The following is a 230,686-nucleotide window of genomic DNA, read 5'->3' on the forward strand; positions in this document are numbered from 1 at the left end:
AATTCTAACATTGATCCATAACTATCTGGTGTAGGGCCTGAAATGGTCCCTGAGCCCATCATATCACCTGAATTAACACGACATCCATTTGAGGTGTGATGTGCTAATTGTTGGCTCATAGTCCAATACATGTATTTAAAGTTGGTTCTTGAAACAACAGTTGGTTCAGTATTTTCTGGAGCAATAGCTACCTCAAGATTAATATCGAATGTATGTTTTCCTTTTTGTTGTAAATAAGGAAAAGGTGTTGGTTCTTGCTTAGGTCCTTTGGTTCTAAAAGGTTCCAAGGCATCCATAGTGATGATCCAAGGAGAAATAGACGTAGCAAAATTTTTGGCTAGGAACGGACCTAGTGGTACATATTCCCATTTTTGAATGTCCCGAGCACTCCAGTCATTCATTAAAACCATTCCGAAAATATAATCTTCTGTTTCTGCAATAGGAATCGTTTCTCCCATAATGTTGCAATCTGTAGTGATGAACGCTGTTTCCAATTCAAAATCAACTGATCTCGATGGTCCGAAAACAGGAGAAGTTTCACCATTTGGCAGGATTTGTCCCATTGGTCTGTGTACTGGAATTCCTGATGGAATAATAGATGAGCTTCTTCCGTGATATCCTACTGGAACATGTAGCCAGTTTGGTAATAAAGCATTTTCGGGATCACGAAACATTTTACCTACATTGGTAGCATGTTCTCTACTGGAATAAAAATCAGTATAATCTCCTATTAGAACAGGAAGTTGCATTTCTACATCTTCCATGTTAAAAATTACGATATTTATATGTTTTGGATTATCTCTTAATTCAGGATTTGTTGCATCAAAAATTTCGGCAATTCTATTTCGAACCAATCTCCATGTTTTTTGTCCATCTGAAATAAAATCATTCAAGGTGTCTTGCATGAACATATCGTCAGTCAATTCGATACCTTCAAAATAATTTAATTGTTGTAAAGCACCTAAATCTATTGCGAAATCACCAATTCGAGTCCCTACTGTAACGATATTTTCTTTGGTAAGAAAAACTCCGAACGGAATGTTTTGAATAGGAAAGTCACTATCAGAAGGTACTTCTAACCATGATTTTCTTGTAGTATCGTTTGCTGTTATTGGCATGATAATGTTATTGTTTGTTGAAAAATTACTTGTCAAATATATTATAATCTAATTGTTTACCAAACGTTTTTTTGTATTTTTGCATCGAATTAACGAAAATCAAAGAAATGCAACGCGACAAACAAATTTTTGACCTTATTTTAGAAGAACAAGACAGACAAATTCACGGGCTAGAACTTATTGCTTCAGAGAATTTTGTAAGTGACGAAGTAATAGAAGCAGCTGGTTCTATTTTAACAAACAAATATGCTGAAGGATATCCTGGCAAAAGATACTATGGAGGTTGTGAAGTAGTGGATGTTGTTGAGCAAATTGCTATAGACAGAGCTAAAGAATTGTTTGGTGCTGAATATGCAAACGTTCAACCACACTCTGGTTCTCAGGCTAATGCTTCTGTATACCATGCTTGTTTGACTCCTGGGGATAAAATATTAGGATTCGATTTGTCTCACGGTGGTCACTTGACTCACGGTTCCCCTGTAAACTTTTCAGGACGTGTTTACAACCCGGTTTTCTACGGAGTAGATAAAGAAACTGGAAGATTAGATTATGATAAAATTCAAGAAATAGCTACTAAAGAACAACCAAAATTAATTGTTGCAGGTGCTTCGGCATATTCTCGTGACATGGATTTTGAGCGTTTCAGAGTAATCGCTGATAGCGTTGGAGCAATTTTGATGGCTGATATTTCTCATCCAGCTGGGCTTATCGCAAAAGGTTTAATGAATGACCCAATTCCTCACTGTCATATCGTAACAACTACTACTCACAAAACATTGCGTGGGCCAAGAGGTGGTTTGATTTTGATGGGTAAAGATTTTGAAAATCCTTGGGGATTAAAAACTCCAAAAGGTGAAATCAGAATGATGTCTTCTTTATTAGACTTAGCTGTTTTTCCAGGAAATCAAGGTGGACCTTTGATGCATATTATTGCTGCTAAAGCTGTAGCTTTTGGAGAGGCTTTACAGGATGAGTTCTTTACTTATGCTATGCAATTGCAAAAAAATGCAAACGCAATGGCTGATGCTTTTGTAAAAAGAGGATACAATATTATTTCTGGAGGTACAGACAATCACATGATGTTGATTGACCTTAGAAATAAAGGAATTTCTGGTAAAGAAGCTGAAAATGCTTTAGTAAAAGCAGAGATCACTGTAAATAAAAACATGGTTCCTTTTGATGATAAATCACCATTTGTAACTTCTGGTATTCGTGTGGGTACTGCGGCAATCACAACTCGTGGTCTTGTTGAAGAAGATATGGATACTATCGTTGATTTGATCGATAGAGTATTAACAGATCATACTAACGAAGACGTTATTGAAGCTGTAGCCAGTGAAGTTGACGAAATGATGAGCGAAAGAGCTATTTTCGTTTTCTAATAAAAATAATTTCAAAAGTTTTTAAAATCGAAAGTCAAAAATTTTATTTTGACTTTCGATTTTTGCTTTATGACTTTTGATTTTCTAACTTTTAGACTAAAAAAAATGGGTGTATTACGATTACAACTGCCAACCGATCCTAGATGGGTAAATATTGTAGAGAAAAATATAGAAGAGATTCTTACTGATCATGCTTGGTGTGAGCAAAAAGCTGCTACTAATGCGATAACGATTATTACCAATAATTCGGAGCATCAGGATTTGGTAAAGGATTTATTGGCTCTAGCCAAAGAAGAAATTGACCATTTTGAGCAAGTGCATAATATAATCATCAAGCGTGGATTGAAATTAGGTCGTGAGCGCAAAGATGATTATGTAAATGAATTGTATTTGTATATGAAAAAAAGCGGTGATGGAAGCCGAGTTTCTGGTTTGGTTGAACGTTTATTATTTTCGGCTATGATTGAAGCTAGAAGCTGTGAGCGTTTTAAAGTTTTATCTGAAAATATTCAAGATGAAGAATTGGCAATTTTTTACAGAGAATTGATGGAAAGTGAAGCGGGACATTACACAACATTCATAACGTATGCAAGAAAATATGGTGTTGGAATCGATGTAGAAAAGCGTTGGAGAGAATGGCTTGCTTACGAAGAATCTATCATTGCTAATTACGGTAAAGGAGAAACAATTCACGGATAGATTTTAGTACTCAGTGTTTAGGTGGCAGTTTTTAGTCTTTGAGAGGAACAGGCGCCATCACACTAAAATGAGTTTTTAGTTTAAATTCTAAAATCAATATCTGAAATTATATTTGTTGATAAAAGGATAATTAGTTTTTATGAGCTTTTAATGAGTTCGCTTTCAAAAATCTTATATTTGAAAGTAACCAAAATATAAAGCCATGAGAATAGAAACTGATTTGAAGTTAGGGTTTAAAGATGTAATGATCAGACCCAAAAGATCCACTTTGAAAAGCAGATCCGAAGTCTCTTTGGAACAGAATTTTAAATTTTTGCACAGTACGTCTGTCTGGACTGGAATTCCAATTATGGCGGCCAATATGGATACAGTTGGGACTTTTGAAATGGCAACAGTTTTGGCCAAAGAGAAATTATTTACAGCAATCCATAAACATTATTCCCCTCAGGAATGGAATGATTTTCTGCAAAAAGTTTCTCCAGATTTTTATAATTATATCGCAATAAGTACAGGAACAGGAAAAGAAGATTCTGTAAAAATTGCTACTATTATAAAGGTAAATCCATTGATTCGATTTATCTGCATTGATGTTGCCAATGGGTATTCAGAACACTTTGTTCAGTTTTTGAAGCAAACCCGCAAACAATACCCCGATAAAGTTATCATTGCTGGCAATGTCGTTACAGGCGAAATGGTTGAAGAACTTTTATTAGCCGGAGCCGATATTGTAAAAGTTGGAATAGGACCTGGTTCTGTTTGTACCACTCGTGTAAAAACGGGAGTTGGATATCCGCAGCTTTCTGCAATTATAGAATGTGCTGATGCTGCTCACGGTTTAGGAGGGCATATTATTAGCGATGGAGGCTGTTCGACGCCTGGAGATGTTGCTAAAGCTTTTGGGGCAGGTTCAGATTTTGTGATGTTGGGAGGAATGCTAGCAGGACATACCGAAAGTGGGGGAGAACTAATCGAAATTAGCGGGCAAAAATTCAAGCAATTTTACGGAATGAGTTCTACAACCGCAATGGATAAACATGTTGGTGGTGTTGCCGAATATAGAGCAAGCGAAGGAAAAACAGTTCAGGTCCCTTTTAAAGGTTTGGTTATAAATACCCTATTGGATATTTTAGGAGGTTTACGAAGTACGTGTACTTATGTCGGCGCTTCAAGATTAAAAGAACTAACTAAAAGAACCACATTTATAAGAGTAAGTGAACAAGAAAATCAGGTTTTTACCAAATAATTTTTTAAAAATAATAAATGATTACAATTTTAGAAGCAACTAGCAACGATATTAAAACAATTCAGGATATAGTTTATACTACTTGGCCACTAACGTATGGTGAAATTTTATCTTTAGAGCAACTGCAATACATGTTAGATTTGTTTTATTCTGAGGATGTTTTAAAGAAACAAATGGTTGAAAAAGAGCAACTGTTTTATTTGATTCAAGATGACAACGACTCAGTATTAGGGTTTATTGGAATTGAACATAATTATCAGAACAAGGCATTCACAAAAATTCATAAAATATATCTTTTAACAGAAACTCAAGGCAAAGGAATTGGAAAATTAACTATTGAAACCATTGGAAAATTAGCGAGAGAAAATAAATCTACTTCACTTTTATTAAATGTAAATCGATTTAATAAAGCTTTACATTTCTATGAAAAAATTGGCTTTAAAGTTATTGATGAAGTTAATATCGAAATTGGAAATGGTTTTCTGATGGAGGATTATATTATGGAGAAACTAATTTAGTTGGTTTTAGATATAATAGATTTAGAATTATTTTTTATTTCAAATAGTGCAATTATTTTTTTGGCTTTTGATGAATTACTATTACTTGTAGTTTTATATATGACTTAGTTTTACAATAAAAGTAAACTACTAATTAATAACCTACTATGAAACCACATACTATTTATCGTTTATTTAAAAATTGTTATTTGCTTTTAGTAGCAACCTCATTGTTTTCTTGCTCAAAAGATAATGGTAACGAATCTGAAAGCACTCCAACACCAACACCAGAAGAAGTAATTGTAAAACCAATTGATCCAGGGGTTGCCAGTACTGTTGGTTTCTTTTTAGATAATTGGAAAGCTAAAGTTTATGCTGCACCAGCATATACTGTTGCGACTTTACCTGCTTCAATATCTGCGACCGTTACCGTCGATGCATCAAAAATAATTGCTAAAGTTCCGACTTCAATTTTTGGACAGAATGCTAACAATTGGTCTGGAAAATTAAATGAGTCCAGTTTTGTAACCGATATGACAAATTTAGAACCACATATAGTAAGATTGCCAGGAGGAAGCGGCAGTGATTGTTATTTTTGGAATGCTGTAGATGCTGCCTCTCCAGGTGTTCCAGATGGCTATATTGACAAGGATGGAAACAAACAAGGATTTACATTTGGTAAAACAAACGAAAATTGGAGACCTACTATAGATGATTATTATACAATGTTATCTAATACAAAAAATAGAGGAATTATAACTTGTAATTATGGTTATGCTAGATACGGTACAGGCAAAGACCCCGTAATGGATGCTGCTAAATTAGCTGCAGATTGGGTAACTTATGATAATGGCAGAACAGAGTATTGGGAAATTGGGAATGAAAATTATGCTGATTGGGAAGCAGGATATCGTATTGATATTTCAAGAAATAAAGATGGACAGCCAGAGATTTTAACGGGAAAGCTTTATGCACAGCATTTTAAGGTGTTTGCAAGAGAAATGCGAAAAGCGGCCAAAGCAATTGGGAAAATAATTAAAATTGGAGCTGTTATGCAGGAATCTCCAACTCAGTCTTATCAAGTTGAAAATACAAAGACTTGGAATGCTAAGATGTTGCCTGAAATTAATTCAGATTCGGAAACTGCTCCTGATTATTATATTGTACACAATTATATAACGCCTTACAACGAAAATTCTACAGCAGCAACCATTATTAAAGCTGCTTCTACAGTACCTTCAGAAATGATGACGTTTGTAAGTAATGAATTGAAAATTAATAATGCAGTTTCAAAACCTTTTGCATTTACAGAATGGAATATGTGGGCTAAAGACCAGAAGCAACAGGTTTCAAACGTGAGTGGTCTTTTTGCAGTAATTGTGCAGGCTGAAGCTATAAAAAACAAATATGGATTAGCTGCCAGATGGGATCTAGCAAATGGATGGGATAATGGAAATGATCACGGACTATTTAGTAGAGGAGAACCTGGAATAGCAGATTGGACACCCAGACCCTCTTTTTATCATATGTATTTCTTTCAAAAGTATTTGGGAGATAAGTTGGTTCCAACTACAGTTTCAGGAAATCAAGACATTAAGGCTTATGGTTCTGTATATGATACAGGACAATCGAATGTTACTTTGATAAATGCTTCTGCTACAGCTCAGAATGTAGAAATTAAGACTAAAAATATTTCAGTGGGATCCCGTTTTTACTGGTATACTTTATCTGGAGAAAGTGATAACGGAGAATTTTCTAGAAAAGTAAAAGTTAACGATCAGGGAACAACTAATATTGCCGGAGGGCCAAAGGATTATAAGACTATAAAGGCAAAATCTGCAACTACAGATAAAGGTATAAAAGTTACAATTCCTGCATGGTCAAGTGTATTTTTAGTCATTGATAAAAAATAAAAATTATATTTTTCTTCGAATATAAAAGTAAAAGAAGTGATATAGTTAATTAAAAATAAAAAACCGAAGCAAATGTGTTTCGGTTTTTTTATGCTGACAAGGAAGCAATATGTTTGTGTTTAGCCCTGATCGCTCAATTGCCTTTCCTTTTTTTCTTTAGAAAAGGAAAGATTTAGTGTAGAGCAGGATCAACGTTTCTAAATATTCCTAATGTTAATGCTACTGAAATTAAGTATTAAATTTAAGTTATAGTGTTGTTTTACAGGTGTGTAATTTGTTTTTTTTAGTAATTTTAAATATCACTTTTATTAAAAATTTTTAAATCAGAACATTATGGAAACTTCACATATTTATCCAAGCGCACATACATTAAATGCTTACATAACAATTAAAGGATGTATTGATGCTTTAGAATTTTATAAAAATGCATTTGGCGCGACAGAACATGGCAAATTAATGATGCCAGATGGAAGTATTGGTCACGCAGAAATACTAATCGAAGGATCATTGTTGATGCTTGCTGAAGAAAATGAGGAATGGGGAAATTTAAGTCCTAAAACCATTGGTGGAAATCCAGTGAGTTTGATTTTATACGTTAAAGATGTCGATGTGGTGTTTCAAAAAGCTGTTGATACAGGAGCCACTATTTTGATGGCTATAGAAAATACATTTTACGGAGATAGAGTGGGGCAGGTTTTGGATCCATTTGGTTATAAATGGTCGATTGCAACTCATAAAGAGGATATGAGTTTTGAGGAAATGCAAAAACGACTTGATAAAATGTAATGGATAAGATTCAAATACTATATTTTAATTAAAACGACAATATTATCTTCTGAGATAGAAGTAAAATTGAAAGTATTTTAGTGTATTCATAATGTTAATTAAGGTAATCTTAGCAGCTTTAAATCGTAACTTTACTAAGGATAGTAAGATATAGAATAGTGTTGAAATTAACTTAAAAACGGATATGTTATGAAATCACAAATTGCTATTTATGATACCCACGAAAAAGCGGTTGATGCTATAAAAAAATTAAGTCATGAAAATTTTTCTATGGATCATGTTTCTCTATTAGGTAAAGCAGAAGTAGTAGAAAACCACATTCATATTAAATCTTTAGATACCATAAGAAAAACACCCGCAGTTATCGGTATGGGAGCAGGAACACTGCTCGGATTACTTAGTGGTATTGGTGTTTTTGCTATTCCTGGATTTGGTTTTTTATACGGTAGTGGAGCTCTTGTTGGAATTATAACTGGACTTAATATAGGTCTAGTTGTGGGTGGTTTGGTTTCACTTTTATCTTTTAATGGAATAAAAGAAGAAGAAGTGGTAAAATGCGAAGAACATATAAAATATGGAAAATTTATTGTAATTGTTAAGGGTGCAATTCAAGAAATTGAAAGAGCTAAACAGATTTTAGATACAGAAGGAAAACATTTGGAAATTATTGGTTAAATGTTTTTTAGGTATTAGTTTACGATAATTTCGTGTTTATAAAGCAAACCTTTTAATCCTTGTAAAGAAAAAATAGCTTTCTTCAATTTAGTTGTTTTTGGATCAATCGTATAATTAAAGCTGGTTTTAAAATTGGTTTTATTGGCAATTGCTTTTGCAAATTCAGCACGATATAAATCACAATTTTCAAAAACTACTTCCGTCAAATCGGTGGCCATAAAATCGACTGCGATTAAGCTACAATTGATAAAAGGGGTCCCCTTTATTTTTAGGGTATAAAATTTTGAAAAATCAAGAATACAATCGTAAAAATGTACTTCAAAAATAAGTTTGCTACACATGGCAAAATTAACTTCTTTTATTTTGCATCTATTGAATGTTACAGTTCTCAAACCGACATGATTGATTTTAGCTTCGTTAAAAATACAATCATTAAATACACAATCGATAAAGATGATATCCATGAAGTTACAGGCAGAAAATGTGCAATGATTAAATATACAACGCTCAAATTCTTTGAAATTGATTTCATTCACATCATATATGTGATTGTTGTATTCTAAATCGAAGAAATATTCTGGCATGAAGAAATTTTAGTTGTTCATTTCGACAAAGAAACGAATTTCTATTGCTTAAAATAAAGAGGGTGCTAATAATTTTTTTGGATAATTAGAACCATTTTATTGAAAATACATTAGTATTTGTAAGTTAATACTTTTTTTTATTCTTAAAATAGTGCTTGAATTTATAAAAAATGATCCTATAAAGTTTGTTTTATAGTATATTTAGTACTAAAATATGAAATGTATATGTTAACAAAGTATGAATATTGCTAAATATATATTAAAGAAAACGTTTTCGCTTTTATTTTTACATTTAAATACTGAAAAAAGGTTTTTTTGTTTCAATCTTTTATTAATTTTGGCAACAATATGAAAAGAGTAATTGTATATTTTATGTATTTATGGATTCTGCTACTAGGTGGTGGACAATTGATGCATGCAACTACATTACCTAAAAATATATGTGAATCTCCTTCTTGGGATTTTGTCAAAAAACATCAAATAAAATATAAAACACTAGAATCAAGCAGTGTTTTAATAGAGGATGCTGATATAGATTTAGACGAAGAGTTTCATAGTGGTGATAATCTTAATAATGGTCCATTCAATAATTTTGTTGCAAGTAAACAAAGTTTATTAGACAATTGGTATTTGTCATTTTCAAGTCAATTCATTTTCAAGGATTACACTAAAAATAATAAAATTTCAGCCACACCTTGTGGTTATTCAAACCCTATTTATCTTTCAATAGGAGTTTTAAGAATTTGATTCTATTTCACATCAATTACTAAAGATGTGATTTATAGATGTCCAATGTTTTTTTATGTTAATGTTGGTTTGTTAATCATTTTTCATCTTCGACAACTTAGATTTCATCTTGGTAGCTGATGGTCATTTCTTGACTTAAGGAATTTCTGTATTCCTAATTTTCAATAGCTTAATTACCAATTTTTATATTATGAAGAGAATAATCATGTTCACTGGCATACTTGCCGTGCTGTCACTTGCTAGCTGTGCAGACAAGAAAGAAGAAAAAGAAGAAGTTGAAACTTTTGCAGTTACCAATCCTGTAAAAATTGATACTGTGTTTACTAAACAATATGTGGCACAAATAAAGTCATTCCGGAATATTGAGATTCGGGCTCAAGAAAAAGGTTTTTTGCAAAATATTTATGTTGATGAAGGTCAGTTTGTAAAAGCAGGCCAAGTGTTATTCCGAATTATGCCAAAAGTGTATGAGGCTGAATTATTAGGAGCACAAGCTGAAGAAAAAGCGGCTGAAATTGAATTAAAAAATGCTAAAACTTTGGCAGACAAAAATATAGTTTCTAAAAATGAACAGGCTGTAGCTCAAGCTAAATTAGACCAAGCTAAAGCTGAAGTTGCTCTTGCTAAAGTGCATTTGTCATTCACTGAAATCAGAGCTCCGTTTGATGGAACTATTGACAGAATCCCAAAAAAACTAGGTAGTCTTATTGATGAAGGAGAGTTACTTACGAGTCTTTCTGATAACAGCCAAATGTTTGCTTACTTTAATGTTTCTGAGCCTGAGTATTTAGACTATGAAACCAATGTTAAAGGTAGAGCTCAAACCAAGGTAGGTTTACTTTTAGCTAATGGCAACACATTTAAAGACAAAGGAAATGTAGAAGTTATTGAAAGTGAATTTGATAATGAAACAGGAAATATCGCCTTTAGAGCGCGATTCCCTAATCCAGGTAAATTATTGAAACATGGAGAAACAGGAAAAGTGTTGATGGATGTTCCTCTTCCTAACGTAATTGTGATTCCACAAAAAGCTACTTACGAAATTCAAGATAAAAAATATGTTTTTGTAGTTGATAAAAATAATGTAGTAAGTTCTAGAGAAATTACGATTAAAGGAGAAATACCTGATTTGTATATGATTGATAGTGGAATATCTGTAGACGACAAAATCTTATTAGAGGGTGTTCAGAAGGTTAAAGACAATGATAAAATTAAATTTAACTACATAAAACCTCAAGAAGTTATTACTCATTTGCGATTAAAAGCAGAGTAGTTTCAAGTTTGGTATAATCATTAAAAAATAGAAACAAATGTTTGATAAATTTATACAAAGACCTGTTATGGCGATAGTTATATCGCTTATGATTGTCTTTTTAGGGGTGTTGTCGGTGATGAATTTGCCAATCACCCAGTTTCCGTCCATATCACCACCAATGGTGAATATTACTGCAGATTATCCTGGTGCTAACGGTGAATTAATGATCAAATCGGTTGTTATTCCTTTAGAAAGAGCTTTGAATGGAGTTCCAGGAATGAAATACATGACTTCTGATGCAGGAAATGATGGTGAAGCAAGTATTCAAGTTGTATTTAACTTAGGTACAGATCCTAATCAAGCTGCGATTAACGTTCAAAACCGTGTAGCATCTGTTACCAATAAGTTGCCTCCATTAGTAGTAAGAGAGGGTGTAAAGATTACTCGTGAAGTTCCAAGTATGTTGATGTACGTTAACCTTTTTAGTACGGATAAAAATACGGACCAAAAGTTCCTATATAATTATGCCGATATCAATGTTTTATCTGAATTAAAAAGGGTAAACGGGATTGGATCTGGAGATATTTTAGGAACTCGTGAATATGCTATGCGTATTTGGTTAAAACCAGATCGTATGTTAGCATATAAAATTTCTGCTGATGAGGTAATGGAAGCATTATCAAGTCAAAGTTTGGAAGCTTCACCAGGAAAAACAGGAGAAGCATCTGGAAAACGTTCTCAGTCATTTGAGTATGTACTGAAATATTCTGGAAGGTTTACCACCAAAGAGCAGTATGCTAATATTATATTGAAATCCAATCCAAACGGTGAAATTTTGCGTTTGAAGGATGTTGCCAATATAGAGTTTGGTAGTTCGATGTATGATATTTATTCGAATTTGAATGGGAAACCATCTGCCGCAATTGTATTAAAACAATCTTTTGGTAGTAATGCAAATCAAGTTATTGAAGATTTAAAGGCTAAATTAGAAACTATCAAGAAAAAATTCCCAAAAGGAATGGATTACGAAATTTCATATGACGTTTCTAAATTCTTAGATGCTTCTATCGAAAAAGTTATCCATACTTTGATTGAAGCTTTTATTTTGGTAGGATTGGTAGTGTTTCTTTTCTTAGGTGATTGGCGTTCTACGATAATCCCAGCCATTGCGGTACCCGTTTCGTTAATTGGAACGTTCGCGTTCATGCAGTTTTTTGATATTTCATTAAACTTAATTACGTTGTTTGCATTGGTTTTGGCAATTGGAATTGTCGTCGATGATGCCATCGTGGTTATTGAGGCTGTCCATGCCAAGATGGAAGAAAAGCATCTTTCGGCCTTAAATGCGACTAAAGAAGCTATGCACGAGATTTCAGGTGCTATTATCGCGATTACTTTCTTGATGGTAGCTGTGTTTATTCCTGTTACATTTATGTCTGGTCCTGTTGGGATGTTTTATAGACAATTCTCGATTACAATGGTAACTGCAATTGTTCTTTCAGGGGTTGTGGCATTGACATTAACACCAGCACTTTGTGCAATGATGTTAACAAATAATCATGGTAAACCTCAAAAGAAAACACCTATAAATAAATTTATAGATGGTTTTAATAATTTCTTTAACCTTACACAAACTAAATATCAAAATGTACTTGCAAAAATAGTAAACAGAAGAGCGGTTACTATTGTAGTGCTTTTAGGATTTTGTGCAGGAACTTGGTTGATTAGTAGTACAGTTCCTTCTGGATTTATTCCAAATGAGGATCAAGGAATGTTTTATGCCATTATTCAAACACCTCCAGGTTCTTCATTAGAAAGAACAAATGATATTTCGTTGAAATTGCAAAAAATTGCCGAAGGTATGGATGGAGTAAAATCCGTTTCTTCATTAGCGGGTTATGAAATTTTGACTGAAGGGACTGGATCTAATTCAGGAACATGTTTGATTAATCTAAAGGATTGGAATGATAGAAAGCAATCTGTTCAAGAGATTATGACAGAATTGGAAGAGAAATCTAAAGTTATTCCAGGTGCTAATATCGAATTTTTCCAACCGCCAGCAGTACCAGGATATGGAGCAGCAGGAGGATTTGAGCTTCGTTTATTGGATAAAACGGGTTCAGGGGATTACAAAAAAATGGAAAAGATTAATTCTGATTTTGTAAAAGAATTGAACAAACGTAAAGAATTATCTAATGTCTTTAGTTTCTACAGTGCAAGTTTCCCTCAGTATATGATGAAAGTGGATAATGACTTAGCACAACAAAAAGGGGTATCTATTGAGAATGCGATGAATACTTTATCTACGTTGGTGGGAAGTAACTACGAAATTAGTTTTATTAAATACGGAATTAATTATAAAGTTATTGTTCAGGCTGCTCCAGAATATCGTGCTTTACCAGAGGATATTTTAAAACTTTATGTAAAAAATAGCCGCGATGAAATGGTACCTTTTTCTGCCTTTATGAAATTAGAAAAAGTGTATGGACTGTCTGAAATTACAAGACATAATATGTACACTTCTACTGAGATTAGTGGTGCTGCGGCTCCAGGATATAGTTCTGGTACTGCCATTAAAGTAATTCAAGAAGTTGCTGCCGAAAAATTACCTAGAGGATATGATATTGACTGGGCGGGCATTTCTGCTGATGAGGTTGCACAAGGTAATCAAGCTATTTGGGTTTTCCTTATCTGTTTAGGATTTGTTTACTTGGTTTTAGCTGCTCAATACGAAAGTTTTATATTGCCTTTTTCTGTGATCTTATCATTACCAGCGGGTATATTTGGAGCTTTCCTTTTACTTAAATGTACAGGTTTAGAGAACAATATCTATGCTCAGGTTGCCATGGTAATGCTTATTGGTTTGCTAGGTAAGAATGCCGTATTGATTGTAGAGTTTGCAATTCAGCGTCATGCCGCAGGAAAATCGGTGTTAGAGGCAGCAATGGAAGGCGCAAAAGCCAGGTTCCGTCCTATTTTAATGACTTCATTTGCTTTTATTGCAGGTTTACTTCCGTTGGCGTTTGCAACAGGACCAGGTAAAATTGGTAACAGAACTATTGGTACTGCAGCTGCAGGGGGAATGTTGATAGGAACTATATGTGGTGTATTTATTATTCCCGGATTGTATTATGTTTTCGGAAAAATTTCTGAAAGATTTAAATATACAAATGAACAAAAAGAGAATCCATTAACTGAAGAATTTGACGATCATCATGCTGTATAAAAAAATGTCTTATAAATATATTGTTCCGCTAGGTATTTGCCTGGCGGTGGCAAGTTGTACACCAGCTTTAGCACCATTGGCAGAAACTAAAGCAGTTCCAGAATCTTTCGGTAAAACTGCCGATACGATGAACACATCAAATACCTCTTGGCGTACTTATTTTAAGGATCCAAATTTGGTAAATTTGATTGATACTGCCTTGAAAAATAATCAGGAGTTGCAAATCACTTTGCAGGAAATCGAAATCGCAAAGAACGATATCCGAGTAAAAAAAGGGTTACTATTGCCATCTGTTGGGATTGGAGCAGGTGCAGGAGTAGAAAAAGTGGGAAGATATACAAGTCAAGGTGCTGGTGATGCTACTACAGAAATAAAACCCGGCATTGAAACTCCAGATCCACTAGGTGATTTTAAAATTGCAGCTTATGCACATTGGGAAGTAGATATCTGGAAAAAATTACGCAATTCGAAGAAAGCTGCCGTAAGCCGATATTTAGCTACTGTTGAAGGTAAAAACTTTGTAATAACGAATCTTATTTCGGAGGTTGCTGAATCGTATTACGAATTGTTAGCTTTGGATAGTCAATTGGATATCGTAAAACAGAATATCACTTTACAAAGTAACGCTTTGGAAATTGTAAAAATTCAAAAAGAAGCGTCAAGAGCAACTGAATTGGCTGTTCAAAAATTTCAGGCTGAAGTTATGGCTTCTAAAAGTATGGAGTTCGATATTCTTCAAAGCATAAAAGAAACGGAGAATAAAATTAACTTTTTACTAGGTCAATATCCACAGGAAATTAAGAGAGATAAATCTAATTTTATGGATTTGTTGCCTTCTGAAGTTAATTCTGGGATTCCTTCTCAACTTTTAGCGAATCGTCCAGACGTTAAGCAAGCTGAATTAGAGTTGGAAGCTGCAAAGCTAGATGTTAAAACAGCACGTGCTGAATTTTATCCATCACTTGATATTACAGCTTCGGTAGGACTTAACGCTTTCAAACCTGCTTATTTGTTTACGCTTCCTGAGTCATTATTGTATTCATTAGCGGGAGATATTGCGGCTCCTTTGATAAACAGAAATGCTATTAAAGCGGAGTATAGTTCGGCAAACGCAAGACAAATTCAAGCTTTGTATAATTATGAACGTACTATTTTAAATGCTTATATAGAAGTTTCAAATCAGCTTTCTAAAATCAGTAATTTAGAAAAAAGCTATGATTTAAAATCTCAACAAGTATCGGCTTTGAATCGTTCGATTGATGTCGCAGGAGATTTATTTAAATCTGCCAGAGTTGATTATTTTGAAGTTTTGATGACCCAACGGGATGCTTTAGAATCTAAACTTGAATTAATAGATACCAAAAAAGAACAACTTGATGCCTCAGTCTTTGTTTACAGAGACCTAGGTGGAGGTTGGAAATAATACTATTTTTTTTTTTTACTAAGAAGTCTTAAACATTACAAAGTGTTTAGGGCTTTTTTTTTGTGGTTAAACTAATTATTTTTTAGGAGCAGAACATTCTAGCTAGTAGCAACAGTTGTCCCGCTGTCCATTATATCTTTTTATCCCGATGAAAAAATCGGGACAAAAAGGATGCCATTTCCATCGGGGCTAGGCGAGAACAATCCGTTTTTTTAGAAAGTTTTGTTTTGTTTTTCAATTTGCTTTTACTTTTTTACAAACCACAAAATATTAACCCTTTAATAAATCCAAAATTTTATCCACATTTACTTCACTATAATCGTTGATATAAAAGTGACATGGCGGTAATTCTTCTTTTGTATGCGAACTCAATACACCAACTACTTTCATTCCGGCATTAAGACCAGCAGTAACACCCGAAAACGAATCTTCGAAAACAACACAGTCAGCTGGATCAGCACCAACACGCTCTGCAGATTTTAAATAAACTTCTGGATTTGGTTTATGAGACGTTACATCTTCGCTTGCCATCATAGAATCCATTTTATCGGCGATTTGTAAAGCACCAATAATCAGGTCAAGATTAGCGCGTGGAGCAGAGGTAGCAACAGCTGTTTTAAAATTTCGGGATTTCAATGCTGACAAAAACTTCAAATAATGTGGAATAGTTTCTACTTTATCTTTGTAAACCTCACGAAACATTGATTCTTTTTCGTCTTCCAACTTTTTAAGTTCCTCTCCGGTAACAGAACGCTTAAAGAAATGCGTCATGATATAACCATTATGTTTTCCGTACATATGCTCTTCAAATTCTTTTTCTGAGTGTGGAATTTGGTATTTATCGAAAAATGCTTCGAAAGCTTTTGCATGATGTGGATTTGTGTGACAAATCACGCCATCCATATCAAAAATAACACATTGTTGTTTCATTGTAAATTTTATTTTTTAATGGTTGCAAGATACAATCATTTATATTGTTTTGCAGAATTTAGAAACTGATTTTGACTTTTAGGAGCTTATTTTACTTAGTTATATTTCTTTAGAGAGATTAGATATTGTAAAGTATTCAGGGTTTTTTATCGATGAAATTTTAAAATTATCAGAACCTTAACAACAAATACAGATCAGAATCAGTATTTTCATAGATTATGAAAAATCTAGTTCCAAATTGAAATATTCTTAATTTATGACAACTACTAAATTACAAACGTTTATTCCTCTTTTTTATATTGTATGGTCTGATGATTTACTGACTGAAAAAGAGTTTGTGACTTTACAAGGATTTATTGATTCGCAGGATTGGCTTTCGCCAGATGAAAAACAACTATTGCTTTCTAAAATAAGTATTTCAAATCCGCCTTCTCGTCAGGATATTGCTGATTGGAAAAGCAAAATTGAGCAGACTATTCAGCAAAATCCTGCCATAAAATCTATTTTTGAAATTGCTGTTGCACTTTCAGAAAAAGATGCTTCTATTCAAAAATTAGAAACTTCTTTTGTAAAACTCGAAAATGATTTGGGAATTCTAGGAGAAGAAGCCATTAGTAATTTCAAAACAAAAGCAAAAACTTTTACAGTTACACACCAAACGGAGGCTAGTTTTGATATCCAAAAAATAACCGACGTTTTAGATGGAAATCAAGCTCCGATTATCAATAAAGTAAAATCCATTATTTCTGGACCTGAATTTAAATTAGAAACCATAACAAATGTTGAAGCATATCGCCAAAAAGTATACGATTGGTGCAAAATTTTAGCGAAGGAAAACCTAGGGAATATGGCATATCCAAAGCAATACGGAGGCGGTGAAAATCCATCTGATTATTTTGCTATTATGGAGACGCTGAGTTATCATGATCTGAGTCTGGTTATCAAATTTGGAGTGCAATTTGGACTTTGGGGAACGAGTGTCATGTCACTTGGAACTGAAAAGCATTACATCAAATATTTAAAAGGCATTGGTACTCTGAAAATACCAGGATGTTTTGCGATGACCGAAACACATCACGGTTCTAATGTAAAAGGATTGGAAACAACTGCGACTTATAATCGCGAAAACCAAACGTTTACGATTCATACGCCACACGAAAAAGCACAAAAAGAATATATTGGAAATGCGGCACTGCATGGACAAATGGCAACTGTTTTTGCCAAACTGATTATTGCAGGACATGATTATGGTGTGAATGCTTTTATTGTACCGTTACGTGATGAAAACGGTACTGTTTTAAAAGGGATTACGATTGGAGATTGTGGTCATAAAATGGGACTGAATGGCGTGGATAATGGTACAATTCGTTTTGATAACGTTAATATTCCAAAGGAAAATATGCTGGATCGTTTTGCTTCGGTAAATGATAAAGGTGAATTCGAAAGCCCTATTCCAAGTGATAACAGACGTTTTTTTACAATGCTAGGAACCTTGGTAGGAGGCAGAATTGGAATTCCGCGTTCGGCTCTGGCTGCTGCCAAAACAGGACTCACCATTGCCATAAAATACAGTGACCAGCGGAAACAATTTGGACCAGAAGAAGGTTCAGAAGTTCCCATTTTGAATTATCGCATGCACCAGCGAAGATTATTAATTCCATTAGCCAAAACATATGCGGTACATTTTGCATTGCAATATTTAACCAAGCGGTTTTTGAATAAAACGGAAGCAGAAATGCAGGAAATAGAAGCTTTAGCGGCAGGTTTAAAATCGTATTCTACATGGAGTACTACGGCAATTTTACAGGAATGTCGTGAAGCTTGTGGCGGAAAAGGCTATTTATCCGAAAACAGAATAGACGCTTTGAAAAATGATACTGAAATTTACACCACTTTTGAAGGTGATAATACCGTTTTGATGCAGTTAGTAGCCAAAAATCGTTTGTCAGAATTTAGAAAATCATTTGGTGAAATGGGTTCTTTTGGAATTATCAATTATGTCTATGAAAATGCCAAATCGGCTGTAGCTCAAAAAAATCCAATCGCAATCCGAAAAACAGACGAAGTACATTTACTGGATAGTGAATTTCATTTGCAGGCTTTTGAACATAGGGAAAAAACAATTTTAGCTTCGGCTGCCAAGCGTATCAAAAAATTAATTGATAGCGGTATGGATGCCTATGATGCTTTCAATGTGGTGCAGCACCAAATGATAGATATGGCTCAAGCGTATTTAGAAAGAGTAGTTTTGGAACAATTCCAAATGGCTATTGCAAGTGTTGAAGATAAAAACAGCAGAACTATTTTGACTAAACTGTGCCAATTATACGCGCTTTCGCAAATAGAAAAAAACAAAGCTTGGTATTTAGAAGATAATTATATGGAAGCTATAAAAACAAAAGCTATTCGGACAATTGTTAATCAGCTCTGTTGGGATATTAGACCAGATGCTGTTGCTTTGGTAAATGCTTTTGCTATTCCAGATTCTTGTTTAGGAGAGTTGGTTTAGTTTCTTGATATACCTACAACTGTTATTGTAATTTTTATTGGTTCAGAATCATTAATATTGCTAATATCCCGATAATTAAACATAACGGTGAATAATATTTTGTATCATTTTTGCCAAATTGAGTGTGTTTGATTTTCTTAAAAAAACCCAAATAATTGAATTCTCCAATAGCTCGGACAATAAAAATTCCTGCAATAACCCATAATCCATATTTGTCAAGCCAAGTAGGAATCAAGAAGTTTAGAATAGCACCTTTTTGTAAAATAAAAAGACAAATCACTAATAGTCCAAAAGCAACAATCAAAGTAGGTATAATTCCAGGCATTTGTAGTTTTATGCTATCGTCTTTTGTGGGGAAAACGGCTTGGCTTCCCCAACGCCCGCCAAATCCCCAATAAAAATGAATTGCTGACAAAAAAGCAAAAATGAGGAATAGAATTGCTGAAATTATAGTTGTCATTATTTGTAATTAATTATTGTTAGTTTTACATTTTTTGGCTGATTTTAGCTTTTTTCATTATTAAAATTTTTAATTTTTTTGAATTACAAAACAATATTAAATTCAGCCTATAATTTCATTTTAGTTTTATTTTTTTGATTGCCAAAATCGATCTTTGCCTTCTGCTATCCATTCTAGAGACTGATCAATTCGTTTTTGCAGTGTGCCTTCCGTTTTTGCATCTGCAAGCCAAATGATATAGTTCTTGCGAAATGAAGGCGATTTGCTTTCGAAAATTTCGGTTGCTTTTTTGTCATTTTTTAATGCATCAAGAAATGCTTTTGGCGCAGTAACTTCAACTGTTGATTTCTCTTTTATAGGTTTAGGTTTTGCAATACTGTTAGCATTTAGTTCCATTGCTTCTCTGATATATGTAACTAATATTTTCTCGTTGGGCAATTCAGTTATGTCTTTTAATTTGTCCATGTATCCAAACTTTTTTCCTGCTTTTACGCTATCTTGAATGGTTTTATCTTTCATTAATTCTGCTTTATAAAGACTAAACGAACAATGTTGCTTAAAACCTCCCATCATACACAAATGGTCACCTTTGTATGAATAATGAGGTGTTCCCCATTTTATACTTTCTTGCACATCAGGACAGGTGCTATATATTATTTCTCTTAAGCGGTTAAGTATAGGCTTTGCAAAATCTGCCATTTTATCGATATAGGCAGTAACTTCTTTATTGTAATTTTCCATTGTATAAGGGATTTAATTTATGGTAAGAAAGACTAAAACTTCTGTTAGCGGTTCGTTATTTTTTATTCCACCAACTCTTGATAAACTCCTCTTTCAAGTTTTATATTTAGGCGTTGATAAAATTCAGTAGGATTGAAATGTGCTCTTTTGAATTCAGCTTGAATCATTGATTTTGCATTGTCCAAGTATTCTTGATTCTCCCAAGTCGCGATGGTTAGTATTGTCAAGTTGCCTAATGTGTCAGTTTGTTCAAAGGCTTCTCCGTTTATATAACCTGCAAGTGTTTTGATAAAAGTTCTGTTATAATTCGCTTTTTGTTTGAACTCATTGACAGAGCTTTTGGGAACATAAAATTTGTCGATAAAATAAACTGTGTTTGTTGTTGTATCTTGGTTTTCCATTTCGGTTGCATTTGATTTTTTTACGCTAGTTTTTTCTTTTTGTCCATAGATTTTAGATTGTGTAAAGAGCAATACCAGAACTATGATAAATGATAAGTTGCAATATGATTTCATTGTCTTAATTTTTTTGATTATTACTATTGTAAAATTCTCAAAATCAAAAACTAAATCCTTGTAAAAAATCATTGAATTACCAAAAGGAATTTATTTTATAAAAATCAGTTGGACTTTGCCCAGTAAATAATTTAAAATCTTTATTAAAATGGGGTTGGTCATAATATCCAGTTTCAAAAACCCTTTCAAGTAAATTTATATCACCTTGTTTTGCGAGCGAAGATAACTTTACAATTGTCGAATATTTTTTTGGTGTTGTTCCAACAGTTTTTCTGAACCTTTTTTCAAATGCATCATTACTTATGTATAATGATTTTGCCAGTTCAGTAATTTTCAAACTTCCTTTTGTAGAATTGATTTTGTCAATTGCTGCTGTTATTAAGTCATCTCTTCCTTTTACTTCTAGTTTTGATAATAGAAAATTTTCGATTATTGAAATTTTTTGTTCAATTCCTTGATTTTCAAATAACAGAGATTCAATCTGATGAATTTCTTTCTGATTGAAAAAATTGTCAAGCGAAACCGTTTTTTCGAATAATTCGTGAGCCGGCATTTTTGAAAAAGCAGAAATTCCTGTTTCCGTAAATAATATAATAATGGCAGAAGTATTTTCAGAATAATTGATAAGTCTTACAGATTTTCTTAATCCTGAAATTGTAGATGATGGTAAGGACTCACAATTATTATCGGATATATAACTTATCTGCCCATTAATTCGAAACGAAATTGCAAGAGAAGTCATCGGTAAGACCCTATTTATTATTTCATTCCCGCTTTCAATAAGTCTGAATGTTTTTATATAAGGTCTTAAAATTACTTTTGGTTTATAGTCTGTAACTTTCATTATATAAAGGGTTTATAACGTATTGTAATTTGCAGTGACGCCTAATTCGTGTATATTCCGATATCATAAAAGGCGTCTTTAATATTCAAAAATTAGGGTAACGTTCTATTATTTTGCTAAATTATAAATAAATAATTACAAATTATTAAATAGTTTTTTGATTTGTTTGATGTAGAATATTTTAAATCAGATGTTTAAAAAAAACTTCAAAAAAATTGCGAAACCGAAAAGTTGCATGTATATTTGCAACCAATTGGTTTCGTAAAAAAAAGAAAAGGAAATGAGGAGAGATATATTTCAGGCGATAGCCGATCCCACAAGGAGAGCAATTATTACGCTCATTGCATTACAGGCTATGACGCCAAATGCGATTGCAGAACATTTTGATACAACACGACAGGCAGTTTCAAAACATTTAAAAATATTAGCAGAATGCGAGCTGGTAAAACAAGAACAGCAAGGACGAGAAATTTATTATAGTCTTGAAATAGACAAAATGAAGGAAATAGACAAATGGTTGGAGCAATTCAAAAAGATTTGGGAAACTCGTTTTAACCAATTGGATGATTTATTATTAACAATTAAAAACACGAAAAAGTGATGAACAGCAATTTACAATTCGACTTTCTTGTAGACAAGGAGAAGAATACGATTACAGTAAGAAGAGAATTCCTTGCCGACCAACAATTAGTTTGGGATTGTTATACAAAAAAGGAACTCCTGGATCAATGGTTTGCACCAAAACCACTAACGACCAAAACCAAAGTAATGGACTTTAGTAATGGTGGTCAATGGCATTATGCAATGATAGAACCTAATGGAACTGAATATTGGGGTTTGACTACCTATCTTGAAATAAAGCCAATTGAATATTACAAAGCATTAGATGCATTTTGTAATGAAGCTGGGGAAATTAATTCTGATTTTCCACAGGCAAAGTGGCTGGTTAGCTTTGCAAGTAAAAAAGAAAACACAGTTGTTGAAACTATTGTTACCTACGATTCACTTCAAGATTTAGAAGCAGTGATCCAAATGGGAATGAAAGACGGATTGACTTCAACACTTGAAAGATTAGACGATTTATTATTAACTTTAAAATAAAAGTAATGAATACTAATCTGACATTCGATTTTACTGTGAACAAAGAAACGAATACAGTTCATGTAAAAAAAGAATTCGCAGCTGGTTTGGCGTTGGTTTGGGACGCTTATACCAAACCAGAATTGCTTGATCAATGGTGGGGGCCAAAACCTTGGTTTACCAAAACCAAATCAATGGAATTCATAGAAGGTGGGCGAAGGTTATATGCTATGTGTGGACCAGAAGGGCAAGAACATTGGGCATTGGCCGATTTTACTTCTATCTCTCCTAAAACTAATTTTAAGTTTTTGAGTGGTTTTTGTGATAAAGACGGTAATATAAATAAAGAAATGCCACGTTCTGTGTGGAATATTGATTTTGTTGATAAAGAAAATACTACTTTTGTAGATATTGCGATTAAACACGAAACATTAGCCAATTTGGAACAACTACTTGTTATGGGCTTCAAAGAAGGATTTACCATAGCTTTAAATGGATTGGATAAATTATTTGCTAACACTTAAAAATCAGATACTAATGAAAAACAAAATCTTCTTCGTTTTGAGTCTTTTATTCGGACTTCTATTTATCAATGCAGGACTCAACAAGTTCTTTTATTATATGCCAATGCCAGCGAATTTGCCTGAAAAAATGCAAAAAGCAATGGCTGCATTTACCGAAATAGGTTGGATTATGCCACTTACTGGTGCGGTCGAAGTTTTGGGAGGATTGTTAATTATCATTCCAAAGACTAGAGCATTAGGAGCTATCATGATATTACCAGTTATGGTTGGAATTCTTTTAACGAATATTGTGCAGGACACTAGCGGTTTGCCTTTTGCTGCGGTCTTATTTATTATTTTGATTTCAATAATGCTTCAAAATAAAGAAAAGTATTCGCCTTTGTTTAAATAGAAATCAATTTAAAAATGCCATAAGAAAGCCCTAAACATTATAAAAAATGTTTAGGGCTTTTTATTTTATTGACTACCAATGTGAAAATTATATAATTAATTCTAAAAGTTTTATAAAATAGTAAAATAGGGGATTTATAAATTTGGAATATCATTAAAACGCAAGTTGAAATTAGTAAAATGCATTTTATAATTTAAAATAAAGTAGTATGCCTTGGTCCTATAAAGATTATCCGCCAGCGATGAAAAATCTTCCAACCAAAGTTCGTCACAAAGCTATTGAAATAGCCAATGCAATATTAGTAGATGGAAAATTGGACGAAGGTGCTGCTATAGCTATCGGTATTAGCAAAGCTAATGACGTGATGACTGATGGAACAAAGAAAAAGTGATTTCAAAAAATAAATTCTAAAATAAATCTAAAAGATATGGGGGGTATCTATGATTAATTGCATCTAGGAATTTATGAATTGAAATGGCTAAATACCATCAATAATCAAAGCCAAGTAGGTATGGCTTTGATTAGGATGCAAAATGATGACTTGTACTTAACAAGTCAATAAAAAAGGGTTAGAGTATTATATTCTAACCCTTTTTACTATTAAAAATTTTAAGTAATCGAATTGTTGAGATTTGGTTTGTACTAAAATTATAAAAATTATGAAACTTTATACAAAAATTATATAACGCTATTTGTGAGTGTATTACGAAATTTGAATATGTCAAAAATGAAAAATAAAATCATTTTATAATTCCTTTTAAGAGTGAAAAAAACTGAGATCTATTCTAAAATCCATTAAAAATGAAAAGTATATACTTGAAGGCTGGAAAAACACAAGATGTTTTTAATGATTTGAAAGATAATTTCAATGGTATATTAACACTATGTAATGATGAATTCAATTTGGTAGTAGAGTCTTACTTTGCCAGAGGAAACATTAAGGGAATAACATTTCCTGATGGAATGACCTTTCTAGAATTTGATATGATTTTTCATGATGATGTTAGACTAAGTATGGAATTATTGAAAACATCACCTATTTTCTTTGCATACTGTTCTCAAGGAACTATTCAACATAGTTTTGGTGAGCAAGGGGAAAGAAAAAGCATTAAGAAACAGCATACAGGTATTCTTAAGAGTGCATCTAGTGTTAATAGTATACTACATTTTGCAAAACATACTCCGACTAAATTTTATGTAATTGAAATAGGTATTGATGTTGTTAATAGTCAAAATGCAGAATTAATTAAGAAATTAAAAAATACATTTTTCCAAACAAAAGAGAATTATTTGGATATAAGCTATCAAAGTCTAAAAATCACTCAGAAAATTGAAGAATTGAATATGTTGATTCAAAAAGGTAATGTTGGGAAATTATTAAAAAATCAAATCCTGGAGGATATTATAGAATTGGAAATAGGGAAAAATACGGATGTATTTACTGAAGTAGCGCAGAGAATAAACTCTTTTAGATTAAAACAAATTGATGAAATAGAAAGAGTATTAAATTTTGTTATAGATGTTACTTTTGAATTATTCACCAGTGATTTTATTATCCAAAAAGCAAGATTATTTGTAAATAATATGCAAAAAGAATTCAAATTGATATTTAATAGAACAGTACATCATTTTCTAATTTATTTCAGAATTGAAAGAGGAAGAATTTAATTTGAGTTAGCTGGAACAGCACGAAATATATAGAGAAAACAGCTTCTTCAAGCTGTTTTTTTATTTTTATGAAACACAGTAATAACTCGATTTTAATAAAAGAGAGGATTATGCGAACTGTAGAATCAATATTTTTAACAAGACTAAATATTTTCCTTAAAAAATAATTAAACTCAAATTCAACTAAATTATTTTAAAAATCAGAATTAATTCAAAATTGATTCTGTAATTTGGATTGGTTTTTAAATAATTAAAAATGAAATGTCTTAATCTCTTTGGTATATTTTTATTTGCCCAATGTGTAATAGCTCAAAACAATGTATCCGATACTATTGTTTTAAAAGATACGGTACAAAATTTAAAGTTTAATTACAAACAATTAATTATTCCGACTGTATTAATTGGTTATGGATTTATTGGTCTTAATAGTGATCAGCTCAAGAGTTTTAATTCCGAGGTTAAAGAAGAGGTTAATGAGCATATTGACGAAAAAGTTACGATTGATGATTTTATGCAATATGCTCCAGCTGCTTCGGTTTATGTTTTAAATGCTTGTGGTGATGCGGGAAAAAATAATCTTAAAGACAGATCGATTATTTTGGCTAGTTCTTATCTTATGATGAGTGTTGCAGTTCTAGCTTTAAAAGATATTACTAAAGAAGAAAGGCCAGATGGCTCTTCCAACAATTCTTTTCCTTCGGGACATACGGCAACTGCTTTTGCTGGAGCCGAGTTTCTTTGGCAGGAATACAAAGACAAATCTATTTGGTACGGAGTAAGCGGTTATATTGTGGCTACAGCAACAGGTGTTTTTAGAGTTGTAAATAATAGGCATTGGGTTACAGATGTGGTTGCAGGAGCAGGAATTGGAATTCTAAGTACTAAGGTTGCTTATTGGATTTATCCTTATGTAAACAGAAAAATTTTTACTTCTAATAAAACTAAAGAAAATAAAGTTTCTTCGATGATTATGCCGTATTACAATGGTAAACAAATGGGATGCGGGTTAGTAATGCAATTTTAAAAGTGCATATAATTTCCTTTATTCTGTAAATGATATCATTTTATAGGATATGATATGATGTTAAAACATATAAGTCATGTAAGTTTTTAATTTGGATAAAATCAAATAAAAACATAGTTCATTTAAGTAAAACCAATAGCTTTATAAAGAGAGTTACTAACTTATATCCTCTTTTAATTACTATTTGATAATCTACTTCCTTTTTTAGCTTATATGACTTATATGTTTAAAATTATAGCTCTAAATCAAAATGCATAAAGTGTTTTTCATTTTTATAAATCAAAGCCAATAAAGTTGGTAATACGATTAAGAGCAAAGGAAGAGCAATAATAAAACCTCCAATAACTGCTATCGCAAGTGGTTGATGCAATTCAGAGCCAGTTCCCATTCCAATAGCCAAAGGCAACAAGGCAATTATAGCTCCTAAAGCTGTCATTAATTTGGGTCTCAATCGGGTGGAAATCGAATAGATTATAGATTCGTTTACATTTCTGGTCAATTTAAAGGTTTCTCTAAATTGTAAAAAGGTAAATATGGCATTTTCGCTTATAATTCCAACAATCATAATAATTCCTGTGTAGCTTCCCACGTTTAAAGGAGTCTGAGTTATAAAAAGTAAAAGATAACTACCAGAAATTCCTAAAATCGAAATCAAAAGAATCACCAAAGCAATACGAACATCTCGGAATAGAAATAAAATCACACCAAAAACCAATAAAGAAGAACTAATTAAAATTATCAACAATTCTTTAAAGGATTGTTGCTGTTCTTTGTAAGCTCCAGCATATTCGACATAATAACCACTTGGTAAATGAATCTCATCAGTTACCTTTTGCTGAATTTCCTGCATTACACTTCCTAAATCTCTATTGTCCAACCTCCCAGTAATCACTCCCATCATTTGTAAATTTTCACGCTGAATTTCAGCAATTCCTTTTTGAACAGAAATATCAACCAAACTGGAAATCGGTACAACTTGTCCATTAGGTAAGAACAATTGCAATTTTTTTATATCAGCCAATGTTCGGTTTTTAGAATTTGTATAGATCAATCTTATGGGAGTTGTTTGCTCATTTTCTAACAAACTACCCACAACATTTCCTTCGAGTGCCGTTTGCATTTGAAATTGTAAATCAGTAGGTGTAATTCCGAATTGTGCCAATTTTGTATAATTGGGTTCAATATTTATTGCAGGTCCCGCCAAAACGATTCCATCAAAAACGTCTGCGGTTCCTTCTACATTTTCAACAATTGCATTTACTTTTTTTGCTATTTTTTGTAATTCTGCCTGACTCGTTCCATAAATTTTCACTTCAATTGGCGAAACAGAACTCATCAAATCGCCAAGCATATCTCCAATTACCTGACCGAAATCAATTCGCAAAGCAGGTTGTGTAGCTTCAACTTTTTGACGAATTTCATCTATAACATCATTACTGGTTTTTGTTCTCTCTTTCTTTAATTGAATTAAATAATCACCGCTATTTGGTTCGGTAATAAAAAATCCCATTTGAGTTCCTGTTCGGCGACTATAGGCTTCCACTTCTGGAATTTGTACTATGATTTTTTCTACTTCTTTCAGCATTCTGTCGGTTTCTTCCAATGAAGTCCCTGGTGGACTCTCATAATCCAAAACAATGCTGCCTTCATCCATTTCGGGTAAAAAACCAGTTTCAAGATTGGGAAGAATTAGTATAATAGAAAGAATCAAAATGAGACAAAATCCAATACTGATAATGGGTTTGGCTATAAAATAAGCCACCCAATTCTGAGTTTTTACTTCATGAATTGGTTCTGTCTCTTTAGTAATAGTTGATTTTTTTTCATTTTTAGAAAGCACTAAATAAACAACAGGTAACAATAACCAGGTAACAAAAAAAGAACATACCAAAGTAATTATCATTGTATCTGTAAGTACTTTGAAATAAGAGCCTGCCACGCCACTCATCAATACAAAAGGAATAAAAATAACGATGGTACTTATTGATGAACCAACCATTGCCAGAAATAAATACCGAATTGCCTTTTGCAAAAGCGAAGTTGTTGGTTCTTCTGGATGTTCTTCGTGCGTTCTGTGAATTTGTTCGACAACAACAATCGCATCGTCAATAATTAAACCCAAAGCAGCAGCAATTGCTCCCAAAGTCATGATGTTAAACGTTTGCCCAGTCAGGTACAAAACAATAAGTGTTAATCCCAAAGTAACTGGGATAATAATTAAAATTGTGACACTGGCTTTTGCTGATTTCAAAAATAAAACAGCTACAATTATCGCTAATAATAACCCGATGAGTAAACTATCTGTGACACTTTTTACAGCATCATTTACAAAACTAGCTTGTTCATAATAAGGTTTAATTTTGATGGTTGACGGCAGAATTTTTTTTAAAGCTTCCACTTTTTTATTCATCTCATCGGTAAGAGTAATCAAATTCGAATTTGGTTGTTTGATCACCGCAATTAGTATGCTTTCTTTACCATTTGCATTGACTTTTATGTATTCTTTAGCTTCCCGAATTTCAACGCTGCAAATATCTTTTAGCGTTACAATTCCTTTACCATTATTGAGAATAACAAGGTTTTCGAGTTCTTCTTTTTTATCAACCTGAGCATTGGTAATGGTGAGATACAAATAGCGATAGTCTGATAAATACCCATTTGATTTTATAAAATTGGTTTGACTCATCACTTGAGTAATTGTATTTGGACTAATGCCAAGTGTTCTCATTTTATCAAAATCCAAAGACAACCAATATTCCTTTTCTTTACCACCAATTATTCTAATTTCGGAAACACCGCCAATCTGAGAAAGGAATGGTTTGATAGTATAATTGGCAATTTTCTTGAGTTCAATCGCCGACATTCCTTTTCCCTCCATAGCATAACCAATAACAGGAAGGATGGAAGGATTCATTTTTTCGACCGTAATTTGCGTATCAGGTGGAAGATCATTTTTTATTTGTTCGATTTGTTCTGCAATTCGGGTTTTTGCCAAATCAATGTCAGAATTCCAGTCCATAAAAGCCGATATTTCGCAACTTCCTCTACTTGTTGTACTACGAATATTTTGTAAATCAGGAACTTTTTTGATCACATTTTCTAGCGGTTTGGTAACCATAATCATCATTTTGTCGACAGGTTGTTGTCCTGCATCGGCTATGATTTTTATTTTAGGAAAAGTTATTTCTGGAAATAAACTCGTTTGCATTTTTGAATAAGCAAAAAAACCACCCAAAATAATTAGGAAGATAATAGTGCTTAAACCATGCTTATGTCGAACAAAAAAGTTTTTCATGTATAATTATTTTGCTATCACTTTAACCTGAATAGTATCTTCAACGCCATAATTCCCAGTAAGTAAAATTTTATCATCATGAGTCAAAATTGGCGAAACAATCTCCACTCTGTCTAGAGTTTCAATTCCTTTTTTGATTGGAATTTTTATGGCTGTCGATTCGTTGATCAATTCCATAATCCAAAAATCAGTTTCCGTTTCATCAGTCAAAACAGCAGCTTTTGGCAGCGAAATTGTTTTTGTATTTGAACTTTTATGAATCCTAACTTTTACAATCAAATTCTCGGGTATATTTTGTTTGGCATTAATTTTTAAAACCACATTTTGGGTTTGAGACGTGGCATCAACAGTTGGCATAAATTTTTGAACGCTTGCTTTTATTGATGAATTGTCTGGAAGCAACACTTCCAATTGGTTTCCGATAGCAATATATTTTTTTAATTCATAAGGTAAACTCAAAACTATAGCAAAGCTTTTGACATCATTTATTGTTACCAAAGCATCTCCATCCTGAACGTAATCTCCTTGCTGAACATTTACAGAAGTAACATAACCAGTTGTATTTGCTCTAACTTTTAGTGCTTCACCAAAATGTAAACTTGGGTCAATATTATTTACTGTATTTCCTAAAACTTTTGATTCTCTAGTTTTTATCGAAAATAGAACAGCTCCCTTTGAAACAAAATCATTGGTTGCAACATTTACAGAATTTAAATAACCAGTGGCGTTTGCTTTAATTACATTTTTTACCAAATAAGTAGCAGTTGCATTCAAATCAGTATAACTAACAATTGCCGTTGTATCAATCGTAGTTAAAGTAACTGGAATCTTTTTCTCAACTTCTTTTTCGGCTTGAGGTGTTTCTTTACATCCAATAAAAAAGGGGAGTATTAGGGTTAAAAGCAATGTTTTTTTTTTCATATTATTAGTCATTAAAACTCCAATAATTAATTTCATTAATAATTTGAAGTTTGTTGATGTAATTTTGAGTGATAGCACTTTTAATAGAAAGTAAATTCCCAACGGCAATAATATACTCGGTGATTTGTGCATCGCCAGTAACAAATAACTTTTTGTCGGCTTCTATTAGGGCATCAGCTATTTTGAGTTGTACTTGTAGTTGCTTTTCGACGTCATTAACTTGATTTAATTTCTGATTCAAAATCAATAGTTGTTGCCTAAATTGTTTGTTAAAATTGTTTTTGTAAGCCAAATTGGTAGCCAAAGCCGTTTCGTTTTTCTGATGTTGCAAACTGCGTTGATTGCCATCATAAATAGGAATTGATAATCCAGCGCCAACACTGAAGCCAAAATTTTTATATGGTTGATAATAAAGACTTGATAAATATCCCGCATCAGCAAGCAAAGAAATTGAGGGTTTGTAGGCATTGTCAATCAGTTTACTTTGGTTATCAATTTTTAGACTATCTACTTCAAATTGTTTTAAAAATATAGTTTTATCTGATGAAGTAATTGTTTTGAGTTCTACTTCAGGTTTTTTCAAATTCACAAAAGTAGTATCAGTTTCACCTGAAAGGTAGTTTAGCAAAGCTAAATCATTTTGGTATTGTTGTTTCAATTGCAACAGAGTCAATTCTTGTTGCTTTACTGCCGCATTAAAAATCAAATAATCGGTTTGTTTATAAATGGAATTTTGTGTCAACTTTTTTAGAATAGAAGTTTCATCTTTTAAAAGCGTTGCTATTTTTTGATTGTAGTCGATTTGATCTGAAGTTCCAAAAGCAGTTATATATTGAGAAATAATTGATTTGTTTAAATCCTTTGTGGCCACTTTTTGATTTAAAACCAAAGCATCCTTTATTATTTTAAATGTTTCTGATTGTGAATTGATTTGATTTTTACTCATTATGCGCTTATTCACACCCAATAATCCCGAAATAGACTGACCATTAGTTATTGCTTCGTCATAACCAACATGATTAATAATTGGAGCATACATAGCATTTAAATTCCCTGTAACCAATGGTTTTTGATTAGCACGAAACAACAAACTATCAATAGATGTAGCTTCGATTTGATTGTTATAATCTTTTAGTAATGGAGAATTCTTCTGTGCTTTCTCGAGGAAATAGTTTAAATTCTTTTCTTGGGAAAAGGACTTAAAAAAGCAGAGAAAAAGTATGGTTAAAAGCCTGAATGTCATTGTATAAAATTAATCAAAATTATAAACTATTGAGCAGTATTTTCAATAACTAAAACTGCAAAAGAATTGGGCTTAATTGTAGCTCTTGGATTAGGGATTTCTACTGTTGCTTCAGGTTTTGTTCCAAATTCAGCCGTCGGCGAATACAATTGATTTGTCGTTTTATTCAAAGTAATAGTTCGTGCCCCTTTTTGTGTTGCAATAGTCTCTACAACAGAAAATTTATCGGCGCTATATTCTTTTACAACCGTAATAGTTCCTTCACCATTAGAGCTAAAAGCAAGTTTCTTTTTAGCATCAAAAGCAACACCATCACAACCATCTCCAATAGGCAAAGTCGTTATGATTTTACCATTTAAAGCATTTACAACAATCATTAATTTATTACCACAGACAGAAAATAATCTATTTGTTTCTAAATCTAAAGCCAAACCTGATGGCTCGTCTCCTGGAGCAATACTCCATGTATTAACTACTGTTAATGTACTGGTATTTATTGTTTTTATTTGATTTTTATCTTCTATGTTTACATAAATTAACCCTTTAGTATTGGTGACTGAGAATTCCGGTTTTCCACCAAGCGGAATCGACTTTATTTCTTTATTGGTATTGGCATCAATGACTGTAGCATTTTTACTAGTTGCATTGTAGGTAAAGACTTTTTTAGAAAAAGAATCATATAAAATAGCGTCTGGTTTAACGCCACTAATTTTTACTTTTTCAATTAATTCAAAAGTCTTTAAATTGATTATGGTTACTGAATTGTCTTTTCCATTGCTAATAAACGCTTTATTTAAATCATTGGCAATCGCAATACCGTGTACTCCCTTAGTATCTGGAATTGTTGTAATAGTTACATCTGATTTTAAATCAATAACATTTACAACGTTACCGTGAGAAACAAATAAATGTTGATTTACTTCGTCAACAGCAAGATAATCCCAACCTTCATTTCCAATTATATTTATTTTTTTTGAAACTGAATAATTTTGCGAATTTGAATGTTGGATAAAAAAAACGAACAAGAATAAAAGGATAGTGTGTTTCATTTGTATTGTGTTTTATTAGATTTAAAATACAGTAACAAATTTAGTAGTGGATTCTGTAGGAAGTTTGAATTTTTAAAATTTTATACTAAAAACATGAAGGTTATTGTCAAAAGCATAATTGATTTGCCATTGGTTGAGTTCGGTTATTTTTTTTATAATGGCAAGACCAAGACCATTTCCTTGTGAGGAAGGATTTGTTTTGGAAAAGCGATTGAATAATTTGTCAATTACCATTAGTTTTGGTTGTCCAGTGTTCAAGAATGTCAACATGTTGTCTTCTATACGAATAATGATTTTTCCGTTCATTACATTGTGACGAATGGCATTCAAAAACAAGTTATTGATTAATACTTCTGTTAAAGAAGAATTTCCAGTAATGCTAAGCTCAGTATTGAATTCAGTAACAATGCTAAGGTTTTTTGCTTTGGCTTGTTCTGTAAAAAAGTCAAGGTGCTTATTTATAAAGTCATTTAAAATTATAATGTTCTTTTCAAGATAGTTTCCATTATCAATTTTTGAAAGCAATAAAAGATTTTTGTTGAGTCTGTTAAACCTAGAGACATCATTATTTAAAGAACTTAGAATAGAAGACTGTTCTTTGCTGAGTTCAAGTTGAAGTAATGTGTCAATTTTAGTTTGAAACAAGGCTAGCGGCGTTTGTAATTCATGTGCTGCGTTTTCTACAAATTCTCTTTGGCTCTTATAAATACTAATGTTTTTCTCTATCAATTTAGAAAGGCTTTTGTTAAGCTGATCGAATTCATCGATTTTTGTAGAGATAAAGACAGGCGTTTTGTTTTTATCCAATTCAAAACCCTGAATTTGTTGAAGTGTATCGTAAAAAGGTTTCCAAAGTCTTTTGGATGAAATTTTAACGATGATTAAAATACCAAGCATCAGAATGATAATTATTATAAAAAAAAGTTTTGCAATACTTCTTACCAGATGTTTGTTTTTAATGATATTTATTTTAACCGTATATGTATAAGGTTTACCTTCGATAAAAATAGGACTATTAAGCTCACGAAAGGGTTGTTTTTCTTCTTCTATTTGGACATAATAGATTTTAGTAAAATAAGTATCTTTTGTAACTCTGTGTGATGGTATTAGAATTTCATTTTTGTTATATTTATTCCACAGAGAAACATCCGAAATTTTAAAAGTAGGGAGTTGGTATTTTACAAATTCCTTTTTGTGGTTTTCTATAAATTCATCTGTTTCTTCAATATAAAAATAATTGGTAATATAATAGAAAATAAGCCCTGAAATTAACAACACTATGGCTGAGAAAAGCAAGAATTGATTTGTAGTTTTTTGTAGTAATTTTTTAGTCATCTTCCCATTTATATCCTAAACCATAAATTGTCTTGATGTAGTCACCGCTTCCCGCAGTATTCAGTTTCTTTTTTAAATTTTTGATATGTGCATATATAAAATCGTGATTGTCGAGCATATCAGCCATATCGCCCGAAAGATGTTCTGCAATAGCTCCTTTTGATAAAACTTTATTATTGTTGCCAATTAAAAACAGCAGTAAATCTATTTCTTTTTTGGTTAAATCTAGTTTTTTGTTATTGATAGTTACTGTTTTTGATAAAATATCAATATTGATTTCATTGAAAATAACATTGTTGTTTCCTTTGAAATTCTTTCTTCGAATAAGTGCCTGCATTCGAACTAAGAGTTCTGATAGATGAAATGGTTTAGTTAGAAAATCATCTGCACCGAGATTGAAACCCTCAATACGACTATCAAGAGTTTCTTTTGCAGATATAATGATGACACCTTCTGTTTTGTTTTTGTTTTTTAATTCCTTTAAAATATCGAAACCATCACCATCAGGCAGCATTAAGTCTAATAATATACAATCGTAGTTGTAGTTATCTATTTTATCAAGTGCCAGTGCATAATTTTCAGCTGTTTCACATTGAATGCCGTTAGTCTTAAAGTAGTCTTTAATACTTTTTGCAATTTCTTGCTCATCTTCTATGATTAAAATTTTCATAGTGCAATTTAATGATTCAAATTTGAATGAAATTTGAATTTTTTATTTTAAACTGTAAAATAATTAGTTTTAATTACAACTTCTTTCTTTTGAATTTGTTTGTTAAGGAATAATCAATTTATATTTATTCAGGATTTATTCAGATTTAAAATTTAGTTTTGCGTCATAAACTAAATTATGCGTTACTTTTTTTTTATTTCTATACTTTTTTTATCCCTTATTTCAACAGCTCAAACTACCAAAAATAAAGGAAGTATTACTGCCAAGGTTATCGATTCACAAACAAGAGTTCCAATCGAAATGGCTATTGTGTCTATTTATAAGGCAGAGGAAAACAAACCTTTTAATGGAGTAACTACAGATCAAAAAGGGCATTTTACTTTTAATAATCTATCCGAAGGGACTTATCGAATTGGTATTGAATTTATTAGTTACAAAGTGTTTTTTATAGAAAAGGTTACTATTAATACTTCATCCAATAATTTAAATTTTGGAGAGGTTTTACTTGTTCCGATTGCTAATGAGTTAAGTGGTGTAACAGTTACTTCAAAAGCTGCTAGTGTACAAAGTAAGATAGATAAATTGGTTTATAATCCAGTTAATGACCTCAGTAGTCAGGGTGGAGTAGCCACTGATATATTGAAAAATGTACCAATGGTTAGTGTTGATATTGATGGAAAAGTTGAATTACAAGGAAGTCCTAATGTTCGGTTTTTAATTAATGGAAAACCTTCGAGTATTTTTGGAGCCAGTGTTTCGGATGCTTTACAGTCTATACCTGCCAGCCAGATTAAAAATATAGAAGTAATCACAAGCCCAGGAGCTAAATATGATGCTGCAGGAACAGGAGGAATTATCAATATTATCTTAAAAGAGAATAAGGTTCAGGGAATCAACAGTAGTGTTAATTTGTCGCTTGGCACCCGTTTAGAAAATGGTAGTTTTAATTTAAATGCTAAGAAAGGAAATTTTGGCTCGGGTATTTATTTTGGTGGCAACAAACAATTAAATACGATAACAAGAAATAGTAGCGATCGTACCTCATATAATCCGACTCGCGACACGATTAGCAGTCTTCATCAAAATGGTAAAAACCCTTTTACAAGAAGTAGTTATCAGACTGGATTAAATTTAAATTGGAGTATAACTGAAAAGGATGAATTATCAGCGACTTTAGGATTTAATCATTTCGAAAATAATTCAACTGGAACTACTTTACAGAATCAGCAATCATATTTGACAGATGGTTCTCTATTGTCAATACTAAATAGTGAAAGAAAATCAGCAGGAAGTTTTAAAAATGATGCAACAGATTGGAGTATTTCGTATAAGAAAACATTTGATAAGAAGGATCAAGAATTGAATGTATTAGTTACTTCTAGCTCTGGAAAAAGCATCAATAATAGTTCTCAGGAAACCATTATTCAAGAAGATAATTCAGTATCAGGAAATCGAAATTACAATCCTGGGAAAAATCATGAACTTAACCTTTCCGTTGATTTTACCTATCCATTAGCTGAGGGTTTTACTTTTGAAACCGGAGCGAAATCAACTTTTGAAAATATTGAAAGTCAGGTGGTTTCAGATACTTTGTCAAATGGAAATGTTTATATAAATGATTTAGGACAGAGTTACAATTTTATATACAAGAGAAATATTTATGCTGTGTATTTTTCAAGTTCTTATACCTTGTTTAATGGTTTTTTAGAAGGACAAGCTGGCTTGCGTTACGAAAAAACCAATACTACAGCTGATTTTGCTGGAGTAAATATTCCTGATTACGATACTTTTGCTCCTTCTTTTGTTATGCAACATAAAATTAGCGATAGCCAGTCTATTAAGTTTTCTTATACCTTTCGTATTGAGAGACCCGATTTTGAAGACCTAAATCCTTTTTTTAATATAAGTGATCCGCATAATATTAGCACTGGAAACCCTTTTTTGAAAACAGAGAAAGGCAATAGATATGAGTTGGGGTATAGTAAAAATTTCGATAACAATGCCAATTTCTATTTTTCGGGTTATTATCGTTATAATACTGAAGATATTCAAAACCTTACTACTTTTTATAATGAGTTTGGTGTAGGGAAAACTACTTATACCGATGTTACTTTGACAAGACGTTATAATATTGGCTCTGAAACTACCTATGGTGCTAGTCTTTTTGGTTCGCTTCCTGTGAATAAAAAGGGTACTATTAAAGGTACATTTGACTTTGGTGAAAGGACAAATTCGACTCCAGGCTTTGCGAGTGTTAACAGCTTTATTTATAGAGCAAATCTAAATTTGTCTTATAAATTTAGTCCAGATATGATGGGAGAAATAGTCGGAAACTATCGTTCTACTCAAAAAAGCATTCAAGGTGAACGTCCTGCATCATTCTTTTACAACATTGCATTTAGAAAACAATTTTTAAATAAAAATGCAAGTGTAGGAATAACGATGGCAAATCCTTTTAATAACTACTTGAATCAGCGATCAAGTAGTTATGGAGACAGTTTTTATCAAGTAAACAATAAAGATATACCAGTACAATCTTTCGGTATTTCTCTTAGTTATAAATTTGGTAAACTTGATTTCAAAAAAGGAGAATCAGAGAATCATGAAGGTCCTCTTCAGCCTGAAATTTAAAGAGTTTCTATTAAAAAAATCAGAATTAATTCAAAGTTGTAGTATAAATTTGTTTTAATTTGCACTAATTATAAAGTCTGATAGACATATCTAAAACATGAAAAAAATTCAGTTCTTAAAACCGCTTATAAATTTTCTTCTAATTGGTTTAATAATTCTTAACGTTAGTCGATTTCTTCTTTTTTTACTTTTTAAAACCCGTATCGTTGAGACCCAAGATTATGGCTTGCTTTTTCCTATTGGGTTACGAATAGATCTTATCATTTTATGTTATCTTCTGTTTTTGCCTTTGGTTTTAATTACTTTAATACCAGATTCTTTACTGAAGAAAATTCAAGGCTTTTTTACTGTTTATTTTATCTTATTTCTAAGCCTTATTTTATTTATGGAATTGTCAACTCTCGATTTTATTAAAGAGTATGACACTAGACCTAATAAATTATTTATTGACTATCTGATTTATCCGAAGGAAGTTTTAGGAACTTTATTGAAAAGTTATCTGGTATCAATTATAATTACTACAGTAGTTATGTCTGGGTTTATTTTCAGTCTAATACGATATAGAAAGCAGCTTTTTGGAATACAAATTTCAGGGTACAAAACAAAATTGATAGTGTTTCCTTTTGTTGCATTTTTCGTGTTTTTTGGCGCAAGGTCAAGTCTTACTTCAAAACGACCTATTAATGCTAGTATAGCTGTTTTTTCTACAGATCACCTTACCAATTCTCTAGGATTGAATTCATTTTACACGGTTGCTTTTGCTTTTTATTCAATGAAAAATGAAAAAAATGCAGAGAAGATGTATGGAAAAATGGATTATGCTGAAGCTATTTCAAGAGTGAAAAAATACATGAATGTAAGACCAGATGAATTTTCAAATGATTCTATTCCATTTTTGCACACTCAAAAATCAGATACTGTTATAGACAGACCTTACAATGTTGTAATCATTCTTGAAGAAAGTTTAGGTTCAGAATTTGTAGGTTCGCTTGGAGGATTACCATTGACACCAGAATTTGATAAACTAACAAAAGAAGGAACTTTATTTACCGATTTATATTCAACCGGTACCCGAAGCGTGCGAGGTATTGAAGCTGTTGTTACGGGCTTTCTTCCTTCTCCATCAGAAAGTGTAGTAAAATTAAATAATTCGCAATCTAATTTCTACACTATTGCGGCCTTATTGAAAGAAAAGGGATATGACACTAGTTTTATTTATGGTGGAATGGCCAATTTTGATAATATGGGGTCTTTTTTTAGTGGTAATGGTTTTGATAAAATTATTGATGAAGATGATTTTGATTCAGATAGAAGCGTTTTTCACGGAACATGGGGTTGGTCTGATGAAGATGTGATGGCAAAAGCTAATAATTATTTTAAAAGTCTTGGGAAAAAACCTTTTGTTTCTTTAATGTTTTCTTCTTCCAATCACGAACCTTTTGAATTTCCTGATGGAAAAATTACGCTTTATGATAAGAAAAAAAATACCGTAAATAATGCTATCAAATATGCAGATTACTCAATTGGTAAATTCTTTGAATTAGCTAAAAAAGAAGCGTATTATAAAAACACTATTTTCTTGGTGATTGCCGACCATAATACCAGAACTTATGGGAAACATCTTGTGCCAATACATAAATTTCATATTCCAGCTCTGATTATTGGACCTGGAGTTTCAAAAGGAGTTAGATACGATAAATTATGCAGTCAAATTGATATACAACCAACTTTGTTGAGTAAAATTGGAATGGATGTAAAAACACCAATGGCAGGAAGAAATCTCTTTAATTTTCCCGATGCGATTGAAGGACGAGCCATAATGCAATTTAATGATATCAATGCATTTCGTGTTGGAAATGAAGTAGTGATTATGCAACCTAATAAAAAAGCATTGCAATTTCATGTCGAAAAGGACACTATTTTTACACCGAAAAAACTTAATGAAGATCTAGCCAAAGATGCATTAGCTCATGTGATTTCGGCATTCTATTTGTACAATAATCAAAAGTATAAGCTTAAATAAGAACGAATAGTAAGTGATATAAAGTCAAAGAGCCTAAACATTACAGTGTTTGGGCTTTTTTGGGAACAGAATGTTCTGTTATTAACTAGAGTAGTTTATTTTTACTATATAAAAAGAAAAGCTCTTTCCGATAGTATATTTACTATTTGAAAGAGCTTATTTTTTGAATCAGTAAGGCTTGGGACTTCTTTTAAAATATTGTATTTAATTATATAATTTATTGAATGCAATTAATCGGTTTGATCATCTGTAGTTGCCTCTGGTGCATTTTTCTTAACCGACTCAATTCCGTTTTCTCTGGCGGCTGTACTTTCATACATTTCACTAGTGCCAATAATTTGACCATTCGTAGCTTTTAAATTAAAATATTCTTTGCCATTAGAGGATGTTTTTCTGTCAAACTTACCATCATCCTGAGAATTGGTTTTTACAGATTCAATGCCATTAAGGCAACCTGCTTTTGCTGTATAACCTTCACTAGCCAGAATTATTTGACCATTAGCAGCTTTTAAATTAAATTGAAATTCACCATTTGTTCTTTTAGTAACTACAAATTTTCCCATTATTGTTTAAATTAAGTTATGTATTCAGTCAGTATTGTTTTATAAATATAATAAAATTTATTTAATGAATTGCATCAAATACAGAAATATTTGTAAGTAAATTAATAAGTAATAAGAGTGAAGGGAATTTAATTCGTGTGTATAAGTGATTAAGCACTAATTCGGATTATTTTTCTAAATTCTGATGGACTGTTTCCTCTTTGTTTTTTAAAGAATTTATTAAAATGGCTTTCATCAGTAAAACCAAATTCATAAGCAATTTCATTGATACGTTTTTCACTAAACTGCAAACGATGCTCAATTAATTTTGTTTTATAATTACTAATATACTGTTGCATAGTTTCATTGGCGTGTTTCTTGAAATAACGTCCCAAATAGGTATTTGAAATTCCAAAATGCCCACTAATCGATTCGGCTTTTATTTTCTCAGGATAATAAATGTTATTCTGAATGTATTGCAAAATATCCATCGCTTTTGCCTCACTGTCAATATTTACCTGCTCAGGCAAATATTTCGCGATATTTCTTGCCACAATAATTATCAAAGTATTCACTAATTGCTGAATTAGTTCTTTGTTATAAACGTCTTTATCTTCATGCTCCCGAATAATAGCTTCGACCATCACTTTTACCAGACATTTATCGGTATCATTTTTTAAAATACAACCTGGCTGGTGATTGGCATTTTGCAAAATATATTCCAATCGCTGAATATTTTCATTTTGTAAACTCGAATTTTTCAAATAAATATCATTGAACCTCAAAAAGAAAAAAGTCGTTTTAGTTTCAATTGTAAAGTTGTGACAATCCTCGGGTGTTAGCAAAAACAAATGTCCAGCATCATACTCAAAAATGTTTTTGTTGATACATTGTGAACCCGTTCCACCTAAAATATAGACCAATTCAAAAAAATTATGACTGTCGCCAACATCTGGATATTCATCCAAAGTTTCAAATGAAACTGTAAAAGGTTCATATAAGTTTTCTTTTTTCATTTTGCTATATTTAGTTTGAAGTTGCAAATATACCTAAAAAGAGAAAATATGTACAATATAAATGTGTTAAAAATGGTATATTTTTGCTAAATAATTATTCAACATAAAAAAATAACTCATGGAATATAGAAAATTAGGCACTACCGAATTTGAATTATCTGCTATTACATACGGCGCATTTGCTATTGGAGGATCAATGTGGGGTGGAAACGAAAAGAAAGATTCAATAGCTTCAATACATGCTTCAATTGACAATGGTGTAACCACTTTAGACACGGCTCCTTTCTATGGTTTTGGTTTAAGCGAAGAAATGATAGGTGAAGCTTTAAAAACACAAGATCGATCAAAAGTACAATTGCTTTCTAAATTTGGATTGGTTTGGGATGGAAGTAATAATGGTAAAGGTGATTTTTTCTTTGATGCCGATAATAACGGAATAAAAACTCCTGTTTATAAATTTTCATCCAAAGAAAACATCATTAAAGAAGTAGAAGAAAGTTTAAAGAGACTGCAAACTGATTATATTGATTTATTACAAATTCACTGGCCAGATTCTACAACTCCGATCAGTGAAACGATGGAAGCTATGGAATTATTGATAAAGCAAGGAAAAATAAGAGCTGCGGGAGTTTGTAATTACAGTGTTACTCAATTGGAAGAAGCACAAAAAACAATTCAAGTCGCATCAAATCAAGTTTCATATAGTATGTTGAATCGTAAAATCGAGGCTGATTTGATTCCGCTTACAATAGCAGAAAACATCGGCATTATTGCTTACAGTCCAATGGAAAGAGGATTGCTTACAGGTAAATATTTCACTGATGCAAAACTAAAAGATAACGATCATAGAAATGGTTATTTTGGTCAGTTTGATCTTCAAAAAGTTAAGACTTTGGTTGAAGAATTGAGTTCATTAGCACAAGCAAAAGACGCAAGTTTGGCACAATTAGTTTTACGCTGGACAACTTTACAAAAAGGAATTACAATTGTTTTGGCCGGAGTTAGAAATGCAGAGCAGGCAATCTCTAACGCAAAAGCAATGGATTTTGATCTTTCCAATTCTGAATTAGAATTTATCAATCAAGTAATTTCAAAAATAAAATAATAAGAATAATTTGAGTGTGACCCGCAGAAAAAGCGGGTCGGGTCATCCGCTAAATCTTTTGTTTTTTAAAGAAAAAAACAAAAGGATATCGCTGCTACCCCTCACACAAAACAAAACTAGAAACATTAAACATGAAAAAAGTATTTATCATTAACGGCGGGCAAAAATTTGCTCATTCAGGAGGAAAATTCAATCAAACTGTCGAAAATTGGACAATTGATTTTCTTTCTAAAAGTAACAATTACGAAATAAAAACAACCAATATTAACGACGAAGTCAGCCTGAAAGAAGAAGTTGAAAAATTCGTTTGGGCAGATTTAATCATTTACCACACACCAGTTTGGTGGTTCCAATTGCCAAACGGTTTTAAAAAATACATTGACGACGTTTTTACCGAAGGACACAACAACGGAATTTACAGAAGCGATGGAAGAAGTCGTGTCAATCCAGATATCAATTACGGAACTGGTGGACTTTTACACGGACGAAAATACATGTTGACCACAAGCTGGAATGCACCAAAAACTGCTTTTACATTGCCAGGAGAATTCTTCGAAGAAACATCTGTTGATGATGGGGCAATGTTTGGTTTTCATAAAATGAATAAATTTACAGGAATGGAAAAGTTAAATAGTTTTCATTTTCACGATGTCGAAAAAGGAGCAACCTCCGAAAATATTAACATTTTTCAGCAAGATTACACACAACATTTAGAACAAACTCTTAAAACTTTATAATTATGATAGCCATCACTGCTATAATAAAAAGCAAACCCGATAAAACTCAACAAGTTTTATCAATGCTTAACTATGTAATTACCGAAACCAGAAAAGAAGCAGCTTGTAAACGTTATGATTTGCATTATAACGAAACTGAATTCGTTCTTTGGGAAGAATGGGAAAATCAGGATGGATTAGATTTGCATAATAAAGCACCTCATTTGCTAAATTTCATTGATGAAATTGGTGATTTAGTAGATGAAGGAATTCAGGTTTATAAAACTTCTTCATTTTTGTAATTTGTTTTTAAGTATTTAGAATAATATAAAAAGAGTATAAATAACTTATCTATAATTAGTTATTTAACTTGTTCCAATATATAAGTACCAGTTCATTTTTACTGGTGCTTTTTATCTTGAAATAACAATCCTGAAAAAAATATTTTATTTACATATAAAATAAATATTTTTTCATTCCCTTAACCGTCAAACTAAATTTTAAAAGTATTAAAATTACAAGGCTGAGCCATTCAATCACGAAGTTTTTAATATCAATTTTAGTATCAAGTGCTAATATTTTTTCTAAAAGCTCTTAATTCAGACAATCGATTGCATGATTTTTTATATAAAATCATTTGAAAATGAATTTTACTTCAAAATTGTTGAAATTTAGTTTTGTTTAGTTTTTTTGGCAAAAGACTAACTTATTAGCAAAACATTATCAAATTGAAAATAATAAACTATTAATAGTTTATTATTTTATCAAAAAAAGTACATTATATATTTTTATTAATAGGTATTTTTTAGATATTCGTAAAAAATATTTACACAACCGATTGTGTATTTAGGTTTTTTATTTACATTTGTACTTATTACACTTATATAATTATTTAAGTAGTAAATAAAAACTAACCAATTTTAATTATTTAAATTAACTTTTATGACTAACTATTTTGTTGCAAGCAAATCAAAGCATTTTAAGTGTTTTGTTTTTTTGATCTTAATGTTTGTGGTATCACTTCAATCGAGTGCACAAACAACAGTTACAGGAATAATATCAGATATGCATGGTCCTGTTCCTGGAGCTAATGTGAATTTAAAAGGTTCTAATAGCGGAGTAAGTACCGACTATGACGGTAAATATTCAATTAATAATGTTCCTTCAAACGGTGTACTTGTTTTTAGTTTTTTAGGATATAAAAACAAAGAGGTATCAGTAAGTGGTCGTAATACAATAAATGTGGTTCTCGAAGAAGAATCAAATTCTTTAAAAGAAATTGTTGTAATCGGATATGGAGCTCAACGAAAGGAAGCAGTAACTGGATCGGTATCGTCGATTAGAGGTGCTGATATTAGAGAAGTACCTTCGGCAAACGTTACACAGGCGCTACAAGGAAGATTAGCAGGTGTGCAGATATCGCAAACGTCTACAAAACCAGGTTCTACTATGCAAATACGAGTTCGTGGAACGCGCTCTCTTACTGCAGGAAATGATCCATTAGTAGTATTAGATGGTATACCTTTTTCTGGAACTTTAGCCGATATTAGTCCTGAAAATATTAAAAGTATTGATATTCTAAAAGATGCATCTGCTACAGCAATATATGGTTCACGTGGAGCTAATGGAGTTATTTTAGTTTCAAGCAACAGAGGAACCAAAGGGCAAAAGGTTGCAGTGGCTTATAATACGTACACAGGTTTGAAAACGGCAGTGAAGTATCCAATGATGGAGGGACCTAAATATGCTGAATTTCGTAAATATGCAGGAAAGAACCTTGTGAATGGTGCAGACGAGTCTGATGATGTAAATACTGATTGGCAAGATTTATTTTATAGAGATGCAATTGTTACGAATCATGACGTTGCCGTTACTGGTGGAACTGAAAATGGTAATTATAGTGTAGGTGTAAACTATTACAAAGATCAAGCAGTGATGCCAGGTTCAGAATATAATCGTTACGCTATACGTGCTGCGATAGATCAAGAGTTAGGTATTTTACGCTTAGGTTTTTCTACAAATAGTAATTTTAGTATTACAGATGGTGCTGGATTAGGAATGTACGGAGTATTGAGCATGTCTCCAATCGCTAATCCTTACAATGAAGATGGTTCACAAAAGAGAACGGTTAAAATGCCACAAGATGAACAATGGGTTTATACAAGAGAAAGTATGAACAATTTAGGGGATAAATGGGTGGATAGAAGTAAAGCTTTTGGATCTTATAACTCACTTTATGCAGAATTGAAAATTCCAGCAGTAGATGGTTTAAAAGCACGCGTTAACTTAGGAGGGAATTACCGTAATAATAATTCAGGTACTTATACAGGAATTGGGGTTTTTAGTTCGGATCCTAAAAATCCAAATAATGCTTCGGTAGGAAATTCATTGTCAACTAGTTGGACAGTTGAAAGTTTGTTAACATATGATCATACATTTGCAAAAAAGCATAAAGTAAATGCTCTTGCAATGTATTCTTCTGCACAGGATAGTTATAATAGCTCTTTAATTTCAAGAAAAAATATTGCAGGTGATAATTTTCAATATTTTAATTTAGCACAAACTTCGACAGGAAGTAGCGACGATATATCAATTAAAAGTGAAGATCAAACTTATACGCAAAGTGGATTACTTTCTTATATGGCTCGTGCGATGTACTCTTATGATGATCGTTATATGGTAAGTGCTACAGTTCGTTCAGATGCTTCATCACGTTTGGCTCCTTCTAATCAATGGCATACTTATCCTGCATTTTCTGCTGGTTGGAATATCAGTAAAGAAGGATTCATGCAAAATGTCAAATGGATTAATTCATTAAAATTACGTGGTGGTTATGGAGAAACTTCAAATCAGTCTGTTGCTCCTTATGCAACGCTTGGAGTTTTGAGCACTAGACCATATAATTTTGGAAGTACTAATGCGATAGGAAATTATGTGACTACGCTTCCTAATTCTAATTTGGGATGGGAATATTCAATTACTACTAATTTAGGGTTAGATTTTTCAATTTTAAACAATCGTTTGTCTGGTACGGCTGAATACTACACTACAGATACAAAAGACTTACTTTTAAGTGTTGGTCTTCCTGTAACTTCAGGTGTTAATTCATATGTTGGAAACGTTGGATCAACTCAAAATAAAGGTTGGGAACTTTCATTAAATGGCGTTATTTTAGATAATTACAATGGATGGACTTGGGATGCCGGAGTTAATTTTTATGGTAATAAAAATAAACTTGTATCTCTTGCTTCTGGGCGAATGGAAGACAAAGACAATTGGTGGTTTGTTGGAAAACCTCTTAACGTAATTTATGATTATGAAAAGCTTGGTCTATATCAAACCGATGCTGAAGCCAAATTGTATGAAGGTGCTGGAGGTGCTGCTGGTATGATTAAAGTTAAATACACAGGAGATTATAATGCTGATGGTACGCCAAAAAGATTGATTGGGGCTGATGACAGACAAGTTCTAAATGCTGATCCAGATTTTCAAGGTGGTTTTAATACTCATGTTGGTTATAAAGGATTTGATTTAAGTATAGTTGGGCTTTTTCAAAGTGGTGGAATTTTAAACAGTACTCTTTATGGTTCTAACGGATATTTAAACATAAATGATGGACGTAGAGGACAAATTGATGTTGATTACTGGACACCAACTAATACAGATGCGCAATTTCCTAAACCAGGTGGGCCAACAGAAAGTAATAATCCAAAATATGGTTCAACTCTAGGGTATTTTGATGGTTCATTTGTTAAATTGAAAACAATTACTTTAGGGTATAGTCTTAATAAAGAATGGATTAAAACTGCTGGTATGGAAAAATTAAAACTGTATTGCACTATTCAAAATCCATGGGTAATTTATTCTCCTTATCACAAATTATCAGGATTGGATCCAGAGACAAATTCCTATGCAAATGATGGATCCAACATGGCGGTTGCTTATGATAAAAAGTTGAGCCGTTTATTAACTGTAGGATACAATACTCCTCAGTCCCGTAATTTAATTTTAGGTCTTAATATAATATTTTAAATAAGATAATGATGAAACATATAAAAATAAAAAAATATATTACCACTGTAGTAGCTTCTGCTTTTTTAGTAAGCTGTACAAATGTGTTGGAGGAAAATCCGCGAGCAATTTTTACACCTGATTATTTTTCAACACAAGAAGGAGTAATGGGAGGAATTACATCAATGTATGGACATTTGCGATATATGTATGGCAATGGTTATTTTTTGAATACAGGTCAAATTGCTACTGATGAATCTACTTGGGGACAAAATTCCGATGGAAATGTTAAAAACCTTGATTTTTCTGGCGTTGGAACAATTAATCCAGATACTAGTAATACTGGAATAGTATGGAATAATACTTTTCCTAATATAAATACGGCTAGTGGGGTTATTGAAAATGCAACAAAAATTGGAACAATTTCAACTGGATTAATTGCAGAAGCAAGATTTTTCAGAGCTTTTGATTATTTTTTATTGGTACAGACATTTGGAGGGGTACCATTAGATTTAGGTGCAGGAGAATTGAAGTTCAATTCTTCTACTGTAAGGACTTCTGTTCGTAACACAGTTCCAGAAGTATATAGCAAAGCGATATTTCCTGATTTAATACAAGCTGTAAATGATTTACCAGTAGCTGGTCGTGTTACTGGTGGGGTAACCAAAACAGTTGCACGCCTTTATTTAGCAAAAGCATATTTGACTTTCGGATGGTGGTTGGAAAACCCAAATAGTATCCCTACTTATCCTGCATCAAGTAGAACTGATTTGGATGGACATAATGCAGCGTGGTATTTCCAACAAGCTTATGATATTGCTGCTGCGGCTATTGATGATCCTGGATCTTTTGGATTAGTGCCTTCTTTCTATGATGTTAGTGTAGCAACAAAAGATCGTAATAAAGAAATGTTATTGTACGCAGATCATACACAATCAAGTGCTATTTACAATGGTGGAGATTTGAGTTATAGTGGTGGTGGTTTTAGTACGGATTATTTTGCAGGGTGGTTCGAACAATTTAATTACACTGGAGTTAGGAGTTCAACTAGTAGTTCTGAATGGAAGTCAGTAAGTTCAGTTCAACGTGAAGCAGAACAGCATTTAGGTCGCCCTTGGACAATGTTAGCTCCTCCTATTGAAGTTTTTAAAAACACTTTTGCGGATAAAGTTAATGATTCTCGTTATGATGGTACTTTTACAACAGTATATCGTGGCAATTGGGCTAAAGCTGGTATTGCTCAATCCGTACTATACAATGCTAACTATTTGCCTGTAGCTAATGGAGAAGCTATTTTAACTTTCTTAGATGATGATACTGCTGGAATTGATTATTCAAATTCTGCTTTTAATAGCTCTATTGGAGCAGGTGTTTTACCAGGTAGAGCTGATTATGTTGTCGAACCAAGTGTTTTTTCAAGAATTTGTTATCCTGGAGTTTGGAAACTTGGACCATACCGTACAGATAATGGTACTGGTTTGGGGTCACCAAATGGAAGTAGTACTAGACCGTTCCCGGTAGCTAAATTTTCGGAATTATATTTTATTGCTGCTGAAGCTGCTGTGAAAGGAGCTATGGTGCAAGGAGGTAAAAGTGCAAGAGATTTAATTAATGTTATTCGTGCACGTGCAGGGAAATGGACTTTTAATAATAATGGAAATGTTGTCAAAGTACAGGACAATAGTGCAGCAATGATGGCGGCTACTCCAGCTGTAATTACTATTGATTATATTCTGGCTGAACGCTCTCGTGAATATTTTGGAGAAGGATACAGATGGTATGATTTAGCTCGTACTCAAAAATGGATTCAATATGCTAATTCATTTACAATTGCTGGAGCAACTAATCCAAACGATTGGAAAGATCATACAGTAAAAACATTTACCCGTACGATTACAACTGCTAATTATCTTCGCCCTATTCCAGTGAGTCAGCTTAATGCTTTAGAAATGAGTGCAGAAGAGAAAGCTGTTTATCAAAACCCTGGATACTAGCCTTTAAGTTTTAAAAAACAGATTTAAATTTAAAATTTTGGTTAACAATTATAAGTGTCGTTTTTACAGAATTCCTCATAATTGGTCTTTAAGTTTGTTTTAGTTAGGAGCCGAGAGTAAATTACTCTCGGTTTTTTAACTTCTAAATTTAAAGCGAAGTATTAATTAAATGGTTTAGGATTAAAATACTTAATATTAAATTTCATAGATGCTTTGGAATTTCATCATGATGATAAAATATTTTATGCATAAAAATACTCCGTTGAGTAAGTAATGGTTCAGTTTTTAATAAACAAATTAATTTTTTAAAGAGCTATAATTTCAATAATAGAAATCAAAATGAAAAAGAGATATATAATTTTTTTATTCTCAGTAATGGGGCTAGTTTCATTTACAGGAATAGGGGATAAAGATACGCTTAACGCAAAAAAAGGAAAAAAAACAGCTGTTTTTTCTAAAGTGGTTTACAAAGGAGATGACCAAATTTATAAAGACAATCCATTGCAAGCTAATGAATTTTACAATCCTCTATTGCAAGGATGCTATCCAGACCCTGCGATAACTAGAAAAGGAGGCGATTATTATATGGTTTGCTCTTCATTTGCAATGTTTCCGGGAGTACCAATTTTTCACTCAAAAGACTTAGTAAATTGGACAGATTTGGGAGGCGTTTTAAACAATGTCGCCGAATTTAATCCAAATGACACACGTATTAGTGGAGGAGTTTATGCTCCGGGGATTACATACAATCCTCATAACGAAACTTTTTACATGATTGTAACGGCGTTTTCAGGGAATCTTGGAAATATTATCGTAAAAACTAAAGACCCCAAAAAAGGTTGGGGGAGTCCAATTAAACTAGATTTTAATGGAATCGACCCATGTATTTTCTTTGATGATAACGGAAAAGGGTATATTGTTCACAATGATGCTCCTGATAAAGGTAAAGAACTTTATGAAGGACATCGTGTCATTAAAGTTTGGGAATATGATGTAGAAAATGATAAAGTAATTCTGGGAACTGATAAAATTATCGTTGATGGAGGTATTGATCTGTCTAAAAAACCTATTTGGATTGAAGCTCCTCATTTGTATAAAAAAGGAGGTAGTTATTATTTAATGTGTGCAGAAGGAGGAACTGGAGGCAATCATAGTGAAGTCATTTTTAAAAGTGATAGTCCGAAAGGACCTTTTATACCTGCTCCGAGTAATCCTATTTTAACGCAGCGTTATTTTTCAAAAGATAGAGCTAATAAGGTTGATTGGGCTGGCCATGCCGACATATTTAAAGGACCAAATGACAAATATTATGGTGTATTTCTTGGTGTTCGTCCAAACGAAAAGTCCAGAGTAAACACAGGACGTGAAACTTTTATTTTACCAGTTGATTGGTCTGGAGTGTATCCGGTTTTTGAAAATGGACTAATCCCATTAGAACCAAAATTAAAAATACCAAACGGTGTGATTGAAAATAAAACGGGTAAAGAAGGATTCTTCCCTAATGGAAATTTTACATTTGAAGAGAATTTCACCAATCAGAAATTAGATTATCGATGGATTGGTCTGAGAGGTCCTCGCGAAAATTTCACTACAATTACTAAAAAAGGATTAGAAATTACTCCATTTGAAGTTAATATCAAGGAAATTAAACCTACTTCTACACTTTTTTACAGACAGCAACACAATGCATTTTCATTTGAGACGAATGTAGATTTTATCCCAACATCCGAAAAAGATTTGGCAGGGATTGTGTGCCTGCAAAGCGAGAAATTTAATTATGTTTTTGGTATAACAAAAAAAGGTAAGGATACCTATATTTTGTTGGAAAGAACAGAAAAAGGGCAGTCAAAAATTATTACAAGCACTAAAATCGATATTAAAAAATCAATTCGTTTACAGGTAAAAGCAACAGGAGATAATTATCAGTTTAGTTATTCTCTTAATAATGTTTATTTTGAAAATTTAGGAGGAACAGTTTCAGGAGATATTCTTTCAACTAATGTGGCAGGTGGTTTTACAGGAGCTTTGATAGGTCTTTATGCGACTGCAGCAAATGATGCAAAACCTTGAGAAAGGAATTGTTATTAATTTTTAAGGTGTATAAGAATTTGATATTTTTATAGAACCATTTTAGAATAAATAAAATGTAAATATGGAAACAAAAATGAGGTCAGTTTTATTGTTAATTCTGCTTGTATTTTTTGGATGTAAATCCGATCAGGCATCAATAAAAGTAGCTGAAAAATCAAACACTGAAAATTGGGTTGGTACATGGGCTACAGCTCAACAGTTAGTAGAGCCAAATAATATGCCTCCGACTCCAGGTCTTTCAGATAATACACTTCGACAAATTATTAGAGTTTCAATAGGGGGAAAGCAAATGCGATTGCGTTTTTCAAATATTTTTAGTGATCAGCCGACATTTTTGAAATCAGTAAGTGTTGCAAATGTTGTTAATGGAGCAATTATCGATGAGAAGACTCAAAAACAACTTAGTTTCAAAGGAAACTCAGCAATAACATTAAGTCCTGAACAGGAAATGTTTTCTGATGCTTTTGATTTTCCGTTGCAGGCTGGTCAGCTTTTAGCGATTACTATTCATTATGGAAAAACATCGCAAAAAGTTTCAGGACATCCCGGTTCCCGTACAACATCATATATTTTGGAGGGCGATAAGCTTAACAATGAAACTTTTTCAGGAGCAATAAAAACAGATCATTGGTATACTATCATTGGTGTCGATGTGAAGGCTGTCAAAAATACAGCTAATGTAGTTTGCTTAGGAAACTCTATTACTGACGGGCGAGGATCTGGAACTAATAAGCAAAATCGATGGACAGACATATTATCTGCACGCTTATCTGCAAATAAAAGCACAGAGCGTATTGGTGTGTTGAATTTAGGAATAGGTGGAAACTGTGTAGTCCAAGGTGGTTTAGGACCTACTGCACTGAATCGTTTTGATAGGGATGTACTTTCTCAAGCTGGGACAAAATGGTTAATTATTCTTGAAGGAATAAATGATATTGGAGGCATTAAACGAGCTGAGGACGGACCAATTCGAGCACAAGAACTAATTGATGCTTATAAAGTGATGATAGATAAAGCTCATGCTAAGGGAATAAAAGTGTATGGTTGTACTATTTTGCCATTTGAGAAATCATTTTATGATACGCCGTATCGACAAAATGCAAGAGATATTGTAAATGCATGGATTCGAAATGATAGTAAATATGATGCAATCATTGATTTTGATAAAATAATGGCTTCAGATATTGACTCTAAAATTATATTATCCAATATGCATGATGGAGATTTTTTACATCCTAATGAACTGGGTTATTGCAGAATGGGTGAAGCAATAGATTTAGATTTATTTAAATAGAAATAATTTGAGATGCTATTTTATAAAGCAATCATAATATAATTAAAAAGAAGTGCAATGAAAGTTTTTCCAAAATACATAGTAGCAATTATTACAGTTTGTTTGTTTAATACTCTACAAGCAGCAGAACCTTTTATCACGATCGTAAAGAACTCGGATGTGCTGGTTCTAAAGGAAAAATCGTTAAAACTTTCTTTGTTTGTGAATAATAACGTAGACAAAGGTATTGTACGTGCCATAACCAATCTGCAATCTGATTTTGAAAAAGTGACAGGAGATAAACCGACCATTTTTAATCAAATTACAAATACTTCATCACCTCTTATTATCATTGGAACAATAGGTACCAACTCTGTTATTGATGAGTTAATAAAACAAAAGAAAATTGACGGTAGAGAACTGAAGGGTAAAAATGAAAAATTCATCATTCAGAGCATTAAAAATCCTTTCAAAGGAGTAGAAGATGCCATTGTAATTGCAGGAAGTGACAAACGGGGTACGATATATGGTATTTATGAATTATCGCGTCAGATAGGTGTTTCGCCTTGGTATTACTGGGCTGATGTGCCAATTGAACATAAAGAAAATTTATATTTTAAAAAAGGATTTTATACAGATGGGGAACCAGCGGTGAAATATAGAGGAATTTTTATAAATGATGAGGCTCCCGCGTTAAGCGGTTGGTCTAAAGCTACTTTTGGAGGTTTTAATAGTCAGTTTTACGAAAAAGTTTTTGAATTACTTCTCCGTCTCAAAGCAAATTACATGTGGCCTGCTATGTGGGGAAATGCTTTTTATGATGATGATTCTGCTAATGGTCCTCTGGCTAACGAAATGGGAATCGTGATGGGAACTTCTCACCACGAGCCGATGGCTTTGGCACAACAAGATTGGAAACGATACATCCAAAAAAACAATCTTCCAAATATTTGGGATTATTCAAAAAACAAACCGGTCTTAGATGAATTTTGGAAAACCGGAATAGAACGCAGCAAGAATTGGGAAAAATTAGTCACCATAGGAATGCGTGGCGATGGTGATGAAGCAATGAATGAAGGTACCAATATTAGTTTATTAGAAAATATCGTAAAAAATCAACGTCAAATCATTGAAAAAATAACTAGACAAAAAGCTGAAAAAACTCCGCAGGTTTGGGCTTTATACAAAGAAGTTCAGGATTATTATGATCAAGGAATGCGCGTTCCAGATGATGTGATTTTGTTATTTTGTGATGATAATTGGGGAAATGTTCGTAAACTTCCTGATCTAACCAAACCTTTGCACAAAGGAGGCTACGGAATGTACTATCATTTTGACTATGTTGGTGGTCCAAGAAACTCAAAATGGATTAATATTAGTCCAATACAAAGGGTTTGGGAACAAATGAATCTTAGTTATGAGCATGGAGTTGATAAAATCTGGATTGTAAATGTTGGTGATCTTAAACCTATGGAATTTCCGATTAGTTTCTTTTTAGACATGGCGTGGAATCCTAAGCAATTCAATTCTAAAAATCTTTTTGAATTTACCGAAAATTGGGCGGCACAGCAATTTGGAAGCAAACATGCTAAAGAAATTGCACGACTGTTAAATACATATCCAAAATATAACCGCCGAGTTACACCCGAAATGCTAGATAGCAAGACCTATAGTCTTGAAAATTATAATGAATTTGAAACTGTTGTAAATGATTATAAAAATTTAGCTCTCGATGCTTACCGTCTTTACGATGAAGTTCCGAAACAATACAAAGATGCCTATTTTCAGTTAGTACTTTATCCAATAGATGCGTGCAGTAACTTATACGAAATGTATTTTGCACAAGCGAAAAACCAAAAATTAGCAGAAGAAAAAAATGGCCTGGCCAATTATTATGCAGATAAAGTAAAAGTAAATTTTGTTCGAGATTCGATTCTTCAAAACAAATACAACAATGAAATTGCTGGAGGGAAATGGACTCACATAATGGATCAAATGCGTATTGGATATGAAAGCTGGCACGATTCACCAAAGAATATCCTTCCAAAAGTAGCCTATATTTCAGAAAATGCTAAACCACTAGAAAAAATCTTTAAGGAAAAGAATGGTTATGTTTCTATTGAAGCTGAAAATTTTTCTAAATCAAATAATTCAAATAAAATTCACTGGGAAGTCATACCAGATTTGGGAAAAACAAAGTCAGGAATTACCACTTTTCCTCAAAATGCCTATCCAAAAGAAGATGAAAATGTTTCTGTCGAATATGATATTGATTTTGTTTCCAGCGGTGATTTCGATGTTCAAGTACTTTTGGCACCAACTTTAAATTTTAATAGTAATAAAGGATTGCGCTACGAAATTTCTTTTGATAATGAAAAGCCACAAACCGTAAACTTCAATGGACAGTACAGAGGAGAATTAGGAAAATGGCAAGCTGAGCCTATTATTAAATCAATTACTAAACATAGCATTTCAAAGCATGGAAAACATAAGCTGTACTTTCGAGTATTAGAACCAGGAATTGTTTTGGAAAAAATTTTAATCGATACTGGAGGATTACAACCATCTTATTTGGGACCGCCAGAAAGTGATGTTATTTATCAAGATTAATTTAAAATTTCAAAAAAATAGTTAAAAATTTTTTTCTTAAATAATAAGATTATATTTTTACACAACCGATTGTAATTAATGTAATAGTTATAATATGATATTTTTTTAACTTTAATATTATTAAATATTCTGTTTTAATATGTATATCGGATAAAAAAGAAATTTAGGAGTTTCTGAAAATTAATTAAATTTAAAAAATGAATACAAAAACTGCAATTGTAACCGGAGGAAATTCTGGTTTAGGTTTTGCCACAGCAAAAAAATTATGTGATAATGGTATCACGACCTATATAATTGGAAGGTCAAAAGAAAAAACTGAAGGAGCTTGTCGTGAATTAGGCGAGAATGCAATTCCTGTTTTGTATGATTTAAATAATATCAATGGAATTTCGGCAATGATAGAAGATTTGACCAAAAATAATCCAATCGATATTTTGGTTAATAATGCTGGGATCAACTTGAAAAAAGAGTTTTTAGATGTAAGTGATGAAGATTTTTTATCAATTATTCACACTAACCTTTTGAGTGTTTTTGCTATAAGTAGAGCAGTAGTAAAAAATATGAAAGAAAATAACGGAGGAAACATTGTGAATATCAGTTCGATGGCTTCTCAATATGGTATTCCAAAAGTAATTGCCTATTCAGCAAGTAAAGGAGCAATAGAATCTATGACAAGAGCTATGGCTGTAGAATTGGCTCCGTTTGGTATTAGAGTAAATTGTGTAGCACCAGGTTTTATCAAAACAAAAATGTCCGCAAAAGCACTGGATAATGATCCGGAGAGAAAAAATAAAGTGCTATCGAGAACGCCAATGGGTATTTTGGGTGAGCCTTCAGACATTGCAGATGCGGTTTATTATTTTGCCTCAAGTGAATCAAAATTTACCACAGGAACTATTTTACCAGTTGATGGAGGAAACAGCATCGGATTCTAATCTTAAATAATAATACTATGATAAAAATGCAACAGGCAATGCGATGGTTTGGTCCCCAAGACACCGTAAATTTAATAGATATTAAACAAGCAGGAGCTTCTGCAGTTGTATCGGCTTTGCATCATATTCCCGTTGGAGATGTTTGGGAAGTGGATGAAATAAAAGCTAGACAGGAAATAGTAAGAAATGCAGGTTTGAAATGGACAGTTGTAGAAAGTCTACCCGTTCATGAAGAAATTAAAAGAGCTTCGGGAAATTATCTGAAGTACATTGAGAACTATAAAATAAGTATAAAAAATCTAGCCGAATGCGGAATTAACGTTATCACATATAACTTTATGCCCATTTTAGACTGGGTTCGTACAGATCATAGTTTTATTAATCAAGATGGAAGTAAGACACTTTTATATAATCAGGAAGCTTTTACTTATTTAGATGTTTTTTTATTAAAGCGCCCAAATTCTGAAAGCGATTATTCTGATATAGAAAAAGAAAATGCATTGCAGTTTGGTAATACTCTTTCTATAGAGCAAAAAGAATTGCTTTTCAAAAATGTATTATTAGGGCTTCCAGGTAGTAAAACAAATTTTACGGCAGAGCAAATTCTAACTTTATTAGATAATTACGCTTCAATTGATAATGTAAAATTGCTAGATAATCTGATTTACTTTTTATCAGAAGTAGCTCCAGTTGCTGAAAAACTGGGTTCTAAATTAGCAATTCATCCTGACGATCCCCCTTTTTCGGTTTTGGGACTTCCTCGAATCGTTTCTACAGAAAGTGATCTTCGAGCAATTTTTGAAGCTGTTCCTTTAGAGGCAAATGGGTTATGTTATTGCACAGGTTCGTTAGGAGCAAATCCTCAAAATAATCTCGAAAAAATTATTGATGATTATGGAAATCGAATTCATTTTTTACATCTGAGAAATACAATCAGAGAAAACAGAAATGTTTTTAGAGAATCTGAACATTTGGATGGAGATACAAAAATGGAGGTTATTATGGAAAAATTATTGCTATTAATGAATCAAAGGAAAGTGAGTTTACCAATGCGTCCCGATCACGGATTTTTGCATGCTATTGAAGAAGGGAAGGAACAATATCCAGGTTATTCTTTAATAGGCAGATTAAAAGGTCTTGCTGAATTAAGAGGCTTAGAAAAGGGAATTGCTTATAAATTAGATCAAATAGTTTAATTTATTTAAACAATTGGAGAACTTCCTGAACTAACTCAAGAAAGCTGTCCCAGTATAATAGAGTTAAAAGAAACAGAATAATAATTTTTTTACTTAAAACGAGACGTTTTTGATAATTCTTCTTGAAATTGAGGTTTTTACAGAAAATCACGTAATAAGTTAAAGAGAATTTGCATAATGTTTTTTTTTAATTAATTTTACACAACCGATTGCGTTAAATGATTTGTTATTCATTTTGCAAGGGTTCAAGATGTTTAAAACCTAGTATTGAATTTCTAAATCTAACAATATGGTTTTTTATTAAAATCAACAGAAAATAAAAGAGAGATTAAGCTCGAATGAAAAATAGGGAAGAGGTTAATTAATAAATTATAATAGATAAAATAGTAGTATGGCTGAAGAAAATATAGAAAAAATTAAATTTGAGGAAATTGATAAATTTGCCATTTCACAACCTTTAGTATCTCATATTTATACAGCTGATCCTTCAGCACATGTATTCAATGGCAAGATATATATTTATCCCTCACATGATATTGATTCAGGAATTCCATTCAATGATAATGGAGATCATTTTGGTATGGAAGACTATCATGTGTTTTCAATGGACTCTATCAACTCACAAGCTATAGATAATGGTGTTGCTTTACATGTTGATGATGTAGCTTGGGCAGAAAAGCAAATGTGGGCACCAGATGCAGCGCATAAAAACGGTAAGTATTATTTGTATTTTCCTGCAAAACGTTCAAATGGAATTTTTCAGATAGGTGTTGCAGTTAGTGATTCTCCTGCTGGTCCTTTTAAACCAGAAAAAGAAGCTATTAAAGGAAGCTATAGTATTGATCCTGCTGTTTTTGAGGACGAAGATGGTAAACATTATATTTATTTTGGAGGAATTTGGGGCGGACAGCTTCAGAAATACAGAGATAATAAATATGATACCGATTATGAAGAACCATTCGGAACAAATAGGGCGTTAGGTCCTATAGTTGCCAGGTTAAGTGATGATATGTTAGAGTTTGATGAAGAACCAAAAGAAATTAAAATTCTTGATGAAAACGGAAAGGATTTATTAGCAAGTGATAATGACCGTCGTTTTTTTGAAGCTTCATGGGTGCATAAATACAAAGGCAAATATTATTTCTCGTACTCAACAGGTGATACTCATTTTATATGTTATGCGATAGGCGATAGTCCTTATGGACCATTTGTTTATCAAGGAATAATTCTAAATCCAGTTGTTGGCTGGACATCTCACCATTCTATTTGTAGAGTTGATAATGATTGGTATTTGTTTTACCATGATTCGAGTTTATCAAAAGGAATAACGCATTTAAGAAGCATAAAAGTAACCAAAATAAATTATTTGCCAGATGGTTCAATTGAAACCATAAATCCATATAGTAAAGAGTACTAAAAGTCAGTTTTTTTGTTGAGTTGTTTAATTTATTAATTTTTATTTTCTATGAATGCAAGAGATGAAAAAGAAAAAATGACCGTCAAAAACTATAAAAAATACTATATAGAAATTGATTGTGCAATTTTTAATCTTCAGGAGGATGGTCTAAAAGTTTTAGTTGTTAAGGATATAGATGATCTTGGTGTAACACATTGGAGATTAGCTCATGATTGGTTAAAAAAAGACAAGACTATACTGGAAACAGCTTCTGGTATTTTGAAAAGATGTATTGGTGAGAATAGTTCTTATTTGGAGCAAGTGAAGGCATTTGGTTTTACTTCTTCTTACTCGATAAAAGAAGATATTTCGATTGGATATTATGCACTTGTTAGGATTATTTCAAATGATTTAGAAAAACACATTGCTGAAGGACATACGAAATGGATTGGTATTAATGAAACTAGCTGTTTAAATGATAAAGACACTGTGATATTAAATTATTGTATACAAGAGATACGCGATAGTATTTGTAAAACTGCGATAGGTTTTAATTTGCTTCCGGAAAAATTCACCTTGGCTCAAATAATCCACCTGTATAAAGAAATCTTAGGTATTGATATTGATAAATCTAATTTTCGAAGAAAGATTCTTGCAACTGGATTATTAAGTGATTTATATGAAAAAGAGGAAAATGTTTCGCATCGTGCTGCGAGATTTTATAAACTAAGCTTACAACATCAAGAAATTTTATTGAATAAAGAACTCAATTTTCATTTTTGATATAAGATTTAGATAGCAAAGATGGTAACAATGAAGCTATAAATAAAAGAAATGTATTGAGTATTTATACTGCTCAAGATTAGTAATAATAAAAGAAAGTTTAATTAGTATGTATTATATAGGGTATGATATAGGAAGTTCTTCAATCAAGGTAGCTTTGGTTGAAGCAGAAACGGGCAAGAAAATCATTGTTTTGAATGAACCCCAAAACGAAATGGAGATTGTCTCCTTACAACCCGATTGGGCAGAGCAGGATCCTGAAATTTGGTGGCAACACATTTGCGTAGCGACTAAAAGGGCTATTCGTGAAGCAAATATTGATGCTTCAAAAATAAAAGGAGTAGGGATTTCATATCAAATGCATGGTTTAGTTGTGGTAGATGAAAATGGAAGTCCATTGCGTAATTCCATTATCTGGTGTGATAGTAGAGCAGTTGAAATTGGGAACACAGCTTTCACAGAATTAGGTGAAGAAAAATGCATGACACATTTATTGAATTCCCCTGGAAATTTTACAGCTTCAAAGTTAAAATGGGTTAAAGAAAATGAGCATGAGGTTTACAAAAAAGTGTATAAATACATGCTTCCTGGAGATTATATCGCTTACAAATTAACAGGCGAAATTACTACAACCAAAAATGGTTTGTCCGAAGGTATGCTTTGGGATTACAAAGAAAATAAAGTAGCTGATTGGTTATTAGATTATTATGGAATTGCTCCTTCAATGACACCAAAAATAGTTGAAAATTTTAGTAATCAAGGTTTTTTAAACGAAAAAGGAGCTAAAGAATCAGGGCTTCCAATTGATATCCCTGTTGTATATAGAGCAGGAGATCAACCGAATAACGCACTTTCTTTAAATGTTTTGAATGCAGGTGAAGTGGCGGCAACAGGAGGAACATCTGGTGTTTTTTATGCTGTAACTGATGCTACAATTGGAAAAAGTACACGTGTAAATAATTTTGTGCATGTAAATTTTGAAGAAAAAAATCCTCGAATCGGTAAATTATTAAATATAAACGGAGCAGGAATTCAGTATCGATGGTTGCGAAACAATATGGGGGATGAAACCTATGAATCAATGAATCATAAAGCAGCTAAAATTGCAATTGGTTCTGATGGGTTGGTAGTACTTCCTTTTGGGAATGGAGCAGAACGTATGTTTAATAACAAAAACATTGGCACCCATTTTTTAAATCTGAATTTAAATATTCACAGCAGTTCACATTTATTTAGGGCAGCTTTAGAAGGAATTGCTTTTTCATTTGTGTACGGAATGGAATGCCTGAAAGACGATAATGCAACAATTGGAGTTATTCGTGCAGGTAACGATAATTTATTTCGCTCCGAAATATTCTCAAATACAGTTGCCACTTTAATTGGACACGAAATAGAAATTTATAACACAACAGGAGCGGTAGGTGCTGCAAGAGCAGTAGGATTAACTGATGGTGATTTCGAAAAATTTGGTTCAAATATTTCGAAAAACGATCACGTAATGACGTTTTTGCCTTTGCAAAATAGCGAATCATACCAAGTTGCTTATCAAAAATGGAAAAAAGAATTAGAAATAATATTAACTCATAATAAATAAAGAAGATGATAATTTTAGGAGAAAAAGAGTATTACAAAGGAATAGGTCAAATTAAATTCGAAGGAAAAGAGTCAGATAATCCTTTGGCGTTTAAATATTACAATCCAGATCAGGTAGTTGCAGGAAAAACAATGCGTGAGCATTTTAGATTTGCGATTGCGTATTGGCATACTTTCTGCGGACAAGGTTCAGATCCTTTTGGACCTGGAACACAACATTTTGCATGGGATGAACCTAAAGATGCGATTGAAGCAGCAAAATTAAAAGCAGATGCTGCTTTCGAATTTGTTACTAAAATGGGTTTTGATTATTACTGTTTTCATGATTATGACTTGGTTAGAGAAGGAGCAACTTTTACAGAATCAGAAAGCAGATTGGCTACAATCACTGATTATTTGAAAGAGAAACAAGCAGCTTCCGGAGTAAAATTACTTTGGGGAACAGCAAACTGTTTTTCTAATCCACGTTACATGAATGGTGCAGCGACTAATCCAGACTTTAATGTATTGGCAAGAGCTGGTGGTCAAATAAAATTGGCTATCGATGCGACTATTGCTTTAGGTGGAGAAAACTATGTGTTTTGGGGAGGTCGTGAAGGATATATGACTTTATTAAACACTGACATGGGAAGAGAATTAGATCACATGGGACAGTTTTTAATTCAGGCTAGAGATTATGCAAGAGCTCAAGGTTTCAAAGGGAATTTTCTTATTGAGCCAAAACCAATGGAACCATCAAAACACCAATACGATTTTGATTGTGCTACAGCAATTGGATTCTTACGTCAATATGGTTTAGAGAAAGATTTCAAAATGAACATCGAGGTAAATCACGCTACTTTGGCACAACACACTTTCCAACACGAAATTGAAACTGCTGCTAAAGCTGGAATGTTAGGAAGTTTAGATGCTAACAGAGGTGATTACCAAAATGGATGGGATACTGACCAATTTCCAAATAATATCCAAGAAACTACTGAAGCAATGTTGGTTTTCTTAAAAGCTGGTGGTTTACAAGGTGGTGGAGTTAATTTTGATGCAAAAATCAGAAGAAATTCAACTGATATGGAAGATGTTTTCCATGCACATATTGGTGGTGCTGATACTTTTGCAAGAGCATTATTGACTGCAGATAAAATCATTACTTCTTCTCCTTATGATAAATTAAGAACAGAAAGATATAGTTCTTTTGATTCTGGAAACGGAAAAGCTTTCGAAGAAGGTAAATTAGGTCTTTCTGAATTGTATAAAATTGCTCAGGAAAATGGAGAATTAAATCTACAAAGCGGAAAACAAGAATTGTTTGAAAACATTATCAATCAATATATTTAAAATTAGTTGTTTATCTATTAGATAATCGAGTTAAAGTTGTTGATAAAAGAATAGGGTTGGGAGGATGGATTCTCAGCCCTTTTTTTAGCAGCTAGCTAAACGAATTAATTATTCAATCTATTTTATAACCAAAAACAAACTATAATGAAATTTTTTATTGACACTGCTAATTTAGAAGATATTAAAGAAGCACAAGCCCTAGGCGTTTTAGATGGAGTGACCACAAATCCATCATTAATGGCAAAAGAGTGGATCTCTGGAAAGCAAAATATTTTACAGCATTATGTAAACATCTGTAATATAGTTGATGGTGACGTCTCTGCCGAAGTAATTGCAACAGATTATGAGGGTATGATAAAAGAAGGAGAAGAATTAGCCGCTTTGCATGAGCAAATTGTAGTGAAACTACCAATGATTGCTGATGGAATTAAGGCTTGTAAATATTTTTCGGATAAAGGAATAAGAACCAATGTTACTTTGGTTTTCTCTGCTGGACAAGCTCTTTTGGCAGCCAAAGCAGGAGCAACCTATGTATCACCTTTTTTAGGTAGATTGGATGATATTTCGACGGATGGAATGCATTTGATTTCTGAAATTCGTGAGATTTATGATAATTATGGATTTAAAACCCAAATTCTTTCTGCATCTATTAGACATACTATGCATGTTGTGAATTGTGCCAAAGTTGGATCTGATGTAATGACTGGACCTTTATCCGCAATTAAAGGATTATTGAAACATCCATTAACAGATATTGGTTTAGCACAATTTGTTGAAGATGCTAAAAAAATGAATTTGTAATTATGGAAATTCAACAATTACAATATATAGTATCTCAGACTCGTCGTGATATTTTGAGAATGGTTCATAAAGTGAATTCAGGTCATCCTGGAGGTTCTTTAGGGTGTACAGAATTTTTAGTGACTTTATATAATGAAATTATGTACCGCAATGAAGGTTTTGATATGAATGGGAAGGGCGAAGATTTGTTCTTTTTATCTAATGGTCATATTTCTCCAGTTTTTTATAGTGTTTTAGCGAGATGCGGTTATTTTGACGTTGAGGAATTAAACACTTTTAGGTTATTGAATTCTCGTTTGCAAGGACATCCAACTACACATGAAGGTTTACCAGGAGTACGAATTGCTTCGGGTTCTTTAGGACAAGGATTATCTGTGGCTATTGGTGCAGCTCAAGCTAAAAAACTTAATGGTGATTCAAGATTAATCTACACACTTCACGGTGATGGAGAATTGCAGGAAGGACAAAATTGGGAGGCGATCATGTATGCTTCGGCTAAAAAAGTTGATAATTTAATCGCTACAGTTGATTATAATGGTCAGCAAATTGACGGTTCTACCAAAGATGTACTTGACATGGGTTCTTTGAAAGCTAAGTTTGAAGCCTTTGATTGGGAAGTACTTGAAATTAAAGAAGGAAATAATATCTCTGCTATTTTGGAGGGTTATACTTTGGCAAAACAATTAGTTGGAAAAGGAAAACCAGTCTGTGTTTTATTGCATACTGTAATGGGGAATGGTGTTGATTTTATGATGTATACTCACGCTTGGCATGGAAAAGCACCAAATGATGAACAATTAACAAACGGATTAGCTCAGAACACTTCAATTTTAGCAGACTATTAAAAAAGTAAGAAGCTTTAAGCAGGAAGCTTTGAGCCTATTGCTTACAGTTTATTTCTTATAGCAAAAAAGAAAAAATGAAAAAATATACAAATACAGGAAGCAAGGATACCAGAAGTGGATTTGGTGCTGGTTTAGCAGAATTAGGGAGAACAAATCCTAATGTTGTTGCTTTATGTGCCGACTTGATAGGTTCCTTAAAAATGGAAGAATTCATAAAAGATAATCCAGAAAGATTTTTCCAAATTGGTATTGCCGAAGCTAATATGATAGGAATTGCAGCAGGATTAACCATTGGTGGAAAAATACCTTTTACAGGAACTTTTGCTAATTTTTCGACAGGAAGAGTGTATGATCAAATTAGACAGTCAGTTGCTTATTCTGATAAAAATGTAAAAATCTGTGCTTCTCATGCAGGTCTTACTCTTGGTGAGGACGGCGCAACTCATCAAATATTAGAAGATATTGGACTTATGAAAATGATTCCGGGTATGATGGTTATCAATACTTGTGATTACAATCAAACGAAGGCTGCAACAATTGCAATTGCAAAACATAAAGGACCAGTTTATTTGCGTTTTGGCCGACCAGTAGTTCCAAATTTTACTCCAGCTGATAGTCATTTTGAATTGGGAAAAGCGATTTTACTTAATGAAGGTACAGATGTTACAATAGTAGCAACAGGACATCTAGTTTGGGAGGCTTTAATTGCTGCCGAAACATTAGAACAAAATGGAATCAGTGTAGAAGTAATTAATATTCATACCATAAAACCGTTGGATGAAGAAGCAATCTTGCAATCTGTAGCAAAGACTAAATGCATCGTAACTGCTGAAGAACACAATTTTATGGGAGGATTAGGAGAAAGTATTGCTAGAGTTTTAGCATTACATAATCCGACTCCACAAGAGTTTGTATCTACTCGCGATACTTTTGGTGAAAGCGGTACTCCAGCACAATTGATGGATAAATATGAATTGAATAATGAAGCAATTGTAAAAGCAGTTCAAAAAGTATTGAAAAGAAAGTGATTTAATAGCTTAAAAAATAAGGTTTTACATTTTAAATGTATCATAGAATTAACTCTTCTAATGTTAATTCTATGATTTTTTTAGCAATATAAAGATTATAATAGGAGATAAAATTCCAATAGGAATAATAACTTTTTTTATAATGTTCCCGCAAATACAATCCCAATTCCTGCAATGGTATGAATTTGATTGTAATCAATCATAGCATCTCCATATCCATGAAAAAATTGACCATATCCTTTTAGATTACCATATATAGGGAAAGCCCAGTCAAACTCAATACTGCCATGATTATCCTCACCAAATCGTAAAGAATGTTGTGCTTTTAATGTCAGTAAATGTTTTTTTAGTCTATAATTAAAAGTAACATCAGCTCTACCCATATAATTTTCAATATCAGGGTTCTCAGTATCTTCAATTGCAAACCATGTTCTAACGAACAAGCTCCATTGCTTATCTTCAAAGCCTGCACCCAAAATAACTCGGTTCCAACTTCTTGTAAATTTATGGCCTTCTCTTCCATTTGACTGATGATTAAATGCAAGTCCAAGCATTTTTATGTTTAAAAAATTAAATGTAACAGGATAATTAAAAATAATTTCTGGTTCATAATTGGTTTCTCTAAAAGGTCTTGAAAATTCTACATTATAAACCTGCCAAAATGATTTTTGAGTATAACCCAGCCATAAAGCTCCATTTCCAAAGATTCTTTGAGCTAATTTAGTTTTGAAACTGAATTGCATAGTAGCTTCTACATTTTGTAATTCTACTTCATTTCCGCTATCAGCAACATCATCAGGAGTTACTTCAAAAGGAACTGCTCTCCTATGACTTGAAAACCGGAATGGCATAATATAAGTAGGCTTATAAGCTGTTATCAAAAAGGTTTCACTAGTGCTGTCAGGTTCTAGTTCCCATATTTGAGTAAGAGTCTGATACGAATCCTGTTTCTTAAAAATCGACGATGATTGTCCCCATATTGAAGAGGTCGTAAATAAAAAGAGAGCTACTATTTGTATTGCTTTTACGAAATAATTTTTCATATTTTATTGTTTTAAAATTCCATAAAAGTAATTAATTCGAGTGATACTCTTTTAATATATTATGTCAGCAGAAATACACCAAAATTGTGGAAATTATGAATATGTTATTTAACTAAATTTGTTTTATTACTTTTATAAAAAAATGATAAAATGAATTTAATTGAAATTCATATAAATGATATTCTGTGATTTATGCAAATCTCATAAACCAAAATCATTATATGTTTTTTATTCAGTTTTAACTGACAAAATAAACACCGAAAGCGAGGTTGATTTACTTGTAGAAAAGCAATTAAAAACCCTTTTTTTTAGAAAGACAATAAATCAAAAAAGTAATTGATTTATGGAGAATAATATTAAAACTTGGCTTTATGATATTTTAAGCTCAATCAATGTAATCTCTAACTCTAGAAAAATTATCGATGTTAGAAATAATTATTCACCGATATGATTCAGTTTCAGACAATGTAATTTGGGGAATTGTAATACTAAATCTACCTGTTTTACAAAAAGAAGGTGAAGGATTATTAGGCGATTAAAATAAGTACTTCTGCTAACAGCTAGAGAAGATTTGGGCATTTGGCTTTAAAGATGGTTTTGTACTTGAAAAATTTGTCTATAATGGAAAAAACTCGCATCTTCAATCCCAAACCTAGAGCCAGAACATTCTTTGGTCATTTGGAAAGTTTATCTAATTTAGTGTTTCACCATATTTCGTGCATACTAAAATCAATTTAGTAAGATTTTTACATAAAATAGTTGTTAGCCTCGTAAGTTTCCTATCTAGGCTAGCGCTGTTGAAGTTCAGGTAAGTATTATATATCTATATAATAGGTTTCGTACCCGTCTGAATTATTCCTTGAATGGCCATATAATATGCTTCTTGTGAAACCTCTACCTTAATACAAAGATGTTTTTAATTAGGCTAATTCGATTGATAATGAATGGTTTTAATTAACGCCAGTATATCTTTAGCTGTTATGCAATTTTATCAAATGAGTTCAGAATTTCGTTATATTCTTAAATTATTAGATTATTTTTGGGTTAAATCAAGAAATCTATGAAAAATTTAATTTCTATTACAATTGCTTTCGTTTTATTAGCCTGTCAAAATAGTTCTGAGACAATTATAAAACTCTATAGCTTACCCAAAAAACTAAAAGAAGTTTCTGGAATTATTTATTTCCCTGAAACCAATACCATTTATACACTTGAAGACAGTGGAAATGCTAATAAAATTTACGCTTTAAATTCCAATGGAAAAATAGATAAAGCAATATCGATTACCAATGCAGCGAATGTTGATTGGGAAGATATTACAAAAGATAAAAAGGGTAATATTTATATAGGAGATTTTGGAAATAATGATAACGAGCGCAGAGATTTGTGTATTTATAAAGTAGCCAAAGGAGAATTAAATAAAGAGAATGCTATCTCAGAATATAAAATTTCATTTTCTTACCCAGAACAAAAAGATTTTCCACCCAAAAAGACAAAACTGTTCTTTGATGTAGAAGGTTTTTTTGAATTTAACGGCTATTTTTATCTTTTTACTAAAAATAGAAGCAAGGGTTTCGATGGAACTGCTTTAGTTTACAAAATTCCAAATATAGGAGGAACGCAAAAAGCGGTTTTAATGGGGGAATTTAAAACCTGCGACAACTATAATCATTGTGCTATTACCAGTGTAGCAATTAGCCCAGATGCTACTAAAATAGTTGTTTTAACTCATGATAAAGTAATAATGTTCAATAATTTTAAAGGTGATAACTTTTTAAATGGGACTCAAAAAACATTCAAACTAAATCATTTTTCTCAAAAAGAAGCTATTTGTTTTAAGGATAATAAAACCTTGATTATAGCCGATGAAAAGACGAATAAAACAGGAGGAAATGTATATGAAGTATCTTTAGAAAAGATGAGCTTCTAAGATACTAAGTTTCTAAGTTTTTTTTTATAACTATTAAAGCTTAGCAGCTCAGAAACTCACTAGCTTAGTAACTAAAACCCATACCCAATGCCAACAGCAATTCGGGCTTTGTCATCACCGCTTTTAAAATAAGTGATTCTTCCAGTAATTACATTTAGTCCATTAATCCAAATTCCTCCACCAGCAGATTGGTGCCATTTGTTTGAGTTTTCTCCGTCTAACCAAATTCTTCCATAATCAAAGCCTCCTAAAATTCCGAAAGTCATTGGTATAAGACTCTTTTTTATTCTTCCAATATTCCAACGTAAATCAGTACTTTGATAAAAAGAAGATTTTCCCAAAAAGCGTTCATTTCTAAAACCTCTTAGATCGTAATCACCACCCAAAGTTGCTCCTTGATAAAACTCAAAATTATTATTAAACAATACTTTTGACTTTAATATAGTAGCTAATACAAGTTGACCATCAGCATCAATTTTATGGTTGAAATTTAGTTTTGTCTCTAATGTTGGAAAATTTGCTTTCGTATCATTAACATTCATTTTCCAGCTACCAGCCAGAGAGAAACCGAATCCCATTGTTGGCAGTGAAGGTACATCGTAGTTCTCAAAACTATATTTGATTGCGCCTCCAACAAATTGCTGATTATCAAAAACGTTTGGATTTACTGCACCTGGAATATTAATATAGCGATCAGTGGTTTCTTCGACTTTTATTTTTTCAAAAAGGGTGTATAAACCTATTTCACTTCCATAACGACCTGTTTTTTTTATAGAAGGAGCAGCTCTTAGTGTTCGTAGTCTAACTCTATTATAATCTAAGCCATAGGTTTGATCGCTGTTTATTGTTTCATTTCCATATCCAAAATAATTAATAGTGAAGTTAGGACTCGTAAATTTTGATTCTATCTCGAAGTTCCATTTGCCTAAACGTTGAGGGAAAATACCATTATAAGTAAACTCATATCCACTTGTAGCAAAAAAATAATTTGCTTTTAAAGTGTGTTTCTGACTAAACGGATGTTGATTGAAATTGTTTACCGTGTAGCTAGTAATTGCACCTAATTTTACACCATCATCAGGGTTGTAACCTCCCCAAGGAGTAAGTGTAAAAACATTGTATTTTACTTTTTCATAATCATACAAATTGGTTTCATAGTCGTCTGTCAAAATTGCTTCGGCTTTTGAATCTAAAGTATAGCTATTGGGTTTGGATTTGAAATCATAAATTTTTAATTTCTTTCCATTTTCAACAGTATAGGAGTCATTGTTTTGTCCACCAATTAATTTTATTTTGATCCCCGATTTAGCGTTGCCTTTTACTTCGAAAATGTCATCATCATCTAAACCATAAACCCAAATGTTTTTAGTTTCTTTAGCATTAAATTTTTTAGTGTAAAGTAACTCATCTCCCTCTTTTTTTACTCTGTAAACGGCTATTTCAGTATTGTTCTTTGAAATATGGTTAACAATAAATTTGTCTTTTTTATCCGTTCCAACAACCAAAACGGTTCTTTGCAATACTTCATAATATTCTTTTGCGTAGTGTTGTAGTTTGTTTTTTCTGGTTTTTAATTTACGCTTAATATCTTCAATAGTTTCGTCTTGGACTTCTTTTGGTAAAGAGACAAAAGCATTATCAATATCCTTATCCGTTAGATGTTCTTGAATATATTTAGCTTGAGCTAACCATTCTTTTTCATCAGCAGTTTTTAAAAAAGCTATGTCTTGTGAATACGGTTCACGGTTGAGCCATTTTACATTTCTAATATCTTTTTTGAAGGTTTTTTGATGACGAAGCAAAGGACTTGTCATAATTATAACCATTAATGCTCCGTCATATTTTGTAAAAGCCTGATCACGGTCACGAGGAATGGGTTTGTATATCACTTTTCCGTTTTCTTTATATTCTCCCCAACGCCATTGATCACTATGTCTGTCCCAATCGCCAATAAGCATATCAAATAATCGTGCTTTAATATATGCGGGTTCATCGATGGTGTATTTTTCATCTTTACGCATATTTTTCATCAGATCATCAGTACTAATAATGTCTAATGGATTTCCTAAACTCTTAGCGCCTTTCTGTTCACTAGATAGTTGTTCTTCTATTAAATACAGCTCATCTCCAAAATTAGAATTATACTTTTTTAATGTTTTTTGTTTTGGAATATAATACAAATTAGGATTGGTATGTGGTACGCCAATTTTATCAGCCATACTTCCTACTGCAAGCGGAGTGTATGGGTGAGAAGTTGTGTAAAAATCATATAAAAAATCTTCGGCATAGGTTTTTTTAAATTGATTTGAAACAAACTGATCCTTGAAAAGCACCGATTGAAAAAACCTAGAAGTACTTTTCTTTAAAGCACGCATTGCATATTCTTTTCCTTCGGCATCTACAAGTCGTAATGAATTTGATTGATGTCCACCGCCTTCTCTAACAGGTTTTACTCCTCCAAAAAGAGTGTCTAATGTTGCTGTTTTTGCTTCTACTGGTAAGCTATAATATTTTCGATAATGTTGTCCAAAAAGGAATTTATGTACAATGTTTTTTTGCGTCATTTCCTTAGAATAAATGGATGTTGTAGTTATTGCAGGAAATTTTGTTGGCAGATTTTTTGGAGAGATTGTATCTCTCGCTTTTATAATGATTTGTTCAAAAAGTAATTTTTCCTTATGATTTTCATTGCCATAAAAGGAAACCTTAGAATTACCATTTTTAAACAACATTAATTCGGCATAACCATTACCTCCGTATGAAAAATCGTCTGGATTAACAGCCTTCGCGGATTCCGATTTTGAACCCGCTCCACTAATGATTTGGTGGATATTATTTTTGCTGATATATTGTAAATTATGATCATGACCTGATACCACAATTACATTCTTTTGATTGTGTAAAAGGGTTTTAATTCTTCTTACATAATTATTGTATACTTTGTTTTGAATGTCTTGTGGACTAACTCCTGATGTTTTTCGAATTAAATTCATAAAAGAGCCAATAACAGGTAATGGAATTTTTTCTTCCAAAGGGAAAAGTTCTTTTTCTACAGAATATTGTCCTCCATGAGAGCCATTTGTCATTAATGGATGATGAATGGCAATGATTACCGTTTTGTCTTGGTTTTTGTTTAATATACTTTCTAGTTCATCAAAAAAATCTTCACGGGTTTTTATAGTACAATCGTCATTTATAGTTGGATTGTCATCCCAATCTTCTAAAAACCATTGGCTGTCAATAGTTACTAATGTTGTGGTTGCATTAATTTTCAAGTCATCTATAGCACAATTTTTTTGAGGTAAAAATGCTTTTTTATCATCTAAATAATTGGTTATAAATTTTGCTTGCCTTTCTAAACCTTTAATTCCACTGTACCAATCATGATTGCCAGGGATGAAAATAGTTTTCCCTTTAAAATTTTTAGACAGTTGTAGTTGATTGGTAAGTTTCGTTTTGGCTAAATCTTGTTCTTTCTTATCATCAGAATTTGGAAAACCTTTTGGATAAATATTATCGCCAAGAAATAATAATGTACTGTTTTTGCTAGAATGTTCTAATCTGTTTTCAAGTAGGGCTAGTGTTTCCTTAGATTTATCTTCATCTGCATTTCCGGCATCACCAACTAAATAAAAAGTATGAGCTATTGTTGATGAATCGATTTCACTTTGTTCGACTGGTTTTGTTGCTTCTTTTCCATATTGAGCATGATGTGTAGCGCAGGAATTTAGAATAAACAATAAAGTTATAGTGAGAGAATATTTTTTAATTGAAGTAATAAAAGGATTATCCAAAAACAATTTCATAATTTAGTAAGATTAAAATATTCTTTATGAATCTAGTACAACAATCAGAAGATTTGGTCAGTAATTTACTCAAAGATAAACTTTCTAATTTATATTCTTACCATAATTTAAATCATACTCTTAATGTAGTTGCTGCAGTTAACAAACTTTGCATCAAGGAAAATGTTGAAGATATAGGGAAAGAAATGCTTTTGGTAGCAGCTTGGTTTCATGATGTTGGTTATATTAACGGGGCAGAAGATCATGAAAGTGAGAGTGTAAAGATTACTGTTGATTTTTTAAAAGAAAAAGATCAATCGGATGAGTTTATAGCAGGAGTATCAAAACTTATTATGGCTACTTCCAAATTTTATGTTCCTCAAACCCAATTGGAGAAGATAATAAAAGATGCTGATTTTGTTCATATTACAAGTTTGGAATATACTTCGACTTGTGAATTATTGCGTTTTGAGTTAAAAAACACAATGAATCTTTCTTTCGATAGTCTAGAATGGGCAAAAGAGAATCTTAATTTTTTAATGAATAAGCATCAATTTTATACGGATTATGCTTTAAAAAAATGGCAGCCTCTAAAAGAGAAAAATATAGAAATGGTTCAAAAAAAACTAAATAAGCAAGAATTGAAAAAAGCTAAAGAAATCGAAAATGAAGAAAAAAAGAAATATAAAGAAGATAAACCAGAACGTGGTATTGATACTTTATTTAGAGTTACTTTGGGCAATCATACGCGTTTGAGTGGTATAGCTGATAGTAAAGCGAATATTTTACTCTCGGTAAATGCTATTATTATTTCGATTGCACTTTCTACGTTGATTCCAAAATTAGATAGCCCAAAGAATGTGCATTTGGTTTATCCGACGTTCATTATGTTGATGTTTAGTGTTATTACGATTATTTTTGCTATCCTTTCTACAAGACCAAAAGTAACCAAAGGAACTTTTACCAAACAAGATATTCATGATAGAAAAGCTAATCTGCTGTTCTTTGGTAATTTTTATAATATGTCTTTTGAAGATTACCAATGGGCAATGAACGAGATGATGAAAGACAGAGAATATCTCTATAATTCATTGATTAAAGATTTATATTTCTTAGGAATTGTACTCGAGAAAAAGTACCGATTATTGCGAATTGCCTATAATATTTTTATGATTGGAATAGTCTTGTCAGTTATTGCTTTTGTGATAGCTTTTAAGACGATTAGTATTTAATATCTCGAAGTTGGTGGTAATTTTGAAAAAAACCGGAAAAAAACTAACCTAAATAAGAAAATGAAAACTTTTTTGGATCTCTCATTTTATAAAAAAAGGGAATACATTTTTCCTAATTATTTAAATCCAGTTATTGATTCAAATTTAGTTGGAATAATAACTCATTATGTAGAACTTTCGAAAAGTATTTATGGGGAAAATATTTTTGAAACTTTTCAAGAAAAAGATGATGAAACTTTACTTCAAAATCTTATTTTAAGAGATGGTGTTTTTTTTGAAAAATTTTATGCAAAACATTTGAGATTTAGAGTAAATACTTATTTTAATTCTTATCAAAAAACTTCAGAATTAATTTTATTATGTAATGAATATTACCAAAAAGATTATAGCGAATCAACTGCAATCAAAATTATTAAAGAAGATTTCATAAAAATTTCTTTAAATAATTTGAAAAATCAAACATTATATCAAAAATTGAAGGATTCGGTTAAAACTTTTTCTGAAACAAAATGCTGTGAGATATGTGGCAATCAGTTTAAAGTAATAAATTTTCCTGATTGGCTTTACTTTGGCGTAAATGGAAATATTTCAATTTGTTATGAATGTCCATTAAATCATAGTTCGAAAAAACACGAAATGATACCTTTAATTTATAAGTTTGTTGATGACTGTAATTTTATTCCTAATTCAGATTTTAATCCCATAAATTATAATTTTAGTTCTCGAATACCAAAAGAAAATTGGACCAAAATTTGTAAAATAATTTTTGAATTAGGAATTGAAGCTAATAATTTATCAAGCTCAAACAAAATAATAAATAAAAAATTTGGTTCTTGGTTCAAAGCTTTGATAGAATCTAATGTATTAGCTAACGGTACATTAAAAACTGCTAGAGGAATTAAGTGTTTAGCTAAAAGTGGCAATGAGTGTTTATCGTTAGATGAAATGTTTATTGATAATTGGTTCTTCGAAAATAATATAAAGACAGAAAAAGAACCATATTATCCAACACATCCAATATATAACAAAAGTGGTAAACGTCGTGCTGATTGGAAAATAAACGATTATTATATTGAATATTTTGGATTAAAAGGAGAAGAGACCTATGATCTAAAAACAAAAGAAAAAATTGAATTGTCAAAAGCAATGAATCTTAAGCTAATTTCACTATATCCTTCTGACTTGAATAACTTAAACGAAAAATTCATTGAAATAAAAGCTACCGCCGACAGCTACACAAGATTTGGGTTTTAGGCTGAATTTAAAGATGGTTTTGTATTTGGAAAATTTGTGCATAATGGAAAAAACTCGTTTCTTTAATCTCAAACCTCGGATAGCACCAGGACGTTAAGCTTCGTTTTTTACCACATGGGGAGAAAAGGAGAATGATTTTGGCTAGAAATAGCTAGTTTTTAAACGCAAAGTACACAAAGTATTACGCAAGGTTCGCAAAGCTTTGCGCTCATTCTTAATACAAAGAATATTTTTTTTGCGTTCTTTGCGGTTAAAAACAATCGAATAGTACTTTAATTTTGTTCGTTCAACAAATCTTGGTATGTGTTGTTTGGAGTGTAATTAGTTAGATTAGTATTCATTACTTTTACCCGAATGGCTCTTAATCCAGATACGCCCTGAAGTTCTTCAACTTCAAATTGTTCGATTGTTGGCTCTAATATTTTTTTGAATTGAAGGTATTTGATGTATTTCAAATATTCGTTTTGCTCAGAATTATGAGAGTAGACAATAGTGATTTTCTCCTTTTGAGTAATTCTTTCTTTTGTTCCTTTTATCGTCGCTTTATCGATACGCTTTTTTACAACTTCATAACGTGCATTGTATGTTCCATCTACATCAAAGCGTTTTTCATCCATTCTAAAACGGATTGAAATTGGAGAACTGAATACCAAAATCAAGGAAGTTACATCGAGTTCGTACGGTAAAGTTTCTTTTAACTGATGGTGTTCCAGTTCCATTTCGCACAATGTCTGCAGCTGCCACAATCTTAAATTATTCAAAAATAGATTATCAAATGGTTTTGTGGGGGCAATAGATTCGCCAATGTAGAGGTTGTGTTCTACACCATCGGTTTTAAAACGTTCATAGTAATGTGGATAAATTAATTGGGCTTCTATTTGTTTTTGGTCCAAAATAGCAGCTAACTTTTTATTGATAATCGACATAGTATTATCGAATTTCTTTCTGGAATGATAAAACATTCCAGTTTTTTCGTCTAGGCTTTCAAAATAGTTTTGTTTTACAATATCATGCTCGACATCCATTGTTGTATTTTTTAGGATGGGATGAATTTCGGTTTCAATATAATTCTGAATTTGCTGTTCTGTATCTGCTTTTAATGATAAATCGAGTTCATTGTTAAACGATTGCAATTCAAATATTCGTTGTTCCAATAAAACGAAACTTTCATTTGTTTTTTGGCTTTCAAAGAGATCTATAAGAGTGTTTAATTGATTTTTTAAATCTTCTTTTACCGTTTTATTTCGATGTTCTGAAGAGCCTTTTATATCTATTTGTCCATACAAAGGATATACTTCTTTGAATATGATTTCTTTAAAAATATAATCTTTAGTGGGTGAGTTAGATTGAAAATATTTGAGCGCTTCTCTTTTAAATTTCCAATAAACGCTGGAATGTATGGCTGTATACTCCCGTTGAATAATAGCTTCGATTTGGTTTTCTTTATCGATTTTGTAGCTCTCTAAGTTATCAACCAGATAAGGCAAAAATAAATCTAAATTGATAGCATTGATACTGTTTAGATCTTTTGGATGTGAAGAAACCAATTCGATAATTCCAAGAATAGTGTTGTCTTTAATAACAGGTGCAAAAATACAGCTTCGTATGTCTTGTTGTAATAAATGATAACCTAGTTTTTCATTTTCTGGAATTTTTGAAAATTGTTCAACATCAGAGATTATGATATTTTTTTTCTCTTCTAAAATAGTTTTAAGACAATGACCATACATAGTGTTTTTGCAATCCATTTCCCCAATACCACTCAAGATATAACTATGGGACAATTTATCACCATAAGGCGGAATTGTAAATTTTTCTTCTTCCTCATCGTATAAAATAAAACCAATTCTTAAATCGGGGATTTTAAAAATGGATTTAAAAATAGATTCAAAACTGATATTTGATTGTGATTGTGCCGATTTTGCTTTTAAAAGATTACTTTTTAAATTAGATACGGCACTTTCTCGAGTAACATCAAAAAGACTTACTATTCCAAATCCTTTTAATAACCAGCTTTCGCGGGGGAATTTTTCTTTCCAAAGATTAATATTATCATAGTTATTCATTAACAGATTAATGTCTTCTGGCGTAATTTCAGGTGCATTTTGAATGGGAATAATTTCTACAAAATCAGCATTATACAAAATTCGATAATGAAACATAACGCCTTTAGCATTTGGAATATCGTAGAATAATGGTCTGTTGAAATCAAAATTCTGACCATAAAATACATTTAAAATTAAAATGCAATTCAGAATGTAAAATTGATCTTCTTCAAAATCACGTATTTCCATATCAAAAGTCATTCCTGCATTTTGAAGAATTTTTTTAAACCTTTCCGAATAATTAAAAGTTACATTTTGAAATGGAACACTAACTGCTTTAATCTCATTATGGGTTAATGGAGTAGGGAAGAGGTCTGCTAGTAAATTGTGAATGAGTTCTTCGTGTTTTTTTATAAAATTTAAATCGTCAATTCCATTTCTGAATTCAGGAAAAGCTTCAATTTCTTTTAATAAAGCTTTGGCATAATTAGAACGATAATCTACATTGGATTTAGCAATTTCCTCAAGATTTTCAATCAATTTATGGAAAGAAATTAGAGTTTTAAAAGGACTATTTGTAAATGCAGTATTATCCATAAAAAGAATTGAAGGTGGTATTTGTATTGAAAATGAATTAAATAGCTAATTTTGAGAACTATTTTTATAATTAATATCTCAAATGTGATGTTTAAAATAATTGGAGTTTAAATTTAGTTGAATTTTATTTAACAGAAGTGAAGGAAGTGAAAAATTTATTTATTAACCTGAGCGTAATTATTAAGTTATTCATTTTAGAGGGATTGTGTACTGAGACAGAATAGTAAAGCAATTCAAAGTTACATGCTTATACTTAGTGTAAATAAAATAGCACCACTAGAAAAGGTATATTTTTCAAAACATGCCTTTTCCTGTGATGCTACAATAATATAAATTTTAAAATCTATATATTGAATGCGTTGGTGCAATCAATTATATGATATCTTAAGATAAAATGGATTTAAGTTTATAAAGAATTACACTCTTGTTCTGTTTATCGGACTGATATCTGTAAGTTCTTTTGTTGGATTGAATGTAGAACCAATACTTTGCTGAAAGTTAAAGTAGTTATTTGGATCTACCCTCTTTTTAATATCTAAAAGACGTTTATAATTGCTTCCGTAATATTGTTCTGTCCAATTATGCTGTAAAGGATCAATATAATTGACATAAGCTCCAGTTGAATTACCAGCATCTGATAATCTTTCGAAAAATTCGTAAGCCCACTCAACATTTTTAAGTGTATCACCCGGTTTGTCTAAATCCCATATTGCTTTTATTTCGGGAACAAATCGAGTGTTTCTATGTACATAAGCTGTAGCATCCGAAGCGACATTTTCTATCGCACCGCCCGCATGTGTCCAAACTGCAAAACTGTCTGGAGATGGGGCTTTACTCATAGAGTCGATAATAACTTTGGCCACATTATTATTCATTCCGCCTTTTGGGAGTACTGTAGACCGAATGTAAGAACTCCTGCCTGCTACTCTGGTCGTGTTGCCATTATAAAACTCCCAATCTGGAAGTGTCATATTAAATAAATCGGCATTAATTGGTTTTAGTTTTAAAAGTCCTTGCAGTAGATCAATACCTTCGGCACCATCTCCATTAAAAACAGGAGTTAACCCTAAAACTTTTACATTAGTCGTTTTATCGATTAGGTCTTTTTGATTTCCCATAAAACCATATACAGCCATTTCGTTTGGTACTGTTTCGACCCAATCATTGTAATAGCCTAAGACATCTTCGGCCATTTCTAACGGATATCGAATTTGTCCAACCAGCATTTTTTTGCTCATTGGTTTACGAACCCGCATTTCCATTTCTACTACAATACCAAAATTCCCACCACCACCACCACAGCAGGCCCAAAATAAGTCTATGTCTTCGGCTGCAGTACTTTTTACACCTATATGTCTTAATTCACCATCTGGAGTAACGATTTTTAAACTTTCCAGATTGTCGATGCTCATTCCGTATGATCGGGAAACAAAACTGTACCCGCCACCAAGCATAAAACCAGGAGGTGCAACAGTAGGACAGCCGCCGCCAACAGGAACAAGTCCCGTATTTGTAGCTTGCATAAATTTATAGACATCATACCAAATGACACCCATTTGGGCTGTGACAGTTTCTTTCTTTTGATCAAAAGTAATACTGTTTAAATTTTTCATAGCAATAACTACCCCACCTTCATTAAGACAATAACCAGCAGCACTGTGACCTCCGCCTTTTATCGAAAAGGGGAAATTATTTGTAATGGCAAACTTTAGTCCAATTTTTACATCTTCAATGACTGCCGGGAAGATTATTAAACGAGGTCTGAACTGTATCCGTCCGTTATCGATACGTATAACATCTTCATATTCTAAATCTCCAGGCTGCAGTACATAACCGCTTAATTCCCTGATTAATTCCTGAATTGCTTTATCTGTCATGATTTTTTATTTTTTGATTAATTATATTCTTTAAAGACGCTGAAATTATCTTGTCAGTGAATATACTTTTGACTGGTATTTTAAATAAGAATCGAAAATATAGGTGTTTTGAATCATTCCAGCAGTAGCAGGGAAAAAGTCATCATGCTTTTTGCTTTTAAGATAATCATCATACGCTTTTTTACTTTCGTAGATAATAGAAACCGCAACTTCAAAATTGCGTACCGAAACATCTCTTTTGATATCTGTTAGACCGCCAGTTGTAAATTGCTGTATTCCTGGATGACCAGAAAGATATTCTACACAGATGTCTGTAAACTTTTTAATATTTTCTTCTGATTTGTCTGTCAGTGAGAAATACAGATTATGAAACATACTTTGCGGATAATTTCCATCAGCACCAATAAATTGAGCTTCTGAAGTATTCCCGCCAATGATTAGATTACTTACATTGGCATCCATTACACGTCTTGTCGTCCCAGGAACCCATCTGTTTACATCTGCAACAAATTGATTATGTGATGTATCATTAGCATTGTATAAATTAAAAGCAGCCTCATCTTTAAATAACTGATGCATAGCAATATCATACTTAACGTCATTCTCTGGTCTAACCATATCTGCCGCTTTTGTACCTATCCAGAAAGAGATCATATCTTTAGATTCTGAAAGATATTGTCTGGCTTCAGACATATAAGCCTCAATTATATTTGGCGTATTGCTTGTGCCAAGATTAAAGTAAGTACTATGCAGCAACATTGGCGAAATTTTATTATTTTCCATTTGATTGTTTTTAAATGTTTTATAAAAGATTATTCTTCAGTTTTGAATAAAAAATATTTGGATTACTGAAGAAGAAGTGTGGCTACTGAAATATGAGGCCATTTAATCTCTACAACACTTCCATCTGGAGCAAAAACTGGAAAATCAAGAATCACGGTTTGTGTATATTGTAATTGAAGGAAGGTAGTTCCGTCTGCATTTTGTACCGTTTCTATCCAGAAAATTGCTGATAAACTATTGGCATTTGCATTTACATTTACAAAAGGAATATTTGTAATACCCCCAACTGGACCAGTTGCGCCTGGAGTTGCAACACCATCTACAGGATTAGCATCTAAAAAGATAACTACCGTTTTGATAATATTTTGTTCTTTAATGGCATTTTCAAGAAGTATATTTGGATTCATGATTACGTCTTGAGGAATACCTGGAGGAGCAATAGCATTTCTTAATTGTGATAAATAGGTATCGCTTGTATCATTAACTCTCTTACCATTTACAATAAAAAAAGGAGTAGGATCTGCAACCTCAAATACTGGAGGTCCATCTACAGTAAAAAAAGTTCCCTGAGCTAAAATTGAATCACCATGCGGTATTGAACCTAATCTGGCAATACTTGGTTGTACAACAGGATCTGTACCACTAGGAAGGTTTAGGAATAAACCAGTTTCTAAGTGAATTCCATTTTGACCGCTTGGAAGATTAACATCATCTACTTGCTGTAAATAATGCAAACCCATAAATGTAATATCTGATTGTGCATTACCGCGATTAATAATATCACCTCCAATAGAAGAAAAGGTAAATGTTTCTGCAGTCGAATTTAATATGATTTTGAATTTGTCTACTGGTGGCGGACCTGGTTTTGCCTGATTCATATTTGGCACTTCAATCAAATTAAATCCTGGACCAACCCAGGTACCAATAAGTGATTCTAATACACCTAGATCAACCGGCTGACTAATTGGGGCACTTTCTAATACCGCACTTTTTAAACTTAATTTTGCAGTTTTATTAGTTGTTTTTGCTTCTAATTTATTTAAACCAGACAGGTTTAGATTTGCTAACGGATTGTTTTGTTCTAAAGCCATTTTATTTTTTTTGAATTAATTTATTTATGATAGAATTTAAAAAGTATTTGAAGATTAGCTTTAATTAGTTAAAGTGCTTTTCTGCTAAATCCTTCAATTGTTGTCAATATCTCAGCGGTCATGTAAATCTTTGGAGGAGTATTGAAATCACTTAAGAATAATTCACCATAGTTTTTTACAAACGTTGTAAAAAGTGGACCATTTATATGTTTTAAAAATGCATTTTCGTCTTCATAAACTTCCCAAAAAATAATTTCACCTTCTGGTGGTGTAGGGAGACTTTTTGCATTAAAGTTTGGAATATGCACCATATACAATAGTGTTTCAGGCTCGTTTGCTTGCACATCCTGCGCAAGTTTTTTTAAAGCTTCAGTGGCTTTTACCTCATTTCCAGGTAAGATTGTCCATTTTCCAGTGAGAGGGTAATACATAGTTTTTTTAGTTATTAGTTAAAATTAATAAGCGATATTCAAAATTAAAGTTCAACATATTCAAATGTTGGACCTGCACATTCTCCATTTCCTAACGGAATATTTAATAATTCCAAAGCTTTGTATTTTAGGTCATACATTACTGTGATTCCTTTAATAAGAAGGTCTGGTTCTCCACTAACTGCATCGTTTATTCCGTTAAGAAGTTGAACATATACCTTGTTGAATTCAATTGCTTTTGACATTAATTCAGGATTATGTTCGTAATCTTTCATCTTTGGATTGGCTTTCATATTATAGACTGATGACCAGCTTACTGTAAAGGGACGACCAGTTGGAACACTTTTTACAGGCATTTGAAAATTTGTATCATTGGCACTGTACATGCGTCCATAACTTATTTCTTGGAATTTAAAGTAATGAGCATATTCAATATCTTCGCCAAACATGACTTGCTCAGTTGAAATAGTACCATCGATACCTTCACCTTGTCCCACGATTTCTCCAATAGCTTCTTCTGCATCTTCATAAGTGATTACTTGAGTGATCTTACCGCCGCTTCCATAATAATGTTCTGGAGTAATTTGACGTGTAGGATCTCCAATAAATATTCCGCCAGGAGTTGTTTCGTTTAAACGGAGTAAACCATAACGGATCGCTTCATAAAATTGCCCTATACTATCAAAATGTCCAGTAATTTTGGCTTTAGGATTAGAAGGTCTTTCGATAGTAGAAAATTCATCTAATGCTTCTCTTGAAAACTTAAGCAGCTGAACTTCAAAAGGAGGTGATCCTTTAGGAACTTCGGGTATTATACCGCCTGGAAGTGGAGTAGGATAAACTGGAATGATATCTTTAACATTAAAAAGTTTTTCTCCTTTTTTTATAGTTTTAGGATCGGTTATGGCATTAAGAATATTTGATACGAGTACCATGTGAAGCATTTCTTCAACAACCACACTTCGGATGAGGGCTCCAGCCTCAACATTTGAGCCTTCTTTAATGGTGTAAAGTCCACATAAATAAGGTGGAATTGTAGATAGTTCAAGTTGCAATGCGGTTCTAAGACAATCCTGAAGATGTTTAATGTCTTTGACGTAATTTTTTACATCTTTTACAGACATTTTTTTTAACATTGTTGGCATTTCATTTTTTACAAAAGAGGCTTTCTCTAAAGAAATTGATGCAACTTCTTCGTTAATGTCTAAATCGGCAATTGGTTTAATTAGTTTTTGACGATTTGGATTGTTTTTTTGAAATAATTTATTTTCCATGATTAGTTATTGTTCAAGTTGTTTAAGAATAGCTTCAGCTGCTTTAAAAGTTAAAGCAGACATTGTTAGAGTTGGGTTAGAGGTTCCAAGAGTTGGCATATTACCGCAGCCTACTAAGAATAGGTTTTCATGATCCCAAGTACGCATATTAGAATCTACAACTGAATCTTCTTTTGTAAATCCCATTCGATGTGTTCCTACAATATGGCCAGCCCCAGCAAAAGTGTATCCCTTGCCTTTGTAAGTAACATAATCAGCATCTTGTCCAGGTTTGTATTCTGTAAAATCTTCAATATCACATTGACTAAACATTTGATCAGAAACAATACCTGTTGCTTCAAATGCCTTCAACATATATTCTGTGGCTTTATAATGAATAACAGGTCTATAATTGCCTATATTATCTTTGTATGTTGGATCTATAGTTACTCTATTATCAGGATCAGGAGCTTGTTCGCATTCAAAGTGTGTAAAGAATTGTCTAGTCACAGTTTCTTCAATTTTTGCACGCAGTTTTTTACCGATTATACCTTCATTGACAGCATTAATTACATCAGTTCCAGGAGATGCTGTTGGCCATGCCCAACCCCAGTTATCTAAAGGTAGTATCCATGCTGCATGATTTTTACGAAATTCACCATCTCTAAAAGTTGGAATATTGGTTGTGGAACCAGGACCTCGATATGGATAAATAGGATCTTTGGATAATCCCCATCTCAAAACTGTCATGTGGTCCATTAAATTGCGTCCAACTTGATCGCTACTATTTGCAGCTCCAGAAGCTAGTAACAACTTAGCGTTTTCGATAGCGCTGGCTGCCATTACATATAATGTTCCTTTTGCTACATGTGTTTCATATTCGCTAGAACTGCCATTGATATACGTTTTGTATTCAACGCCATTAATCCAGTTTGAAGTTTCATTAATTAATAATTTGGAAGCTACAGCTTGTGTTTTTACTGTAAGATTCCCCATGTCACATTTTCGGAATGTCTTTAATGCATTGTATTTTGCTTGTACTGGACAAATAGGTACGCAGCTTGCATTTCCTTCACAACGTTGACCAGTATAAGGATCCCAATTAGATCCAACGGGATTATAATCTCCAGATTCGGTTTTTATGATATCTAAAGTTTTTGTAGCTTGATTCCATTCGACACCATTAATGTCATAATCAGGATTTGGAATTGAATTTCGTCCTTGTGGTGTACTTATACAATATAATTCGTATGTCTTATCATTGAGTACAATTTTATTGTTTTTGTCAATAACCTTCTTCATTACACCATCAAGATAACTAGTTGGTATACCTTTCATCGGATATACATAGTCTTTGCCAAAAATACTTTTTTGTTCAATAGGATAGTTTTGATCCTGAACATTGCCAGAAACACCAATTTCATTTTCAGCCATTTGATAATAACGAGACATATCTTCATACTTAATTGGCCAATCTACACCAACACCGTATTTTGATTTCATTTTAAAATCATTTGGCAGCATTCGAAGTGTTGTTCCCAGCCAGTGCAAAGTGGTTCCGCCTGGAGCTCTGGTATTGTCGCTAGCAAAGGGTATCGGTCCCATTTGAACCAAATATCCTTTAGTAGAGGGTTTGTTTTTTTTGATAATTTCTATATCAAGTACATCAATAGAAGGAGCGTCTTTGATATTTGGGTATGGTGAGTTGGGAACTTTTATGGGAGCAGTATAAAAAGTATTAAGATAATCTTGATAATTTTTAAAATTAGCTTCTTGATCCATTGCAATACCTGCCGAAAGACCTGCTTCTAACATTAGAACTTTTTTACCAGCATTGGTAAGTACTTTAGCAATTATTGATCCTGCAATTCCAGAGCCAACAATTACTACATCATAATTATTTTCCATTTGAATGACTTTTTACTATTATTTTTTTACTGAAAGAGGAAGTTCTGCCCAAGAGCCATAACCAGGTTGTTTAGCTCCAGGAGGGTGAGCGTGTATGGCATCCCACATAAGACCTTGAATATATGAAGCTGACGATATTACTTCGCCTCCCCAGTTTCCAGTGTACCAAAGGATAATGATGCTTTTTGCAAGCCCGTTATAAGATGAATTAGCAATAAATTTTGAAGCTAAAATGGCTTCAATATCTTTTTCAGTATATGATTTGTGATTGAGTAGTAAGTGGATATCCAGAAAGAAGTAATCGATATCTTCTTTATCTAGATTTTTGAGAATCGTGTTGTAGTAACTTTCTAGCATTCCAGTCGCTTTGAGTTCCGTTTTACTGAAGCCAGTAAGTAGGGCTGAAACCTCTAAAAAGAGTTTTGTTTGAGAATTGGGTTCCATGATTTTTGTTGTTTGGTTTTTGTTGTTAATAAAGTTATTTTTTGAAATTACATTTGTCATTTAGATCAATATTCAAGTGCAAGTGCTTAGAGTTACAGATGTAGTTATTTATCCAAAAGGTAACACGCCTTTACTGTTGGTTTTTTACAAATTTTGAAACAAAATAGTAACAACTTTAGTTAGTTTCGATACACTAGAGTAGTATTAGTTTATATTGAGCTTTGTTTTGTACAACTAAAAATACTTCAGATAAAAAAACATTTTTTGGAAATTGACATAAGAGGGAAATTCAATGTCATGAAAGGATTTTATGTAGTGTTGAATTATTTTCTTACTTTTAAACTTATTAACTTATTGGTTTTTAATGACTTGAACTTATTTGTTTCAGGAGTGAATTTTCCAATTCTGATAATCCATTTTAATTGATTTTTACTATGCAAACTCAGTATGTTGAATAAATAATGAAAATTAGAACCAGCCCATTAGTCCATTTAACTCAAAACTAACTTTACCATTATTTTTAAGAACCATTTCTCTTTCATATTCATACGTTTCAAAAGGACTTGAACGCTCAATTAAGTGAATATTTGCACCTAGAGCTTTAGGCATTGCTAAATCCATTTCCCAGATATCACCACAAAAAATAGATGAAGATAATTTTGAAATGTCGCCTGATAAAGCTTTGCATATTGCCTCAAAATAAAATGCTCTTCTTAAATATACTGGACGGCCATCTACCGAAATGGAACTATGAATTGCTGGTAAATCTTCAAATGTCTTTCTTAAATTATTAGAAATTGAAGTGGTTTTTGATTGCTCTAATGTTATTTCACATATTCTAAATTTATTTGCTTCACTTTCTACAGAGATACCAGGTGGAAGATTGTTTCTTTCAAAAAGATCACAGAGTCTTTTGGTAATTTTGGTTGAGTCAGAATTTGAAATAAAATGGATATTTATTTCTTTTTCAAGAAGTTTGCTAAATACATCTCGTGCTTCAGTGCGAAAAGGTGCTTGGTTTTCATTATTAGAATTGCTATGTGCTTCGAACGGAGGATCAGTCTTTATCCCTTGTTTTCTCATAACTAATTTAGCACTTTCAAATGCTAATATATACGGATCAGCTGCAGCTGGTGCAGCTGGAGTAGTAGCAATCGTCCAGGAAGCTTTTGGAGAATTTGCTATTATGTAATTTTGTGCTTCTTTCCATTCGGTATTACTTATTGGTGTTATAAATGGAACCAGTTTATTGATTTCTAATAAGTATTGTCTCAGATATGCTTTGTAGATAAGATCTATTTGAGTACATGTACCATCAAAGTCTAAAATTATATCAGTTATTATATTGGTGGAATTTTTAGTCATTTTAAATTATTTTTTAATGTTATTCTAACGATTATATGTTAGCTAATAATTCTTCAAGAGAGATTTTATAATGACCAACTGAAGGAGCTTCATTATGTAAAGCAATATTAACTGTAGTAGGAATGTCTCCAATGTCATGTTTAGCAAGATTATTCCAGTCAAATTCAAAAATTTCTTTGAAATAACGCGCGACTTCGGAATCTCTTACAAGAAGACTGGCATCTCTGTTAAAAAGAGCACCGCTGTTGGTAAGGTTATGACTTCCAAAAAGTACTGCTGCATTATTTTCATCTTCAGGATCAACAATTATAGCTTTGGTATGGCATTTGTTCTGTACTTTAATAGTATTAGTATCAAGTCCAATTTTTTTTAATTCTTCCAGTACCTTTTTATTACTATTATGGAATTCTTCAAGATTTCTAAAAATTATCTTTATAACCAATCCCTCATCTTGTTTTATTTTTAAAACATTAAAAAAGCGCTCAAAGGCTTCATTATTATCTTCGAGTAGAGTAAATGATTGATTTTCTATACTTATTGAAGATTTTGCATTTTGTATTATTGATGTTGCAAAAACCATAAACATTCTTCTTCCTCTATCATCGCGATCAGGAGTAAGTAATGGTTGAATGTTAAGTTTGCGATCTTTTATAATTAAGGGATTAAAATATTTTGGAACAAAATTATTGGACAAAGCATTTTCTTTGATTATTAAAAAAACAGGTTCAGCAATTGCTTTTTCTTCAAGAGGAACACGCTTTGCTTCTTCAAAATCAAAATTTATATAATCTTCAAATAGTGATGCAAGTTTTTTGTTTTCTATTATTGCATGCCATTCTCTATTGTGTTTGTTTAGAGGGGTTTTTGATTTTGAATTTTCATCTGCGGGATTAATATCTGCTTGATTTGAATCTTTCCAATTCCCACTGCTTAACCAAAATTCTTCACGGTCACGTGTGGCTACTTTTATATGATAAGCCTTTGGAATCAGTTTTGTTGTGCCAACCGATGCCCATTGGTGTTGAAACCGATTTTTAAGACGTTGTTTCATGTCCTCAACAGCTTCTTGGGTTCCTGTTTTTTGAGTGACCATTTTTAAATTGCCATCTACATTGGTAATAGCTTCTGCAATAGCGTTGCTGATATGATTAATATCCCACTCGTACATAGTGGCAGTCAAGTTCTTTTTAATACGTGCAATAAATTTTTTGAGGTTTGGAAATCCCGAATCGGGACTGACATGAAATATGGCAGTCATGTTTTCATTAATAGGTTCTAATTTAAGATTCTTTGGTTCTATATAGTTGCCAGAGCGTGGAACACTTTCTGCATTGATATTGACATTTAAATTTTGTAATTGGTCTAGAACATCTATTGAGCGAACATCTACTCCCACACCTAAGAATTCTGAAGGTATAACTGGAGTATTATTTTTCCTTAGCTCTAAAAGATCCTTTTTTTCAAGTACTTCAACAACAATTACCTCTTCATCTGTTATCCATCCTCGACGAAATCGGTAACCAAGTCTTATTGTATGTATATCAGGCCAGTCTTTGAGAGACTGTCTTGCAGCGTTCAATGCTTGTTCTGATACATTTGTTGAACCTATAGGTGTTAAGTTTTTTATATTTGATGATTGGATTGTACCTAGATTCATACCTCCAACTTCAATGGTTATTTTTAAAGGAATATTTAATTCCATTGAGAAAGTACCTGGTGTATCGTTTTGTGTTAGATTTTGTAATTTAACAAAATCTGGTTGGGCTACTGGAATAATTTCATTGCTAGGAATTTTCATTCCAGATAATTCACCAGCTTTTAATTTTTTTAATAGTTCACTTATTTTTGAAGCAGGTACTGCATAATTAGCTTTCATAAAGATGCCCGCAAAGTGCAAGCCAACTGCTTTACCAGTAGCCAAGTTTATTATTGCGGAACCTGAATTACCTCCAAGAGTTGAACAATCGTGCTGTAATTCAACATCACTTATTTTTATAATTTCGCCAGGAGCTAATCTTTTTTTATCAAAAATATTATTAAAAACTTGTAATTCTAATTCCAGATTAGGAAAGTCAGGGTCTCTAGCAGGGTAGCCTATAGTTACAACTACTTGTCCCTCTTCGACGCTTTCTTCTAATTCGATTGGCTTGGGTAGTATAGGTCCATTTAATGGAGTCTTGAGTCTAAGGAATGCTACATCAGGTTGATTATTATCATTTTCAGCCATCCACAATACAGAGTCAACTTCAAAATTAAGGCTGTTGCTTCTCTGGTCTTCTTCCAAAAAATCTAAATGTGCCGTTTGTCTTCCAGTTGGAAAACCTATTTTAAATCCGAACCCACCTCTAGTTTGGGTAAATATGGTAGCAACATGACGATTTGTAACTATGATGTCTTTATCGACCAACCAACCTGTTCCAACCCAATTATATGAGGGATTATTATTTATTTCAATCCTTCCAACTGCTGGTATTACCGTATTAAGAATAGCAGATTGTTCCATTATTCTTTTCATCCATGTTTTTACTTCATCGCCTATAAATTCGGGAACTATTTTATTGTCTCTAATGAGCAGTACAGGTCTGAAGTGGGCAACAATGGATTCGGGTCTTAATTCCATGTTTTCGTTCGATTCAATTGCAATAAGACTTTTTCTGCCTTCAAACATCTTAAAGCTTTCTTCTTTTGTAGTTCCTTTTTCCTCAAATTCTTGGAGTAATTCTTCATCACGGTTTTTAAGACGTTCAATGAATTTGTAACTGTCTATTGTATTATAAGGTGGATTTGTACTAGTTTTGATCATGACTTTAGGTGTTTAGTATTGTTTTAAATATTCAAAAGTTGGTCAGATAGGTATTTACAATTTGGAATCTTCATTAATTCTGTAGCGTGTTCTTTTAGTTTTATATAATGGGTATGCTTTTCAATAATATTCCAGATTTACTATTATGTTTAAATATTGTTTCAATCTATTTATGCAATTATATCAGAATGAAAACTTTGTGAGTGTTTATTTTAGATAAACAGTAATCTCAAAAAAAGGAAGTCATTTTCAGCACTATCCATTTTAATAAAATTTGACATAATTATCCAAAATTTATTAAGTTGGTTTAGTCTTTTGTTAATATTTCTATTAATGATTTCTGTTCAGGATAGCTTTCAATTAGCTCTTTCCTATCACCAATTGAATAATCGGTTGGACTAAATCCAGGAGCCATAGTTACTCCCATTAGAGCATAATTCCCTCCGGTTAACAATCGTGAACCCAACCAAGTACCACCAGGTATTGCTTTCATTGGTTTACCTCCAGCTAATACATCATTACTGAATATGCAAATTTCTGTTCTTATTGGATATTGTTCAGGATATAGTAATAACATTTCTACAGGATCACCACTATAAAAGTGATATACCATATCTCCAGTTACCTTATGTAATATTGAACATCCTGATTGGTCCAGAAAATAGTAAATTGCTCCTGAGAGAGGACGAAGATTATTGGTAGGAGGAAAACCAGGCAATATAGTGTTTGGAATTAGGATTTCGGATTGATATACAGATGCAAAAAAGCCTCCTTCTTCATTATTGGGTTCTAATTGCAATTTTATTTTTATTTCTTCTGGAGTCATCATTTCATTTGTTTAATTATTATTTCTAAAAAGTATTTGTTAATGGGTTAATGCCGAGAGGAGAGGTTCTATTACGTTAATAGAGTTTATTGGTAACTTTGTGACTTTTTAAATTGTTTTGTTATTCTATGAGTGATTTTAAGAAACTGATGTGATAGGTGGAAAAATACTCACCTCCTTTATCCTTAACAAATTTCACAAATTAGGTATTTTTATATCTTCCCATATTTTGTAGCCAATCTGTATTTAAGTGATTAAACCTTTGCTGTTTTTTTACAAATTTTAAAGCATAGGTATGAGCAATTTTAACCTAGCTTTTATATGCTGGATTAGTCTTGGTTTTGTATTTTATAAACTAAAAATACTTTAGATAAAAAATCATTTTTTAGAAATTGACATAAGAGAGAAATTCTATGTCATGAAAGGATGTGATGTAGTATGAAGTTTTTTTTTTTCGAAACAATAATAACTATTTGATTTTTAATATTTTGTAGTTAATTGTTTCAGATGAGAACTTTTACTGTTTTAATAATTCATTTTTTAAAACTGAATACTTAAATGTATCAATCCTATTTTAATTGATTTGTATTTTAGTTTTAAAAAACGATCAGCTAGATTATTACTTTAGATTCTTAATTATAAAAATTATAACCATTCTCCAGAAGTATCATAATCATCTGGTAAGTAGGTAAGATATTGAACCATCCTTGGGCTTTTTCCTTTGTTTGGAGTAGCACAATGAGGTAATTTATTGTTCCAGATTATAAAATCACCAGCATTACCAATTATAGGCTTGGGATGTAATGTTTTGAGAGCTATTTCTCTTGGGTTTTCGTTTGGCTCAAGGTTGTCTAGCCAGTGATTTATTTTGTTATGAAACTCTGGTACGCAATGAAAAGCTCCATCGTTAATGCCACAATCTGTGAGATAGAGTAGTCCTTGGAGTCCAAATGGAATGGGTTGATATAAACTAGTATCCCAGTGGAGAGAGCTTCCTAAAAAATTAAACTCTTCAGTTTCCGGAGGATTAAAACTTACTTTGTCAATGGTTTTGTATATTTTGGTTGTATTGTAAAGTTGTTCATATGCTTTTTTTATCCTTGGAGAAAATCTGTTTTTATTTAATGTTTCATGATCTGAAAAATTAAGCATTAATCCTTTTTGATTTTGATGTCTTTTATACCAAGTTTCTTTTTTGTCGGGATCCATTTTTAAAAAATCCCAAATAGCTTGTTGTGTTTCTTCACAATCTTTTTTTGAAATAGCATTTTTTATAATAATGTAACCGTTTTTATTCCAAAATTTGAGATCCTGATCAGAAAGAACTTTATGAGTTACATCTTCCAATTCATGATTTTCATTTTTCTGTCTATTAATGATCCATTTTTTAAAAGTTTCAAAATCAGGTTTTTCAAAGTATAAAAACTCTAGTGTATCTTCTATACTAATGCCCAGTTTATACAAAGTTTTAATTTCTGTATCCCAAGTTCGAGTATTACTTGCGGTAGGAACGCTAGATGGGTGTAATGCGTTTTTCCATAATTTTTCAAGAATAATCCAAGGCATTTTCTGGTAGTTTTAGTTTTTAGACTTTTTAAAAATTAGTTCTTTGACCTTAATCAATATTTAAATCTCAAAATAGTTTGAACTCTCTATATGTAGACAAAATTTCAGCTTACTATAAAGATATTCATTTAAAGTTACGTATTAAAAGTATGAATACCGGTTTTAATATTCAAGTAAAATTCAAGTTTTGTCACATTTAAAAAAAATGACTTTTATAAATCTAATCCTATTCATAAATTGGTAAGAGGTCGTAAAAAAAGCTCAATTTGTATAAATTGAGCTTTTTTTACGACCTCTATAATGCAAATTTTAGACCAATTTATACATGATTTAAAGAAATTTGATTATAAAAGACGAAGAATGAATTTTTATCCTAAAGGAATCTAGTGTTCTGTTCCAGCTGCTCCTTTATCAACAAGAAATAATAATTCTCCCGAAATAGGTTTAATTAACTGCATCGGATAAGTATTAGGATTATAATCTCCATGAAGTACTTCTTTAAGAGCATGTGCTTTTTTTTCACCGAATGCAACTACGACAATCTTCTCTGCTTTATTAATTACTGGAGAAGTCAAAGTAATTCGATGCATATTCTGAGATTCCAGACGATATGAAACTACCCATTTTGTCTGTTCTTTTAGGACAGCTTCTCCAGGGAAAAGTGATGCAGTATGTCCGTCGTCTCCCATTCCTAGTAAGATAAGATCAAATTTTCCGTCTTCCCCTAAAATGCTTTTAACAGTTTGTTCATATGTAATTGCGAAATCTTCGGGTGAAGTACTATCCGCATACATTGGGAAAATGTTATTTTTAGGAATAGGAACATGATTTAGAATAGTATCAAAAGACATTTTTGTATTACTGCGGTCATCATCAAGAGGAACCCAACGTTCATCTCCCCAAAAAACATAAACATTCTTCCAGTCTATTTTTGTTTTGTAATTTGATGATGCTAATAGTTTGTATATACCTGCAGGAGATGAACCTCCAGTAAGTACTACAGTAAATTTGCCATTTTCCTGTATTGCTTTATTGGCAGATTGTACAAAAATGTCTGCAGCTTTAGTATTAATATCTTCTATATTGTTAAATATCTGTATCATTTTTCAGTGTTTTCGGATGTATTAGAAACCCAAGCGTGTCCTTGACGAGCAAGTAATTCATCAGCCGCTTCAGGTCCCCAACTTCCTGCTTTATAATTAGGAAAATTTGTAGGAGCATTATTTTTCCATACTTCCAAGATTGTATCGATTGCATCCCAAGCTTCTTCTACTTGATCCCAACGCATAAAAAGGGTTGGGTCTCCTGCTAAAGCATCTGCTATTAAGGTTTCATAGGCTTCTGGAGACATCGTCGAGCATGAAAAGTAATTAAATACCATTTCTGCAGGGCTTAATGACATTGACAGTCCTGGTTTTTTTGCCATAAACTGAAGTTTTATATCCATTGAGGGCTGAATATTTATGATAAGCCTATTTGCAGTCATACCTTCATTTCCATAAGAAAAAGAGGAATGTGGAACTGGTTTAAACTGAATAATTATTGAAGACTGCTTTTCTGGCATTCTTTTTCCTGTACGCAGATAAAAAGGAACACCTTGCCATCTCCAATTATCCAAATAAATTTTCATTGCCACATACGTTTCTGTATTGGAGTCTGGTGCTATTTTTTTATCTTCCCGGTATCCTGGTACAGGATTTCCTTTTATGAAACCTGCATCATACTGCCCTCTAACGCTGTAATGATTAACTTTATCAGGTTTTATACGGCGAATAGATTTCAGTACATCTGCTTTGCGGTTTCGGATATCATCTGCTCCTAACGAAGCTGGAGTTTCCATAGCAGTCATGCATAAAATTTGAAGAAGATGGTTTTGAATCATATCTTTTAAAGCACCGACTCCTTCATAAAACTCACCACGATCTTCAACACCTACTTCTTCTGCTACAGTAATCTGAACAAAATCAATGAAATTACGGCTCCATAAAGGTTCAAACATTGAATTTCCAAAACGGAAAGCAAGGATATTCTGAACGGTTTCTTTACCAAGATAATGATCTATGCGGTAAATCTGCTCTTCTTTATAGGTTTGTGAGAGAATTTCATTTAGCTCTCTTGCTGTATTTTTATCGTAACCAAATGGCTTTTCAATAATGATACGATCCTGTTTAACATTCGGCATAAGGTCTATCTTATGTATGTTTTCGGTGATAGTAGTTATTAATGAAGGTGAAATAGAAAGGTAAAACAGACGATTGGCGCGTACACCAAAAGTTTGATCGATAGCTTTTAATTTTGAATCTAAATCATAATACGATTCTTCTTTGTCAATATCATGCCTCAGATAAGTTATATGTGATAGAAATTTTTGAGTCTTTTTATCAGAAAGCACTTTTTTTCTTGAAAATAGATTTAAATTTTCAATGACATAATTACGAAACTCTTCATCATTTTTTTCTGCCCTTCCAAGTGCGATAATCTGAAATTTTTCTGGCATACGACCATCTAGAAACAAATTTTGAAATGCTGGAAAAAGCTTTCTTTTTGCTAGGTCACCGGTTGATCCAAAAATAACAATGATAGTTGGATCTATATTTTTGACATTCCTCATTTTGTTGCGCTTAAAGTTTTTTAATCAATCCATTGGGTATGAAAGATACCTGCTGCATCTATACGTTCATACGTATGCGCACCAAAAAAATCACGTTGTGCCTGAATTAGGTTTGTTGGAAGATTTGCAGATCTGTAAGCATCAAAATAGGCTAAAGAATTCATTAATCCTGCAGTAGGTATTCCTTGTTGAACTGCAAATTGAATAACTTCTCTAATTCCATTTTGGCTTTCATTGAGTTTAGATGCAATATCTGAATCTAAAAGAATATTTGCTAAATCAGGATCTTGAGCGAATGCTTTTCGGAAATCTTCAAGAACATCTGCACGGATAATACAACCTCCACGCCAAATTTTACAAACGGTTTCTAAATTTAGTCCGTAATTGTATTCTTTAGAAGCAGTTTTAAGCTGCGCCAATCCTTGCGCATACGTTGTTAGTATAGAGAAGTATAAAGCAGATTTAAGAGAGGCAATTACTTCTGGAATGTTTATATCTATTGGTTTACTGTTCCAAACTAATTTAGTTGCTGCAACGATTCTTTCAGGCTTGCTTTTAGACATGTCGCGCATTACAACTGCAGCATCGATGGTCGGAACTGGTACCTGTAGGTCCATAGCATTTTGAGAAGTCCATTTTCCTGTTCCCTTAGATTTTGCCCAATCGGATATTTGATTTATCAGCCTGAGACCATTTTCGTCTCTCTTTTTTAGGATAAGTCCCGTTATTTCGATTAGGTATGATTTAAGATCGGTTTGGTTCCATTCTTCGAATATTTGCTCAATTGTATCTTCATCCAAATTATAGCCTCTTTTCATCAGGTCATAAATTTCAGAAATAAGTTGCATAATTCCATACTCGATTCCATTATGTACCATTTTTACATAATTTCCAGCAGATCCATTTCCTAAATATTCCACACATGGTTCATTATTTACTTTTGCAGCTATAGCTTCAAAAATAGGGCGAAGTCTTTCGTAGGCCTTTTTATCACCACCAGGCATCATGCTAGGACCAAATCTTGCCCCTTGTTCTCCCCCTGAAATTCCCATACCAAAAAAATGAATTCCTTTGGCAGATAATTCTAGGAACCTTCGGTCTGTATCGGTAAAGTAAGTGTTACCACCATCAATTATGATATCTCCTTCATCTAAATGGGGTAGAAGACTTTGAATAGCACTGTCTACTGGTTTTCCAGCAGGAACCAATAACATAATAGCTCTGGGACGTTGTATAAGTTCAGCAAAATGTAGAACGTCTGTAGTTGCTTCGATTATATGGTTTGGATCTGCTTCTTTTTGGAGTGAGCTAACTTTTTCGGCATCCAAATCTAAACCAACTGCGGCGAATTTTTGACTGGCAATGTTTAAAAGTAGGTTGCGCCCCATTACACCAAGTCCAACAATTCCAAAATCAAATGTGTTCATAAATTTTAAAATTTACTAAATTATTATTATGCTACTGTAGATCGAATTTTAAGAGAATGTACTGTACAAATTTTTTTGATACTTCGTAAAATGTGTTTATTTTGAAGTAAGTTTTGCTTTACAGCGTTTATTTTCGCTACTTATCTTGTGCTAAGTTAGAAAAAAGCTAGGAATATTAGATAATAAACTTCATTGAGGAAATTTTGCGAATAAACGGGATATGAAAATATAAAGTAATAATTAAACTCAATAGTTTGTTTTTGTTGCATTTAATGTGAGACGTCGCTTTTATATTAAAAAAATATAAATTAAATAATTATTACTTTTACTCGATTCAATATGACTTAACGGGACATTAATTGAATAAAAAAAGCTCATTTAATGAATTGATTTTTTTTGTAATGCCTACGATACAGATCTCAAACTATTTTATTTGAGATTTGAAGAAATTGGAATACATTTAAAAAGTTTTGTGAAGATTAAATATTAAATCTGTACCCGTTAAATAATGACTTTTTGTATCTGTGTCTAGTAGTAAAGCTTGATTATTTTTGTATTCAAAATAAGTGTATCATTATGAAAACAAAAATCGAAAAAGCGGAATTGTTTGAGTTTAAACCTATAACGATATTTGATCTAAATGTAATTTTAAATATTTATCAAAATAACATAAAAAGTGATACTAATCTACTATTAACAGAAGCATTCGGACTTCCGCTTCAACTAGTTAGTTTTGCAGATAAAGTAATTGGATATTCTTCAGCTGTTATTAATACTTCAGGTATAATTAAAATAAACTCATTTTTTATAAATGAACCTGACGAAGAGAAAATTAAATATCAATTAGAAGAAAATGCTAAAAAGCTACTCTTTCGTTCGTTTCTTAATAATAAAGAATTTGATTTAGCTTATACAGCCAAATTTAAAAGACAAGTTGAGATATTAGTAAACTGGATAAACCAAACCGAAAAATTAAACTAATAGAAGAAAATCAAGTATTACTTCTAAATTCATCATTAATAAAAATGAAAAAAAATATTGTTATAACTCCAAAGCATATTCTTTTAGCACTTTTAACAATTGTTATTTGGGGTATTAATTTCATTGCAATTCATGAAGGTCTGAAAGTTATTCCACCTTTTCTTTTTTGTGCTATTCGTTTTGGATTTGCGGCACTTCCTTGGGTATTTTTTCTTCCAAAGCCTAAAGCACCATTAAAGTACATCATTGGTTATGGTGTTTTTACTTTTGCTTTCCAGTTTGGGTTTCTTTTTTGCGGGCTCCATCTTGGTTTAACGCCCGGATTATCCTCACTAGTTCTTCAAGTTTCGGTGTTCTTTTCAATGGGATTAGCAGTGTTATTCTTCAATGACAGACCGAGTCTTTGGAAAATAGGAGGTTCATTAATTTCATTTATCGGAATTGGAATTGTCGCTAGTCATGTTGATGCAGGTAGTACATTTTTAGGACTTATAATGACTTTATTAGCAGCTTTTTCTTGGTCTGTGGGAAATATGTTTACCAAAAAAGTAGATGCTCAATCGCCACTTTCATTGGTGGTATGGGGAAATCTAGTAGCATTTCCTCTGATGGCAATTTTCTCTTATTTCATGGATGGTCCAACATTAATTTTGGCTTCAGTGCAAAATATTTCTTTACCTACAGTTTTAGCAGTTATTTATGTGGTTTATTTCTCTACACATATTGGTTATGGAATTTGGGGATTTCTAATGAAAACGTACTCAACAGCAGTTGTAGTACCGTTTACTTTATTGATACCAGTAGTTGCATTTTTGAGTGCAGGTCTTTTTTTAGGTGAAGACTTATCTTTATGGAAATTAGTAGCTTCTTTGTTTGTAATGAGTGGTTTGATTTTTAATCTTCTTGAAAAACAGATTCAGAATCTAATATGGATAATATTTAAAAAAGATAAATATAACATTATTGATAAAGGAAAATAATAGTTTAGAAAGAAGTGGAAGCTAGATAAAAAACACTGTTAGATACAGTTGTGTTTTTTGTAAATTTACAGGACACAGAAAAAGTTTTTAAAAAATGGAAAAAGAAGTTTTATATCTTAAAGTAGCAAGAATAATAGAAGAACAAATTTTTTCTGAAACATTAAGAATCGGAGACAAGCTTCCATCGTTACGATCCATTCAAAAGCTACATAATATTAGTCTTAATACTGCAAAACAAGCATTTTTGGAGTTAGAGAGTAAGTCACTGATAGATTCTCGGCCAAGATCAGGTTATTATGTAAGTAAAACAAGTCAAAGGAAATTTGCTCTTCCATCGATTAGTCAACCAGATATTTTAGGTAAAGAAAAAAATCCTGATGGATTAATCAATAAAATATATGATACATTAAATTACAAAGATATTAGGCAGTTTTCCTTGGGGATTCCTGACAATAGTTTGTTGCCAATTGCAAAATTAAATAAAAGTGTAATTAAAATTGCCCGCAATCTTGAAGGTAGCGGTATGACAATTGAACCCGCGCAAGGAAATATAAATCTTAGAAGAAATATTGCTAAATGGGCATTGTTATTTGAAGGAAAATTATCTGAGGATGATGTTGTTATTACTCCAGGTACTATGAGTGCTATATTTAATTGTTTGATGGCAGTGACGATGAGAGGTGATACAATAGGTGTAGAAAGCCCAGTATATTTTGGAATTTTACAATTAGCAAAATCAATGGGGTTGAATGTAATTGAACTCCCTACGCATCCAGTATTAGGAGTAGATATTGAAGCTTTAAAAAAAGTAATTCATAAGATTAATGCCGTTTGTTTTGTTAGTAATTTCAATAATCCGATGGGAAGTTTGATGCCAGATGATAATAAAAGGATGTTGGTAGAAATGTTGACTTACTATAATGTCCCCATGATAGAAGATGATCTATTTGGAAATCTTTATTTTGGAGAATCGAGACCTAAAGCCTGTAAAGTATTTGATGAAGCTGGAATTGTTATGTGGTGTGGCGGAGTTTCTAAAGTTTTAGCCCCTGGGTATCGAGTAGGGTGGGTTGCGCCAGGAAAGTTTAAGAATAAAATCATATCACAAAAATTATTACAGACGGTTTCAATGCCCACATTGTATCAGGAAGTTATAGCAGATTTTATGGAATTTGGTGGGTATGATCATCATTTGAGAAAGTTCAGACAGACTTTGCATACAAACTGCCTTAAATATCAGCGAACTATTGAAGAACATTTTCCTCCAAACACTAAAATATCTCAGCCACAAGGAGGTTTTTTTTTATGGTTGGAGTTGGATAAAAGACTCGATACAAATGAATTATTTGACCTTGCAATAAAGCAAAAATTAAGCTTTGCACCAGGGAGGATGTTTACACAACACAATCAGTTTAATAACTGTATGCGATTAAATTTTGCATTGCATTGGGATGATAATCTCGAGCACGACTTAAGACGACTAGGAGAATTTTTTAAAAAAGTGTTGTGTTGATTTGAAAAGAAATAAAAAAAAGCTCAATTCGAAAGAATTGAGCTTTTAGTTTCGTTACCTCTACTTGACAAATTTCTATAAAATTTATGGAAGATTTGAAGAGATTGGCTTACTATATCTAGAGCCTGTCTTTCATTGGCTTTATGAATTTAGTTTGGATGTCCTGTTTGGGATTGATAGGGTATTATAAAATAAGTAATTAGGGTTGGATAATTAGCTTAGACGAAGAACCAGCCTGCTTAAAGAATGCAGAGTACAATAAGTCCCAGAGGATAGGGAGGCAGAGGGTAACCATTATGTATGTTATGCACCCAACGGTTTACAATTAATTTTTTATATTTGGTCATTAAATTAATAAAATGAGCAAAAAAACTAAACCGTATGCCTTAATAACTGGCGCCAGCAAAGGCATTGGGAAATCTATTGCTTATGAATTGGCTAAACAAGGTTATCCACTATTGCTTGTTGCAAGAAGTGAAGAAGAATTAAAAGCACTATCTGATGATATTCAAGGTAAATACGGCGTCAATGCTCCTTTTTTATCGATTGATCTTTCGACAAATGGTGCGTCGCTAAAAGTAACGGATTGGATTAAAACGAATAATTATCCAGTTGGCTTTTTAGTTAATAATGCTGGTTACGGGGTGTGGGGCGATTTTAGTCAGTCTGCTCTAACCGATCAGCTTGGCATGATGCAACTTAATATGAATGTAATTGTAGAACTTTCCCATTTATTAGTTCCAGTACTTTCAAAAGAAAAACAAGCTTATATTTTAAATATATCGAGTACTGCGGCCTACCAAGCTGTACCTACGCTAGCAGTTTATTCAGCGACAAAGGCTTTTGTTTTATCGTTTACTCGCGCCTTGCGTTTCGAACTTAACAAAACTTCAATTTCAGTAACCTGTTTTAGTCCAGGGCCAGTTGATACTGGTTTTGCTGCGAGAGCTGGTGTAAACCCTCTTAACAAAATGGCTGAAAAGTTCAATATGCAACCTGATGAAGTTGCAAAAATTGCAGTAAAAGCCATGTTCAACAAAAAATCAGAAGTTATTCCAGGTTTTACAAATCTCATTTCGGTTTATGCTAACCGTATACTACCAAAGGGATTTATCGAGAAAACGGCAGCTGGGATTTATAAAATTTAATTTTTTCAAAAAAAAATAAAAAATATTTCTTTGCGAAAGAGAAATTATATTACATTTGTATTAAAATCTACTAATTCGATAGAATATGTATAATAAAATAAATATGTTTAATTTTTCTGAAAACAGAATACACGCAAATATGTGCGTGTGTTGTTGCTGTTGCTAATCTCAGATAAAATTACAAACACATTTATTTCATTTATTATATCTATATATCATGGTATCTTCTTATAAAACATTTACCCTTACGGGACAATTAACTGATGAGCAAATTGAATTTTTTAACCAATTTGGCTTTATCCATTTCAAAAAATTTATAAATCCAGAAACTGTTTCATCCATCATTGATGCTTCGAAACAAGTGGAGCAAAACTGGATTGGTAATAACCTTCAAAAAGTAAATGGCGTTCCTATTAAATTTGGAAAAGATCTAGACGGATCTCCAATTGTACAACGTTTTGCTTTTATCAATCAACATCATCAAACTTTAAGCGGTCTTTTACTTGATCCAAGATTCAATAGTTTATTACCATTGGCAGGAGAAGGCGCAAGATTGGGTACGGAGGAAAAAGACGGAATGGTTTTCAATCATTATATCAATGGACCAGAAAGTAAGTTTACTAAAATGGGCTGGCATACAGATGGTTTGAGAGATATTTTTTATGGTGCAAAATTAAACCCGATGCTAAATGTGGGTATTCACTTAAGTACTTTACAGCCTGAAAACGGTGGACTTAAAATCATTCCGGGTACGCACAAGCAAAGTATTTATCAGATGCTTTTCCGTAAAAAATACTTTTTAGATAATAAAGCCGATCCTGATGAAATTTCCATCAATCCAGAAGCTGGAGATTTGACTATTCACGATGGTCGTTTGTGGCACAGAGTTGCCGAATCATCTATCCGTGGCGAAGACAGTAGGAGGAGAGTTATTTATATTCCAATTATTGCGGGAAAATATGCTCCTAAGGACGAGAATAGTCCAACGGTTTTCTATCAACGTTTTGCAGGAATTGTTAAATAACGATGCTGTTTGTTCTTGCATTTAGTTATCTGATTAGATCAGGTAAGCTAAAAAGTACCACTGATTTTTTTAAAAATAAGCAAAGAAAAATAAAACTAAAAATGATAAGAATAGAATTATCTATACTATCAAGTTTGCAAATATTGGGGTACTAATGGAAAAAGAAACACAGCTTGCGGATTATAGCGCAATTGTACAAAGAACATTTTCAGACCGTAAACGAACTAATATATTAAAAAGTGCAGAACAGTTAACGATTGTATTTTTGCTTCCAAAGGTGCCTAAATTCATTTCGCCAAACTTACTCACTTTAATTGGTACACTTGGTTCGGGATTAGTTTTTTTAGCTTTTGTTTTAGGCACTTATTTAACAAATTGGTATTTGATTTTGGGTATTATCGGTTTGGTTATAAATTGGTTAGGCGATTCTTTAGATGGAAGATTAGCTTATTATAGAAATATTCCACGCCGTTGGTATGGTTTTGCACTCGATATTATTTCCGATTGGATTGGTATTGTACTTATAGGCTTTGGCTACTACATTTATGCTAAAAATGGCACACAAATAGTAGCCTTTGCTTTTGTCGCATTGTATGGTTGGTCTATTATCATCAGTCAGTTACGCTTCAAAATTACAAATGAATACAGTATAGATTCTGGCTTTGTAGGCCCAACAGAACTTCGATTTATTATTGCTTTCATTTTAATTTTAGAAGTTTTATTTCCTGGATCAATTACCTATTTGGCGGGTTTAATTACTATTGTTTTATTAATAATCAATGTGATAGATAGTTTTAAACTTTTGAAGTTGGGCGATTTAAGAGATAAAAATCAAGAATGATATGTTCGATAAAATATCCATTTTTACTTTTCTAAAAGCACAAGTTGCGGCATTTTCAGGAGGTATTACCGATTATGGTTTAATGATTTTATTGACAGAAGTCTTTCAATTGCATTTTACCTTTTCTATTCTAATCTCTGGTACTGTTGGTGCCATTATCAATTTTAGCATCAATAAATTTTGGGTATTTAAAAATCAATCGGGTTGTAGTAACCGCATCAATAGTCAGCTTTTTAAATTTGCGTTGGTGGTGTTGGGGAGTATTTCCTTAAAATCATTCGGTACGCTTATTTTGCAAAAATCATTTCAAATCGATTACAGAATCGGAAGATTAATCACGGATAGTTTTGTTTCGTATGGCTTTAATTATCCATTGATTAAATATTGGGTTTTTAGAGTAAGCGAAAAACACAATGTAATCGAATCAAATTAGTATAAAAGTATTTCGTTATGAATAAATTACCATTTAAATATTTTACAAATTCACTAATCGTTATAATGATCTTAGTGAATATAATTTCTGGAAATCTATTGGCACAATCCAAAAATCCATCACCATTAAATTTTCCAACGCCTAAAAATGTAGATAATATGCTATTTTACATACAGCGTGACCCCAATATAAACACGGCTATTTATGCCATAAACTATCAAGAAAATGGAAAAATAGACAAAAGCAATCCTATAAAAGCGTATTGGATTCGATATGCTGAGAAAGGAGAAAAAAAAGATTTTAGTTATGTACAACGCAAATTTGCCTACGGAATAGAAAGTAAAACTTTAAATAATGAGGAGTTTGAGTTTCAATTTGTATCGTATAAAAAGTTACCCTTAACTTTGAAAAAGATAGATTCAGATCAAAAATATCATGTTTTTGTAAATGTAAATCAGAAAAAAATACAGGTAGAAAAAATATTTGTGCGCATTGAAGGAGGTTCTTTTTGGTTCCCAAATGTAAAGTATGCCGAAGTTACCGGAATTGATGCTTACTCAAATAAAACAATTACTGAAAGGATGTTATTATAATAATATACCTTATATACTAGGATATACCAAAGGTTGTCCATCACAATTTAATATTTTTACAATGGGCAGAAAAAAATCAACTGGTTTGTATTTATAAAAACTTTTGCTCAAAATATTTTTTATAAATTATTTGCTTTCGAACAGCAATTGAAAACAGTTTAAGAGAATATAAAACTTAATTTCGGCTGTATTCTTGGTGTTCGAATCCTGTTAAGTTATCGATCTTTAAATTAAAATTTCTCTTATTTTTATTGAACATGTCTATTTTACAGGTTATTTTCTTGTTTTCGATGTCTTTTTAAAAAAGAAACGAAAATAAAAAAACTTAATTTGTAGATTAATATGGTTTTGAAAAAAAAGCTCAATTCGTATGAATTGAGCTTTTTTGTGACCTCTACGGGACAAATTTCTATAAATTTTTATGGAAGATTTGAAGATATTGGCATACCATATATAGTCTCTGTCTTTCTTTGGTTTTATAAATTTGGTTTAGATGTCCTGTTGGGGTTGATCTAAAAATCTATTTGATTTTTTAAGCTAACTTAAACTGAATTCGCTTTAACTTTCTGTGGCACTTTTGGAGGCAACACCAATTTTGAAGTACTCTAGACAACTCCAATTTAATCATATCTAAGTTCTCTAAAGAATAATTATCTGTTTTTTTCATTACTATATTCTTAAAAAGATTAATTATCTTAAAAAATATATTTAAAAAGAATAATTATCTAATTTTAAGTATAAATAAAAATAATTCATCTTTTATTTTCAAATTTGTAAGGTAAAAAAACTAAATATTGCCATCAAATGAAAGCGAATATACAAGAAGATTTAAGAATAGATGAAAAGAAAGATATTGAAAACATCCAGAATACCAGCAAGAATGATTTTGTGTTCGCTCTAAAGAGCACCTGTTTAGATGAAAACTATCACCCCTCAAGTAAAACACGTCTTACTACCAATTTTGCAAATTTGGCTAGAGGAGAAAATCGCCAACAAAACTTGCGTAATGCCTTAAATATGATTAATAATCGATTCAATGCATTGGCTCATTTGGATAATCCAAAAGGTGATCGTTACCTAGTAGAACTTGAAATCATGACAGTAACGATGACTATTGATGATAAGAATGGGGTTAACGATCTGCCGATGATTGAAGTTTTAAAAACGAATATTTTTGACCGTAAGACGAATCAGTATATCGATGGAGTTGCCGGAAATAATTATTCTTCTTACGTACGAGATTATGATTTCAGTGTTTTATTGATCGAGTACAATAAAAACAAATCTAGTTTTTGTGTTCCTGAAAATTATGGTGATTTACACGGAAAGCTTTATAAGAGCTTTGTAAGTTCAGCTACTTATAAAGAACACTTTAAGATGTCACCGATCATTTGCCTAAGTGTATCGAGCAACAAAACGTATACTCGCACCAAGTACCAACATCCGGTTCTGGGTTTTGAGTATCAGCAGGATCAGTATTCTCTTACTGATGAATATTTCTCTAAAATGGGCTTAAAAGTTCGTTTTTTTATGCCTCCGAACAGCGTGGCGCCAATGGCTTTTTATCATTCAGGAGATCTACTTACTGATTATACTGATCTTGGACTAATAAGCTCAATCAGCACGATGGAGACTTTCCAGAAGATTTACCGTCCTGAAATTTACAATGCTAATTCAATAGCTGGGAAAATCTATCAACCTAGTCTTAAACACGAAGATTATTCGCTGACTCGCGTGGATTATGACCGCGAAGAGCGCAGCCGACTGGCTGTTGAACAGGGTAAATATGCTAAAGAGCATTTTATCAAGCCTTACAAGGATATTCTTGAGCAGTGGTCTGCTAATTTTGGACTTTAATTAACATAACTTAAAACTAATTTATTATGAAGAAGATATTATTACCAACCTCAATTGTTGGAAGTTTACCTAAACCTGCTTGGCTTGCACCACCCGAAAAACTTTGGTCACCTTGGAAATTAGAAGGGGATCAGTTATTGGAAGGAAAACAAGATGCTTTACGTATCGCATTGCAAGAACAAGAATTAGCAGGCTTGGATATCATTTGTGATGGTGAACAAACACGTCAACATTTCGTAACTACTTTTATAGAGCATTTAACGGGTGTAGATTTTGAAAATCGTAAAACAGTGAGAATTCGTGACCGTTATGACGCGAGTGTTCCTATGGTTGTAGGTGATGTTGCACGTCAAAAACCTGTTTTTGTGGAAGATGCTAAATTTTTACGCAAACAGACGGATAAGCTTATAAAATGGGCATTACCTGGCCCCTTGACTATGGTAGATACATTATACGATGGTCATTACAAAAGCAGAGAAAAATTGGCTTGGGAATTTGCAAAAGCACTTAATGAAGAAGCCAGAGAACTGCAAGATGCAGGAGTAGATATTATTCAGTTTGATGAGCCTGCGTTTAATGTTTTCTTTGATGAAGTAAATGATTGGGGAATGGCAACATTAGAAAAAGCCATTGAAGGTTTAAAATGCCAAACGGCAGTACATATTTGCTATGGTTATGGAATACAAGCGAATAATGACTGGAAAAAGACATTAGGTTCAGAGTGGCGTCAATACGAAGAAATTTTTCCTAAAATTCAAAAATCTAAAATTGATGTGGTGTCATTAGAATGTCATAACTCAAATGTGCCTTTAAATTTAATGGAACTTATTCGTGGTAAAAAAGTAATGGTTGGTGCAATTGATGTGGCTACGAATACTATCGAAACACCTGAAGAAGTAGCTAATACACTACGTAAAGCTATTGAATTTGTAGATATTGAAAATCTTTACCCTTCGACAAACTGTGGTATGGCTCCGTTATCTCGAAACGTAGCTAGATGTAAGTTAAGTGCTTTAAGCGCAGGATCCGAAATTATACGCAAAGAACTTGGAATTTAGTCCAAATGTATTAATTGGGTTTATATAGTCAACAAGCGTTGGTAAAATAAAACACCATTAAGTATTATATAATATGGTATTGGCAAAAGTTTATTGAAATTCGTTTCAATAAACTTTTTTTATTTATGCAAAAATAAAAACAAAGGGCTTTCTCAGCTGTAAATGTCTTCTAACAATAAGATTGGAAAATAAGAGAAAATAAACAACGATTAAGTATGAAGATTATGGACTATTATTTACTTCTAACAAGTAAATTTGATTCAAAAATTGGATAATTGAAAAAGATACCTTTGACAAAATATCATCTGAATCATTTATTCTGGCGAACGTTTAGCCCTGCCTAAATTTGGCATTCTTTGCAGAAAAAGGATAAATATAGACCATAAATAAAATTATGACTATCCGTTACTTGTGTCAAAATTAAAAAGCAAGCAGATTTTGCAGATTCAAAATGGATTAACTGTAATAAATCTGCTAAAATCAGCAAAATCTGCGTGACCTATTTTTTATTTAGTATGCAAGCGGAGTCAAATAAAAATTATACTTCCTTTCGGCGAGCCATACTCTGAGCGATGATGCTGGCGGCAATCAGTTGTAAGGCATGGTAAAGCATGAGTGGTAATAATATGATGCCGGTGATGGTACTGTGTTGAAAGAGCACTTTTGACATGACAGTGCCGTGTACCAATGATTTTTTAGATCCGCAAAATAAGACAGTAATACGATCTTCATCTGAAAAGCCAAACAACCGACTGAGTAGTCCAACACAAAAGAATACGACAAAAAACAAGGTCATCATCCCTGTGGCAAGTCCAGCAAGTTCAACGGCGCTGAAGCCTTCAAAAAGATGTTCGGAGAATGACTTACAAAACGACGTGTAAATGATGGTAAGGATGATTGCCTGATCAAAATATTTGAGCTGTTTCTTATATTTTTCGGCAATGGCGCCAAAACGGGAGTTGAGACTGATACCGATAATGACAGGTAACAAGACTTGAAGAATCAACTTTATGACGATATCAGTGATATCAAAATCGCCTGTTGCAGAAGCTATGAACAGCCCGACCCAGAGCGGCGTAACCAATACTCCTATCAAACTAGAAATACTCGCATTGAAAATAGCTGCGGGAATGTTGCCCTTGGCGATGGAAATCATTACCACGGAAGAAGAAACTGTGGATGGTAAAGCTGCCAGAAAAAATATACCCAACCAAAGCAACTCGAAGTCGGTGTTGATAAATAAGGGGCGTATTGCTAAAACGATGAGCGGAAAAAGCAAAAAGGTTGTCAACTGGACGACAATGTGCATTTTCCAGTTGGCAAGCCCAGTTTTTAGTTTCTCAACACTCAGGCGCAAGCCATAAAATAAGAAAATCAACGAAACACCTATATTGGCAATCTCCTCCAACGAAACAGGTTCTTTAATCATCCCTGGCTCCGGCAAAAAATAAGCCATCAGAATCATGGTGGCTATCATTAACAGGAAACCGTCGAAACCTGCTTTACTTAATACTTCTAATAACTTTTTCAAAGCGCTCTTACTGTTTATTTTAGATTTTTATACTGCAAAAATAAGCTTTTCAGGTCATTAAATCTTCTGTTTAATTAAAATAAGGTTTTTGTATTTATTTTTAATATATTTGAGGTTTATTATTCTTTTTTGTGAATTAATTCAACCTTTTTTAGTAAAATATTCTATGGAGCAGATAGACGATATTGATCTTCAGTTATTAAATATACTTCACGATAATTCTAAATATACTGTAAAGGAGCTTGCCAAGATGGTAAATCTTTCTGCATCTCCTGTTTTTGAGCGTATAAAAAGATTAGAGAAAAGCGGTTATATTAAAAAATATATAGCCCTGCTGGATGCTGAAAAACTAAACAGGGGATTCATCGTTTTCTGTAATATCAAGCTTAAACAGCACGATAAAAATATCGGGAATCAGTTTGTTAATGATATTATGAAAATAGAAGAAATTGTGGAATGCTATAATATAGCAGGAGATTACGATTTTTTGATGAAAGTCTCTGCCAAAGATATGAAGCATTATCAGGATTTTGTCTTTAATAAATTAGGGGCAGTTAAAAGCATAGGCAGCACCCATAGTACATTTGTAATGGCGGAGATAAAAAACATGTATGGATAGGTCCGCGGGTTCTGTCGCATCTATTTGATAACTATTATCTTTAGAGCTTCAAAAATGTATTAAATGAATGCCAAAGGGCAATATTAATTCAGGCTGGGTATTTAAATTTACTCCATTGATAAGACTTAAGTGGTATATAAATTCATAATAAAAAATCCCTAAACATTGAAAATCAATAATTTAGGGATTTGTTTTGTGACCTTGATGAGACAAATTTCAACAAAATTTATGGAAGATTTGAAGATATTGGCGCACTACTCGTAATGAATGGCTTATTATGTCTTCAATATTTTGGTTTGGATGTCCTGTTTGGGATTGATGTAAAAATTCATTTAGTTTAAATTATTTTGTAATAAAAGTGATTAGAATAATTATTTACCTTGATTCAAAATATTAATTCATGTAACTTATAGCTGAATAGACTGTAAGTTATCTGTAAATTGTATATTCATTTCCATACTTCAAAAATGAGTTTTTATACAGCCTTCAAAAAAGTTAGTGGTCAGACACCAAATGAATATAAGAACACTAGCAAATAAGTACCAATTTATATAGTTTTAAGCTTTTGAAACCTTTTCTAGTTTTTCTTATCTGAAGTTTGCATTCAAATAATTAAGATCACATTTTATGAAAAAGTTTTTATTACTAGCTGTTGTTACTTTTATCACCTCATGTAGCAATGACGATTCCAAACCCTCACCTGATAAAAAAGCGCTGGCACAGCAAAAACTTGAAGCAGCTTTGTCCAACTTCCCTGGACTAAGCCTTAGTGTAAAAACACCTTCCCAGAGTTATACCCTAGTTGTAGGAAACGCGGTAATTAATGAAAAGCCAATGGCTACTTCTGCTCTTCACTATATGCAGAGTATTTCAAAAACCTTTACCGCAGTTGCTGTACTCAAACTGAAACAGGAGGGCAAAATCAATCTCGATGCCAAAGTAAATACGTATCTTCCTGATATTTGTAATAAGCTGCCAAACGGAAATATCATTACGGTAAGGCAACTGCTTAATATGACATCAGGCCTTCCTGATTATTTAGATAGCGAAGAGTTTTTAAATGATCTTGTTGCAGGGCCACTGCCTATGACGAGCGAACAGGTATTGAGCTATGTATATGATCAACCCGCAAAATTTGCACCCGGCGAGTCATTTGGTTATTGCAATATAAATTATCACTTGCTGGCAATTATTATTGATAGTGTCACTCCAAACGGACATCGAAGGTATATTACCGACAAAATAATTAACGGCATTGGACTTTCCAACACCTATTATATCGCGGGCTCGGCAAGCACTGCTGCTCCACAAGGCACAACGGCTAACTATCTAGAAATAGACGGCACTTTTACCGATGTGAGCGAATTGCAGTTGGGTACAGTACTTACCTTCATTGGTGATGACGGTATTGTTGCTTCTGTTCAGGATATAGCTGGGTTTTACTACAAGCTGCTCCATGATAAAACAGTACTATCACCCATATCGCTGGAAGAAATGAAGGTTGCCGTTAATTATCAGGGTACGCCCATATATGGTTTAGGACTGCATTTTTATAAATCCAATGGTGGCCTGCAGGCAATCGGCCACGAGGGTAGTGGAGCCGGAGCCGGAGCCTATGCTTTTTATTTTCCTTCTAAAAATACCAGCGTCGTCCTGTGTACAAACACGGGAACGTTTACCGATACTATAAAAGAGGAACAGTTACTTGCATTGTGGGAGCAAATTATAGGTATATTACTTGAGTAGGAATTAGCTGATATCTTGGTAAGTAAAGAACGCGATGCGTGGTACTTCAATTTATATCATACCGGGAAGCTTGTCACGCTATTTATAGGAAGATGAAAGGCAGGATAATAAAATCGGTAATGATGGCCTACAGTGATAAATCTAATAAGGATAGGATATTAAAAAAACATATTTTTGAAAGGTGTTTTTTTGGGGAAAAGGAAATTTCCTGGTTCTATCGCATTTGGGAATAACTTTATCTTTATAATTTCAAACTCATCAAAAAATGAATACTAAAGGTCATTGTTATCCAAAATATATCATTCTACAGGCAGTGTATTTTAAATTAAGATTTACACTTAGTTACCGTGATGTTGAGGAAATAATGAAAATTAGAGGAGTGCTTGTGGATTATGCCAAAATTCAGCGCTGGGTTTATAAGTTTACACCTTTGCTTGAGTCAGAGATGAAGAAGAGAAAAGGCAGAGTGGGGGCGAGCTGGAGATTAGATGAGACCTATATCAAAGTAAAAGGCATTTGATGTTATTTATATAGAGCAGTAGATAAATTAGGCAATACAGTAGATTTTCTTTTGACCAGAAAAAGAGAGAGAATGAGCGCTCAGTCATTTCTAATTAAAGCAATTAGTAATAACTGCCAGCCAAGAGTAATAAACATTGATAAAAGCGGTTCTAATACTGCCGCTATCAAAGTCTATAACAAGCATTCGTTCTCAAAGATTAAAATCCGGCAGTGTAAATATCTCAACAATATTGTAGAACAGGATCATCGTTTTATCAAGTGGCGCATACAAAAACGGATTAGGTTTTAAAAGTTTTGAATCGGCCAGACGAACATTGAGCGGAATTGAAGTTGTACATATGCTAAGAAAGAATCAGGGTTAGACCAGGAATATCTATGTTTAAATCATTCTGAAAATTGGCGGACTAACTTTAAAATTACTTAAAGTCTTATATTGGATTCTGACAGATGTGACAGAACCCCTTTCAGAAATGAGAGGTTTTTTTGTGTACTTTTTTATTTCTTTCTTGATTCTGACCTTGCAGACCATTATTAATTTATAAATAAAAAATTTATGACACATTCAGAAGTACAAAAAAAAATTGAATCTATTTCTTATCCTGAAAACAGGTATGTTCATTGCGGGGCATTAAATATATGCGATGTAATTTTAAAGTCTAACAATTTTTCTGCAGAAATTAAACTGGAAGTTAAAATGTTAAAATTAGAACTTAAAGAATATAGTGAGCCTTGGGTAGGGTGGGAAAGAACCTCACTTGACTACAATATGCTTAGAGATATTCAAGACTGTTTAAATTCTATTTATGAGTTAATGGAATAATAAACTAATACAATGATTCGATTATCATTTTTGTTCTAAGGCTAAAGACTAAAATCACTGAAAAATGGTGTTTTAAAAAACAGTCGTACAATAATCGTACAAATATTTAAATAAAAAATCATTAAACTCCTGATGTACAGCACGTTTAAGGATTTTTATTGTGACCCCTACGATACAAATTTCAGACCATTTTATGCAAGATTTGAAGAAACTGGCATATTTTTGAGATTTTTTATAAGGTAAATAGTAGTTATTAGATAAAAAGCGGTTTAATGTCCTGTTGGGTTTAAAAAGTTAAATATGTGTGAAATATTATATAGTATTGAGATATTTAATATCAGTATGAATCCTTATTCGATACAATTTATGGAAAGTTTTTTATTTCAACTTAATAATTTTGGTTTGCGAGTTAAAAAATACTTCAATAGAATCTTTGTATTTCTTTTTAACGATTAGACCATTAATAGGTTTATTAAGTGTTAGTTTGCATAGTTTTGAATCTATTTTTAGTAAAACCAATTCTTCATTTCTTTCTTTAGATCCAATGTATCCGTAATAAGTCAGTGTTGGCCAGTTAATATTAGGTATAGCTTTTTGAACTACAGGAGTTATGATTTTTTTTACAGGCAAATAATTTGAAATTGGCCTTCTAGTAGTAACGACAGTATTATATTGTTTGTTAAGAAAAGGATCTCGGTTTATTTTTTCTAATTTAAAGGTGTCTTTGTTAATTTGATTTATAGTAACATTATCCTTTGAATTTTGTTTTTCAAAAACGACATTACTGTCAGAAAATTGACGATTCAGCGCTCTGTAGCCTACTGTTCCCCATAGTCCTAAAACAACCAGAAGTAAAATTATATTTATTTTTTTTTTGGCCATGTTTAATTTACCGTGAACTTAAATCCTGTGCTATTTGTACCGATATTTCCAGCTCCGTCAATAGCTCTCACTCTCCAATAATATGTACCAGTTGCTGAAAATGTTTGTTGTAGAGTTGTTGAATTACTATTCTGTGTTTGTATAATTGAATTGAAGTCAATATCACTGGCAAATTCTATTACATATGAAATAGTAGATTTAGCATTACCTGTATCAGTTGCAATGTTCCAAGTATAAGTAATACTTGAATTGGCTGGTTGAGTTGAATTATCTGCGGGTAATGTGTTTTTTGGTTGATTCGGGGCAGTGGTGTCAATATTAAATTTTCGTACAGAATACTGTTTTGTTTCACTATTTGCATTTTTAGCTTTTAAACGCCATTCATACGTCCCATCTACTAAATTGGCTATATTGAGTGTTATTGATGTATCTGTTAAATCAGCTTTAGTATATATTTCTTGAGTTGTTGCAGTATTGATTATTTTAATACTATAACTTGTAGCATTATCTAGAGTTTCCCAATTTAAGGATACATTAGTGAAGTTTAAAAATTTATCATTTTCTGGGCTTGATAAAATTACTTGCTGATTGGTCAAATCATTTGGAATATTTGTTGAGAAATTTAATGGGAATGAATAGATTGATTGATAGGCATAATTTTCACCTCTTACTCTCCAAATATAGCTTCCGGCTTTTAATGGTAAAGTTAAATTCGTTTTATTCGTTAAAGAATCAAGCAATAGGACCTGATTGGATTCAAACACTTGGATGCGATATTTATCAGCTCCCTTAATACTATTCCATTTAAAGTTTACCACATTACTTTCTATTATGGCATCATTTGTTGGCGAAATAGCTTGGATAGTGTCATTGCTAATGTCTTCTTCAAGGATATCGTCACATGAATAGGCTAGAATTGCTAAGGCAATTATTATCAGTTTATTTATTGTTCTCATAATTTTGGAAAATCATTTTTAAATGTAAAACTTCGGATTTATTATTCTTTTTTGCGGTATAAAAATTCATACTTACTATTCTTGAAAAATCGAATTTTTTTTCAAAATCATAAGTTAATTTTAGAAGCTGATTACTATTTCCAGTGACGTCTAATTGGTTCGTAATAATATGATAATTATCTTCTTGGAAATCATGAATTGGCTTCAAATCACTAATAGAAATTCCTCTGGAATTTTCAGAAGCAAAACTTACAATGCCTTGTTGTACCATTTCTTTTGATACTCCTTCTTTACCCATTATTTTATCTAAATAGGCAATATCCTTATTTAAGCTATTAGTGTTTTTTGCTTTTCTATTGATGTCTTCTGCCTTCTTTGATAATGTGTGATATTCGGTAATAACTTCATATAAAGTATGAAATGACCTTTTGTATGCAGTAATCGACAGCATGAAAAAGACTATTATCAAAGCATGAAATTTTTGTTTATGTGAATAATTCTCAAACATTTTTAAGTGTAATTTTTATTTCAAATATTGATTTGTTTTTTTTGTCTTTTTTAAGACTTATAATTTCAAAACGCTGTAGCCAATTCATTTTTTTTAAATCTTCTAACCAGAAATTGAATGAAGATTCCTGAAACGTTTCACCTTTAATAATAATCGTTTTATTATCAAAATCAGCTTTTTTATTTTCTTTATATTCTTCTTTTAATGGAATGATATTTACTTCGTTTAAAGAGATGTTTTCTGGAATTGTTTTTATAATTTGATAGCCATAATAGGTAAGGAACTTTGATGATAAAACTCCAGATTCTTTTAATATAGAAAGCTTCTTTTCTTTTTGAGATTCTAAATTTAATATTAATTGATAGGATTGGTTTGAGTATATTGTCTGTAGGTTTAACTCTGTGTTTTTTGTTCCATAATATTGTATCATAAAATAGCTGGCCAATAATGAAGTTAAAAAGAATATAAGCATACTCAATCCTAAAATGTTAAAAGCTTTTTTATAAATTAATTCTTCAATATTTAAAGTGGAATTTATCGTTTTCCGTACCTCCCTAGGTTTGACAAAAAAACAAATAACAGCACCATAAAGTGGTAAAAAAGTGTTTGAAACACTATCTTCTCCAATTTTGTAGTTCTCTGTTTTTGTATTTTCATTTTGTTTTGAAAAACTTAGTAATTTATCATTTTCAAAATCTAAACGTAAATCGGCAGAAAATAGCATTTCTCTTTTTAAAACATTGCCTAATAACGCCGCTAAAAAGGAACCAATATAAACATCAATAATTTGAAATCCATTTTTTTGAAATTTTAAAATGGTTTCTTCAACAATGTTTTTTCTGCAAAAACTGATGAAATTATACTTTAAACCTTTTAAATCGGTATAATAAATGGTAGTATAATCGATGTTTTTCTGCCAGTTGACATCGGTTTCATTTTCAAAATCAATTTGCTTGTTTAAAACACCTTTTCCTTCTGCCACTATAAGAACAGGGATTTTTTTGTCTGTTGTTTTAGTTAATTCTTCTATTGTTTCAAAAGTTTGTTGTGAAACAATAGTAATCTTGTTTGCTTTCTTTTTTATAGTAAGCAAATTATAGATTTCGTAACCTTCTTTTTTGGTTACTCCAACAACATTTAAGTCGTTTATCTTTATAAATTTAGATAGAGTTGCGACCATTAATAAATTACTGTTGGTTTGATAAAGATATGAAGTTTAGAATCACTTTTGGCTTTTTTTCTACTACTAAAAAACCATTTTATTATTGGAATTCTTGATATTATTGGTGTTCCTGTACCTGAGTTTTCTTTTTTTAATTCATCTAAACCACCTAATAAAATCATTTCTCCATTTTTAACTCTTACTAAAGATTCAAATTTTTGAGTGGCTTTTCCAGGAGGTGCATCTTCACCAGCTCTAGCTAAGAAAGAACTCTTTTCTACAGCAATGGTTAATGTTACGTTTTCGTCTGTAGATACATATGGTTTAATGGATACTGTTAAATTTGCATCGGTAGATTTCCAAGTTCCTGAGTTTAAAATATCACTTCCAATATTATTGTTTATTAACCGGTTATTTTGTTCAAAATAATAACTAGTTTCGCCAATGGATAACTTTGCTTCATGTCCACTAATAGTTGCAATTTTTGGTGTTGATTCTATTTTTAAAGCTGAATTGCTTTCGAGTAATTTTAGGTTAAGGTAAAAAGAGGAAGTTACTTTCCCTAATTTAAAAAGACCAAAACCATTAAAAGCATCTATTAAACTATTTATGGAAGATCCGTTTAAAGAAACATCAGCATTAGGATATGTAACACCAGTAGTTTGGACTGTATTTAGTTTGTCCAAACCAGCTTTCAAACCTGTTTGTATATCATACGACTTATTATACTGTACAATAATGACTTCAATTTGCACCATTGGTACAACTTTGTCAATTTGCTTGATGTACATTTTTAATTCGTTGAGTGTAGATTTGGAACCCGAAACGATTAATGCGTTTAATTCTGTAAATTCTTTTATTTCTAATTTTTCTGTGAATACTTTTGGTAGCGTACTGATTACTGTTTCTATAGACCTGTTTTCTAAAGGAATCATTTCGGTTACTCTTAGTCCTTCGGTAGCTTCTTCACCAATTAAATATAGATTATCTTGTTTTTTGTAGGTGTATTTTTTTCCTTTAAAAATATTTTCTAATAGTTCATCAAAAGTAATATTATCTGCTGAAAGTGTTGTTTTTTCATTTTCAGGTTTATTGTATAGAAAATAATTGATGTGTAGTTTTTCAGCTGCTTCAGTTAATAAATCAGAGGCATCTGCGATATAAGCATTTACATGTAAAAAACCATTCTTGTTCGTGTCAATTTCATAGAAACCAGGTACCCCAAGGCTTGCTTTAGGTTGTTTTGTTTTTTGATTGGTAATTGCATTGTTTACATTAGCTGCTGTATTTTTTTGTATAAAATAAATACCGTTTTCATCTTTGATTGCTGATAAATCATTTGATTTAGTCATCATTTCAATCACCTGATCAAATGGTCGATTTAAAATATAAGAAGAAATTCGAATATTTTTTATTTCTTGTGCCAATAGTAAGTTTTTACCTGATTTATCGATAATTGCTTTTGCAACTGCAGATAAAGTATCATTTTCTATTTTTATTGATAAAAAATCATTTTGAGAATTGTAATTTACATCAATAATTTTAGCGAGTTTTTTTTCGACAATAACTACAATTTTTCTTTTTTTAAAAATAATGATATTATTCATAAAAGAAACTTCTAAATCATATTTTTGAACGAGATGTATAAAGACATCTTTTACCGTAACATCAAAGAAGTTACTCGCTACTGGCTGATTAAGATCGGCATCAACATCTATGTTTAGTTGATGTTCTTCAGCTATTGAAGAAATAAAATCGTGTAAAGTTAGTCCTGAAACATCAATTTTGATGGTTTCATTTAGCCCTTTTTTTTGTAATGACAATTCGTCAAATTTTCTGCTTAATTCATTTATATCTTGCTGAGCTGTAATATTATGTGAAAAAAGCAACGCAGCTAGTACGTAAAAAACTTGTTTAAGCATTTTTATTTATATGTTTATTAAAATTGAATATATTTCCTCCAGAGAAGTTTCTCCTAGGGCTAAAATCTCAAATGCTTTTTCGGGCAGTGATTTATAGTTTTTATCATTATTATATAGTTTTGTGATAGTATTATTTTTAATTGCTTCAGCAATTACATTGTCAATATTTATGATTTCGTAGATTGCAGTTCTGCCTTTATATCCAGTATGAAAACATTTATTGCATCCAACTGGTTTAAAATAAGTGGAGATTTCATATGGAAATTTAAAATTTAAAGGAAAGTCTTTAGGATTGCACATGGTTTCTTTTTTGCAATTATTACATAGCTTTCTTACCAGTCGTTGTGCTACAGATACATTTAAAGTCTCAGCAATTAAATAGGAGGGAACTCCCATATCAATTAATCTCGAAATAGTTCCAATTGCCGAATTAGTATGTATAGTTGATAATACCAGGTGTCCTGTTAATGATGCTCTAATTGCCATTAAAGCCGTTTCAGAATCACGAATTTCCCCAAGCATAATAACATCAGGATCTTGACGTAAAAAAGATTTTAGAGCCGATGAAAAAGTAAGTCCAATATCTTCCTTTAGTTGTACTTGGTTAATTCCCTTTAAAGTATATTCAATTGGATCTTCAACTGTTACAATATTTCTTCGGTTGTCATTTAACAATCTTAAAGTTGCGTATAGTGTAGTAGTTTTTCCAGAACCAGTAGGTCCGCTGATTAGTATTATTCCGTTGGGTTTTTTTACTGCTTCTAAATAACTCTCCAGTTCTTCTTTTTGAAGCCCTAAAGTGTTTAGATCTATATTGGATGCATCCTGACCTAATAAACGCATTACAATTTTTTCTCCAAATAAAGTAGGCAGAATGGAAACTCTTATATCAAAAGATTGGTTCGTTATTCTTCCGTCTTGCGGAAGTCTTTTTTCTGTAATATTTAATTTGGCTTTGATTTTTACCTTATTGACTAATTCAAGATAATTATCTCGTTCTATTTTATATCGTTCAAGTAATTGACCATCTATCCTAAATCGGATTCGTGAAGAGTCTTCATAAACTTCAAAATGAATATCACTGCATTTTAATGATTTTGCTTCGCTTAATAAATTTTCAAGAAAATCACCTTTGTCTACATTTAATGATTTATTTGAGCTTGTAGCTCTTTCTTTTCGATAATAAATAGACAATGCTTTTTCAATTTCTATTGCATTTGTTGGATGAAAAATAATATTTTTTCCTAAAAAAAGTTCTAATTCATCTTTAGTATCTTCGCTGTTATTAGAATCATCAACATATAGTTCTAAGGTGTTTTCAAACATTAGCTTAGGCAATATTCGATATTGATTAGCCAGGTCATTAGTGACAGTATGTTGAAGTTCAGAAGGAATTATGATATCTTGATGCATTATAATAAAGTGATTTTTTGAAAAAGCATAAAGTTGTCTTTCAATAGTATAATGAATAAAAATAAGGCTGAAAATCCAGCTAAGGGAACAGTTTCTTCTTTAATGAATTTTTTTAGTCCAAATTGCAAGCAAATCGCAAAAAGTAACGATAGAATAAAAAATAAAACATAATTTTGAAGTAAAAATAAAGGAGTAATAGCAATATAAAATAGTAAGTCACCCAATCCAAAATAATGCAGGAAAGGATTCAGAAACTTTTTCGATTTTAAACTCATGTAGATTGTTAAGATGCTTAGTGTAATTAAAAAGAAAGTAGTATTAAAAATTACAATTTCTAATAGATCATATTTTTTAATTGGAATCAAAAAGTAGGATACAGCAAAAACAACAACAGGTAAAGCAATGTGTATTTTCCTGTATTTCCAATCTTGTATAAAAACAATTACTAAACAAAGTGATAAAACTACTTGGGCTATCTTCAACTTATTCCTTAGTTACTTCTGTTAATAATTTTTTGCTGTCAATTTCCCAAGTATTGAAACTTCCATCACTATCTAAATCAGATGTTGCTGTTGCTCTAGCAGAAAAGGAATCATTTGAAGCTTCAAGAATTTCAATTTTATAAACGGCTTGTCCACCTTCATCAACTGTTTTTTCTTGCTCAAAACCAATCTCTTCCAAATTATTTGAGTATTTAGAATGTCTGTAAAAATAACTTTTTTCTAGACCATAAACTTGATTTAACATGGCTTGTGCTTCGATAGCTTTTGCTTGCCCAATCACTGAAGTTTGATTAGGTAACACCATTAATAGTAATATTCCTATGATACATAGTACTATTAAAATTTCTGTTAAAGAATAGGCTTTAACTGTAGCTTTTTTACTTTTTTGCAAGTATTTTTCAATCTTAGCTAACATATTTATCTTATTTTATTTATTAAAAAGCGTTAATTTAACGCTGCAAAAATACACATTGTATTAAATGATTCCTATTTATTTATAATTTTACTCAAATCAAACATTGGGGCATACATGGAAACCATTATTACCCCCACAATTGCGCCTATTACAATAATAATCATAGGTTCTAAAATGACACCAATCATTTTGGTTTGATGACTTATTTCTTCGTTATATTGTTCTGTTAATCTTTCAAACATGGTTTCAAGTTGATTTACTTGCTCGGCCACTTCAACCATAGAAACCATTTTATTTTCAAACACATTGTGTTTTTTTAAACTTTCATTTAATGAAGCTCCTCTTGTAATATCTTCTTTTATTTGATAAATAGCAACTTCAATTGGGTAAAAGCTTATCATTTTGGCCGTTAGAGACAATGAATTGATAAGTGTGGTTTTTGATGTTATTAATAAATTCATCGCTTGACAAAAACGGGAAATATAAATTTTGCGAATCAGGTTTCCGAAATACGGTATTTTTAAAACCATTTGAGTTGTAAATGCGCGATAACTTTCTTTTTCTTTTAATAAGGCATGAATTACTAGCAAGCCAACTATAAATCCAATTACAACAGAAAACAATATTCCCGAATGATTTGATATTTTTAAAATGATTTGTGTACTCTTTGGTAATTCACTTCCAAATTGTTTAAAGACTGAGCTAAACATAGGAACTACTTTGTTCAGCATAAAATAAAGAACCAATATTGTGACTAACATGACGATAGTAGGGTAGGTCATTACCGAAATAATTTGCCTTTTCATCTGAATTTTTCGATTGAAATACTTTTGTAATTCTCCCAATACTTCTTCTAATTTCCTTGTTTCTTCACCAATTTGAATGCTGTAATACTCATAAGCCGAAAATTGATTACTTTCCCGCATCGATTCATATATACTTCTACCTTCAACTACTTTTTCTTTGATTTGAAGAATAATTTCTTTCTCAAATTTATTACTGGATTGATTACTCAGGATTTCTAACGCTTTTTTAAAATCAACACCAGATTTTAAAAGCATGCCTAACTCTCTGTAAAAAATTTCCTTTTTTTTATCAGAAAGCTTTTTTGCCAATTGAAAAGAGCCAGTTTCAATTTTGAAATCTTTTTTCTCAGGCTTTGGTGTTTTGTATGTACTTAAATCAAGACTCATTATTTCTTTATGGTTTGTAATAATTCATTTGGATATACTCTTTTGTAAAATCGTAAATCCAATTCATTTTCGTTCGATTCTATATTTAATTTTATCTTTTGAAAAACAAATTGTTCCGATTTACTTTTGACCGTGTCTATCACCATTTTGTTTAACTTGATTCGGAATGTATCAATAAAATTTTCACTATTTCTTAAAATATAATCTTCGGAAAACTGATAAGAAACTTTTTCTCCTGTATAGCCATTAAAATAGATTTCATTTTCTGATACGGTCATTTTTTCTTTTTCGAAAATATCTTTGTTTATGCTGTAGGTTAACCGATTTAAATCATTAACCAATTGATTTTGACTTTTAAAATCTAACATCCGTCCCGTAATAATCGCAAAAATAACAAACAATATCCCCATAATAATAGCGGTTATTGCCATTCCTACAACAGCTTCTATAATAGAAAATGCAGGAACTGATATAGAGCTATTGTGCCTTATTTTGAACATAGAAACTTTTTTTAAACTTAAATTGTGCGCTGTCTTTGTAATCTATTGAAATCTTTTTCAAATCATCATTAATGTATTCTTCTTCAAACAGAAGATTCTCACTTTCACTTTCGTTATCTAATGAATCGCTTTGTAATTCTTTTAAATAAAAGAGTTCATTTACTTTGTTTTGAGTACTGTAAAACTTGGCGGATGTTTTTGGAGTATATACTGTAGCAAAAATTAATACGGCAAAATACAGGCATATTGTAATAATCGTTAAAGCAATTACCGATTCTAATATAGAATTGGCCGATAGATTATAATACTTTTTTGATAACACCATAAGTTGTTTTTTGAGTATTAAACAATGGAATTGAAATAAAATAACTAGGACGCTTATTTGTATTTATTTCAATATCACTAATCATATTATCATAGGAAGATGAATTTGTTTTTAGAAAAAAACGATTGGTGTAAACGGAACCATAAACATTGCTTTTGAGCATCAATTTTCCAGTACAATACAAATCACCAAAGAGTAAACCATCCTCGTCCATTTCAATAGTGTTTTTGTCAGCCATTTCTATTGAACTTCCAAACAAAACAATAGCTCCAGTTATTTGTGATTCTTTCTTAATTTTTATTTTGCTTACCTCGGGTGTGTCATTATAGACACAAATGACAGAAGGATAATTTAGCGTTACTTTTTCTTCGAGTTCAATACATTTTGTAGCAAATGCTTGTACAGTTCCTGTAAAACCTTCTTCAAAAGTTATTTTTGGTGCTATTAAAATGATATCTTCAAGGACTGTATTTTTTTTAACTCGGATTGAATCTTCAGATCGTAAAATAAAATTGCCTTTGAAAATAAAATTGCCCAAATTCGGTTTTACTTTTATCTCTTTGGTTTGATTAAAAAAAGAATTATAATACAAAGAATCCATTGGTCTTTCTGCATCAGATAATTTGATTCTTTCAGATGATATTCCTTTGAAAATTTTTTGAAAAGCAGCGTTAATTATTGGTAATTGAGATTCCGAAAGACTGTTTTTGCCTTCTGTAAGAAGCTGATTTGTACTGTTGTTGATATATGATGCTTCGATAAAAGTACTTGGCAGCTGATTGTTACCTATAAGTTTTACTTTTCCAGAATAAAAAAGAGATTTTGATAAATTAGAAAGATAAATAGCATTTTTGTCGGCAGTATGTGAACCAACAAAATGTACTGAAGCTACTGTGTCGTTTGCAATATATGATTTGGCTAAAACCAAAGTTAAAAGCCCGTAAGGTTTTGTTTCGTAGCTGCTTTCAATACCTGAATTTTCATCTTTTTCTATTTCAGTTGGAATTGTTTTATTGCCTAAAGCAAAATTGACAACCGATTGATTTTGAATATAAAGTTCTTCTTGTAAGTTGTAATAGATGTTTAGCTGATTGTATAGATTAGAAAAATATAACAGTGCTCCACAAATGATAGATACAATTAGACAAATATAAATGGCATATAACAAACTGTGAGCCTTTACCATTACTTAGCCATTTTGCTTTTTTTCTTAAAAAGGTTTTTGAAGAAAGTCTTTATTTTTGAGACTTTTTTGGGTTCATTTTTGGATTGTTTCTTAGTTTCTTTTAGTTTTTCTCTTGCTGCTTTTTTTGCTAAATCTTCTGTTTCTTTTTCCTTTTTAGCTTTTTCTCTAGCGATTTCTTTTTCTTCTTTTGCTTTGGCCTTGTAACTGGCAAGCTTAAGTGCATCAGAAGTTATTTCTAATTCTTTTTGGTTTAATTCGTTTTTCTCTAATTTAATGCCTTCTTGTTTTAGTAAATATTCCTCAGATTTTGAATAATTTGGTTTTTTCTTTACTATGATACCTTTTCTATATGTAGTAATTTCTTTAGTTTCAGTATTAGTCCATTTTCCAGTTTTGAGATCCGAACTGAATTTTCCATTTTCTACTAACATGCCACTTTCATCATATCTGAAATATTTTCCTGAGCGCAAACCACTTTTCCAGATTTGTTTAGAAGACAAAATGCCGTTAGGATGCCAAGTTTTCCATATGCCCACTTTAAGACCGTTTTTAAAAATGCCTTGCTCCGCCAGTTGATTGCTATGATACATTTTGGTAAACTTGTCATGAAGTAATTCACCAGTCATTCCTGCCTGAGAACTATGAATTAATCCTCCTTTGAACCAATAATAGGTTTTGTTTTCTTTCGTATTTATTTTTTTATTTGTAGTGTAAAATTCATATCTGAAATCTTTGTCAGAAATTCTTTTTATGGCATAAGGATCTGTAAAAGAGATTAAAATAAAGGCTAAAAAGAACATGATAAAGCGTGGCAAAATAATTTTTTTCAAAGGTTTTTTTTTATTTATAATCATTGGCAAGGTAGTTTTTTTTTATTATCTTACAAAATATTTTGTACCTTTGGTACTACTAATTATTTATTAAATAACGATTTTGCAAAAAAAAAGCCCATTAGTTTATAGGTGATATGCTGACCAGTGAACTCTGGAGCGTAAGAAGTAACAGCTTGCGATAGCTAAACAGGTAGAAGTTAGCAGTGTTTTTCAATTATCTCCAGCATTACATATACATAGTCATCAGAATTTATTAAACAATAACAACAAAAGCCACCCCGTAATAGAAGTGGCTTTATTTGTTTAAAACATAGCAAACGCTAGATTTTGTATACTGATTTATCAAAGTATTCTTTCTAATAATTACCAGAGAACTTGGACAAACGAGCAACAGTTGGTGTTAATTATGTTTTTTTTGTTCGTCTTTGACGGGTACGGTTTACAAAACATAAGTGTTCGAAACCTTATTTAGGTTTTAGAATGTCATCAATCTTATCTGGATTTCCTCCACACTTTTCTACAATATCTTTGATTATTAATACTTCTAATTCGTTGACAAACTTAAGTTTTGGGATTTAGTATCCTTTTAGATTGTTTGTTTTCCTTTTTATAAACAGTTATGGTGGAATCAAAAGAAATGATATTATGCTTTTTCTTTAAATAGTTATCCTGAAATTGAGCAAAATAACTATTAAATATTGCTTCAAAATAATCTGGATTAATAGTAACTAATCGCTCTCTTATTGAATTGTATTTTACGTCTCCAAAGCTTGTGTTTGCAATACTTTTAAACGCTAATGAATGATAAAATTCTTCCATTACTCGCAAGCTATTTTGTCTTGCGCGTTAAGCATTGAAAATAGTAATAATTGAAACATAGTTTGTCCATCTAGTTTCTTTACGTGATAGTCAACTTTGTATTCTAATGATAATTTTTCTAATTCAGCTTTAGGAATGTAATTTAAAACATCTGAAACGTTCATCGTTTTTCATTCCAAAAAAAGTTATTTTTAAGGTTTCCAACACTTATGTTTACAAAACCGCGCGATCAAATCGCATGCGCAACACGTACTATATCATAGACGTTTGGGCTGTAGTTTTAAAATAATGTTTTTAAGATCACTTCAATATGAATGGCTAATGAAAAAAGTTATAATATTATTTTATAAGTACTTATTTTACCGTTTTCCAAAGTGACTTTTACAATCAAAATTTGGTTTTGAGCCTTAATTTTGTCAATAAATAAGCTATTCATATCTATACTATTGTTTTCGTACATTAATTGCCCATTTATATTATAAATAGCTACTTTTTTTAATACTTCATTAGTCGATTTTATATTTATTTGATTTGCATTTGTTGCTATAATCAAATCACTTTTTGTTTCTGCATTAATATCTTTAGATGTGTTTCCTTTTTTTCCACTGATAGAAGAATTGGTGTAACGGAGCACAAAGCGATCTTGAAATGTTCCAATTGCTGTGGTAAAACTATAGAGGCCATTTTTTAAATTATGAACAGTATTAGTTACTTTATCTTCCAAATAAACAGCTTGATTAACAAAAATACCATCAACTTGATAGATCCTGATGGTAAATGTTCCTCCGGTAATGGCTCTGTATCCTAATGGAACTACATCAGCTATATCAAATGGTACCGCACGTCCCTGAATGTTGTAATTCCGTCCATTATTAATACTGTATAAATCTGTATTTATAGTAGTTGTTGTGGCATCATATAATTTATCATATTCATTAGTTGCTCCTGTGACATAACCTAACAACATTTGTCTACCTCCAGCATCGCTCTGTAAATTTAACCAAATTCTATTTCTTTCAATGCCTGTGGTTCCTATTTTAACAATTATGGTGTTCGAATACAAACTAGTCCCACAGTTGTTTAATGATTTTATTCGTACATAATAAGTACCGCCACAAAGTACTCCTGTAACGGTCTCTGCTGTTACATTACCCAATTCTTTATTTTGATAACCTGTCAAAAAAGTGGTAAAATTAGGGTCTGTTGCTATATCTAATCTATAACCAGCAGCGTTTTCTGATGGCTGCCAAGTCTGAATAAAGTAAGATTGGCACCCAATTGTCTGTAAATTTAAAACAGGAATTGAAGGGGTTAAGGGTGAATTGATGATAATATCTTCAGAAGGTACCGAAAAACATCCATTATCATTCGTTACTGTAAATTGATATGTGCCAGCAGTTAGTCCAGATATTGTAGTACTTGTTCCTGTTCCAATAATATTTCCAGGATTAATTGTCCAATTTCCAATGGAAGGTAAGTTTTCTAGAGTTGCGCTGCCTGTAGATTCTGGACAAATTGGTTGCGTAATCAAACTCACAATTGGGGTTGAAATTGAAGGAATTAAAGCTGTGATTATATTTGAATTTTGGGTTATAGCACATTCGTTATAGGCTCTTAATCGAATATAGTAATTTATATTTGAAACCATTCCTGTAACGGTGTCTGCTGTTACATTGCCCAAATCTTTATTTTGATAACCTGTCAAAAAAGTGGTGAAATCAGCATCTGTTGCTATATCTAATTTATAACCAGCAGCGTTTTCTGATGCCTGCCAAGTCTGAATAAATGAAGATTGGCATCCAATTGTCTGTGAATTTAAAACAGGGATCGAAGGTACTAAAAGCTGTGAATTGATAATAATATTTTCAGAAGGTATGGAAACACATCCATTATCATTCGTTACTGTAAACTGATATGTGCCAGCAGTTAGTCCAGATATTGTAGTACTTGTACCTGTTCCAATAATATTTCCAGGATTAATTGTCCAATTTCCAATGGAAGGTAAGTTTTCTAGAGTTGCGCTGCCTGTAGATTCTGGACAAATTGGTTGCGTAATCAAACTCACAATTGGGGTTGAAATTGAAGGAATTAAAGCTGTAATTATATTTGAATATTGGCTAACACCACATCCGTCAAAAGCCCTCAATCGTATATAGTAAGTTATGTCAGGAACCATTCCTATAATGTTTAGGGAAGTTGTATTACTTAATTCTTTATTTTCATAATCAGATAAGAATGATGTAAAATTACCATCTGTTGCAACATCTAATTTATACCCAGCAGCGTTTTCAATTGAATCCCAACTTAGAAGATAAGATGTTTGATTACAGCTTACAGCGGCATTGTTTAATATTGGACCAATAAGTAAAGAAGTAGGAGTGATAATAGTCACATCTGGTGAGGATGTGGATGCACACCCATTTTCATTAGTTAGAGTAAAGCTATAATTTCCAGGATTTAATCCAGATATTGTGGTAGTAGATCCTGATCCTAAAATAGCCCCAGGATTTATAATCCATGTACCTGTAGCTGGTAAATTATTTAATGCTATACTTCCCTTATTTTGGGAGCATGTAGGCTGAGTCACCGTTTCTATAGTAGGAGCAGCCGATTTTGGATTTGTAGTAACTACTTTAGCTATAGAATTATTACTTGTACATCCATTAGAAGTTATCTGTACCGTGTAGCTGCCTGATGTTGTTGCTGTTATTTCTTGTGTTGCTGCATTTCCTGGTGTCCATTTATAAGTTGATCCAACTGGACCTTGGCTGGAAGTCAAAGTAACACTTTCACCCGCACAGAAAATCGTTTTGTCACTTGCCGCAATAAAGGGTGTTGCTGGTTTTGGTTTTACTTCTATTGTTGCAGTTCCAGAAACTGGAATTGATACATTTTTGGCATCTACTACAGCTGCTAAAGCATAAGTAGTTGTGGAACCTGGAGCAACTACAATAGAAGACCCACTGAGATAATTAGTTCTGTTAACAGTAATACCTCCAGCTGTATATGTTATTTTATAAGGAGAAGTACCACCACCGATAGTAACTCGCATCGTTGCGGTTTGCCCACTGCAAATAGTTGTGGGAGGAACAAAACTAAGCACCGCTTGTGCTTTTACCGAAACGGATCCGATTAATAAAAAAAGTATGAATGAAATTAATTTAACATACCTATTAGAACTTGTTTTTTCAGAGTTTGTTAAGTTTTCATTAGAGGAAATTCTCTTAGATTTTTTTTTTTTTCGAATAAATTGAAAATTACATTTAGTATTTTTTGTTTCATGTTTTTTTAATTAGCATTCTAAAGAATAATTTGGTTGAATTTATTTGAATATAAAAAAGTGGTTAAAAACTTATATTTTAATTTTTAAATTTTGTTAAAAATACTATTAAAAAAAATACAAATGAAATATTATAGGGGAAATTTATGCATTATGCATTTTAAATACGATAAACCGCTAAAAATAAATCGATTATAAATATCTCTGTTGTTTTTTAAATGTTCTGAAAAAAATCAAACAGCATAGTACTGTGTAGTTGTAGCTCAACTGGTATAGTTGATACGATATTAGATAGCGCATTGAATAAAGAGGATGGTCATAATCCAAGAGCATGCCATACCCCTGAAAACTTTATAAATAGTGCTTAAATAGGGTAACTTTTGCTCCTTTGTAAAACAACAAAAGTAACTTGGTTAGGAGTTTTTTGTTTAATTCTCTGTGTCTAATCGTTGCGGGTGCGAAGTCAAGAGACATTCTCACAGCACACACGTCAAATTTATTTATTCATTAGAACTCTTCGAAGAGCTGGGGATACGGCAATAGATAATGATATGCTTTACTGTATGCAGGAAGTGCAAAAATTACCCGATTCTGAAAATGATAAAATCAATTCTATTATTGATGCCTTTGTTCGTGACACTAAGGTAAAACAGGCTTTTAGGATTTTCTAAAATAACAAAAGCAACCCAGTTAGGAGTTGCTTTTTGTTTTGATTATGTTTGTGACTTATCGTTGCGGGTGCGAAGTCAGAGACATTCGCACAGCCTACATTGGGGCTTCATTTATAAAAGGCACTGGAGCTTAAAAACACATTCCACAGAAGAATCTTTCCCGAATAATACTAAACAAAGTTCGGTAATCGGACTCGGTTCGCTGACAAAAAATCCTCCATAAATACTCGGTTTCACCTCCATTTATTGCGTTGCTTTTTGCGCTCGCTCCCCTATTCCCGTGCCAGTTCTATTATTAATCTTAAAGTATAGAAATCATGGAAAAACATGCAAAAAACCAAAATTGACTAACAGTATCTGAAATAGAGCTAAGCTACAAAACTAAAGTAAAAGCGTCTGAGGGTCCACAAATTACATCTTCAAAATCCGCTTATGAAATAGCACTCCAAATTTGGAACCCAAATACCATCAACTCTTCGAAGAATTGAAGATTCTACTCTTAAATAATAGCAACAAAGTCCTTGGTGAATGCGAAGTTTCATCAAGTGGTATCACTGGGACAGTTGTAGACATTAGACCCATATTTGCAGCAGCGCTGAAAGCCAACGCCTCTGCAATTATCATGATTCACAATCATCCCTCTAGTAAACTAATTGCTTCCGAAGCTGATAAACAAATTACCGAAAAAGTTAAAGCAGCAAGTAAACTTCTAGATATTCAACTTTTGGACCATCTCATTATTACCTTTGATGGTTACTACTCTTTTGCAGATGATGGGGGTAATTTAGCCTCATTATTATTATTATTAACCCGTTGGGTGTAATTATTTGAAGTAAAAAATAGGGATTAGATATTGTTCAAGATACTGAAATTCAGTATCTTGATGTCGCTAAACAATACAATATCTATGTCAAATATAGTAAAAAATTATCTAAGAGTTTTAGAAGTTATAAGTTCGTTGAATTGTGAATTAGAATTCAAATCAGGTATCGGAAGAAAAGATAAAATGTCTGATTTAGAAGTTGTTGCATTGAGTTTAACCGCTGAATTTATGTCAATTGACAGTGAAAATTCACTTTTCAAACAGCTAAATTCTAATGAAATTCCAAATCTAATAGAACGAAGTCAATTCAATAAAAGAAGGAGGAAATTGTTTTTATTTTCTGAAGAAATTAGAATTAAACTAGCATCTTATTTTCTTGATTTTGAAGATTATTTTATTGTGGATAGCATGCCATTAGAAATCTGTAAATTTTCTCGTCATAACCGAATCAAAATCTGTAAAAATGAATTTGAAACTGCACCTACAAAAGAATTTTGTGCTTCTCAAAACAGCTGGTTTTATGGTTATAAACTTCATGGAGTTTGTTCAATTACTGGAGTTTTTCATTCATTAGATATTACAAAAGCAGAAGTTCATGATGTAAATTTTTTAAAAAACATAAAACAACAAATGTCTGATTGTGTGATTCTTGGGGATAGAGGATATCTGTCAGAAACGATTCAATTGGATTTATTTCAAACAGTAAATATCAAATTGGAAACACCAAAACGAATTAATCAAAAAAATTATAAACCACAACCGTATATTTTTAGAAAATCAAGAAAAAGAATCGAAACATTATTTTCTCAATTATGCGACCAATTTTTAATCAGAAGAAATTATGCAAAAACTTTTGAAGGATTTAAAACTAGAATATTGGCAAAAATAGCATCATTAACATTAATACAATATGTCAATAAATTTATATTTGACAGACCAATAAATAATATTAAAAATCAAATAATTTAATTGCACCCAACGGGTTTATTATTATTATTATTAACCCGTTGGGTGTAATTATTTGAAGTAAAAAATAGGGATTAGATATTGTTCAAGATACTGAAATTCAGTATCTTGATGTCGCTAAACAATACAATATCTATGTCAAATATAGTAAAAAATTATCTAAGAGTTTTAGAAGTTATAAGTTCGTTGAATTGTGAATTAGAATTCAAATCAGGTATCGGAAGAAAAGATAAAATGTCTGATTTAGAAGTTGTTGCATTGAGTTTAACCGCTGAATTTATGTCAATTGACAGCGAAAATTCACTTTTCAAACAGCTAAATTCTAATGAAATTCCAAATCTAATAGAACGAAGTCAATTCAATAAAAGAAGGAGGAAATTGTTTTTATTTTCTGAAGAAATTAGAATTAAACTAGCATCTTATTTTCTTGATTTTGAAGATTATTTTATTGTGGATAGCATGCCATTAGAAATCTGTAAATTTTCTCGTCATAACCGAATCAAAATCTGTAAAAATGAATTTGAAACTGCACCTACAAAAGGATTTTGTGCTTCTCAAAACAGCTGGTTTTATGGTTATAAACTTCATGGAGTTTGTTCAATTACTGGAGTTTTTCATTCATTAGATATTACAAAAGCAGAAGTTCATGATGTAAATTTTTTAAAAAACATAAAACAACAAATGTCTGATTGTGTGATTCTTGGGGATAGAGGATATCTGTCAGAAACGATTCAATTGGATTTATTTCAAACAGTAAATATCAAATTGGAAACACCAAAACGAATTAATCAAAAAAATTATAAACCACAACCGTATATTTTTAGAAAATCAAGAAAAAGAATCGAAACATTATTTTCTCAATTATGCGACCAATTTTTAATCAGAAGAAATTATGCAAAAACTTTTGAAGGATTTAAAACTAGAATATTGGCAAAAATAGCATCATTAACATTAATACAATATGTCAATAAATTTATATTTGACAGACCAATAAATAATATTAAAAATCAAATAATTTAATTGCACCCAACGGGTTATTATTATTATTATTTTATCAAAAAGACAGTTACAAATTTTATTTTACAACTGCACATTAACTCTCTTTTGTAACACAATCTGAATTGCTATCCCTGAATATGAGTAATACATGAGTAAAAAAACAAAGATAAAACCCTAATATCTTTTTTTCTTACACACGTTATGAGATAGTATCTTTTCAAATCCCTATGCCTTAATTTAGGTATATTACAATTCAAATTGTATATTTTTTTGCACTAAATGATTTTAATTAATAATCCTTAAATAGGAACACAAACTCCTTCAAAATCCAAAATTTAATTTTTTAAGTATTGCATTTTGTTCGCTAAAATTGAATTAAAAAAAACGTCAATAATAGTCCCATTTTCTATTTCAAAAGTAATTTTAAATACTCCATTTAATGCTTTTGGTTCTTTCTTTGATGTTTTTCAATACTAGACCTTTTTTTAAACTTATTAACATTGGATGCTTATCCGAAAACAAAGCCTTAATAATTAATAACTTACATAAATAAGATGAAAAAATTAATAAAAGATATAAAAAAAAGTAAAAATAACTCTGTTAAAGTCTTGAAAAAAATTAATTTTACAAAAAATTTAACAAAGTAAATCTGTGAAAGCTACCCCAAATAGTATCTTATTTATTATCTATAGTTTATTAATTAGTCTTATATTATTTTATTTGTATATAAGAGTTGAATCCTCAAACAATAAAATTGCATATGTTGACAACATTAAACTCTTTGATAATTTTAAAATGACCAAAGAATTAGAACGCTCAGGAAAAAAAGAATTCAACTCTAAAAAATCAAATCTAAATTCTTTATATATAAAATTGCAATCTTCTGAAATTTCTATTCAGGAAAAAAAAATACTAATGCAGGAATTTGTTCAAAAAAAAGAAGATTTTGAACAATTCAATCAAATTTTTGCCTCTCAACAATCTGCAAAAATCTGGATTAGAATTAAAAGTTATTCTTTAGATTTTGCAAAAGAAAATAAATACAACCTTATTATAGGCTCAGATAATAAAACAAATATTCTATTTGCTGATGATGAAATCGATGTAACCACAGACTTACTTACCTACATAAACAAAAAATATGAAGGCCTTAAGTAGATTCATTTTCATCATCCTATTTCTTGTTTTTTATTCTTGCAAAAAAGATAATCAATCGACAAATTTAAACGATTCAAAGATTAGAGACCGTTATTTCAATCTTGAAAAAATAGGTTGGAAATCTCGTGCTTATACTCAAAAAGTTGAAGATATTGGTTTTACTGCAACCGAAGTTCCTATTCAATATTATCTATTAAAAGACTTAGGAAATGAAAATCTAAAAATGGTAGATTCTATATATGAAGAAAACAAAAGAGAGCGTGTTTTAGAATTTACTTTTCAACAAGATGAGGAAAAAGATTTACTATCTAAAGATTTTACCGGAATGGACTATACCGATGCTGTAAAATACATGTCATTTGGCCTAGATAAAGACTTTTATATTGTAACCTCAAAAAAAGATACTATCAAATGTACTGGGGTTACTTTTGAACGCAATTATAAAATTGCTCCATATCAAAAAATTTTATTGTTTTTCTCAGGAATAGACCCAAATGAGAAAATACAATTAGTTTATAACGACTTCCTTTTCAGAAAAGGCATTCTAAAATTTAAATTTAAAGATCCATATACTCAAATCGCATTATGATTAAGCAATTAAAAAAGAGCAAATTAAAAAAAACAGTTGCCATTTATTTAGCAATGATGATTCTATTGGAGACTTTTCAACCAATGCAGATGTATGCCTTGACCAGTGGACCAACTCAACCTGAATTTAATTCATTTACTCCTATCGGCACATCCGATATGGTGGATTTAGCAAGTGGTGATTTTAATTATAACATCCCTATAATGGATGTGGGAGGATATCCTTTGAATCTTGCCTATAACTCCGGAGCGACTATGGATCAGGAAGCATCATGGGTGGGTTTAGGTTGGAACTTAAATGTGGGTGAGATTTCAAGACAAGTAAGAGGATTGCCTGACGATTTCAAAGGGGATAAAATGACCTATGAAAATAACCTAAGAGATAATGTCACTATAGGAACAAATTTTAATGTTAATGTTGCCCTTTTTGGAGTTGATATACCTATTAGTTTGGGTTTAGGAGTACAATATAACAATTATGAAGGAATCACATTTAAACCATCCTTCGGAGTTTCGTACTCATTATTTGATACAACAAATGTGGGTTTCACTCTGACAGGTTCTACTGAGGAAGGAGCAACCTTAAGCCCTACAATAAGTATTTTTGGTAAAGTTAGTGAAAAAGGAAGATTTTCATCCTCTTTAGGAGTAGGGGTAGGAATTGACTTAAATAATAGAAAAGGGCTTGAAAACATGAGCATTTCAGCTTTTTCAAATAGAAATGAAAAAACACTTCACACTATAGGCGAAGGGGGAGATACAAGTAAAAGTATCGGAAATGGTTCCGTTGGTGGAAGTATTTCATTAAACAATACCAATAATTATACTCCTACAAAGAGAATTGCATTTGATAATATTAACGGAACCTTTAATGCGGGTCTTGGAGCAGAGATTTTTGGTGGTGAATCAGACGGTCGAGTCATAGCATATGGATCTGTACAAAAAATAAATTCTAAGTATAAAAAAAGAGAAATTGGGGGTTATGGCTATGAGAATAGCCAATATAAAAATGATTTAGAAGGAATTCTTGATTTCAACCGAGAAAAAGAACAATCAACTATAACAAAAAACACTACTGCATTACCAGTGACCAATTACACTTACGACACTTACAATATCCAAGGACAAGGAGTTTCAGGAATGTTCCGCCCATTTAAATCACAAATAACCTATCTCTATAATGACAAAGTAACAGATTATGGTACAAGTGTAGCTGGAGGCGCTGAATGGGGACTTGGAAATTTAGTTCATGTTGGGGCAAATTTTGAACAAACTCCCTCTACTGGCACAACAGGAAAATGGTCCCGCAATAACAATGCTATAAAAGCATTTACTGAGCGAACTACTGATAAAAACGATGCTTTGTACGAAGCTACAACATTTAAATTAATTGGAGAACTCGATGTCGATAATGAATTAGAAAGGATTTACAAAACAAAAATGTTAGGTACTAGGGCTCTTCGATTAAAAATAACAGGTGGCGGTTATAATCGAAAATTAGAGCCAACCTATGTGGCAAAACCAATTTCTACATTAGACCCTACACAAACAGAACTTACCATAACAGAACCAATTAAACGAAAAGAAAGATTGTTGCGCAATCAAGAAATTCAAAAGATAAGAAATAGCGAAGCAGATAATAATTTCATTTTTAAAAACAGTAATGCCAAACCGTACCATACAGCAGGAATGAAAGTTCTACAAGCTGACGGATCAACTTATATATATGGTAAAACTGTCTATAATACTGAAAAAATAGAAGCATCTTTTGACGTTTCAAAACAGTCGGGAAGCAATTATGAGGGAACTGTTCATTATGAAACTGCTCTAGATAAAAATGGTACTCAAAACAGTGATGAATATGTAAATAAAATAAAAACTCCTGCGTACGCGCATTCTTACTTAATTACAAGCGTTCTCTCTTCAGATTATCAGGATTTAGACAATAACGGACCTACTGATAATGATTTAGGAACCTACACTAAATTTGATTATACTAAACCAAATGATACACACTATGTTGGTAATTATAATTGGAGAGTTCCCTATGAAAAAAACTCAGCGTCATATAATGAAGGTTTAAAAACAAGTAAAAAAGATCAAAGAGGAAATTATATTTATGGAAAAAAAGAACTTTCTTATCTTAAAAAAATAGAAACAAAAACCCATGTTGCTTTTATTGATTTAGAAAAAAGAAAAGATGCTATGGATGTTGAAGGGGAACAAGGTGGTCAAGGAAGTCATGCTATGAGTTGTATAAAATCAATACGTCTCTTTTCTAAAGCTGAACTAGCAGCTGCTTACATAAGCTTAGAGACAGCAGCACTAAATACTGACAATACTCTTAAGGTTAAACCAATTAAAACAGCGCATTTTGAATACAATTATTCTCTTTGTCCTAATATCCTATCGAATAGTAAAATAGCGGAAATATCTGTTGAAAATTCAAAAAATTTAAATAAAAATTACGGCAAACTTACTTTAAAAAAAGTATACTTCACCTACCGCTCATCAAACATGGGCAAATATACTCCTTATAGATTTGACTATACAGATACAAATCCAGAATATAATCTAAAAGCATCAGACATTTGGGGTAACTACATGAAAAATGACAAGAATTCCTCTTTGACACCGACTGAATTTCCTTTTGTTGAACAAGATAAAGGTAAAGCGGCATTAAACACGATGGCATGGCAGCTAAAAACCGTGATCTTACCCTCTGGAGGTAAATTAACAATACAAACTGAAAGTGATGATTATAAATACGTTCAGAACAAAAAAGCGATGCAAATGTTTAAAGTTATTGGTGCAGGTAGTAACCCTACTCCAACTTCAACCAACAATCTTTATACTGATAATAAAATACATAACAAGTATATCTATGTAAAAGTAGCTGATAAAAATTTAACAAATTCAGAGTTCAAACAAAAATACTTATCAGAGAACATTAACAAGCCAATTTATTTCAGGTTTTTATTAAATATGACTTCAAAAACCAGTGATTTTGTCAGTGGCTATTTTGAAATTGATAAGGGTGAAAATGACAATTTAATAAATCAAATAGAAGTAAAGGATTATCAAGTTGCTATCCCTTTAAAATTCCTAAAACTTGACGGTATTTCGAACGATAAAAAAAGACTTGTAAACCCTATTGCAAAGGCTGGTTGGGGTTTTGGAAGAACTTATTTAAACAGAATGGTTTATAACCAAAGAGAAGAAGAGGTAAATAAAACTTTTGTTACTATTGTCGGCGATCTGGTTAAGAGTATTCAAAGTATGATTGAAGTTTTCAAAAGCCCTAATGGTATTTTGGAAACTCAGGGCTGCGCTCAATCTTTTACTCCAAGTTCTTCCTGGATCCGTTTAGAAAATCCAGATGGCAAAAAACTAGGCGGCGGATTAAGAGTGTCCAAAATAGAATTGAGCGATCAATGGGACGTTATGAATGCCGTAGAAGTTACCGACACTAATAATGCTATTTATAATGAAAAATATGGTCAAGAGTATTCCTATGTTTTAGAAGATGGAATTACTTCAAGTGGAGTAGCAACTTTTGAACCAAATGCTTCACCTGAGAATCCATTTGTTGAGCCTTTTTATGGTAAAGACGGCAGTTATGCTGATCGAATTAGTGCTCCGAAAGAAACAAATTATATCGAAAAACCTTTTGGTGAAAGTTTTTTTCCTTCACCAAAAGTAACCTACTCGAGAGTTACAGTTTCTAACTTAGATAAATCAAATACACATGATAATGGAAATAAAGCCCTAAAAAAGCATGCAACCGGAAAAGTAATAACTGAATACTATACCACAAAAGATTTTCCAACATTAGTTGAATATACTAATCTTGATATTCAACCTACTCCTGTTGACAATCCATTAAAACAATTATTATCCGTAACTTCTATAAATCATCTTACGGCTTCTCAAGGATTTTCTATAGAAACGAACGACATGGATGGTAAATTGAAATCTGAAAATGTATATGGAGAAGGTCAAAGTAAACCTATATCCAAAGTGGAATATAAATATAATATTGACAAAAACGGAAAATTAGATAATAAATTAACCACCATCAATTCAAAAGGAGAAACAAAAATACAAGAACTAGGCGTTAATTATGATTTAATAAATGACTTTAACGAAAGCAATTCAACTTCGACTACAACAGGGGTTGATGGCAATTTAGCTTCATTTCTTCTGGCAATATTCCCTGGATTTGTCCCTATGGTGTTACCAAAATATGCATATCACGAATCTGTTTTAAGGACATCAACCACAACTAAAGTAGTTCACAAAACCGCGATATTGATTGAAAAAACAGCATTTGATTTAGGATCTAAAGTATCAACTAAAAATTTAGCATGGGATGCCAAAACCGGACAAATATTATTAACTCAAACAGTTAATGAGTTTGACGATAGTTACTATAATTTTAGTTTTCCAGCTTACTGGAATTATGAAAACATGGGATTAGCTTCTGAAAACGTTGGCTTGAAAGGAATATTAACAAACGAAGGAGCCTATTTTAATCTTCAAGGATATTCTTCGTCTATTTCCAAATACTTTAAAATTGGTGATGAATTAGTATTTAAGGATAAAACTAAATTATGGGTTACGGGCTATAAATCTAATACCGATAAATCAAAAATTCAATTAATGGACAGAAGCGGAAATAGTGTTGATGCCTCAAACATGCCTTCTGATCTAAATTTCACTATAGCAAAATCAGGAAATAAAAACTTACAAATGGCTTCAATGTCATCCATTACTTTAATGACAAACCCTATTGCAAACAATGCAAATATTAATAACAGTTTTAGTTATCTCGATAAAGATACTCCAACTAAAAAAGTAATTAATGCCAGTGCTGTAGAATATAGTGATGATTGGAAATCGCAGTGTGAGAATGGTTTGCCAAATGAAGCCGGACTTATAAATTCTGGTACTACAAAAACAAATCCTTATTTATATAATTTAAAAGGGAACTGGAGAGCTATCAGATCATACGCTTATTTAACAGGAAGAAAAAACTTGAATACTACAAACAGCCGAAGAGACGCTGGTTATTTAACCTATTTTAATCCATTTTATAGTTTAAATAATAAGGTATGGTCAAAAGACACGAAAAACTGGACCTTCGCCAGTGAGATTACGAAATACAGCCCTTATGGAGCAGAATTGGAAAATAAAGATGCCTTAGATAGATATTCGTCAGCACAATACGGATATAATTATACTTTACCAGTTGCTGTAGCTTCAAATGCAAAATATGGTGAAATTGGTTTTGATGGTTTTGAAGATTACGGTATTCCAAATCCTGAATTGGATGCCTTAATGAAACCGCATTTTAGTTTTTCTCAAAACCTGAATGATGCCGCTTCTATTAACGCTGATAAATCACATACAGGAAACAATAGCTTGGCTGTTAAACCTGGTAAAGCGGTAACTTTTACAAGAAAGATAAATGGTTGCAAGACAAATGCACTCCCTACTGTGTGTAAAGCAAATGTGATTGCTAGTCCATCCTTACAAACTATTTCTTCCGGTCAAACAACTGCCATTGCTTTATCAAGTACAACTGCTGGGACAACATTTAACTGGACTGTTAATCAATCTGGTTTAGCAGGGGCAACAGCAGGGACTGGAAATTCGATTAAACAAACTTTAACCAATATGGGCAAGATACCTGCAACAGTAACCTATACCATAACTCCTACATTAGGGAATTGCTCTGGAAAACCTGTTCAAGTTAGTATTAATATTTTGCCACAGTCAAAAAATAATGTTTACAGTAAAATAGGGTTTTCCAATTTTGGCGTTACAGAAGCACCTCTTGGTAATAATTACCCCGATGGAATTGGTAATTATAAATGGGGATATGGTTATGCCGATATTGTATTAAATCCAAATAGCATTGAAAAAGGGGATCTAATAACTATTGAATTTCAATCTTTTTCAGTCTTTTCAACTCAACCGTATTACCAAATCGTATATCCCAATTATAACAGCAGTTTTAATGCTTTGTCTCCGTATGCACCAAAAGCAGTTACAATTGTATATGACGGTATAAACAATGTCTTAAAAGTTATTCTTACAACTCCGTTTTCTAAAATACAAAGTGCAAATTCCCAAACAACATCATCGGTATCTATTACAGCTGTTACAAGTACGTTTGTAAGTATAGACAATACTTCTAATAAACTGCAATTAATCACGCCAAATAGAGGAGGCGTTACATTTAAATTTCCAAATTAACTCTGCCCTACAAGTAAAAATTAAATAAAAAAATGTATTACAATTTCAAAATAAAAACAAACTGGATAACAATTTTTTGTATGCTCCTCTTTTCATTTGTTGCATATGCTCAAGTAAATGTCAAAAGTGAAAATACCAAATTTGTAGGTATTGGAGATAGTCCTATTTTTTCAAGAATAATGAGATTGACTACTCTCAATATTCAATCAAGTGACTGTAATCTATTACCTTCGACTGTAGATGGATCTTTCCAATCTTGTATTAGCAATGTAGGAAGATTTAATAGTAATGTAACATGCAGTGGCTGGCAAAACGTTACTCCAACTTCTCCAGATACTTGGAGTACACCTATTCCTTCAGCTACCGTTCTTAATAGTAATATGATTCCATCTCCTGATGGAGGAATTTTTGCTGGAGCGATTGCAAGATATTCTGATATGACTAATCCAGGTGTTCCAGAAGCATTTAACACATCTATAAGTAATCTAATACCAGGAGAACAATATCAGATAAAATTTTATCAATCAAATATGACTAATTTTATTAGTAGTAATGTAGTTGGTTCTGTAAGATGGGAAGTTACATTTGGAAACGAAATTCAAACTAGTGCCAATTCTCTTGTAGAAATGGCTCCTAAATGGACTGAACAAAATTTACTATTTACAGCTATTAGCGAAACTCAAGATTTAATTTTCAAAGCTCTTGAAGGAACCATTATAGGTAACTATGATTATTTATATGCAGTAATTGATGGAATTAAAGTGACAAGAAAAAATTTTGATTGTAATAATCCCTGTAATTCAATTACTGGAACAATTGTTATTAATCCAACCATTAAAATTGACTGCAAAGCAGATGTAATTGCAAATCCTTATTCGCAAACCATTTCTACAGAACAAATGACTGCAATTAATTTAACAAGCACCGTTGCTGGAACAACTTTTAATTGGACAGTAAGTCAAGAAGGTACAACTGGAGCGGTTGCAGGTAGCGGAAATTCTATCAATCAAATTCTAACTAATATTGGGATTGATATAGGACATGTAACTTATACTATAACCCCAACATTAAATAATTGTTCCGGAACACCTATTATTGTTGTTATAAGCGTGGCACCCAAATCTTATAATCCTTCAATAAAAATTGATGTGGCTGGCACTTGTAGAAACGCAGGGGATTGTCGATTTAGCACCTATTGCGGAGTAAATATTCCGGTAACATATCTTGATGCACCTGAAGGCTCAGCTATATCATTAACACTGTATAAGGAGCTAAGTAATCCTCCCCGAATAAGTTTGAATATTAGTAGAGTAGGTACTAGCAATGTTTGGTTATTAAGCTATATCGAAACTGGCCCTTACTCAAGTGTTGATTTTACATTATATCTACGTGATGCTAATGGTAATGTACTTTCCAAACTTGATCAAACAATATCACGTCAACCAATGTGGGAATCAGTCCCACCTTGTAATTAGTAAAAAAAGCTTTCACAATAAAAATTAAGATTTATAAACGATATATTACATTAAATCTTAGTCGTACACCAAGTAAAAAAATATGGCAAACATTTTTAAAATAAAAAAATACTTTACAGTCACATTTTACGTACTGCTTTGTTCTATAACAACTGTTTTTGCACAAGAACTCACAGACAAACAAATAGGCTTTGATGCTTCGAGATTATCAGTTTCTTTAAAACTTAAAGGATTATCGGACCAAAATATAGAAACAAAAATTGCTGTAATGAGAATAATATACAAAAGTCAGTATCTCACTATGCAAAATAACAAAGAAACTATTCGTTTAGGGCTCAATTCTCAAAAAAGTGCCCGAAGTGTAAGCCGTATGGCAAAAACCACATATACTATTCCTGAAACTGAGAGAGCTGCACTTATCGCATTTTATAATAGTACAAATGGTGATAACTGGTATGATCACTCAGGCTGGGATATCAACGATCCTAATTCAGACATTGAATCATGGTATGGTGTAATTGTTAATGAAGGACATGTTGTGGGGCTTAGCTTATTTTATAATGGATTAACTGGTTCTATATCTAATTTGTCTGATTTATCATATTTGACAATTCTAGACTTAACAGCTAATGATTTTAGTAATTCCACTATACCTGAAAACATAGCTAGTTTAACAAATTTAAAAACCTTAAATTTAAGCAGCTGTTACTTTTTAGGATCAGTACCTAACCTTTCATCATTAACTGGTTTACAAGATTTAAATTTAGGAGGAAATAATTTTAATGGAGAACAAATCCCAATTTGGTTAAATAATCTTCAGTCTCTAAATAATTTATATCTGAATGACGCATCATTTTCAGGATCAATACCTAATTTAGAAAATTTAAGCAGTTTAATAAATTTAAATTTAGGAAATAATAATTTTTCAGCTTCATCTATCCCTTCATGGATTAACAACTTTTCGAACTTACAAACTTTAAATCTTTATAATTGTAATTTTACAGGATCAATACCTGATTTATCAAATTTAAATGGATTAACTAATTTAAGTTTAACAGGAAATAATTTTACAGGAACCATAATACCTGCCTGGATTAATAACTTTACAAATTTATCTTCGCTGGATTTATCCTCCTGTCAATTTAATGGAGCTGTAACCGATCTATCAGCATTAACACAATTGAATTTTTTATTGCTTGGTAATAATAATTTCAGTACGCCAATGCCACTTTGGTTTAACGATTTAACATTACTGAACTTCTTAGACCTTTCCAATTGTGATTTCAACGGAGAGATGGCTAATTTGTCATCCTTAACGAATCTAAACTATTTAAATTTAGGAAATAATAATTTCACAAATAACACTATACCCTCCTGGATTTTTAATCTGACTAATTTAAATGACTTAGAACTTAACAATTGTAATATTACTGGTGTAATTCCAAATCAAATTGGATTATTGACTACTCTGCAAACTTTAAATTTATACGATAATAATCTTGAAGGAATACTTCCATCTGAACTTGCTTCTCTAGATAATCTTCAAACTTTATGGATATCAAATAATAAATTTCGATTTGTAGATTTAGACCCACAATATACTCTATTGAAATCAAAAATCAATAACTTTTTCTATCAACCACAGGCCAAAACAGATATTCAAAAAGCAATTACGGCTGCCACAGGAGATTCTATAACATTAACAATGATTGAGGACAATAAATATCTTCCTGCAGCTGATACTTTTCAATGGTATAAAAATGGAACAAGTATTCCTGGTGCTGAATCCAAAGATTATCTTATTTCCTACTTAACAAGCACAAATTCTGGAGAATACTATTGTATCTCTAAAAATACAAAAATAGCAGATCTTACTTTAGAAAGAAATGTTATTAATTTAAATGTCAACAATTGTAACGCTGAAACTGGTGAAATAAAACAACAAACTGATCAACTGTGTTCTCTTGAAAAGAGCAACTTTTCATTTGAAACTTCCTCAACAAACTTATCTTATATATGGTTTGTGCTAAATTCAAACGGAACTACTTTAGAAACATCATCTTTAAATTCAACTGGTTTATTCTCATTTAGTTTTCCTTCGCCAGGAACCTACCTTATTAAGATAATAGTAACCAATAAAAACACAAATTGCAGCAATACCCTATATAAAAATGTGGACGTGATTTCCTGTGAGGTTCCAACCGAAGAAATATGTACTGAAAAGACATTGAATCTGACATTTGAAACTCAGAATACAAATTTAAGCTATAAATGGACACTTAAAGATGCCGCTGGAGCCATTGTAAATGAAGTTACAAATACCACCGGAAATTATTCATTTGCATTTGGAACTGCAGGAGTCTATCGAATAAATATGACTGCAAAAAGTCAGGATGGTGTTTGTACTAATGATTTTTTTAAGGACATCACTATTGTAGATTGCACACCTTGCAACTATTGTGCGTCATTTAATTTAATCAAAAATGAAAAATATTTAGTGAGCGGCTGGGTAAAAGAAGAAGATCCTAATATACCATATCTACAAGTGAAAAATTATAGTAAATCAAGCATAAAAATTTCGTTTACCGACACTAACGGAACTGATATTGGAGCTCCTGAAAATTTTTATCCTTCAGGAGAAATTATTGATGGTTGGCAGAGAATTGTTGGTGAATTTACAATTCCAAATAACATAGATGATCTCAAACTAGATCTTGTCAATGAATATACAACGAATGGTAAAACAGTTTACTTTGATGACATTCGAATATTACCAACAAAAGGAAGTATGAAAAGTTTTGTGTATGATCAGAAAACGCAGCGCTTAATGGCAGAATTAGATGAAAATAATTATGCTACCTTTTATGAATATGATTTTGAAGGTGGTTTGGTCAGAATAAAAAAAGAAACTGAAAAAGGAGTATTTACAATTCAGGAAACAAGAAGTGGTAATAGTAAAATTAATAAAAAGGACAATGATTAATATTAAAAACAATACATACATTCTTCTTTTTTTACTATTTTCTTTCTGTTCAAACGGTCAGGTAAAAAAACTAACTGCTCTTCAAATAATCAGCAATGCATCAGATGCTTACATACATAGCAAGTATATGTCAATGAACTCTACCTATAATTTATATTTAGATTATAACTCAGAAAAAGTTTATGAACATTACGCTGGTATAGTACTAAAAAAAAATGAGGTGATTTATTTTGAAATTAAAAGCACTGAATTTATCACATTTAAAAATTTAGGAATTAAGATAAATTATGACCAAAAAGCAATTGTACTTGAAAAGCAAAACAAAGCAACTGAGGAGTCTCCACTTTCTTTAAAAAACTATTTGAATGGTTATAATGCTAAACTGATCGATTCGGATAAAAATAATTTTATTTGTGAATTAACTCCAAATAAAATATCACAAATTATGTTAAGCAAAATAATTATTCATATCAAAAAAAATGATTACAGCATAGTTAAACAAACGCTGTATTTTGTTGAAAAAATGGAAACTAAAGATGCAAAAGGAAAACGGATTTATACCACTCCAAGATTAGAAATTAACTTTAGTCCCAGAGAAAAAAATGAAAAAAGAGATAATCTATTAACATCTAAGGATAATTATTTTACTGAAAGAGGTAATGAAATAGTGCTCTCAAAAAGATTCTCAACTTATCAAATATTTAAATCATAATAACTCTTTATGAATACATATAAAAAACAGCATATTTTTTTCATTCTGACAATCCTATTCCTATTTTTCATAAACAGCACATCAATGTTTGGTCAAAAGAACATTTATAGAGCTCCTGTTATGACATATAATAGTGACGAAATTAAAAATGCCACTATCATCAAAAGCATAGTTGATCCTGAGATAAAAATCCCAAATCAAAAATCGATACATCCAAAAGCATATATCCGATTAAAGGCTAGTAGTGACCTGGCTCCTTTTGTACATGCTGTAACAAAGATGGTCTTAACTATTATTCCTATTCTTCCAGATGGTAAGATGGATGATATTGCCAACCAATATGACACAACACTCGAAGTAGAATACAATCCTATGGGAAATTCTTCGAACTTCATTGACTTATCATCTCATGAATTAACGAATAGATATGGGGTTAAAGTGATTGTTAAATCATACGAAACAAATGGAAATAGTAATATTCTTAATGATAATATTTCACTGGAATTAGGTTTTGAATCTGAACGATACTATCTGGTTACGGAACAATTAGCAGATGTAAAGACTACTATACTTAATGATTTAACGAATGGCACACAAGCTGCCCTAAATTTTAATTGGACTCCTCTGACGGGTGCCTTAGAGTATGAACTGGAATGGACTTGGGTAGATAATTACTCTCCAAACAATGCAGATATTATGCTGAAGGAAGAGAATATTCCTTTTTCATCAAGAGACTTTGAATTAAATAATACAAGAATACGAACTCAAAATCCTTCATACGAAATTCCTTTAATTTATTCAAAAGGATATATTATTTATCGTGTTAGAGCTGTAGGACGATTTTTAGACGATACCAATAAAGTTTATTATGGACCATGGAGTTCTGGAATAGCCAATAAAAATACTGTAGCCGACTGGATTAAAAGTTATAAGCTACTGAATTTTGAACACGAAAGTTTAAAAAACTGGCAGTTTCAGGCGAGTTATGCTGAGCAAGGAAAAAAGAAAGAAGTGGTTAGTTATTTTGATGGTTCTCTTCGAAACAGACAAACCGTTACAAAAATTAACACAGACGAAAAAGCTATTGTGGGTGAGCTACTTTATGATGCACAAGGACGTCCCGCTATTGAAATATTACCTGTCCCTTTAAATCAAAAATACATCCGCTATTTTAAAGATTTAAATCAAAACACCAAGAATCAATTATTTACTCATTTGGATTTTGATTGGGAAAGTTCTGATTCAACTTGCAATCCTTCTCTGTCTGGCATGATAAATACCAGTGGTTCCAGCAAATACTATTCTGGTAAAAATGATATCGATAGTCCTTTTAAAAACTATATTCCTTCGGCATCAGATTATCCGTTTAGCCAAACTGAGTACACCCCGGATAACACAGGAAGAATCTCTCGTAAAGGAGGAGTAGGCCCTGAACATCAATTAGGTAAAGGTCATGAAATGCAATATATTTACTCTGTCCCAAATCAGGAAGAACTAAATCGTCTTTTTGGGTATGAAGTTGGTTATGCAGCTCATTACAAAAAAAATATTGTTATAGATCCTAATGGACAATCAAGCGTAAGCTATTTAGATCCTCAGGGAAGAACAATTGCAACTGCACTTGCAGGCGGAGCAAATGGTCTTAAATTGGATGCTCTTTATGATACTAATGATGAAAACTTACATAAGACTATAAAAGTTGATTTACTAAACAAAATCAACCCCGAGGATGCTGATACAAACCTGGACAATAATGAACTAGCAAGTTCATCTGATTTATCAGCTCAAAAAGATATGCTTATAGTATCTAAACAGCTAGGGGTTGCAAGTAATAAAACGGAACATCATTTTGATTATATCACTACATTTAAGGAAACTTCATTTCAACCTGAAAAATGTACTGATAAATATGGTTTTGTTTATGATTTAAATATTAGCCTTAAAGATAAATGTGCTACCGAATTATTTATACCAAATATTACCAATTCCAGAATTGGTGATTATTATATCAATTCGGCTTCTGCCACAATAAATTCTGATATAAAAATTCTTCCGGACACTCTGTCTTTAGACGCAGGCAGTTATTCTTTATTAAAAGAATTAAAAGTCAATAAAGATATCCTTAATAAGTATGCTGATAATTATATAGCTCAATTAACAGACCCAACAAAAGCCTGTTATATTGCACCTGATATTTTTAAGAACAACAACTCAATAAACATTTCCTGCACAACAACCTGTGAAAGTTGTACGACAACTCTAGGCACACAAAAAGATTATGTTTTACAGCAATTAAAAGGAATTTACAACATTCCTGAAAATGATAATACAACTTTAACTCTTTCAACTGTCAATCAAAATCTTGTTGCCACAATTAATCCAAATATTCCAATATTGGTAAATATGGGACAGGGTATTGAGCAAGGTGAAGTTGCTAATTTTATTAGTAGCCTGAAGGAGGAATGGGAAAAACTTTCTCAAGTTTGTGCCAGTTTGTGTGGTCCCACATTTGCATCAAGTTGTGCTATTAACGAAAAATCATTATTGGCTGATGTGAGTCCTTATGGTCAATATGGTCTTCAGCCAGATGATCTGATGAATCCAAACAGTATCTGGGACACATTGAGTGTTTTTAACAGTTCGAATAAAATAATTTATAACGGAGAAACTGATGCAAACAATTGGGAACACCCTTTTATTCCATATAAAAATATAGACGGAAGTGATGCTTTAATAGAAGTTACAAAAGATGAAGATGGCTATTCTCCTACTGTAAAAACAGGTACTATTATTCAAAAAGATGACAGGTATTTTGTATTACCAGAAAATTTGGCCAGCGTAAATGACTTTTTAGACAATTGGTCTCCATCATGGGCACAATCGTTATTACAATACCATCCTGAGTATGAATATTTAAAATATACTAAAGAAGTATGTACGCTAACTACCGGAGATACGCCAAACAATAATTTAAAAAATTTAACTACTGATGATTATGACGGTTTTTTAAATACTCTGGATACCTATGATAAAGCAATTACCGCCGGATATTTTGACAGTAATAATACAGTAACATTTAATAAAATCTTCAGTTCAGATCCCTATTTTAGCAGCGCTTTGGGAAGTGATTTTGAAACTGCTGCCATTTATAATTTACGCCGTGATATTATGATCGATGCTTTAGAAAAGCATTATGAAAATTTTACTATAGATGGTACTAAGAATGGTAATCCTGCAAAAATGCTTCAGGTTGCTTTGCAGATGATAAAATGTAATTCAATTCAGGCTTGTAATGTAAGTTCTATTAGTTATTCGAATTTAACTCTAAGTGAAAAAACTCTTTTATGGAATACTTATAAAAGTTTATATATTTCATTAAAGGGAAATATTAAACAAGTGTTCATGAACCTTTATACTGCTAACAAAGGAAAATCAAACAGCTGTATTGGTAAAGAGGGCGCATCCGATTTTACAAATTTACTAAAGAATTATCCAGACAGAGTTACTACTATAAAAACCAATATTAATACGCCAGCTACAACTTTTTGTTCCAATGCCGCAATTGCGGATTATAAAAATAAAGAAAAACGTTTTATTTCTACAGATTTTGCTTATGATTCAGATTCAGATGCTACTGATGCTCAAAATCAATTAGTGGTTCAGGCCAATTACCAAAGCTATGTGCAAACAGGAAACTGCCCTGCTCTTACTGATTTAAGTATTTTTTTAGGTAGATTATTCAACGATATTAATATTGCAAATTCATCTATTAGTGCCTGGCATACTATAGGTCAAGGCTTATCTCCAAAATTATTTGCTGACTTTACAGGAGAAACATTGCCATTATCTTTATCATCATCTCCTGCTATGAACATACAAGCAGGTGCAAGTGAATTAAGCTTTACTTTTAGCCCTACACTTTTGTCTGGAACTGCTTTAAAATTGAAATTACCTTCAGGTTCTAATCTATCCTGGAATAATTATTCGGCAACCGGCTGGCATATTATTGGATTTACTAATTTTTATTACGATGCAGCATCCTCTTCTTTATCGCTGCAGACTCCTGTCTTTGGATACAAAGTAGTTGCCAGAATACAAGTAGGTAATGATGCCTCTACACAAAGAGAAGTTGTACTATCCGGAACCACTTTTGCCAAAATTGGAGAATGCCAGATAGGTGGTGCTCCAGGTATAGGAGAAGTTTTAATCGCTGATGACAGTGATTGTACTAAAAAAGAACAATTTGCTCAAAATTTAAATATTTTATTACAACATATACAAGCCTCTGGAAACTTATCTAACTCAGGCTATAACATTACATCAGATACTGCCTTTTACTCTTCCAATAATTCTTTTTTGAAGCTGTATTTTGGACTTACTGATAGTGATGTTGTACTATGGAAAAACAACGCTGGTATTGCTGTAATTACAGTTAATGATATCAAACGGGTAACTATAGACCTTCAAGGCTTTGACACTTCATTAGGTGCAATTTCAAATGTTTCTATTGGTGCGTTGAAAGCCAAAAATGAAGCCAATGTCCTTAAAATAACGTATAAAAATAATCTGGGAAAACAAATTACCAGACTAGCCACTATTGCTTCCGGAAAAGCTAAGAAGCCTCTTTATTTTGCCTGTTGTGCCTCTTGTGGCGAATGGGATTATAATGGAGATGGTTCTGGGGATAAGTGTGATACTATTGATCCGTGTGGTATAACTGACACTGATCAAGATGGTGTATTTGATAATTGTGATAATTGTCCAACAATATACAATCCAAAACAGGAGCCATGTAATTCTATATGTTCAGTCCCTAACAATGAAGAAATTATGTTTGAAAATAGATTAAAAGATCTTATAAATAATTTCATCGAAGGCAACTATGGTATTGTTGGAAAAAAAGGTTTGGTTTCGCAAGATATTTTTATGAAAAATTTTGTTATTGATTGCAATATAGTAAATCATTTTCAAGCTTTCCGAAATAGATTTGCTACTAATTATTTTGAACCAGTAGTTTTAACCAGTTATAAAATTAACCAAAATAATAAGCAAGTAAATATCTTTTTTTCATATAATCCAACCATAGGATTAGATAGTGAAAATGATATTTCATTAAGAATTGATATAGAAAATGCAAAACATATTAATAATATTGACATAAATGGTAATAATATTACTATCAATTTAACGGACAAACAAAATAATATAGTCACTCGTACTGATACTGGATTATTTTTTTCAGGTGCTGGAACTTCAGTATATACTCTTTATTGTCCATTTATGACAGAAGTTTATCCTCCAAAGAAAATTACCAACACAGCAAAACCGTCACTTGTAGCAAAATCATCCCTTTTTGCCAGTACAGAATCAACCTGCTCCGGACCATGCATCCCACAAACAGTATCACCAATTAGCTGTGATGATAAATATACTGTTTATGTAAACTTCCTTTCAAACGCATCAACAAAAATTGAGGGAATCAGTGTTGAAAATATTACAAGTCAGGAAGGTAAAAATGATTTCTGCCAGGGAAAACTGCAATATTTAGTAGAGGATTATATTAATTACATCACTACTTTTAATATTAAATCTACAAAAAACCCTAATTACATCTCATTGATTGCTTTTGGGGATACCCAATTGAATTATGGCTACAAAAACATGTCTGCAGCCATTGCCAATTACAATAGCTACAACACAGCTAATCTAAACAATGATGATAGATTATACTGGCAGGATTATATCAATACGATATATGTAAAAGGCATCACAGAATGTCTGCCTGCTCCAATGCCTTTTTATTCTATTGATGTTCCAGCACCAGAACATACTCCTTGTGAAGAATTAGTGGCAAATGTTTCCGCTGCCTACCAAACAGACGCTTATAATAAATACATGGCCTCTTTGCGTCAGGAATTTATCGATCAGTATACCGAAAAAGCAATGAGTTCTGTAGTTGAAAAATTCAATATGGCTTATTCGGATAAAGAGTATCAATATACTTTATACTACTATGATCAGGCTGGTAATCTAATTCAAACAGTCGCTCCAGAAGGGGTTAAGCGTTTATCTGCTCCTAATGTTGCTGAAGCTTTAACGCTGAATCAAAATATTAATAATATCCGAAATAATCACTCTACTCAAAATGTATCTTTCCTGCCAAAACATACTTTTAAGACAGAATATAAATACAACTCTCTAAATCAGCTTGTGTGGCAGCAAACTCCGGACGGAGGTATCACTCGATTCGCCTATGACAAATTAGGCCGAATCATTGCATCTCAAAATGCTAACCAAATTAATTCAAATATTGAACCAGGTTTACAGCGTTTTAGCTTCACTAATTATGATTATTTAGGACGAATTATCGAAGCAGGTGAAATACACGTAACCAATTCTTTGTATACTATTAGCGAAGAAGGAAAATTAATCGTAGGTGACACTCCAATTGATAAATTTGATGAAAGCTTTGTTAAAACAGAAGTCAGCAAAACTGTTTATACAGAGGATCCTCAGGCAGATAATACAACCAAAGCTTCTGCCTTATTTACTACCAATGCAACCCAAGGTTTTAATCCTTCGGATACTAACAGAAACCGCGTAACGGGTATTTACTATTATAATACATATATACAAACGGCTCCTTTATCATTTGATAATGCTATTTTCTATAATTATGATGTTCACGGAAATGTAAAAGAATTGGTAAGCTATAATACGTATCTAAAAAATCTTGGGTGTAATTCAGCTATTGTTATTGATGCCGCTTCAGGGCTGACTAATGACTGCGAAGCCCATCTTAAAAGGGTAGTTTACGATTACGATTTGATTAGCGGAAATGTAAATTCAGTTATTTTCCAACCTCGTAAAGCAGATCAGTTTATTCACAAATACAATTATGATGCTGATAACCGAATTGTAGATGTAAATACCTCTACAGATGGTGTTATTTGGGAAAAAGATGCTAGCTATCAATATTATCCTCATGGTCCATTGGCAAGAGTGGAGTTAGGAAATAAAAACGTCCAAGGCATAGATTATGCCTATACCCTACATGGCTGGTTAAAAGCGGTGAATGGAGAAAATATTGCTGATTCTGCTAATGATTTAGGCCATGACGGAACTGGAACCAAAACAAAAGATGCTTTTGGATATTCGTTAAACTATTATGACAAAGATTATAAAGCAATTGTAAATGATGATGAAAGTCAAAGTTTTGGTCCTCTTATGTTTAGCAGAGATAATGCAATAGCTGGAAATATCAATGATTTGTACAATGGTAACATTAAACAAATGACAACCGCTATTCGCAAAAAAAATGATGAACTTTTACCTGTTCAGAAAAATAATTATACCTATGATCAGCTGAATCGTATAACAGCAATGAAGTCAAAGTCTATTGTTCCAAATAAAACGGGACATGATGAAGTTAAAGAAAGCTATGATGCAAGTTATTCATACGATCGTAATGGAAACTTACAAACACTAAAAAGAAGTGCACCAGATGTAAATGGAGTTCCAATTGCTATGGATAACCTTACCTATAAATATGCTGATGGCAACAATCGATTAAACAAAGTCTTTGATGCTGCAGACGATATTTTTAATGAAACCGGAAAAGATCTTAAGAAAAACATCAAAGAACTTACATCTTACAACAAAAAAAATACAAGTACTCATAATTATATTTATGATTCAATCGGACAGCTTGTACAGGATAAATCCGAAGGATTAAAAATTTATTGGCGTGTTGATGGCAAAGTCAAAAAGATAATAAAAACAATAGGTAATGTCAATCGAATTATCTCTTTTGAATATGACGGTCTTGGAAATCGTATCGCTAAAAAAGTTTATGCCGAAACTTCCCCTGAAAATAGCACTACTACCTATTATGCACGTGATGCGCAAGGAAACGAGTTGGCAGTTTATAATCTTACCGAATCGTCTTCAAACAAAAGTCTAACCATAAAAGAACACCATATTTTTGGGAGCAGCAGACTTGGTTTAGAAGAATCTGATAAGATCGTATACCAATCTGGAAGCATCAATACGCAAAAAATAATTCAACCAGCTATTGCAGGTAAATCAACAGCGCAAAATGAACTTGCAGTTACAGAAAAAGTACTCACTGCACAAAGTTTTATAACACCGCTAATAACATTATCTCCCGTACCTGTCTATCGCGATTATGCATTAAATTTTAATGCAAATACAATTGCCTCATGGCCTAGTGCAAGCAGCAGTATTAAAGATAAAAATGCCGAATTTACAAGAATAGTATTAGATACAAAATTCAATATTACAGGTAACACGCCAAATATCAGAAACGGAAACTACATCGTTGCCAATTTAGAATACAAAGGTATTGTTGCAATCGGACCTCATAATAGTGTACTTACTAAATCTCCTGCTAACAGTTGTATAACTGTAGAACCAATTACTGCGGGAGAAAAAATTTACAATATCACCCGACCTTCTAACTGTAAAAATAGCGAGTTATCATTTGGAGAAGTCCTAAAACAAAATGAAGATGGATATGTTGATTATAATATCACCAGAAGAGATGTCAGTTATGATATTAAAGTGGGATTTACGATAAATAATAAATTTTATGGCTTTAATACCCGTTCCGGATCAACAGGAAATTGGCTCTTTAGACATGCTACTTTATTTGTTTATAGAGTAGTAAATGGAGCAGAAGCTGAAATTGCAAGATCAACTAATGATAATGCTTCTTATAACTTAAGACTTCAACGTGAAGGCAGGGTATTAAGATATTATCTTAATAACAATCTCATACATACCATTTCTATTTCAAATTTTCCTGTAATCCTAACTACACATACAGGAGAAAACAACAAACTTTATCGTTTAAAACTTTATAAAACTAAAACTTCTAATGAAGAGTTAACCACACAGGTTTTAGTCTCTTTGCAAAAATCGAACACTGGCTATAAAACAGAAATAAAGGCAGCACAAAGAACAGCTTCAGAAACACTTAGAAAATTTAGTACTACATCTGATAATATAAGTTTTGAAGAGGCTCAAAAAGAAATTGATTTGAAATTTAATGCCGATTTCAAATCAAAATCAATACTATATGTCGTTAATAATGCTTCCCAAACCCTAAATAATACTGACTGGACATTACCTACAAGTTCATCACTTGAGTTAATCCCGATTAATAATAAAAATCAAATAGTAGGAAGTCCCAGATTAGCATTTAATATGTGTTATTTTAATTATAGCATCAATCCATATACAGGTACTCCTAACTCAAACAATTTTGAATTTGATGATGTAACCAGCATTACAGTTACCAATAATCCAACAAAATCTAAAACTGGAACCAGTATGACAGTAACTCCTACTATAAAACGAGTACTGGATGGCCCCTGTCTGCTGGATCAGGATAAAGATGGTGTTTTTGACATCTATGAGGATGTAGATGGCGACGGAAATTTGGCAAACGATGATACCAATCTTGATCAAATTCCTAATTACAAAGATGCTGATGATGATGGAGATGGTATATTAACCAAATACGAAGGTGCAGTAATTAACACTTCAAATAAGGCTCCGTATTATGAAAATAAGAATTCATTAAATAGTGATGGTGATTTGATGCCAAATTATTTAGATAAAGATGATGACAACGATGGTGTAGACACTAAATTTGAAGGTGTAAATCCTGATCAAGATGGAAATCCATCAACAGGAAATACACTAGATACCGATCGTGATGGAATATTTGATTATCTGGATATTGATGATGATGGTGATGGATTGTATACTATGTATGAGAACCCTAATCCGGATGCAGATGGGAACCCAAATACGGGCTTAACACTCAATACTGATCATTATACAGGTATAAAAGGAGATATAAAAATAGATAATATTTGGAATTATCTGGATAATGATGATGATGGCGATGGTGTTTTAACTCAGTATGAACACGCAGATGATGATGGAAACCATAATCCGTTTACTGGTATTGTACCATTAAACACAAATGGTGTGGCATCAACTAATCACCCGAAAATGATTGTAAATAATATCCCCAATTATCTTGATGAAGATGATGACGGAGATGGATACCAAACCTGGGAAGAAGGTGCAAATCCTGACGGAGATGGAAACCCGGCTACAGGAGCAACTCGTGATACAGATCAAAATGGCATAGTAGATTATCTGGATTATCAAGATAGAATTTATCCCGAGACTGAACAAGTTCAATTAAATAATTATGTAAATTTGGCTGGAGATAAGCTTTATGAGCTTTCGAATCATTTAGGAAATGTATTAGCAGTAATTTCAGATCGTAAGATCCCTGAATTGGATGATATGAGTTCTTTGAAGTATTTTAATGCAGATGTAGTTAGTTATTCTGATTATTATCCTTTTGGAATGATTGTACCGAATAGACACGGTAGCAGTGATAGTTACCGTTACGGGTTTAATGGGAAGGAACTTGACAATGAATTAAAGGGTGAAGGAAATAGCTATAATTTTGGGGCAAGGATGTATGACCCTAGAGTTGGAAGATGGTTTAGTGCTGATAAAATGAAATCAAGAGCACCTGAATGGTCTCCTTATAGATTTGCTTTTGACAATCCAATGAGGTATAAGGATGCCGATGGGAATTGGGAAGAAGATGGTCATTTTTGGACTGTTTATGCAATGGGAATTGCAATGGGCATGAAGCCGTCAAACGCAAGACAACTAGCTGAATATGCTGAATATTATGACCATTCAGTACACGGAGATAATTCGATGAGTATTACTCCTCACAAATCTGGACTAAGTTGGGGTAAAGATGGAGGTCTTGGAACATGGGCTGACCCAGATTTACAGAAAACATATCATGGACTTACAGGAGGATTACAAAAAGAAGTCTTAAATGACGCAATATCTAATGTTATTACTGGAACACTATGCGATTTACATAAAGTTGGTGATGCTTGGGCTCATAGTTATATTAAGAATGGTAAACGAATAATGTATGGTGCTCATGGTGTAAATGAACCTTGGTATTCTTCTATAGTAAAATTTACTCTAGGAGATATTACATTTGAACATGCAATGGGAGGTCCTGAACATGGTGAACATGCAGATAATATTGCAGACCGACCAGTTGAATATATGAGTTATGTAAAAACTTTAAAAAATCTTTATATCAAAGCTTTTGGAGACGATATAAAAACAAAGAAACCTGATTTAACTATCTTTGCTTATGTTCAAGAAAATGGTAAAACAAAAGAAAACAATATATTTTTACTTAATTCTTATATTAATATGAGTGGGGGACAGAAAATATTTAGTGGTTTAAGTCCAAATCAAAATTTATTATTATCAGGCTACTTAGACAGTGTTGGAATTAAATATAATTCAGGAAGCAATCTAACACCAGCAGATAAAAAGCACAAATTGAGGTCAAGTCCTGAAACATTTACTTTACAAATTAAATAACATATGATATTTTTAGACATTAATAGCTCTTCATTTTTGGTAGTGTTTTTTTTATTCTTTTTGTTTGTTTTGTTTATTTTTTTTATTTTTTTAGAGGCTTTAAAAAAAACAAGATTCTCAAATATAAAAAATGTTGTGCTTAAAAAGATTATTGTTTTTTTAGTGTCCATTTTAATTATTTATATTATTTTATATATAATGTATGAGATTAGAGGAAAAGGTTTTTTAGAATAGCCCGAAAATCTATGATATTTAAGCTATTTTTATAGAGCCATTTTACACAATACTCTCATAGATAACTAATAAAAAGCCATTCCATCAACGGAGTGGCTTTTGGTTTTTATTGCTCATATTACTAAGTTCAAGCACTCTTTATAAAGCTTTCAGACACATAGCATGCTTCTGGATTATGCTCATCGTATATTTTCAATACGCTATCTAACATCGTATCACCTATATCAAATTGAACTACAACATCAATAAAGTCCAATAGTTCACCATTCTCTATCTTCTGTAATATCTCATTTTTAACTCTTAAACTATGATTGAACATAGAAGAATCAACAACGATTTTTTGCTCATTAATATCAATATTTGGCTTTAAGCCCATGTGTGCGTTTTTAGTGCCACTTAGCTTGGTCGTTGTTTTGACACCATGTTCTAAGATTATCCTATTCATGGTTTCTGCTACCAAATCACTATCGCTTTCTTCACATAAAAGTGCATCATACACGTACAGAACATGAATACCTTTAGCATTCAGATACGTAATAATATCGCTCATGACAGCTACTTCAACGCTAAACATCTTTTGAGAAGTAATCTTGTGACCATGTTCTTTTTTATCATGATAGATTCTTGCTAACATGTCGGATTCATTTTTAGAATAATAGTCAAAGAGCGGTGAATTTCTCATTTGATTCCAGTTCATGTTGAAAAAGCTTAAGTGAAGTATTTTTACTTCCTTAATGTCAATACCAGCTGATTCGGCTACGCTCTCATGTGTAAGATAACTTGCTTTACCATCATACAAACTGATAGCAATATTTGGATGTAATGCGCTATAATCGCACTCAATCAGCTTCTTACCATCGATTGTAATTTGTTCTCTTATCCATGACGGCATGAGCGTGAAACTATCCACCACACGACCACCGCTTGACATATCACCAGCACTAGGAATCATAAACCCACGACCAGTCAAGAACTCAAAGAGCTTGATATTATCCTCAACAAAGCTTCTGTTATCTGCATCAATCCAGTAATCATTTATGTGTTTGTTACGCATGGTCAGTATCTTGCCCTTTTTGGTAGTAAGACCCTTTTTAACCAATTTCTTACCGATAACTAGTAATTCTGTGCTAGTAGGTAAATCAATCTTTGGATACATCGCAATGAGATTGGAACAGATTGGATTTGTCATAGCTTTATGTAGTTGCTGATAGTACAGCTTGTTTCTATTGCGTATTATACCAGTATCTTTTATGATATATTCCACAAGCCCCGCTTTTAGATAAGTATCAGTTAATCGGAATCTTTTTGAGTGTATGCCAGCTTGATAACTATCATCAACCTCGATAAATGCACCCGTGCTAGTTCCCGCTTTAAGAACATCGATTATTTTAGTGTATATATAGGTATTGTCTGCATTTTTGGTTTGCTCATGCAGTAGCTCAGCGTTCAGGCACTTCCATTTATCATCAGTGTAATACGTACTTGCAAGGTTGTATAGGAATACTAAGCATTTTTCAACCGCTATGCTAACATCAGTGTCAATTGCTTTGAGCATCGACTTTGGAACGTATTTGCTTAGGTTGTACTGCGCTTTCTTTGGAATTAGGATTGAGTTTACGTTCGGGAAACGTAGTGCTGATTGAGACAGCTTATAATCGTTTTGGAGTAGGTCTATGTCTCCAGTATCGCCAGTGAAGGCAATGTAATCTTCATTTTTTGAGTTCATTGTGATATTCTCTTATTCTCGTTCCGTCACTTAGGACGGATTATTGTCTCTTAGATTTTACTTGGTAAGAGAAGCTGGGGCATGACTCCCAGCAACCAAGGTTTTTATGAGTTATTCTCTCAGTTTATTGCTTTTATCAATTATACTTCTAAATGATAAAATAGTCAATAGTCTTTGAAAACTATTTTTGAAAATATTTTAATTATTCTTCAAGCTCCATTAAAGTAATAGCGCAAATTGAGCATAAACTTATAAATGAAGTATTCATCTATTCCTTTATACAAGTAGTGTTACAACCCATTTATTCTATTATATATAAAGTAACATATATGATGGAAAGAGAATAGAAGAAGAATGGAAATAATTCTTTAAACAACTAATTATTAAAAAAATCTTATCAAATCATTGATGTACCATAACACTCCCTTTACGTTCCTATAGAACTGTGTATTCGCACGTAAGAGCTGTGTGAGCCTAAAAATGGAACTGCCAGCTCATGTCCTCCCTCTCCTACCTCCCTGCATAGTATAAATCACTGATTTACAGCACTAAGTTACCGCCTTTCACGATTCCCAAAACGTACACATTCATACTGATAGCGTTGGATATGTCCGTTTACTGCGCTAAAAATTTTGGACAAAAAATTTTGGAACAACTTTTAGCGCATATTTATAGTATAAAGAGATTATGAGAATACTAATACGATTATCCCAATGGCAACAAGTTCTACAATCAGAACCGCTAAAGCTACCTATCCATTTTAAAAGAATAGATTTCACCGATAAAGAATATAAATTGTTTCAAAAATTATTGCAATCCAAAGAACGAGGCTAAGACCTCGTTTTTTTGTTGGTCTACATTTCAAAAAAGCTGTGAGCCCAGGAAATCCAGGATTTTTCTTGTTTAATCCAAAATAGACCTGGACATTTGTTTCACTTTTGATAAGAAGTGAAAGTGACAGCGTAAACCCAGTAAAATAGGGTGTTCGCAGAGGTTAGTAAAATGGCCACATTCAGATACATATATTAAGGAATAAAAGTGAAACTAAATTAGAAGATTATGGCATTAAAAGGACAAAAAACAACGAGTGATTTTTTAGAGTGGAATAAGATGCAAACTATCGTTTTGAAGTTGGAGCGAGATAATGACCTAAAATTTGCGCTACTTATTGCAACAGGTTCTTATATTGGACTAAGAATTTCTGACCTACTTCAACTAAGATGGAATCAAGTTTTACATGAAGAGTTGTTCACCATCACCGAAAAGAAAACTAAAAAGATTCGTAAAGTGACCATTAACCCAGAGCTTCAAATTATACTTAAAAGATTGTTTATCCAATTGGAAGCCAAAGAAACGGACTTAATGTTTGTGAACCGTTTTGGAGAGAAACCGTTTAGCATCCAGTACGTGAATAGCAAACTTAAAGATATTTTTACCAAATACAGCGTCAGAGGTCAGTATTCGAGCCACTTCATGAGAAAAACACTAGGTCGTAGAGTGTGGGAGGTCAACAAGTACTCTGACCAAGCTTTATTGTTATTGTCTCAATTGTTCAATCATACAAGTGTGTCCACCACCAAAATCTACCTAGGGATTAGAGAACAGGAAATCAGTAACTTATATCTTAGCGTATAATTAATTTGTTGTATTTGCGTAAATAAAATGAAAATAAGATTGTTTATTCAAATAAAAATGTTACATTTGCATAACAAAAATGAAATAACAACAACATGGAAGAAAATCTAAAACATTGGAGCAGTCAAACGATAGTCTTATTAGGAATGTGGTTATGGGATAAAGGCGAATACGGTCACGCCTTGTTGTGTATGCACGCCCCACAATGGGGACTAAAGATAGGAACTTTACTAAGTGTCACATGGGATGATGTAATGCACTATGATGATAATCATCCAAAACATGATTTAGTTATTTCTGATAAAGAAACTCCTATTCGGTCAATTAATCACTCCATCCAAGAATCGATAGAAATAGCTTATGCCAAACTTCCTATTGTGAACATTGAAGATACTCTTTATATGAATTATAAAACGGGTAAACCTTTGACTTCATCGACTTTAAATAGGGAATTGAAGCGTTTTGGAGAAGACTTTTTAGCTGAACTAAAAGAAAAGACTGGATTCGATTTACAGTTAAAAACCTTAAAAACAAATTCCTTTGAAATCGCTTGGGCTTTGGATATGGCTAAAAAATACCACTACAAAAAGCAGGTCTTCGTATCACTTTCGAGTTTCATGGGACATAGAACGGTTAAAGACACCATCAAGTTACTAGAGATTGAGCCTGACGATAAAATTGAATTTGATTTTGACAATATAAAATCGATTCATAATATGATGGATGCGGGAATTTTTAACGATAAAGATGCCTTGAGCAAGTTTATTTATCAAGATATAATTTTTGCGGGTGAAGAATTGATTCCCGTCCTGCTTAAGAACTAAACAAACCTCTTTTTATTGAATTATCTCTTCGGTGCAAGACCCGAACAGGGATTCTTACCTCTAATTTTAACCTTGCATCAGATGAAAAACAACATGCAAGAACAAGAACCACAGAGTTTTATGAGAATTGATTTCGACCCAAAAACAGCAGTTCAACTCGAAGACCCCTTACTTAATGGCTACGGACTGGATTTGACCAATACTGATTTTATAAAGTACCAAAACGGCAATCTGGAAGCGGAGGTAATTGGAGGTATTTCAACGCTAAATCTAACAAGGTTTCAAGTAACACTAAAGATTTCTCGAAGACCACAGATGAGCGCACAAGATGTGTACCGCAATACAGTCGATTTGTATAATGAGAATAATATTCAAAATTTTATTAGACAGACCAGCATCAAATTAAAAATTGATTCTACCATCATAGCTGATTTCATTTTTGACCTTACCGAACGCTTAGAATCGTATCGTAAGAACAAGCTAACCTATAAAGAAGAAAACATCTTAGTTCCTGCCAGTAGCACCAAAGACCAAAAGAAGCTTAAAGAATTATTGAATAGTGATACGCTTTTGGAGGATTTGCAAGAGCTTCTGGTTCAAGCGGGTGTTCAATGTGGTAAAATAGGATTGCAATTGTTTTTAATAGCTCTCAGTAGTAAACTCCCTAGTGTGATGCATGGCATTTTACAAGGCAGTACTGAGATTTCCAGTGAATTAATCAAAACCTTTTCCAATGTGTTGCCTGCTGAGATAAACCGATTTAAGACCTCAATTTCAGATAGTGTATTGTATTATGCTCCAAATGAAAACTATTGGAAAAACAAAGTATTGCTCTTGCCAAGCATCGATACATTAGGAAAAAAGAACACGGCTATAACAGAACTAATTCTACAAGGTGAGGTCAATCGATTGGTTACGGAAAACACCGAGCAAGGCACTTACCGAGCCAGTAGCAAAATGGTAAAAGGAAATCTCAGTTTTATTAGTTCTACCGCTAGAGGCTACCATGAACTCATGAACACCGATACAGTGATGGCAATACCAATCTCTAATCTCAATGCAATAAAAGAAGCCATAACCACAGCAGAAATAAAGCGATTTGCAGGGCTATTAGATGAAAATGAACTACTAACCGCTCAAGCCAAAATACAAGGCTTATTTCGAGAATTAAAAGCTATTAAGGTGGTCAATCCTTATCTTGAGCAATTGAATGTCAGTGCGTTTTTTGATAACGATGGAAGACTCATAACCCAATTTTTAAGAATCACGACCCTCATCGCTCTACTACATCAAAAACAACTAGTTATGACACAAACAAAAGGTGTTTACCAAATTGAGGTGCAAGCTAAGCACATGGAACAGGCATTGGAACTCTTTAAAGAAATTTGGTTCAAACAAGAAAAAGAACTCCATTTCAAAGTAGCAAGTACACTAGTCAGAATCAAGAACACTCTTATCAAAGAATCACCCGAAAGTTATAAAGAATCGGAATTCTTTGTCAAAGACATGCGAGCCAAACTAAAAGCCGTTCCCTCAAGTTTTGCAAGACATATCAATACGCTTTATGATTACGGCAAGTTGGAGCGCACTGATGGAAACAGAAAGGACGGATATACTTACACCGTTGCCAATTGGAATGATACCAACAGCACCGCAAAGCAGTACGAAGACTTCAAAAAAGAGATAATCTCATTGCAATCTCAGTAGTTTCTCATGGCTCAATGGCTTGTGAATACTGGACTAAGCTCAATAAATGAGAAACTTAATGATACTATATAAAAAAGAAATATGAAAAAATTAGAAATACATATCCTTCCATTTATTGAAGCCTTAGAACGCTTTGCTATTCGATTAGAGACTCAAGGAGCTTCACAGAGTCAAGTATATATCAAAGCCAACAGTGTTAAAGAATTTTTGCATTACCTAGAGCAAAAAGGTATCACCAAGCTCAGCCAAATCAATCAAAAACGAGTCGATGAGTATTTTGAATATTTAAAGAATAGACCCCTAGAGACCAAAAACGGAACAATGTCACCAGCCTATCTACTCAAGCATCGGGAATGTGTTTTAAGATTCATTGAATTTGTATTGAGCCAGCAACAGGAAATCGGTCACGGTCAAAGTGGTATTCAAATCAGGATTGATAAAAGCGAGACAGCCCCCAAGGAGATTTTACTAGAGAATGAGGTAGAGTTATTATTTGATGCTTGTGGTGACAATCTGTTAGGAATACGAGATAAAGCCATTCTTAGCCTCCTATACGGCTGTGGTCTAAGAAGGAAAGAAGCTTTGCAATTGGACATAAGCGAAATAGATTTGAACAAAGGTCGAGTTCATATTGACAAGTCTAAAACCAAGCATGCTAGAGACGTTCCCATGTCAACCAAAGTTCAGCAGAATATCGAAGAGTATTTGTTTAATGTTAGGAATTTAATGCTAGACAGCAACAGTGACCTTACTAGCTTTCTAATAACCGAGCGAGGAACTCAGATGAATGACGGGACACTCGGCAAAGTAATAGAACGGTTATCTAAAAAAATAAATATTGGCAAGGTGGTTACTTGTCATTTATTGAGACACTCCATTGCGACCCATCTACACCGATACATGATAATTGAAGATGTAGCAAAGTTCTTAGGACATCAAAGCCTTGATTCAACTATGATTTATACTCACTTAAAAAACGAATACTATGGATAAAGATAAAATGATTGATAGATTTAGAAACTATTTAGTGGATGAATTGAGCTATACTCTGACAACTTACAAAGGCTATAAGACCTGCGTTAGTAGTTATTTGGATTGGCTCATGGCAAATAACATCGAACCCAAAATGATGACCCTAAACCTTACTTATGACTTCCTATCGTACCGAAAATCAAAAGGAGATACCAATCAAAACATAAGTATTTACAAAACGGCTATAACCCATTTCAACCAAGCTATAGCCATGAAATCAAATCCCGCCTTACTGGTTCATTTGGCTAAGAACGAACGTAAGACCCCAACTAAGCTACTCGATGAAGAGTTCTTGAGTGCAATCTATCGAGACACCTCAGCCAATACTCTTGTTCAGAAGCGAGATAGATGTATTATCGGCATGATGGTCTTTTTAGGATTACAACGCTCAGAAATTGGCTTATTACAGTTGGAGGATTTGCAATTAGAACAGGCACGCATTTACGTTAATGGAAACCTAAACACTAACGAGAGATATATTGATTTAAACCCTAAACAGATGCTACATTTATCCCAATATCTGTATGAAATTAGAACACCGTTATTAAAGGAATATCGATTGACAACCAATAGCTTATTTTTTAGCTGTGGTGGTGCAACTGCTTTAGATGGAGCATTGTCAAGACTAAGCAAACGAATCAAAAGAGAATTCCATTATGTGAAAGATTTTAAACAGCTCAAACAATCCCGAATAAGTATTTGGGTCAAGGAATTAGGACTACGCCAAGCTCAATATTTAGGTGGCTATCGCTATGTAACCAGTGTTCAACGATATGATTTTAAAAGCATCGATGATTTGAAATTGAAGTTGGAATGTAATCATCCCATGGAACGATTTAATCATTAAATAAAATATTCATTTATAATAATTCAGTGAACCACTTAGCAATCTAAGTGGTTTTTTTGTATATATTCGTGCCACGTTCTTAAAATTAAAACCTGACTCAAAAAAAGCGTATAAAGGGTTATCCTTTTGGAATGCAAGTCCCAACAAGACATGGGCAAAGCGACAATTACAGATATGGGTTTCAGGGACAGGAAAAAGATGATGAGATAAAAGGCGAAGGGAACAGCTTAAACTACACCTTTAGGATGCACGACCCTAGAGTTGGAAGGTTCTTTGCTATTGACCCTTTAGCACCAAAATATCCATTTTATTCTCCGTATTCATTTAGTGGAAATAGAGTTATTGACTCTGGAGAATTAGAGGGCTTAGAGCCAACAACAAAAGGTAAGAGTGAAGGTGAGAAGCAAACCGCACAATATACTCCGCCGAAAGATGCCTTTTTTCAAGATGAAAAATATCAACCAACTTTAGATTGGTTCTGGCACATGGGGTCTGATAATGCAAAATCAGGTTGGTATTCTAAAGGGAATTATGCATATACCCAATTAGATACTAAGAACGGGCAAGTTATGCCTCCAATGTCAAATTGGGAAAAATTTCCAATGTACACTGAAGGTGCACGAGATTGGCACGGAAATGGTGTTGATTCAAATGGATACTTAACAGGTAGAGAGCCCTATCCTGATTTAACAATTATGTTAGGCGGTTTAGGTGGTGGAAAAAGTAAAATGGCAGGAGAAGCTATTGCATTAATGGGAGGTGCAAAAAAGGCTGGAGCACTTTGGACAATTTACCAAGGATTTAAATTAGAGGAAAAAAGTGGTGAATTTCTTTTATATATTGGTAAAGCCAAAAATGGTATTGCAAATAGATATTCAATAGGTAAAATAAATGATTACGCAATAAAAGCATTTAAACAATTAGAAATGATACCTGATAACGGTACTGCTCTTGGTGTGGAACAATTGATAATGGAGCTAAACGGATGGAAAGGAAAAGCTTCAAATACTGTTAAGCCAGTTCTATCGAATGTTAATAATGCAACAATTAAAGAAATTTATACAACACAGGGTAAAGCTTGGTTGGATACAAACGTAGAGGGTTGGGAAAAATTATTTAAAGTTAATTAGTAAGATATGAAAACAGAATATTCAGGGAATATATATTCTATAAGCTTAGAATTTGATTTAGGATTAGTGTATGCTGAATTATTGGACTATTCTGATGTTCATAGTTTTGATGGGATTTTAGTTCAGGTTTATGCATACAAAGCTTCTAGTGATGAAAAAAGTATTGATAACATTGATGAAATTAGGTCTAATGGAATTCTTTTCGGACCTGTTCCTATAAACAAATACCCAAGTATTAAAGGCAAATATTCATGGAAATATATAGGAAAGTCTATAAATTATTCAAAAGAATCGCCATGGTTTAAATCGTATAGAGGAAATCTCTTTAAAGAAAATAATTGGTATAATTTAAAACCTTGGTTTAAATCAAAGGATTTTGAGAACGACTCGAAAGATATAGAATGTAATTATAATGAAATAAGAAGATTAGAAACATTAATTATAAATCATCCTGAAACCATTAAAATGAAAGTATCAATGCTATATTTAATTCAGCAAGGAAAAAATGTTGGTGATTTTTATGATTTAAGTGTAATAGGCAATAGAAATATGTTTATTCAAGTTATAAATACTTATTTTGATAATGACAAAGTGGAATTATTATTATCTGATGCTAAAGAATTAATTAAAGTGAATTAAATAAGTGGTGTTTCAGAGTTAGTAATAGATATTTGTATATCCTAGCTTTTTGAAGAGTTCTAAATAAAAGCTGTGGGAATGTCTCCGACTTCGCACCCACATCTAAAGCAAACAAAAAAGCCACTCTAAAATGGAGTGGTTTTTGTTTTTTATTACTTTACTAAAGCCCTAAAATAATATGCCTTGATTCAACCAAATCACTATTATTTACCTTAACTCTGGTTTTTACGCCATGCTCCAGAATAATGCAGTTCATGGTTTCGGCGACAAGTTCCCTATCTTTTTCTTCACACATAAGCGCATCATACACGTACAGAACGTGAACACCTTTAGCATTCAGATACGTAATAACATCGCTCATAACGGCTACTTCAACGCTAAACATCTTTTGAGAAGTAATCTTGTGACCGTGTTCCTTTTTATCATGATAGATTCTATCTAACATGTCGGACTCATTTTTAGAGTAGTAGTCAAATAGCGGTGAGTTTCTCATTTGATTCCATTTCATATTGAAAAAGCTCAAGTGAAGCTTTTTGACTTCTTTGATGTCAATACCTAATGATTCCGCTACGCTCTCATGTGTGAGGTAACTTGTGTTGCCCTCATACATTTTAACGGCTATGTTTGGGTGTAGTGCCTTATAATCACATTCAACAAGCTTCTTACCATCGATTGTAATTTCTTCTCGTATCCATGACGGCATGAGCGTAAAGCTATCCACAACACGTCCACCGCTAGACGTATCACCAGCACTAGGAATCATAAACCCACGACCAGTCAAGAACTCAAAGAGTTTGATATTATCTTCAATAAAGCTTCTGTTTTCGACATCAATCCAATAATCATTTTTGTGTTTATTACGCATGGTCAGTATTTTACCTTTTTTTGTAGTACGACCCGCTTTAGCCAATTTCTTTCCGATAGCCAGCAATTCTGAACTAGTAGGTAAATCAATCTTTGGATACATCGCAATGAGATTGGAGCAAATTGGATTTATCATAGCTTGATGTAATTGCTGGTAATACAGCTTGTTTCTAGTGCGTATTATCCCAGTATCTTTAATGATGTACTCAACGAGTCCAGCTTTTAAGTAAGTATCGGTCAATCGGAACCTCTTTGAGTGTACGCCAGCTTGATAACTATCATCAACCTCGATAAATGCACCCGTGCTAGTTCCTGCTTTAAGAACCTCGATTATTTTAGTATATATATAGGTATTGTCTGCGTTTTTAGTTTGCTCATGCAGTAGCTCAGCGTTCAGGCACTTCCACTTATCATCAGTGTAATACGTACTTGCAAGATTGTACAGGAATACCAAGCATTTTTCAACCGCTATGCTAACATCGTTGTCAATTGCTTTGAGCATCGGCTTTGGAACGTATTTGCTTAGATTGTACTGTGCTTTCTTTGGAATTAGTATTGAGTTTACGTTTGGGAAACGTAGTGCTGATTCAGACAGCTTGTAATCGTTTTGGAGTAGGTCTATGTCTCCAGTATCGGGTTTTGTCGCATCTGTTTAATAACTATTATCTTTAGGACTTTAAAATATATTAAATGAATACCAAAGGTCATTGTTATCCTAAGTCTATTATTCTTCAAGCAGTTTATTTTAAATTAAGATTTACTTTGAGTTATAGGGATGTCGAGGAAATAATGAAAATGCGTGGAATACAGGTTGATCATGCGACTATTCAGCGCTGGGTATTTAAATTTACTCCATTGATTGAATCCAGCTGAAAAAGAGAAAGAATGGAGTAGGAGTGAGCTGGAGGATGGATGAAACCTATATAAAAGTTAAAGGTATTTGGTGTTATTTATATCGGGCTGTTGATAAATATGGAAATACATTCGATTTTCTTTTGACAAAAAGACGGCAGAGAATGAGTGCCCAGTCTTTTCTAATTAGGGCAATAAATAATAGCTGCAGACCTGTGGTAATAAATATCGACAAATGTGGCTCGAACACCAGCGCAATAAGAGTTTACAATAAAAGGTCATTTTCGAATATTAAGATTAGGGGATCAAGAACAAAAGTTGGGGAGGAATTAAATATTTCCGAGATTTGAAAAAAAAGTAAGCCTTGGATAATTATATAGAACTTCTAAAACTCATACTTCCCGAATTAATTGTAGAACACTTTGATTTGATAAATACCAAAATCGAACAAGAAAAAATGCATCTCTTTTTTGAAGAGAAAAATACACCTCCAAAAGAAAATAACAACAGACAACTTATCTCAAAAGGATTTTTAAATGAAATTACCATTCAGGATTTTCCATTACGTGGTAAATTCGTTTATCTGCACATTAAAAGAAGACGTTGGACAGATAAACAATCTCAAGAAATTATTCAGCGTGATTGGAATATATCAGCTCAAGGAACCCGAATGACTCATGAGTTTGCTGCTTTTTTAAAAGAAATTAATAGATACTAAAGCAAACGATTGCCATACTATTGGTTTTTTCTTCGAAGTCAATGGAAAAAAACTACAGCGTCAATATAAAAAACACCTTAGTAACTTCACTGCTTGGGAACAGCGGGAACACGCGAATGATTGGCTGATATTTCCTGAGAACATGGGTAGTCATTTGTCAATAGATGAAGTGAATTTATCAATGGGAGAACTTTACACTGTAGTTACGAACAAAGCAGCTAAAGGCAACAAGGGGGCTATAGTTGCTATTATTGCTGGGACTAAATAAGAAATTGTAATTAATCATTTGCGAAAAATAGATTTAAAAAAGCGTAATCAGGTTACTGAAATCACCCTTGACATGGCTAATAGCATGAAATTAATAGCTAAAAAATCTTTTCCAAAAGCCAAACAAGTAACAGATCGTTTTCATGTTCAAAAACTATTTGCAATAATTTTAGTTACAACAACGAATCATTAAAAAAAGAGAGACTAATATTGACTCTTACAACGAGATTATAAATAATAAATTAACCTTTTAAATAAAAGAAATTATGATACAAGTTTTAGCCATTATGATTATTGTATTTGTCTTATTAGCCATTGTTTTTATGATAAAAATAAAAATAACTGCAATGCAAATACTAAAATCGAAAGAACTCAATAACCAAGAAAATCCATTAGACAAAGACTATCAATTTATAAAAGGGCTTTATTAGTTAAAAAGTGTCCAAAAGTTCGCCCTTTCTATTTTTTTTTAGTTTTAAAAACCCTGTTGCTGCTGACACACGCAGGGTCTTTTGTATTTAATCAATAGTATTACAACGTATCAAAAACAGCTTTCAAATCAGCTTTCAAGTCTTCTATATTTTCCAAACCAACCGAAAGACGTATTAAATCTTTTGAAACTCCTGAGCTCAATTGCTGTTCTTCGGACAATTGTTGGTGCGTTGTACTTGCCGGATGAATTATTAGCGATTTAGTATCTCCAATATTCGCCAATAATGAAAACAACTTTGTTTCATCAGCTAATTTCTTTGCCGCTTCAAAACCACCTTTCAATCCAAAAGTCAATAAACCATTTTGTCCTTTTGGCAAATATTCTTTTGCTAAGTCATGGTATTTACTTGATTTTAATCCTGGATAATTTACCCAAGCAACTTGGTCTTGACTTTCCAGCCATTGTGCCAATGCCAATCCGTTTTCGCTATGTCTTTGGACACGTATAGAAAGCGTTTCTAATCCTTGAATAATTTGGAATGCATTAAAAGGACTCAAAGCCGCACCATAATCACGTAATCCTTCAATTCTTGCTCTCGCAATAAAAGCAGCAGCACCTAAGGCTTCGTGATAAACTAAACCATGGTATCCAGCATTAGGTTCTGTAAATTCAGGGAAACGACCACTGCTCCAATCAAAAGTTCCTGCATCAATAATAGCCCCACCTAAAGATGTTCCGTTTCCTGCAATATATTTCGTTAGCGAATGAATTACAATGTTTGCTCCATGTGCAATTGGATTTAGTAGGGCAGGTGAGGGCACTGTATTGTCTACCATAAATGGTATTTTTAAACTTTTTGATACAGCAGCAATTGCTTTCAAATCCAATACGTCTAATTTTGGATTTCCTAAACTTTCTACAAAAATCACTTTCGTATTCTCGTTAGCTGCTTTTTCAAAATTAGCTGCATCCGATGGATCAACAAAAGTTGTTGTAATTCCTAATCTGGGCAAAGTCGAATTAAACAAATTAAATGTTCCTCCATACAAACTACTAGAAGCTACAATATGGTCACCAGTTTTAAGGATTGTTAGCAAAGCTGTAGTAATAGCAGCAGTTCCTGAAGCTGTTACTACTGCACCAATTCCTCCTTCAAGCGCTGCTAAACGTTGTTCTAAAATATCATTGGTTGGATTATTCAAACGTGTATAAATATATCCTGCTTCGGCTAATCCAAATAAATTAGCTGCGTGCTCAGAATTCTTAAAAACATAGGAAGAAGTTTGATAAATAGGAACAGCTCTTGTTCCTCCGTGTTGTGTTACATCGTGTCCTGCGTGAAGTGTATTAGTCTCAAATTTTAAAGTATCCATGATAATTGTTTTATATATTTAGAATTCATTTCAAAAAAAAACCTCCTAATTTCTAGTGAGGTTTTGCTAATAATTTATATTTTAAAGTTTAAGCAATACTATAACCCGCAGAAAAAAAACTGTTTGGTCATATACATTATAAACTTTTTTACTTTCAATTTTTGTAACTATTTGAACTCAAATTTCGGGACTAATTTATTGGTATCCAAATGATTTTAAATAAATTATGTTTTTTTTACAAAATCCATATTATCTATGGTCATAGAAGAGTATAAGTTAATAGTAAAACTCTTTTAATTAAAGGTTGAATAACACATTTCAATACTAATTATTTCAACTTAAAATATTTTTTTATTTATGAAAGTTTAGAAGATGTGATGGGCGACCAAATTCAGCTTATAATTTTGATACCTAACAAATTTTCTAAAATTAAAGAAAATTTTATCTAGGAAGCTTATTAAAATGCTGCAGAATTTGTTTTGGAGTAGCAATAGTTTCTCTGCGAATAAGATCAAACCATTCTACTTCTTCAGTAACTTCTGCGCAGCACTCTTTTTTTGAGTTGAAAAAATAACTTTTAATACGACTATGCAAATCAGTGTTGGAGACTTAATCAATTATCCTCTTGTTCATTCAAAGAATACCCTTTTCTTTTTTGAACTTCCGTACTTACTGTGCAATAGCGATAAACGTTTTTTATAATAATTTTTTGTAATGTTTTTTAGCAAATGGTTTTACCTCAGGAATGTTTAGCACTAGAAATGCTAAACATCTTTTAAAAATAATATAATGCTATTTTTTGAAATGGTGTCATAAGATACCATCATCAGCAAAGGAGTAATATCCTTCTTGAGTAATGATTAGATGATCTAAAAGTTGGATATCTAGAATCTTGCTTGCTGCTTTTACTTTAGCAGTTATATTTTTATCAGCTTCAGAGGCAATAAGTTTACCTGAAGGATGATTATGAATCATAATAATTGCTGAGGTGTTGGCTTTCAGAGCTGCTGAAAATATTAGTCTTACATCTACTACTGTTCCAGTAATGCCACCTGAAGAAACCTCATAGGCACCAAGTACTTTGTTACTGTTGTTTAAGAGTAAAATTTTGAATTCTTCGAAGAGTTCAATAGTATTTGGATTCCAAATTTGAAGTGCAATTTCATAAGCTGATTTTGCAGAAATAATTTGAGGACGTTCAGATGCTTTTATTTTGGTTTTGTAGTGTAGCTCTATTTCTGCAACAGTAAGGCATTTTTGATTTTTTCCATGATTTTCCATGATTTCTATAATTTAAAGATTAATAATAGAACTGGCACGGTAATAGGGGAGCGAGCGCAAAAAGCAACGCAATAAAGGGAGGAGTAACCGAGTATTTATGGGGGAATTTTTTGTTAGTGAACCGACACTGATTACCGAACTTTGTTTTAATATTATTCGATAGATTCTTCTTAGGAATATGTTTTTAAGCTCCAGTGCCTTTTATAAATAATTTGAAAAATTATAAACCACTTCAGCCGATAAAAAAATTATATAGCGCCTTAATTTTAGAATCGTATAATGGGCATACAAGCGGATTCAAAGAAGAAAAAAGTAAAATACTTGTTCAGATATCCAATTATGAAAAACGATTGTCTAATGCGAGAGAACTTCTAGTAACGGAAAAAATAGATTCGGAAGATTATCAGAAAATGAACATGGAGTACGGCTCTATTATAAACCAGTTAGAAAATGATCTTAATAATATTTCAGATTCAAAGCAAGATATCGAAGGGCTTTTAAATATGGGACTTGACAGGCTATTGGAATTGAATTTTGCTTATACAAATACTAATTTATCGGAAGCTAGAGATTTAATTGGTTTAATTTACCCCGAAAATTTTACATTTAGAAATAATGAATTCCAAACCGCTCGAGTCAATGAAATTGCAAGTCGTATATATTTGATTAATAAGTAATTAGGGGATAAAAAAAACGGGACAAAAGAAGATATTTCTTCCTTGTCCCGAGAAGTGACCTTGACTGAATTATTTTCATTTTGTTATGAGTTAAAAATCAATTAGTTATAGTTTTACTGGGTCTTCATTGGGTAGTTTGCCCTGTTTTTAGCTATAGTTACAATAGCGTAGCGGTTGTATAAAAACTCATTAAATAAAAGGAATGGGGGTTTTTGTGAGGTGGTTAGCGAACAGCTAACCAGTGAGCAAAAAGCCCCATTCCTTTTATTTAATACCTTATATCACGCCTCGGGACGGTAATTATTCTGCATCCCTTATTATCACGCCTCGGGACGGTAATTATTTCCCCTGCTCCCCGTTTTTTCTCTCCTTTTTTTTCCTTTATATCCTATATTCTTCTTTATATAAAAAAAATATAAACATTATAAACAATTGTAAAATAAGCTACAAAATAAAGGCTTTAAGCCTGTTTATAAATTTGTTTACATATTTTTTTGTTTATAAAAAAAATGTAAACAATTGATTTTTTAAAGCCAAAATGTGATTTTTGTCTTTTAATTTATTGGAAAATAAACCCATCTGCCATTTAAAAATGAAAAGAATGAAAAACTTGTACCTGATGTAGAATCATCTTTAGAAAATTTAACTATATAGCATAATACATTTGGCTTCATTTTAGGTGCAATTTTTTTTAATGCTCCTGGACAAACATCACAATTATTATTAATTACATCATTGGTATTGAAAACTGTAATTTTAAATTTTTTTTGATTTTGAAAATCTGTGTTATTAAATTTTTCAGGAATTAAATTGTAAAATAACTTATCAAAAGCATTATAAGCTATTTTGTAAAAATCATCTTTAAAAATTAATTTATAGTCTTCTAAAACTGGTTGGTGCTGTACTAAAAGAGATACTAAAGAGTATTCATTACTTTCTAAGGAATTTTTAAAATGAATTTGTGGATTCGATTCGATTTTTGATAGTTCTGTATCGTTAGGATTTGCATTAAAATCCCAATCAAAATTTTCTATACACGGATCGCATTTATAATTTAAAAATTTCCCAACGGTTATAGAAGAACTGTTTACCTTTATATAAACATAAGCTAAATCAATTATTTCATTTATTACTTCATTTGTATTTAAATCTATACCCGAAAGTAGTATTGAGTATTGTGATACGCCGTTAATTTTTATATCGGCAGGCTTTACTGATGTCCCAGTAACTTGTATTAATCTTTTAGGGATATTGTCACAACATCCACAAAATAAAATAACATTTGTCTTATTTTTTATAAATGAAGCAGCTTTATTAGCTCTTTCAAATGTCAATACTTGAAGCTGATCAGCAAAACAATTTTGTAGAGTAAAAATTGTAAAAAAAACGATTAGTGAAATTTTCTTCATTTTGGTTATTTGTTAATTGAGTTAGTAATAATTTTTGCTAATAATTCTTTATCCTTTTGCAATTCTATTTTATCTTTTTTTAAATCTAAATTTTGACTTTCTAATGATTCTATCAATTTTTCTCTATAATCAATTTGATTTTTACTATATGTAGATTTTGGTTCTGAAATCAGTTTGACATATTCACTATTACTTTCTTCTATTAAATCAAAAATAGCAACCTGCAATGCAGTTGCAATATTTTGCAATTTCGATAACGGAATATCTGCCTTTCCGTTTTCGTAATCTACATACGTTCGTTTTTTTATTCCTGAAAGAGCCACGATTTCATCTTGTGTCTTATTTTTACTCTCTCTTAATTCTTTGATAATCAACTTCATATAACATTTTTTAAAACATTTTGCAAAATAACTCATCAATATTGCAAAATATTGCAAATGTTGCATATATTTGCAATGTAAAACGACTTTAAAACGACTCAAAAACGCTTTTAAAACAACTTGCAAGATATAAAAAAAACAATTGCAATTTCTTGCAATTAGAGGATACAAAAAGAGTGCCAAATATTTCATAAATATGAGAACATACAACAATTCCCAGCAAGCTAAAATACTTAACTCCTGCAATGATGCAACCGAATTATTAGAAGTAAAAGAACTAATGGAGGAATTGCAACCGATAAGCCATATTACTCAATTGGTTTATGACAGGATGATGAATTATTTTTTAAGAAACGAGATAATAAAATCATCATGGCAAAACTAAAAAAAGTCAAAAAAATCAAACTACTGGACTTGTTTTGCAAAGCTGGAGGCTGTAGCATGGGTTATTTTTTTGCTGCACAAGATTTGGGTTACGAAATTGAAATTGTTGGTGTAGATATTGAGGCACAGCCCAATTATCCTTTCACATTTATTCAAGGTGATGCAATGGTACATTTAAAGAAAAACTGGCGCAAATACACGCATATTCACGCTTCGCCGCCTTTTCAAAAATATTCGAACAGCACCGCTCCCACACGCAAAAATAATCCAGAAAAAGAGTACTCGGATATATGCGTACAAGTTCATGCTTTTTTGGAAAGTATAAAAAGACCAAGCATAATCGAAAATGTATTGCAAGCCCCGATAAGAAGCGATTTAGTACTTAATGGCGATATGTTTAAACTACAGGTTTTGCGATCAAGAAAGTTTCAATTAAATAATTTTTTCATGATGCAGCCATTTGCACCGAAGAAACTTGGAACGGTAAAAAATGGCGATTATGCAATGTGTGTAGGTAACGGACAATTAAAAGTAAAAGGAGGGAAAAGGTTCAAAGTCCCAGGTAATAACATCCTAGAAGTTTGGAGTAACGCGATGGCAATTTGGTGGATGACTACAGAAGAATTGCGGGAAGCAATTCCACCAGCTTACACGCAATATATTGGACACTATTTTTTAAAAACCTAATCATGATTAACGAAACTCAAAAAGAAGCAATATGCAATATACTTGGTGGAAAATATTCTGCTAAGATAATTGCACATCTTGAAAAAAAGGAAATAAAACCCATGAGAAACAAGGTTTTTACACCAAAAATAATTCAGGATATAGTAAACGGCCGCACCGAAAATACAACTGTAGAAATAGCAATTGTAAAGCTTGTAAAAGCCGTTAAAAACCAAAACGAAAAAGCAAATAAACAACTTCAAACCTTGCTCTAATAATGGACGAACTGCAAAAAAAAATAAAACACCTGGATTGCATAATTGCAATTTTAACTTTCGCCTATTTTATCTTATTCATTGGTATGGCTACAGTTGGTGTGATACTAATAAAAATCAATTTTTTTAAATAATTAAATAAAATGGCACTATTTAAAAAAAATCATTTCAATATGTGATACAGCCATTGGCAGACAAATAAATGATATTGAAGTTAATCAATACAATTTATTGCAATAAAAAAAATACACCAAACCGAATAAAACCCTAGAATGGCTAACTATAAATTTAACTTAGAAACCCTTTACGAAAAAACGGATAACGGTCTCGATATTATTAAAAAGTATCTTGACAATTGTGACGGTTTTGGCAAAGCGTTAGAAAATGACAAATTCCCTTTTAAATATAGAGATACTGACAATACAGCATCTTGTTATTTAGTTAAAAATGACAAAGGACTAAAAGGAAGTGTGGGAGTTAATTACTGGCGTGTTAAGGACTTTGGAGGGGATTTCTTCACACCCATAGGAATTGCAATAGAGCAAAGCGGTTTAGACTTTTATCCGTGCTTAAAAATGTTGTACGAATGGTTTAATCTTGATGGAAACAACACATTTTTCAAAGCCACAACCGAAATAAAAACCCTTGACGAAACTGACGAACGTCCTTTAGACTGGTTTAATGTTGTAACCAAAGAGCATAAACAGCTGGATATTATTGGCACACACATAACACCTGAATTAGCTGCTGAATATGATTTTTTCACCGTAGATTATTATGAGAAAGTTTTCATAAACAAAAAGACAAATCAAAAAAATTACATCAAAGTTACTGCAACTGATAGTTTCCCAATCTTTTGCTATATGCCAGAAAAAAGCTGGTGCAAAACCTATGCACCATTTTCTAAAGATAAAACGTATAAGCATGGCTATTTAGGAAAAAAACCTGTTCGCCATGTTTACGGATTACAAAAAATAATTGATAGTGTAGATTTTGCTGGAATTGAAATTTTAAACAAGCAAATTAAAGATTGTGATTATACTGACGATAATTTAAAAAGAAGCCTGATTTCACAACGTGAAGAATTAAAAATTGATACGGTTATAATCGCTTCGGGCGGTTCTGACGGTTTGAATGTTGCTTCTTTAGATTATGATGTTATTTGGTACAATTCAGAAAGTGAACAAATAAATTATGAGGAATACAGCCAACTGAAAAAAATTGTAAAAAACATTTACAATCTCCCTGATGTTGATGAATCAGGCGTAAAATATGGCTATGAAGTTGCTGAAAACTTTTGGAACATGAAAAGCATTTGGCTGCCAAAGGAAAAAATAGGAACGAACGGAAAAGATTTCAGGGATTGGATGAAATTTTATAAAAAATCGGACTTGAAAAGCTTAAAATTTCAGTTCAAAAACTTGCTTTCTGGGGCATTGAAAATGAAATTCTTTGAACGTAACGAAAAATCAAAACGCTGGTCGGTAAAAACCTCTTATTTACATTATTTTCTTAAGATAAAAGGATTTCATCTGTATTATCCAGAAAAGAAATACACAGAAAAAACAGGTATTCAGGAATTTATTTTCATAAGGATAAACGAGCATATTGTCGAGCAATATTTTCCTAACGATATACGTAAATTTTCAGAAATGTACCTAATCGAAAAAGGACAGCCTATTGAAGTCATTGACCTTATTAAAAATACGGATCAATTCAATGAAACAAAACTCTTATCAATGGATAAAATAGTTTTGGATTTTAAAAATTTTACCGAAGAAACGCAAACTTTCTTTTTCAATAATCAATTTGCCACCATTTCCAAAGAGGGTATTGAGTTGAAGCCTTACAAGGATTTGAAAAATTATGTTTGGGATTATAGAATAGTTGATAAAACCATATTTGCCGAAAAACAAAGTTTCAGACACTACAAAGATGAAGCTGGAAACGATAGAGTAGAAATATTGCAACAGGATTGCGACTATATGAATTATTTAATCAATGGCAGCCGCATGTATTGGCGCAAAGAATTGGAAGAACCTTTTGGCGATTTTATCAATAACAAAGAACTAAAAGAAGCTAAACAAAAATACCACAATGAAAACCGCTTCAATCTTTCGGCTGAATGTTTGACCGAAAATGAGCGATTGATCCAGGAGAAACATTTTTTGAATAAATGCTTTGGAATTGGTTATTTATTACACCGTTTTAAAATAGAATCTTTTGCAAAATTCATTTATATAATGGATGATGCTCCAAAAGAAAGCGAAGAAGACAGTAACGGTCGTTCAGGTAAATCGGTTTTATTAAATGGAATAGACAGGCTATTGAATAATCACTATTACATCAATGGAAAATCTAAAAACATTACAACTAATTCACATTTGCTGGATGGTTTTACAAAAGATAACGATTACATACGTATAGAAGATATTGACCAATATTTAGGAGTAGAATTTTTCTATAACTGGGTAACGGGTCCTATATCTGTAAATCCAAAAACCAAGAAACCGTATAATGTTGAATTTAATGATGCTGGCAAAATGGCTGCAACATCTAATTTCGGAATTGGTAAAATTAATCAATCCACTTTAGGGCGTTTGTTCTTTATTTCCTTTTCGGATTACTACCACGTAAAAACCGAAAAATACAATGAAGAGCGTAAAATTTCTAACGACTTCAATAATAAAGATTTGTTTTCAAGCTATTGGGATGCGAAGCAATGGAACAAATTTTATTTTTTCCTAATGGAGTGCTGCCAATTGTATTTATCCAATAGAGACAACGAATTGCAAGCCCCGCAAAACAATATTCATTTAACCAATATACAGGCTTCAATGGGTGAAAACTTTATGAACTGGTGTGAGGGTTATTTTACGCATTCAATGATTGACGAAGAGAGCGAAACGCAGGAAGTTGTAAACGGTACGCTCAATCAATTTCTTTTAAGAGCTGAAGTACAGAAAGCTTATACTTTGCATGCTGGCGAAAAATATAAAAAGACAGCTACCAATTTCAAAAAATCATTACAGGAATATTGCAAAATGAGAGGTTGGACTTTTAATCCTGTAGAGTATTTAAGTGCTGATAAAAAAACAATCAAAAAGCCACACACCAACGAAAAAGGCAAAAGAGATATTCTTGAATTTTTCTACATCAGAACAAATGAAACTCCAATTGCAACGGAACAAAAACAATTGCAATTAGGCGAAAAAATAGACGATTTACCATTTTAAACCCTGCAATGATGGAAAGACACGTATTTATAAAATTGAGAGTAGCAAACAAAGATGATTTTTCGACTGAATTAGGACAAAAAAAAATAGGTACAATCTATTTTGAGCAATCAGTAAAGGGAGCGATACAAATGACTGTCAAATACTTTACGGAGAAAACCAATTTAGACACATTCAGAGAACTATACACACACAGTCAAATTTTCGTTCCTGTAGGGCTGTTTGATGAAATGAAAGTAGAAGTAATAGAAGAAAAACAAAACGAACCACAACAACAATTGCAATTATGAAAACATCACGACTTAGACGCTTTTCAATTTGTCTCAATGACTTAGAAGCAATTCCAGTAGAAAAAATAACAGTTGCAGGAAACGGCAAAAAATATGTAAGCATATCAACATGGGATTATCAGGACGGTCATACAAACGATCATGATTTTAGTATTTCTGTTACACGTTCACCACAAGAAATAAAAGACAAATCGGCGATACAATATATCGGAGGCGGTTTAATAATCGAAAATTACTAAAGATGCGGACACACTACCTAAAAATAAAATATGAGTTTGCTCAGCTTCATTTTCAAGGAAAAAAGGATTGGGAAATAAGGTACAATGATCGGGATTTTAGAACAGGCGACACTATAATTTTTTCGGTTATAGAATTTGGATTTATGTACAGCTGTACAATAATAAATGTATTTAGTGATCTGCAATTTGGATTAAAAGAGGACTGGGTAATACTATCTATTGAAAATGTAATGAGTAACAAATAAAAACAAATAAAATGACACTAATACATCTTTGGAATATGTGCTACAATTATTGGTTAAAATTACAAGAACTGAAAAGTTATGGTAAAGAGGATAGAATCCCACAAAGAATAACCGAAACAGAAGAAAGTATTAAGGTGCTAACTAGTGAAATTTATTTAAAAATTAGCGAATTGAGAAAACTTAAAAACGCAATAAATAACCCAAAATGAAACAGCTAAAGCCAGGCAAAAAGTCGCCAGATAGAACAAATGTTTTAATCAATAGAAACTTTATAATTAGAGTAATTGTTGACCCAAAAAACAATAAAAAGACTCAATTAACGAGCGCAAATAAATTATCGGGGTTAATAAATGATGATAAACTTAAAATAAAGCTATTTGAGAAAGTTTTGAGTTCACCTAGAGACAAAGAGACCTTTTTGATAAGAAACCGCCTTAAAATCGATTTTTGTTCAAAATAACTTTTTAACCAATAAACTATTAGTAAAAAATGGAAAAAATAACAACATTAGACAATTATACAGGACATAAAAACATAAATGGTTTGTACCAAAAAATAATAAACCAAGTGCCAAAGCATTCTATGTATGCTGAACTTTTTGCGGGTTCGGCTGCTATATATGAAAAATTTACTGTACCAGCTGCTATAAATATTTTAAATGAGATTAACCCTGAAGTATATACTCTTTTGTGTGAAAAATTCAAGTTTAAAAATGTTGTTCTATGGAATAGAGATGCACTTGAATTTTTACAAAAAATGAAATTCATTTGGTATAATGATGTTTTTGTATTTCTTGACCCTCCATATCATCACAATAGCAGACCGCTTGCAACTGAATTGTACGAGTACGAAATGAAAGATATTGATCATGTACAGTTATTAGAAACTGTATTAGAAATGGATTGCAACATAATGATTATACACCCAAAGTGTGAGTTATATGATAATTTTTTACATGACTGGCGCAAGGTAGAAGTAAAAGTAAGATACCACAAAAAAACATCTATTGAATGTTTGTATATGAATTATCCCGATCCTGTCGAACTTCAAGACTATTCTTTTTTAGGAAAAGATTGCTGGGACAGACAGCGAATAAGCCGAAAGATTGAAGCGTATCAAAAAAAGTTTAAAAAAATTCCTGTACTTGAGCGCAATTATATCATAAATAAATTGAATGAACTAAAAAAGTAATCACATGAAAGCACTGCCAAAACAAATTAATAAAACAAAAATGGTCGAACTCTATTCTAACCAAATGAGCGCAAAATCAGTATTGGAAGAAATAAGAAGCTTTCAAGAACAATGCAATATCTCTATACAAAAGGGAATATTGCACGACAAAGTAAAACAATTGTTTTTTAAACGTTTTGGTTTGCCAACTGGTTACGAAATGACAGAAGAAACAAAAATAGAGATATGAAAACTACAGAGGAAATACAGGCAAAAATAAAAGAGTTAGAAAATCAAAAACTGCAAATAATAGATGTTAGTAAAATTGAGGGTGTACAAGACCAAATACCAGTTTTAATTGATTCTATAAAGTTTATTGATAAAAATATTAATTTGCTAAAATGGGTAATAAATGAATAATTCTGTACAAAAATTAAGAATCTATGCAATGATAATGAGATTGCAAGAAATTGAAAGAGAAAGGATAATGAAACCATTTTTACCCAAAATTATAATGAAACCATTTATAGAAGTACCGATTCTCCAGCTTTATGACAAAAAAGGAAAGCCTTTTGATTTACCAAAATCAAAGTATCATAAATAATTGCAATAATCTATCAATAAAATTGCAACCAAAAACAATCCTAAACAACTCTAAATAAACCTTTTTAGTACCAAACAATCCTAAACGCACCTAAATTTTTAAGGTGCTTTTTTTTTGTCCACATATTTGCAGTCGAAGATTACACAAAATTAAAAATGGCAAAAAATGAAAAAGCACTAACAAAAGAGCAAATTAATCAAGCTTTACGCCGTCAAATTCAGGACGGTGTAAAGTTTGATAGTTTGATTGATAAACCTGCCAATGAAAGAACAAAGCTAGAAACAGCCAATACTTTCTATTCGGTGGCAATGATAAAAAAGTATGTAGAGCTGTTTTTCAAACAAGTATCACGTTTAGCACCGCATTTGCAAGGCAAAACTTTAGAAGAAACCTGCAAAAACATTCATTCATTTTTATGGAATCACGTTCAGTATCAGATTGATTATGTAACACAACATATCCGAAGCCCTGCTAATATCTGGGCAAATAGACAAAGCGGCGTTGAGTGTAAAAACTTTTCTCTTTTTGCGAGTGCGATTCTTACCAATTTAGGAATTAAGCATTACATCAGACAGATAAAGAACGCCAATTTTAAGCCAAAGCAATTTACACACGTGTATATAGTAGTGCCTAAAAATCAGCTGACAGGCGATTTAAAAGACGGTCATTTTGTGATAGATGGTACAAGTCGATACAATAGAGAAACGAGTATTAAAGAAAAAAAAGATGTTTTTATGAGTGATAATTTACCACACTTAGGATTAAACGGCGCCCCGAAAAAGAGAGCGTCAAAAAAACCAACTGCAAAACAACTAGCAGCAAGAAAGAAATTTTCTCAAATGGCTAAAGATGGAACTCTAGCAAAGAAAAGAAAATCAGCAACAAAAAAAAGCGGTTTGAATGCGCCAGCAAAATCAGCAAAAAAAACAGCTCCGAGAACCAAAAAGCAATTTCCATTTAATTAAAAGTAAAATGATAGTATTACAATCACAAGGATTAAACGGTTATGATGACGGTTTAAACGGAGGTTTAAAAATCGCCAAATTTATAAAAACAAATGTAAAATCGATAGGTAAAGATGTATCTATTAAAAATGCAATTAATGTTGCTAAAGTAGTTGCACCAATTGCATTATCGGTTATTCCAGTTGTAGGAGGTGTTGCAGGTGGAATTGTTGGTAAGGTTTTAAACAAATTAACCACAAATGCAGATGGTTCAGCAAATTTAGTAGGTAGAACAGTTGAAAATATTCAAGAAATATCTAAAACGGATGTGGGTAAATCGGTTATATCGTTTGCAAAACCGTTAGTTAAATCAGCATCAGCAGGTTTGTTGCAACAAAAAGGGGAAATTCCAAACGATGCACAATTAGAAGCACTTGCAACAGCAAAAGGAACAACAGCACAGCAAGAACTTGATGCGTATTTAGCAGCTAATCCACCAAAAACACCAGTTGCAAAAACAGATTACACATTGCCTATTGTCGGAGGTGTAGCTGTTTTGGGAATTGGATACATGATTTTTAAGTAAAAGTTAAAATTTTAAAAACAAAAATAATTATGAATAAAGAAGTAGTAACAATTAGTTCAGCGGTCTTAGCAGGGGCTGTAACAAGAGGTGCAACCGGGGTTCTTTTAGATACTGCGGACAACACGATAAAAATGGGAGTGAACTTGGCAGGCTGTCTTGGTTTTGGCTTTCTTTCTACAAAAGTAAGCGGTTCAGATACTAAAGCGGCTATTTTGAGAGGCTCGGCAATTGGTTCAGCCATTGCACACGGATTGCAATTTATTGGTAATGTAGCTTCAACAGATGCTGTGTCTACAAAATTAGCAACTGATAGTAAAGTAAATCAATTCCTGAAAAAAGCCGCTGGATTAAATTCTAGTTCTGAAGGTTTAGCAGGTTACATTGATGCACTTGGTAATTATCATGAAGATGGTTTAAACGGATACATCGATGCACAAGGAAACTTCATAGAAGATGGTTTAAACAATTATTTTGATGAATCTCCCGAATTGATTGGATATGAAGCATACCAAGGTGAGCAAGAAGGCTTACAGGCTGCGATAGATGAAACTGGAAACATTGTGATCTAAAAAGATAAAAAATAATTTAAAAAGCCATAAAAAAAAGACAATGAAAAGAGAAAGACAAATTTCTAATGCAATAGCATTAGTTCAAGCAAGAAGAAAAGCTGTAGGAATGCCAGTAAGTAACATTCCAACAAAAGTAACCGATACAACTTTGTATATAGTACACAGAGCGGATGGTAATGCTAATATTGTGGAGTTGACCAATGACGATACAAAGAAAAAAGTAGGGATCACAAATTTTGACGGAAACAAACTGGCAAAAGGACGTGATGCGGTAATTGACTCAATTAAAGTGAGTGTAGCTAAAGGAGGTTTAGCATTAAACAATGTGGACTGGGTTGGTGATAAAGTTTCTCTGACTAAAGAGTTAGCTGGTGCTGAATTGCAATTAATCCAAGACAATGTTATTCTTTTTTCAATTGGATTATCTGACTTATCATTAAGTAATGATGACGACAATTACAGAGATATTGCCTCTACACCTTTCTTGGTAGCTGAAAAACCAATAAAATGGGTATTGACTTACGCTGATGGCGTTTCGATTGCAGCTGATGCTGTTGACGGTTTGTTTATTAAAATTGAATGTAGAGCAATCCAAGCAATCCAATAAGCAAAATCATTTTGTAATTAATAATATAAAAAAGTTGTAGTCACTTATGACTACAACTTTTTTTTTAAACACATCAAAAAGATGGAACCTAAACAATACACAGTCGACTTGACTATCCCAGAAAATCAAAGCTCCATAAGCAAAGAATTTATTCTAGAGAAAGGCTTTGTCCCTAGAGTAGTAGCATACACTAACGGGATTGAAAATGCTACTAAAGAGATGTTGCAATTAGCCTTGTATGATAACAATGGAGTAGAGATCATTCCAGCGGTTAATATCAAAAATTGGGAACAAAAGAGCGGCTCTTATATGGAATCTATGAAACCATTAGGTATAGAAACCCAGGGACGACAATACAAATTGGTTTTTACAACTGATCGTAATCTTGCACAAGTGCCACCAATAGCTATACTGCCAAAAGTACAGGTAGTATTTATCTATTCTAAAACCAATTAAAATGGATAAATCAACACTTCACATTACTGAATATCGAGGAAATCAGGATATTGATTTTTTCGATATTACTTCTTTCAAAGTGCTAAATCATGGTGAAGCTATCGTAGATGTAAATACAATACCAGTTTATCCAGGTCAAACCTTTAAAATAATAGAGCAGGACGGAACAAGATGCGATTTTAACATGAAAGCCGTGTTTACAGAATCGGGAAAGATTCCAAAATTCAAAGTTATTTACAAACAGTTAGATAGTGAGGGAGAACTTAAAATAGATAATTTGAATACGCCTTTTACTTATGCAGCTACACTATACAACTTTGAAAAAGCTGATATAGTTGAGTTTAGCCATAACATAGCTGGTCATACCACATTGACACGCTCCTTTGATGGAGGGCTTACGTTTTTGCCTGAAAACGATATTGATTTAGGTTTTGTAGAAGCCAATATAATCACGAAATATGATAGAGGCGGCTCTTTAGATACTAACGCTATTCAGTTTAGAAATAATGACCTAGAAGTTAATTCGGAGGTTTTTATTATTGACGAACTATAGTAAAACTTTATAAACGATGAAGCAATTAGAAAGTTTAATGCATAAACTAAATACCGATGTGTACGCATCGGTAACGGTTTATGACAGAGACACCGAAGCATATATTCATAGAAATATGCTACACGAAAAAATTATTAAAGAGTATGAAAGTGCCGAAAACTTATTTGAAACAATCTACGCATCAGGACATACAAAACTTACGCTTTATCCGAAGCGAAAAAACGGAAATTCATTCAAAAACGATGGTGATTCTTTCGATGTAACCTTTGGCAAACAAGATAACAAAATGGAAAAACAGACCGCTAAGAAAAAGAAGAAAAAAAAGAAAAAGGATTCTTTTGGATTAGGTGCTTTCGGGCTGGGAGCTGGTGAAATTATAGACTTGAAAATGGAGGCAAGGGATAAGGAACGCTTTGCTAGAGAAAACGAAGTTTTGATAGCTAAAGTAGAGAAACTCGAAACCGAAAACAAAGCCTTGCATGAAGAAAAGCTGGAGCGAAAATACAAAGTCGAAAAAAACGAAGCACTTAATGCTACTATACAAGGCGGTTTAAAATCCCTGCCTTTGATTATGAGAGGTTTGGGTTATACTGTTCCTGATGTTGCTTTAGGATTGCAAGCAAATACCGCTGATTATGAAAGCGAAAATTTATCTGCAGTACAGAAAGGTTTTATTGACGTTGTAAAAGCCTCTGATGATGATATTGTTACACTAATGCAAGTCATTTTCAACAAAATTAATGAAAACGTAGAAAACAATGGCTTTGCAATCGATTTGCAAGAACTATTACAAAAATATAACATGATCGTATGAGCAAATTAGAAATTGAAGTTAAAGAAACAAATCCGTTTAAGCTAACGGCTCTAAAAAAACAATTAGAAACCCTTGCAAAATTAGACAGTGATACTATGAACAAATTGGTAGAGGTATCCAAGTCTGAAAGTTTAAAAGCAATGTTTCGTGAAAATTGGGATTTTATCAAAACAATGTAGTTCAAAGTAGCCTGTTGGCGTAGCTTCATCTTGGTTAACAGGCGAAAGAACTAAAATAAAAAATCAATGAAAAAACAAGGTTTAAACAATCCCGCAATATTAGCGGCGGCAGCGGCATCTACTCCCGAGGGACAAAAAGCAATTGCAAAGACCATTGATACGGCAAACGATGCTGTGTCAGGTACTTTTTCTATTGTAAAAAATGTTCTTGGAATAGCTGTTTTAGGAGGTGTTGCATACTTTGGTTACACTAAATTGTTTAATGGTTTTACCGCTATTTCCGAAGACCAAAAATACACACCCTCCAACGTGAGTTCAGGATTAGCCAAAGCCAAAGCCGAGGCTATTTATACAGCGATGTCTGGCATAGGTAACGGTTTTAATTTGGTTAAATCTGTTTTGCAGTACGTTAACGGTGAGCGCATTAATCATAATGGATTTATTCGAATTTATAATGCATTCGGAAAAAGAAATGGAGCTGTACCATTTTCGCCAAAAATGACGCTAACCGAATGGTTTACAGATCAATTTAGCCAATCGGAATTATTAGAGCTAAGATTAATAATTAAAGATTTTTTCTAATGGAAATACGAATAGTACCAGTAGTATCAGTAGCCGTTTCAGCATTTGTAATTGCAATGATATATACATCTGAACAACAAAAAAAAGCCACCGCTTATTTAGATGCCCCAAACGCTCCAACGAAAGATAAATTTGACGCTAAAGAAGTAGCTGAAATTTTGTATGTAGCAATGAACAAATGGGGTACAGATGAAGATATAATAATGCAAACTCTGGGTGAAGTTTCTGAAAATCAGTTTTCTTCTGTGGTTTTAGCATTTGGAAGCCGTAGATACAACACTTGGACAGGTGATGAATATGGTGTTTTCAAATATACATTAAAAGAGTGGTTGGCAAATGAATTAACACCTGGGAGTTATTTAACATTAAAATCAAAATTTAGAAAATACTTATAATTATGGAAGCAGAAAAAAAACAAGGCTGGACAAAAGAAGATAAAAACTGGGCAATTGGAGGCGGTGTAGCAATCTTAATTGGTGGTATTTATTGGTACATGAAAAACAAAAACACAGAAAACGATGATATTAGCGCGAACGATGCTGCAAACTACATTGATTCAGAACAAACAACTGTAGAGGTGGGGACAGGAAACAATACCAGTTCGCCTGTTAAAAGCGATTCAACCAGTACTGCAACAACATCACCAGCATCGGCTACTAGACAGCCTGACGCTATACGCTGGAAAGTTGGACAAGTGATGATGGCTAATAGTGCTGCGGGAACAAAAGCCTATAAAGCTAAAAACATGGCGAATGGTCAATATATTAGTGATGGTACACTTGCAAAAACTTTTGCGATTGGAGACAAAATAGGAAAAATTATTTGGGTAGGTACAATGTCAGATGGTACGTTTAGATATGTAATACAAGTTGACGGAATAATTACCAACGATTATTTTTGGATAGCCGATTACAGAGTAATCACTCCAATTGACGGCTCAAAAGCGGTATCTACAACAGTGCCAGTATCCACTTCTTTGAATACAAATCTAGTCCTCAAATACGGTTCTAAAGGAAATGAAGTAAAAGAACTTCAAAAAAGACTTGGAGTCGCTATGGATGGTGATTTTGGAACAAATACTCTAACGGCTTTACAGAAACAAAAAGGCGTTTCCCAAATCACTTTGGCAAACTTTAACAGTACTTCAAATCTTAACTTTAATTTGACGCTTAAAAAAGGCTCGAAAGGTTTGGAAGTCAAAGAACTTCAAAAAAGACTAGGCTTTGCAAGTTCAGATATTGATGGTGATTTTGGAGTAAAAACAGAATCAGCATTATTTGCTATGAAAAAAGTAAAACAAACTACGCTAAACCAGTTTAGTTACGTATAAAAACATGTTTGAGAGGGCTGTTTTTCATTGCTTCATTTGAAACTGGAGTACAGCAAAAACAGCCTAAAACAATTAAAAAATAATCAAAAATGAGTTTCATATTCCGACACCTTTATTATTTCCTGCAAACGTTTAGAAAATATAATATTAATACGCCTTTACGGATTGCTCATTTTTTGGCGCAAATCACGCACGAAACAGGCAATTTCAGGTGGCTGACAGAATTAGGAGGAAAATCATATTTCAAAAAATATGACATTCAATTTAATCCCAAAAAAGCTAAAGAGCTGGGGAATTTACAAAAAGGAGATGGGTATAAATTCAAAGCTAGGGGTTTTATTCATTTAACAGGACGGGCTAATTATCAAAAGTATAAAGAATATTCAGGAATAGATGTTATTAATAATCCAGCTTTAGCAGCTAGAATTGATATTGCCTTAGATATTGCGGGGTGGTACTGGCAAAACAACAATATCAATACTTACTCTGATATAGACGATGTTGTCACAGTTACTAAAAAAGTAAACGGAGGCACTAATCAATTATCTGAAAGAAAGGCTTATCTGGACTACTACAAACTGCAAAAACTATCATTACCCTTTCTTGAAACAAAAGTAGTTTAATTTAAAAAAAAGAATATGCTATTATATCAAAACAAAGTATCGGCTGCCTTTATAGATAAGGTAATCAAAATATCAAAAAACATCAATGTTGACCCTGATTGGACAATGGCTCTTATAGGCTTTGAAACAGCAGGAACTTTTTCTCCTAGTATTACTAATAAGTTAGGTTATACTGGTTTAATTCAATTTGGTGAAGATGCTGCAAAAGATTTAGGAACAACAACTGCCAAATTAAGAACAATGACCGCCGTAGAGCAGTTGGACTGGGTCGAAAAATATTACAAGCTTTGGTACAAACGATTAGGAATTACAAAAGCTGATAGTTTTCTAGATATGTACCTCGTTACGTTTTTCCCAAAAGCAGTAAATAAGCCTTTAGATTATATAATTAAAAGCAGTAGTATTTCAGCGGAAAAAATTGCAAAAGCCAATCCAATTTTTGATATAAATAAAGACGGAAAAATCACTTTAGCAGAAATTGAAAAAGTAATGCTAGGAAGGCTCCCTAATCAATGGTTACAAAAATTAAAAAAAAAGGCTTAGATAACGTAATTCCTATTTTATTAGTAAGCTTTGGAATTGGAATGGTAACCTATAAATTATACAAATGGCAAAAACAGAAATAACAGAATGGTTAGTAAATAACTCTAAGCAAGTCAAAGAAATAGCATTATTCATATTCGTGGTAACAATGGGGACAATTACAAAAATGATAGAAGCAGTTAGAAAAGGAACAAAGTTTACAATAGCGTGGTTAATCAGCGAATTAATCATGTCCTTTTTTGTTGCACTAACGGTTTATGCAGTTTTTGATCAGTTTTTACAAGTTAATAAGCTTTTTTCTTTTATGATGTGTGCTTGGAGTGGCACGTTTAGTAGCACTTTTCAGGAAAAAGGAAAAGATTTGGTAGTATCTGTTTTTGAGTATATAAAAATATGGATTAAAGTAAAACTTACGTGAAGCATAAAATTTTAGACCTAGCCATTCAGTCAGCTAGTATGCATATAGGTGTTGATCTGCATCACGTTCTACAGCTTTCGGAAATTATTATTTACCAATTAAAAAACAAAATTAAAACCCTATAAAATGAAAAAATCAGTTTTACAATTTTGCAAAATACTACTTATTATTTCGGCTATGTTTTTTGCTTCAGTAAGTTGTAAGTCATCCATTGCAACACCGTTACAAGAACCTATCGTTATTCATCACGATACAAAAAACACAAACACAGAAAAAGAAACCATAAACCAGCCAATTAACAATAATACTGTTATCCCGGTCATTGCATCCAATACCAATAATAGTGTTTTTGACAGTTTGGTTAATAGCAAAGTTGACGAAATTTTGAACAAACTCAATTATAAAAACCAATCAGGTGATAATAGTTTAGAAGTCAAATACAACGCTTTACTAAAAGAACTGCAAATATTGTCTAAAATAGGTAAAACATCGAGCAAAGCCACTTCTAAAAACGATAAGGAAACTATAGAAGTTCCTGTAATAAAGCAAGTTCCATACCCAGTAATCCAACCACTAACCAAACTGCAAAAACTATTAATTGCCTTGGGGGTTGGGTTTGCTGGATTTTACACAATTAAATATGGATTAAAATTAGTATCAATTGTAAAAGGTAGCACATTATGGGGTTAAGAGTGAAACATGTAGTAATTGGTTTGTCAGTTCTAGGAGCTGGAGCAATTTATGTACAACAAAGAGTAAAAAATTTAACCGAAATTATGGTGAAACTTATCCCGATCCCTACAGGATTACGAAACATTAGAGTTGAAAAAGGGATTTTCAAATGTAACATCGATGTAACTATTCATAACCCAACCAGCGAAGCCTTTGACCCAAACGGAATAATTGTAACTGTAAAACGATTGGATGTAAAATCCAAAGCAGGAACATTATTAGGTAAAGTAAATATCAATAAAAATAGTATAAACATTCCTGCTAATGGTAAATATATACTAAAAGATTTGTTGGTTGAAATTGATAGTATGGGATTATTATTAAATCTTTCTAGTTTGTTAAAAATTAAATCTTTAGCTGATATAAAAGCAGATGTAGTGATCGGTATTTTGGGAACTGAGTATATAATTCCACAATTATAATAATAATGAGTACAGTTAAAGAATTTCCGTTTGGCAGTCCAAAAAAAGAAAATTTTGAACTGCACACCAATTTAAATGAAAAAAGAGTTTGGAATAAACCAGTAAAAAAACACTTTACTCGAGCAAAGAAAATAACTACTGTACCAGATCTAAAAAAAGTGAAAACACCTGGATTAAATGCTAGTGAGCAAGCTATCATTTTACCATCATTAGAATATTTTTCTGAACCTGATTCAGAGGGGTTAAATGGTGCTGTTACTCCTGATGAAATTTATTCGTATATAACCGATATGTTAATTAATACAATTAATAAAGTTGGTCATTTGCCTTGGCAAAAAGAATGGACTGGTTCGGGATCAAGTAATGCAGCTATGAATTACGCTAGTAAAAAAGAATACACAGGCGCAAATTTTCTTTTAAATTTTGATATAAAATTTGATGAAAACAAAGAACCTTATTTAGTGCCTGTTGAATTTATACAGCCATATTATTTAACGTTTAATCAAATTGTAGAAGCAAAAGCAATTCTTAAAAAGGACAGCAAAGCAAGACGTGTAATTTATTATACAATGATTTTCAATTATGACAGCCCAACTGCTAAAATTAAAACAAGCGATAAGGCTAAATTCAATGCTTTTGTGAAAGCTAACGGATTGACAAAACAAGATTTAAAAATTAATTTAAAAAAGATACCAGTTTTAAAATATTACAATGTTTTTCGGGCTGATGATTGTACAGGTTTAAAGTTCCCTAAGGAAAAAGCAGATAAAAAGCAGACCAATCCAATTGAAGAGGCACAAAAAATAATTGATAATTACCCTAATCCACCGAAATATACATTCATTGGCGACAAAGCATATTATAGACCATCGAACGACACTTTAAACATGCCATCGATTGAGGCTTTTAACAGTGAAGCATTTTATTATTCAACTTTTTTTCACGAAATGACCCATAGTACAGGAGCAGAAAAAAGATTGAAACGTGATTTTTCGGGAAAATTCGGTGACAAATCATACGCTTATGAAGAATTAATTGCAGAACTCGGTGCTGTTTTTCTTTGTTCCGAAAGTGGAATATTATTCCATACAAGGGAAAATTCAGCAAAGTATCTGCAAAGCTGGAATAAAAAGTTAGTAGATGAATTAGAAAATGATAATCGTTTTTTCCTGAAAGCATCAGCACAAGCCCAAAAAGCTACAAACCGTATTTTAGGGCGTGAAGTGGCAAACACAGAAACTCCAGTAACGCCCGAAAAATTGGTTAAAAAGAAAGTTGCTCGAGTAAAGAAAAAAAGTACACAGATAGAGTTGTTTTCTGGATTAAATGCAAAACCGAAAAAAGCAGTTTGCCAAAAAAAAACAATAATGACCAAAGCAAAGGAAGTTAAAAGCGACCCAAAACCAGTAAAAACAATCTCACACCTGGATAAAAATAGTTTAGCCTATAAAATGGCAAATCAGTCTAAAGACGTTGAATATTTTACAATTCAAGACAAAAATATAAGCCGTCTTTTGGGAAAAATAGAAAAGAAAACTAAAGATAGTGTTTTTATTTCCCTAACTGGCGGTGAGGGTTCAATGAAAACAAGAATGGCATTTCAGTTTATGAATGCCTTTGCACAAAATTATAAAGTTGGTCACGCAAGTATTGAGGAACATCCCGAAAGCGTATTGTATTTTGATAAAGCCAAACAATATTTAAACCAAAAAGCCCAGGAGAATCTTTTCAATCCTGAAATCAATAATTTATCCAGCTTACACAGTCTAATCCTTAAAAACGATGTGATTGTAATTGACAGCTTTACCAAAATGAAAGAAATTGAAAAATCTTTCGAAGTTGACAGAGATTTAAGAAAAAAATACAACGGAAAATTATTCATAGTTATTTTCCAGCAAACAACTGGCGGTTCAATGCGTGGAGGTTCTAAAAGCCAATTTGATGCTGATATAGTGTTGTTTACTGAAAAATTTGAGGATTACAAGCAAAACTATGTTTATGCCACCAAGAATAGGTATAGTTTGGAATCGGGGCTTAAATTCAATATTTACGAAAAACAATTGCAAGGCGCAAAAAAAGAGAAAGGACCTGGAACTGAAGTACAGACCAAAACAAAGAAATTATCATTTAAAGTAAAATAATATGAAAAAAATAATAATAGGAGGGGTGCTTCTTGGAGGTGTTTTTTTAGTGTATAAATCAACGCAAAAGCCTGATCCAGATAAAGTACAAGCATTAGTAAATGACATTAATGCTAGAGGTGAACAAAAATACAGTTATGTGTATTCTAAAATGAGTAAAGACGAAATTGATTTATTTTATGACGCTTTAATTTTAAAAAAATATGGTCAAAATCCAGATTCCACAAAATTAAAAATGGCAAATGTTTTAATCAAATTAGGAATTGTTGTAGGAACATAAAAAAGTAATAATCAAATAAAAATCAAAAAAATGGCAACAAAGAAACCAGTATCAAAAAAGAAAAGTGTAAGCGCAAAAAAATTATGTTCTAGCGTTATCGTCAAAGATGGCTTAAAAAAAGATGGCACGCTAAAAAAAGGTTACAAATACATCAAAGGCGGCAAGATTGTGAAAGCAAAAGCTAGTAAAAAATAATATTAAAAAACACCAATAATGGTAGTAAATCAATCTCTAAAATTTATTAAGAAGCAAAATGGAAACGTTTTGCTTCTTAAAAAAGAAGATAATTCTTTTATAGCTTCTTTTATACCGTCTCTCACTATTGAACGGGATAAAAATGACGCCAATCGCTTTGAAGTAATGTCGCAATATATAGATTATCGTTCCATTGATTGCGAAGCATGTTCACCTGTTATTGTTGCTGATAATTTTGACGAGTTTTTAATAGAGCTTTCTGAGAATTTTTTTTTTTTGAATAAAAAAAACTGCTGCAATAAGTTTGGACGGATCACTTTAAAAGACAAAGGCGTAAACAATTGTATTTTAAATACTGGTGAAGAGTTAGAGGCAGGCGATATTGTTTCTTATTGGATAGACTTAGATAACTACTGTGAAACTGGGATATATCATGGGGGCGATACTTTAGACAACGATAATTTTGAACCTCTTACAGTGCATAACATGGGAACATCCTGCTCATTACCTATAGATGCAGTAGTATCAGATTGGTCTGACTGGTCTAGTTGTCTTGATGGTGAACAATCTCGCACAAGAACTGTAATAATTCCAGCTTATAATGGTGGTAACACTCCAGTTCTTGTAGAAATACAATCATGTAGTATAACAGAGGCACAAGTTATTGCTGGAAATCATTATAAGCCTATAAAAAACGTTAGTTCCGTTAGAACTGATAAAATTAAAAGTACAGTAAATGTTTATTTTGATGGTGTTTTAGCTAATACAAACATATTAGACATTGTTGCCGATCCTTCATACGATAGCATTGGAGACAATTTTTTACAATATGCACTTGAGGGAGTTGTTGTAATGATTGAACAAATTTTAGAACCTACAAATGACGTTGCTGTTAAAAGTGAGATTAAAAATTATAACTATCCTGATTATATTTCAGCAATTTCAACGGAAACTGTTTTAGGTACTTTAGGTAGTGTTGTGACAAACACTTTAACTTTTGTTATGCCTAGTACCCCAATGGCATTTGTTGCAACCGCCGATTTTATATAAACATAAAAATATAAACCAAACCTAATAATATGAAGTACAAAAAAAAGTACAGGCTGCTGAAAAAACGCCTGGATCAATTAGAATTAATTGTAAAGCCTAATTCGTTAACACTGACAGATGAAAATGATAATAATCATACTGTTATACTGAAAATAAACAGTCAAGGCAATTTTGAGAATTATCATGAAAGAATAAAAATAGAAAACCAAAAAGAAATAATAACACAAGAAACAAATTTATAATTATGAAAAAGATTTTATTAGCATTTTTATTATTTTTTGCTTTTATAGCAAATGCACAAAAAAATTACCAAATTGAAAGCCAGTTAAAATTAAAAACTGTTCCATTTGGTGAAAATACAGATAGTTTAGTTTCAATTAGTGCTAATGGACTAATTAGAAAATTGCCTAAGAGTTCAATATCTAGTACTAGTACTACTCCTAATCTCAACCAAGTAGCATCAAAAGGTAATTATATTTCAGACAGCGAGTCTACTTTAACTATGTATCCGTATGGAATAGACATAGATGACACAAGCAATAATAGGACTATGATGAACAGATACGGATTTATAGTAGGAAAATTGGATGAAAATAAATGGGCTAATCTATCTAATAATAGCCTAATGTTTAGAGTAGGAGTAGGAGATAGAGATAAATTTTTAAGGTATGGAACTGTTCCCTCTATATTTACTACGGTTTTTTTAGACATGCCTAATGTAAGTGGAATAATTCCCGTTTCAGTAGGAGGTCATTTTGCTGATGCTAATGGGAATATAGAAATATCATCTACCATACCTACTTTAGATCAAGTATTAGCAACGGGAGATACTGCTATAGATAAACAAATGACTATATACTCTATTCCTGATAATTTAAATGCAAGTTTTGGACATTATGGTATATCGCTATTTAATAATAGCTCAGGTTCTAGTATATCTCTTAATACTGATTTTAGTTTAACTTATCGTAGAGGTTTTGGACATGATAAGATTTTTAGATATGGAACCGAAACAAGCTATTCTTATTATTATGATTTACCTACAGCTAGCGGAACTATGCCTATGTCATTAAATGGCATTTTTGCAGATGATAACGGTAACATAATTGCATCACCAATTACTACAACTTTCACAACTAATGATGGAAAAACAGTTACGGTAACAAATGGTGTAATTACAAATGTAGAATAATGGAAAAATTTTTAAACTTGGTTTTGGGCACTAATGACGTGCCTACCTATTTCGCAGCTTTGTTTTTTGCCATGATTGGAGTAGTAATAATTCTGCTTGTAAAATCTAAAAAAAGAGATAAAACAAGCCAAAACACACCGTATCATTTTAGTTTTAAATTCTTGATTTTGGATAATTTAAAGGAAATTATTTTAGGATTTTTATTAATCATGATTGCATTAAGATTTTCAATTGAGTATGCAGGTGTTGGCTTAACAATGTGGTACGCTCTGGGTGTTGGATTATCAATACAAAAGTTATCGGGTTATATTTCAAAACTCGAATCAGGAGCGAGGAAATAAAGTTATTATAGTCATAAGAAAAAAAAGCGGTGCAATTTGTACCGCTTTTTTTATTGGCCAGTAAAGCCATTATTTACTGTACAAGATCAAAAATAATATCCAGGTTTTCCCCCAATCCCCCAATGTTTATATTTTTTTTCATCCCTGTTTATAAACAAAAACTGCTAAAAACACAGTTTGTAAACGTTTTGTAAACAGTTTAATAATTTGCAAATCAGTATTTTATAAAATAAAATCCAATTGTTTACAATGTTTACATTTTTTTTCTATACTTGCCTTTGGCGTGTTACGCAATTCTTAAAATGCTGTCCATATTATAAATTTCTACATTGGTAATTTGATCTACAATATGTACATAAATCATTGTCATTTCAATTTTGCTATGTCCTAATATCTTTTGCAAATGTATGATATTGCCACCACAAATTAAAAAATTAGTAGCAAAGCTATGTCTGGAAACGTGGTAAGTTACTTTTTTCCGAATCCCTAAAACTTTCGCAATTTCTTTCAATTCCCTATTGACATACTCATTTGTATAATTGCCATCAAAAAGAGTGGTATTGTTTATGTACTTCAGAGCTGAAACACTCAACGGAATGCGTTGTATTTTAGCTGTTTTTTCAGCTGTAAAAAATACAACGTCATTCATTATATTTTCAGTACTCAAATTCATAATGTCGGAAAAGCGCATCCCAGTAAAGCATGAAAATAAGAACCTGGATAAAATATTTTTATGCGCCTCTTTTATAAAGCTAGAGTTATAATATTCGTCCAGCTTCTTAATTTCTTCGGGCATTAGAAACGTGCGATTGCCCGCAAAAGATTTATTTTTTATTTCGTTAAACTCTAAAGGGGAAACAATTCCTTTTTTATTGGCAATATGCAGGTATTTTTTGAATGACTTTATGAGCGTTGCAATTGTTGCAGGCGTATTCTTTAATTTGTTTTTGCAATGTGTTTTTAAGTCCTGAATTAAGTCTTCATTAATATCGTGAAAATACAAAGGGTTTTTAAAATCCGTGACTTTGTTCAACATTGTCATTTGCTGTCTGTATGTTCCTTTCTTTAGAATTTCTTTTTGTCGTATCATTTCTTCTTTCCAGAATGCAATAAAATCAATTACAGCTGTTGGGCTTTGCAATTCCATAATTAGAGCCTCCATTGTCAAAATTTGATGCTGTAAACGGTATTTTATTTGAATTTGATTAATATCAGCCATTTTTTGCTCAATAATGAGATTGTAATCTTTACTAAACTTAAAAGATTGCCTTACACGTTGTTTTATTTTGTCAAAATCTTTTGCAGGCACATTTATGCCCATAGGTAATTTTATACGCTCCTTATTAATAAATATCTGCAAATAAATAGCACTAGTTCCGTCCGTTTTTACAAACTCATTTATCTTGACTTTGCATGTAAACGACCCACTCATAAACGCTGGGTAGTTAAGTGGGTAGTTTGCTGGTGTTCTTTGCGCTTTATACATACGTAAATATTATTTTGACATATCCCTAAAATGCTATAGGCGAGAAACTTAGCCTTTTCAGGATAAGTTTCTCGCCTATGCGATTTGTAATTTTGTGACCTTGACTGGATTCAAACCAGTAACCTCTTGAGCCGTAATCAAGTGCGCTATTCAGTTGCGCCACAAGGCCATTTTACTTATTTGTTTACTGTAATAGTAAACGTGTTTGCGGGTGCAAATATAGGAATAAATATGTATCTTGCAAGTATGATTTTGAATAAAAAATAAAAAAAATGAGTTTAGAAAAATATATACGTGATATTCAAGACTTTCCAAAGGAAGGAATTTTGTTTAAAGACATTACTCCGTTGCTAATTGATGCAAAAGTGAGACAAGAATGCTTGGAAATATTGATTTCATCTGTAAAAAACAAGAAAATTGATAAGGTTATTGGTGTTGAAAGTCGTGGTTTTTTCTTTGGGATGCTTTTGGCTCAGGAATTAAACGTAGGTTTTGTTCCTGTTAGAAAACCTAATAAATTGCCTTTTGATACAATTTCGGCTTCTTATGATTTAGAATACGGAACAGATACACTTGAAATTCATACTGATTCAATTCAAAAAGGAGATAGAGTTCTTATCCACGACGATGTTTTGGCAACAGGGGGAACTGCAAAAGCAGTTTGCGAATTGGTAGAAAAATTGGGAGGTGTAATTGTACAGTGTAATTTTATAATGGAAATCGCTTTTCTAAACGGTAGAGATAAGATTGCAGGAAACGAAATTTTTGCTGCAATAACATATTAATTTTTAAAGACAGATTTTTAGTTTTTAGGAATGCTGTAAATTAAGATTTAATCTGTTTTTCTAGTATAAGTTTAAAGTGCTCTTGAGGTTACATAATAACGATAGGCAATAATAGCCAATTGCCATTTTTTTGCTTTGGATACATCCAATCCTTGTTTGGTAAAACTGGGTAAAATAATTTTATTGATTTGGGCTAGAACTTTATACATATTTAATTTTTTTCAAAGATATAAAAAAAGACGATTATGATGAGTAATCGTCTTTTTTGTGAATTATAATGAAATTTTTTAGTTTTCTGGATTAGGTTGGTACTCCTTCATTTGCTTTTCATAAACTTCCATTTTTTTATCAAATTCTTCCATTTGTTTGTTGAATGGTTCCATCTGTTTATCAAATTCTGCCATTTGTTTATCGAAAGCTTCTATTTGTGGTTGCAATTTTTCCATTTTAGCATCATAATCTTCCATCTTTTTTTCGAAATCTTTCCATGCTTTTTTGTCACCATTTACAGGGTCGCCTTTTGGAGGAGTTGGTGCTTTTGGAAATATTGGTGCTTTTGGATTTTTAAAAACTGGGGGAGTTGGTGGTGTAGGAGCAACGGGCATGTTTTTGTCATTAAATCTATACTCTCCATTTTTAGTTATGATTCTGATTTCTTTTTCATCATTATTATTTGTAACATCTACTCTTACAATTTCTTTAGAATCTAATTTATCCATTTCCGTTTTATCTGATTGTTCTCCATCAATAAAAATCTGAGTTTCATCATCGATACGGATATTTGGAGAATTCTCACTAATGTTTGCAATTTCTTTTTTGTCCATTTTATTATCATCCATAAAATCAATGGTTAACTTTCCATCAGAATCTTTGTTGATGACTATGGCAAATGTTTTTATTGCTTCGGAACTTTTGGTAGTTCTTTTTTCAGACAATTCTTTGCCTTTTTTAATTTCTACAGTTATAGCGGTTAATTCGTTGCTTGAATTCCTTTTTGTATTTGTGAACCGAACCTCGATACCATAATTTTTATTAATTGTAGAAGCTGTTTCTTTTAAATCATTTTCTGTAGAGTTTTTATTGATTTTATAGATATTAACATCTTCAGTTTTTGAAATTAAGTTTGATTTTTCGGTTGATAAAGTTTGATTTTTTTCTTTTGCAATAACTTCCATTTGGAATAAAAAGACGAAGGCAACTAATGCCGGAATTATCAAAGCATATTTGAAAAAATTCCATTTTTTTGATTGATTTTTGTTTAACATAACGATTCGTTTTTTGATTAATGATTGATAAAAATGATTGGTAAGTACGACACAATTTTCGTGTGTTGTTATTTTTAAAAGTGTAAGTTGATACGCTTTTTTATCGGATATGTTTTTTGATGCTTCGCTATCTGCGATGAATTCCAGATTTTGTAAAATGGCATTTTTGTACAGCCAAATAAATGGGTTGAACCAGAAAAGAATACAAAATACACGCGTGATTAAAACGTCTATTGTATGATATTGTTCGCTATGTACTTTTTCGTGCTCTAGAATGCTTTCCATTTCCGACTCGTTATACAAAGAGGAATTGTAAACAATGGTATTAAAATACGAAAAGGGAGCAATATTTTCTTGTAAATCTATGAACTTGTGATCTGCTTGTTGTTTAATTTGTTTACCTTTTAGTACTCGATTAAGGTGGTAAAAGTCAAAAGCAAACTGCATTAAAAACAATACTGTCCCTATTGCATAAGCGGATGCCAAAACGAGATACCAATTGATTTCAAAGCTATCTTTTTGGATAGGTGTTGTTGGAATTTTTGACCAATCTAAAGAGTTTTGTATTGGTTCTACCCAAACAATAGTGGTAAAAACTATCCATGGCAAAATTACGGATGTAAACAAACCAGCTAGGAGAAACCAACGATTTGTAGTAAAGAAAGTCTCTTTTCGCAGTAGCAAATAATAAGCAAGAAAGAACATTGTTATTAGTCCGCTTGATTTTGCAATATATATGAATAGTGTTTCCATAATTTATTATTGTTTTTGTTCAATCATAGTAAGAATTTCACGTAATTCGGCTGCTGAAATTTTTTCTTCTTTAGCAAAAAAGGAAACCATGTTTTTATAGGAGCTATTAAAATAATTATCAATTGCGCTACTCATAAAACCTTTTCGGTAATCCTCGATACTCACAATTGGAAAATATTGATGAGTGTTTCCAAAGGCATTGTGACTCACATATCCTTTTTCTTCAAGATTGCGTACTATGGTTGAAAGTGTGTTATAATGAGGCTGATCTTCGGTGATTTCGGCCATGACTTCTTTTACGAATGCTTTTTTAAGCTTCCATAAAATATGCATGATTTCTTCTTCTTTGTTGGTTAATTTTTGCATGAGCTTTTATTATTAATTCTGTTTTTAATAGTATAAAAAGTTGAACAGATTATTTTATTTTTTATCCTTAGTTTTAATTTTAATAATTCCATTTAAGGCATTCTCTCCATATTTTGAAATCATAGTGGCTTTTTCAGATTCTGAAAGATCAAATAATTTAGGAGAACAACTAACACTTTCTACGTTTTCAGGATTAAGATTCTCCAAAGATTTAGCTTCTTTAAGCTGACCATCAATAATTATAATCATTTTTTTATAATCAAAACTTTTTTCTGTAAAAATGCTTTTGAATACATCACTTGAGCTAATATAATGACCAATGCGAACATCTTTTTTTGTAACGATGTCGATTACTCCATTTTTACCAATATTTCCATATTTAAATACAGCCTGTAGACTATTATAGATATGTATGCTTTCGATAGGAAGAGAATTAAAATCTATATTTAAATGATTAGGGACTGCCATTCCATCAATAATTATTAATGAATTATCTGTTCTTGTGCTTGATTTAGTTTGTACTTTAGAATTTATATTAACAATTGTGTTAGTATCTGTGTTAATATTGATATCAGTTTTTGTATTATTATTATTATTATTAACGTTAACATTTGTATTAATTTTTGGATTTTGAACTTTTTTTTCTTCTGTTTTTAAATCGTCACTTACTGTAGAATTATTCATTTTGTTATTGGTAATAAGATTGATTTTTTTTGAACCATTTTCTTCAGTAACAATAATAATATCACAGTCTTTGATGGCATTGTCACCTTTAATTTGAATTGTTTGGGCTTCTTTAGTTCCTTTTTGTATATCTACTTTGATATTGGTTAATTCATTATTTGAGTTTCTTTTTATCTCTGATATAATAACATCAACATTGTGAATTGATTTTACTTTTTCGGCAATTTTTTTAAGTTCTTGATCTGTCGTAATTTTTAGAATTTTGTAAGCATCTATTGATTTAGTTTTTTTAACAGATTCTTTTTTAATTAGATTTCTTTCTTTTGCAATGACTTCTATTTGGAATAAAAGCACAAAAGCTACAAGTGCGGGAATTACCAAAGTGTATTTCCATGAATTCTTCTTTTTTGATTGATTTTTGTTTAACATAACGATTCGTTTTTTAATTAATGATTGATAAAAATGATTGGTGATTGCGATACAATTTTCATGTGTCGTTATTTTTAAAAGAATGTATTGATACACCTTTTTGTCTGAAAGTTTTTTGGATGCTTCGCTGTCTGCAATGAATTCTAAGTTTTGTGTAATTGCTTTTTTATAAAGCCAGATAATTGGGTTGAACCAAAAAAGAATGCAAAAGATTCTTGAGATCAGTACATCAACGGTATGATTTTGTTCGCTGTGTACTTTTTCGTGTTCAATAATATTTTCCAATTCAGTGGCGCTGTACAATGATGAGTTGTACACTATATAATTGAAATAAGAAAAGGGAGCAATATTTTCAGTTGTATCAATAAATTTAAAATCAGCTTGTTGTTGTGTTTTTTTACCTCTCAAAACCGAGTTTAAACTATAAAAATCCATTGCGAATTTTATAAGGAATGATAAAAATCCGATGCTGTAAATGGCTAGAATTAAATAGTTCCAATTGATTTCAATAGATTCCTTTTCTATGATAGGAGGAATAAAAGCTGATTGAAAATTCAAATTTGTTATTGGAGCAGGGTCGACCCAGATAATTTTAGTGTAAAATAAAAACGGTAATATTGCCGATGTAAATAAGCCTCCTAATAAAAACCATCTGTTGCCAGAAAAGAAGGTTTCTTTGTACAATAGTAAGAAGTAGGTAATATAAAACACAGTTAATAACCCACTTGATTTTGCAATATAAATGAAAAGTGTCTCCATTAACGATTATTTTTTTTCGGTTTGGTTTTCAATCATAGTAAGAATTTCACGTAATTCGGCTGCTGAAATTTTTTCTTCTTTGGCAAAAAAGGAAACCATGTTTTTATACGAGCTATTAAAATAATTATCAATAGCGGTATTCATAAAACCTTTTCGGTAGTCTTCAATATTTACGATTGGATAATATTGATGGGTGTTTCCAAAGGCATTGTAGCTTACATATCCTTTTTCTTCCAGATTGCGTACAATGGTTGAAAGCGTGTTATAATGTGGTTGGTCTTCAGTGATTTCGGCCATGACTTCTTTTACGAATGCTTTTTTAAGCCTCCACAAAATATGCATGATTTCTTCTTCTTTGTTGGTGAGTTTTTGCATTTTATTTCTTTATTTTAAAATATTTCTCATTAGTACATAACAAACATACAACTATATTTTTAGTTTTAAAACTATAAAAGTAGTTATTTAACTAAAAATTTAGTTTTCAATTGGTTTTGTTGAGATGAGAGCTGAGTTTTTCTTAACAGATTTTCAAAACCTATTGGATAAGTTTAAAAAAATGTTTGTCCTGAAAAATTCTTTTGAATAAAAAAGCTGCCTTTTTGCGTGAGTGATAGGAGCAAGCTACCGAAGTAGCACGGATAGCACGACAGCATCATGGTAAATGGGCTAATATAGATAATGATTGGCAGCCCATTTATTATGATGCTGGCACGCCCAAATGATATTTTTAAATTATTATTTTTGTGAAGTATGTATCATTTTGTTCAGCCAAAAACAGCAAACCAAGGATAATGCTCCCAATGTTCCCATAACAAACCAATTGACTTGATAGTTATAGTGAGCAATAATTTCCAGACCGGTTTTTGAACTGGCAATATGTGCCAAACTAAAACTCATTGTGTACAAACCCATATATTGTCCTTCTTGCCCTTTTGGCGCACGGTTGAGAGCAACCGCATTGACAAAAGGGAATAAGAAAATTTCCCCAAAAGTGAGTAAGACGATGCTAATTACCAGAATGCCTACCCAAGAATCGATTAACAAAATGTAATAGCCAAGCGTAATGAATAATGCTCCAATTGCAATGCTCTTAATTTTGTTAGTTTTTCTCCTTTCTAACGTACTTACGATGGGCATCTCCAAAAGGAAAACTAATAGTCCGTTAATGGAAAGTAGCATTCCAGTTTGAAATTCACTGAGTCCGAATTTTTCGTTGTGGTATAAAGGTAAAGTCGAAAATATTTGAAGAAAAACCATAAAAGTAACAAAACTGATAAAGAGTAACAGCCAAAATGGTTTGTCTTTATAAACGGATTTTCGGGTAGTTGTTACTATAGTGTCCTCAGTAGCAACTGCAGTTTTCTTTTTTTCTTTAATGCATATAGCAAATATTAAAATGGCTATGATACAAGTGCTTCCGTCAACCCAGAATAAGCCTTGGTATCCCATTCCTATGATAATCAATCCTCCCAATGCTGGGCCTGCCGTAAATCCTAGATTTACAGCTAAACGAACTAATGATAGCGCACGAACTCGATTTTCGGGTTTGGCATATACACTTAGAGATACAAACATGGCAGGACGAAACATATCGGAAATAGCCATGATGATGAACATTCCAAAGCATAATCCCCAAAAGGTTGTAATATATTGTAATAGAATAAATAGAATTCCGCTCGTAAAAAGGCTAAAAATCATGATTTTATAAAAACCTATTTTATCACTCAACTTTCCTCCAATCCAAGAACCTAGCATAGAACCCAATCCAAATGCAACCATAATCCATCCCACTTCACCGTAGGTAAAATTCAAATCTTCCTTTAAATATTTGGATAAAAAAGGCAGAACCATAGTTCCAGCTCTATTGATAAAAGTGACCAAAGCAAGAATCCAAACTTCACGTGTGAAGCCTTTAAAATTGTTTACGTAACGACCTAGAGCAGTTTTGAGCATGGTAGATAAATTCTGTGAACACAAATCTACAAAGTTTTTTGGAGCTAATTTATTTATTAGTTTGGGTTCCATTATTTGTTTATATAAGTCATAAACTTTGTGGCTTTCTAACTTTAAACTATTTTTGCATAAAATTTAAATGATTATGAGAGTTATACTGACTTTGGTTCTATTGGCAGTTTTTAATTTTGGCTTTGCTCAAGAAAAATTTAACGCTACTGCTGTCAAAAAATTTCAAAAAGACCTCAATACCGAATATGCAGATGCAAAGACCAGCCCTTTGGCAACTGAAGACTTAGCTCATTTCAAATCGCTAGATTTTTATCCGATAAACGAAAAAGCTTATGTGGTTGCTCAATTCATAAGAACGGAGAATGAAAAACCATTTGGAATGCAAACTTCAACAGCTAGAAAACCAATGTATGTAAAATATGGAGAGGTTCATTTTCAGATGGAAGGGAAAGAGTTTAAATTGAATGTGTATCGCAATATTGAATTTTCGAAAAAAGAAGAATACAAAGATGATTTGTTTTTGCCTTTCTCGGATTTGACTTCGGGTAAGGAGAGTTACATTGGTGGGAAATACATTGATTTGAAAATCCCAACAGGTAATACCATAGTGATCGATTTTAATTTATCATACAATCCATATTGTGCTTATAATCATAAGTATTCCTGTCCAAAAGTACCTTTGGAAAACGATTTGGCTATTGAAATCAAAGCAGGTGTAAAGAAGTTTCATGATTAATGAAGTTCTTTAATTTACATACTCACAAATTTACGAATCAAGAATCAGTTTTGGAATTGGTAAATCAATACCCACAAGAGTTTGATGCTTCCATTCCGTTTTATTCTATTGGTATTCATCCGTGGTATATTGACAAGCAAAGACTTGAAGCTGATTTGCAGATTATTGAAAACAAATTACAAGAACCAAATTGTCTTGCCGTTGGCGAATGTGGATTAGATAAGCGTATAGAAATTTCACTTGAATTGCAGAAAAAAGTTTTTGAAAAGCAATTGCTATTGGCTCAAAAATACAATAAAGCAGTTGTGATTCATTGCGTGGCCGCATTTCAAGAAGTAATTGCAATTAAAAAACAATTAAAAATTACAGTTCCTATGCTTATTCATGGTTTTTCAAAAAATAAGCAAGTAGCCAAGGAATTAATTGACAACGGTTTTTATATTTCATTTGGGAAATATCTCATGCGCAATCATGATATGGAAAGTGTTTTTCTAAGTGTTCCTAATGATCGTTTTTTTTTGGAAACAGATATACTAGATGAGGGTATAGAAGAAGTATATTCGTTGGGAGCTCAATATAAAAATATTGATATTGAAGAATTGCAACAAATAATAAATAACAATTTTAAACAGGTTTTTAACTTTTAAAAACCAAAAAAATATTAAACTTTAAACAAAGAATTATGGCAGAGTGGACAGAAAGAGCCGAATTATTATTTAAAAAAGAAGGATTGCAAAATTTGCAAAATGCACATGTAATGGTTGTAGGTCTAGGAGGAGTAGGCTCTTTTGCTGCTGAATTTTTGGCTAGAGCAGGAGTGGGAACGATGACAATTGTAGATGGTGATATAGTAGATATAACCAATATAAACAGACAATTACCTGCTTTGCATTCTACTGTTGGGCAACCTAAAGTGAACGTTGTAGGGGATCGCTTAATGGATATTAATCCTGAATTGAATTTGATACGAGTGAAAGAATTCCTTTCGCCAGAACGTGCATATGAAATTGTTACTGACGAATATGATTATGTTTTAGATTGTATTGACAGTGTAACTCCAAAATTGAATTTGATTATTTCTGCTAGAAGAAAAAAAGTCAGAATCATAAGCAGTATGGGAGCTGGTGGGAAAATGGATGCTTCCAAAGTAAAAGTGACTGATATCTCAAAAACCATAAATTGCTATTTTGCTAAAACCATCAGAAAGCGCTTAAAAAAAGAGAAAATTAATAAAGTGAAGGTGGTTTTTTCTTCCGAAATTCAAGATGAATCCAGTTTGCGTATGACAGATGGATCTAATTTTAAAAAATCATTTTATGGCACTAATAGCTATATGCCTGGGTTATTTGGGTTGTATGCTGCCGAAACTGTGATCCGATTTTTACTTAAAAAAGAGTAAATTTTAATAATCAGGGTTTAGAAATACAAAAATAAAATAGCACAATAAACTTAATCACTTTGTGACTAAGTAACTTAGAAACTTAAAAAAAATGATACAAACAGTAATTTTTGATATGGATGGTGTGATTGTCGATACAGAACTTGTACACCGTTATGCATATTTCAAACAATTTAGGGAACTCAATATTGAAGTTCCAGAGGAAATGTATACTTCATTTACAGGACTATCAACCCGAAATACTTTTCAGATTTTGAAAGATTATTTTAAGTTGGAACAAGAAGTCGAAGATTTGATTCTGAGAAAAAGAGCCATTTTTAATGATGCGTTTGATAGTAAAGAAGATTTGGCTTTGTTAGATGGTGTAGAAAATTTAATTAAAGATTTTTATCAAAATGAAATGCAGTTGATTGTAGCTTCATCAGCTTCCAAGGAAACAATAAACAGGGTTTTTACGCGTTTTGACTTGCACCAATATTTTACTCATATTGTTAGCGGAGAAGATTTTCCAAAATCAAAACCGCATCCAGCTATTTTCTTGCATGCAGCTTCTTTGTCAATTGCTCCAAAGGAAAATTGTATAGTTATTGAAGATAGTGCTAATGGCGTAAAGGCTGCAAAAGCGGCTGATATTTTTTGTGTTGGATATAATAGCTTCCATTCTAAGGATCAGGACTTATCATTGGCAGATGTAGTAATCAATCATTTTGACGAATTGAATTTTGAAAAAGTTTCACAATATTAATTGTTGTATTTTTTTAAATAGTTTATAAATTAAAGATGTATCGAATTTCAGTACAGTAATACATGCTTTTATAGGCAAGATATTTTAATTTTTGGAATATTTTTTTTTGATTTTTCATAATAGCATTTTTTAGTTAACTAGTGATATAAAGACCTTTTATGAATTAAACTTGGTTTAGTTACATTACAAAATTAGACCTGAATACTTTTTTTCTTGTTATATAATTTTTAAAAAAGCTTATATGATTTCTAAATTTCTATATGGAATGAAACTTTAAAAAATAGAATAATAACTGATTTTGAATTAAGGAAATATTAACACCATTGATTTTCTGAATTTGTAAATTTGAACACAAACAAAAAAAACATATATGAAAAAGATTCTTATTGCTTTCGCTTTTATAATAGCGCCATTAATTACAGAGGCTCAATTAAAGACGCCTCAAGCTAGTCCAAAAGCTACTGTTTTTCAAACAGTTGGATTAACAGATGTGGAAATTGTGTATTGCAGACCAGCTGCTAGAGGAAGAGCTGTATTTGGTAATTTGGTGCCTTTTGGAAAAGTTTGGAGAACTGGAGCCAATGAAAATACTACAATATCTTTTAGTGAAGACGTTACAATCGATGGTAAAACATTACCAAAAGGAAAATATGCTTTGTATACAATTCCTAAAATTGAAAGTTGGGAAGTAATTTTTTATTCAACTACAAACAATTGGGGAAATCCTGAAACATGGAATGAAGCTAATGTCGTTTTAAGAACTACGGTAAAAGAAGACGCAATATCTAAATCAGTTGAATCTTTCACAATAGGTATAGGTAATTTGACTACTGATACGGCTACCTTAGATATGGCTTGGGAAAACTCATCTGTTTCGATGAAGTTTACAGTTCCAACTCAAAAAGAAGTATTAGCAAATATTGAAAAAGTTTTGGCTGGACCAACATCTGCAGATTATTTTTCGGCAGCACAATACATTTATCAATCTAATGGTGATAATGCAAAAGCATTGAGTTATATGGATAAAGCAATGGAAATGAGTACAGAAAAACCATATTGGTACACTCGCCAAAAATCATTGATTCAAGCTAGAGCGGGAGATAAAAAAGGGGCTATTGAAACTGCAAATCTTTCTCTTGTAGCTGCAGAAGCCGCAAAAAATCAAGATTATGTGAAAATGAATAGAGAAAGTATCTCAGAGTGGAGTAAAAAATAATCTTATAAATTTTTAGAATTTCATAACAACATAAAAAGCTCAAAGATTCGCTAAAATATATTAGCGAATTTTTGAGCTTTTTCTTTGGAAGAATTTTAAACTAGTGAAGGCTCATTTTCTTCATCCTTAAACAAAGTTGTTTGAAACATGTAGGATAATACAATTGTCAGTAGTGCTCCAATGAAATTAAGCCATAAATAACCTAGTTTTTCCGACCCGCTTGGGTAAATAAAATTGGTAAAATAGTAGATAATAAAAATGGTAATTTGGCTAATTACTGCACTATAAAAGATCGATTTTCCACGTATTTTTTGGGTATAAAAACCAACAAGAAAAATTCCCAAAACGGTTCCGTAAAATATAGACCCTATGATGTTTACCAGTTGAATTAAGTTTTCAAAAAGTGTTGCAATACAAGCAAATCCTATAGCAATGATTCCCCACATAAGTGTGAAGAGTTTCGTCATATTTAAATAATGTTTTTCGGTTTTTTCTAATTTTACATTACGTTTGTAAATGTCAATAGCAGTTGTAGAAGCCAGTGCATTAAGCCCCGAAGCTGTAGAGGACATTGCTGCCGAAATAATTACTGCTAGTAATAAACCTATAAGTCCTTTGGGTAAATAGTGTAGAATGAAATAGAAAAACACATAATCCTTGTCGTTGGTTTCTGCTTTATTATTTGCTTTAGAAATAATTTCTCGTGCTTGACCTCTCAATTCTTTTTCTTTTATGGCCAAATCAACTAGTTCTTTTCGAAGAGTAGGATTGTCATAATCTTGATTAAGTTGATCGATATACAGCAAATTTACTACTTTTTCATCTTCAGATAATTTATCCAGATCCTTTTGAAGTTTTTGATATTCTCCTTTGTATTTTGAGTTTTCAACTATAATTTTATTATTTGGATTAAAGTTTAATGGAGTTGAGTTGAATTGAAAAAAAATAAAAACCATTACACCAGTAAGCAAAATTAAGAATTGCATAGGAACTTTTAAAAGCCCATTCATGATTAATCCCATTTGGCTTTCACGAACAGATTTTCCAGATAAATAGCGACCTACTTGTGATTGGTCTGTGCCAAAATAGGCTAATGCCAGAAAAAAACCTCCAGTAATTCCACTCCAAAAAGTATATTTTTCATCTAAGTCAAAAGAGAAATTAACAATATTCATTTTCTGATTTGCACCGGCAATATGTAAGGCATTATCAAAAGTCATATCATTAGGTAAATAGTCCAGAATCAGAAAAAAAGTAATTACCATTCCTGCCAAAATCACAAACATTTGCTGTTTCTGAGTAACATTTACTGCTTTGGTTCCTCCCGAAAAGGTATAAATGATTACCAAAATTCCAATAACGATATTCATATAAGTTAAGTCCCAGCCTAGCAATGCCGATAAAATGATAGAAGGAGCATAGATCGTAATTCCTGTTCCTAATCCTCTTTGAACTAAAAATAAAATGGCAGCTAATGAACGTGTTTTAAGATCGAATCTTTTTTCTAAATATTCATAAGCTGTATAAACTTTATATTTGTGATAAATAGGAATAAAAGTAACACAGATTACAACCATTGCAATTGGTAATCCAAAATAGAACTGTACAAACCCCATTCCATCATGATATGCTTGTCCAGGTGTTGAAAGAAAAGTAATAGCACTCGCTTGAGTAGCCATTACCGAAAGTCCAACGGTAAACCATGGGGTTTCATTATTTCCTAGAATATAATCTTCAACATTTTTACTGCCTCGAGTTTTCCAAGCGCCATAAATTACAATAAATAATAGCGTTACTATCAGTACAATCCAGTCAAATAATTGCATAAGTTAAGAGTATAATTTCATAATTAAGTAGAAAATAATAATAAACAAGGCATTGGCAATGAGAACTAATGTGTAGCTTTTTGACCAGATTTTAGGATTTTTTGAGTCCATATTATTGTTTTATTTTTTGATTAGGAATACTTACCGAAGATTTAATTGAGATTAAGTTAGATAACAATTTATAGGCTCCAGAAACACCTTCTGGTAATTCTCTAAAAAGACTTAGTCCAGTATAAATATAATTTCCTTTTCCATAAGGAGCAACTAATAAAGCACCATCTTTAGGACTTTCCCCTTTATCATTTGATGATAGGATAGGAGTGAAGGCTTTGTCGAATTCTTTAGGGTAATATAATCCTTGCTCTTGTTTCCAACCTTTAAAATCATTCTGAGTAATCGTATTAGGATAATTCAAAGTAGGATGATTGGGGTTTAGAAAACGAACTTCAGCATTTTCTTCAGTTACACGATCATTTGAAATTTTTAGAGGGTAAGGAGCAATTTTAGACGTAACCAAATCGCTATTGGTATTGTATTGTACAATCATTGTTTTGCCTCCTTTTACAAAATCAAACAAAATGTCTTGTTTGTATGCTAATGCTTGTATAGTATTGTAAGCACGCACACCAGTCATAACTACATCAAATGAATCCAGTTTTTCTGGAGTTATTTCTTCGGGTTTAACAACAGTTACTTGATACCCCATTTGTATTAAACTTTTAGGAACTTCATCGCCAGCTCCCATGATGTAAGCAATTTTTTCTGGATTTGTTTTTAAATCAAAACGAATACATTTTACTTCTGCTGTTTTTAAAACCTGTTGTTTTGTAATATGATCATAATTAATAATAATTTGCTCTTTATCATAAGGTATATTATCAATAGTTGCAATACTCTTGGCTACAATTTCACTCATTTGTGATGGAGGAGTAACCTCAAAATATACTGTTTGTTCCATTCCTTTTTTGTCTAATTGAAAAGCAATAGATTGAGGTGATACTTTCCATTCTTTAGGTAAATCTAGTTTTAAATTCCCTTTAATATCATCTTTTCCAGACTTTATACTTATACCAACATATTTGGGTTTTGTATTTGGAAAAAGTAATACTTTATCTTGAATTGTTGTTGTTATTTCAGGAACAATATCTAAGAAATTATAAACTTCACCTTTTACATCGTCGTTGTATTTGTAAACAACGGTTCGTTCAAAAGGGATTTCGATATCATTAATTTTTACATTAAAAATTACTTTGACTTCTCTAATAATATCAGGGATTCCTATGTTTTTTTGATCTTCAACAGTGTATAAGCCAACGGTCCCTTTTTCTTTTAACCAATAGGGTTGTGTATAGTTAATTGATTGTGGTAACTGCAAATCGAGTTTGTTATTTTGAACACTGTTGTTTTTTAAACTGATATTAAAAACTGTAGTTTTTTGTTCGGGTAAAGTATAAACACTAATTAATTGCATGTTAATTGGGCTCCGGTTAATAGCTTCCAAATTTAGTTTTAAAAGACTTCCAGGAGTTACTTCTTGAGCGTTAGAAATAGCTTCCAAAAACAAACCAGAGCAATTTGCAATTATTTTTTTTATTTCTTCAGATTTAATCGTTTTCCAGTGATTTTCATTCAATGACTGAATCATCGAATAGGCTTTTACCAAATTTGGAATACTTGCAGAAGGGTTTTTAAAATCATACTGATTAGCAATAGTACTAATTAATTCACCAATAGGTTTTCCATCTTTTACTCGGTTCCAACTCGTATCAATACCTTCAAAAATAGATGCTTTATTTTGTAAAGGCTCTCCTTTTAAATACTCTAAATATTCAGTATCTTCTCCACGTGATCCAGTACTTCCAAAACCTTGAGATTTATGACTACTACGACTTAATGCAGCTATTTCTTGATTCGATTTTCCAATAGTAGGGTAATAAACACCTGTTTGAATGGCTACTAAATTAGTTTTATTTGCTGCTTCAAATTTTTCTTTGCTACCATAAAACCACCAAGAAGTATTAAAAAACACTCTTTTTGGTTGCCAAGGGTGTTCTAATGTTAATTGTTCAGGGAAAGCAGTTGGATTATTAGCAAGATCAAATCCTTCCATACTTAGCATAGCTGATGATGTATGATGCCCATGAGTAGTGCCAGGTGATCTATGATCAAATCGGTTGATAATTACATCAGGTTGAAATTTTCTAACGACCCAAACTAAGTCGGCTAATACTTTTTCTTTATCCCAAATTTGTAATGTTTCTTCAGGGTTTTTAGAATATCCAAAATCATTAGCTCTAGAAAAAAATTGTTCTCCTCCATCAATTTTCCTGGCTTCAAGAAGTTCTTGTGTTCTAATGACTCCTAATAATTCTCGTAATTGGGGTCCAATTAAATTTTGACCACCATCTCCGCGAGTCAAAGATAAATAACCTGTTCGGGCATGAATTTCATTGGACATATAAGAAATCAAACGAGTGTTTTCATCGTCAGGATGCGCGGCTATATACAGTACAGTTCCTAAAAAATTAAGTTTCTGAATTTGATTGTATATTTCTGCAGAACTTGGTTTTTGAGGTTTTTGGGCGTTTGTTATTTGTACAGAAAGAAAAAAAAGCAAAAAGGATTTTAAAAATAGCTTTCGCATATAACGGGTTTTATTATTTTAAATAAAATTGAATAGATTAACTCCAAAAATACTAATTAAATAATGGGAATATTTGTCGTTAATTCCAAAAGTTATGTTAATGTTTAAAATTCTATAAAGTGTTTTTTTAGGCCAAATTATTTTTTTTATTGATTAAAAACAATGAAAAATAATACTATTTTATGTTAATTAATTAAAAATAGAATGCTAAATTTGAGAATGTTGTGAAATGATTTTTTTGGAATTATTTTGAAATTGCCCTTTGTTTACAATTAACTTAATCTAAATTGGATATGCAATATCAGGAAGATATTTTGAAGAATGGTTTTGAACAAAGAATTATTACTCAGCGCGATGATTATGAAGGAGCTGTTGCAGCTACATTGATCAGAAAGCGAGGTTTAACAGAGTCTACCAAAGCCATTTTGTGTATTCATGGTTTTAATGATTATTTTTATCAAGTGGTAATTGCTGAAGAATTTTTAAAGAAAGGCTATAATTTTTATGCCTTGGATTTAAGAAAATATGGGAGATCTATTTTAAGAAATCAGAAACCCAATAATGTAAGACATTTGTCTGAGTATTATGAAGATATTGACCAAGCACTGGCTGTAATTAAAGATGAAGGCAATTTAAAAATAGTCCTTTATGGGCATTCAACAGGTGGTCTAATTATAACGCTATATGCTGCTGTTCGAAAAGAGAGTACTCTTTTTAATGTACTGATTTGTAATAGTCCTTTTTATGATTTTAATGTGCCTTGGATTCAAAAGAAAACTGTTATCCCTATACTTTCATTTTTAGGCAGATTAAATCCTAATTTGGTTTTGCCAATTGGTTTTTCAAAGTTTTACGGTAAAAGTTTGCATAAAAGTGATTATGGTGAGTGGGATTACAATTTGAAATGGAAACCTCATAGTGCCCCCTCTATAAATGCAGGATGGGTAGATGCAATTCATCAAGGTCATTTGAAAATTGCAAAAGGAGTCTCTATTATTAAACCAATTTTAATTTTGCATTCTATGCGTTCAGTTTATCCCTCAAGGTGGAGTGAAGAAATGTTTGAAGGGGATGCTATTTTAAATGTAAAAGATATTATCGAAAAATCAAAATTAATTGAATCGCTTAATAAAAAAGTTCTCGGTTTTAAAGAAGCTATGCACGATTTGATTTTATCAAAAAAATCAGTTAGAAATGTAGTTTTTGAAACTATTTTTGAATGGCTGGATGAAAATTTAAAATAGTTTTATTTTGATGAAACCAAAATAAGTAATCAAATTGTATTCTTTTCTAAGTAATTGTATCTATTTATAGTCTACTATTTTTGGTTTTGCCAATTCAAAACTTTGTAGCCCATAATCAGAAGTTTCAAAAGTATTTGTTTTAATAATATTATTCCCTTGCAATGGAATATTTGGATAATAGGACAGCGACAATTGAAAAGAACTAAATACCAAGAAATCATTACTGATTAATAAACCTATTGTTAGTGTCGAATGGGCTTCATTTGTAAACATAGAATCATTAGGGCTTCCTAAAAGAGCAATCGAGTAATTGAAGAAGGGATTCATACGAAAACCCAGTAAGGCATAAGGAGAATATGTTTGTGTCTGCAATGATAGAATCATTTTATTGGTTCCGTATAGCGCAGCATTAAAACCTGCTAAACCATTGTCCCCATTTATATTAAGTTTATCTCCAATGATATCTTCATGATTATTACCAATTATTGCTTTGGGATTAATGAATTGTCTCAGTTTCCATTTTCCAATACTGTAAAGCTTTGTAAAATAATTGGCTTCAAATACAAAAGAGGTCTGATAGGTTTTTGATTTTTGGAAAAAAGTACCAGCTTCAAAATTCATACTTAAAAATCCTAGCCTATAATAATTTCCAAAAGAAAACTGTCCACCTATATACGGTCGCCAAAAAGTGTTTTTGTATTGATAACCAAATGTTAATCCGTAAATTTTACCAATCTGTACATCCTCAGTCATTCCGTTTCTAAAAATATAACTGTCTTTTATATATTTACGCTTATTGATTCCAACACCACTTAAAAAAAGTTTTTCATCAGAATAAAATTGCATAGGATCATACTCATCAGTTGGACTTTCGATATAGTCTATATTAAAAATACGACCAGTAATAATCAAATTTGTTATTTCATTTTTTTCATCTTTAAATATTTCACTTGCTTTCCCTAACCATAAATCCTGAGAATTATATTTAAAATTTTGATAAGCATAAGAGAAATCATGAGCTTGTAAAGTGTCTGTTCTAAATTCTTGACCGATATAAACACCACCAGCCCATTTTGTTAAAGGTGAATAAAAATCACGTTCAACATCAATGCTCTTTGAATAATTATTATCTAAATCCATTTTATAATGTAGAACAGTGCTTATAAGCGTATTTTTAATATTTGGAACAGAATATGTTATTTCGTTACCGTTCTTGCCATCATCGTAACGATTAGTAAAACGATAATCAAGTTCTTGGCCAGTACCGAAAAAATCTTTTTCTTTTATTCCGATAGAAAACTGATTTTTTGATGTTGAAAAACGTGGAATGGTACTCCAGGAATCTAGAACACGTATTGTAACATCTACAGAATCGGATTTTTCGCTAGCTAATTCTTCCGAAATTCTCACTGCGCTTACATATTTTTGAGAACGTATAATACGTTCCGATTCCTGAGCTTTATAGGAATCATAAGGAGTATTCTTTTTAATCAACAATAAATTATAAATCGCAATTCTTTTTGTTTTTAAATGTAATTTATTCCCAGTTCTTTCTCCCCAATTTTTTGGTTTCATAATGCTGTCTGCAACAGAATTTCCGAATGGATCTAGGGTTATAATATTTATTTTCCGGATTATTTTTCCATTATAATTTGTAGTATCTCTTTGTTGGAGTAGCTCTTCTTTCTTTTTTGGTTTATTGGATTTAAAAAAAAGTTTGTAAACTATCTTGGTAAAATTATTTGTTTTAGAGTAATTATGTATTTTAGAATACATGTTTTCGGTACTATCTTTTTTTGTTTCAGCAAGCTGAGCATAATTGCTTTGAAAACAAAAGCATACAAAAAATAAAACTACTATTATTTTCTTCAAAGACATTCAGATAATTTAGGCTCGATTTATGAGGTAAAATTAAGGCTAAAGAAAGCTTTAATTACTTATATTATTTAGTTTTTACTTTATTTTTCGAATTCTCCATATAAATTTACTAGGCATATCATTTCCCATCAAATAACCCCAAGGTTCTAAAGATTCAATTCTATCAAAAATAATTTTTAGAATAGCCAAAAGTGGTATTGCCAAAAACATACCTGAAATACCTGCTAAAGTACCTCCAATAATAATTCCCAATATTGAAACAAATGCATTAATTTCTACTTTGGAATTAATAATTAATGGCACTAGTATATTATTATCAATTAATTGAACAATAATATTCACAATCAAAATTCCTAATATTATTGATGTTTCGGATGAACCTGTTAATGATGCTAAAACGGTTATTATTCCAGCAATCAAAATACCTATATATGGAATTAGGTTTAAAATCCCCGTTATAAGCCCTAATAGTATAAAGTATTTTATACCAATAATCCAAAGTCCTAAGCTCGTTAAAACTGAAACAATAATCATTTCGAGAATTAATCCTACAATGTATTTATTTATTGAAACTTTTATTTGAGACAAAATATCTTTTAAAACCAAATGATTTTCTTTGTCTATTAACTTTGCAAGGAATAGAATAAAATGATCTTTATATAATAAAAACAAAAAAGTGTAAATAGGAATGATAGTGCTGTCCAAGAGTATATCACTTATAGATAATATTGCAGAGCCAATAGTACCTGTACCATTTTTAACAGAGTCTTTAGTTACAGTGTTAATATACTTTTTTTGTTCTCCAATACTTACATTAAAATTGCCTTTTATAAACTTATGCACTTCAATTATAAAAGCATTTGCGTTTTTTTTAATTGTCTCAAAATCATTAGCCATATCAGTAACTTGGTAAGAAATAAAAGCTAAAATTCCAATAATAAACGCTGCAAAAAGTAAAACACAGGTTATAGCTGCAAGGTATCTCGGAAATTTAATTTTGGTGTTCAAGAAGGTAAATATAGGAACCAATAAAACAGCAAATAAAAATGCCATCAAGACTTGTGTAAAGATATCTTTTGCTATATAAAAAATGTAAGTTAAACAAATTACACTTAGAAGTATGCAAGGGAATTTAACATAGAATGGTAATTTTACAGGTTCCATAATTGAATATAATTAATTTTGAAAGTTGAATATATCATAAACAAAATTGGTCTTTTATTCAATATTTTATGTTGTATTTTTTCTTTATTATTTTATAAGATTCCCATTAGAAATTTAATCTAAATAGAACTGTTTTTTTAATAATTTAGTTAAGATTAAAAAACATAATTAAGTACTAATTCGAGTTTAATTGTAAAAAAAATGTAAATTTTCAGGGCCAAATAATTTACTAAAAAAAAACAAAAGAAAAAAGCACTATTTAAGTAGTCATGGTCGGAAGAAAATCTTCCGACTTTTTTTGTTTTTAATTATTTATTTAACGAGATTTTTCTTGTTTATAGTATTGATTTTACGTATATTTATTACTGGTAAATCAGTAATCTATGGCAAATTTTAAAGACCACAAAGTATCCGTTAAAGAGTTATTAGGCTTCATTCCAGAGGCTCTCTTATCCCATCTTTCCACCAGTACTAAAGTAGATCATTATTCAAAAGTTCTTCATGGCAAAAAAGTATTTTATCTGCTTTTATATTCTATAATGGATAACGAAAAGCTCAGCCAACGAACATTGGAAGACACCTTTAACTATTCAGGTTTTAAATCTATATTTAACTTGGATGAATCAGAAACTATCCGAAGAAGTTCAATTTCAGAGAGACTCTCGAAGATTGATGCGAGTTATTTCAAAGAAATTTTTGAATGTATGTATGATCGTTTTTCTGAGAGTTACAATCAGTTAGAAAGAGGCAAGTATAATTTAATTCGGGTAGATAGTACCATTGTTGCAGAAGCTGCTGGAAAACTCAAAGAAGGTATTGATCAAAAAAGCGGTAAAAAACTTATAAAATATAGTGTTTCCTTTGACGGAATTCTTCCTTCTGGTGTTGAGATATTTAATGCTCAAAGATATTCAGCAGAAGATAATGCTCTTCCCGAAGCTATTTTAAATCAAGTAAAAAAAGATACTGAACATAGCAATATTTACATTATCGACAGAGGTATTCAATCCACCCGAACTATGAAAGACTTTGATAAAAAGAATATCAAATTTGTTATCAGGTCTAAGGAAAACCGAAAACATCAAGAAATACGGTCTTTGATTCTGGAAAATCAGGATTTAGATATTGGAGAAAATATCTTAATTCAAGACAGTATTGTCAACCTTTACACAGGTGTTCCAATAAAAAACAAGCGAGGGAACACACATCATCGCCAAGAAAAAGTCGATAATCAATTCAGGCTAGTGGTTGTGAAAAACAAACAAAATCCCGAAAAAGTTTTTTGGTTTATTACTAATGATTTTCAACTTACTGCTAAAGAAGTTGCTGATTATTACAGGAAAAGATGGGATATTGAAGTTTTTTTTAGATTTATCAAACAAGAACTCAATTTTAGTCATCTTGTTTCACTCAGCAAAAATGGAATAGAAGTAATGGTTTATATGACTTTAATTGTAGCAATGCTTATCCTTATATATAAAAAAGCAAATAATATTGGTTATAAAACCGCTAAAAGAAGATTTGTTTTGGAACTTAGAGAACTTATTACTGCAATAATGATAACGTTGGCAGGTGGAGATCCTTCAAAAGTCTTTAAAACATAAGTGGCCGGAATTTCTTCCGACCACTACTACTATTTAAGTGCTCTTTTCTTTTGTTTTTTTTAGTGTTTTCCTTTACCATGTCCTTTTCCTCCATGATTTCCGTTGTCATGGTGATCATCATGATGATTACCATAATTACCATTACTATGGTTATCATTATCATAATGCTCATGATATGCTCCTCTGTTTTTTTGAGGTTTTCCTTTGTATCCTTTGTAATATTTTACTTTGTGAGCGTTAAAATATACATAAGGAGCATTACCATGATAATCATTTAAAACTACTTTATAACCATTGTATAAGTTGTAATTTCTGCAATAACTTGGTAATCTTGAAGAACGAATCCAACTGCCATTTCCAAAATAAATGTACTGAGATAGTCTAATATCATAGTACACCTGTATATCCGGAAGATAATAGTATTCCATATTGTCGTATCCTACAGGTCCCCATTCAGGAGGAGATGCAACTACGACTCTTGGTGATGCCACAACAACTGGTGGAGGTGTTCCAATGTTGACATTTACAGACACTTGTGACTGTACTGAACTCGCCGATAAAAAAAGGAGTCCGATAATAAATAATTTAATTGTTTTCATAGTATTTAGATTTAAGAGTTGGGTTTAATAATAAAATAATAATTAGGAGTTAATCAACAAACTCACTATTTGTGGTTGATGGTTTTTTAATAATTGAAATTCCTTTTTGGAAAAATAAATTATTAGGGTATATAACCATTTCCCCTTCTTTAGAACGAAGTGTTACATGAAAAGCACCAATATCTTCAATTTCGCCTTCTACCATATAGTCTTTATCATGGATCAAAATGATATCTCCAATCTTAAATGGAAATGAAAAGAACAAAATGATACCAGAAGTAATATTACTCAATATTGACCATTGTGCGAACATTGCCACTCCAATTATTGTAGCAATAGAAGAAATAGTGACAAAAATCGCTTCAGCTTCTACTCCCCAAATTAAAATAAGAGTAATAAAGAACAAAATTGTAATAAGAACGTTAATGTATTTTATAACTAGATTGGTTCTTCTTTCAATAATTTCACTTGTTTTTGCATATCGTCTTATTATTTTGGAAACAAAAGTACGAGATAGAAATACAATCAATAAGAGTACACCAGTACTGATTTCCTCTTTAATATATTGATTTAAAAAATCCATTTTAGTTTTATAAATTATTTAAATAGTTATATACTTTATCTGTTGGCATTCCCATCACATTAGCATATGATCCTTCAATTTTTGAAACTCCAATAAAACCAATCCATTCCTGTATTCCATAGGCTCCAGCTTTATCATAAGGTTTATAATTTTCTAGATAATAAAGAATCGCCTCGTCACTTAACGCATTAAATGTAACTTTTGTTGTCTCATGTAAAAGATTAAAAGACGTTTTTGTCTTAAAGCAAACCGAAGTGATTACTTCGTGTGTTGCATTCGATAAAGATTTTAAAATCTCAAAAGCATCTTGATGGTCCTTCGGTTTACCTAAAGGGCAATTTTTATGCCAAACAATAGTATCACTTGTAATTAATATGTCATTTTCTTGTAATTCACCTTCAAAAGCATTGGCTTTCAGCACTGAAAGATAATTGGTAATTTCTTCAGCTTTTAACTCGGGAGGAAAGATTTCTTCAATTTCTTTTAGACGAATTTCAAAATCTAAGTCTAAATCTTTAAAAAATTGTTGTCTTCTTGGTGAACCTGAAGCTAATATGAGTTTATAGTTTTTGAGTTTTTCTTTAAGCATGATGAAGAATATTATAAGTGACGATAGCAATGGAGAATAGTCCAAATAGAATAATCAGTTTTAAAACAGTGCTAAGATGATGAAAATCTTGACTTTTTTTAGCATCAGCCATTTTTATGGCAAAATAAATTAATGGTGCAACTATGAATATCAAAGCATATAATGTTGCTAAATATAAATCATTAGCAAAAATGTAGGTTTTAATATAAAATATAACCATTACCAAAGGAATCAAACTTAAAGCAAGCACTACTTTAGAGGTACGTTTAATACCCAAAGCTATAGGTAAGGTATTCATTCCTTCGTTATAATCCCCATTAACGTCTTCCAAATCTTTTACAATTTCTCTAATAAAATTAATCACGAAGGCAAATATTGCATAGTCTAAAAGAATTGAAAACAACTCGGCCATAGCAACTTTATTTCCTGGATTGATAACTGGTAACAGGTCAAAAACTCCAATAATAATCACGCTAAAAGCAAGTAAAAGAGCGACAACAAAATTTCCGATAAGCAACATCTGTTTTAGGCTTGTAGCATAAAGATATAAGGTAGCCGAAATAACAATAAAAATCGCTGCAAATCCAGGTTTTGCTATCACATTCGATAAATAAAAACCAGTCCCAACTCCCAAAACTGTAACAGCAAAATAAACATTGTAAGCGGTAACTTCGGATATACTTTTACCAACAACAACTTGATTAGGTTTGTTGTCATTGTCAGTTGCCTGATCCATTATATTATTAATAACATAACCGCCAGCAGCAATCATAATTGTAGCCAATACTAACAATAAGTATTGCCAATCGTTTAGTGCTAATGGAATACTTTGAAAAGTCAAAAAGCCATATCTAAAAAGAAGCTGCATTAAAGCCAGCATGAGTAGGTTTTGGTAACGTATTAATTTTAGGTATTTCATGTTTTTGTTTCGTTATTCTTTTTGTATGATTGATGTTTTTAAATGATTAATCATGTTTTCCATCAAAATACTTCATCCATTTTCCTTGCACTTTCATCACTTGTTCGATTACATCCCGAACAGCACCTTTGCCTCCATTTTTGTGTGATATATATCTGGAAATTGTTTTAATTTCAGGACTTGCATCTTGTGGACAAGAAGGTAAACCAACTAATTTCATTACATGATAATCTGGGATATCGTCGCCCATATACAAAACTTGTTCCGGCTTAATGTTATAAACATCCGTGTATTCTTTGAATGTTTTTACTTTATCTGGAGTTCCCAAATGAATATCGGTAATTCCTAAGTTTCGTAGTCTCACTCGAACTCCTTCGTTACTTCCACCTGAAATAATACATACATGGTAACCACTTTCTATAGCTGCTTTCATGGCATAGCCATCGCGAATGTTCATTATTCTTAACATTTCTCCTTCATTACTAACATGGACAGAACCGTCAGTAAGTACGCCATCTACGTCAAAAATAAACGTAGTAATATCATTCATTATTTCTTTATAGCTTTTTGCCATGATTTTGTATAGATTGTGTTAGTATTTTATAAATTGTAGATTGATTTTCATCAGATAAAAAAGATTCATGTGCTTCTATAGTCGAAATATCATTGCGTTTTGCAGGACCAGTTTGAGCATCTTGAGGTGAAAGCGTTAATAATTTTTCAGCTGTTTCAAGAATCAAAGGCTTTAAAATATCGAAAGAAACATGATTCTCTAAACAAATCTCATTTCCTAATTGATATAAATAGTTAGTGAAATTATTAACAAAAACGGCCGCAACATGCAAAGCTTTTCGTTGATGAGAATCAATCGCATATATGTTGTTTGAAATTGAATGAGCTACTTTTTCTAATATTGCATAATCTTCTTCAAACTGAGTTTCAAGACAAAAGGGGATGGTTTTAAAATCAATTGGTTTTCCTTTGGTAAAAGTCTGCAAAGGATAAAAAACGCCTTTTCTGTTTTTGTTATCCAATGAAGTCAATGGTGCTGTGCCAGATGTATGAACTACTAATCGATTTTCAAAAGTTAAGTGCGAAGAAACATTTGCAATAGCATCATCAGAAACGGCTATAATATACAAATCTGCTTCTGCCAAAGCGTTCCAATCATTGGTGATTTTGCTCGGATCGAGATTAGATATAATTTGTTTTTGGTTTCTTGAAAACACTTGAATGATATCAATCGCTTTACTTTTTGCGAAAGCATCAATCAGGTGTTGCGCTACATTTCCAGAACCGATAATCGTAATTTTAATCATTTGGCAAAATTAACAAAAAAAAAGAAGAGTTGAATTCAAAATTTTGATTCATGATATAACAACAGTAAGCATAGTTTATTGTTTTTTGTTTAAAAAAGGATGCTTATTTTTGGTTTAAATTAACAATTGGCTATTAAAACAAGTGGACAAATTTAAGTACTTTTGCGACACTTTACATAAACGTTATATAAACGAAATTTATTCCCAAATGAATAAAAAATTATTTTCTGTACTATTCTCAACACGATTAATGGCTTTACTGTTCTTAACTTTTGCAATAGCAATGGGTACTGGAACTTTTATCGAAAGTAAATACAATACTGATACCGCTCGAATTTTAATCTACAACACCTGGTGGTTTGAGGCCATTATGGGATTTTTTATGATTAATTTCATTGGAAACATAAAACGTTATAATTTATTAAGAAAAGAAAAATGGGCTACTTTAATGCTTCATTTGTCTTTTATTTTCATCATTGGAGGAGCTTTTATCACGCGTTATATTAGTTTTGAAGGAATGATGCCTATTCGCGAAGGTGCTGCAGAAAATCAATTTTACTCAGATAAAATGTTTTTAACTCTTTTTGTCGATGGTGAATACAAAGGAGAAATGAAACGTAGAGTTTTTGATAAATCACTTTTATTATCGCCAGTTACCGATAATAATTTTTCTATGAAAGGTGATTTTGCAGGAAATCCATTTGAAGTGCAGTACCAAAATTATATTATGGGTGCCAAAGAATACGTTAAGCCCGACCCAAAAGGGACTTTGTATTTTAAACTAGTTGAAGCTGGTGATGGTGGCAGAGAAGAACATTTTTTGAAATCAGGAGAAGTTCAAAACATTCATAATGTTCTTTTTGCTTTGAATAAACATACTGATGGTGCTATAAATATTACGACCACAGAAGGTGATTATAAAATCCAAATGCCTTTTGAAGGTAATTTTATGAGAATGGCTGATAAATTGCAAGGTAAAGTTGTAAAAGACATTTCTCAACCTTTGATGATGCGTTCGTTGTATAGCATTGGAGACATTCGTTTTGTGTTTCCAGACCCTGCTGTTACAGGAGTAATTGATTATGAAACTAAAAATGATTTTAAAGCAAAAAGTCATGATGATGTTTTAGTCGTAAAATTGATTGCCAATGGCAAAGAAGAAACCATAAGTTTATTAGGTACTAAAGGGAAAGTTGGCGACTCTAAAACAGTTAAAATAGGAGGGACCGAATATTCTTTTTTCTACGGAAGTAAAGCCTATGTATTGCCTTTCAAAATTAAATTAAATGACTTTATTGCTAGTAAATATCCAGGAACTGAGAAAAGTTATTCGTCATTCGAAAGTCAGGTGACTGTTCAGGACTCTACAAAACCATTTGATGCTAGAATATATATGAATCACGTTTTGGATCACGAAGGATATCGCTTTTTTCAATCGTCATTCGATCCGGACGAGAAAGGTACGGTTTTATCTGTAAACCATGATTATTGGGGAACAACCATCACTTATATTGGTTATTTTATGTTGTTTTTTAGTATGTTGGCAATTTTGTTTGTTAAACATTCTCGTTTTGCAGACTTGAAAAGAAAACTAGAAGTCGTGAAAAATAAAAAAGCCAAACTAATAACGATTTTAGTTTTGTTTTTGAGCATTTCAAGTTTTGCACAAGAACATGTCGGACACAATCATACTAATGATGAAGCTAATCATTCGCATACAGAAAGTGCAGCTCATGTTCGAGTAAAACCAACTCAGAAGCAATTGGATTCTATATTGACTGCTTTTACAGTGACTAAAGAACATGCAGCAAAATTTGGACGATTAATTATTCAAGATGCTGGTGGACGAATGAAACCTATTAATACTTTTTCATCTGAATTGTTGCGAAAAGTAAGTCACTCAGATACTTATAATGGAATGAATTCTGATCAGGTATTTTTGTCGATGACACAAAGCGCACAATTATGGATTGAAATTCCATTGATTTATATTAAGCCTGGAAATGATAGTATTCGTCACATAATAGGTGTTGATGTTAAAGATGCATATGCTCCTTTTATTTCTTTCTTTGATGAAAAAGGGAATTATAAATTAGCTAAATATTTAGATGAAGCCTATAAAGCTGGAAATCCAGATCAATTTGAAAAAGATTTTGTAGAAACTGATAAGAAAGTAAACTTAATGGAATCGGCGTTGAGCGGAAGTATTTTAAGAATTTTTCCAATTCCAAATGATCCAGGAAATAAATGGATTTCTTATTTAGAACTTGAACACGCTGGTTTAAAGGGAATGGATTCTACGTATACCAAAAGTATTTTACCACTTTATTTTGGGACTTTAGGACACGCTATTCAAACAAAAAACTATAAAACTGCCGATGAATTATTAGGAAGTATTGACGGTTTTCAAAAGAAATTCGGTAGCAAAGTAAGACCAACTGAAGATAAAATTGACTTAGAAATCGCTTATAACAAATATGATTTACTTCAGAAATTACCATTTGCGTATCTATTTGCTGCGATTTTGATGTTAGCTTTTACGATTCTTCAAATTTTTAAAGATTCTAAAGTAATGCGAATTTTGGTTAACTCGATGCATGTTATCATTGCAATATTATTCTTTTTGCATACCATTACATTAGGAGCTCGTTGGTATATTTCTGGGCACGCACCTTGGAGTAATGCTTATGAAGCTATTGTTTATGTGGCTTGGGCGACAATGTTTTTTGGGTTAGCCTTTGATATTAAATCAAAATTAACAGTAGCTTCGGCAGCGTTTGTGACAGCAATGATACTTGCGGCGGCTTATGCTAATTGGATTGACCCAGAGATAGCTAATTTGCAACCTGTTCTAAATTCGTATTGGTTAATGATTCACGTAGCTGTTATTGTGGCTAGTTATGGACCATTTGCTTTGGGAATGATATTAGGTTTTGTGTCACTTCTTTTGATCTTTTTTACTAATGAAAAGAATAAAGCAAAAATGTCTCTAAATATCAAAGAGATCACGTATATCAACGAAATGTCTTTGACAGTTGGTTTAGTTATGTTGACTATTGGAAATTTTCTTGGTGGGCAATGGGCTAATGAAAGCTGGGGACGTTACTGGGGATGGGATCCAAAGGAAACCTGGGCTTTAATCAGTATTATGGTCTATGCTTTTGTAATTCATGCACGTTTTGTTCCTGCAATGAGAGGAAAATGGATTTTCAACCTGATGAGTATGTTTGCCTTTATTTCGATTTTATTTACCTATTATGGTGTGAATTTCCACTTAGTTGGATTGCATTCATATGCTAGTGGTGAAGCACATTCATTAAGTTGGATTTGGTATTCATTAGGAACTATTTCAGTAATTGGAGCTTTGACATACCCAAAATATAGAAAGTTTTATAAAAAATAATTTCTAGAATATAATGGAATATAAAAAAGGGGTAATCTTTCGATTAGCCCTTTTTTATTTTAAGATGCATTTTAATTGTAGAAAATAGTAATCAAAAAAAACTTACAATTTGTCATTAAGATGTCTTTTAGTCGGTAAAAAATGTTTTTATTGGTTTTTGGCATGGTATTTGAAAAAGTGTATTTTAAATAATATTATTAGGCTATAAATCTTTGAAAGTTAGTACGTTATTTTCATGATTTGTTTACAATAGTTAGTTAAAAAGGTAGGCCCTTATAAAATTATTGGTTTTTTATTTTGTCAAAGATGCTCCACATGGAGCATCTTTTTTTTTTTTTTGATGATATCTGTTTTGGCTATTTTGAAACAATGCTAGCACCGTTTATTTGTATAAGGCATTGTTTATTAGGTTTTAATATTTTTTAAAGAAGTGTTTTTTGTATTATATAATATAAAACTTACTTTATTTAAAATAAAATGTATTTCATCGATAATATATTCATTTTAAGGATGTTGATTGTTTTTACTTGTATATTAGCATATCTATTCAAAAAAGGATAATTTTTATTGATTTGTAATTTTTTAGATTTAGTAGGTTAGGTTTAGGACAATAAATTACATGGGGGAATCTGATAAAAATTATCAATTAAAGAGGTTTTCTTTAGAGCCTCTTTTTTTGTTCCATAGTTTTGCTTCTTAATTATTCTAGAGACAAATTTTTTAAAATCAATATATTTTATGTAAGGCTGAGTCAAATTTAATTTGGTGCAAAAATAAAATAGGATTGAAATAATTCTGCTAATATTTTTTGGAGTTGAACTTTCAGTTTTAATTAACATTTGTTTCGTTAAAATTGTTTCTGATAACACAGATATTTGCTTAAATTTATATCAAAAAATAAACCATGAAAAATATAGTAGTCGCTATCTGCGCAATGTTTCTTTTTAATAGTCAAATTCAAGCTCAAGTGAAACAAAACATTTATCAATTTAAAGTAGAAGATTTATATGGCAAAACTTTTGATTTTGCTTCGCTGAAAGGAAAAAAAATAATGATTGTCAATACTGCTTCAAAATGTGGATTAACTCCACAATATAAAGATTTAGAAGCTTTATATAAAGAGTATTCTGCCAAAGGATTTGTAATTGTTGGTTTTCCTGCCAATAATTTTGCTTCTCAAGAGCCTGGAACGAAAGAAGAAATTGCCAGTTTTTGTCAATTAAATTATGGTGTTACTTTCCCTATGATGGATAAAGTTTCTGTGAAAGGTGCTGATATGTGTGCTGTCTATCAATTTTTGACTCAGAAATCAAAGAATGGATTGCAAGATTCAGAAGTTCAATGGAATTTTCAAAAGTATCTTATTAATGAAAAAGGAGAATTGGAAAAAGTTATTTCTCCAAAAACTTTACCAACAGACCCTGAAGTCATAAATTGGGTTAAAGGATAGTTTTTTTATTCATTCGGTTATATTATTTTAAAAGAGTTTGCTTGTCAAACTCTTTTTTGTATTACACTTTCAACGTGTTTGCTTTATTTCTCACAATGACTTTGATTATATAAATGCGACACTATTGTTTGTGCTTGCAAAAAAAGTGTAGTTTCTTTTGAAATAAAAAAAGGCTCAGCAATTTGCTGAACCTTTATAATAATAGTGTATGTTTTAATTTAAACCTTCCCTAAGGTATATAATTGCTCCATTGTTGGTGTTGGGCTTCCACCTTCTGGTTCTAAGGTTATTCCGAATGCTTCCGCATAACCAGTATCACTAACTTCAAATAGTTTTTGGTCATTACTATCGAAGTCTTTTAATAAACCAATGCTTGTAGGTGTCAAAACAGGAACTAATTTTAATGCCCAAACTTGGTAAACCATTCCTTTTGGAGGTTTTGGTAAACCTGAAGCGTCAACATAAACTACTTTTGTTTTTTTGTTCCAATATATTTTAGCAGATGAAGTAGGGGAAACTGCTTGTCCTCCCAAACTTACTACTGTATTTTTTGGATCACGAACTACTGCTAAACTAGTTTCGATAGTTTTGTTTTTTAAGGCTAATGAATCGATGGCTTTAACCAAATTATTTTTTTCAGAACTGATTACCACAACTTTATTATTGGTCTCATTGAGTTGCTGGTATTGATATCCAATTCCTAATAATAAAATGACAGCTGCCGCCCAACCTACATAAGTATATCTTGATGTGGCTGGCTTCATTTCAATGACTTTCCCGTGTTTCAATTCTAATTTAGCTTTAATTTTTTCATAATTAGCAACCGAATGAAAAGGCGAAAAAGTAGATGATAAAGCAACAATGGCTTTTTCTATCGATATTATTTCATCGTCTATTTCGCTATGTTCCTTTGCCAAAGCTGCAACTTCAATGTTTTCTGTTTCACTGAGTAAACCATAAACATACAGTTCTAAAATTCCGGAGTCGATATATTGTTTTGTATCCATTATAATTTTAAATAAAGTCGTAAATCGTTAATACAATTCCTGTTTTGCGTTTTTACAGTTCCTAAGGGAATGGCCAATTCCTCCGAAGCTTCCTGTTGTGTGTATCCTTTAAAGAATAACAAATCGATAATTTGAATGCATTTGGGTTTTAGTTTTTTTACAAATTCTTGAATTCCTATTGCATCAATTAGATGCGATAGCTTGTTGCTGTCGTCTAATAGATGTACGAAATTATCGGAGGAAAGGTTTTTTTGACTGTTATTAAAATTTTTAGACCTTAGTTTATCGATTGAAGTATTTCTAGCAATATTAAGAATCCAGGTGTAAAAACGTCCTTTGCTTTCGTGATAAGAATCAATGTTTTTCCAAATTTTTACAAAAACTTCTTGTAGAACATCTTCAGCTTCTTCTCGATTTTTCACTAATGTATTGATAACCGCAAACAAACTTTTAGAATACATATCGTATAAATGGGTAAAAGCTTTTTCGTCCTTCTTATAAATTAAAACTAATAATTCGTCTTGGGTCATAATGATGTGGATTAGTGTCTTAGTCTTACAAACTTATACAATTCCTTTTAATTACTAACATTTTTAATAATTATTGAAAATAAAAGAATTGTTTTATTTAAAATTAAAATTATTTTTCATTTTAAAATACTGATTTGTAGTATTTTGTAATATTTTTTTATTTTTTTTAAAACCAAAAGCAATCCGATTACGTAAATGCTTTTATAACTTTTTAAATTATAATATGATGAAAAAATAAAATTGGCATTAGGACTTTCATTAATTAGCAATTAAAGATTAGTTCTAATTTTAATATAACATATAACAAATTTTTTAAAAATAAAGTTTTGGCTGGTGTATGATGTAATTAATGTAGGATTGTAATTGATTTTTTATGATTGAACTAAAAATCCAACCCCCCAATTGATTTTAGGGCATATCTGTTTAAATGATGTATCACTCGCAAATTAATTACCATACTTAGCCATGGCTGGTAAGTTTTTTTTAAAATAATTTGGGAATAGTTTTAATTGTCTAGTGTTCTTATAATCAGATCATAATATAAAAAAATATAGATGTGTTCGGACACCCAATAGAAAATGCATATGTTCTAAATACCACAACAGAGACTTATGTTTATACTAATTAGTTGGGTGTCTTTGACATCGAAAAAAAACATAATGGATGATAATTTTGTAAAAACAAGTGATTTGATATGTAAAAAGTACTGTTTACTGTTGCCAATTGTAACTTGAATTATATTTATAAAAAAGGTGTTTTGTCTTTAGATCCAAAATTTATTTAATTTCAAATGAAATGAAACCCAATTTGACACCAAATCCAGAATATAAAATAAACGTGTATCAGTTGAATAAATTTATTTTACGCCAGGAAACCCTTTTACCTCAAACAAATAATTGCCTACTAATATCTAAATTTTAAAATTTATTTTGTTTGTTAAGGAGTCTGTTGTTACTTGCAACAGGCTCCTTTTTGTGTTTTCAAATTAAAGAAGCAATCAGCTTGCATTATCCTTAAAGACTATTTAAGATTCGTCTTTGGTTGTACGCACCAAGCTTATACCTGAAGTAAAAAAAACAATTCCTAAGATTCCATAAATAATTAATGATTTAATATCTCGTGTTTGTCCTGATGTATCTGTAAATATTACTGCCGCATAAATAAGTCCCACTATACCAAGAATAGTAAGTAATGCTCCGAAAAATCTCTTTAGGTTCATAATGTTTTTGTTTTAAGATTACATACAAATGTATTGGCATGTTAGCTTAAATATGTTACATATTTACTGTCGAAACTTATAATATTTGAGCTTATTTACTTTTCTTGTGCAATAACTTCCTTTACTGTGGCTTCGTAATTCCGAATGCTTTTAGATTTTTTGATATTTTTATGGACTTTATGAGGATTTGAAAATATAACCGAAAAATACTCCCATAAGTGGTGCATTTTTAATAAAATATGAGTTTGTCCCGATAAAGATTCGCTGTATCCTTCATATAAAGTGTCGTGAAAGGCGCTAAATAATTCCATTTTGTTTTTGGGATATTCAGTAGTGTTATTTTTTATCATACTTGGTAGAAAAGGGTTGGCGATTAAACCTCTTCCAATCATCCAATGGTCAATTGACGGAAAACGCTGCTGCATTTCATGAAATTTAGCCACCGAAGTAATATCACCATTATAATATAATTTGTGTTTCGTGTTGTCTATGCATTGTTGGAACGCATCTAGATGAACGCCACCTTTGTACAATTGTTTGCCAATGCGGGCGTGTATGGCAATGTTTTTTATTGGATAGGTATCTAAAATGGGTAAAACATCTAGAATCTCTTCGGTTGTATCATATCCCAAACGCATTTTCATGGAAACAATAATATCTGTTTCAGAATGTGCTCTATCCAGTATATGATTGATTTTTTCGGTATTACTAATAAGTCCTGAACCCATTCCGGATTTCGTAACCATTGGATACGGGCAACCTAAATTCCAGTTCAATTCTTTATATCCTAATTCTCTAACATATTTGGCAACAAATAAAAACTCATCAGCATCATTGGTTATAACTTGCGGAATTACTTCTAAACTGGAATTATTCTCAGGTAATAAATCACGTTCGTAAGATGATTTTATGACTAGTTTTCCGTTCAAACGGATGTAAGGAGCGTAAAAAGTGTCTATCCCTCCAAAATATTTGTTTTGAGCATTTCTAAAACGAAAGTCAGTAAATCCTTGTAGGGGAGAAGAGAGCAAAGTGAAATCCATAGTATTTGTAAAAGTGCAAAGATACTACAAAGTTATAAGTCGAAAGTTTATAAAGTCATAAAGTCGAAAGTCAAATTGGTTAAAACAAGACTTGATAACTTTTGACTTTTACTTCTCCAAAATCAATTGCATAAAAACGGAGTGTAACCATCGGTCAAATTTATACCCTGATTCTTTTATAATTCCAACCGTTTTGAAGCCGAATTTTTCATGAAAATCGACACTGCTTTGATTTTCTTCATCGATTACAGCGATCATTGTATGAAGGTTTTGTTTTTTTGCTATTTGGATTAATTCAGCTAGTAAAATTTTTCCAATTCCTTTTCCTTGATAATCGTTACTTACATAAACCGAATGTTCTACAGTAAATTTATAAGCCTCTTTAAACCGAAATTCACCATACATACCAAAACCTGCTACTTTGCCTTCGCATACTGCAACGATGACAGGGAAGTTTTTATTGATTTTGTCATCTAATAATACCTTTTGCTGATCATAAGTTCTAATATTATAATCGTATAAGGCTGTTGAGTTTAGGATATTATAATTTATAATATCTAATATGGCTTGTGTGTCTTCGGTTTTATAAGGACGTAAGGTGATTTCCATTTGAAAATTTTTTGTTTTCAAATTTAAGAAAACTATTTAAGAATACTTAAAAACCCTTGTAACTTAGTATCTTTGTTTCTTTGAAAATTATACAATGACGTACCCCAAAATACCTTTAGCACAAAGCATTCTTCAAATTTTTTTAGCCAAAGAAATCACCAACA

198 protein-coding genes, 1 tRNA gene and 3 pseudogenes (2 of these 202 only partly in view) are annotated in these 230,686 nt (G+C 32.0%); 124 read left to right on the forward strand and 78 right to left on the reverse strand.

Features of this window, described 5'->3' with window-relative positions:
- Window positions 1–1,118 carry the 5' portion of a fumarylacetoacetase gene (gene fahA, locus CLU82_RS16715; RefSeq protein WP_100844161.1) on the reverse strand. Its footprint begins 166 nt before the window's first position, so 1,118 of the gene's 1,284 nt are visible here — the first part of the coding sequence; its start codon is at window positions 1,116–1,118; the stop codon falls past the left edge of the window.
- A gap of 107 nt (window positions 1,119–1,225) precedes the next feature.
- Here fahA and glyA point away from each other — a divergent pair, with 107 nt between their 5' ends.
- The 7 genes from glyA (at window position 1,226) to CLU82_RS16750 (ending at window position 8,313) form a co-directional block, all read left to right on the forward strand.
- A complete protein-coding gene (gene glyA, locus CLU82_RS16720; protein WP_100844162.1) occupies window positions 1,226–2,500 on the forward strand; it encodes a serine hydroxymethyltransferase in 1,275 nt (424 codons plus the stop codon).
- A gap of 105 nt (window positions 2,501–2,605) precedes the next feature.
- Entirely contained in the window at window positions 2,606–3,199 is a 594-nt protein-coding gene (locus CLU82_RS16725) for a tRNA-(ms[2]io[6]A)-hydroxylase (RefSeq protein ID WP_100845067.1), read from the forward strand.
- A gap of 202 nt (window positions 3,200–3,401) precedes the next feature.
- Window positions 3,402–4,442, forward strand: coding sequence for a GMP reductase (locus CLU82_RS16730; protein ID WP_100844163.1), 1,041 nt, complete (start codon window positions 3,402–3,404; stop codon window positions 4,440–4,442).
- Window positions 4,443–4,459: 17 nt separating this feature from the next.
- Window positions 4,460–4,960, forward strand: a complete 501-nt coding sequence (locus CLU82_RS16735; protein ID WP_100844164.1) for a GNAT family N-acetyltransferase — start codon at window positions 4,460–4,462, stop codon at window positions 4,958–4,960.
- Window positions 4,961–5,106: 146 nt separating this feature from the next.
- Complete coding sequence (locus tag CLU82_RS16740; RefSeq protein WP_232735260.1) at window positions 5,107–6,852, forward strand: alpha-L-arabinofuranosidase; 1,746 nt, start codon at window positions 5,107–5,109, stop codon at window positions 6,850–6,852.
- A 333-nt stretch (window positions 6,853–7,185) separates the two neighbouring features.
- Window positions 7,186–7,638 carry a VOC family protein gene (locus tag CLU82_RS16745; protein ID WP_100844165.1) on the forward strand — a complete coding sequence of 151 codons (453 nt, stop codon included), beginning with the start codon at window positions 7,186–7,188 and terminating at the stop codon, window positions 7,636–7,638.
- A 189-nt stretch (window positions 7,639–7,827) separates the two neighbouring features.
- A complete protein-coding gene (locus CLU82_RS16750; RefSeq protein WP_100844166.1) occupies window positions 7,828–8,313 on the forward strand; it encodes a hypothetical protein in 486 nt (161 codons plus the stop codon).
- A 14-nt stretch (window positions 8,314–8,327) separates the two neighbouring features.
- Here CLU82_RS16750 and CLU82_RS16755 read toward each other — a convergent pair whose 3' ends face one another.
- Window positions 8,328–8,897: a pentapeptide repeat-containing protein gene (locus CLU82_RS16755; protein ID WP_100844167.1), complete on the reverse strand. Its 570-nt coding sequence runs from the start codon at window positions 8,895–8,897 to the stop codon at window positions 8,328–8,330.
- 372 nt (window positions 8,898–9,269) lie between these two features.
- Between CLU82_RS16755 and CLU82_RS16760 the strand changes: the two genes are divergently transcribed.
- From CLU82_RS16760 to CLU82_RS16775, 4 genes are all read left to right on the forward strand, one after another.
- Window positions 9,270–9,644: a hypothetical protein gene (locus CLU82_RS16760; protein ID WP_157813376.1), complete on the forward strand. Its 375-nt coding sequence runs from the start codon at window positions 9,270–9,272 to the stop codon at window positions 9,642–9,644.
- A gap of 190 nt (window positions 9,645–9,834) precedes the next feature.
- Window positions 9,835–10,917, forward strand: a complete 1,083-nt coding sequence (locus tag CLU82_RS16765) for an efflux RND transporter periplasmic adaptor subunit (protein WP_100844169.1) — start codon at window positions 9,835–9,837, stop codon at window positions 10,915–10,917.
- Window positions 10,918–10,954: 37 nt separating this feature from the next.
- Window positions 10,955–14,125 (forward strand): efflux RND transporter permease subunit, encoded by a 3,171-nt coding sequence (locus CLU82_RS16770; RefSeq protein WP_100844170.1) that lies wholly within the window; start codon window positions 10,955–10,957, stop codon window positions 14,123–14,125.
- Between the two features lie 4 nt (window positions 14,126–14,129).
- A complete protein-coding gene (locus CLU82_RS16775) occupies window positions 14,130–15,548 on the forward strand; it encodes a TolC family protein (RefSeq protein ID WP_232735261.1) in 1,419 nt (472 codons plus the stop codon).
- A 270-nt stretch (window positions 15,549–15,818) separates the two neighbouring features.
- On the opposite strand, the gene CLU82_RS16780 is transcribed toward CLU82_RS16775, so the two are convergent.
- Window positions 15,819–16,478, reverse strand: coding sequence for an HAD family phosphatase (locus CLU82_RS16780; protein ID WP_100844172.1), 660 nt, complete (start codon window positions 16,476–16,478; stop codon window positions 15,819–15,821).
- Between the two features lie 256 nt (window positions 16,479–16,734).
- On the opposite strand from CLU82_RS16780, the gene CLU82_RS16785 reads away from it, so the two are divergent.
- Window positions 16,735–18,987: an acyl-CoA dehydrogenase gene (locus tag CLU82_RS16785; protein ID WP_100844173.1), complete on the forward strand. Its 2,253-nt coding sequence runs from the start codon at window positions 16,735–16,737 to the stop codon at window positions 18,985–18,987.
- Window positions 18,988–19,021: 34 nt separating this feature from the next.
- Here the strand turns inward: CLU82_RS16785 and CLU82_RS16790 are convergent, their stop codons facing one another.
- The 4 genes from CLU82_RS16790 to CLU82_RS16805 all read right to left on the reverse strand — a co-directional run bounded on the left by CLU82_RS16790 (window position 19,022) and on the right by CLU82_RS16805 (window position 21,547).
- Window positions 19,022–19,447, reverse strand: a complete 426-nt coding sequence (locus CLU82_RS16790) for a DUF3995 domain-containing protein (protein WP_100844174.1) — start codon at window positions 19,445–19,447, stop codon at window positions 19,022–19,024.
- A 126-nt stretch (window positions 19,448–19,573) separates the two neighbouring features.
- Complete coding sequence (locus CLU82_RS16795; protein WP_100844175.1) at window positions 19,574–20,188, reverse strand: DUF1801 domain-containing protein; 615 nt, start codon at window positions 20,186–20,188, stop codon at window positions 19,574–19,576.
- A 62-nt stretch (window positions 20,189–20,250) separates the two neighbouring features.
- Window positions 20,251–20,703 (reverse strand): hypothetical protein, encoded by a 453-nt coding sequence (locus CLU82_RS16800; RefSeq protein WP_157813377.1) that lies wholly within the window; start codon window positions 20,701–20,703, stop codon window positions 20,251–20,253.
- Window positions 20,704–20,779: 76 nt separating this feature from the next.
- Window positions 20,780–21,547, reverse strand: coding sequence for a helix-turn-helix transcriptional regulator (locus tag CLU82_RS16805; protein ID WP_100844177.1), 768 nt, complete (start codon window positions 21,545–21,547; stop codon window positions 20,780–20,782).
- A 280-nt stretch (window positions 21,548–21,827) separates the two neighbouring features.
- On the opposite strand from CLU82_RS16805, the gene CLU82_RS16810 reads away from it, so the two are divergent.
- From CLU82_RS16810 to CLU82_RS16840, 7 genes are all read left to right on the forward strand, one after another.
- Window positions 21,828–22,148 carry a helix-turn-helix transcriptional regulator gene (locus CLU82_RS16810; protein ID WP_100844178.1) on the forward strand — a complete coding sequence of 107 codons (321 nt, stop codon included), beginning with the start codon at window positions 21,828–21,830 and terminating at the stop codon, window positions 22,146–22,148.
- On the forward strand, window positions 22,148–22,648 hold the full coding sequence (locus tag CLU82_RS16815; RefSeq protein WP_100844179.1) for an SRPBCC domain-containing protein: 501 nt from the start codon (window positions 22,148–22,150) through the stop codon (window positions 22,646–22,648). The genes CLU82_RS16810 and CLU82_RS16815 overlap by 1 nt, the downstream gene beginning before the upstream one ends.
- A gap of 5 nt (window positions 22,649–22,653) precedes the next feature.
- Window positions 22,654–23,151, forward strand: coding sequence for an SRPBCC domain-containing protein (locus tag CLU82_RS16820; RefSeq protein WP_100844180.1), 498 nt, complete (start codon window positions 22,654–22,656; stop codon window positions 23,149–23,151).
- 13 nt (window positions 23,152–23,164) lie between these two features.
- On the forward strand, window positions 23,165–23,542 hold the full coding sequence (locus tag CLU82_RS16825) for a DoxX family protein (RefSeq protein ID WP_100844181.1): 378 nt from the start codon (window positions 23,165–23,167) through the stop codon (window positions 23,540–23,542).
- Between the two features lie 208 nt (window positions 23,543–23,750).
- Complete coding sequence (locus CLU82_RS16830; protein WP_100844182.1) at window positions 23,751–23,933, forward strand: hypothetical protein; 183 nt, start codon at window positions 23,751–23,753, stop codon at window positions 23,931–23,933.
- 410 nt (window positions 23,934–24,343) lie between these two features.
- Window positions 24,344–25,210 carry a hypothetical protein gene (locus CLU82_RS16835; RefSeq protein ID WP_100844183.1) on the forward strand — a complete coding sequence of 289 codons (867 nt, stop codon included), beginning with the start codon at window positions 24,344–24,346 and terminating at the stop codon, window positions 25,208–25,210.
- Between the two features lie 256 nt (window positions 25,211–25,466).
- On the forward strand, window positions 25,467–26,234 hold the full coding sequence (locus tag CLU82_RS16840; RefSeq protein ID WP_100844184.1) for a phosphatase PAP2 family protein: 768 nt from the start codon (window positions 25,467–25,469) through the stop codon (window positions 26,232–26,234).
- A 232-nt stretch (window positions 26,235–26,466) separates the two neighbouring features.
- Here CLU82_RS16840 and CLU82_RS16845 read toward each other — a convergent pair whose 3' ends face one another.
- The 6 genes from CLU82_RS16845 to CLU82_RS16870 form a co-directional block, all read right to left on the reverse strand.
- Window positions 26,467–29,529: an efflux RND transporter permease subunit gene (locus tag CLU82_RS16845; RefSeq protein WP_100844185.1), complete on the reverse strand. Its 3,063-nt coding sequence runs from the start codon at window positions 29,527–29,529 to the stop codon at window positions 26,467–26,469.
- A 6-nt stretch (window positions 29,530–29,535) separates the two neighbouring features.
- Entirely contained in the window at window positions 29,536–30,450 is a 915-nt protein-coding gene (locus CLU82_RS16850; protein ID WP_198520233.1) for an efflux RND transporter periplasmic adaptor subunit, read from the reverse strand.
- 4 nt (window positions 30,451–30,454) lie between these two features.
- Window positions 30,455–31,693 carry a TolC family protein gene (locus CLU82_RS16855; RefSeq protein WP_100844187.1) on the reverse strand — a complete coding sequence of 413 codons (1,239 nt, stop codon included), beginning with the start codon at window positions 31,691–31,693 and terminating at the stop codon, window positions 30,455–30,457.
- A gap of 26 nt (window positions 31,694–31,719) precedes the next feature.
- Entirely contained in the window at window positions 31,720–32,742 is a 1,023-nt protein-coding gene (locus tag CLU82_RS16860; protein WP_100844188.1) for a YncE family protein, read from the reverse strand.
- Window positions 32,743–32,814: 72 nt separating this feature from the next.
- Window positions 32,815–34,077, reverse strand: coding sequence for a HAMP domain-containing sensor histidine kinase (locus CLU82_RS16865; protein WP_100844189.1), 1,263 nt, complete (start codon window positions 34,075–34,077; stop codon window positions 32,815–32,817).
- Entirely contained in the window at window positions 34,070–34,747 is a 678-nt protein-coding gene (locus tag CLU82_RS16870) for a response regulator transcription factor (protein ID WP_100844190.1), read from the reverse strand. Before CLU82_RS16870 ends, CLU82_RS16865 begins: the two co-directional genes overlap by 8 nt.
- Before the next feature lie 177 nt (window positions 34,748–34,924).
- Here CLU82_RS16870 and CLU82_RS16875 point away from each other — a divergent pair, with 177 nt between their 5' ends.
- Together CLU82_RS16875 and CLU82_RS16880 are read left to right on the forward strand one after the other, a co-directional pair.
- The gene (locus tag CLU82_RS16875; RefSeq protein ID WP_100844191.1) at window positions 34,925–37,378 is read left to right on the forward strand and encodes an outer membrane beta-barrel protein; all 2,454 of its coding nucleotides are present in this window, start codon (window positions 34,925–34,927) and stop codon (window positions 37,376–37,378) included.
- Window positions 37,379–37,475: 97 nt separating this feature from the next.
- The gene (locus CLU82_RS16880; protein WP_100844192.1) at window positions 37,476–39,401 is read left to right on the forward strand and encodes an LTA synthase family protein; all 1,926 of its coding nucleotides are present in this window, start codon (window positions 37,476–37,478) and stop codon (window positions 39,399–39,401) included.
- Between the two features lie 230 nt (window positions 39,402–39,631).
- Here CLU82_RS16880 and CLU82_RS16885 read toward each other — a convergent pair whose 3' ends face one another.
- Window positions 39,632–39,964, reverse strand: a complete 333-nt coding sequence (locus tag CLU82_RS16885; RefSeq protein ID WP_100844193.1) for a YegP family protein — start codon at window positions 39,962–39,964, stop codon at window positions 39,632–39,634.
- A gap of 149 nt (window positions 39,965–40,113) precedes the next feature.
- Window positions 40,114–40,959 (reverse strand): AraC family transcriptional regulator, encoded by an 846-nt coding sequence (locus CLU82_RS16890; protein WP_100844194.1) that lies wholly within the window; start codon window positions 40,957–40,959, stop codon window positions 40,114–40,116.
- 118 nt (window positions 40,960–41,077) lie between these two features.
- Here CLU82_RS16890 and CLU82_RS16895 point away from each other — a divergent pair, with 118 nt between their 5' ends.
- The 17 genes from CLU82_RS16895 (at window position 41,078) to CLU82_RS16975 (ending at window position 64,668) form a co-directional block, all read left to right on the forward strand.
- Window positions 41,078–42,064, forward strand: coding sequence for an aldo/keto reductase (locus tag CLU82_RS16895; RefSeq protein ID WP_100844195.1), 987 nt, complete (start codon window positions 41,078–41,080; stop codon window positions 42,062–42,064).
- Between the two features lie 131 nt (window positions 42,065–42,195).
- Window positions 42,196–42,801 carry an NAD(P)H-dependent oxidoreductase gene (locus CLU82_RS16900; protein WP_100844196.1) on the forward strand — a complete coding sequence of 202 codons (606 nt, stop codon included), beginning with the start codon at window positions 42,196–42,198 and terminating at the stop codon, window positions 42,799–42,801.
- 2 nt (window positions 42,802–42,803) lie between these two features.
- A complete protein-coding gene (locus CLU82_RS16905) occupies window positions 42,804–43,082 on the forward strand; it encodes a putative quinol monooxygenase (RefSeq protein WP_100844197.1) in 279 nt (92 codons plus the stop codon).
- 640 nt (window positions 43,083–43,722) lie between these two features.
- Complete coding sequence (locus CLU82_RS16910; RefSeq protein WP_100844198.1) at window positions 43,723–46,812, forward strand: TonB-dependent receptor; 3,090 nt, start codon at window positions 43,723–43,725, stop codon at window positions 46,810–46,812.
- Between the two features lie 11 nt (window positions 46,813–46,823).
- Entirely contained in the window at window positions 46,824–48,785 is a 1,962-nt protein-coding gene (locus CLU82_RS16915; protein WP_198520276.1) for a RagB/SusD family nutrient uptake outer membrane protein, read from the forward strand.
- A 339-nt stretch (window positions 48,786–49,124) separates the two neighbouring features.
- A complete protein-coding gene (locus tag CLU82_RS16920; protein ID WP_100844199.1) occupies window positions 49,125–50,855 on the forward strand; it encodes a glycoside hydrolase family 43 protein in 1,731 nt (576 codons plus the stop codon).
- A gap of 82 nt (window positions 50,856–50,937) precedes the next feature.
- A complete protein-coding gene (locus tag CLU82_RS16925) occupies window positions 50,938–52,170 on the forward strand; it encodes an SGNH/GDSL hydrolase family protein (protein ID WP_100844200.1) in 1,233 nt (410 codons plus the stop codon).
- A 57-nt stretch (window positions 52,171–52,227) separates the two neighbouring features.
- Window positions 52,228–54,759, forward strand: a complete 2,532-nt coding sequence (locus tag CLU82_RS16930; RefSeq protein WP_100844201.1) for a glycosyl hydrolase 115 family protein — start codon at window positions 52,228–52,230, stop codon at window positions 54,757–54,759.
- Window positions 54,760–54,956: 197 nt separating this feature from the next.
- Window positions 54,957–55,694, forward strand: a complete 738-nt coding sequence (locus CLU82_RS16935; protein ID WP_100844202.1) for an SDR family NAD(P)-dependent oxidoreductase — start codon at window positions 54,957–54,959, stop codon at window positions 55,692–55,694.
- 17 nt (window positions 55,695–55,711) lie between these two features.
- Window positions 55,712–56,890, forward strand: a complete 1,179-nt coding sequence (uxuA, locus tag CLU82_RS16940) for a mannonate dehydratase (protein WP_232735263.1) — start codon at window positions 55,712–55,714, stop codon at window positions 56,888–56,890.
- A gap of 391 nt (window positions 56,891–57,281) precedes the next feature.
- On the forward strand, window positions 57,282–58,307 hold the full coding sequence (locus CLU82_RS16945) for a glycoside hydrolase family 43 protein (RefSeq protein ID WP_100844204.1): 1,026 nt from the start codon (window positions 57,282–57,284) through the stop codon (window positions 58,305–58,307).
- A gap of 48 nt (window positions 58,308–58,355) precedes the next feature.
- Window positions 58,356–59,069 (forward strand): NUDIX hydrolase, encoded by a 714-nt coding sequence (locus CLU82_RS16950; protein ID WP_100844205.1) that lies wholly within the window; start codon window positions 58,356–58,358, stop codon window positions 59,067–59,069.
- Between the two features lie 109 nt (window positions 59,070–59,178).
- A complete protein-coding gene (locus CLU82_RS16955) occupies window positions 59,179–60,663 on the forward strand; it encodes a xylulokinase (RefSeq protein WP_100844206.1) in 1,485 nt (494 codons plus the stop codon).
- A 5-nt stretch (window positions 60,664–60,668) separates the two neighbouring features.
- Window positions 60,669–61,994 carry a xylose isomerase gene (gene xylA, locus CLU82_RS16960; RefSeq protein ID WP_100844207.1) on the forward strand — a complete coding sequence of 442 codons (1,326 nt, stop codon included), beginning with the start codon at window positions 60,669–60,671 and terminating at the stop codon, window positions 61,992–61,994.
- A 144-nt stretch (window positions 61,995–62,138) separates the two neighbouring features.
- Complete coding sequence (fsa, locus tag CLU82_RS16965; protein ID WP_100844208.1) at window positions 62,139–62,795, forward strand: fructose-6-phosphate aldolase; 657 nt, start codon at window positions 62,139–62,141, stop codon at window positions 62,793–62,795.
- A gap of 2 nt (window positions 62,796–62,797) precedes the next feature.
- Window positions 62,798–63,640 carry a transketolase gene (locus CLU82_RS16970; RefSeq protein WP_198520234.1) on the forward strand — a complete coding sequence of 281 codons (843 nt, stop codon included), beginning with the start codon at window positions 62,798–62,800 and terminating at the stop codon, window positions 63,638–63,640.
- Between the two features lie 74 nt (window positions 63,641–63,714).
- Window positions 63,715–64,668: a transketolase family protein gene (locus CLU82_RS16975; protein WP_100844210.1), complete on the forward strand. Its 954-nt coding sequence runs from the start codon at window positions 63,715–63,717 to the stop codon at window positions 64,666–64,668.
- Between the two features lie 137 nt (window positions 64,669–64,805).
- On the opposite strand, the gene CLU82_RS16980 is transcribed toward CLU82_RS16975, so the two are convergent.
- Window positions 64,806–65,711, reverse strand: a complete 906-nt coding sequence (locus tag CLU82_RS16980; RefSeq protein ID WP_100844211.1) for a phospholipase A — start codon at window positions 65,709–65,711, stop codon at window positions 64,806–64,808.
- A gap of 1,060 nt (window positions 65,712–66,771) precedes the next feature.
- Between CLU82_RS16980 and CLU82_RS16990 the strand changes: the two genes are divergently transcribed.
- Window positions 66,772–67,641, forward strand: coding sequence for a hypothetical protein (locus CLU82_RS16990; RefSeq protein ID WP_100844212.1), 870 nt, complete (start codon window positions 66,772–66,774; stop codon window positions 67,639–67,641).
- Window positions 67,642–67,712: 71 nt separating this feature from the next.
- Here the strand turns inward: CLU82_RS16990 and CLU82_RS16995 are convergent, their stop codons facing one another.
- Window positions 67,713–71,447 carry a metallophosphoesterase gene (locus CLU82_RS16995; protein WP_100844213.1) on the reverse strand — a complete coding sequence of 1,245 codons (3,735 nt, stop codon included), beginning with the start codon at window positions 71,445–71,447 and terminating at the stop codon, window positions 67,713–67,715.
- A gap of 26 nt (window positions 71,448–71,473) precedes the next feature.
- On the opposite strand from CLU82_RS16995, the gene CLU82_RS17000 reads away from it, so the two are divergent.
- Together CLU82_RS17000 and CLU82_RS17005 are read left to right on the forward strand one after the other, a co-directional pair.
- On the forward strand, window positions 71,474–72,658 hold the full coding sequence (locus CLU82_RS17000; protein WP_100844214.1) for a Pycsar system effector family protein: 1,185 nt from the start codon (window positions 71,474–71,476) through the stop codon (window positions 72,656–72,658).
- A gap of 60 nt (window positions 72,659–72,718) precedes the next feature.
- Window positions 72,719–73,912 carry a hypothetical protein gene (locus CLU82_RS17005; RefSeq protein ID WP_100844215.1) on the forward strand — a complete coding sequence of 398 codons (1,194 nt, stop codon included), beginning with the start codon at window positions 72,719–72,721 and terminating at the stop codon, window positions 73,910–73,912.
- A gap of 272 nt (window positions 73,913–74,184) precedes the next feature.
- On the opposite strand, the gene CLU82_RS17010 is transcribed toward CLU82_RS17005, so the two are convergent.
- The 15 genes from CLU82_RS17010 to gndA form a co-directional block, all read right to left on the reverse strand.
- Window positions 74,185–76,554: a GAF domain-containing protein gene (locus CLU82_RS17010; RefSeq protein ID WP_100844216.1), complete on the reverse strand. Its 2,370-nt coding sequence runs from the start codon at window positions 76,552–76,554 to the stop codon at window positions 74,185–74,187.
- A gap of 416 nt (window positions 76,555–76,970) precedes the next feature.
- Window positions 76,971–78,431, reverse strand: a complete 1,461-nt coding sequence (locus tag CLU82_RS17015; RefSeq protein WP_100844217.1) for an FAD-binding oxidoreductase — start codon at window positions 78,429–78,431, stop codon at window positions 76,971–76,973.
- A 45-nt stretch (window positions 78,432–78,476) separates the two neighbouring features.
- Window positions 78,477–79,214 carry a Dabb family protein gene (locus CLU82_RS17020; protein WP_100844218.1) on the reverse strand — a complete coding sequence of 246 codons (738 nt, stop codon included), beginning with the start codon at window positions 79,212–79,214 and terminating at the stop codon, window positions 78,477–78,479.
- A 62-nt stretch (window positions 79,215–79,276) separates the two neighbouring features.
- Entirely contained in the window at window positions 79,277–80,305 is a 1,029-nt protein-coding gene (locus CLU82_RS17025) for a heme-binding protein (protein ID WP_100844219.1), read from the reverse strand.
- A gap of 68 nt (window positions 80,306–80,373) precedes the next feature.
- Window positions 80,374–80,736 carry a putative quinol monooxygenase gene (locus CLU82_RS17030; protein WP_100844220.1) on the reverse strand — a complete coding sequence of 121 codons (363 nt, stop codon included), beginning with the start codon at window positions 80,734–80,736 and terminating at the stop codon, window positions 80,374–80,376.
- A gap of 44 nt (window positions 80,737–80,780) precedes the next feature.
- Window positions 80,781–82,010 carry a ferritin-like protein gene (locus CLU82_RS17035; protein ID WP_100844221.1) on the reverse strand — a complete coding sequence of 410 codons (1,230 nt, stop codon included), beginning with the start codon at window positions 82,008–82,010 and terminating at the stop codon, window positions 80,781–80,783.
- 6 nt (window positions 82,011–82,016) lie between these two features.
- On the reverse strand, window positions 82,017–83,897 hold the full coding sequence (locus CLU82_RS17040; protein WP_198520235.1) for a GMC family oxidoreductase: 1,881 nt from the start codon (window positions 83,895–83,897) through the stop codon (window positions 82,017–82,019).
- Window positions 83,898–83,915: 18 nt separating this feature from the next.
- Window positions 83,916–84,341, reverse strand: a complete 426-nt coding sequence (locus CLU82_RS17045) for a hypothetical protein (RefSeq protein ID WP_198520236.1) — start codon at window positions 84,339–84,341, stop codon at window positions 83,916–83,918.
- A gap of 468 nt (window positions 84,342–84,809) precedes the next feature.
- A complete protein-coding gene (locus tag CLU82_RS17050; protein ID WP_100844224.1) occupies window positions 84,810–85,706 on the reverse strand; it encodes a hypothetical protein in 897 nt (298 codons plus the stop codon).
- A 31-nt stretch (window positions 85,707–85,737) separates the two neighbouring features.
- A complete protein-coding gene (locus tag CLU82_RS17055) occupies window positions 85,738–88,509 on the reverse strand; it encodes a phospholipase D-like domain-containing protein (RefSeq protein ID WP_100844225.1) in 2,772 nt (923 codons plus the stop codon).
- A gap of 307 nt (window positions 88,510–88,816) precedes the next feature.
- The gene (locus tag CLU82_RS17060) at window positions 88,817–89,338 is read right to left on the reverse strand and encodes a cupin domain-containing protein (RefSeq protein ID WP_100844226.1); all 522 of its coding nucleotides are present in this window, start codon (window positions 89,336–89,338) and stop codon (window positions 88,817–88,819) included.
- Between the two features lie 642 nt (window positions 89,339–89,980).
- Entirely contained in the window at window positions 89,981–90,901 is a 921-nt protein-coding gene (locus CLU82_RS17065) for a phytanoyl-CoA dioxygenase family protein (RefSeq protein ID WP_100844227.1), read from the reverse strand.
- Window positions 90,902–91,284: 383 nt separating this feature from the next.
- Entirely contained in the window at window positions 91,285–92,004 is a 720-nt protein-coding gene (gene pgl / locus CLU82_RS17070) for a 6-phosphogluconolactonase (protein WP_100844228.1), read from the reverse strand.
- On the reverse strand, window positions 92,001–93,512 hold the full coding sequence (zwf, locus tag CLU82_RS17075; RefSeq protein ID WP_100844229.1) for a glucose-6-phosphate dehydrogenase: 1,512 nt from the start codon (window positions 93,510–93,512) through the stop codon (window positions 92,001–92,003). Before zwf ends, pgl begins: the two co-directional genes overlap by 4 nt.
- 20 nt (window positions 93,513–93,532) lie before the next feature.
- The gene (gene gndA / locus CLU82_RS17080) at window positions 93,533–94,939 is read right to left on the reverse strand and encodes an NADP-dependent phosphogluconate dehydrogenase (RefSeq protein WP_100844230.1); all 1,407 of its coding nucleotides are present in this window, start codon (window positions 94,937–94,939) and stop codon (window positions 93,533–93,535) included.
- A 576-nt stretch (window positions 94,940–95,515) separates the two neighbouring features.
- Here gndA and CLU82_RS17085 point away from each other — a divergent pair.
- The 10 genes from CLU82_RS17085 (at window position 95,516) to CLU82_RS17130 (ending at window position 105,367) form a co-directional block, all read left to right on the forward strand.
- Window positions 95,516–95,920 carry a hypothetical protein gene (locus CLU82_RS17085; RefSeq protein ID WP_100844231.1) on the forward strand — a complete coding sequence of 135 codons (405 nt, stop codon included), beginning with the start codon at window positions 95,516–95,518 and terminating at the stop codon, window positions 95,918–95,920.
- Between the two features lie 44 nt (window positions 95,921–95,964).
- Window positions 95,965–96,900 carry an EamA family transporter gene (locus CLU82_RS17090; RefSeq protein ID WP_100844232.1) on the forward strand — a complete coding sequence of 312 codons (936 nt, stop codon included), beginning with the start codon at window positions 95,965–95,967 and terminating at the stop codon, window positions 96,898–96,900.
- 94 nt (window positions 96,901–96,994) lie between these two features.
- Window positions 96,995–98,413, forward strand: coding sequence for a PLP-dependent aminotransferase family protein (locus CLU82_RS17095; RefSeq protein ID WP_100844233.1), 1,419 nt, complete (start codon window positions 96,995–96,997; stop codon window positions 98,411–98,413).
- A 359-nt stretch (window positions 98,414–98,772) separates the two neighbouring features.
- Window positions 98,773–99,561, forward strand: coding sequence for an SDR family oxidoreductase (locus CLU82_RS17100; protein ID WP_100844234.1), 789 nt, complete (start codon window positions 98,773–98,775; stop codon window positions 99,559–99,561).
- 217 nt (window positions 99,562–99,778) lie between these two features.
- Window positions 99,779–100,585, forward strand: a complete 807-nt coding sequence (locus tag CLU82_RS17105; protein ID WP_100844235.1) for a phytanoyl-CoA dioxygenase family protein — start codon at window positions 99,779–99,781, stop codon at window positions 100,583–100,585.
- A gap of 154 nt (window positions 100,586–100,739) precedes the next feature.
- Complete coding sequence (locus CLU82_RS17110; RefSeq protein ID WP_100844236.1) at window positions 100,740–101,426, forward strand: CDP-alcohol phosphatidyltransferase family protein; 687 nt, start codon at window positions 100,740–100,742, stop codon at window positions 101,424–101,426.
- 1 nt (window position 101,427) lies between these two features.
- The gene (locus CLU82_RS17115; RefSeq protein WP_100844237.1) at window positions 101,428–101,859 is read left to right on the forward strand and encodes a GtrA family protein; all 432 of its coding nucleotides are present in this window, start codon (window positions 101,428–101,430) and stop codon (window positions 101,857–101,859) included.
- A 17-nt stretch (window positions 101,860–101,876) separates the two neighbouring features.
- Window positions 101,877–102,452 (forward strand): DUF4833 domain-containing protein, encoded by a 576-nt coding sequence (locus CLU82_RS17120; RefSeq protein WP_100844238.1) that lies wholly within the window; start codon window positions 101,877–101,879, stop codon window positions 102,450–102,452.
- Window positions 102,453–103,256: 804 nt separating this feature from the next.
- Window positions 103,257–104,309, forward strand: a complete 1,053-nt coding sequence (locus tag CLU82_RS17125) for a DUF1852 domain-containing protein (protein ID WP_100844239.1) — start codon at window positions 103,257–103,259, stop codon at window positions 104,307–104,309.
- Window positions 104,310–104,335: 26 nt separating this feature from the next.
- Window positions 104,336–105,367 (forward strand): methionine synthase, encoded by a 1,032-nt coding sequence (locus CLU82_RS17130; RefSeq protein ID WP_100844240.1) that lies wholly within the window; start codon window positions 104,336–104,338, stop codon window positions 105,365–105,367.
- 538 nt (window positions 105,368–105,905) lie between these two features.
- On the opposite strand, the gene CLU82_RS17135 is transcribed toward CLU82_RS17130, so the two are convergent.
- On the reverse strand, window positions 105,906–106,898 hold the full coding sequence (locus CLU82_RS17135) for a bile acid:sodium symporter family protein (RefSeq protein WP_100844241.1): 993 nt from the start codon (window positions 106,896–106,898) through the stop codon (window positions 105,906–105,908).
- 166 nt (window positions 106,899–107,064) lie between these two features.
- Here CLU82_RS17135 and CLU82_RS17140 point away from each other — a divergent pair, with 166 nt between their 5' ends.
- The 4 genes and pseudogenes from CLU82_RS17140 to CLU82_RS17155 all read left to right on the forward strand — a co-directional run bounded on the left by CLU82_RS17140 (window position 107,065) and on the right by CLU82_RS17155 (window position 110,605).
- Window positions 107,065–107,517, forward strand: a complete 453-nt coding sequence (locus tag CLU82_RS17140; protein WP_100844242.1) for an Lrp/AsnC family transcriptional regulator — start codon at window positions 107,065–107,067, stop codon at window positions 107,515–107,517.
- A 627-nt stretch (window positions 107,518–108,144) separates the two neighbouring features.
- Window positions 108,145–109,263 carry a serine hydrolase gene (locus CLU82_RS17145; RefSeq protein WP_100844243.1) on the forward strand — a complete coding sequence of 373 codons (1,119 nt, stop codon included), beginning with the start codon at window positions 108,145–108,147 and terminating at the stop codon, window positions 109,261–109,263.
- 265 nt (window positions 109,264–109,528) lie between these two features.
- Window positions 109,529–110,147, forward strand: a pseudogene (locus CLU82_RS17150) (IS6 family transposase).
- Window positions 110,148–110,338: 191 nt separating this feature from the next.
- Window positions 110,339–110,605, forward strand: a complete 267-nt coding sequence (locus CLU82_RS17155) for a hypothetical protein (RefSeq protein WP_100844244.1) — start codon at window positions 110,339–110,341, stop codon at window positions 110,603–110,605.
- A gap of 378 nt (window positions 110,606–110,983) precedes the next feature.
- On the opposite strand, the gene CLU82_RS17160 is transcribed toward CLU82_RS17155, so the two are convergent.
- The 16 genes from CLU82_RS17160 to CLU82_RS17235 all read right to left on the reverse strand — a co-directional run bounded on the left by CLU82_RS17160 (window position 110,984) and on the right by CLU82_RS17235 (window position 126,325).
- Entirely contained in the window at window positions 110,984–111,487 is a 504-nt protein-coding gene (locus CLU82_RS17160) for a hypothetical protein (RefSeq protein WP_100844245.1), read from the reverse strand.
- A 2-nt stretch (window positions 111,488–111,489) separates the two neighbouring features.
- Complete coding sequence (locus tag CLU82_RS17165) at window positions 111,490–112,443, reverse strand: hypothetical protein (RefSeq protein ID WP_100844246.1); 954 nt, start codon at window positions 112,441–112,443, stop codon at window positions 111,490–111,492.
- Window positions 112,427–112,951, reverse strand: a complete 525-nt coding sequence (locus CLU82_RS17170; RefSeq protein ID WP_100844247.1) for a hypothetical protein — start codon at window positions 112,949–112,951, stop codon at window positions 112,427–112,429. Before CLU82_RS17170 ends, CLU82_RS17165 begins: the two co-directional genes overlap by 17 nt.
- Window positions 112,944–114,131 (reverse strand): hypothetical protein, encoded by a 1,188-nt coding sequence (locus tag CLU82_RS17175; RefSeq protein ID WP_100844248.1) that lies wholly within the window; start codon window positions 114,129–114,131, stop codon window positions 112,944–112,946. Before CLU82_RS17175 ends, CLU82_RS17170 begins: the two co-directional genes overlap by 8 nt.
- Window positions 114,131–116,035 carry a type II secretion system protein GspD gene (locus tag CLU82_RS17180; protein WP_100844249.1) on the reverse strand — a complete coding sequence of 635 codons (1,905 nt, stop codon included), beginning with the start codon at window positions 116,033–116,035 and terminating at the stop codon, window positions 114,131–114,133. Before CLU82_RS17180 ends, CLU82_RS17175 begins: the two co-directional genes overlap by 1 nt.
- Before the next feature lie 6 nt (window positions 116,036–116,041).
- The gene (locus CLU82_RS17185; protein WP_100844250.1) at window positions 116,042–117,448 is read right to left on the reverse strand and encodes a GspE/PulE family protein; all 1,407 of its coding nucleotides are present in this window, start codon (window positions 117,446–117,448) and stop codon (window positions 116,042–116,044) included.
- Window positions 117,448–117,930, reverse strand: a complete 483-nt coding sequence (locus CLU82_RS17190; RefSeq protein ID WP_100844251.1) for a hypothetical protein — start codon at window positions 117,928–117,930, stop codon at window positions 117,448–117,450. Before CLU82_RS17190 ends, CLU82_RS17185 begins: the two co-directional genes overlap by 1 nt.
- Before the next feature lies 1 nt (window position 117,931).
- Window positions 117,932–118,366: a type IV pilin protein gene (locus tag CLU82_RS17195; RefSeq protein WP_100844252.1), complete on the reverse strand. Its 435-nt coding sequence runs from the start codon at window positions 118,364–118,366 to the stop codon at window positions 117,932–117,934.
- Window positions 118,367–118,437: 71 nt separating this feature from the next.
- Window positions 118,438–119,559 carry a type II secretion system F family protein gene (locus CLU82_RS17200; RefSeq protein WP_100844253.1) on the reverse strand — a complete coding sequence of 374 codons (1,122 nt, stop codon included), beginning with the start codon at window positions 119,557–119,559 and terminating at the stop codon, window positions 118,438–118,440.
- Window positions 119,559–120,059: a type II secretion system protein J gene (locus tag CLU82_RS17205; RefSeq protein ID WP_100844254.1), complete on the reverse strand. Its 501-nt coding sequence runs from the start codon at window positions 120,057–120,059 to the stop codon at window positions 119,559–119,561. The genes CLU82_RS17200 and CLU82_RS17205 overlap by 1 nt, the downstream gene beginning before the upstream one ends.
- Entirely contained in the window at window positions 120,037–120,384 is a 348-nt protein-coding gene (locus CLU82_RS17210) for a hypothetical protein (protein WP_100844255.1), read from the reverse strand. Before CLU82_RS17210 ends, CLU82_RS17205 begins: the two co-directional genes overlap by 23 nt.
- Window positions 120,359–121,570 carry a hypothetical protein gene (locus tag CLU82_RS17215; RefSeq protein WP_100844256.1) on the reverse strand — a complete coding sequence of 404 codons (1,212 nt, stop codon included), beginning with the start codon at window positions 121,568–121,570 and terminating at the stop codon, window positions 120,359–120,361. Before CLU82_RS17215 ends, CLU82_RS17210 begins: the two co-directional genes overlap by 26 nt.
- Window positions 121,570–122,400, reverse strand: coding sequence for a toxin-antitoxin system YwqK family antitoxin (locus tag CLU82_RS17220; protein ID WP_157813379.1), 831 nt, complete (start codon window positions 122,398–122,400; stop codon window positions 121,570–121,572). Before CLU82_RS17220 ends, CLU82_RS17215 begins: the two co-directional genes overlap by 1 nt.
- A 564-nt stretch (window positions 122,401–122,964) precedes the next feature.
- A complete protein-coding gene (locus tag CLU82_RS17225; RefSeq protein ID WP_100844258.1) occupies window positions 122,965–123,222 on the reverse strand; it encodes a hypothetical protein in 258 nt (85 codons plus the stop codon).
- The gene (locus CLU82_RS17230; protein ID WP_100844259.1) at window positions 123,222–123,386 is read right to left on the reverse strand and encodes a DUF4372 domain-containing protein; all 165 of its coding nucleotides are present in this window, start codon (window positions 123,384–123,386) and stop codon (window positions 123,222–123,224) included. Before CLU82_RS17230 ends, CLU82_RS17225 begins: the two co-directional genes overlap by 1 nt.
- Window positions 123,387–123,553: 167 nt before the next feature.
- Window positions 123,554–126,325 carry a T9SS sorting signal type C domain-containing protein gene (locus tag CLU82_RS17235; protein WP_157813380.1) on the reverse strand — a complete coding sequence of 924 codons (2,772 nt, stop codon included), beginning with the start codon at window positions 126,323–126,325 and terminating at the stop codon, window positions 123,554–123,556.
- 632 nt (window positions 126,326–126,957) lie between these two features.
- Between CLU82_RS17235 and CLU82_RS17240 the strand changes: the two genes are divergently transcribed.
- From CLU82_RS17240 to CLU82_RS17290, 11 genes and pseudogenes are all read left to right on the forward strand, one after another.
- Window positions 126,958–127,173 carry a hypothetical protein gene (locus tag CLU82_RS17240; RefSeq protein WP_157813381.1) on the forward strand — a complete coding sequence of 72 codons (216 nt, stop codon included), beginning with the start codon at window positions 126,958–126,960 and terminating at the stop codon, window positions 127,171–127,173.
- 362 nt (window positions 127,174–127,535) lie between these two features.
- Window positions 127,536–127,996 (forward strand): annotated as a pseudogene (locus CLU82_RS17245) (JAB domain-containing protein).
- A 135-nt stretch (window positions 127,997–128,131) separates the two neighbouring features.
- On the forward strand, window positions 128,132–128,965 hold the full coding sequence (locus tag CLU82_RS17250) for an IS982 family transposase (RefSeq protein ID WP_198520277.1): 834 nt from the start codon (window positions 128,132–128,134) through the stop codon (window positions 128,963–128,965).
- A gap of 183 nt (window positions 128,966–129,148) precedes the next feature.
- Window positions 129,149–129,982: an IS982 family transposase gene (locus tag CLU82_RS17255; RefSeq protein ID WP_198520270.1), complete on the forward strand. Its 834-nt coding sequence runs from the start codon at window positions 129,149–129,151 to the stop codon at window positions 129,980–129,982.
- 630 nt (window positions 129,983–130,612) lie between these two features.
- Window positions 130,613–131,119 (forward strand): OmpH family outer membrane protein, encoded by a 507-nt coding sequence (locus CLU82_RS17260; protein WP_100844263.1) that lies wholly within the window; start codon window positions 130,613–130,615, stop codon window positions 131,117–131,119.
- Window positions 131,103–131,708 (forward strand): hypothetical protein, encoded by a 606-nt coding sequence (locus CLU82_RS17265; protein ID WP_100844264.1) that lies wholly within the window; start codon window positions 131,103–131,105, stop codon window positions 131,706–131,708. The genes CLU82_RS17260 and CLU82_RS17265 overlap by 17 nt, the downstream gene beginning before the upstream one ends.
- Window positions 131,705–137,968 carry a PKD-like domain-containing protein gene (locus tag CLU82_RS17270; RefSeq protein ID WP_100844265.1) on the forward strand — a complete coding sequence of 2,088 codons (6,264 nt, stop codon included), beginning with the start codon at window positions 131,705–131,707 and terminating at the stop codon, window positions 137,966–137,968. Before CLU82_RS17265 ends, CLU82_RS17270 begins: the two co-directional genes overlap by 4 nt.
- Window positions 137,969–138,048: 80 nt before the next feature.
- Window positions 138,049–139,443 (forward strand): PKD-like domain-containing protein, encoded by a 1,395-nt coding sequence (locus CLU82_RS17275; protein WP_157813383.1) that lies wholly within the window; start codon window positions 138,049–138,051, stop codon window positions 139,441–139,443.
- Window positions 139,444–139,525: 82 nt separating this feature from the next.
- Window positions 139,526–142,426, forward strand: coding sequence for a hypothetical protein (locus CLU82_RS17280; RefSeq protein WP_100844267.1), 2,901 nt, complete (start codon window positions 139,526–139,528; stop codon window positions 142,424–142,426).
- Window positions 142,419–143,138 carry a hypothetical protein gene (locus tag CLU82_RS17285; protein ID WP_157813384.1) on the forward strand — a complete coding sequence of 240 codons (720 nt, stop codon included), beginning with the start codon at window positions 142,419–142,421 and terminating at the stop codon, window positions 143,136–143,138. Before CLU82_RS17280 ends, CLU82_RS17285 begins: the two co-directional genes overlap by 8 nt.
- 84 nt (window positions 143,139–143,222) lie before the next feature.
- A complete protein-coding gene (locus CLU82_RS17290) occupies window positions 143,223–154,610 on the forward strand; it encodes an RHS repeat-associated core domain-containing protein (protein ID WP_100844269.1) in 11,388 nt (3,795 codons plus the stop codon).
- Between the two features lie 361 nt (window positions 154,611–154,971).
- Here CLU82_RS17290 and CLU82_RS17300 read toward each other — a convergent pair whose 3' ends face one another.
- Window positions 154,972–156,570, reverse strand: a complete 1,599-nt coding sequence (locus tag CLU82_RS17300) for a hypothetical protein (protein ID WP_100844271.1) — start codon at window positions 156,568–156,570, stop codon at window positions 154,972–154,974.
- A 1,059-nt stretch (window positions 156,571–157,629) separates the two neighbouring features.
- Between CLU82_RS17300 and CLU82_RS17305 the strand changes: the two genes are divergently transcribed.
- The 7 genes from CLU82_RS17305 to CLU82_RS17335 all read left to right on the forward strand — a co-directional run bounded on the left by CLU82_RS17305 (window position 157,630) and on the right by CLU82_RS17335 (window position 164,384).
- On the forward strand, window positions 157,630–158,205 hold the full coding sequence (locus tag CLU82_RS17305; protein ID WP_100844272.1) for a tyrosine-type recombinase/integrase: 576 nt from the start codon (window positions 157,630–157,632) through the stop codon (window positions 158,203–158,205).
- A 95-nt stretch (window positions 158,206–158,300) separates the two neighbouring features.
- Window positions 158,301–159,029 carry a hypothetical protein gene (locus tag CLU82_RS17310; protein WP_100844273.1) on the forward strand — a complete coding sequence of 243 codons (729 nt, stop codon included), beginning with the start codon at window positions 158,301–158,303 and terminating at the stop codon, window positions 159,027–159,029.
- Window positions 159,030–159,110: 81 nt separating this feature from the next.
- Entirely contained in the window at window positions 159,111–160,736 is a 1,626-nt protein-coding gene (locus CLU82_RS17315; protein WP_157813385.1) for a hypothetical protein, read from the forward strand.
- Between the two features lie 81 nt (window positions 160,737–160,817).
- Entirely contained in the window at window positions 160,818–161,729 is a 912-nt protein-coding gene (locus CLU82_RS17320; protein ID WP_100844275.1) for a site-specific integrase, read from the forward strand.
- 43 nt (window positions 161,730–161,772) lie between these two features.
- Window positions 161,773–162,615, forward strand: coding sequence for a hypothetical protein (locus CLU82_RS17325; RefSeq protein ID WP_157813386.1), 843 nt, complete (start codon window positions 161,773–161,775; stop codon window positions 162,613–162,615).
- A 131-nt stretch (window positions 162,616–162,746) separates the two neighbouring features.
- Entirely contained in the window at window positions 162,747–163,745 is a 999-nt protein-coding gene (locus CLU82_RS17330) for a hypothetical protein (protein WP_100844277.1), read from the forward strand.
- 6 nt (window positions 163,746–163,751) lie between these two features.
- Complete coding sequence (locus CLU82_RS17335) at window positions 163,752–164,384, forward strand: hypothetical protein (protein WP_100844278.1); 633 nt, start codon at window positions 163,752–163,754, stop codon at window positions 164,382–164,384.
- Between the two features lie 160 nt (window positions 164,385–164,544).
- Here the strand turns inward: CLU82_RS17335 and CLU82_RS17340 are convergent, their stop codons facing one another.
- Window positions 164,545–165,750 (reverse strand): hypothetical protein, encoded by a 1,206-nt coding sequence (locus tag CLU82_RS17340; protein WP_100844279.1) that lies wholly within the window; start codon window positions 165,748–165,750, stop codon window positions 164,545–164,547.
- Between the two features lie 406 nt (window positions 165,751–166,156).
- On the opposite strand from CLU82_RS17340, the gene CLU82_RS21170 reads away from it, so the two are divergent.
- The 4 genes and pseudogenes from CLU82_RS21170 to CLU82_RS20750 all read left to right on the forward strand — a co-directional run bounded on the left by CLU82_RS21170 (window position 166,157) and on the right by CLU82_RS20750 (window position 167,516).
- Window positions 166,157–166,450: a DDE-type integrase/transposase/recombinase gene (locus CLU82_RS21170; RefSeq protein ID WP_100844281.1), complete on the forward strand. Its 294-nt coding sequence runs from the start codon at window positions 166,157–166,159 to the stop codon at window positions 166,448–166,450.
- Window positions 166,451–166,464: 14 nt separating this feature from the next.
- A complete protein-coding gene (locus CLU82_RS17355) occupies window positions 166,465–166,818 on the forward strand; it encodes a transposase (RefSeq protein ID WP_100844282.1) in 354 nt (117 codons plus the stop codon).
- A 19-nt stretch (window positions 166,819–166,837) separates the two neighbouring features.
- A pseudogene (locus tag CLU82_RS17360) lies at window positions 166,838–167,242 on the forward strand (transposase); the annotation flags it as partial.
- 109 nt (window positions 167,243–167,351) lie between these two features.
- Window positions 167,352–167,516 carry a hypothetical protein gene (locus CLU82_RS20750; RefSeq protein ID WP_157813388.1) on the forward strand — a complete coding sequence of 55 codons (165 nt, stop codon included), beginning with the start codon at window positions 167,352–167,354 and terminating at the stop codon, window positions 167,514–167,516.
- A 100-nt stretch (window positions 167,517–167,616) separates the two neighbouring features.
- Here CLU82_RS20750 and CLU82_RS17365 read toward each other — a convergent pair whose 3' ends face one another.
- Window positions 167,617–168,891: an O-acetylhomoserine aminocarboxypropyltransferase/cysteine synthase family protein gene (locus tag CLU82_RS17365; protein WP_100844283.1), complete on the reverse strand. Its 1,275-nt coding sequence runs from the start codon at window positions 168,889–168,891 to the stop codon at window positions 167,617–167,619.
- An 810-nt stretch (window positions 168,892–169,701) separates the two neighbouring features.
- Window positions 169,702–170,172, reverse strand: a complete 471-nt coding sequence (locus CLU82_RS17370) for a RadC family protein (protein ID WP_100844284.1) — start codon at window positions 170,170–170,172, stop codon at window positions 169,702–169,704.
- 212 nt (window positions 170,173–170,384) lie between these two features.
- On the opposite strand from CLU82_RS17370, the gene CLU82_RS17375 reads away from it, so the two are divergent.
- Window positions 170,385–170,849 (forward strand): hypothetical protein, encoded by a 465-nt coding sequence (locus CLU82_RS17375; protein ID WP_100844285.1) that lies wholly within the window; start codon window positions 170,385–170,387, stop codon window positions 170,847–170,849.
- A gap of 554 nt (window positions 170,850–171,403) precedes the next feature.
- Here the strand turns inward: CLU82_RS17375 and CLU82_RS17380 are convergent.
- Window positions 171,404–172,258 (reverse strand): hypothetical protein, encoded by an 855-nt coding sequence (locus CLU82_RS17380; protein ID WP_100844286.1) that lies wholly within the window; start codon window positions 172,256–172,258, stop codon window positions 171,404–171,406.
- Between the two features lie 5 nt (window positions 172,259–172,263).
- Complete coding sequence (locus tag CLU82_RS17385) at window positions 172,264–172,638, reverse strand: helix-turn-helix domain-containing protein (RefSeq protein WP_157813389.1); 375 nt, start codon at window positions 172,636–172,638, stop codon at window positions 172,264–172,266.
- Between the two features lie 196 nt (window positions 172,639–172,834).
- Here CLU82_RS17385 and CLU82_RS20755 point away from each other — a divergent pair, with 196 nt between their 5' ends.
- From CLU82_RS20755 to CLU82_RS17545, 35 genes are all read left to right on the forward strand, one after another.
- The gene (locus CLU82_RS20755) at window positions 172,835–173,023 is read left to right on the forward strand and encodes a hypothetical protein (RefSeq protein WP_157813390.1); all 189 of its coding nucleotides are present in this window, start codon (window positions 172,835–172,837) and stop codon (window positions 173,021–173,023) included.
- On the forward strand, window positions 173,011–173,709 hold the full coding sequence (locus CLU82_RS17390; RefSeq protein ID WP_100844288.1) for a DNA methylase: 699 nt from the start codon (window positions 173,011–173,013) through the stop codon (window positions 173,707–173,709). Before CLU82_RS20755 ends, CLU82_RS17390 begins: the two co-directional genes overlap by 13 nt.
- 2 nt (window positions 173,710–173,711) lie before the next feature.
- Entirely contained in the window at window positions 173,712–173,963 is a 252-nt protein-coding gene (locus tag CLU82_RS17395; RefSeq protein ID WP_100844289.1) for a hypothetical protein, read from the forward strand.
- Window positions 173,964–174,235: 272 nt separating this feature from the next.
- Window positions 174,236–177,199 (forward strand): hypothetical protein, encoded by a 2,964-nt coding sequence (locus tag CLU82_RS17400; RefSeq protein WP_100844290.1) that lies wholly within the window; start codon window positions 174,236–174,238, stop codon window positions 177,197–177,199.
- 8 nt (window positions 177,200–177,207) lie between these two features.
- Complete coding sequence (locus CLU82_RS17405; protein ID WP_157813391.1) at window positions 177,208–177,489, forward strand: hypothetical protein; 282 nt, start codon at window positions 177,208–177,210, stop codon at window positions 177,487–177,489.
- Window positions 177,486–177,728 carry a hypothetical protein gene (locus tag CLU82_RS17410; RefSeq protein ID WP_100844292.1) on the forward strand — a complete coding sequence of 81 codons (243 nt, stop codon included), beginning with the start codon at window positions 177,486–177,488 and terminating at the stop codon, window positions 177,726–177,728. The genes CLU82_RS17405 and CLU82_RS17410 overlap by 4 nt, the downstream gene beginning before the upstream one ends.
- Before the next feature lie 2 nt (window positions 177,729–177,730).
- Window positions 177,731–177,973 (forward strand): DUF3850 domain-containing protein, encoded by a 243-nt coding sequence (locus tag CLU82_RS17415; protein ID WP_100844293.1) that lies wholly within the window; start codon window positions 177,731–177,733, stop codon window positions 177,971–177,973.
- Between the two features lie 11 nt (window positions 177,974–177,984).
- On the forward strand, window positions 177,985–178,182 hold the full coding sequence (locus CLU82_RS20760; RefSeq protein WP_157813392.1) for a hypothetical protein: 198 nt from the start codon (window positions 177,985–177,987) through the stop codon (window positions 178,180–178,182).
- Between the two features lie 280 nt (window positions 178,183–178,462).
- Complete coding sequence (locus tag CLU82_RS17425; protein ID WP_100844295.1) at window positions 178,463–179,164, forward strand: hypothetical protein; 702 nt, start codon at window positions 178,463–178,465, stop codon at window positions 179,162–179,164.
- 4 nt (window positions 179,165–179,168) lie between these two features.
- Window positions 179,169–179,393, forward strand: a complete 225-nt coding sequence (locus tag CLU82_RS17430; protein ID WP_100844296.1) for a hypothetical protein — start codon at window positions 179,169–179,171, stop codon at window positions 179,391–179,393.
- Entirely contained in the window at window positions 179,390–179,563 is a 174-nt protein-coding gene (locus CLU82_RS20765; RefSeq protein ID WP_157813393.1) for a hypothetical protein, read from the forward strand. Before CLU82_RS17430 ends, CLU82_RS20765 begins: the two co-directional genes overlap by 4 nt.
- Complete coding sequence (locus CLU82_RS17435) at window positions 179,556–179,747, forward strand: hypothetical protein (protein WP_100844297.1); 192 nt, start codon at window positions 179,556–179,558, stop codon at window positions 179,745–179,747. Before CLU82_RS20765 ends, CLU82_RS17435 begins: the two co-directional genes overlap by 8 nt.
- 155 nt (window positions 179,748–179,902) lie before the next feature.
- A complete protein-coding gene (locus CLU82_RS17440) occupies window positions 179,903–180,712 on the forward strand; it encodes a transglutaminase-like domain-containing protein (RefSeq protein ID WP_100844298.1) in 810 nt (269 codons plus the stop codon).
- Window positions 180,713–180,719: 7 nt separating this feature from the next.
- Entirely contained in the window at window positions 180,720–181,277 is a 558-nt protein-coding gene (locus CLU82_RS17445; RefSeq protein ID WP_100844299.1) for a hypothetical protein, read from the forward strand.
- Window positions 181,278–181,306: 29 nt separating this feature from the next.
- On the forward strand, window positions 181,307–181,846 hold the full coding sequence (locus tag CLU82_RS17450) for a hypothetical protein (RefSeq protein ID WP_100844300.1): 540 nt from the start codon (window positions 181,307–181,309) through the stop codon (window positions 181,844–181,846).
- A 40-nt stretch (window positions 181,847–181,886) separates the two neighbouring features.
- A complete protein-coding gene (locus tag CLU82_RS17455; protein WP_100844301.1) occupies window positions 181,887–182,453 on the forward strand; it encodes a hypothetical protein in 567 nt (188 codons plus the stop codon).
- A gap of 81 nt (window positions 182,454–182,534) precedes the next feature.
- Window positions 182,535–182,909, forward strand: coding sequence for a hypothetical protein (locus CLU82_RS17460; RefSeq protein ID WP_100844302.1), 375 nt, complete (start codon window positions 182,535–182,537; stop codon window positions 182,907–182,909).
- A gap of 1 nt (window position 182,910) precedes the next feature.
- Window positions 182,911–183,462 carry a hypothetical protein gene (locus CLU82_RS17465; RefSeq protein WP_100844303.1) on the forward strand — a complete coding sequence of 184 codons (552 nt, stop codon included), beginning with the start codon at window positions 182,911–182,913 and terminating at the stop codon, window positions 183,460–183,462.
- A 16-nt stretch (window positions 183,463–183,478) separates the two neighbouring features.
- On the forward strand, window positions 183,479–184,276 hold the full coding sequence (locus tag CLU82_RS17470) for a hypothetical protein (RefSeq protein WP_100844304.1): 798 nt from the start codon (window positions 183,479–183,481) through the stop codon (window positions 184,274–184,276).
- Window positions 184,273–184,455, forward strand: a complete 183-nt coding sequence (locus CLU82_RS17475; RefSeq protein ID WP_100844305.1) for a hypothetical protein — start codon at window positions 184,273–184,275, stop codon at window positions 184,453–184,455. Before CLU82_RS17470 ends, CLU82_RS17475 begins: the two co-directional genes overlap by 4 nt.
- A gap of 66 nt (window positions 184,456–184,521) precedes the next feature.
- Window positions 184,522–185,037, forward strand: coding sequence for a hypothetical protein (locus tag CLU82_RS17480; protein WP_100844306.1), 516 nt, complete (start codon window positions 184,522–184,524; stop codon window positions 185,035–185,037).
- Window positions 185,037–185,432, forward strand: coding sequence for a hypothetical protein (locus CLU82_RS17485; protein ID WP_100844307.1), 396 nt, complete (start codon window positions 185,037–185,039; stop codon window positions 185,430–185,432). Before CLU82_RS17480 ends, CLU82_RS17485 begins: the two co-directional genes overlap by 1 nt.
- Before the next feature lie 2 nt (window positions 185,433–185,434).
- Complete coding sequence (locus CLU82_RS17490) at window positions 185,435–186,367, forward strand: peptidoglycan-binding protein (protein ID WP_100844308.1); 933 nt, start codon at window positions 185,435–185,437, stop codon at window positions 186,365–186,367.
- 89 nt (window positions 186,368–186,456) lie between these two features.
- Window positions 186,457–186,990 carry a glycoside hydrolase family 19 protein gene (locus CLU82_RS17495; protein ID WP_100844309.1) on the forward strand — a complete coding sequence of 178 codons (534 nt, stop codon included), beginning with the start codon at window positions 186,457–186,459 and terminating at the stop codon, window positions 186,988–186,990.
- A 15-nt stretch (window positions 186,991–187,005) separates the two neighbouring features.
- Window positions 187,006–187,533, forward strand: coding sequence for a hypothetical protein (locus tag CLU82_RS17500; RefSeq protein WP_100844310.1), 528 nt, complete (start codon window positions 187,006–187,008; stop codon window positions 187,531–187,533).
- Between the two features lie 64 nt (window positions 187,534–187,597).
- Window positions 187,598–187,951 carry a hypothetical protein gene (locus tag CLU82_RS17505; protein ID WP_100844311.1) on the forward strand — a complete coding sequence of 118 codons (354 nt, stop codon included), beginning with the start codon at window positions 187,598–187,600 and terminating at the stop codon, window positions 187,949–187,951.
- A 126-nt stretch (window positions 187,952–188,077) separates the two neighbouring features.
- Window positions 188,078–188,641, forward strand: a complete 564-nt coding sequence (locus tag CLU82_RS17510; RefSeq protein ID WP_157813394.1) for a hypothetical protein — start codon at window positions 188,078–188,080, stop codon at window positions 188,639–188,641.
- A gap of 2 nt (window positions 188,642–188,643) precedes the next feature.
- The gene (locus CLU82_RS17515; RefSeq protein ID WP_232735265.1) at window positions 188,644–189,105 is read left to right on the forward strand and encodes a hypothetical protein; all 462 of its coding nucleotides are present in this window, start codon (window positions 188,644–188,646) and stop codon (window positions 189,103–189,105) included.
- A gap of 5 nt (window positions 189,106–189,110) precedes the next feature.
- The gene (locus tag CLU82_RS17520; RefSeq protein ID WP_100844314.1) at window positions 189,111–191,246 is read left to right on the forward strand and encodes a zincin-like metallopeptidase domain-containing protein; all 2,136 of its coding nucleotides are present in this window, start codon (window positions 189,111–189,113) and stop codon (window positions 191,244–191,246) included.
- A 1-nt stretch (window position 191,247) separates the two neighbouring features.
- Window positions 191,248–191,526, forward strand: a complete 279-nt coding sequence (locus tag CLU82_RS17525; protein ID WP_100844315.1) for a hypothetical protein — start codon at window positions 191,248–191,250, stop codon at window positions 191,524–191,526.
- Between the two features lie 30 nt (window positions 191,527–191,556).
- Complete coding sequence (locus CLU82_RS20770; protein WP_157813395.1) at window positions 191,557–191,721, forward strand: hypothetical protein; 165 nt, start codon at window positions 191,557–191,559, stop codon at window positions 191,719–191,721.
- An 18-nt stretch (window positions 191,722–191,739) separates the two neighbouring features.
- Window positions 191,740–192,771, forward strand: a complete 1,032-nt coding sequence (locus CLU82_RS17530) for a thrombospondin type-1 domain-containing protein (protein WP_100844316.1) — start codon at window positions 191,740–191,742, stop codon at window positions 192,769–192,771.
- Between the two features lie 29 nt (window positions 192,772–192,800).
- Window positions 192,801–193,013: a hypothetical protein gene (locus tag CLU82_RS17535; protein WP_100844317.1), complete on the forward strand. Its 213-nt coding sequence runs from the start codon at window positions 192,801–192,803 to the stop codon at window positions 193,011–193,013.
- Window positions 193,014–193,015: 2 nt separating this feature from the next.
- A complete protein-coding gene (locus tag CLU82_RS17540; RefSeq protein WP_100844318.1) occupies window positions 193,016–193,963 on the forward strand; it encodes a hypothetical protein in 948 nt (315 codons plus the stop codon).
- A complete protein-coding gene (locus tag CLU82_RS17545; protein ID WP_100844319.1) occupies window positions 193,963–194,304 on the forward strand; it encodes a hypothetical protein in 342 nt (113 codons plus the stop codon). The genes CLU82_RS17540 and CLU82_RS17545 overlap by 1 nt, the downstream gene beginning before the upstream one ends.
- Before the next feature lie 286 nt (window positions 194,305–194,590).
- Here CLU82_RS17545 and CLU82_RS17550 read toward each other — a convergent pair whose 3' ends face one another.
- Window positions 194,591–195,790 carry a site-specific integrase gene (locus CLU82_RS17550; protein ID WP_100844320.1) on the reverse strand — a complete coding sequence of 400 codons (1,200 nt, stop codon included), beginning with the start codon at window positions 195,788–195,790 and terminating at the stop codon, window positions 194,591–194,593.
- A 95-nt stretch (window positions 195,791–195,885) separates the two neighbouring features.
- Window positions 195,886–195,959: transfer RNA gene (locus CLU82_RS17555), tRNA-Arg, on the reverse strand.
- Between the two features lie 103 nt (window positions 195,960–196,062).
- On the opposite strand from CLU82_RS17555, the gene CLU82_RS17560 reads away from it, so the two are divergent.
- Window positions 196,063–196,575 carry an adenine phosphoribosyltransferase gene (locus tag CLU82_RS17560; protein ID WP_100844321.1) on the forward strand — a complete coding sequence of 171 codons (513 nt, stop codon included), beginning with the start codon at window positions 196,063–196,065 and terminating at the stop codon, window positions 196,573–196,575.
- A gap of 71 nt (window positions 196,576–196,646) precedes the next feature.
- Here the strand turns inward: CLU82_RS17560 and CLU82_RS17565 are convergent, their stop codons facing one another.
- The 6 genes from CLU82_RS17565 to CLU82_RS17590 form a co-directional block, all read right to left on the reverse strand.
- Window positions 196,647–196,784 (reverse strand): SsrA-binding protein, encoded by a 138-nt coding sequence (locus CLU82_RS17565; RefSeq protein WP_100844322.1) that lies wholly within the window; start codon window positions 196,782–196,784, stop codon window positions 196,647–196,649.
- Window positions 196,785–196,862: 78 nt separating this feature from the next.
- Window positions 196,863–198,593, reverse strand: coding sequence for a M56 family metallopeptidase (locus CLU82_RS17570; RefSeq protein ID WP_100844323.1), 1,731 nt, complete (start codon window positions 198,591–198,593; stop codon window positions 196,863–196,865).
- 6 nt (window positions 198,594–198,599) lie between these two features.
- Window positions 198,600–198,959 carry a BlaI/MecI/CopY family transcriptional regulator gene (locus CLU82_RS17575; protein ID WP_100844324.1) on the reverse strand — a complete coding sequence of 120 codons (360 nt, stop codon included), beginning with the start codon at window positions 198,957–198,959 and terminating at the stop codon, window positions 198,600–198,602.
- Window positions 198,960–199,013: 54 nt separating this feature from the next.
- On the reverse strand, window positions 199,014–200,831 hold the full coding sequence (locus CLU82_RS17580) for a M56 family metallopeptidase (RefSeq protein WP_100844325.1): 1,818 nt from the start codon (window positions 200,829–200,831) through the stop codon (window positions 199,014–199,016).
- A 6-nt stretch (window positions 200,832–200,837) separates the two neighbouring features.
- Window positions 200,838–201,206: a BlaI/MecI/CopY family transcriptional regulator gene (locus CLU82_RS17585; protein ID WP_100844326.1), complete on the reverse strand. Its 369-nt coding sequence runs from the start codon at window positions 201,204–201,206 to the stop codon at window positions 200,838–200,840.
- Between the two features lie 360 nt (window positions 201,207–201,566).
- Window positions 201,567–202,784, reverse strand: a complete 1,218-nt coding sequence (locus CLU82_RS17590) for an MFS transporter (protein WP_100845070.1) — start codon at window positions 202,782–202,784, stop codon at window positions 201,567–201,569.
- Between the two features lie 145 nt (window positions 202,785–202,929).
- Between CLU82_RS17590 and CLU82_RS17595 the strand changes: the two genes are divergently transcribed.
- From CLU82_RS17595 to CLU82_RS17615, 5 genes are all read left to right on the forward strand, one after another.
- A complete protein-coding gene (locus CLU82_RS17595) occupies window positions 202,930–203,532 on the forward strand; it encodes a DUF1684 domain-containing protein (RefSeq protein ID WP_100844327.1) in 603 nt (200 codons plus the stop codon).
- Window positions 203,532–204,179, forward strand: a complete 648-nt coding sequence (locus CLU82_RS17600; RefSeq protein WP_100844328.1) for a TatD family hydrolase — start codon at window positions 203,532–203,534, stop codon at window positions 204,177–204,179. Before CLU82_RS17595 ends, CLU82_RS17600 begins: the two co-directional genes overlap by 1 nt.
- A 35-nt stretch (window positions 204,180–204,214) precedes the next feature.
- Window positions 204,215–204,931, forward strand: coding sequence for a ThiF family adenylyltransferase (locus tag CLU82_RS17605; RefSeq protein ID WP_100844329.1), 717 nt, complete (start codon window positions 204,215–204,217; stop codon window positions 204,929–204,931).
- 91 nt (window positions 204,932–205,022) lie between these two features.
- Window positions 205,023–205,676 (forward strand): HAD family phosphatase, encoded by a 654-nt coding sequence (locus CLU82_RS17610; RefSeq protein ID WP_100844330.1) that lies wholly within the window; start codon window positions 205,023–205,025, stop codon window positions 205,674–205,676.
- 370 nt (window positions 205,677–206,046) lie between these two features.
- Window positions 206,047–206,892 carry a DUF2911 domain-containing protein gene (locus CLU82_RS17615; protein ID WP_100844331.1) on the forward strand — a complete coding sequence of 282 codons (846 nt, stop codon included), beginning with the start codon at window positions 206,047–206,049 and terminating at the stop codon, window positions 206,890–206,892.
- Between the two features lie 95 nt (window positions 206,893–206,987).
- Here CLU82_RS17615 and CLU82_RS17620 read toward each other — a convergent pair whose 3' ends face one another.
- Both CLU82_RS17620 and CLU82_RS17625 read right to left on the reverse strand, forming a co-directional pair.
- A complete protein-coding gene (locus tag CLU82_RS17620) occupies window positions 206,988–208,718 on the reverse strand; it encodes a sodium:solute symporter (protein ID WP_100844332.1) in 1,731 nt (576 codons plus the stop codon).
- 112 nt (window positions 208,719–208,830) lie between these two features.
- Window positions 208,831–211,362, reverse strand: coding sequence for a PIG-L family deacetylase (locus CLU82_RS17625; protein ID WP_100844333.1), 2,532 nt, complete (start codon window positions 211,360–211,362; stop codon window positions 208,831–208,833).
- Between the two features lie 293 nt (window positions 211,363–211,655).
- Here CLU82_RS17625 and CLU82_RS17630 point away from each other — a divergent pair, with 293 nt between their 5' ends.
- A complete protein-coding gene (locus CLU82_RS17630; protein ID WP_100844334.1) occupies window positions 211,656–212,606 on the forward strand; it encodes an alpha/beta hydrolase in 951 nt (316 codons plus the stop codon).
- A 60-nt stretch (window positions 212,607–212,666) separates the two neighbouring features.
- Here CLU82_RS17630 and CLU82_RS17635 read toward each other — a convergent pair whose 3' ends face one another.
- Both CLU82_RS17635 and CLU82_RS17640 read right to left on the reverse strand, forming a co-directional pair.
- Entirely contained in the window at window positions 212,667–214,484 is a 1,818-nt protein-coding gene (locus CLU82_RS17635; protein WP_100844335.1) for a hypothetical protein, read from the reverse strand.
- A 75-nt stretch (window positions 214,485–214,559) separates the two neighbouring features.
- Window positions 214,560–215,648: an AI-2E family transporter gene (locus tag CLU82_RS17640; protein WP_100844336.1), complete on the reverse strand. Its 1,089-nt coding sequence runs from the start codon at window positions 215,646–215,648 to the stop codon at window positions 214,560–214,562.
- 383 nt (window positions 215,649–216,031) lie between these two features.
- Between CLU82_RS17640 and CLU82_RS17645 the strand changes: the two genes are divergently transcribed.
- Complete coding sequence (locus CLU82_RS17645; protein WP_100841957.1) at window positions 216,032–217,252, forward strand: IS4 family transposase; 1,221 nt, start codon at window positions 216,032–216,034, stop codon at window positions 217,250–217,252.
- Window positions 217,253–217,311: 59 nt separating this feature from the next.
- Here the strand turns inward: CLU82_RS17645 and CLU82_RS17650 are convergent, their stop codons facing one another.
- Genes CLU82_RS17650 through CLU82_RS17675 form a run of 6 tightly spaced genes read right to left on the reverse strand, consistent with a single transcriptional unit; the run spans window position 217,312 to window position 221,261 of the window.
- On the reverse strand, window positions 217,312–217,851 hold the full coding sequence (locus tag CLU82_RS17650) for a hypothetical protein (RefSeq protein ID WP_100844337.1): 540 nt from the start codon (window positions 217,849–217,851) through the stop codon (window positions 217,312–217,314).
- Between the two features lie 49 nt (window positions 217,852–217,900).
- Window positions 217,901–218,434 carry a mechanosensitive ion channel domain-containing protein gene (locus CLU82_RS17655; RefSeq protein WP_100844338.1) on the reverse strand — a complete coding sequence of 178 codons (534 nt, stop codon included), beginning with the start codon at window positions 218,432–218,434 and terminating at the stop codon, window positions 217,901–217,903.
- Window positions 218,435–218,441: 7 nt separating this feature from the next.
- A complete protein-coding gene (locus CLU82_RS17660) occupies window positions 218,442–219,023 on the reverse strand; it encodes a Maf-like protein (protein ID WP_100844339.1) in 582 nt (193 codons plus the stop codon).
- Window positions 219,016–219,942 carry a geranylgeranylglycerol-phosphate geranylgeranyltransferase gene (locus CLU82_RS17665; RefSeq protein WP_100844340.1) on the reverse strand — a complete coding sequence of 309 codons (927 nt, stop codon included), beginning with the start codon at window positions 219,940–219,942 and terminating at the stop codon, window positions 219,016–219,018. Before CLU82_RS17665 ends, CLU82_RS17660 begins: the two co-directional genes overlap by 8 nt.
- Before the next feature lie 46 nt (window positions 219,943–219,988).
- Complete coding sequence (locus CLU82_RS17670; RefSeq protein WP_100844341.1) at window positions 219,989–220,516, reverse strand: HAD family hydrolase; 528 nt, start codon at window positions 220,514–220,516, stop codon at window positions 219,989–219,991.
- On the reverse strand, window positions 220,500–221,261 hold the full coding sequence (locus CLU82_RS17675) for a Rossmann-like and DUF2520 domain-containing protein (protein WP_100844342.1): 762 nt from the start codon (window positions 221,259–221,261) through the stop codon (window positions 220,500–220,502). The genes CLU82_RS17670 and CLU82_RS17675 overlap by 17 nt, the downstream gene beginning before the upstream one ends.
- Window positions 221,262–221,469: 208 nt before the next feature.
- Here CLU82_RS17675 and ccsA point away from each other — a divergent pair, with 208 nt between their 5' ends.
- Window positions 221,470–224,664, forward strand: a complete 3,195-nt coding sequence (ccsA, locus tag CLU82_RS17680) for a cytochrome c biogenesis protein CcsA (protein ID WP_100844343.1) — start codon at window positions 221,470–221,472, stop codon at window positions 224,662–224,664.
- Between the two features lie 904 nt (window positions 224,665–225,568).
- Window positions 225,569–226,114 (forward strand): glutathione peroxidase, encoded by a 546-nt coding sequence (locus tag CLU82_RS17690; protein WP_100844345.1) that lies wholly within the window; start codon window positions 225,569–225,571, stop codon window positions 226,112–226,114.
- Window positions 226,115–226,332: 218 nt separating this feature from the next.
- On the opposite strand, the gene CLU82_RS17695 is transcribed toward CLU82_RS17690, so the two are convergent.
- From CLU82_RS17695 to CLU82_RS17715, 5 genes are all read right to left on the reverse strand, one after another.
- Window positions 226,333–227,121, reverse strand: a complete 789-nt coding sequence (locus tag CLU82_RS17695) for an anti-sigma factor domain-containing protein (protein WP_100844346.1) — start codon at window positions 227,119–227,121, stop codon at window positions 226,333–226,335.
- The gene (locus tag CLU82_RS17700) at window positions 227,121–227,651 is read right to left on the reverse strand and encodes an RNA polymerase sigma factor (RefSeq protein WP_100844347.1); all 531 of its coding nucleotides are present in this window, start codon (window positions 227,649–227,651) and stop codon (window positions 227,121–227,123) included. The genes CLU82_RS17695 and CLU82_RS17700 overlap by 1 nt, the downstream gene beginning before the upstream one ends.
- 1,024 nt (window positions 227,652–228,675) lie before the next feature.
- Window positions 228,676–228,870 carry a hypothetical protein gene (locus tag CLU82_RS17705; protein ID WP_100844348.1) on the reverse strand — a complete coding sequence of 65 codons (195 nt, stop codon included), beginning with the start codon at window positions 228,868–228,870 and terminating at the stop codon, window positions 228,676–228,678.
- 95 nt (window positions 228,871–228,965) lie between these two features.
- Window positions 228,966–229,913, reverse strand: a complete 948-nt coding sequence (locus tag CLU82_RS17710; RefSeq protein WP_100844349.1) for a tRNA-dihydrouridine synthase — start codon at window positions 229,911–229,913, stop codon at window positions 228,966–228,968.
- A gap of 108 nt (window positions 229,914–230,021) precedes the next feature.
- A complete protein-coding gene (locus tag CLU82_RS17715) occupies window positions 230,022–230,522 on the reverse strand; it encodes a GNAT family N-acetyltransferase (RefSeq protein WP_100844350.1) in 501 nt (166 codons plus the stop codon).
- A gap of 94 nt (window positions 230,523–230,616) precedes the next feature.
- Here CLU82_RS17715 and menD point away from each other — a divergent pair, with 94 nt between their 5' ends.
- Window positions 230,617–230,686, forward strand: partial view of a 2-succinyl-5-enolpyruvyl-6-hydroxy-3-cyclohexene-1-carboxylic-acid synthase gene (gene menD / locus CLU82_RS17720; protein ID WP_100844351.1) — the 5' portion only. It continues 1,592 nt past the right edge of the window; the window shows 70 of its 1,662 coding nt (coding positions 1–70); its start codon is at window positions 230,617–230,619; the stop codon falls past the right edge of the window.

The sequence above is a fragment of the Flavobacterium sp. 5 genome (genome assembly GCF_002813295.1).
Taxonomy (GTDB): Bacteria; Bacteroidota; Bacteroidia; order Flavobacteriales; family Flavobacteriaceae; genus Flavobacterium.

Bases quoted from the DNA above. Each gene is read 5' to 3' on its own strand.
- glyA (WP_100844162.1), top strand. From the start codon at position 1,226: ATGCAACGCGACAAACAAATTTTTGACCTTATTTTAGAAGAACAAGAC.
- CLU82_RS16725 (WP_100845067.1), top strand. From the start codon at position 2,606: ATGGGTGTATTACGATTACAACTGCCAACCGATCCTAGATGGGTAAAT.
- CLU82_RS16730 (WP_100844163.1), top strand. From the start codon at position 3,402: ATGAGAATAGAAACTGATTTGAAGTTAGGGTTTAAAGATGTAATGATC.
- CLU82_RS16735 (WP_100844164.1), top strand. From the start codon at position 4,460: ATGATTACAATTTTAGAAGCAACTAGCAACGATATTAAAACAATTCAG.
- CLU82_RS16740 (WP_232735260.1), top strand. From the start codon at position 5,107: ATGAAACCACATACTATTTATCGTTTATTTAAAAATTGTTATTTGCTT.
- CLU82_RS16745 (WP_100844165.1), top strand. From the start codon at position 7,186: ATGGAAACTTCACATATTTATCCAAGCGCACATACATTAAATGCTTAC.
- CLU82_RS16750 (WP_100844166.1), top strand. From the start codon at position 7,828: ATGAAATCACAAATTGCTATTTATGATACCCACGAAAAAGCGGTTGAT.
- CLU82_RS16755 (WP_100844167.1), bottom strand. From the start codon at position 8,897: ATGCCAGAATATTTCTTCGATTTAGAATACAACAATCACATATATGAT.
- CLU82_RS16760 (WP_157813376.1), top strand. From the start codon at position 9,270: ATGTATTTATGGATTCTGCTACTAGGTGGTGGACAATTGATGCATGCA.
- CLU82_RS16765 (WP_100844169.1), top strand. From the start codon at position 9,835: ATGAAGAGAATAATCATGTTCACTGGCATACTTGCCGTGCTGTCACTT.
- CLU82_RS16770 (WP_100844170.1), top strand. From the start codon at position 10,955: ATGTTTGATAAATTTATACAAAGACCTGTTATGGCGATAGTTATATCG.
- CLU82_RS16775 (WP_232735261.1), top strand. From the start codon at position 14,130: ATGTCTTATAAATATATTGTTCCGCTAGGTATTTGCCTGGCGGTGGCA.
- CLU82_RS16780 (WP_100844172.1), bottom strand. From the start codon at position 16,478: ATGAAACAACAATGTGTTATTTTTGATATGGATGGCGTGATTTGTCAC.
- CLU82_RS16785 (WP_100844173.1), top strand. From the start codon at position 16,735: ATGACAACTACTAAATTACAAACGTTTATTCCTCTTTTTTATATTGTA.
- CLU82_RS16790 (WP_100844174.1), bottom strand. From the start codon at position 19,447: ATGACAACTATAATTTCAGCAATTCTATTCCTCATTTTTGCTTTTTTG.
- CLU82_RS16795 (WP_100844175.1), bottom strand. From the start codon at position 20,188: ATGGAAAATTACAATAAAGAAGTTACTGCCTATATCGATAAAATGGCA.
- CLU82_RS16800 (WP_157813377.1), bottom strand. From the start codon at position 20,703: ATGAAATCATATTGCAACTTATCATTTATCATAGTTCTGGTATTGCTC.
- CLU82_RS16805 (WP_100844177.1), bottom strand. From the start codon at position 21,547: ATGAAAGTTACAGACTATAAACCAAAAGTAATTTTAAGACCTTATATA.
- CLU82_RS16810 (WP_100844178.1), top strand. From the start codon at position 21,828: ATGAGGAGAGATATATTTCAGGCGATAGCCGATCCCACAAGGAGAGCA.
- CLU82_RS16815 (WP_100844179.1), top strand. From the start codon at position 22,148: ATGAACAGCAATTTACAATTCGACTTTCTTGTAGACAAGGAGAAGAAT.
- CLU82_RS16820 (WP_100844180.1), top strand. From the start codon at position 22,654: ATGAATACTAATCTGACATTCGATTTTACTGTGAACAAAGAAACGAAT.
- CLU82_RS16825 (WP_100844181.1), top strand. From the start codon at position 23,165: ATGAAAAACAAAATCTTCTTCGTTTTGAGTCTTTTATTCGGACTTCTA.
- CLU82_RS16830 (WP_100844182.1), top strand. From the start codon at position 23,751: ATGCCTTGGTCCTATAAAGATTATCCGCCAGCGATGAAAAATCTTCCA.
- CLU82_RS16835 (WP_100844183.1), top strand. From the start codon at position 24,344: ATGAAAAGTATATACTTGAAGGCTGGAAAAACACAAGATGTTTTTAAT.
- CLU82_RS16840 (WP_100844184.1), top strand. From the start codon at position 25,467: ATGAAATGTCTTAATCTCTTTGGTATATTTTTATTTGCCCAATGTGTA.
- CLU82_RS16845 (WP_100844185.1), bottom strand. From the start codon at position 29,529: ATGAAAAACTTTTTTGTTCGACATAAGCATGGTTTAAGCACTATTATC.
- CLU82_RS16850 (WP_198520233.1), bottom strand. From the start codon at position 30,450: ATGAAAAAAAAAACATTGCTTTTAACCCTAATACTCCCCTTTTTTATT.
- CLU82_RS16855 (WP_100844187.1), bottom strand. From the start codon at position 31,693: ATGACATTCAGGCTTTTAACCATACTTTTTCTCTGCTTTTTTAAGTCC.
- CLU82_RS16860 (WP_100844188.1), bottom strand. From the start codon at position 32,742: ATGAAACACACTATCCTTTTATTCTTGTTCGTTTTTTTTATCCAACAT.
- CLU82_RS16865 (WP_100844189.1), bottom strand. From the start codon at position 34,077: ATGACTAAAAAATTACTACAAAAAACTACAAATCAATTCTTGCTTTTC.
- CLU82_RS16870 (WP_100844190.1), bottom strand. From the start codon at position 34,747: ATGAAAATTTTAATCATAGAAGATGAGCAAGAAATTGCAAAAAGTATT.
- CLU82_RS16875 (WP_100844191.1), top strand. From the start codon at position 34,925: ATGCGTTACTTTTTTTTTATTTCTATACTTTTTTTATCCCTTATTTCA.
- CLU82_RS16880 (WP_100844192.1), top strand. From the start codon at position 37,476: ATGAAAAAAATTCAGTTCTTAAAACCGCTTATAAATTTTCTTCTAATT.
- CLU82_RS16885 (WP_100844193.1), bottom strand. From the start codon at position 39,964: ATGGGAAAATTTGTAGTTACTAAAAGAACAAATGGTGAATTTCAATTT.
- CLU82_RS16890 (WP_100844194.1), bottom strand. From the start codon at position 40,959: ATGAAAAAAGAAAACTTATATGAACCTTTTACAGTTTCATTTGAAACT.
- CLU82_RS16895 (WP_100844195.1), top strand. From the start codon at position 41,078: ATGGAATATAGAAAATTAGGCACTACCGAATTTGAATTATCTGCTATT.
- CLU82_RS16900 (WP_100844196.1), top strand. From the start codon at position 42,196: ATGAAAAAAGTATTTATCATTAACGGCGGGCAAAAATTTGCTCATTCA.
- CLU82_RS16905 (WP_100844197.1), top strand. From the start codon at position 42,804: ATGATAGCCATCACTGCTATAATAAAAAGCAAACCCGATAAAACTCAA.
- CLU82_RS16910 (WP_100844198.1), top strand. From the start codon at position 43,723: ATGACTAACTATTTTGTTGCAAGCAAATCAAAGCATTTTAAGTGTTTT.
- CLU82_RS16915 (WP_198520276.1), top strand. From the start codon at position 46,824: ATGAAACATATAAAAATAAAAAAATATATTACCACTGTAGTAGCTTCT.
- CLU82_RS16920 (WP_100844199.1), top strand. From the start codon at position 49,125: ATGAAAAAGAGATATATAATTTTTTTATTCTCAGTAATGGGGCTAGTT.
- CLU82_RS16925 (WP_100844200.1), top strand. From the start codon at position 50,938: ATGGAAACAAAAATGAGGTCAGTTTTATTGTTAATTCTGCTTGTATTT.
- CLU82_RS16930 (WP_100844201.1), top strand. From the start codon at position 52,228: ATGAAAGTTTTTCCAAAATACATAGTAGCAATTATTACAGTTTGTTTG.
- CLU82_RS16935 (WP_100844202.1), top strand. From the start codon at position 54,957: ATGAATACAAAAACTGCAATTGTAACCGGAGGAAATTCTGGTTTAGGT.
- uxuA (WP_232735263.1), top strand. From the start codon at position 55,712: ATGATAAAAATGCAACAGGCAATGCGATGGTTTGGTCCCCAAGACACC.
- CLU82_RS16945 (WP_100844204.1), top strand. From the start codon at position 57,282: ATGGCTGAAGAAAATATAGAAAAAATTAAATTTGAGGAAATTGATAAA.
- CLU82_RS16950 (WP_100844205.1), top strand. From the start codon at position 58,356: ATGAATGCAAGAGATGAAAAAGAAAAAATGACCGTCAAAAACTATAAA.
- CLU82_RS16955 (WP_100844206.1), top strand. From the start codon at position 59,179: ATGTATTATATAGGGTATGATATAGGAAGTTCTTCAATCAAGGTAGCT.
- xylA (WP_100844207.1), top strand. From the start codon at position 60,669: ATGATAATTTTAGGAGAAAAAGAGTATTACAAAGGAATAGGTCAAATT.
- fsa (WP_100844208.1), top strand. From the start codon at position 62,139: ATGAAATTTTTTATTGACACTGCTAATTTAGAAGATATTAAAGAAGCA.
- CLU82_RS16970 (WP_198520234.1), top strand. From the start codon at position 62,798: ATGGAAATTCAACAATTACAATATATAGTATCTCAGACTCGTCGTGAT.
- CLU82_RS16975 (WP_100844210.1), top strand. From the start codon at position 63,715: ATGAAAAAATATACAAATACAGGAAGCAAGGATACCAGAAGTGGATTT.
- CLU82_RS16980 (WP_100844211.1), bottom strand. From the start codon at position 65,711: ATGAAAAATTATTTCGTAAAAGCAATACAAATAGTAGCTCTCTTTTTA.
- CLU82_RS16990 (WP_100844212.1), top strand. From the start codon at position 66,772: ATGAAAAATTTAATTTCTATTACAATTGCTTTCGTTTTATTAGCCTGT.
- CLU82_RS16995 (WP_100844213.1), bottom strand. From the start codon at position 71,447: ATGAAATTGTTTTTGGATAATCCTTTTATTACTTCAATTAAAAAATAT.
- CLU82_RS17000 (WP_100844214.1), top strand. From the start codon at position 71,474: ATGAATCTAGTACAACAATCAGAAGATTTGGTCAGTAATTTACTCAAA.
- CLU82_RS17005 (WP_100844215.1), top strand. From the start codon at position 72,719: ATGAAAACTTTTTTGGATCTCTCATTTTATAAAAAAAGGGAATACATT.
- CLU82_RS17010 (WP_100844216.1), bottom strand. From the start codon at position 76,554: ATGGATAATACTGCATTTACAAATAGTCCTTTTAAAACTCTAATTTCT.
- CLU82_RS17015 (WP_100844217.1), bottom strand. From the start codon at position 78,431: ATGACAGATAAAGCAATTCAGGAATTAATCAGGGAATTAAGCGGTTAT.
- CLU82_RS17020 (WP_100844218.1), bottom strand. From the start codon at position 79,214: ATGGAAAATAATAAAATTTCGCCAATGTTGCTGCATAGTACTTACTTT.
- CLU82_RS17025 (WP_100844219.1), bottom strand. From the start codon at position 80,305: ATGGCTTTAGAACAAAACAATCCGTTAGCAAATCTAAACCTGTCTGGT.
- CLU82_RS17030 (WP_100844220.1), bottom strand. From the start codon at position 80,736: ATGTATTACCCTCTCACTGGAAAATGGACAATCTTACCTGGAAATGAG.
- CLU82_RS17035 (WP_100844221.1), bottom strand. From the start codon at position 82,010: ATGGAAAATAAATTATTTCAAAAAAACAATCCAAATCGTCAAAAACTA.
- CLU82_RS17040 (WP_198520235.1), bottom strand. From the start codon at position 83,897: ATGGAAAATAATTATGATGTAGTAATTGTTGGCTCTGGAATTGCAGGA.
- CLU82_RS17045 (WP_198520236.1), bottom strand. From the start codon at position 84,341: ATGGAACCCAATTCTCAAACAAAACTCTTTTTAGAGGTTTCAGCCCTA.
- CLU82_RS17050 (WP_100844224.1), bottom strand. From the start codon at position 85,706: ATGACTAAAAATTCCACCAATATAATAACTGATATAATTTTAGACTTT.
- CLU82_RS17055 (WP_100844225.1), bottom strand. From the start codon at position 88,509: ATGATCAAAACTAGTACAAATCCACCTTATAATACAATAGACAGTTAC.
- CLU82_RS17060 (WP_100844226.1), bottom strand. From the start codon at position 89,338: ATGATGACTCCAGAAGAAATAAAAATAAAATTGCAATTAGAACCCAAT.
- CLU82_RS17065 (WP_100844227.1), bottom strand. From the start codon at position 90,901: ATGCCTTGGATTATTCTTGAAAAATTATGGAAAAACGCATTACACCCA.
- pgl (WP_100844228.1), bottom strand. From the start codon at position 92,004: ATGATACAGATATTTAACAATATAGAAGATATTAATACTAAAGCTGCA.
- zwf (WP_100844229.1), bottom strand. From the start codon at position 93,512: ATGAGGAATGTCAAAAATATAGATCCAACTATCATTGTTATTTTTGGA.
- gndA (WP_100844230.1), bottom strand. From the start codon at position 94,939: ATGAACACATTTGATTTTGGAATTGTTGGACTTGGTGTAATGGGGCGC.
- CLU82_RS17085 (WP_100844231.1), top strand. From the start codon at position 95,516: ATGAAAACAAAAATCGAAAAAGCGGAATTGTTTGAGTTTAAACCTATA.
- CLU82_RS17090 (WP_100844232.1), top strand. From the start codon at position 95,965: ATGAAAAAAAATATTGTTATAACTCCAAAGCATATTCTTTTAGCACTT.
- CLU82_RS17095 (WP_100844233.1), top strand. From the start codon at position 96,995: ATGGAAAAAGAAGTTTTATATCTTAAAGTAGCAAGAATAATAGAAGAA.
- CLU82_RS17100 (WP_100844234.1), top strand. From the start codon at position 98,773: ATGAGCAAAAAAACTAAACCGTATGCCTTAATAACTGGCGCCAGCAAA.
- CLU82_RS17105 (WP_100844235.1), top strand. From the start codon at position 99,779: ATGGTATCTTCTTATAAAACATTTACCCTTACGGGACAATTAACTGAT.
- CLU82_RS17110 (WP_100844236.1), top strand. From the start codon at position 100,740: ATGGAAAAAGAAACACAGCTTGCGGATTATAGCGCAATTGTACAAAGA.
- CLU82_RS17115 (WP_100844237.1), top strand. From the start codon at position 101,428: ATGTTCGATAAAATATCCATTTTTACTTTTCTAAAAGCACAAGTTGCG.
- CLU82_RS17120 (WP_100844238.1), top strand. From the start codon at position 101,877: ATGAATAAATTACCATTTAAATATTTTACAAATTCACTAATCGTTATA.
- CLU82_RS17125 (WP_100844239.1), top strand. From the start codon at position 103,257: ATGAAAGCGAATATACAAGAAGATTTAAGAATAGATGAAAAGAAAGAT.
- CLU82_RS17130 (WP_100844240.1), top strand. From the start codon at position 104,336: ATGAAGAAGATATTATTACCAACCTCAATTGTTGGAAGTTTACCTAAA.
- CLU82_RS17140 (WP_100844242.1), top strand. From the start codon at position 107,065: ATGGAGCAGATAGACGATATTGATCTTCAGTTATTAAATATACTTCAC.
- CLU82_RS17145 (WP_100844243.1), top strand. From the start codon at position 108,145: ATGAAAAAGTTTTTATTACTAGCTGTTGTTACTTTTATCACCTCATGT.
- CLU82_RS17155 (WP_100844244.1), top strand. From the start codon at position 110,339: ATGACACATTCAGAAGTACAAAAAAAAATTGAATCTATTTCTTATCCT.
- CLU82_RS17160 (WP_100844245.1), bottom strand. From the start codon at position 111,487: ATGGCCAAAAAAAAAATAAATATAATTTTACTTCTGGTTGTTTTAGGA.
- CLU82_RS17165 (WP_100844246.1), bottom strand. From the start codon at position 112,443: ATGAGAACAATAAATAAACTGATAATAATTGCCTTAGCAATTCTAGCC.
- CLU82_RS17170 (WP_100844247.1), bottom strand. From the start codon at position 112,951: ATGTTTGAGAATTATTCACATAAACAAAAATTTCATGCTTTGATAATA.
- CLU82_RS17175 (WP_100844248.1), bottom strand. From the start codon at position 114,131: ATGGTCGCAACTCTATCTAAATTTATAAAGATAAACGACTTAAATGTT.
- CLU82_RS17180 (WP_100844249.1), bottom strand. From the start codon at position 116,035: ATGCTTAAACAAGTTTTTTACGTACTAGCTGCGTTGCTTTTTTCACAT.
- CLU82_RS17185 (WP_100844250.1), bottom strand. From the start codon at position 117,448: ATGCATCAAGATATCATAATTCCTTCTGAACTTCAACATACTGTCACT.
- CLU82_RS17195 (WP_100844252.1), bottom strand. From the start codon at position 118,366: ATGTTAGCTAAGATTGAAAAATACTTGCAAAAAAGTAAAAAAGCTACA.
- CLU82_RS17200 (WP_100844253.1), bottom strand. From the start codon at position 119,559: ATGAGTCTTGATTTAAGTACATACAAAACACCAAAGCCTGAGAAAAAA.
- CLU82_RS17205 (WP_100844254.1), bottom strand. From the start codon at position 120,059: ATGTTCAAAATAAGGCACAATAGCTCTATATCAGTTCCTGCATTTTCT.
- CLU82_RS17210 (WP_100844255.1), bottom strand. From the start codon at position 120,384: ATGGTGTTATCAAAAAAGTATTATAATCTATCGGCCAATTCTATATTA.
- CLU82_RS17215 (WP_100844256.1), bottom strand. From the start codon at position 121,570: ATGGTAAAGGCTCACAGTTTGTTATATGCCATTTATATTTGTCTAATT.
- CLU82_RS17225 (WP_100844258.1), bottom strand. From the start codon at position 123,222: ATGGAAGAATTTTATCATTCATTAGCGTTTAAAAGTATTGCAAACACA.
- CLU82_RS17230 (WP_100844259.1), bottom strand. From the start codon at position 123,386: ATGAACGTTTCAGATGTTTTAAATTACATTCCTAAAGCTGAATTAGAA.
- CLU82_RS17265 (WP_100844264.1), top strand. From the start codon at position 131,103: ATGAAGGCCTTAAGTAGATTCATTTTCATCATCCTATTTCTTGTTTTT.
- CLU82_RS17270 (WP_100844265.1), top strand. From the start codon at position 131,705: ATGATTAAGCAATTAAAAAAGAGCAAATTAAAAAAAACAGTTGCCATT.
- CLU82_RS17275 (WP_157813383.1), top strand. From the start codon at position 138,049: ATGCTCCTCTTTTCATTTGTTGCATATGCTCAAGTAAATGTCAAAAGT.
- CLU82_RS17280 (WP_100844267.1), top strand. From the start codon at position 139,526: ATGGCAAACATTTTTAAAATAAAAAAATACTTTACAGTCACATTTTAC.
- CLU82_RS17285 (WP_157813384.1), top strand. From the start codon at position 142,419: ATGATTAATATTAAAAACAATACATACATTCTTCTTTTTTTACTATTT.
- CLU82_RS17290 (WP_100844269.1), top strand. From the start codon at position 143,223: ATGTTTGGTCAAAAGAACATTTATAGAGCTCCTGTTATGACATATAAT.
- CLU82_RS17300 (WP_100844271.1), bottom strand. From the start codon at position 156,570: ATGAACTCAAAAAATGAAGATTACATTGCCTTCACTGGCGATACTGGA.
- CLU82_RS17305 (WP_100844272.1), top strand. From the start codon at position 157,630: ATGGCATTAAAAGGACAAAAAACAACGAGTGATTTTTTAGAGTGGAAT.
- CLU82_RS17310 (WP_100844273.1), top strand. From the start codon at position 158,301: ATGGAAGAAAATCTAAAACATTGGAGCAGTCAAACGATAGTCTTATTA.
- CLU82_RS17315 (WP_157813385.1), top strand. From the start codon at position 159,111: ATGAAAAACAACATGCAAGAACAAGAACCACAGAGTTTTATGAGAATT.
- CLU82_RS17320 (WP_100844275.1), top strand. From the start codon at position 160,818: ATGAAAAAATTAGAAATACATATCCTTCCATTTATTGAAGCCTTAGAA.
- CLU82_RS17330 (WP_100844277.1), top strand. From the start codon at position 162,747: ATGCAAGTCCCAACAAGACATGGGCAAAGCGACAATTACAGATATGGG.
- CLU82_RS17335 (WP_100844278.1), top strand. From the start codon at position 163,752: ATGAAAACAGAATATTCAGGGAATATATATTCTATAAGCTTAGAATTT.
- CLU82_RS17340 (WP_100844279.1), bottom strand. From the start codon at position 165,750: ATGCTCAAAGCAATTGACAACGATGTTAGCATAGCGGTTGAAAAATGC.
- CLU82_RS21170 (WP_100844281.1), top strand. From the start codon at position 166,157: ATGGATGAAACCTATATAAAAGTTAAAGGTATTTGGTGTTATTTATAT.
- CLU82_RS20750 (WP_157813388.1), top strand. From the start codon at position 167,352: ATGATACAAGTTTTAGCCATTATGATTATTGTATTTGTCTTATTAGCC.
- CLU82_RS17365 (WP_100844283.1), bottom strand. From the start codon at position 168,891: ATGGATACTTTAAAATTTGAGACTAATACACTTCACGCAGGACACGAT.
- CLU82_RS17370 (WP_100844284.1), bottom strand. From the start codon at position 170,172: ATGGAAAATCATGGAAAAAATCAAAAATGCCTTACTGTTGCAGAAATA.
- CLU82_RS17380 (WP_100844286.1), bottom strand. From the start codon at position 172,258: ATGAAGAAAATTTCACTAATCGTTTTTTTTACAATTTTTACTCTACAA.
- CLU82_RS17385 (WP_157813389.1), bottom strand. From the start codon at position 172,638: ATGAAGTTGATTATCAAAGAATTAAGAGAGAGTAAAAATAAGACACAA.
- CLU82_RS20755 (WP_157813390.1), top strand. From the start codon at position 172,835: ATGAGAACATACAACAATTCCCAGCAAGCTAAAATACTTAACTCCTGC.
- CLU82_RS17390 (WP_100844288.1), top strand. From the start codon at position 173,011: ATGGCAAAACTAAAAAAAGTCAAAAAAATCAAACTACTGGACTTGTTT.
- CLU82_RS17395 (WP_100844289.1), top strand. From the start codon at position 173,712: ATGATTAACGAAACTCAAAAAGAAGCAATATGCAATATACTTGGTGGA.
- CLU82_RS17400 (WP_100844290.1), top strand. From the start codon at position 174,236: ATGGCTAACTATAAATTTAACTTAGAAACCCTTTACGAAAAAACGGAT.
- CLU82_RS17405 (WP_157813391.1), top strand. From the start codon at position 177,208: ATGATGGAAAGACACGTATTTATAAAATTGAGAGTAGCAAACAAAGAT.
- CLU82_RS17410 (WP_100844292.1), top strand. From the start codon at position 177,486: ATGAAAACATCACGACTTAGACGCTTTTCAATTTGTCTCAATGACTTA.
- CLU82_RS17415 (WP_100844293.1), top strand. From the start codon at position 177,731: ATGCGGACACACTACCTAAAAATAAAATATGAGTTTGCTCAGCTTCAT.
- CLU82_RS20760 (WP_157813392.1), top strand. From the start codon at position 177,985: ATGACACTAATACATCTTTGGAATATGTGCTACAATTATTGGTTAAAA.
- CLU82_RS17425 (WP_100844295.1), top strand. From the start codon at position 178,463: ATGGAAAAAATAACAACATTAGACAATTATACAGGACATAAAAACATA.
- CLU82_RS17430 (WP_100844296.1), top strand. From the start codon at position 179,169: ATGAAAGCACTGCCAAAACAAATTAATAAAACAAAAATGGTCGAACTC.
- CLU82_RS20765 (WP_157813393.1), top strand. From the start codon at position 179,390: ATGAAAACTACAGAGGAAATACAGGCAAAAATAAAAGAGTTAGAAAAT.
- CLU82_RS17435 (WP_100844297.1), top strand. From the start codon at position 179,556: ATGAATAATTCTGTACAAAAATTAAGAATCTATGCAATGATAATGAGA.
- CLU82_RS17440 (WP_100844298.1), top strand. From the start codon at position 179,903: ATGGCAAAAAATGAAAAAGCACTAACAAAAGAGCAAATTAATCAAGCT.
- CLU82_RS17445 (WP_100844299.1), top strand. From the start codon at position 180,720: ATGATAGTATTACAATCACAAGGATTAAACGGTTATGATGACGGTTTA.
- CLU82_RS17450 (WP_100844300.1), top strand. From the start codon at position 181,307: ATGAATAAAGAAGTAGTAACAATTAGTTCAGCGGTCTTAGCAGGGGCT.
- CLU82_RS17455 (WP_100844301.1), top strand. From the start codon at position 181,887: ATGAAAAGAGAAAGACAAATTTCTAATGCAATAGCATTAGTTCAAGCA.
- CLU82_RS17460 (WP_100844302.1), top strand. From the start codon at position 182,535: ATGGAACCTAAACAATACACAGTCGACTTGACTATCCCAGAAAATCAA.
- CLU82_RS17465 (WP_100844303.1), top strand. From the start codon at position 182,911: ATGGATAAATCAACACTTCACATTACTGAATATCGAGGAAATCAGGAT.
- CLU82_RS17470 (WP_100844304.1), top strand. From the start codon at position 183,479: ATGAAGCAATTAGAAAGTTTAATGCATAAACTAAATACCGATGTGTAC.
- CLU82_RS17475 (WP_100844305.1), top strand. From the start codon at position 184,273: ATGAGCAAATTAGAAATTGAAGTTAAAGAAACAAATCCGTTTAAGCTA.
- CLU82_RS17480 (WP_100844306.1), top strand. From the start codon at position 184,522: ATGAAAAAACAAGGTTTAAACAATCCCGCAATATTAGCGGCGGCAGCG.
- CLU82_RS17485 (WP_100844307.1), top strand. From the start codon at position 185,037: ATGGAAATACGAATAGTACCAGTAGTATCAGTAGCCGTTTCAGCATTT.
- CLU82_RS17490 (WP_100844308.1), top strand. From the start codon at position 185,435: ATGGAAGCAGAAAAAAAACAAGGCTGGACAAAAGAAGATAAAAACTGG.
- CLU82_RS17495 (WP_100844309.1), top strand. From the start codon at position 186,457: ATGAGTTTCATATTCCGACACCTTTATTATTTCCTGCAAACGTTTAGA.
- CLU82_RS17500 (WP_100844310.1), top strand. From the start codon at position 187,006: ATGCTATTATATCAAAACAAAGTATCGGCTGCCTTTATAGATAAGGTA.
- CLU82_RS17505 (WP_100844311.1), top strand. From the start codon at position 187,598: ATGGCAAAAACAGAAATAACAGAATGGTTAGTAAATAACTCTAAGCAA.
- CLU82_RS17510 (WP_157813394.1), top strand. From the start codon at position 188,078: ATGAAAAAATCAGTTTTACAATTTTGCAAAATACTACTTATTATTTCG.
- CLU82_RS17520 (WP_100844314.1), top strand. From the start codon at position 189,111: ATGAGTACAGTTAAAGAATTTCCGTTTGGCAGTCCAAAAAAAGAAAAT.
- CLU82_RS17525 (WP_100844315.1), top strand. From the start codon at position 191,248: ATGAAAAAAATAATAATAGGAGGGGTGCTTCTTGGAGGTGTTTTTTTA.
- CLU82_RS20770 (WP_157813395.1), top strand. From the start codon at position 191,557: ATGGCAACAAAGAAACCAGTATCAAAAAAGAAAAGTGTAAGCGCAAAA.
- CLU82_RS17530 (WP_100844316.1), top strand. From the start codon at position 191,740: ATGGTAGTAAATCAATCTCTAAAATTTATTAAGAAGCAAAATGGAAAC.
- CLU82_RS17535 (WP_100844317.1), top strand. From the start codon at position 192,801: ATGAAGTACAAAAAAAAGTACAGGCTGCTGAAAAAACGCCTGGATCAA.
- CLU82_RS17540 (WP_100844318.1), top strand. From the start codon at position 193,016: ATGAAAAAGATTTTATTAGCATTTTTATTATTTTTTGCTTTTATAGCA.
- CLU82_RS17545 (WP_100844319.1), top strand. From the start codon at position 193,963: ATGGAAAAATTTTTAAACTTGGTTTTGGGCACTAATGACGTGCCTACC.
- CLU82_RS17550 (WP_100844320.1), bottom strand. From the start codon at position 195,790: ATGTATAAAGCGCAAAGAACACCAGCAAACTACCCACTTAACTACCCA.
- CLU82_RS17560 (WP_100844321.1), top strand. From the start codon at position 196,063: ATGAGTTTAGAAAAATATATACGTGATATTCAAGACTTTCCAAAGGAA.
- CLU82_RS17565 (WP_100844322.1), bottom strand. From the start codon at position 196,784: ATGTATAAAGTTCTAGCCCAAATCAATAAAATTATTTTACCCAGTTTT.
- CLU82_RS17570 (WP_100844323.1), bottom strand. From the start codon at position 198,593: ATGGAAACACTATTCATATATATTGCAAAATCAAGCGGACTAATAACA.
- CLU82_RS17575 (WP_100844324.1), bottom strand. From the start codon at position 198,959: ATGCAAAAATTAACCAACAAAGAAGAAGAAATCATGCATATTTTATGG.
- CLU82_RS17580 (WP_100844325.1), bottom strand. From the start codon at position 200,831: ATGGAGACACTTTTCATTTATATTGCAAAATCAAGTGGGTTATTAACT.
- CLU82_RS17585 (WP_100844326.1), bottom strand. From the start codon at position 201,206: ATGCAAAAACTCACCAACAAAGAAGAAGAAATCATGCATATTTTGTGG.
- CLU82_RS17590 (WP_100845070.1), bottom strand. From the start codon at position 202,784: ATGCTCAAAACTGCTCTAGGTCGTTACGTAAACAATTTTAAAGGCTTC.
- CLU82_RS17595 (WP_100844327.1), top strand. From the start codon at position 202,930: ATGAGAGTTATACTGACTTTGGTTCTATTGGCAGTTTTTAATTTTGGC.
- CLU82_RS17600 (WP_100844328.1), top strand. From the start codon at position 203,532: ATGAAGTTCTTTAATTTACATACTCACAAATTTACGAATCAAGAATCA.
- CLU82_RS17605 (WP_100844329.1), top strand. From the start codon at position 204,215: ATGGCAGAGTGGACAGAAAGAGCCGAATTATTATTTAAAAAAGAAGGA.
- CLU82_RS17610 (WP_100844330.1), top strand. From the start codon at position 205,023: ATGATACAAACAGTAATTTTTGATATGGATGGTGTGATTGTCGATACA.
- CLU82_RS17615 (WP_100844331.1), top strand. From the start codon at position 206,047: ATGAAAAAGATTCTTATTGCTTTCGCTTTTATAATAGCGCCATTAATT.
- CLU82_RS17620 (WP_100844332.1), bottom strand. From the start codon at position 208,718: ATGCAATTATTTGACTGGATTGTACTGATAGTAACGCTATTATTTATT.
- CLU82_RS17625 (WP_100844333.1), bottom strand. From the start codon at position 211,362: ATGCGAAAGCTATTTTTAAAATCCTTTTTGCTTTTTTTTCTTTCTGTA.
- CLU82_RS17630 (WP_100844334.1), top strand. From the start codon at position 211,656: ATGCAATATCAGGAAGATATTTTGAAGAATGGTTTTGAACAAAGAATT.
- CLU82_RS17635 (WP_100844335.1), bottom strand. From the start codon at position 214,484: ATGTCTTTGAAGAAAATAATAGTAGTTTTATTTTTTGTATGCTTTTGT.
- CLU82_RS17640 (WP_100844336.1), bottom strand. From the start codon at position 215,648: ATGGAACCTGTAAAATTACCATTCTATGTTAAATTCCCTTGCATACTT.
- CLU82_RS17645 (WP_100841957.1), top strand. From the start codon at position 216,032: ATGGCAAATTTTAAAGACCACAAAGTATCCGTTAAAGAGTTATTAGGC.
- CLU82_RS17650 (WP_100844337.1), bottom strand. From the start codon at position 217,851: ATGAAAACAATTAAATTATTTATTATCGGACTCCTTTTTTTATCGGCG.
- CLU82_RS17655 (WP_100844338.1), bottom strand. From the start codon at position 218,434: ATGGATTTTTTAAATCAATATATTAAAGAGGAAATCAGTACTGGTGTA.
- CLU82_RS17660 (WP_100844339.1), bottom strand. From the start codon at position 219,023: ATGCTTAAAGAAAAACTCAAAAACTATAAACTCATATTAGCTTCAGGT.
- CLU82_RS17665 (WP_100844340.1), bottom strand. From the start codon at position 219,942: ATGAAATACCTAAAATTAATACGTTACCAAAACCTACTCATGCTGGCT.
- CLU82_RS17670 (WP_100844341.1), bottom strand. From the start codon at position 220,516: ATGGCAAAAAGCTATAAAGAAATAATGAATGATATTACTACGTTTATT.
- CLU82_RS17675 (WP_100844342.1), bottom strand. From the start codon at position 221,261: ATGATTAAAATTACGATTATCGGTTCTGGAAATGTAGCGCAACACCTG.
- ccsA (WP_100844343.1), top strand. From the start codon at position 221,470: ATGAATAAAAAATTATTTTCTGTACTATTCTCAACACGATTAATGGCT.
- CLU82_RS17690 (WP_100844345.1), top strand. From the start codon at position 225,569: ATGAAAAATATAGTAGTCGCTATCTGCGCAATGTTTCTTTTTAATAGT.
- CLU82_RS17695 (WP_100844346.1), bottom strand. From the start codon at position 227,121: ATGGATACAAAACAATATATCGACTCCGGAATTTTAGAACTGTATGTT.
- CLU82_RS17700 (WP_100844347.1), bottom strand. From the start codon at position 227,651: ATGACCCAAGACGAATTATTAGTTTTAATTTATAAGAAGGACGAAAAA.
- CLU82_RS17705 (WP_100844348.1), bottom strand. From the start codon at position 228,870: ATGAACCTAAAGAGATTTTTCGGAGCATTACTTACTATTCTTGGTATA.
- CLU82_RS17710 (WP_100844349.1), bottom strand. From the start codon at position 229,913: ATGGATTTCACTTTGCTCTCTTCTCCCCTACAAGGATTTACTGACTTT.
- CLU82_RS17715 (WP_100844350.1), bottom strand. From the start codon at position 230,522: ATGGAAATCACCTTACGTCCTTATAAAACCGAAGACACACAAGCCATA.